Genomic DNA, 228,557 nt, shown 5'->3' on the forward strand with positions numbered 1-228,557 from the left:
GAAGCAGGAACCGGAGAGACGAGCGAGCATATCAGCTTGTCGTTTGTAGGGGATTTGATGCCAGGCGAATATATCAACCGGATTTTACTGGAGAAGGGTTATGATTTCCCTTATCAAAATGTACTGCTGTATTTGAGCGAACCGGACATAATGGCTGGTAATTTGGAGCTTCCCATTACGACGCGGGGAATTCCGATTGAAGGAACGCCTTATGTACACAAAGGATCTCCAGATGCGCTGCCTGCGATGAAAAACGCGGGATTTGACGTGTTGAGCCTTGCAAATAACCATGCCATGGATCAAGGCCTTGAGGGTATGCAGGATACGATGAAGTATCTGCAAGAAGCCGGCATAGGGTATATGGGTGTGGGCAATAACGATGCGGAAGCATTCGCTCCTTACATCGCAGAGTCGAAAGGGTTCAAGGTTGCGTATATTGGCGTTAGCGGAGTCATACCGTTCACGCATCTGAAGGCAGACCGCAACACGCCGGGCATCGCAGAGACTTACGAGACCACCCGAACGGTGGCGGCGATTGCAAGCGCGAAGGAAGAAGCGGACATTGTTGTCGTGATGGTGCATTGGGGCAAAGACGCGGCGGATAAACCTGAAGAACTCCATCGGAGATATGCCAGAGAATATATAGATGCAGGGGCTGACATTGTCGTAGGGAGCCATCCGCATGTCATGCAAGGCTTTGAAAACTATAAGGGCAAGTGGATTGCGTACAGCCTGGGCAACTTTGTGTATGCGACGAATCCAAAAAGCCCGCAGGGCGATACCGGCGTGCTGGATGCCGTCTGCAACAAAGCGGGCGATTGCTCGCTGAAATTCAATCCGATGAACGTTATCCAGTCGCAGCCAACGCCGCTTGAGGGCGAGGCCAAGCAGCAGCTGCTGCAGCGATTGTCTTCGATTTCATTCGGAGTTGCACTGGATTCCGAAGGCTCCGTCATCCAGCAAGAGACTGCGGGGAAGACACCATGAGATGGGATAGCGGAGAAGGGAAGGAACCTGCATGAATAACCCGTGCGTTGCGCATCGGGGTTGGTCCGGCCGCGCTCCGGAGAATACGATGGCGGCATTCCGAATGGCGCTGGAAGCTCCGGATGTGGAATGGATCGAGCTTGACGTGCAGCTCAGCAAAGACGCCGTGCCTGTCGTTATCCACGATTACAACTTGAGGCGAACGACCAACGGCAGAGGAGAGGTGCGCGATTGGACGGCAGCGGAGCTGGCTTCGCTTGATGCGGGCAGCTGGTATTCTCCGCAGTTCAAGGGCGAATCGATTCCGACGCTGGATGATGTTCTTCGCGAGTCGGCGGGCCGCGCCAAGCTGAATATAGAACTGAAGACGGATGGCATCCGTTATCCTCATATCGAGGAGAAGGTGCTGGAACGTATCTATGAATATGGCAGGATGGACGATGTCGTGCTTACCTCCTTTCACCTCGGAACGCTTGAAAGGGTCCGCAAGCTGTCTGAACAGGTTCGAATCGGTTTGATTCTTGACGGCTGGAGGAATACGCTGCTGCATGAGCTTCGCGAGTTGAAATCCGATTTTTTGTCTATCGGGTATTCCAAGCTTAATTCTGCCAGAATGGCGCTGCTGAACGAAGCGGGCATCCAGACGATGGCATGGACGGTCAACGACAAACGCAATATGCTCAAAGTGGCTTCGCTGGATCCCGAGCTTCTCATTTGCACGAATTATCCTGATCGCTGGCGAGAGCTGGTGACGGGCTCCGGTATCAAACTCTCGGGCAAACGAGTGCTGGAAGGAACAAAAAAATGGTTCAGATTCAGGCCTAATAAGTAGATTGAAGGGATGCTCATGGTCGGATATATCGATGAATTGTGGCTGAGGCTGCTTATCGGTCTTCTGGGAAGCGGTCTCGCTGCCGCAGCGGCTTATCGCGCCCGTGCGTTGTCCGGATCGGGAGCATGGTCGGCGCTGGCGATGGGGACAGGGTTTGTCTCCTTTGGCGAGCCGGTATGGTTCGGCGTGCTGATCGCTTTTTTCATTTCGTCTACGTTCTGGTCGAAGTGGAAGCGCCATGCGAGGTCCAAGCGTGATGCGGAAGCGAAATACGCCAAAGGCGGCCGCCGCGATGCAGGACAAGTCTGGGCCAATGGCGGCGCCGGTCTTGTGCTGTGCGCGCTTCATGCCATCTTCCCGCATGACGGCTGGCTGCTCGCCTATATCGGCGTGATGGCTTCGGTCAATGCCGACACTTGGGCGACCGAGATCGGCGCGCTCAGCCGCTCTGTGCCGCGATCGATCGTGAGCGGCAAGCGCGTAGTGACTGGCACGAGCGGCGGGATAACGCCGCTCGGCAGCGCAGCAGCGCTTGGGGGCGCCGCGTTCATCGGCGCCGTGGCAGCGCTGCTGCTGGCTATCCCGCAGCCAGGCGAAGCGGCTGCGGGCATGGGCGGCTACGCTGCGGCGGGATTGATCGCCGTAGCAGCCGCGGCCGGCCTGGCCGGCGCCTTCGCCGATTCGCTGCTCGGCGCCACGGGCCAGGCCATGTATCGCTGCCAGGTATGCGGCAGCGAGACGGAGCGGGTCAGCCATTGCGGCAGCCCGACCCGGCACATCCGCGGCTTCGCCGCGCTGGACAACGACAGGGTGAACCTCCTGTCGTCGCTAGTCGCCGGCCTGCTGGCTCTCGCCCTCGGCCAGCTTCTCTAACCCAAGCGGTTTCTCCCGCTGGCACATGCATCGTGTGCCAGCGCAGAGAAGCCGCTTTTTTGATTTGATTGGTAACGTAGAGGAGCACCGTTAGAACCACGATTCCTCCACATTTGCTCCTCTAACACCGCCACACACCGCCACACACAAGATTACTCCTCATTTGCCCCTCTAACACCGCCACACACCGCCACACACAAGATTACTCCTCATTTGCCCCTCTAACACCGCCACACACCGTTACACACTCGGTTACTCCTCAATTGCCCCTCTAACACCGCCACACACCGCTGCACCCTCGATTCCTCCACATTTGCCCCTCTAACGCCGCCACACACCGTTAGAACCACGATTCCTCCGCATTTTCCCCTCCAACGCCGCCACACACCGTTACAGCCTCGATTCCTCCATATTTGCTCCTCCAACGCCGCCACACACCGTTACACACTCGATTACTCCACTTTCGCTCCTCCAACGCCGCCACACACCGTTACAGCCTCGATTCCTCCATATTTGCTCCTCCAACGCCGCCACACACCGTTACACCTTCGATTACTCCACATTTGCTCCTCCAACACCGCCTCACACCGTTACAGCCTCTATTCCTCCACATTTGCTCCTCCAACGCCACCACAAACCGTTAGAACCACGATTCCTCCACATTTGCCCCTCCAACGCCACCACACACCGCTGCACCCTCGATTCCTCCACATTTGCCCCTCCAACGGCGCTACACACCGTTACACCCACGATTCCTCCACATTTGCCCCTCCAACGCCGCGTAGCACCGTTAAAACGTCAAATCAGCCGCCATGGATGAAATAACTTCGCTAAGCACGACGATTCTCTAGTTGCCGCCGTTCGATGTGAGCCAGCATTTTTATGTATCCCAACTTCTACCTTCACCAGCGCCCTTAACGCAATAGTCAACGATTAATGATATTACCGTCTCCAAACCTCTACATACAAAAAGACCCCCAATCCGCATAAGCGGATTATGAGGGTCTTTCCAACTGTGCAGCGCCAGCCGCATTTGATGAGTCACATCAACGAGCTGTGCAGCGCCAGCCGCATCTACTGAGTCACATCAACGAGCAGTATAAGTTTGCAGCTATACGATGAGCAAACTACTTACTTTTTAGCTCGGTCGCTCGTAAGCTGCTCCATTTGGGCAATCAGCTCTTCGAATACGCTCATCGCTTGCTCGATCGGTTCTGGCGTGGACATGTCGACGCCGGCTTTTTTCAGAATGTTGATCGAGAAGTCGCTGCCGCCGCTCTTCAGGAAGCCGAGGTAGCGCTCGACGGCAGGAGCGCCTTCGTCCAAAATCTGCTTGGAGAAGCTGGTAGCCGCGGAGAAGCCGGTCGCGTATTTGTATACATAGAAGCTGGTATAGAAGTGAGGGATACGCGCCCACTCCATCTCGATATCCTGGTCGACCACCATGCCAGGGCCGTAATACAGCTTGTTCAGATCATAATAAATTTTGCTCAATTCCTGAGGCGTCAGCGATTCGCCCGCTTCCGTGCGCTCATGGACGATTTTCTCGAACTCTGCGAACATCGTCTGGCGGAACACCGTCGTGCGGAACTGATCCGCATAATAGGTGAGCAGGTACATTTTTTCCTTCGGATCCGTCGACTTGCCGAGCAAATAATCCATCAGCAGCGCTTCATTCAGCGTAGAAGCAACCTCCGCCAGGAAGATCGTGTACTGCGCGTCCCGATAGTTTTGGGTCGTGTCGGAGTAATACGAGTGAAGGGCGTGGCCCATCTCATGCGTCAGCGTGAACATGCTGTTCAGATTGTCCTTATGGTTCAGAAGCACGTACGGATGCGTCCCGTATGCGCCCCAGCTGTATGCGCCGCTGCGCTTGCCTTCATTTTCGTATACGTCAATCCAGCCTTTGTCAAAACCCTCTTGCAGCACGTTCAAATAATCCTCGCCAAGCGGCTTCAAGCTTTCATGAATCGTTTTCTTCGCATCCTCAAAGCTGATTTCCATATCGAATTCCTCGACAAGCGGGGCGAACAAGTCGTACATATGCAGCTCATCCAGCCCAAGCAGACGCTTGCGCAGCTCCATATAACGGTGCATAAGCGGAAGATGCTTATGGATGGTATCAATCAAATTCGTATATACTTCCTTCGGAATATTGTCGCCGTAAAGGGACATACCGAGCACGGAATCGTATTTGCGCGCCTTGGCGTAAAAAACGTTTTTGTTGACGTTGGCATTCAGCGTAGAGGCCATCGTGTTTTTCAGCTTGCCGTATGTATCGTACATCGCTTTGAACGCTTCGCGGCGCACATCGCGGTTTTTGCTTTCCAGAAACTGAATATAGCGTCCATGCGACAGCTCGACTTCTTCGCCAGCTTCGTTTTTCACCTTAGGGAACTTCAAGTCCGCATTGTTCAGCATGCCGAAGATCGTGCCTGGAGCAGAGCTGATATTGCCGACTTGAGCCATAAGCGCTTCTTCGCTCTTGGACAAAATATGCGCCTTCTGCCGTCTCATCTCTTCGAGCGTATGACGGTACTTGGCAAGCGACTCATTGTTGATCATCGCATCCAGCTCGCTGTCGGAGAGACTCAGCACCTCAGGCGTTACGAACGACAACGCTTCGCCTGTCTCTACACTCAGCTTTTTCGATTTGTCGGACAGAGCTTGATTGCCAGGCTCAGCCGTATCTTCATGATGGCGCATGTTCGCATACACATAAAGCCGCTCGACATGGAGGGACAACTCGTCTTCCAGCTCGAAACATGCTTTAAGCTGAGCAGGATCGCTTAGCTTTCCTTGGAATTGGTCAGCTTTCTTGATCAACTCTTTCGCTTTGGCATATTCCTGATCCCAGGATGCTTGATTCGCGAACAAGTCTTCCAGCTTCCAGCGGTGTTCGGCCGCAGTCTCTGAACGTTTCGGTACGTTACTCATCGTATTCCTCCTTGAGATAGATGGGATGGATTGCTTGTGCCCGGCTTCCTGCGGAATTGCCGGTATTGCTGCTGCTCCTTGGGTCATAGATAAGGCAAGCAGCAGGGGCAGCCATTTCATGGGAAAGTTCACCTCGCAAGACACAGTTTGCCCATACTATGCCCTGACAAAATGAAAGTTATGCCAACTACGATAAAACTAGGTTGCGTCCGAGCCCATCGTGAACAGGCTGTACACGATGAGGAAAAAAGCGAACGCAATCATAGCGATCGAGACAAGCGCCAGTCCGCGGCGCATCTTAGGCGGCAAAGTATCCCGCTTCATGACGACGACGGCCCCTAGCGAAAATGCCGCGATAATAAAAACAATGGAAGATGTCATTGGATCCATTTAGTTTCCTGTTGCCTCCTAACGTTTGTATGCATACCGGTGTAACGTTATGTTCGCTGCCGCAGCGGGGAGTTCCTTTTATTTGCAGGATAGCGGGGGCAAGGCTTGCCCTAGCCCCGCTTTAGACCTCGCGAAAAGCTTCCATGATCGCTTTCAATTCATCTTCCCGTCCCACATAATCTTCCGTACGGAAGCGTCTTTCGGCCCAGTGCATCATTTCCGGGCGGCTGACGAAGGTATGGCATTCCTCGCCCCATTGGTCGGAGATCTCGCGAATAACCAGCGTTTTGCCTTGAACCTCGACAGTCAGCATATTGTAATTGTCTGTTTTGTAGATTTGATGTTTTTTAAACATAATATTTTCCACCTTCATGAGTTAAATATGGTATAGTTACCATCATAGCCATTATGAAGGCGCTAAGCAATACAAGGCGTCCCCGCTTGGCTGCAATCCGGCGCAGATTTGCTCGGGAAGCTGAGATTAGACGAGTCGAGATGAGATGAGACGAGGAGAGATGAACATGTCAAAAACGTTTTATGAGCAAGTTGGCGTCGCCATGACGTGCAGAGGATTTGCGGAATATCAGGCCATGTTTCAGTTGAAGGAAGAGGAGCTGGCGGCAGGACAGATATTGGATGTTGCAGGCGGCGGATCTTCGTTTACGGCCGAGGCGGTAAGAAAAGGATATGACGCAATGGCTGCCGATCCCCGTTATGCCGGGAATATTGGGGCATGGGTTGAAGAGGCGCGTGAGGAGATTGAGGTGTCCACAGAGAAGCTGGACGGACTCAAGGAGCGTTTTGACTGGAGCTATTACGGTTCGCTGGAGAATCATCACGGCGGCAGAGTGAAGTCGCTGGCATTGTTTGAGGAGCATGTGGCTTCTGCCGAAGGAGAACGCCGTTATATCGGCGGAGCGCTGCCGGAGCTGCCATTTGAGGATAACCGTTTTTCGCTGGTATTGTGTAGTCATTTTCTCTTTTTGTACGCAGAGCAATTCGGGTATGAGTTCCATGAGGCAGCGATTCGCGAGTTGATGCGGGTATGCAGGCCTGGAGGCACGATACGGGTATATCCTTTGCTGTCGCTCAAGTGGGAGCCGTATGCGAAGCTGAACGAGTTGATGGAGGCTGTGCGTAAAGCCGGGGGAACGCCGGACATTCGGGAATCAGGCTTGCCGTTTATCCCAGGCTCCGATCGAATGCTTAATATTGTGACGAACGTTTAAATACAACATTTTTTACTGAAATTGCATTTTGGATTTCGGCTCGGTATAATTATTTCACGCTGATGCAATCGGCGGAACATTTAGGAGGTCATGAACGTTGAAAGGTACAGTAAAATGGTTTAACGCAGAAAAAGGCTACGGCTTCATCCAAGCGGAAGACGGCGAAGACGTGTTTGTTCACTTCTCCGCGATTCAAGGCGAAGGCTTTAAATCTCTGGAGGAAGGCCAGGCGGTCGAATTCGATATTACTGAAGGAAATCGCGGCGCTCAAGCGGCCAACGTCCATAAACTATAGGTTTATTGGTCGACAGCTCAAACAAAGAAGAAGGCTCCCAATATAGGGAGCCTTTATTATGTTTTGGGGCTATAGTCCGCTTGAGGCGGCAGGGAGAAGTAAAAGCTCTTCCACGTTGGTTTGAAGCAATTTGGAATCGGTGAGGTAATGGTCATCGGTAGCAATGGTATCGAAAGTGAGCATTTGATCTCCTTTTTTCAATAGATAGACGAGGAACAGGTATCAGTTGGAATCCTCTATTTCGGATTATGCTGTGGTGAGGACTGTTGGTTTTTCCTATTATTTTCAGGGTTGTAGCTTGGCTCTATCTAGGGTACAATCGAAGCAAATATATATTCCCGCGTAAAGAATGCGCTGTTGGTCTCGTATGAGGCTGACAGCGCATTTTTGCGTTTGGGAACAAAATGAGGAGGCAATATGAAATGGATGTGTTATTCGAGAAGCAGTTCAACGTTTTTTTAGAAGATCAGAAAAGCAAGGCGAGTGCCAGGCGAATGGAGATGCTGGAGCGGGATTTGACGGGTACGGTCAAGCTGCTGAAGGAAGTCATTTGGCCGATTTTCCGCAGCTTCGATGGATTCGAGCTTGAGCATGAGATGAAGAGTTCGAGCGGTGTAAGTATGTTTATTGATGTGTTTTATAAGCCATATCGCATCGCGTTTGAGTGTGATGGTTTTGTTCCTCATGCTGAGACTATAACAAGAAAGAGATTTAATTTTGAAAAATACAGAGTGCGAACGATGAATCTTTATGGATATGTTTATATCCCGTTTACCGTTTAGCTGGGATGAACTTGATGAAAGGGGGCTGGATTGCCGTAACTATGTTGAACAATTGATTGGTAAATACGCAGTTGACGCGAAAACTAAAGTTAACATGTATGAAAAAGAAGTAATCCGGTTTGGAGCTGCATTATCGAGACCATTCAAAATGTATGAGGTATGCTCCTGTCTGGATAAAGAAGTAACCTTTTGCCGACTGGTTGTAAAATCATTGATTGAGAAGAAGCTGGTTGAGCCTGTCTATCCCGATCGAATAAGAAATCATGCGTTTAAAATTAGTTTGTCAGCTTTAGGATACTTGAGGTAGTGGTGTGTGGCGGCGTTGAAGGGTCGAAAGTGGAGAAATCGAGTGTGTAACGGTGTGAGATGGCGTTGGAGGGACGAAAGTGGTGAAATCGAGTGTGTAACGGTGTGTGGCGGCGTTGGAGGAGCAAAAGTGGAGGAATCGTGCTTCTAACGTTGTGTAGCGGCGTTGGAGGGGCGAAAGTGGAGTAATCGAGTGTGTAACGGTGTGAGGCGGCGTTGGAGGAGCAAAAGTGGAGGAATCGTGCTTCTAACGTTGTGTAGCGGCGTTGGAAGGGCGAAAGTGGAGTAATCGAGTGTGTAACGGTGTGAGGCGGCGTTGGAGTAGCAAATGTGCAGAAATCGAAGCTGTAACGGTGTGTGGCGGTGTTAGAGGAGCGAAAGTGGAGTAATCGAGTGTGTAACGGTGTGAGGCGGCGTTGGAGTAGCAAATGTGCAGAAATCGAAGCTGTAACGGTGTATGGCGGCGTTGGAGGAGCGAAAGTGGAGAAGTCGAATATATAGTGATGTGCGTCATAGCTACATATACGTTTGGAGCAGTAGAGTGAATATTAACGTCGTGCACCAACGCTAATAGAAAAGGGCAAGAGGAACTAGCCTCTTGCCCTTAGTACGCCCTTAACCCTTCCCATACTTGCTCAGGAAGTAGAGCAGAAAGCCGAGCGCGGCGGAGGTTGCGACGCCGGTGGCGATATGGTAGAACGCAACGCGGCCGAACTGCTCGTAAACCAGGCCGCCTAATACGCCGCTGATGAGGCCGGCGACGCCGGTCCAGATGACCGTGTAGACGGCTTGGCCGGAGGCGCGGAATTCGTCCGGGATCAGCTGTGAGATATAGCGCAGCGCGGTGGAGAAGTAGACGCCGAACGTTACGCTATGCATGGCTTGCGTGGCGACGATCCAGCGGGGATCCTCGATCTCGCTGAGGAACCACATGCGCAGCCCGTACATGACCGAGGCGAAGATCAGAAGCGGGAGCTCCTTGAACTTGTGGCCGTATTTGCCCAGCAAGAACAGGATCGGAATTTCGCTGCAGGCCGAGATAAGCAGCGCGAGCCCGATTAAAGAGTCGCTTGCGCCTAGTTGGCGCATCGTGACTGCGAGAAAGCTCTCGTACATGCGGTGGGCGGTCGATATGAGCAGGATGAGCATGAAGAACAGCATGACATTGCGCTGGCTCAGCAGCTTGAAGAAGCCGGAAAACTCGATTTTCCGCGAGCTGCCGCGGTAGTCTCTAATAAAGAGGCTGAGCACGATCGAGGTAGATATGGTGCAAAGCGCCACCAGCAGCGTCCATTCCGACCCGATGCCCTTGAGCAGCAGTCCGAAGCCATAAGCGCTAATGGCAAAGCCCAGCGAGCCGAAGATTCGCACCAACGCGTAAGGCGTTCCCGTATACTGGCTGGAGAGCAGAATGAGGCTGTCGCTCAGCGGGTTCATCGGCGTCTGGAAGAAGTAGAAGGCAGCCATGATGACGCAGACCATGACGAAGTTTTCGATAGGAAACAACAGCGAGATCATGGCGAGCTGTCCGAACAGCAGGACGATCAGAATCTTGCGGATGGTCTGGAACTTGTCGCTGGCCAGGCCGGTAATGATGTTGGCGAAGATGGATACGAACAGGCCAGATGAATAGATGATGCCGATCTGGCTTTCCGAGAAGCCTTGGGATAGAAAGTATAGCGGAATAAAGGACATGATAAGCGCTTGTGTCGAATAGGTAGAGAAGCTGAACGCACGCAGCGCAAGCGTTTCTTTTTTGGCAGTAGGGGAAATTCCGCCGGCAGCGGTGTCTGATGAATTCATGGCAGCACTTTCACTCCGTCTCTATTAATAAAACGTTTACCATTCAGTATAGCACGGTTACCCTTCCAATTGTGGCTGGATTATTACCCTGCAAAATGGTACATTTATGAGTGGAGGTTTACAATGGCGGAATACGATTTTGTATGGAATGACCGGCTTCGCATACATCTGCCTTCGCTTAAGAAGGACTGGGATCAGTACAGCGAAGAAGAGCAATCCCATTTGATTGAGAGATGGGAGTTGATCCGCGGGCGTATTCCGGACCTGATTATGGAACTGGAGCGTACGATCAACGGCAAGCAGTCGGAGCTTTACGAAGAAGAAGATTTCAAGCGTTCATGCGTGCTCAATTACGAGATTGCAGAACAAGCAAGCCGTATCAATGATTTGCAGATATGGTATCGGATGAATCAGGAATTGGAATCGCGCCGGCATTCATGACTGGACTTTCTCGCAAGGGGGTGCGAAGTGAGACTTACGACTTTATCGGGCGGCAGAGCGCCCAAAGGTCCCATTAAGCTGATGCATCGCGTGTATAAATATGTATTGCCCGGCGTAGAAGCCGAACTAGGCAAGCTGAGGAAGCTTGCCGAAGCTATCCCGAATGAAGAGCTGCGGACGCAGGCGCTAAGCAGCATGCACGACAAGAAGTTCCACTGCCAGGGCGGCGGCGTGTATGCGGCGGCCAATCTGGAATACCGCGATGTGCTCATTCCGTTAATTGTGGCGCTGCAGACGATCAGCGATTATTTGGACAACCTGTGTGATCGCAGCACGTCTCTGGATGCCGACGACTTCCGGCTATTGCATCAATCGATGCTCGATGCGGTCAATCCGGATGCGGAGCTTCAAGACTACTACGCGCTTCGCGAGGAGCGGGATGACGGAGGTTATCTTCATCATCTGGTCCGCACATGCCAGACCCAAGTAGCGAAGCTGCCATCCTATGGGAATGTTCGCGTTCACGTGGAGGAGCTGGTCGGCTTGTACGGCGACCTGCAGGTGTACAAGCATATCCGCAAGGATCTTCGCGAGCCGCAATTGCTGGCCTGGTGGGAGCTTCACCAGCATAAGTATCCTCACCTTCATTGGAATGAGTTTGCTGCCGCTACCGGTTCGACGCTCGGCATGTTCATGCTGTTCTTGGCCGCCAGCGAGGAGCGCTTGTCCGCGAAGGATGCCGAGAGTATTCGGCATATTTATTTCCCGCATGTATGCGGTCTACATATCATGCTTGATTATTTGATCGATCAAGAAGAAGACCACATCGGCGGCGATCTCAACTTTTGCAACTATTACGAGGATAAAAGCCTCATGGTCGAGCGAATCGGCCACATTGTAGGCAGGGCAAGGGAGGATGTCAAGTCACTTCCCGCGTCCCGCTTCCACCAATTGATTATTGAAGGGCTGCTGGCGCTGTATCTGTCCGATCCGAAGGTTCGGAACCAGACGGAAGTAAAGGATGTGTCCAAGCAGCTCATGAAGAACAGTCCGCTTACGAGGCTGTTTTTCCTCATCAATAGCATTTGGATTCGCAAGCAGCAAGCTTAATACTACGTAAATGTGGAGGAGTTAATCATGACTGCAGTTAAATCGATCGCAGTATTAACTAGCGGGGGAGACTCGCAAGGAATGAACGCAGCCGTACGCGCCGTCGTTCGCAGCGCATTGTTTCACGGACTGGAGGTTTACGGCGTACAGCGCGGCTATCAAGGCCTGCTGAACGATGATTTGCGTCCAATGGATCTTCGCAGCGTAGGCGATATCATTCAGCGCGGCGGCACCATTCTGCAGACAGCCCGCTGCAAGGAATTTATGACGCCTGAAGGCCAGCAGCGCGGTGCGGAAATTTTGCGCGCGCGCGGCATCGAAGGATTGGTCGTCATCGGCGGCGACGGTTCCTACCATGGCGCGAATAAGCTGAGCAAGCTGGGCATCAAGACAATGGCTCTGCCAGGCACCATCGATAACGACATTCCGTTCACGGACGTTACGATTGGGTTCGATACAGCTGTCAGCATCGTAGTGGATGCGATCAACAAAATCCGCGATACGATGTCTTCGCATGAGCGTTCATCGATCGTCGAGGTTATGGGACGCCATTGCGGCGACATTGCGCTTTATGCTGGACTTGCAAGCGGCGCGGAGACGATCCTTGTGCCTGAAGTGCCATTCGATCTGAATGAAGTGGCAGAGCGGATGAAAACGAACTTTGCGAACGGCAAGCGCCATAGCATTATCGTAGTAGCGGAAGGCGCAGCCAAAGGTGAGGACGTATCGCAGAAGATTACCGAGCTGAGCGGTATTGATGCTAGGGTTACGGTACTGGGCCACATCCAGCGCGGCGGCACGCCGACGGCAGCTGACCGCATCCTGGCGAGCAGACTGGGCGACTTTGCGGTAAGACAGCTTATGGAAGGCAATTCCGGCAAGTCTTGCGGCGTCGTGAAGGGCGAGCTTGTCACTACGGATATCGACACGGTAGTCAACACGAAGAAGCCTTTCGATATGGACATGTACGAGCTGGCGCTGCGCCTCTCGCAATAATAGAATCAGACGGCAGGGCAGTATCGTATACGGCCAGCCGCTATGACAAAAGGCGCTCCCGATTGAACGTTCAATCGGGAGCGCCTTTTTAGATTACTTGTATTCGACTCCTGGCGAATATTTGTTGCCTGCATTCCATAGCAGATATTCCGTCACCCCAGAGTCGTGCAGCGCCTTGATCTGGGCTTCGACTTCAGCTTTGCCGTATTTCATATAGTTGCCCTTGCCGAGCCAGCTTGCTGTGAAATCTTGAATCCATGGACGTATGATCGGCTTCAGCTCGCCCGTATCCTTCAGCTTCTCATGCGTATCGTCCATAGCGCCTTTGATAGTCTCGTAGGGACTAAGGTCAGGCGCCTTCTGCTTGAACCATCCCGTGCTGTAATGGCTCGGATAAATCATAGGGGATATGACATGGGCGTCATTCGAGATCTTCACAAAATCCTGGCCGATGCCTTCGGCTGAAGGCACGGATGCCGCATAGCCGAATATATCGATGGAGACGCGTACGCCAAGCGGCTCCAGCTGCTCCCGTGCGTATTTCACGAAGCCTGCCACAGTATCGACCCGGGATTGCTCTGTTCTGTTGAACGTAAGCGTATCGGCGCGATTCTCGAATCCTTCCGGGAACCGGACGTAGTCGAATTGAATTTCCTTAAAGCCAAGCTTGGCGGCTTCCTTCGCAAGCGCGATGTTATAATCCCATACTTCCTGGCGATAGGGGTTAACGAAGCTCTCGCCCCGCCCATTCTTCCAGATTGTTCCGTCAGGCTGCAGGAACGACAGATCAGGCCGTTTGACAGCCAGGACCGTATCCTTGAACACGACAATTCGGGCGATGGGATAGATGTCATGCATTTTCAAAGTAGTCATCAGCTCTTCGATATTGCCGATGAATTTTTTGGCTGTGCCCACTTCGAGAAGCTCTGGCGTTGTAGTAGGGTAAGTAATATAGCCGTTGTCGTCTTTAATATCAATGACCATGCTATTAAGATCGGTCTCGTCGACTAGCTTGAGAAGCGATGCCATGCGTGAGCCGCCTGCACTGTGCGAGGTGACGTAGATGCCTTTGATCGGCGGCGTATCCGGCTGCGGGTCTTTCTTGACGCTTGCGCTGCCTGGATCGCTTGGCTTGCCGCCCGGCAAGCCGGATGCGTCCGGTTGCACGATCGTCTCTCCAGCCGCGGCATTCAGATAGGCTACGGCAATCTTCTGTACATTCGCGCTGTCTTCACCTGACCCTGTCAGCAAACTATACAATAACATGAAGGCCGTAACGATTATGTCCATTGTGCTCTCTCCTTGCGGTCTGATCTGATGAAGCGGTACATACAAAAGTATAAGCCACAGAAGTTGTCCCGGTCATCCCCCTTTTTTACCACTTCCGGATGAATCGTAAACTTTTTTCTGAATGGAGGCGAACAAAAAGCCAGCCGAGAATTGGGTCGGCTGGCCTGCGGGTTTAATGCGTCATTCCCGAACGAACTGTCATTGTAATAAAGTTTGCTTCTGCCCGTTGCATATGCTGTGCTGCACGATCTCCATAGCGTCAGCGGGTTCCAGCACTTCCAGACCATCCCTAAGCACGATTGTGAGGTCGAGCTCGCGGGAAGTAAGAAAAGGACTGAGCTCTGGGGCAAGTCTTTCTACAATCTGTGACAATTTGACCGTTTCCATATCCATCTTAGCCTCACCCTTTCATCCTAATTGTGATGAACTAGAAAGCGACAGGGGGAAAACCTATGGCATGAAACTTGAGGGGCAAAACGAACAACGGCCTCCCGTTAATCGAATGCCCGCGTTAAGCTGCGGGATATAATCATTATAACAGGAAGATTTTCAAAAACATAGTTTTCACTTGGAAAATCCATACTTGCGTAGTTTAACTTGATTCATTCCGCCTGAAATCACCTACAACGCCGGCAGTCTCCACAATATTGATGAAGGCATGCGGATCAATTGTGGTAATTGTTTTACACAGCTCGGCAAGCTCGAACTTGGTTCGGACAGTCATTAGCATATCCCTCTCGCTGGACGAATAGGCACCTCGAGTCTTCAGGATCGTAATGCCGCGCGGATGCGGGAGCAGCTTGGCTAATATTTCATCTGCTCTCGTCGTGACGATGAAGGCGGTCACCTTCAGATGCTTCACATGAATCAAATCAATGATTTTGCCTGCGCTGAAGATGGCGAACAAGGAGTAGAGCGCAAGATCCCAGTCTCCGGTAAAAAGGATCAGAATAGCGATCACCATGCCATTGAGCAAAAAAATGATCATCCCGATCGGCAGGTCGCGCTTGCGGGTGACGATAGAGGCGACGATGTCGAAGCCGCCGGAGGAACCGCCGTAGCGGAGCGCCAAGCCGCTGCCGAAGCCGACGATTATGCCGCCGAATACGGCGCCAAGCAGAATGTCATCGGCAACCTGGGTGACAGGAACGAGCTGCAGGAACAGGGTGGCGAGTGCTACGGAGTAGATGCTCCATAGGACAAAGCGTTTGCCTAGCGCGAACCATCCCCAAATTAATACAGGCAAGTTCAGGATCAGATACAGCCAGGCTATATTGCCTCCTGTTATGTAACCGATCATCATGGAGATGCCGGATAAGCCGCCGCTTAACAACTGGTGGGGGATAAGAAATAAATTGAAGCCGGTTGCTACAAGCAGAGAGCCGAGGGTCATCATGGGCAGGGCCGTTAAATAGCGCCGTTTGTAATGATTCAATCCGATCGCTCCAAACTGTAATTGTAGTTGCTATAGTATGGCTTTTCAACGTTGGCTGGTATTCATATTCTAAGTTGTGCTATAATGGTTTGGATATTCTTAAGAAGGCTGTAGATAGAAGGAGTATGAGAAAAGTTTGAAAACATTTGCTGAATTTGGCTTGGAACCTAAAGTGTTGCAAGCAATTACGGAACTTGGATTCGAGGAATCGACACCGATTCAGTCCCAATCCATCCCAGTGGCTATGACAGGCCGAGACTTGATTGGCCAAGCCCAGACCGGTACGGGGAAGACAGCGGCATTCGGAATCCCGCTGATTAACAAAATTCCGACAAGCGAGGATCGCATTGTCGCATTGATTATGACGCCGACCCGTGAGCTCGCTATCCAGGTGGCGGAAGAGATCGGGAAGCTTACTCGATACAAAGGTTTGCGTTCGCTGCCAATTTACGGCGGCCAAGAGATCGGCCGTCAGATTCGTGCGCTGAAGAAACGCCCGCAAATCATTATCGGAACACCGGGACGTTTGCTTGACCACATCAACCGCAAGACGATCCGTCTGGAAGACGTTCAGACAGTCGTGCTGGATGAGGCGGATGAGATGCTGGATATGGGCTTCATGGAGGATATCCAATCCATCCTCAAGCTGGTACCGGAAGAGCGTCAAACTATGCTATTCTCGGCTACAATGCCAATCAACATCCAGAAGCTTGCCCAGCAATTCCTGAAGGATCCTGAGCATGTATCGGTTATTCCGAAGCAAGTAACGGCTCCGTCAATCGAGCAATCCTACATTGAAGTGCATGAGCGCCAGAAGTTCGAAGCGCTTAGCCGCTTGCTGGACATGGAGTCCCCAGAGTTGGCTATCATCTTCGGCCGCACCAAGCGCCGCGTAGATGAGCTGAGCGAAGCGCTGCAAAAGCGTGGCTACTCTGCTGACGGTCTTCACGGCGACCTGTCCCAGAACCAGCGCGACAACGTAATGCGCAAGTTCCGCGACGGCAGCATTGATGTGCTGGTTGCTACGGACGTTGCGGCTCGCGGCCTCGACGTATCGGGCGTAACGCATGTTATCAATTTTGACCTGCCGCAAGATCCGGAGAGCTATGTTCACCGTATCGGCCGTACAGGACGCGCAGGCAAGGAAGGTACAGCTTGGTCGTTCGTCACGCCTCGTGAGATTGATCATCTGCACTTCATCGAGCGCATTACGCGCCAACGCATGAACCGCAAGCCTCTGCCTAGCTTGGCGGAAGCGATCGAAGGCAAACAACGTGTGACTGCAGAACGCGTGCTTGAAGTCGTTCAGAACGAAGAGTTCAACGAGTACAAAGCAATTGCGATTCAATTGCTGGAACAATATGATTCCGTTCATCTTCTTGCAGCAACGATGAAGCTGCTTACAGGCGAGAAGAAAAACGTCGAGATCGAATTGACTCCGGAAGAGCCGCTTCGCGCTAAGAAACGCAGACCGGATATCCGTTCCAACGGCCGTCCGTTCAACCGCAGCGGCGGGGGCTCTTATGGCAGCAACCGCAGTAGCGGCGGCGGCGGATACCGCGGACGCGACGACAGACGCAGCAGCGGTGGCGGATACCGCGGCGGTGAGAACCGCAGCAGCGGCGGATATAATGGCGGAAGCAGCTACAGCAAGCGCAACAGCGAAGGCCGCAGCGACTATCGTCGTCCGAAGAGCTCGTCCGAGGACAATTAATACGCGACAAAAACGGGGAAAGTCCGTGATGCCTTGCGGGCATCGCGGACCTCTCCGTTCTTTTTATCTAGGCTTTAGAAGCAAAGGATTGTTCTGGAGATGATGACCAGAAGGATAAACAATACGAGAATGGCGCCTACGGAGTTAAAACCACCACAGCCGAAACCAGGACCAATGTTGCCCATTGTAGCAACCTCCTTTTAATCATCTGAATAGGTGAACACTAACATCCTATGCAAATCCGTCCACGTGGATTAGACGGAGGCCTAGAGTCTCTTAATTTGGGCGGTCCAATGACCCCTGTCAGCAACGGCAAGACACTCACTTATTGTGGAGGCAGATCTGATGGAACCAAGAGGACTTATGGGGGGATTCTACCGAATCTCCGAATGGATTATGAGGCTTGCGGTCATTAATCTTTTATGGATTATTACCGCGCTGCCATTTATGTTTCTAGTCTTTTTTCTGGTGTTTATTTATCCGCAGGGCATAACGGAAGAGGCGCTGGTTCAGCATGGGATATTAGCTTTTCTCATGTGGCCGATAATTACGATCTCTGTGCTTGCTCCGTTGACCCTATTCCCTTCAACGGCTGCCATGTTCACCGTAGCCCGCAAATGGGTGACGGGAGAGTCTGATGTCGCATTGTTTAAGACGTTCTTCCGCGGCTACAAGGAGAACTACAAGCAAAGCATGATTGGCGGATTCATCTACACCATCCTTATCGTCTTAATGGTCGTGAACTATTTCTTCTACAGAGACCAAATGGCAATTGCATCATACATCTTCTTGGCGTTCCTAGCTCTGTTATTTGCATCGTTGTTCAATTATTTCTCGATGCTCGTGCACTACCACATGAAAACGTTTCAATTGGTTAAAAATGCGATTTTGATTACGATTGGCAAGCCGATCCGCTCCTTGTCCACCGTCATGATGTGCGGCGTCATCATCTATATCAGCTTGTTCCAGCTGACGTTCCTGATTCCATTCTTTATGGGAAGCCTTGTCGCATTGGTCGCGTTCTGGAACTTTAATTTGATCTACATGAAGCTGCAGGAGCAGGCGGAGAAGCTGAAGCAATCCGAGGAAGAAGCGGCGGAGGAAGCGGCTGAGCTGAACCGCGAAGAGCTTCTTAAGGACAATCCTAACGATTCCAATAAATAATTGGGACGCCCGCGTTTACTTTTGCGGCAGAACGGTCTATAATAGCTATACATCCTGCGATGTTCGTAACGGCTCTTCGTTGTTTTGAACCAATGGCTGTTTCACGGGAGACCTACATCGCTTTGCAGCTGACACGCCCCCAAAAGGGGATCTCAAAAGCAGAGCTGCGGACACCCACCTGCGAGAGCGGGTTCAGAAACATGCGGGTCGGACGGCATAGGCGGGTTTTTTAAGTCAATGAAGAGCGATTAGTCGGTTAAATCCGATGAAAGCTCTTTTTTCGTGCATGAAAACATGGTATGATTAGAAGTAATGTATATAGACGCTAGAGGGGGAGATTCTTGTTGTTGAAGCGGACCTTAATCGGGCTGCTGCGCAGTCATGAACAGACAGGCGACAAGGCGAAGGATCCATTGCTGAAATCGCACTTCTACAAGCTGTCGAAGGACAAGGCGTGGGAAGAAGTGTTATCTACTCTGAAGAAGATGCAAGGCTACAAGGTATTACATGAAGTGCAATCCGTCGGAGAGATTGTGATGGAGAGACGTACAATGTTCGGTCGTACGATGGACATTACCGTTTCGGTCATCAGCGTGAATCCGCTAACATCTGCGGTTGATGTCTATTCCGCTTCCCGGGGCTCCTTGGGGGATCTCGGCTCCAACTATCGCGTTATATTGGAAATCTATCGTGTCTTGGATAAGAAGCTTGGAGCTTTTAAGGTAAATAGCTAATACATAAACAAAGCGAGGAAGGGGTGTCCTTCACTCGCTTTGTTTGCAGTCAGCCGCCGGAATGGATCGGCTGGATATACGATTATTAAACCAGGGCTTTGGCCGCTTCGATCGCTTGCTCGTAGTTCGGATGCTCGGTCATCTCAGGCAGGTATTCAACGTAACGGATCGTATTGTCTCCGTCGATGACGAAGATGGAGCGCATATCAAGGGCAAATTCTTTAATCAGGACGCCGTACGCTTCGCCGAAGTTATTGTTCTTATAGTCGGACAGCATGACGACTTTGTCAACGCCGGCTGCACCGCACCAGCGCGCTTGCGCGAACGGAAGGTCTGCGCTAACAGTCAGAACAACCACATTGTCGCCCAGAGAAGCTGCTGCTTCGTTGAAACGGCGGGTTTGCGCGTCGCAAACGCCTGTGTCGATGGATGGAACGACAGAAATCAGCTTGACCTTGCCAGCGTAGTCGCTCAGGCTAACGGATTCCACCAGGGATTTGTTAAGGGAGAAGTCCGGAGCTTGGTCTCCAGCTTTCAGTTCAGGTCCAATCAATGTAAGCGGGTTACCCTTGAATGTGGCAACGCCTGTGCGTTCTTGTAGTTGTGTCATGTTATACTTCCTCCTTGGAATGGATTGTACGATACGTGATCATTATAATCGCAATGAAATACGCTTGTCCAATAAATGGCGAATAATTAAGATCAACATAAAGGTTGATTACGGGAGAGAATCGAAAGCATATGGAACTTCGACAGCTTTATTATTTTGTGAAAGTCGCACGGAAAGAACATGTCACGCAAGCTGCGGAAGAGCTTCATGTGGCTCAGTCGGCCGTCAGCCGCCAGATCCACCAGCTGGAGGAGGAGCTTGGCGTCAAGCTGTTTGTTCAGAAGGGGAGAAATCTGCAATTGACGCCAGCTGGTGCGTTATTTCTAAAGCGGGCCGAAGTGATATTGTCCGATTTGGAGCGGGCCGTTATCGAGGTTCATGAATTTTTGGATCCGGAGAAAGGCGAGATCAGGCTGGGCTTCCCGCACAGTCTGGGCAATACGTTGATTCCGCAAGTCGTGGCGGCGTTCCGCAAGCTTCATCCGAATGTGAAATTCAGGTTCAAGCAAGGGATGTACCCTTCGCTTATTCGCGATCTCGTAAAAGGGGAGATCGATTTGGCCTTTATATCCCCTTACCCCAAGGAGAACGAACAAGTATGCGGAGAGGTGCTGCTGACGGAAGAACTGTATGCGATTCTCCCTCCCGGCCATCCGCTGTCGGACGAGGGAGAGATTGAACTGGCCCAGCTGAGGGACGAGACGTTCGTTATATTCAGCGAGGGCTATTCGCTAAGACCGATCGTATGGGAGGCTTGCATAGAGGCCGGATTCGAGCCCAAGATCGGATTCGAGGGTGAGGAGACGGATACGATTAGAGGGCTTGTTGCCGCGGGCATGGGCGTCAGCCTGCTGCCGGAGCTGGCGCTGCATCAATCCGGGCTGCTCCAGCCGGCGACGGTACGAATCTCGAAGCCTGCCGTTACAAGGACGATCGGATTGGTCCATCGAAGCAACGAGAAGCTGCCGCTTGTGGCTAAGCTGTTCCACGGATTTCTACTGCGGTATTTCAAGCGCGATTAACCATTGGCAGGGGGAAAGTTAAGGAGAACATAAGAAGAGCCCTCTGGCGGCATACAGGCCGTCAGAGGGCTCTTTCTGTTGCGGGCATTAATCGCGGTTCTGGGTGAAAATCAAAATGTAGCGAATAAGCTCCAGCAAGGAGAGCAGGGCAGCTGCTACATAAGTCAATGCGGCAGAGTTCAACACTTTGGCTACGCCGCGTTCTTCGTCGTTCGTTATGAAGCCTTCCGCAACCATCAGGTCGCGTGCTCTGCTGCTGGCGTTGAATTCAACCGGCAGTGTAATAAGCTGGAAGGCGACGGCTACGGAGAAGAAGATGATGCCGAGGCCAATTAAGTTAAACTGGTTGAACAGGAAACCGGCAATAAGCAAGAAAGGTGCGACGCCGGAAGCGAAGTTCACGACAGGGAAGATTCGGTGACGGGCAACCAGGAACGGATAAGACACGGAATGCTGAATGGCGTGTCCTACCTCATGGCAGGCGACCGATATAGCCGAGATGGAGTTCTCGTAGTATACGGGCTCCGACAAGCGCACTACGCGGTTAATGGGATCGTAATGGTCGGTCAATGCGCCTTGGACTGGCTCGATCGGCACGTCATGCAGACCGTTGTTGTCCAGCATCCTTCTGGCGGCTTGGTAGCCGGTAAGGCCGCTGTGCGCCGGCACTTGCGCCCACTTCTTGAAGGTTCCCTTGACGCGGAATTGGGCCCAGATCGTCAAAGCGAAGGCTGCAATTATCAGGATGATCATCAATACATTCCTCCAACTTATGGTGTAGGACACCGTTACATGAGAGAGCTCTTGTTCATGAGCAGCATCAGAGCTTCGATGCATGCGGCTGTCTGAGGCGTCAACGCTGAGTAGAAACGGTTCGCTTGGCGGGGCTTTAGCTGCTTAATAACAGGCTCAAGCTCCTTGACCTCGCGCTCCAGCTTTGTCAGGTGCTGCTGGATCTCGGTCAGCTTAAGAGAAATTTGCTCCTCTGGCGTCACTTTGCTCCAGCTATCCAGACTGGCTTTAATCTCATCTAACGTATATTTGTCCTTTTTCATATCCTCAATACGTTCGAGACGCTGCAAAGTTTCATGAGAATATAATCTGTAGTTTTTGTCGGATCGCTTCGCAGGCTCAATGAGCCCCATCGAGGTATAATAATCGATTGTCCTTGCGCTGACCTTGGCAAGCCTGGATAATTCTCCGATCCGGTACAAGTGGATAGCATCCATTCTATCACCGCCTTTGATCATTCTTCATTATAGTTAATGATAATCTTAAAGTAACCATACAGTCAAACGTCTGACATGTGAATTATAGAAGCAAGATGCAGCTTAGGCGGTTTGTCCCTATGTTTGCACGGAAGGGTGGAAATGAGATGTAAACGCGAAGAATGAGAGTGAGTTATATCTATTATATAGCTGTTTAACAAGAAAAGGCTAACGTTCGTGTCAGGTTTACTGCCGAACGTTAGATTTTTTTTGAAAAAAATGAAAATCCATATTGTCAAAATAAGCTGCTCTGACTATAATGACATTAAGTCTTTCGTAGTATGTGAGGAAAGATAACATTAAAGGAGTGGTCATATTGGTGAAGAAGACATTTCTCGCGTTAGGATTAATGACAATTGTTTTCCCGGTAGTCGCATTCGCAGCGGATCCTTCCGGCGCAATGCTTGACATGGGATTGAACTCCCTGTGGGTCATGCTCGCATTTATTCTTGTACTATTGATGCAAGGCGGTTTTATTCTTCTCGAAGCCGGCTCCACTCGGATGAAAAATGCAGGCCATGTGGCTGGCAAAACGATTTTTACAGTAGGTCTTGCGGCTCTTATCTATTGGGCTGTCGGTTATGGAGTAGCCTTCGGCGGGGCGAATGCGGAGAGCACGCTTAGCAAGTTTATCGGCTGGGGCGACTTCTTCGTCAATCCCGGCACTTCCGGCGACCCGGCATCTGAGGGCTTCCCGAGCGCAGTGTTCTTCCTGTTCCAATTGGCCTTTGCAGCGATCTCCTTATCCATTGCATGGGGGGGGTTCGCAGAGCGCGCCAAGCTGTCCTCTTATGTCGTATTTACCCTCTTCTATATCGCGGTTATTTATCCGGTGGTTGCTCACTGGATCTGGGGCGGCGGCTGGCTGGCCGACCATGGCGCGCAAGACTTCGCAGGCTCGACGGTCGTTCACTTGTCCGGAGCGGTTGCAGCGTTTGTCGCTACCGTTCTTCTGAAACCTCGTATCGGCAAATTCAACAAAGACGGCTCCGCTAATGAAATTTTGGGACATAACCAAGTATTTACGGCATTGTCCGTGCTTCTGCTGTGGGTGGGCTGGTTCGGCTTCAATGCAGGCTCCACCGTTGCGATCGGCGATGGATTCTTTACCTACGTAGCCTTCACGACGATGCTTGGCGCAGGCGCTGGCGGCGTCGCAGCGCTGATGATCTCTTGGGCGGTAACAGGCAAAGCTGACATAACAGCCATGCTCAACGGTACGCTTGGCGGTCTTGTTGCTATCACGGCTTCCTGTGCATTCGTTGATCCATGGGCGGCTGTCGTGATTGGTCTTGTCTCTGGCGTACTTGTATTCTACAGTGTGAAAATGTTCGAAAAGCTGAAAGTAGACGATCCGATCTATGCGCTGTCTGTTCATGGCATGGCAGGCATTTGGGGTACGCTTGCGAACGGCATCTTCGCAACGCAAGAGCTTGCAGATAAGGTAGGCGTCGGAACAGGCGGCTTGATCGACACGGGCAGCTGGAAGCAGCTGTGGGTACAGCTAGAGTCCGTTGTATTCGCCGGCGCATTCGTGCTCGTGTCGTCCTTCATCGTCCTGGGCATTATGAAGAAGGTTATGGGCTTCCGCGTAACGGAGGAGCAAGAAATTATCGGTCTTGACCTGAGCGAGCACGGAGTTTATGGTTATCCTGAGCAATTGAAAAAGCCAGGCCAAGGCATTCAAGGCTAACCGATAAGGCCTAACGGACTGACCGAAGGGGGGAAGGCGCATGAGTGATCCAGCGCGATCGCAATTCGCCAAGAAGATTGCTTCGGCCGATCATATTGACGGCATACGCTGCTTGCGCGACCAAATGCATGAGCAGATGGAAGCACTTCTCCCATCGCGGCCGGTAGAGCAATTGAATGAACAGTTGAACGAGATGCATGATGCCATCATCAGCAGGGCGATTGCCATCTCGGAAGCGGAAATGGCACGGATGGGGAAAGGGTCTCCCCCCGTGCCTTACGCATATCTGTTGTTCGGCAGCGGTGGACGGAAGGAACAGACGTTGTCCAGCGATCAGGACAGCGGTGTCGTGTATCAGGATTCCGATACGAATATTGAAGAGGTCAAGACATATTTCAAGGAGCTATGTACACTTATCGTCGAAAATTTAATTGCTGCCGGCTATCCACCTTGTGAAGGCAAAGTGCTGAGCGACAATCCGGAATGGTGCCATTCGCTCAGCGAATGGGGGGAGAAGCTGAACGGCTGGTTCAAGGAGCCGGAGTGGGAGGCAGTGCGTTATTTGCTCATTATTGCAGATGGCCGCTGCGTGTACGGAGATTCTGCTTTGGTCGATGCGCTGAAGGACATGTTCTATACCGATACGCTGGGTCATCCCGTCATTATACGCAGAATGACCGAAAATACGATGCGGCACAAGGTGCTGGTCGGCATTTTCGGCCAGTTGCTGAAGGAGCGTTATGGCGAGGATGCCGGCAGCCTGGATATCAAGTATGGGGCGTATATTCCCATGGTCAATTCCATTCGGCTGCTCGCCATACAAGCCAATCTGAGAGAGACCTCCACGCTGGAGCGCATTCGGAGGCTGGTGAAAGAAAGGCATATTTCTGCTGAGGACGGTCTCGGCTATGAGCAAGCCTTCCGTTTCATCATGAGGCTTCGGCTCATGACCACCGAGCAGATAGAGAACGGGGTATATGAGAATAATGGCAAGCTGCCCAGCAGCAAACTGTCCAAAGAAATGACGGATGAGCTCAAGAGCAGTCTTAGACTAGGCAAAAGATTGCAGAAAGCGGCATACAAGCAAGCAATGGGCAGGCTTACGTAAGAGTAAGGCGGTGCATAATCATGAAGGAGCAAAAAGGTGTAGGGCGGATGTGGAGCCTGTACAAGATGGGCGGCGTAACGCCTGCTATCGCGTCGATGCTCGGTTCTCCGAATGCACAGCAGATGGCCTTTATTCGCAATGCGAATCGGGAGCAGCGCAAGCAATCCATGCTTGACATTCCGCTCAGGGAGCTAGAGATTGTTGTATTTGATCTCGAGACGACCGGCTTTAATCCGAACAACGGCGACGAAATTATTTCTTTCGGCGCTGTTGTTGTACGTGGAGGGGAGATTGCGGAGGACGAGGCTTACTACAGCCTGGTGAATCCGAAGCGGCCGATTCCGAAAGCGATTGTGGAGCTGACAGGCATTACGAATGAAATGGTGCAGGATGCGCCGGATCTAATGAAGGTATTGCATGACTTTATGGCCTTTGTTGGCAGAAGGCTGTTAGTGGCTCATGCGTCGGGGCATGACAAGCAGTTCCTCAATGCGGCGTTGTGGCGGACCTCCAAGGTGAATCTGAATCATCGCGTTCTGGATACGATGATGATCGCCAAGTGGCTGGAGCCGGGCCTCGAAAGCTACAGCCTGGACGATCTGCTCTTGAAGCACGGCATTCCGGTTACGGAGAGGCATCATGCCCTGGAGGATTCACGGATGACCGCGCAGCTGCTGAACAAATATTTGAAGCGCATTATAGAGAGGAATATTGTTACGCTTGGCGATGTGTATGCTTACTTAAGCAAGCACTAGCGGGATAGGCTCGAACCTGCCGTCTTGCATGCGGTACGGCTCTATGACAGGCCGATCCCGCTCCTGCAAGGACACGATCCAGCAGCTCATTCCTTGTGCTGGGGGAAAGCCTGCGTAATCTCTTGCGGATGGCTGCGCATGCGAATGGGGATGGGAATGGAAGAAGCCGGCAAGCTGTTGTCGGTTTTTTTGCATGCCAAAAAATGTGTTGGTCCATTCCACTGGATGAAAGGCGAATGAATCCTCCGGATGTTCGTGCACATTCTGTATAGGCAATACGATATCGATTGTATCGCCTCCATCACTGCAGGCCAGCAAGCCGCAAGCCTCATATGGATATATTCGTTCGCATATCGCAAGCAGCTCTTGGTATGCGGCTGCAGTTATTGGGAGTTTCGTAATCATGTTCCCTGCCATAGCCATCACCTCGATGCAGCTTATTATACCGGAGGAGATGCTTAGCGAGAAGCCTTCTTCATTCCTTGCGATTGCTCGGGACGCACGAATAGCGCCACGCCTAACAGTACGACAGCGCTTAGTATCGTAAGGGAGATGAACAGCCAAGTTACAGAACGGTCGGCTGCCCAGCTCAATAGGGGCGGGCCTGCGGCAACGCCCAGAAAGCGCAAGCTATTGTACAAGGACGTGACCATGCCCCGATGGGATTGATCGACCGCGCCGGTTATAAGCGTGTTGAGGCAGGGAAGCAGCAAGCCCGTTCCGATACTGCTTAGCGTAATAAAGCTGATTAATGCAATGAACGCCGCATGCCAGATGGAAGCAGCCACTAGCGAAAGTGTGACCACAGACAGTCCGACCAGCATCAGCTTGCGCATTAGCGCTTTATTTTTTTTGATCACTCTTCCTGTTGTATAAGCGGTTATGACCAGGCCGAGCAGCGGAATGGCGAGGACGCCGCCTTTGGCGACGCCATCGATCGACAGCGGTGGCTTCTCCATCATATCGGACAGATAGAACAGCATGCCGAACAGAATGAAGAGCCCGAGCGCGCCTGCCAGATATGCAGGAAACAGCCACTTGCCGTTGCTTTTGAAGATTTTGCCCATCCCCTGCAAATATTGCCGAAGAGGCACCTTCTTGTTCGGCTTTCCGGGTTCCTCAATCAGCCATAAGACTGCCGCAAAGGCAGCCGCGCAAAAGATCGGAAACGCAAAGAAAGGGGCGTACCATGTCCAAAGGCCAAGCAGGGAGCCTAGGATAGGGCTGATCACCTTGCCGAAGCCGTTCGATGCTTCGATCAATCCTAGCGCTTCGCTTTCTTCACCGTCCTTGTACAAATCACCGACAAGCGCCATGGCGATCGGGGCAGTGCCCGCAGCAGCCATGCCCTGAATGATTCTGGCGATCATAAGCGTTGGATAAGAATGCCATACAGCGCCAAGCCCGGCAAGAATTCCGGCAGCGCCATAGACGGCTAGTGCGGGCAGAATGACGGCTTTGCGCTTCAAGCGGTCCGATAAATAACCGATGACAGGTATGAACAGTCCTGCAGATACCGAAAATAACGTAATAACGAGGCTGGATTGCAGCTCGCTGATATTCATGGCTTTGGCCATGTCAGGCAGAATAGGGACAAGCATGGAATTGCCTAGCACAAGCACGAGCGGCACGCTGGCGAATGCCGCGTACTGCAGCCATTTGGACGGATGGGAGCGGGCCATAGTTAACCTCCGGCGAATGTGGAATGGTGACGGTTTTATGGCTAATTTGCCCACTGTATTGAGCTTCCATACTACGCATGATACGATGGATGCAATTGTGTTCAAATGAATAGAAAAATGAAGGGGTGCCATATGAGAAGAGTTGCAGCGCTGGCGATAATCGCTATATTTTTCGCGGGGCTGGCCGTTTACCAATATAATCAGAACGATGCTTCCGATGCTTCGACATCCCCCGACTTCAAGCCCAAGGCGGGGTTCGCTGCAGAAGCGTTCGCGCTGCCGGATTTGGACGATAAGCAGATTGAGATTGGCGGCAAGAGCGACAAGCTGATTTTTGTCAACTTCTGGGCGTCTTGGTGCGGACCTTGCGAATTGGAAGCCCCCGACCTGCAGAAGCTTCATGAGAATTACGGGGACCGCATGGTTTTGTATGGCGTGAATGCCACGAAGTACGATAAGGAACGCGCGGCGCGAAAGTTTGTGGAAGATCATAAATTCACTTTCCCGATTCTGATGGACCGTCCAGGCGATGTGACGAAGCAATATAAAGTATCCACATTCCCGACTAGCTTCTTGATTGATTCAGATGGCGTTATCCGAGAACGGATCAATGGCGTCATCACATATGAGGAATGGGAACGGCTTATACAGAAATGGATTTAAAAAAGCTGTCTCGATTGAAGCCTTGCGGCAACCGTCGAGACAGCTTTTTTGTTGCGATTAATGGTTGATTAAGCCCAGACGCTCCGTAATGTCAGGCGAGCCGTTGTTCACCTTGTCCATGCTTAGCAGCGCGTAACGGATGCTTCCGAGCAGAGCCTCCCAGCTTGCTTCAATGACATTGCTTGATACGCCTACAGTGCTCCAAGTATTGTCCAATCCCGTTGATTCGACCAATACGCGGACCTTGGCTGCGGTCGCGTCCTTCTCGTCGATGACGCGAACCTTGTAGTCGGACAGATGAATTTGCTCGATCTTCGGGTAAAACTGCACCAGCGCCTTGCGAAGCGCATTGTCGAGCGCGTTGACCGGGCCGTTGCCCTCGGCAGCTGTGTATACTTGCTGGCCGTCGACATTGATCTTGACGATCGCCTCCGAGATCATAACCCCGTTCGACTTCTCCATGTGCATCTTGAATGATTCTACCGTAAAGATTTCCTTCATATCGGTGAAGGCTTCACGCAGCAGCAGCTCCAGCGACGCATCCGCGCCTTCGAATTGGTAGCCTTGATGCTCCAGCTCTTTGATCTGGTCGATGATCTGCTTCGTCTTCTCATTGTTGGAATTGACATCAAGACCAAGCTCATGTGCCTTGGAGATGATGTTGCTCTGGCCGGCAAGCTCCGATACGAGAATACGCTGCTTGTTGCCAACTAGCTCCGGCTGGATATGCTCGTACGTTTTGGAGTCCTTCATAATCGCCGAGACATGGATGCCGCCTTTATGGGCGAACGCCGCATTGCCAACATAAGCCTGGCCGACAGGCATGTGAACATTGGCGATTTCGCTCACATAACGCGCCGTGCTAGTCAGCGTGCGCAGCTTCTCATCAGGAAGACAGTTGTAGCCCATCTTGATCTGCAAGTTCGGAATGATGGAGCATAGGTTGGCGTTGCCGCAGCGTTCCCCGTAACCGTTGATCGTGCCCTGCACTTGCCGCGCTCCGGCTTGTACCGCAGAGAGCGTATTGGCAACCGCCAGCTCGCAGTCGTTATGCGTATGGATGCCAATTGATGCCGTAAGCTCCGATCTCACACGGGATACAATCTCATGAATCTCGCTTGGCAGCGTGCCGCCATTCGTATCGCACAGCACGAGCCAGTCTGCCCCGGCATCTTGCGCCTTGCGCAGAGCAGCCAGCGCGTATTCCGGATTGTGCTTGTAGCCGTCGAAGAAATGCTCCGCGTCATACATCGCTTCCATTCCGTTCCGCTTCAGGAACGCAAAGGAATCGAAGATCATGGCGAGATTCTCTTCCAGCGACGTCTGCAAAGCCGTATGCACATGAAAGTCCCACGCCTTGCCCACCAGCGTTGCTGCCGGAACGCCCGATTCCACGATGCGGAGAAGGCTGGCGTCCTGTTCGGCCAGAGAGTTTTTGCGGCGCGTGCTGCCGAATGCGGTAATGCGCGCATTCAAGCCCAGAGACTTGACGCGTTGGAAAAACTCGATATCCTTGCTGTTGCTTCCCGGATTCCCGCCTTCAATATAATGAACGCCCAAAGCGTCCAGCTTCAGGGCAATTTTCAATTTGTCGTCTGCGGACAGGCTGATGCCTTCTCCTTGCGTACCGTCACGCAGCGTCGTGTCAAAGATCGAGATGTTAGCGGACATTTCTGGATGACGCCTCCTTCACTGATAGCCAATACAAATCATAATTTATTATTATAACACTTTATCTATTTAAAGTAGAGGGGGAATGTTATATTTTTCACGGCCTTCTTCGGATTGACTTGGCTCTTCATCAATTATATGCTGGAAGAAAGGGGAACGGATATACGCATTTCTGTATTTTTAGGTGAGGTTGAGAGCCATGAGCGATGTGAAGGATCATTATCCCGCCAAGGGGCGGGTTATCATTCATCTGGATATGAACGCGTTTTATTGTTCTGTGCATGAAGCGGAAGAGCCAGAATATTATAAGGATAAGCCATCCGCCGTATCCGGCAGCGTGGAGCAGCGCAAGGGCATCATCGTGACATGCTCTTATGCCGCAAGGAAAAAGGGCATTAAGACGGGTATGGCCGTCAAGCAAGCTGTACGCCTGTGTCCGGAGCTGCTGTTGATCAAGCCGGATTTCAACCTGTACCGGAAATATTCCCGCGGGTTTATGAGCATTGCACGGCAGTTCACGCCGCTTGTAGAGCCGGTATCGATCGATGAATGCTATATGGATATTACGGGCTCCAAGCTGCTGGGAACGCCGCTTGAGATTGCGGATTCGCTGCAGAAGCGGATTAAGTCGGAGTGGCAATTGCCATGCTCTATCGGCCTGGCGCCTAACAAGCTTCTAGCCAAGATGGCTTCGGATATGAAGAAGCCTATGGGCCTGACTGTGCTGCGCCTGCGCGATGTGCCGAATCTGCTTTGGGATAAGCCGTGCGGCATGCTGTTCGGTATTGGCGGCAAGACGGCCGACAAGCTGGCGAAGATGAACATTCGAACAATCGGGCAGCTCGCGAGTACGGATGAGTCGCTGTTGATTAAGCAATTCGGCGTAATGGGCGCTTGGATGAAATCGGCTGCTCACGGCATCGACCATTCGGCGGTCAATCCGAACCGGGAGCAAAGCAAGTCGATCGGGCATACGACTACGCTGCCAAGCGATCTGACGGAGCAGAATGATATATTTCGCGTATTGCTTAATCTGTCGGATCAGACCGCTCGAAGGCTGAGACGCCAGAAGCTTGTTGCTTCTACCGTTCAGATTACGATTCGCCGGCCCGATATGTCCACCATCACAAGATCGCACACGTTAAATTCGCCTACCCAAACGACGGAGCAGATCAACCAGGAAGCGCGCAAGCTGTTCCTTCGCCACTGGAAGCTCGGCGATCCCATCCGGCTGCTTGGGGTTACGCTGCAAAACCTTTCACCGGCCGATGGGACGGCATTTCAGCTCGACTTGTTCAGCTATGAGGAGCAACCCCGGAAGGAGGCGCTTACGAAGGCGATGGATGCTCTTCGCGACAGATTCGGCGAGGATGCGGTGTTGACGGCCGGGATGCTTGGAGACGATCCGTCGACCCTGATCCGGAACAAGCGAATTCGGGGCACGTCCTTGCAAAAAGACGATGGTTTGTTATATATTGATGAGTGAGATACTACGCTTTAAGGCATCATACTAGCAGAAAAGCGAACGGAATTATTCCGTATATTATAAGGAGGGAATGTATACCATGGCTAAATATACATGGGTAGAGAAAGATACTTGCATCGCGTGCGGAGCATGCGGAGCGACTGCGCCAGACATTTACGACTACGATGACGAAGGAATTGCGGAAGTCATCTATGAGAACGACGGAAATACAGGCAACACCGAAATTCCTGAGGATATGTACGACGACCTGCAAGACGCTTGCGACGGTTGTCCGACCGACTCCATCAAGATCGCCGACGAGCCGTTCAACGCGCCGGGCTAACCGATCTCCAATACGATACAGCAAGCCCCCTCATGACCGCGCGGACGGATGGAGGGGGCTTTTTTGACGCCGCCGGCTGCCAAGTTGTGAAAATGGTATCGACGAATTCGCATCCTCTGCCGATATACTTGATAGAGATCAGCAGGCGGAGGGATTAGTGATGGAGAAGCCGGAGGATATTATTTATCTGAAGCAATTCGTAAAACAGCATCCCGACAACAAGATGGGATGGTACTTGCTCGGCAAGCATTACTTGCAAGCGGGCAAGGAGAGCAAAGCTAATTATTGCTTTATTCAAGCAGGCGATATATATGAAGCTTTCGAGCAGGAGACGCATCCGCTGGCCGAGCAGCAGCTGCAGGAGCTGAAGGATTGGAACCAGCAGCAGAAGAAAAAAAGACTGGTTTGGAAGATCGCGCTGGCAGCCATACCGCTGCTGCTCATCGCCTTGTTGCTTCCGTTCAACCCTTTGTGGCACAAAGAGCCCAAAGATGACGGTCCGGCATTGCCTGGCCCAAACGCGCCGGGACTTGGCGTTGTATTCGTGCCGCAGAAGGAAGGGGGGCCAGTCGGCTATGCCATGAACGCCATCGTAGCGGCGGGAGGAGCGGCTCCCAAGCAGTCGCTGGCGATTCGTCTGGAGGAGAAGGAGGGCTGGAGGCAATGGAACGGACATTCCCGTTTCCTGATGTCAGCCACGAAGGAAGGCGCTAGCAGCCGCTTGGCCTTATCGATGCTCGACCGCGATACATGCATATGCGAGCCTGGCGACACCAGCGGCATCAAAAAGCTGTTCGGCGAATGGCGGGAAGCGCAAGAGATGCACTGGACGCTGGCTAGCGCCATTCATCAGTACAACCGGCTGTATGGCAAGTGGCCGCAGAAGCTTGAAGACCTGATACGTCCTTACCCGCACAATGTGCTGTCTGGAGAAGGCGATGGGATGAAGGAATGGTTCCCTTATGTTCTGGCGAAACTGAAGGAGAAGCAAAGGGGAAATGGAAAGCAGGAGCAGGGCGGAGATGACGAGGGTTCCGGCTCGAAGGAAGCCCAGAGGGGCCGAGGCATCGGTACGAACGGCATATTCCAGCAAGACTGGAGCAAGCCTTTGGAGATTGTCATTGACGTGTCGAACTACCGGCTAGCCGTCATTCAGGACAAAATGGTGATTCGAAGCTACGAGGTGGGGCTTGGCGGCGAGCGAACGCCTGAGGGCAATTTCTATATTAGCGAGAAAGTAAGAGATCCTAACGGTACGGATGACGGCATGTTCGGCAGCAGAGGGATGACACTGTCGAATACGCTGTACGCGATTCATGGAACGGATGATCCGGACAGCATCGGCAAGGACAAGTCGCTTGGCTGCATAAGGATGAAGAAGGCCGATGTGGAGGAACTGTTCGATATGGTGCCGCTCGGAACGGCGGTGAAAATTAAAAACGGGACGCTCCCGTCAGACGCGAAGCCGTCAGCTGACCGATTCAAGCTGGAGCCGCGGCAGAACGAGACCAATCCCGCCAAAGTGTATCAATGGTTGACGTAAGCAAAGCTTACGAAGTGACGATAAGAAGTGCCGCGACGGCAATGAATACGACCCCTACAATGGAGGCGATCCAGATCAACGCCTTCTTGTTCACTTCTTCCTTCGGTTTTGCTTTTAATGTGGCTGGCTTTCTTTTGGCTGCGCCCATTTTCAATCAACCTTTCTATAGCGATTTTCGGATTAACATGATATGCCTATATTGTAATCGTTTTCGTCAAAAGCCGCAATACAGCTTGGCCAAATGAAGCTTGCGCAGCTTGCGCGAGCTCTTTTCTTTTTGCTCCAAAAGGGATAAACTGTTCGTTAGAGCATACATACTGGAACGGAGTGAAAGCTTTGCTTTATTCATCTATACTTAAACCTATTTTTTTTAAAATGGACCCTGAGAAGGCCCATCATTTGGTCATCGACGGCATGGCGACAGGGAGCAGAATTCCCGGCATGACTGGCATTATGAACGCCATGTACGGGGTACCGGAGTCTCCGGAGCTTAAGATGAAGCTGTTCGGACTGGATTTCCCGCATCCGGTCGGTCTTGCGGCCGGATTGGACAAGAACGGCAAAGCGCCTGACGGATTCTCCAGCATTGGCTTTGGCTTTGCCGAAGTCGGCACGGTAACGCCGAAGGGGCAAGCCGGCAACGAGCTGCCGCGGCTGTTCAGGCTGCCGCCGGACGAGGCGCTCATCAATCGGATGGGCTTTAATAACGAAGGCGCGGCGGCGATGGCGGCTTCGCTGGCGAAGCGCAAGATTCACCGCGTTCCGATCGCCGTGAATATCGGGAAGAACAAAGTGACGCCGAACGAGCTAGCTCATGAGGATTACGAGGCATGCATTCGCATGCTGTATGATTATGGCGATTTCTTTGTGGTGAATATCAGCTCGCCGAATACGCAAGGCTTGCGGGACTTGCAGCATGGGGACGAGCTGAAGAAGCTGCTCGCCGCCGTCATGGACGAGTTGGAGACGCAGGCTGGCGCGCGCAAGCAGAAGCCGAAGAGCGTACTGGTCAAGATCGCGCCGGATATGTCCGAGGACCAGCTGGAGCATACGGTAGCGACAATTATGGAAAGCCGCGTGTCAGGCATTATCGCTACGAATACGACGTTGTCCCGCGATGGACTGGCTCATGCCAATGCGAAAGAAACAGGCGGCCTAAGCGGCCTGCCGCTCAAGGAACGCTCGACGGAAGTCATTCGCTCCGTCTATCGCCAGACAGGCGGTAAGCTGCCGATCATTGGCTCGGGCGGCATTTTTACTGCGCAGGATGCATACGATAAAATTCGCGCAGGAGCTTCGCTGGTAGAGATTTATACAGCATTAATCTATAAAGGTCCGGGCGTGTTGCGCGAGCTGACAAGCGGACTGAAGGAATGTTTGCGCAAGGACGGCTACCGTCATATTGCCGAAGCAGTGGGCGCAGATCATCGTTAGAAACAGGAGGCGGCCGGATGGACGGACGAGACTGGAGTCTATTTTTACAGCCTTATGAACAAGCAGTAGAGGAACTGAAGGTAAAATTCAAGACGATGCGCATGGAGCTTAAGCTGCGGGAAGCCTACGCCCCGATTGAATTCGTAACGGGACGGGTGAAGCGGGTCTCCAGCATCCTGGAGAAGGCAAGGCGGCTTGGCGTCGCCTCGGATCAGCTTGATACAGGCATCGAGGATATAGCGGGCATCCGAATTATGTGCCAGTTCGTCGACGATATCCGGCGCGTGGCGGAATTGATCCGCAATCGCAAGGACCTGCAGCTTGTCTATGAGAAGGACTATATTACAAATTACAAGGAAAGCGGCTATCGAAGCTACCATATGATCGTGAAGTACCCGGTGCAGACTGCGCTTGGTTCAATGGACGTGCTGGCAGAAATCCAGATACGGACCCTCGCGATGAATTTCTGGGCGACGATTGAGCATTCCCTCCATTATAAATTCAAGGAAAGCTTGCCCGATGAGGTGCGCATCCGCCTTAAGAAAGCGGCAGAAGCCGCATTTCATCTGGATAACGAGATGACAAGCATCCGCAAGGAGATATTGGATGCGCAGACGGAATTCGAGGAAGAATCCAATGTCGTCTCGCGCGTGCTCAGCGGCATTCAGGATCTGTACTTCTATCATCGCATCCGCGAAGCGGCGCAATTCCAGATGAAGTTCAATGAGCTGTTCGAGCAAGAAGACTATGCGGGACTCTCTTCTCTCGCGGTGGATATCAGCCAATCGATTGCAAAGGCGAAGAAGACCAGCGCCAGCGATTAATCAAGGGTTGTAAAAACCTCCGGTACGGCCGCTTCAAGCGGCTGTGCCGGAGGTTTCTTGTTCACTTATGAGTCCTGATGGAAAAAGGATGGCTTAGGCAAAACTAGCTTGAGGATTTCTTCGGTTGATAGTTGTCGTTAATATACGTCAGGATTTCCTCAGCCGTCTTGCCTTGCTTGCTTAAGGCGATAACTTCCTCCATCTCTTTCTTGCAGATGCCGCAGCTCGTGCTGTGGTCTGTCCAGGTTACGCTGCCGTCATCCGCGGGGTGCTCTGCCCAATAACAGCGCAGCAGCGAGTCATGGGGCTCGTCGAATTCGGTGCCCTGCATGCAGCCGCAGTAGCAAGGAATGCCGCTAAGCATATGCATGTGGCTATGAACTTCAGAATAGAGATCCTTTGTCAGCTTCGTATGGTTTTTCAGAAAGCCGGGCAATGTTGTGACGGATGAAGTAGTCTCCCACATCTCCGAACCATGGAGATGCGCCTTGCCTTTGTCGTCGCTGGTGCCGCAGGCAGCCAGCAGCGTAATGAGGGCGAATCCTAACAATAAAGCATACATAATCGATCTTGCAGTGCTTCCTTGTTCTTGGCTGCCAGCTTCATTAGGTTCGGAAGACGGTGCTTCGCTCCTTCTCATCACTGCGCATCAGCTCCCGCATGTTTGGTGAAGAATGCTTTGAAGTCGTCAAGCGTATGCCCGACCGTTGTGCCCTCTTCGCGGAGGCCGCCTTCCAGCCGGTCAACTTCCACGCCGTCCTTGTAGTACAGCAGCGTAGGTGTCGATTCCACATTCAGCTTCATGCCGTATTCGCCAAATTCCAGCAAGTTGAACATCGGCATATCAACTCCCATATCGTTGACGATCGGCATAATTTGAGGCGTTGTGTTCAGACAGTATTTGCAAGTCGAGGAAAACGCATACAAAAAGAAGTCTTCTTTTGCGTCAATCTTATTATCCATTTCAGCAGGCAATATGATATTCTGATAGTTAGGATTGTCAAGCAGCGAGCGTGTGGCGGGGTTCAATTCGGAAGCGGGCATCCCGTAAAGCTTATTGTCTTTCTCCAGATTGCCAAGCACAAAGATAGAACCGAATAAAATAATGACTACACCGATGTACACGTAAATCATACTAAACTTCTTCTTTTTCTTTTTCATCTTTTAACCTCCGCTTCAATGTGATGGTCATGTCAATATGCAAGTCGTTCATGCCTCACTTACTTTTTATTATATACCAAAGCGGAGTAGGTTTGTACATGCAGGATGTCCTACGGGACACAGCGGGAGGAAAGGCGCAGAATGGGCAATATACCGGCAAAGTTTCTAGAAAAAATGCAAAAATTGCTTGAATCGGAATTTGACAATTTTATGTCATCCTACGATGCTCCGAGAGTATATGGCTTGCGGATCAATCCGCTTAAGCTCGACCGGGAACAATGGAGGCGGATATCGCCGTTAGGCGGTGAATCCGTCAGACCCGTACCTTGGGCAAAGGAAGGCTACTATTATAAAGAAGGCGACAGACCGGGCAAGCATCCGCATTATCATGCCGGCTTGTACTATATCCAGGAACCGAGCGCTATGCTGCCTGTAGAACTGTTGGATGTGCGCCCGGGCCATCGCGTGCTGGATCTGTGCGCAGCCCCTGGCGGCAAGTCGACACAGATTGCCGGCAAGCTAATGGGAGAAGGCGTTTTGATCAGCAATGACAATTCAGCAGAACGAACGAAAGCGCTGGCCAAAAATATCGCGCTGGCCGGAGTGCGCAACGCAGCGGTATTCAATGAGGAGCCAGCTGCGCTTGTGCCTGCATTCCGCGAGTGGTTCGACCGCATTCTCGTTGACGCGCCTTGCTCAGGCGAAGGCATGTTCCGCAAGGATGAGGGCATGGCGGCAAGCTGGGACAGCTACTCGGTTGAACGCTGCATGGAGATGCAGCATGACATATTGGAGCATGTGGCGGCCATGCTTGCACCAGGGGGACTGCTAGTCTATTCGACATGTACGTTTTCGCCGGAGGAGAACGAATCGCAAATTGCCAAGTTCCTGCTTCGCCATCCCGAATTCGCAGTAGAGAAGGTTCATCCCGCTGGCGGCATCTCGCAGGGAAGACCGGAGTGGATCGACGCAGCTGCGGCTGGCAAGCTTGGGGAAGAGCGTGCACACAGCCTTCTCGGCACGGTAAGGCTATGGCCTCATCTGCTGGAGGGCGAAGGACATTACGCAGCAGTGCTGCGCAAATCGGAGGAGCGCGAAGCTGCCGGCGGCATATTGGACATCCGTGAGAAAGCTCCGGAGGACGTGAGCGCCGGCCCTGTCAAGCGCAAGAAGGACAAGAAGCGGGCCGAGGATACGAGGCCTGTTCGTGGGGACAAGACTCCAGCCATAGAAGTAGTACCTGCCGACGCTTGGCGCAAGTTCGCGGCGGAGGAGCTTGGGCTGATTCATACTTTGGAGACGATGAACGTTGTGCATTACGGTTCGCTGGTCTATTTGGCCTCTGCTCAGCTGCCGTCACTGGACCGGCTTCGAGTCGTGCGTCCGGGCTGGTATCTCGGCGATTCGAAAAAGGGCAGATTCGTTCCTTCCCAGGCGCTTGCAATGGGATTGACGCGTGCGGAAGCCAAGCGCTCGATCAGCTGGAGGGCGGAGTCTGACGAGATTCAGCGGTATTTGAGAGGCGAGACGCTGTTTGTGGATAAAGGGGAACTGGACATTGCCGATGGAGCTTTAGCGAAAGGCTATGTGCTGGTCTGTGCTGACGGGTATCCGATCGGCTGGGGGAAATATGTGGACGGCATGCTGAAGAACGAGCTGCCGGCCGGATGGAGGCAGCAATAACGATGGCAGAAAAATTACGGATAGACAAGCTGCTTGCGCATATGGGCTTCGGGACGAGAAGCGAGATCAAGAGGGCAGTCAAGCTCGGGAAAGTAGCAGTGGACGGCAAGGTAGTGAAGGATAGCGGACTCATTGTCACGCCAGCCCAGCATAAGGTTACCTTCGACGGCGAGACGGTCGTTTACCGTGATGTAATCTATTTGATGATGAACAAGCCGCAGGGCGTCATCTCTGCAACGGAGGATGGCAGAGAGCGGACCGTTGTTGACCTGCTGGCGCCGGAGGACCGGCTGCTAAACCCGTTTCCAGTCGGACGGCTGGATAAGGATACGGTAGGGCTGCTTCTGCTGACCAACGACGGGGGACTGGCTCATGAACTGCTGTCTCCCCGCAAGCATGTAGACAAAATGTACGAGGCGCTAGTGCAAGGGAATGTGAACGAAGATGATGCGAGCGCATTCCAGGCCGGCGTGACGCTGGATGACGGATATGTGACATTGCCTGCAGAGCTGCAAGTGCTAAGCCGCTCGCTGCCCCGAGATTCGAACGGTGTCATAGACGATGACGGAGATCAGGCTGCGCCAGTCCATTCTCTTATCCGTCTGACGATCAGGGAAGGAAAGTTTCACCAGGTCAAAAGAATGTTCCAGGCTGTAGGCAAAAAAGTGCTGACTCTAAAGCGTGTGTCCATGGGGCCGCTAAAGCTGGACGAGTATTTGCCTGAAGGACATTACCGGGAACTGACGGAAGAGGAAGTGGAGCTGCTGAAGGCCCATCGAGGCACGGGCAAGCAGTGAGAACCAAGACATAGAAAATGGGATAGGAGCGTTGACAGAATGAAACTTGCTTACGATTTAATTGCTCTTGACGTAGATGGTACGCTGCTTACGGATGACCATAACTTGCTTGAAGAAGTGAAGGAAGCCGTCCACGAGGCGGTGCAGGGAGGCGCCGACATTGTGTTATGCACGGGTAGAGGACCGATGGGAACCTTCCCCGTTCTGTCGGAGCTTGAGCTTAGCGGCATTCTCATTACGCATAACGGCGCGGCAACTATTCGTTCCGAAGACCGCGAGGTTTTGTTCCAATATGATATCGACAGCGGTGATTTGTTGGGAGTGCTCGATTATTGCAGGGAGCACCAGATTCACTTTGACCTGAACACTGCTTTTGATATGTATGTAGAGACGGTGACGGAAGAAGTCTTGCGAATGTATGAGCATCATAAAGTTGAGCCTATTATGAGCAGCTTTGCCGGGCAGCTTCCTGAAGGCATGGTCAAAGTGACGCTATTCGGCTCCAAGGAACTGATGGACCGCACAGAGTCGCATTGGGCGCAAAGGAAGCACGGCCTGCAATTCATCCGCAGCGGAGATTTCTTCATAGACGTTCAAAGTCCCAGCTCCAGCAAAGGAGTAGCGCTGAAGCAGTTTGCCGAAGGGAAAGGAATTGACAGGGAGAAAATATTGGCGATCGGCAATTATTACAATGATATATCCATGCTTCAATATGCCGGACTTGGCATTGCGATGAGCAATTCACCGGAAGCCGTGAAGGAAGCGGCCGACCGGATTGCGGGTTCCAACAATGAAGGTGGAGTCGCGGCAGCAATCAGGCAATATGCCTGGCAGCAGGAATAATAGATTTGCACCTGGCAAAAAAGGACGGATCGGGCAGAGCCCGAGAACGTCCTTTTTCTCATGCTATGACATATGGAGAATGCGCTATGCAGCAAGCTCAGGTTACGGCACGATCCGCTTCTTTCTCGCAACAGATGTCAAGGTTTGTTTATTACAGGAATACTCTCGTAATGATGACGAGCAGAATAAACAGAACCAGGATTACACCTGTCGTCGTGTAGCCTCCATACACACCGGACATGTCAATTCCTCCTAGACTGTAGTTACCGATAGGCGGGGCCTGCAGGCTCTTGGTAGGGGAGCTCCCCTTTATCGGTATACGATATCCTATGCGCCGCGTACGAATTGGCTTGGACGGCTGTCCAGCCGAATTAGAAACCCGATTTGCGGTTGGGGAAAATAATGAAAAAAAGTTCATGAAGAAAAGCGCATGGATTCATTGACAACCATGAATCAAAATGAATAAGATTGAAAGGATACTATGGGACATTTGACCAGTCTGGCTTTTTTCAGGCCTGCTATTACTCAGCTCCATCCTAGTGGCAGGAGTACGGCTATGCTCCCATGCAGATCCGTCATCTGACAGACGGATCTATGGATTGAATAACTTAGGACATAACAGAGCGACGATTCAATATACATCAACTTATTGCACAGCCTACATCTACTTAATGCGGAGGTACAACTATTCATGAAAGTCTTACAAGTGGAACGCTCTCCCGGATTGCGCGGTTCGGTCAAGATCCCGGGCTCCAAGAACAGCTCGCTGGCACTGGTGGCTGCGGCATGCTTAACGGATGAAACCGTTATATTACACAACATTCCTGACATCGCCGACTATCGCGTCATTAGGGAAATCGCTCATGAAATCGGAATTTCCATGGAAGTGACGGGCTCAGGCACGGTAGCTATTCATCCGGCCGGCATTCGCCATGCCAAGATCGACCCTGTCAAATCGGCAACTTTCCGAACAGCTTACTATTTCATAGGCGCGTTGCTGAGCCGTTGCGGAACGGTATCTGTGGGCTATCCGGGCGGGGATGACTTCGGCGATCGTCCGATTGACCAGCATATCAAGGCTTTAAAGGCGCTAGGCGCCCAGTTGTCTTTCCATGAGAAGTATTACGAAGCAAGCGCGCGTCAATTGCAGGGCGCCGATATTTACTTCGACACCATTACATCGGGGGCTACGATTAATGCGATGCTGGCAGCGGTGCGGGCCAAGGGCTCAACCGTGCTGCGCAATGCGGCGAAGGACCCTGAAGTTGTCGATACCGCCCAATTGCTTATCGCCATGGGAGCGCGCATAACGGGAGCGGGAACGGACACGATCCGTATTGAAGGCGTTCGATATTTGCACGGTTGTACGTATACAGCAGTTCCCGACAGGCTTATTGCGGGATCTTTCTTGATCGCTGCCGGCGTTACCGGCGGAACCATAACGGTTGAGGATGTCATTCCGGAGCATCTGGGATCGACGATTGCCAAGCTGAGAGAAATCGGTCTTCAGATTGAGACAAACAGCGACTCTATTACCGCTTACGGCGAGGGTCCGCTGCGGGCGACCCGAGTGAGAACAGGCATGTACCCAGGTTTCCCTACCGATCTGCAGCAGCCGCTCACTGCGCTAATGCTGCAGGCTCCGGGCAAAAGCATCGTAACGGACAAAATTTATCCGAAGCGGTTCGCGCATGTGCAGCAGCTGAGAAGAATGGGAGCCGACATCGAACTCCGCACAGGCTCTGCTTTTATTAAGGGCGGCTTGCCTCTGCGCGGCAATTTGGTTCATGCCTCTGATATTCGCGCGGGCATTTGCTTGCTGCTTGCAGGGTTGGCGGCTGAAGGAACCACGCAAATTACAGGCGTCTATCATTTCGAACGCGGCTATGAGAATATCGTGGACTCATTCCGTTCGCTTGGCGCGAAGCTGGAAGTGCGTGAAACCCATGATGCGGATATAGAGCTGCCGCAAGTGAATTAAGGTCGATCTCAAGATTGGGGGAGCTGGTAATGAGGGCTGTTTCATGCATATTGTTTGATTTGGACGGTACATTGCAGGATAGCGAGAATCTTGCTACTGAAGCGAATCGGGCCGGGTTCCGTTCTGTGCTGGAGCGGGAAGCGACGGAGGAAGAGCTGAATCAACTCAAAGGCAAGCCCGTTGCCAAAGTCATCGGCATTCTCTACCCGGAACACGGCGCTCGAATATTCGAGCATGCCATTCGCTATTATGATGCGAACTGCACCGCCATCTCGCTTTACGCTGGCGTGCGGAATATGCTGGAGCGGCTGGCGGAGTCGGGATACCCCCTGGGAATCGTATCTTCCAAACGTAAGGCATATGTCCTGCGCGAGCTGGAGGCGAACGGCCTGCTATCTTTTTTTGATTGCATCGTAGGCCAAGAGGATACGGAGGAGCATAAGCCGAAGCCCGCTCCCTTGCTGCTGGCGGCAGAACAAATGGGTGTGCCCGCCGCCGAATGCATGTACATAGGCGACCAGCTTGGCGATATGCTGGCAGCATCCGCCGCCGGCATGGCAAGCGCCGCTGCGCTATGGGGGGAAGGAGAGCTGGAGCTGCTTGAGCAGGGGCAGCCCCAGCATGTATTTGCGACCCCCGAAGAGGTTGTCTCGCATCTTATTAGCGCGAACAGTCCCCACGAATCAGCCGGTTAACACCAATGCAAGAAACCCAGTCCGATATTCGGACTGGGTTTCTTTGCTTTATCGATTGCCGCGTCCGCCTGAGCGCCCGCCGCCGCTTGGTTTTCCTTGTCTTCCGCTGCTGCGCCCGCCGGATCGTCCGCCGGATTGCTGGCCTCTCTGGCTCTTGCCGCCAGCCGCTGGAGAACGCTTCGGCCCGCGGTCGGAGGAACGACCGCTATCCCGGCGGTTGCCGCCATCCCGCTGCTTGCCGCGCGGGCTGCCGGACTCGTCCGCAACCGCCCACGGATTGCTGCTGTCTGCCACTGCAGCAGTCGGTTTCTGACTGCGGGCAGTCGGCTTCGCGGAGCCGCGGCCTCCTTCGCGTAGTCCCTTGCGGTCGCTGCCGCGTCCGCCGCTTCGTCCTGCCGGCCTGCCGGAAGCCTGGCCCCGTCCTGCCGGTCTGCCGGAAGCCTGGCCCCGTCCTTCACGGCTGCGTTCATTGCCGTTAGGGCGTTGTGCCCCGCGAGCGGAAGACAGTTCGCCTTCGCGGTCAATGGAGCGATGCTCCAGACGGGCGCCGATGCTCTTCTCGATCGCCGCCAACTTGGAGGCATCGTACGGCGTCGCGAGTGTGACGGCCATGCCCTTCTGTCCGGCGCGGCCGGTTCTGCCGATACGGTGAATGTAGCTTTCGCCATCGAGCGGCATGTCGTAATTGTATACATGGGTGACGCCTTCTACGTCAAGGCCGCGGGCCGCTACGTCGGTTGCTACGAGCACCTGGAGACGGGCTTCGCGGAATCGCTTCATGACTTGCTCCCGCTTCGCCTGCGTCAAGTCGCCGTGCAGCTCGTCCGATTCGATGCCTTGATCCTGTAGCGCTTCATTAAGCTTCTTCGCCCGAACTTTTGTTCTGCAGAAGATAACGGCCAGGTAGGGCCGGTGCTGCTCGATCAGATGGACCAGCGCGCGCTGCTTTCCGCGGTCAGTCGTATCTACTACAAGCTGCTTGATGCTGTCCAGCGTAACATTGGCGCTGCGGATCTGCACATCCTCCGGCGCGTTCATATATTCCGAGGCAAGCCTGCGGATGGCATCCGGCATCGTAGCGGAGAACAGCATAGTCTGGCGCGCTCTTGGCGTCTGAGTGATGATGCTCTCGACCTCGGGCAGGAAGCCCATATGCAGCATTTGATCCGCTTCATCAAGCACGAGCATGGACAGCTTGCCGAGGCTTACTGTTCCGCGCGTCATATGGTCGATCAGCCGTCCAGGAGTCGCTACTACAATATGCGGCGCGCGCTGGAGCTTGCGGATCTGCGCCTCCACGTCCTGACCGCCGTAAGCCGCCAGCACATTGGCGCCGACCGCCGGCGCAAGCTTCTTCAGCTCGGCTGTAATCTGGATAGCCAATTCCCGTGTCGGAGTGAGAATAAGCGCTTGCACCTGTTCTTTATTTACATTAATCCGCTCCAGAATTGGCAAGGCGAAGGCCAATGTCTTGCCTGTGCCCGTCTGAGCTTGAGCGATGACATCTTTGCCGTTCATCAGCAGCGGAATCGTCTGCCGCTGTACAGGGGTCGGCTCGCTAATGCCAGCCTGTTTCAATAAGTCGTTCAGCCCCCCGGTTACCCCGAGCGCTTGGAATGCGTTAGCCATTCGATATGTTCCTCATTTCATGTCATATGTAGTTAAGTATAACAGTTGCAGAGAACATGTGCATCTTAGAAATGCATATGCTATGCTTATAGCCATCATCAAGAAGAGGAATGAGAGCATGCAGACATCAGGAACAATCCGGTCCATGATTAAGCCCGGACTGGAAGTGCATATCGTGCTGAAGCAGGATCAGCGGACCGGGAAGCTGACCAGGGGCGTCGTGAAGGATATTCTGACGAATTCTCCGCAGCACCCGCACGGCATTAAAGTAAGACTGCAGGATGGCGCAGTCGGCCGCGTCAAAGAAATTTTGTCGTAAGATCAGAACATGAACAGCGGCTCTGGAGCGAAGGGGCTTCGGCGGAAGGCAAGGAGGATCGGCAGCATGGCATTCGGCATTACCCGCAAGGAGATGAGGGAATGGAAGGAGCGCGTCCTGCGTGGGGAGATCGCCTTCCTGACGCACTATTGGCTGGACGAACGCTTTCCCGGCGTTCGGACCGTTACGAAGGCAGGGTGCTCGGATTTGGACAAGCTGGCTGCCTGGTGCAGGGAGAACGGCTTGAATCCGGCCTACATCCATAAGCGCGAAGAGTATCCTCACTTTGATCTGATAGGTTATAAGCAGGCTGAAATTTTACAGAAAGAAGGCCGGTACGACCACATGGAGCGGTTCGGCATCCGGACCTTTGGAGCGGGTACGAGGGGAGACGGGGATCTTGCAGGAGAGAAAGCTTGGCAACAGACGGATTGAAGAACTAAGCTTGAACGGCTGGCCGGCTCTGCAGACGATTCTGCAGGACGGTTGGCTGCTTCGATTTACCGAGGGCTATACGAAGCGATCCAATTCGGTTCAGCCGATCTATGGATTTAGCGGCGATCTGGATAGGCAGATTGGGCGTTGCGAGGAGCTATACCGTGCTCAAGGCCAGCCGGTTGTCTTTAAAATTACGCCATTTGCGGAACCTGGCACCCTGGATGCCAGGCTGGAGGAGCTGGGTTACGAGCGGATCGACCATACGCTGGTCAAGACTGCATCGATTGACGAGCTTCCGGAACCCCGATATGGGGAGGGCTTCCATTGGAGCGCGGAACTAACGGACGAATGGCTGGAGGCCATTGTCCGGTTACAGGGCCTTAGCGACCGGGCACGGGATACGACACGGCGGATGCTGGCGGGACAGCCTTTGCGCAGAGCGTTCGGCCTGTTCAAGCGCGGGGATGTTCCAGTTGCAGCAGGGATGGTCGTGCTGGAGGAGGGCTATGCCGGCTTGTATGATATTGTAACGGACGCAAGCGAGCGCGGCCGGGGGTACGGGGAGGCGCTTACCCTCGGGCTGCTGGGATGGGCTGGCGAGCATGGCGCCAGAATGGCTTATCTGCTTGTTGTGAAGAGCAATGCGGCAGCAAATCGGCTATATGACAAATTCGGGTTTATGACACAATACGAATATTGGTACCGGGTGAAGAAATAGTGGATCAAAATGATGACTCCCTTCGGGGAGCTTTTTTTGTTAGGAAGTGCAGCGACATCATCATAAAAAGAATCTGGTGCAACTTGCGGTGGAAAAGCAGCGTTAGTAAGAGTAGATGCGGATGGATGATCATGGAAAAGGGCAAGCTGATGGAGATTATTCGTCATTGTGGAAATTGCTTAGTCCTCGTTCACGGCGAACATACAGATACAAGGAGAGATAGGTATGACTAGAACCTTTATTGTATTGGCAGGCTTACTATCTGTCATCGCAGGTCTCGCTTATATCGGCACAACCTGGCTTGCAGCAGACTTCCTGGGACCGGAGGCCGGTTCTGAACGGGATACCGTCCGGTTTTGGGGGATATGTTCGATCATTGCCGGCGCGCTGCTGCTTGGATTGCTGTCTGCCCGCCCTTGGATGAAGGAAGGACTTAGCGACGGCTTGCTTATTGCTGCTCTCTCGGCGATATTCATCATTCAGATTCCCCCGTTCGGGTTATGGATGCTGGGGTTTATCATAAGCGGGTATACCGCGGTATTGGGAATATTGTTGCACGGTGCGCTGATGGTCTGCGTATGCGTGACGTTTGGATTTGCCAGAAGAGGCTTGGCCAGGGAAGCCGCTTGAGAAATTATGAGCTGCAAGGCCGCTGCCGGCTTGACATGAAAGAGCAAGGACTTATATAATCGGTAGTAATTGTTTGAATGATAGGAATTGGCGTTGAAGAGGAACAGTACAGGCGTTGCATCGGAATAGAGAGCCGGCGGTTGGTGAAAGCCGGACCATGCGCGCAGGGAAGCTCGCCTCGGAGCCGAACGGCCAACCTTTAGCAGCTAAGGCGAACCGTTCCGCATCGTCCGCGTTAAGGACGACAAGTGAGCAAGGGCAGGGCATGCCTGATGCTAACTAGGGTGGTACCACGGGAGAATATCCTCTCGTCCCTAGCGTTAATCCGCTGGGGGCGGGAGGTTTTTTTATGTTTTCTAGACGATTAGGAGGAAGCACGAATGACTCAGGAACACCAACGACACGGCTATAATCCGCTAGCGATTGAGCCGAAATGGCAGCAATATTGGGACGCGAACAAGACGTTCCAGACTAAGGAAGACGCAGGGAAGCCTAAATTTTACGCTCTGGATATGTTCCCGTATCCGTCTGGCGCGGGGCTTCATGTAGGCCATCCGGAAGGCTATACCGCTACCGATATCGTATCCCGCTACAAGCGGATGAAAGGCTTCAACGTACTCCATCCGATGGGCTGGGATGCATTCGGCCTGCCTGCGGAGCAGCATGCGCTCGACACAGGGCAGCATCCGCGTGATATTACGTTCAAGAATATCGACAACTTCCGCCGTCAGATCAAATCGCTGGGCTTCTCCTACGATTGGGATCGCGAATTCAGCACGACGGACCCCGATTATTATAAATGGACACAATGGATCTTCATTCAGCTGTATAAGCGCGGTCTGGCTTATGTAGCGGAAGTGCCGGTCAACTGGTGTCCGGCGCTTGGCACCGTTCTTGCGAACGAGGAAGTGATCGACGGCTTGAGCGAGCGCGGCGGCCACCCGGTTATCCGCAAGCCAATGCGCCAGTGGATCCTGAAAATTACGGAATATGCAGACCGTTTGCTGGATGATCTGGAAGAGCTGGACTGGTCGGAGAGCATCAAGGATATGCAGCGCAACTGGATCGGCAAGTCGACGGGCGCGGAAGTTACATTCGATATTGACGGGCATGAAGGTTCTTTGGATGTGTTTACGACTCGCCCGGATACATTGTTCGGCGCGACATATTGCGTTCTGGCTCCAGAGCATGAGCTGGTGGCCTCGATTACGACTGCCGAGCAGAAAGCAGCCGTAGAAGCCTATCAGGAAGCTGCTGCGCGCAAGAGCGATCTGGAGCGCACAGATCTCGCGAAGGACAAAACGGGCGTATTCACGGGCGCATATGCGGTCAATCCGGTGAATGGCGCAAAAACGCCGATCTGGATTGCCGATTACGTGCTTGCCGGATACGGCACAGGCGCGATTATGGCCGTTCCGGGCCATGATGCAAGAGACTGGGAGTTTGCGAAGCAATTCGATCTGCCGATTATTGAAGTAGTGGAAGGCGGGGACATCTCGAAGGAAGCTTTCGCGGGAGACGGCAAGCATGTCAACTCGGATTTCCTGAACGGACTGAACAACGCAGACGCGATCAAAGCGATGATCGCGCATCTGGAAGAGGCGGGCAAAGGCAAGGCGAAGGTTACTTACCGCCTGCGCGACTGGCTGTTCAGCCGCCAGCGCTACTGGGGCGAGCCGATTCCGATCCTGCATCTGGAGGACGGCACGATGAAGCCGGTGCCGGAAGACCAATTGCCGCTGCTGCTGCCTGATGTCGATGCAATCAAGCCATCCGGCACGGGCGAATCCCCGCTGGCGAACGTGACGGAGTGGGTCAACACGGTTGATCCGGAGACGGGCATGAAGGCTCGCCGCGAGACGAACACAATGCCGCAATGGGCGGGAAGCTGCTGGTATTACCTGCGCTTCATCGATCCGAAGAACGACAAGGAGATTTGCTCGCCTGAGAAGCAGAAGGAATGGCTGCCGGTAGACTTGTACATCGGCGGCGCGGAGCATGCGGTGCTTCACCTGTTGTACGCGCGCTTCTGGCACAAGGTGCTGTATGATTTGGGCATTGTGCATACGAAGGAGCCGTTCCACAAGCTGGTGAACCAAGGCATGATCCTCGGCACCAACAACGAGAAGATGTCCAAGTCGCGCGGCAACGTCATCAACCCGGACGATATCGTGAACGAATTCGGCGCGGATACGCTTCGTATGTACGAGATGTTCATGGGGCCGCTTGAGGCGACAAAACCTTGGAGCACGAATGGCGTAGAAGGCTCTTACCGCTTCCTGGCGCGCGTATGGCGTCTGTTTGTGAATGAGGACGGAACCATCAGCTCCAAAATTGGTGACGGCGAGACAACCGACGTATTCAAGCGCACGTGGCATCGCTCCATTAAGAAAATTACGGACGATTACGAGAATTTGCGCTTCAATACGGTTATCAGCCAGCTGATGATCTTCGTGAACGAAGCGTACAAGACCGATGTATTGCCGCGTGAAGCGATGGCGCAGTTCGTGCAGCTGCTCTCCCCGATCGCGCCGCACATTGCGGAAGAGCTGTGGGAGAAGCTTGGCTTTGAAGGCTCGATCACTTATGCCGCTTGGCCGACGTATGACGAAGCATGGACAGTCGATCAGGAAGTGGAGATCGTTGTACAGGTGAACGGCAAAATCGTCGAGCGCATCTCGATCGCTGCCGATACGAATGAAGCGGATATGGAGGCCTTGGCGAAAGGACGGGAGAAAGTGCAAGAGCTGATCGCTGGCAAGACCGTCCGCAAAGTTATCGCGGTCAAAGGAAAGCTTGTCAATATTGTAGCCAACTAATCGAATACGACTCGCAATCCGAAGAGGTGAGCGGGCTTTAGCTGAAGAACAGCTATTGTCCGTTCACCTCTTCGCCGTAGAAAGCGGTAGAAACCTTAACGAGATCCTCGTTGTACTTGGCATGTGTCGTTCTAATCAGACTGTTGAAGATGCCGTCGGTCTCCCTCCGCAGCAGATGCAGCGCCTTCGCTGTGATGCCACCCGGCACCGCGACGCGCTCCTGAATTTCTTCCGGAGTCATCCGTCCTTCAGTAAGCAGCAAGCCGGTGCCCAGCAGCATATTGGCCGCAACTTGCAGCGCTTCGCTGCGAGGAATGCCCGTCTCTTCTACCGCCGCATCTATGAACTGCTGCAGCAGAAAAGCCATGAACGCCGGGCCGCAGCTCGAAATGTCAGATACGATGCGCGTATAGTCCTCCTCAATGCGCAGCGGCTCGCTGATGTGGGAGAATAGCGACTCCAGCCGCTTCTTATCCTTCTCGATCATCGTCTCGCCGTAGATGCACAGAGAAGCCCCGCTCCATACCATATTGGTTATGCTGGGGATTATTTTGGCAACCTTGCAGTTCAGCTCTCCTTCCAGGTGAGAGACGAGAACGGGACTTGTGATCGACACGACAATCTGCTGGGGCAGGATGACGGATTTAATATCCTGAACAACATGAATAAACTCATGCGGCTTGACGCACAGGAAGAGGATGTCGCTGCCGCGGGCGGTCCCCGCGTTCGTATATTCGGCTCTCATGCCGGGATACCGGTCGGCTATCGCCTGCGCTTTGGCATACGTGCGATTGCTGATGGCGATTTCTGCAGGCGCAAGGGCGCCGGAAGCGACCAGCGCTTCTATCAGCAATGTTCCCATCGAGCCCGTTCCGATAAATCCTACATTCATGCTAAGCCCTCCTATACCGATTACGCGTAATGTATGTTCTTATATCCTATTCCGCAAGACTTGTTTCGTATGTCACGAATTACCAATTTAATTATAGGAAGGAGAAATGGATATGAGCTTGCTTATGTCAGACCGTAAAACTGGGAGGAGGAATAAGCTGCTGGCTGCCCTTTGCGGAGCCGGCGCAATGCTTCTTGTTGCAACGGGATTAATCAGCGGCGCGCCGGAGAAGAAGGAGGAATGGATACCGCTGAATGATGCCGTGCAGGCGTCGCTGGATGCCATGAATGGAAGCGCCGCTCCCGCGCCGTCAGCGGACCCGCAGATCCATATGGAAGCTCAGCATGAAGATCTGACTGGGAAAGCGGCGGTTTCAGCCGAGGCTGCTCCCGAGCCTCCTGCTTCTGGTTCTCAAGCCGGGGAGGCGTCTCCGCTGCCTGCTGCAACGCCTGTATTCACGAGCAGGGATGAGATGGGAAGACTGGATTTGAACCGCGCTACAGCGGACGAGCTCACGGAGCTGAAGGGAATCGGGCCATCCAAGGCGCAGGCCATAGCGGATGACCGTCAGCGCAACGGAAATTTCAGAAGCGTCGATGATTTGATTAGGGTGAAGGGGATTGGCGAGAAGCTTTTGGCCGGGATCAAAGAAAGCGTTGTCGCCCGCCCGTGAATGTGAGAGAATGGAAGCGATACAGTCATATTTTACTAGATTTCGAAAACAATCGAGGAGGATCACAAAAATGACAGAAGAAAGAAAATTGTCGCTAGAAACGCTATCCGTCCACGGAGGCCAGGCGATCGACCCTACGACGCTGTCGCGCGCCGTGCCGATCTACCAGACGACCTCGTACGGATTCAAAGATACGGATCATGCAGCTAACTTGTTCTCGCTGCAGGAATTCGGAAATATTTATACTCGCATTATGAACCCGACGACGGATGTGTTCGAGAAACGCGTAGCGGAGCTGGAGGGCGCTCCTGCAGCTCTGGCGGTAGCATCCGGCCAAGCGGCGATTACTTATGCGATCCTGAACATCGCAGGCTCCGGCGACGAGATCGTATCGGCGACAAGCTTGTACGGCGGTACATATAACCTGTTCTCGACAACGCTGCCGAAGCTGGGCATTCAAGTGAAGTTCGTGGATCCTTCAGATCCCGAGAACTTCCGTGCCGCAATTACGGACAAGACTAAAGCGGTATATGCAGAGACAATCGGCAATCCGAAGGGCGATGTCATCGATCTGGAGGCAGTAGCGGCTATTGCTCATGAGCATGGCGTGCCATTCATTGTCGACAATACATTCCCAAGCCCTTATCTGTGCCGCCCGATTGAGCATGGAGCAGATATTGTCGTTCATTCCGCCACCAAGTTTATTGGCGGCCACGGCACGTCGATCGGCGGCGTTATTGTGGACAGCGGCAAGTTCGATTGGAAAGCTAGCGGCAAATTCTCTGGACTGACAGAGCCGGATCCAAGCTATCACGGCGTTGTATATACCGATGCGGTAGGCCCGATCGCCTACATTATTAAGGCGCGCGTACAATTGCTGCGCGATATGGGCGCGGCTTTGTCGCCGTTCAACTCCTTCTTGCTGCTGCAAGGCCTGGAGACGCTGCATCTGCGCATGGAGCGCCACAGCTCGAACGCGCTTGCAGTTGCGGAGTATCTGGAAGGCCACGAGGCGGTAGAGTGGGTGAACTATCCTGGTCTGAAGAGCCATCCGTCGTATGAGCTGGCACAGAAGTATTTGCCGGACGGAAGCGGCGCGATATTGACGTTCAGCATCAAAGGCGGCGTGGAAGCGGGCAAGAAGTTGATCAACGGGGTTAAGCTGTTCTCGCATCTCGCGAACGTAGGCGATTCCAAGTCGCTTATCATTCATCCGGCAAGCACGACGCATCAGCAGCTGTCGGCCGATGAGCAAGACGCGGCAGGCGTAGCGCCAGGCATGGTTCGCCTGTCTGTCGGCACAGAAGGCATCCGCGATATTCTGGCGGATCTGGAGCAGGCGATTGCGGCAAGCCAGCAAGGCTAATGCTGTCAGTACTGGCGTCGGCGCCGGCTTAGGATTACAATAGAATCAATCATATGGATTAGAAGCGGGCACATCCGCATCATCTTAGAATACAGGTACAGCCAGAGACGGGGAGGAAACGATGACCTCAGCAACAAACGATGCCATCCGCAAGGATTGGGACACTTATTTCATGGATATCGCTTATATGGTATCGACACGCTCGCGTTGTCCGCGCAGACATGTCGGAGCGGTGCTTGTGCAGGGCAAGAAGCTGCTGGGAACCGCGTATAACGGCGCCCCTATGGGCGCGCATGACTGTCTGGAAGCCGGCTGCATGATTTCGGAAGAGGTCGAGGTGAAGCAGGTTGACGGCGTGGAGCAGGTGATCCGCAAGCAGCGCTGTATCCGCACCATTCATGCGGAGCAGAACCTGCTGCTGTTCACCGACAGGGCGGATCGTGAAGGCTCGGTCGTCTATGTCACGGACCAGCCATGCTGGACATGCGCCAACATGCTGGCGAACAGCGGCGTAGAAGAAATCGTCTATCATCGCGCGTATCCGAAGGACAGTGAAAAGGTGTATGCGTTAATGGCTCAGCAGGGCATCGCGTTCCGGCAGGTGGAGCATTATACGCCGCCAGCCCAAGCAGGGATGGAAGTTACGTCATAATAGAGTTGGCAGATGCGATCCTGGCATCGGTCCATTCATAGAGCAGGGAGGAACCCTCAGCCGCATGGCATTTGCGGCTGAGGGTTCTTTTTATTTGGGCGATCGGGGGTGCTTGATGTGATGACCATGAATAGAAGGCCGCTTGTATGGTTCGCCGTATGCTTCGTGCTGGGAAGCAGCGCTGCGGCGGGACTTGGCTGGCGCGGCACGCTATATACGGCTGGCGCAGCGCTGCTGCTGACAATAGCAGCCATCCTTAGCAGACACGGGAGCAGAGGGCTTGCAATCATTTGCCTGCTCGGATTTTGCGCGGCAGCCGGAGAGCGGCTGTGGGCGGATTCTCGTAATGTAACGGAGCTGCAGGAGCTGCTTGCGGTCGCAGAATCGGACGGCCCCAGAGCGGCCTATGCGGTCCGCATCAGCGGCACGATCATCTCAGCGGTCGAGGTGGATGGAGACCGCGCCCAGTTCCGCTTGGAGGCAAGCTCCGTCCAAGCGGCAGGAGACGAGCCGCTCGCGGTGCGCAGCGAGCGCTTGATGGTCCAGCTCCGGCTTGCAGCGCAGCCGGAGCAAGAGATCGCCGCGGCTTGGCAGCGCGGCGATCAAGTGCGTATCGACGGCGAGCTGTCGCTGCCGGCGATGGCAACCAATAGCGGCGGCTTCGACTACCGCCGCTATCTCCGCAGCCAGGGCATCCACTGGCTGCTGAAGAGCAAAGGCGCAGCCGCCCTCGCCGTAGAGGCTTCGGCGGCTGAAGCCTTCTCCGCGGCCGCTGTATACGGCCGCGTCGACGCCGCGCGCGCATGGCTGGGCGCGCGGCTCGACTACCTGTATCCGGCAGAGCAAGCCGGATACATGAAAGGGCTGGTTCTCGGCATCCGCGAGGATCTCGATCCCGAGCAATTCAACCAATTCGCGCGGCTGGGATTGACGCATATATTGGCGATATCGGGGCTGCATGTCGGCGTCTTCATGTACGCCTTGACCAGCCTGCTCAAGATGCTGCGACAGCCGCGGGAGCGGATTCTGCTTATCTTAATGGCAGCCGTCCCTTTCTATGTGCTGCTGACGGGCGCCTCGCCATCCGTGCTGCGTGCGGGCTTGATGGCCATGCTTGGCCTTGCCGCCGCCCGGATGGGCAAGCTGAAGGACGGCTTGCACTTGATTTCTGCCGCAGCGGTTGTTCTGCTATTGTTCAACCCGTATCTGCTTAACGATGTCAGCTTCCAGCTGTCCTTTATTGTTACGCTGGGACTCATTCTCGGTGTGCCGCCATTGCGGCGCGCTATGCCGAAGTGGAGGCGAGGAGGCTGGCTGCTGGATCTGGCTGCGGTCACCGTTGTCGCACAATTGGTCTCGTTCCCCGTCACGATCTACTATTTTAACCAATTCAATCTATTGTCGCTGCTTGCGAACTTTGTGCTTGTTCCTTTCATCAGCATGATCGTGATGCCAGCGGGCGCCGCTGCGCTTGTGCTGTCGGTTGTATGGCCGTGGGGGGCCAAACGGATTGCAGATCTGTCCGTCCTTGCCAATGACGGATCGTTCGCAATCATAAGGTGGCTGGCGGATCAATCTATGTTCAGGCAAGTATGGGGCACCCCTCCGCTGTGGTGGGTGGTTGTCTGGCTGCTGCTGACGGGTGCGGTTTTTCGGGTGCTGGAGGGATATCGCGCAGGCGCCATGGAGATTTCTGGTACACGGGAACAATCGGAGCAAGAGATTGAAACGGCTCCGATAGATGAGCATAAGCAATATGGAAACTGGAAGCAAAAAGAGGGGAAAGCGTTTCCCGTTTCTGAAAAAAGGCGCACTTACAGGCCTTTCTTCATCTATTTGGCAGTCTCTATATTGCTGCTGGTTTACGCTTATATGCCTGATGCTTTCGACCGTAGGGCTGCGGTAAGCTTTTTGGACGTCGGGCAAGGGGATGCTGCGCTGATTCGGACGGCAAGCGGCAAACATATTCTCGTTGATGGCGGCGGCGCAATATCGTTCCGCAAGCCGGGCGAGGAGTGGAGAGACCGCAGCGACCCGTTCGAGGTGGGGAGCAAGGTATTGGTCCCTTTGCTGAGGGATAGGGGCGTGCACCGAATTGATCTTATGATTCTGTCTCATATGGATACCGATCATATCAAAGGGCTAATTGCGGTTATAGAAGAAATGCCCGTCAGGCAAATATGGTGGAACGGCACGCTGAGGCCTTCGGAGGATTCAAGCAGGCTAATGAAAGCCGCGCTTCGTGCCGATATTCCAATGTACGCTCCGCTTGCGGGCGAGAGCAGGTCGCTGGATAAGGAGACGCATCTGGAAGTGCTGTGGCCGGTGGAACGAAAGCCGGGCATTCCCGTAATGAAAGATCAGAACGAGCATAGCCTTGTCGTCGCCATACAGCTGTACAATAGCCGATTCCTATTCACAGGAGATATTTCCGTCAAGACGGAGAGTGCGATCGTCCGGGCAACGAGAGAGCGGAATCTTGCTCCGCAACAGCCTGTCGACATGATGAAGATTGCCCATCATGGCAGCCGTCATTCTACCGGCAGCGAGTGGCTGGCCTATTGGCGGCCGGCTGGCGCGGTCGCTTCGGCAGGAGCTGCGAATACTTACGGCCACCCCCATCCCGACGTATTGGGGCGATTGAGGGAGGCAAGCGTTGCAGTATGGAGGACGGATACCGGCGGCGAGGCCAAATTCAGAGTTAACCGCTTGGGAATATGGACTCTCCAGAAATGAATAGCTATACGTATATCTATTAATTTGGTATTCTTTAATGTGGAGTTCTCTACTTGCTGCGAGATAGGGCTCTGTTTGCACAATTCCGCAAAAGAAGACAAAATGATATAAATCCATGTTTTTTATTAATAAAAATAAAAATTCGTTTTAACGACCTGCAACATTTAACGCAACCCGTCCGTCAGTAAGGTTGCAAGAGAGGAGGATCCTTCGTGGTTGAGCCCGGCCTTATTAAAGCCGCCCAATCGGGAGATCGAGACGCATTAATTACTCTGTTGCGTGAGATTGAAACCCATGTCTATCGGACAGCCTATTATATATTGAATAACGAGCAAGACGCGATGGATGCGTCGCAAGAGGCATTAATCCGCATCTATACGAAGATTGGCTCTTATGAGGAGAAGGCGCAGTTCAAGACATGGATACAGCGTATTGTAACCAACATATGCATTGACAAGTTTAGGAGAAGCAAGCCTACGGTATCAATCGATGAGCATGAGATGGTATTCAAGGAGAAGCAGAACGTGGAAGACGAGGTGCTCTCCGCGTACGCGCTCCAGGATATTCGAAGTGCCATCGACAAGCTCCCGGAGCATCACCGTACGGTTGTCGTGCTTCGCTACTTGCAGGATTTTTCGTATAACGAAATTGCGGATTCGCTTGACCTGCCGCTTAATACGGTAAAGTCTTACTTGTTCAGGGCTAGGCAACAGCTGCAATCTTTACTCCATGATTATCAGAAAGGTGGTGTCCGGGGATGAATTGTCAAGAGGTGATGGAACTCATGCAAAGACAGCTGGATGACGATCTCAGCGACGCCGAACTGGAGGTCTTGATGAACCATACAAGACAATGTCCGGACTGTGCAGCTATGTTCGAGCGGATGAAGCAGTTGTCCGCAGAGCTCACTGCCTTGCCCAAGGTAACGCCAAGCTACAGCCTCGTGGACGCGATTATGCCGGAGCTGGAGCGGCTGGACCGTCTTGCCGAGAGTACTGCGACAGCTGCGGAAGCGGCAATCGTGGCCTCGGGCAGCGCCGCCGCTCCGCCGCGCCGCATGCCGCGCAAGAGACGCTGGACGACTTGGAGCGCAATTGGGAGCGTCGTCGCGGCCGGTATAGTGGCCGGATTGTTTATCTTGAACGATCCCGGTGCGATTATCAACAATGATGCGGCCAAGCTTTCCTATTCCGTAGCGGATCTGCCGCAGGATTCAAATGGCCAAGCAGCTGAAATGCGGATGAATGCCGATACAGTGTCAGGTCAGTCCGAGATTGAACTGAAGGCCCATGAGAAGGAAGACAGTCAAGGATTTGCGGCAGGAGGCAACAATCCAGAAGCCGGCGGCGATGTGAGCGTCAGAAGCACCGGCAACAGCTCTACCGAAAAAGGCATCGCCACGAATCCCACTGGAGTTGTGGATCAATATGAATCTTTCGGGGGCGAATCCGATCTTCATAATGAAGGCCAGCCTGACATGGGGATCGCTGTCGCCAACGCATTCCCTTCGCCTGACGGGCAATATGTAGCGCTCTTGGACCAGCATGCGATTACGATCGTATCGGCCGAAGACAAGAAGACGGTTATGCAGACCTCGCGCAAGAACGGACAGCATACCGCGATTGCTTGGTCCGAGGACGGCAGCCAGCTTACCTACGAGGTGCAGCTGGATCGGGGAGCGGCTCAGAAGTACGTTATTGAGACGGCGAGCTGGAAGGAAAAAAAAGCAGCGCATTAATTAACGGATTTACGCACATCCGGCGGTGATTTTCCGTATGATGTAGCGAGAGTTCAGTCTGCGACGTTTTCGCAACGTCGTTAGACCATTCGTATCAGGCAGCGCCATGGAGCTGCCGGCGAGTGTTAATATAAAGACAGAGGGATGGCCAATCGTTGGCACATCCCTTTGTTGCCGTTCTTACATCAATGGAATGGGGGAGCAGTACATGGATGTAAAGGAAGTCGCCAAAGAAATCAAATCCGGCAAGCTGAGGCCGGTGTATGTCCTATATGGCAAGGATCGCTATCGGATGGAGCAATTTATCAGCTTGCTTGCCGATACGATGTTCAAGCAAGACGAGAAAGAAATGGGCATCATGAAGTACGATACTTCGGAGACGCCTCTGGAGGAAGCGGTCATTGAAGCGGAATCGCCTCCGTTCTTCCTGGAACGCAAGCTGGTGCTTGTGCGTGACGCTTCCGTTATGGCTGCGGGCGGCAAAGAGAACGCAAAGCTGGAGCACCGTCCTGATTCTTTGCTGCGCTATATTGAATTTCCTTTGGAGACGAGCGTTATCGTATTTGCCGTCTATGCGGACAAGCTTGATGAAAGACGCAAGCTGGTGAAGACGCTGAAGGACCGGAAAGCATTAATTGCTTTTCCCGAACTGGATACGCCGGAGCTGATGCGATGGATGATGCGAAGGGCATCGGAGCAGCGCCGTGAATTGAAGGAAGGGGCGGCAGAGCTGCTTCTGTCCCGCGTAGGCGTGAACATGGGGCAGCTGGCCCAGGAGGTGGACAAGCTTTGTCTGCACGCGGGTGAAGGCGGCGTCATCGAGCGGGAGACAGCCGCGATGCTTACTGCGGCCACGATGGAAGAGGATGTGTTCGCCCTGATTGATGCGATTGCCGAGCTGCGGATCGGCAGGGCGCTTGAGATGTACCGCCAGCTGCTGATACGCCGGGAGGAGCCGATCAAGATTGCAGCTTTGATCGCAAGGCAGCTGCGCATCATGCTGCAGATCAAGGAATTGGAGCAGCATCATTATTCGCCGCAGCAGATGGCTGGGCAGCTGGGGCTGCACCCTTATGCGGTCAAGCTTGCGGCAGAGAAGAGCCGCAAATTCAAGACCGCCGCGCTTGGCCGCCTGCTGGCGTCGCTTGCCGATCTGGATTATGGCATGAAGACAGGAGCTATCGATAAGACATTCGGTCTGGAGATGTATTTATTGTCCCTGAGCGTGGATAAAGGAGCTTAGGCCGTCAAGCCTAAGTTCCGTCTAATCAAAGTGCACGGCTCTAGTTATGCCAGGCATGCAAAAAGGCTTCGCCTTCTTGGAAGAGGGCGAAGCCTATTGTTGTCTTGTAAGCTTACGCTTGAGCAGTCAATGCGTTCAGGCGTTTTGCAAGACGGGATTTTTTGCGGGCAGCCGCATTTTTATGGATCAGGCCTTTCGTTACTGCTTTGTCCAATTTCTTCGAAGCTGTGATCAGAGCCGCTTTAGCAGCATCTACATCAGTGCCAGCGATCGCTTGGTCAGCAGTTTTAACGGCCGAACGAAGTGCGGATTTTTGGGATGCGTTCAAAGCGCGGCGTTTCTCGTTTGTCTTTACGCGTTTAATCGCGGATTTAATGTTTGGCATGAATTTCACCTCCTACATAGTTCTGTGCAGAACAACAACACAACTTAAAATATATTATCATGCGACTGCCCAAAAAGCAATAGTAACCAATTGGCCGAAGGTACATTTGCCAAGGGCGAAGCAGCAGTGGAATAGAAGTATGAAATTGGCACAGCTGCGAACAATAAGGGAAGATTGTACGCAAGGAAGGGAGAATTGTGGCTGTGGAGAAAGATCTTGATTTGCAAAAGTTCAATGTTAGAACCGATTTGGCGCTTGAAGCCAAGGAAATGGCGGAACGTCCCGGCGCAGGACCGATTCCCGGCATTCACTCCGACACGACGGAGGATGATGGCATAACCATTACAACGCTGCATGTGCAGAACGAGCAAGGCTCGCAAGCGATCGGCAAGATGGTCGGGCAATACATTACGATTGAAGTGCCGGGATTGCGGGATGGCGATACGAAGCTGCAGGACCGGGTCGCCACGCAATTCGCCAAGCATTTCGAGACTTTCCTGCAGCGGCTGAACATATCCAAAAATGCGCGCGTGCTCATCGTCGGCTTGGGCAACTGGAATGTAACACCCGATGCGCTGGGACCGCTCGTGGTCGAGAACGTGATGGTCACCCGCCACTTCTTCGAACTGATGCCGGATCAGGTGGCGCCGGGCTATCGTTCCGTCAGCGCGGTTGCGCCGGGCGTGCTCGGCATTACGGGCATTGAATCAAGCGAGATCGTGCAAGGCATTGTCGACCGCTCAAAGCCCGAGCTGATTATCGCAATAGATGCGCTCGCATCGAAGGCCGTTGAGCGTGTCAATACAACGATCCAAATCGCGGATACGGGCATCCATCCAGGCTCCGGCATCGGCAACAAACGCAAGGGTCTTACCCGCGAAATATTAGGCGTTCCCGTCATTGCGATTGGAGTGCCTACCGTCGTCTACGCCTCCACCATCGTGAGCAATACTTTTGAGATGATGAAGTCTCATTTGGAGCGCCAGAAAGGCGATACGAATCAAATTTTCGGCCTCATGAACCAGATGGACGAGCATGAGCGGCTCCAGCTGGTGCGCGAAGTGCTCAGCCCAATCGGTCACGACCTGCTGGTTACGCCTAAGGAAGTGGATCAATTCATCGAGGATATTGCCAATATTATCGCCAGCGGCCTTAATGCGTCGCTGCATGATGCGGTGGATTCCAATAATGTAGGGGCTTATACCCATTAAAGCCAGTCAGAATACAGCTTAGGCTCCAAGCGGAGCGGATGCGAATGCAGCATCCGTTCCGTTTTTTTTGTGCGAGTTCACTGGGATGTGCCTGCCTCTTCGATTCTATCAGCTAGCAGCATTAGAAAACTATTGGTTCTATGAATCCGGCTTGTCTCATAGATTGATAGTAGCTTAGAGCAGCATAACTATCGCGCCAGCGGATAACAGGAGGTACGTGGGGATGATGAATCGGAAGCCGGCATGGCTGACTCAATGGAATGACAGTACGAAGGTAAAGCATCTGCTCGTCACAGGAAGGGCGTTCTCCTTACTGTCGCTCAGCTCTATGATCTTTTTTATTGTGCTTGGAGCAGCGGGGATTCTGCACCAGCAATCGACCAGCTCGCCTATCCACTCAATGAAGGGATTTTCGGCCGCGGTTTCGAGCGGTTTTTTTGGAGATATGATGGAAATGGAGATGCCTTCTTTCAAAAGCGGCCTGGAATCGGATTCTTTTACCAATAAGGAAATCAGCGCCTTTCTCATGAGGACACTTACGAGCATTAATCCGAATGATCCGTCGGGACTGCTGTCGGCAGAGCTGCCCGGCATGCATAATGATTCCTTCCTGATACGGAAAGGGGTAGGAACCGATACGAATAACGGCCCGCAGGATCATCTCCCAATCACTGATCCTCCAGGCGGAGCCCATGAAGATGACGAAGCGCAGCCGCCGGCTGAGGAGCCGCATGAGGAAGAGCAGGTTCCATCGGCAGAGCCTACCCCGCCGCCGACGCACAAGCCGGATACGGGGGACAATAAAGTAGCTTTTATCTATCACACTCATAACCGGGAGTCTTGGGTGCCGGAGCTGGAGAAAGAGTCCAAAGACGTCAGCTCGAAGACGACCAACATTACGCTAGTCGGCAAGCGGCTGGCAGAGAAGCTGGAGGAAGCGGGCATTGGCTCGCTGCACTCCGATACGGATTACCCTTCTACGGTCAAAGATTTTAATTACGCATACAGCTACAAGTATTCCAAAAAGACGGTGAAAGAAGCGATGGCGAGCAGCGGCGATCTCAAAATGTTTTTTGACCTTCACCGCGACTCGCAAAAACGCAAATATACGACAACAGAGATAAACGGAACAAGCTATGCGCAGGTTTATTTTGTCATCGGTAACAAAAATCCGAATTGGAAAGAGAACGAAGCGTTCGCTACCAAGATTCATAACGCGCTGGAGAAGAAGTACCCTGGTATTTCAAGGGGAATATGGGGGAAAACTACCGGTAATGCGGAGTACAATCAATCGCTGGCTCCGGAAAGCGCGTTGATCGAGATTGGCGGTATAGAGAATACGCTTGAGGAATGTTATCGGACGGCGGATGCTTTGGCGGAAGTGATCTCCGCCATCTACTGGGATGCGGAGAAGGTATCGGGAAAGGAGTAGACGGCTATGAAAGGTAATGCATGGAAGTGGCTTACGATTGGGGGCGTCATCGCGCTGTTGGTCATGTTCGGGCTGGAGATGTCGACCACGGGAATTGAACGTATCTATGGACCGATGAATGGCGAGGAATATACGGCAGGCGCAGGAGAGTCCGATTACAAGTCGGAGACAGAGGAGCGGATCACGGAGCTGGAGCGCGAACTTGCGGAAATTCGGCGAATCGCGTACGGCAACGGGCACGAGGGCGAGGAGACGCGCCTGCAGGGAATTCCTTATGAGAATGACCAGCCGGCTGTCAACAAGCTTGCCGATTCTACATCCGGACTGCTCCAATCGGCTTCCAGCAAAGGCATCCGGTTCGTCGTGGGTTTGTTCGACGGCTGGATGAACTAAACCTTCATTGCTGACATTCCTTCTAACTGGTATAATAGGAGGAATGATTGGAATTATTGGATGTGTGGGGGCTCAAGAATGACTGACGTTCGTGACCGGCAGAAGAAAATAAGAAATTTTTCCATTATCGCTCATATTGACCATGGCAAGTCGACGCTTGCGGATCGGATATTGGAATATACCGGAGCGCTTAGCTCCAGAGAAATGCAAGCGCAGGTTCTTGATAAGATGGATCTGGAGCGCGAGCGCGGCATTACCATTAAGCTTCAGGCTGTTCGGCTCAGCTATCGTGCCGACGACGGCGAAGAATATTTGCTTAATCTGATTGATACGCCAGGGCATGTCGACTTTACATACGAAGTGTCCCGAAGCATGGCGGCGTGCGAAGGCGCGCTTCTCGTAGTAGACGCTGCGCAAGGGATAGAAGCTCAGACACTGGCTAACGTGTATCTGGCGCTCGACAATAATCTTGAAGTATTGCCTGTCATTAATAAGATCGACCTTCCGAGCGCAGAGCCGGATCGGGTCAAGCAAGAGATCGAAGATGTCATCGGACTGGATGCCAGCGAAGCCGTTCACGCTTCGGCGAAGGCGGGTATCGGCATCAAGGAGATTCTGGAGCAGGTTGTCACCAAGGTTCCCGCTCCGAACGGAGATCCCGACCAGCCGCTCAAGGCATTGATCTTCGACTCTCATTACGATGCCTATAAGGGTGTAATCGTATATGTACGCGTTGTAGACGGCAATATTCGCGCAGGCAAGAAGATCAGATTTATGGCGACTGGCGCGGAATTCGAAGTAATCGAAGTAGGCGCGTTCAAACCTAAAATGACGATCGTAGACGAGCTGTCCGTCGGGGATGTAGGTTTTGTTGTAGCGGGCATCAAGAACGTTAAGGATACACGCGTAGGCGATACCGTGACTGACGCGAAGCGCCCCGCGCCAGAGCCGCTTCCAGGCTACCGCCGGATCAATCCAATGGTTTATTGCGGACTGTATCCGATTGAGACGCAAGACTATAACGATCTGCGCGATGCGCTGGAGAAGCTGGAGCTTAACGATGCTTCGCTTCGTTACGAGCCGGAATCATCCACGGCGCTTGGCTTTGGCTTCCGCTGCGGCTTCCTGGGCTTGCTGCATATGGAAATTATCCAGGAGCGGATCGAGCGGGAATTCAACATTCCGCTTATTACGACCGCGCCAAGCGTTATCTACAAGGTTACGCTGACGAATGGTGAGACGATGGATATTGACAACCCGTCCAACTATCCGGAATCGGGCAAGCTTGATTTCGTCGAGGAGCCGTACGTGAAAGCTTCCATCATCGTCCCGAACGATTTTGTCGGCACCATTATGGAGCTTTGCCAAGGCAAGCGCGGCGAGTTTATTAACATGGAATACCTGGATGCGAATCGCGTCACGATTACGTATGATATGCCGCTGTCGGAGATCGTATATGACTTCTTCGACCAGTTGAAGTCCAGAACCAAAGGTTATGCTTCGTTCGACTATGAATTGTCGGGCTACCGCAAGTCTAGCCTCGTGAAGATGGACATCATGCTGAACAGCGAGCAGGTTGACGCCTTGTCCGTCATCGTTCACCGCGACAGAGCTTACCATCGCGGACGCTTGATTTGCGAGAAGATGAAGGAACTGATTCCTCGCCAGATGTTCGAGGTGCCGGTTCAGGCTTCTATCGGAACCAAGGTTATCGCGCGCGAAACGGTCAAAGCGATGCGCAAAAACGTTCTTGCCAAGTGTTACGGCGGCGATATCAGCCGGAAGCGCAAGCTGCTTGAGAAGCAGAAGGAAGGCAAGAAGCGGATGAAGCAGGTAGGCAGCGTCGAGGTTCCGCAGGAAGCGTTCATGGCGGTTCTGAAGATCGACGAAGATTAAACCATACATTGAATACGTTCACGGGGGAGAGCGAACGCTCTCCTTCGTTTTTTGTAGAAGAAAGGAGAGAGCGGGATGAACAGATTGCAAGCGGCTCCGAAGGCGCTTTATATACACATTCCTTTCTGTACGAACAAATGCCATTATTGCGATTTTACCTCTTATGTGCTGAGAGGACAGCCAGTCGATCAGTACCTGGATGCGCTGGAGGAAGAGATGAAGCGCACGGTTGCTTCCCTTCCGCCCGAGCGGATTGAGACGGTATTCGTAGGCGGCGGTACGCCGACGGTGCTGACTCCGCCACAGATGGAACGGTTTTTGGGTGCGGTGTTCAAGCATTTCCCGATTGCCTCTGATGCGGAAGTGACGATGGAGGCCAATCCGGGCACAACGGATTTGGAGAAGCTTAAGGCTATGCGCAGCGGCGGTGTCAACCGGATCAGCTTCGGGGTCCAATCCTTTGACAATGGACTGTTGGAGCGGATCGGCAGAATTCACAATGTAGACGATGTTTATGCAAGCTTGGACAATGCACGCAAAGCCGGATTTGATAATTTGTCTATTGATCTGATGTTCGGCCTGCCGGGCCAGACGGTGGAGCATCTGTCCGATAGCGTTGACCGCGCGATGGCGTTAGGTTTGCCCCATTACTCGCTGTACAGCTTGAAGGTGGAGGAAAATACGCTTTTCCATAAGCTGTACGAGCGCAACGAGCTTCCGCTTCCGCCGGAGGAAGAGGAGTTCAACATGTTTCTTCTATTAATGAAGAAGCTGAAGGAGAACGGCTACCGCCATTATGAGATCAGCAACTTTGCCAAGCCGGGCTATGAGAGCCGCCACAACTCGACGTATTGGCGCAATGAGCCCTATTACGGGCTTGGCGCAGGCGCCCATGGCTACGCACAGGGAATCCGCCATGTCAATTTGAAGGGCGTACAGCCTTATATTGACGCTAACCGCGAGCGGCTGCCGCGGCTTGATGTGTACGATATACCGGAAGCGGAAGCGATGGAAGACTTTATGATGGTTGGGCTGAGGCTGCTCGAAGGGGTTAGAACGTCCAAGTTTGCAGAGCAGTTTCCAGGCCATAGCCTTGAGGAGCAATTTGGACCGATCATAGAGAAATTGCTTGGCAACAAGCTGCTTGAGCGGCTGGAGACGGACGGCGATACGGTGTATAGGCTGACGGATCAAGGGGTTCTGCTGGGCAATGAAGTATTCGGCGCCTTTATTGCCGTATAGGGATAAATTCCGCTTGTGTATTAATTCGATTTGATGTATATTTATTCATATTCTAAATGACATTGAATCGGGAACATGCGGGGGTGGAGGCAGTTATGCAAGCAGTGGAAGTGTTGTGCAGGACAGCGACGACGGATGATGTGGATACGTTATACCAATTAATTCAGGGTTATGCCGAAAAAGGAGTCATGCTGCCCCGCTCGCGCGAAGTGCTGGCCCGTTTGGTGGATACATTCGTCGTAGCGGAGATCGGGAGCGAGGTAGTAGGCTGCGGCGCGCTAACCAAGCTGGGGGATAACCTGGTGGAGATCCGGTCGCTTGGCATTACGGACGGGTATAAGAGCCTGGGTATCGGCAGCAAGCTGGTCGACAAGCTGCTGGAGCAAGCCAAGGAGCAAGGCATTACGAAGGTTATGGCGCTTACGTATGCCGTACCGTTCTTCGAGCGCAACGGGTTCAAGATCGTGGAGAAAGAAATTTTTCCAGAGAAGGTGTGGACGGATTGCGTCAACTGCCCCAAGCAGCACGCTTGCGATGAGATTGCCGTACTTATAGAATTAGACTAAGGAAATCATTCCGTTATCCTTTGCCGTATCAAAAATAGCCGTATAACCAATTGAAAATGTTGGCTGAAAAATACCGAACCGACTTGACAATGACAAAGCTGGTTTGGTATTTTTGTATTAGTGATTAGCACTCATTGAAGTTGAGTGCTAACGATGGATAGAGAGAGGGACAAATGCGATTATTTTGGGAGGGATTGGAATGCTAACGGATCGACAACGTATGATATTGCATGCCATCGTAGATGACTATATTCGTTCGGCTGAACCGGTTGGTTCGCGAAGCATATCCAAGCGCGGCGATGTCGGGTTCAGTCCTGCCACCATCCGGAACGAGATGGCGGATCTGGAGGAACTGGGCTTTCTTGAGCAGCCTCATACGTCCGCAGGCCGAGTGCCGTCTACCAAAGGCTATCGCTATTATGTCGATCATTTGATCCAGCTGAAAGAAATGCAAGAAGAAGACCTTGGCTTCGTTCGGTCATTCGTCACCGAGAAGATGAGCCAAATGGAGCAGGTTATTCAGCAGGCGGCAACCGTGCTATCGAGTTTGACCAACTACACATCGATACTTCTCGGGCCGGAGCTGTTCAATACGTCGCTGAAGCACTTTGGGCTTGTTCCGCTTAATGCGACCTCTGCCGTTGCGATCATTGTGACGAATACGGGGCATGTCGAGAATCGCACCATTACGATTCCGCCTGACCTGAATATGGACGATATGCAGAAGATCGTCAACATTCTGAACACGAAGCTGGTCGGCGTTCCGCTTGTCCGCCTAAAGGCGAAGCTGTACAGCGAGGTGGGCCAGGAGCTGGAGCGCCATGTCGATCATTATGAAGGTTTGCTCAATGTGCTGGATAGCGCCCTTCAGAATGATGACGAGCAGCGCGTCTTTATGAGCGGCACAACAAACATGCTGACGCAGCCTGAATTCAAGGACGTCGACAAAGTGAAGACGATTCTTGATCTGCTGGAAGAGACGCCCACGATTATGAAAATGTTCTCGTCTCTCCCTTCCGGAATACAAGTGCGGATCGGAACAGAAAATGACCATAAGGCAATCAGTGATTGCAGCTTAATTACGGCAACCTATTCCATCGACGGAGAATCGATCGGCACGATCGGCATCTTGGGTCCGACACGAATGGAGTATGGCAAAGTCATCAGCATGCTCGACCTCATCTCTAAGGATATGGGCGTCCTGCTCAGCCGGTGGTATAGATAAGGTCCATGGAATTGCTAATGGATATGCATTCCCTGCAAGTCGGCAATTTTATGAGGAGGTGAAACCAATGAGTGCAAAAGAAACACATAATGAAACAATGGACGCAGTAAAAGACGAAGCTGTGGAAGAGCAGAATCAGGCTGAAGAGAGCGCTCAGACGGAAGAGGCGAACATAGAGGGGAATGATAACCCGCGCATTGCCGAACTGGAGAAGCAAGCCGAGGAAGCGCAACAGCGTTACTTACGCGCACAGGCGGACTTTGACAACTTCCGTCGCCGCACGATGAAGGAGAAGGAAGAGCTGGCCCAATACGCTTCCATGAAGCTGATTGAGCAGTTGCTTCCAGTAGTTGATAACTTCGAACGCGCGATCGCCGCATCCGGCGCCAATAATGATTATGAATCGCTGGCGAAAGGCGTGGATATGATATTCCGCCAGCTCTCTCAGACGCTTGACGCGGAAGGCTTGAAGCCGATTAATGCGGTGGGCGAGCCGTTTAATCCAGAGTTCCATCAAGCGATTATGCAAGTGGAAAGCGATGAGTATGAGGAAGGCGTCGTAGTGGAGGAAGTTCAAAAAGGCTACATGCTGAAAGAAAAAGTTCTTCGTCCTTCGATGGTTAAAGTCAGCGGCTAAGGCTGCTGCTATAGATGCTTGTTAAGCTTGTTTTGCTCCCAAGCCGCTATTAGCGGTTCCATACACTATATTTATTAGGAGGATAATCATGAGCAAAGTTATCGGTATTGACCTTGGTACAACGAACTCCTGCGTTGCCGTTATGGAAGGCGGCGAGGCAGTTGTAATTCCGAACCCGGAAGGCAACCGCACGACGCCATCCGTTGTCGGCTTTAAGAAAGACGGGGAGCGTATTGTCGGCGAGACGGCAAAACGCCAAGCGATCACAAATCCGGATCGCACGATCATGTCGATCAAACGCCATATGGGTACAAACCATAAAGAGAAAATCGACGATAAAGAATTTACAGCGCAAGAAATTTCGGCAATTATCCTGCAAAAGCTGAAAGCCGACGCAGAGGCTTATCTGGGACAGCCCGTGACGCAAGCTGTTATTACCGTTCCGGCTTACTTCAACGACAGCCAGCGCCAAGCGACGAAAGACGCGGGCAAAATCGCAGGCCTTGAAGTTCTCCGTATTGTCAACGAACCAACTGCGGCGGCGCTTGCATATGGTATGGAGAAATCCGAGGATCAAACCATTCTAGTATATGACCTTGGCGGCGGCACATTCGACGTATCCATTCTGGAGCTGGGCGACGGCTTCTTCGAAGTTAAAGCAACTAGCGGCGACAACAAGCTGGGCGGCGACGACTTCGACCAGGTGATCATCGACTATCTGGTATCCGAATTCAAGAAGGATCAAGGCATCGACCTGTCTAAGGACAAAGCGGCTGTACAACGTCTGAAGGATGCGGCTGAGAAAGCGAAAAAAGAGCTTTCCGGCGTCATGACGTCTACGATCTCCCTGCCGTTCATTACAATGGTTGACGGAGTGCCTCAGCACTTGGAGATGAACCTGACTCGCGCGAAATTCGAAGAGCTGTCCGCAGCGCTTGTTGAGCGTACGCTAGGTCCGACTCGCCAAGCTTTGAGCGATTCCGGCCTGACTGCGAACGATATTGACAAAATCGTGCTTGTCGGCGGCTCGACTCGTATTCCTGCCGTACAAGAAGCGGTGAAGAAGCTTACAGGCAAAGACCCTCACAAAGGCGTTAACCCGGATGAAGTGGTTGCCCTTGGCGCAGCGGTTCAAGCCGGCGTATTGACTGGCGACGTGAAGGACGTTGTACTTCTGGACGTAACTCCGTTGTCCCTTGGCATCGAGACTGCAGGCGGCGTCTTCACGAAGATGATCGACCGCAACACAACGATTCCGACAAGCAAATCCCAAGTGTTCTCCACTTATGCGGATAACCAGCCTGGCGTTGAAATCCACGTTCTGCAAGGCGAGCGCTCCATGGCTGCAGGCAACAAAACGCTTGGACGCTTCACACTCAGCGATATCCCGCCGGCACCGCGCGGCGTACCGCAAATCGAAGTTACTTTCGACATCGATGCGAACGGTATCGTTAACGTATCTGCACTAGATAAGGGCACAGGCAAGAGCCAAAAAATCACTATTACATCTTCGGGCGGCCTAAGCGAGGAAGAAATCGAGAAAATGATGAAGGACGCTGAGTTGAATGCGGAAGATGACCGCAAGCGCAAAGAGCTTGTTGAAGCGAAAAACGCAGCTGACCAACTTGTGTACTCCACAGATAAAACGCTGAAGGATCTGGGCGACAAAGTTGATGCTTCTGAGATCGAAAAAGCAAACGCGGCGAAGGAGAAAGTTACCGCTGCGCTGGCAACGGATGATCTGGAGCAAATCAACGCAGCGACTGCAGAGCTGACAGAGATTGTGCAGCAGCTGTCTGTGAAGCTGTATGAGCAAGCTTCCCAAGAAGCCGGTTCCGCTCCAGGCGCTGAAGAAGGCGAAGCGGCCGGCACTAGAGGCAAGGACAATGTAGTTGACGCCGACTACGAAGTTGTCGACGATAACAAGAAGTAAGGACAACTGGCGAGGGGTCAAAGTGGGGCTTGCCCTTTCTTTGACCTCCTTTCGTGCGTCAATACAACAAAAGGTAGCGGGGGTGAGATCGGATGGCTAACAAACGCGATTATTATGAAGTGCTGGGTGTCGGCAAGGATGCCTCCGCGGAAGATATTAAGAAATCGTACCGCAAGCTTGCCAGGCAGTATCATCCGGACGTGAACAAGGCGGATGATGCGGAGACGAAGTTCAAGGAAGTGAAGGAAGCGTACGACGTGCTGAGCGATGACGGCAAGCGTTCAACTTACGACCGTTATGGTCACGTCGATCCGAATCAAGGCATGGGCGGAGCAGGCGGAGCTGATTTTGGCGGCTTCGGCGATATTTTCGATATGTTCTTTGGCGGAGGCGGCGGACGGCGCGATCCGAATGCGCCGCAGCGCGGGAACGATCTTCAATATACGATGACGATCGACTTCAAGGAAGCGGTCTTCGGCAAGGAAGCGGAGATTACGATTCCGAGAACGGAATCTTGCGATACGTGTCACGGTTCGGGCGCGAAGCCCGGCACGAAGCCGGACACATGCTCCACCTGTCACGGTTCCGGACAGCAAGAAGTGGTTCAGAACACGCCATTCGGACGTATGGTCAACCGGCGCGCGTGTACGACTTGCTCCGGCACAGGACGCATTATCCGCGAGAAATGCGGAACATGCCACGGCGCAGGCAAGGTCAAGAAGCAGCGCCGCATCAAAGTCAACATTCCTGCCGGCGTGGATGACGGCGCGCAAATCCGGATGTCCGGGGAAGGCGAAGGCGGCTTAAGAGGCGGCCCTGCAGGCGATCTGTACATTGTGCTGCGCGTGAAATCTCATGAGTTTTTCGATCGTGAAGGCGATGACATTTATTGCGAAGTGCCGCTTACATTCGTCCAGGCAGCGCTTGGCGACGAGATAGAAATTCCTACTCTGACCGAAAAGGTGAAGCTGAAGATACCTGCGGGCACGCAGACAGGCACTTATTTCAGGCTGAAAGGCAAAGGTGTTCCGAAGCTTCGCGGCTACGGCACTGGCGATCAGCATGTCAAAGTGACAATTGTGACGCCAACCAGCTTATCTGATGAGCAAAAGGATTTGCTGCGTCAATTCGCCGGATTGTCCGGGGAAACAACGAACGAGCAAGGCGAGCATCATGAATCCATCTTCGAGAAAATGAAGAAAGCGTTCCGCGGCGAATAGCGCGGAACGTTTTTTTGTATAGATTTTGTCCCGTCCACGCATGCTATACCGGTGGAAATCAATGCCGTAAGGATATGCGAAGGAGGGAACCAGCATGGTGAATGAACACAACGAGCCCGAAAAAGTCAATTTCGGTCAGCTGCCAATCGGCAAAAACGAAGATGTTGAGTTTTCGGAGGAATTGGCTGACGAGGCCGACCGCAAAGCTCAGCAGCGCGCCAATGAAGCCGACCAGCGGGCGCAGGAGCAATAAATATGTCTACCGTAGAAATTCATGCGGCGTTCAAGGACGAGCAGTCTGCGATGGAGGCGCTCCATAAGCTGCAGGCGCTCCGGGCAGTCGACGTATGCGGCCTGTATGAGCATGGACGCCTTACCGCTACGATTGAAGATGCGGTAGCGGATCGAGCCATGCGGCTTATTGAACAGGTCGGGGGAAGTATTACGAGTGGACACTCTGAATAAGCCTGTTAACACAAATGACGCAAAAAGCAATCCGCTTTTTGCGTCATTTTTTTGTGCTTGGACCTGGGATTGGTGTACAATAGAGGATAGGCATTTTTGAACTTTGGGAGGCATTACATATGAAATGGCATGAGATTACGATAGGCACGACAGAGGAAGCGACGGAGATGATCTCCAACTTCTTGCATGAAATGGGAGCGGGAGGCGTATCGATCGAGGAATCCGGCACACTGAACAAGCCGCGCGACACATCCCTCGGGCAATGGTACGAGCTGCCGCTTAACGATATACCGGAAGGCCAGGCTGTCATTAAAGGATACTTCAACGAAGAGACCGATACGGATGAGCTGATTGCCGCGCTTAAGCCGAGAGTCGAGGAGCTGAAGGAATTCGGAATTGATATTGGTGAGGTTACTTATTCGGCGGTTGAAGTGGATGACGAAGACTGGGCTACGGCGTGGAAGCAATATTTCAAGCCGATCCGCGTCTCGGAGACGTTGACGATCAAGCCGACCTGGGAGGATTACAAGGCTGGGGAAGGGGAGCGGATTATCGAGCTTGACCCCGGCATGGCCTTCGGCACCGGCACGCATCCGACAACGGCGCTTTGCTTGCAGACGCTGGAGTCGGTCGTGAAGGGCGGCGAAGAGATGATCGATGTTGGCACGGGCTCCGGCATTCTCGCGATCGGTGCTTGCCGGCTGGGAGTGAAAGGCGTGCTTGCGCTTGATCTTGATCCTGTTGCGGTATCCAGCGCGACGGAGAATGTGCGGCTGAACGAGTTGTCCGATCAAGTAGAAGTGAAGCTTAGCGATCTGCTTGGCGTGTTGAAGGGCGGCGAGGCTGCATCTGTCGGCAGCCACGGATTGCGCGTTACCGTGCCGGTTGATCTGGTCGTTGCCAATATACTTGCCGAGATTATTCTGCTCTTCATCGATGATGTCTATCAATCGCTCAAGCCAGGCGGCACATACATTGCTTCCGGCGTCTATAAGAATAAAGAAACGGATGTGGAGCAAGGCCTCATTGCCTCTGGCTTCCATATCGTTGAAAAACGCCGCGACGAGGACTGGATCGCCTTCGTTGCGACCAAGCCGCAGGAGGGATAAATGGAACGTTTTCTATGGTACCCGCTTGAGGATTTGCCGTTTATCGTCATTGTGCTCATGATTGTGTTCACGGTGCATGAATTTGCTCATGCGTACGCGGCCTATAAGTTCGGAGACGATACGGCTTACAAGGAAGGCCGGGTTACGCTCAATCCGATGGTTCATCTGGACTTGTTCGGCTCGATCCTGCTTCTGATCGCCGGCTTTGGCTGGGCCAAGCCGGTTCCGGTCAATACAAGCCGATTCAAGAATCGACGTCTGATGAGCATTATTGTGTCGGCTGTAGGCCCCCTCAGCAATTTGCTGATGGCTTTTATCGGGATGCTGATTTTCTATATCCTGCATGAGACGGGAGTCATGTATTCCGTATCGCATGGCGTTTATATGGCGCTTGTCCATTTCTTTTATTATTTGATCATTATTAATATTCTTTTGTTCGTCTTTAACTTTATTCCGCTTCCTCCTTTGGACGGTTACCGGATTGTAGCCGAGCTATTGCCGCTGCGCATCCGCTACAAGATCGAGCAAAATATTCATTGGGCCATGATTATCTTTTTGCTGTTTGTCTTCATTCCGCCGCTGCGCGCGGTAACGCTCGATCCGATTTTGAGCCTGCAAGCACCTATTTTCTTGGGACTCATCGATCTGTTCGACGGCGTCTTTTCGCCGATTAATTGGAATGACATATTAATGGATTTCTTCAAGTAAAACATGCTAAGATGAAGGATGGAATGAACGTCTATGCAGCGATATTTTATAGCGCCTGAGCAATTCAGCGAAGGCGTCATTACGATAACGGGCGAGGATGCCCACCATGCGGCAAGGGTTATGCGCATGAAGGCCGATGATAAGCTGATCGCATGCGACGGATCAGGCCGTTCGGCGCTGGCGGTTGTCCGCGAAATCTCGCCTCAGGAAGTGAAGGCGGAAGTGCTGGAATTGCTGGCGGCGGATAGCGAGCCTGCTTGGTCGGTGACGATTGCCCAGAGCTTGCCGAAGGGCGACAAGATGGAGCTGGTTATCCAGAAAGGAACCGAGATCGGAGCGGCTGCGTTCCTGCCCTTCGAATCGGAGCGGATGATCGTGCAGTACGATGCCAAGAAGGAAGCGAAGCGCCTCGAGCGCTGGGGCAAGATTGCGAAGGAAGCTGCGGAACAGTCCCATCGCCATCGCGTCCCGTCCATCCTGCCGCTTGCAAGCTGGAAGGGGCTGCTTGCAGCCATTGCGGAATATGATCTGGCTCTGTTTTGCTATGAGCGAGAGGGCGACAGGGCGCATGGCCAAGGCATAGGCGACGTCGTGCGAGCTTGGAAGCAAGAACGAGAGGGAATGACAGGCACTGTTCAAGGCGCGTCACCTTCGATTCTGCTGATCGTCGGCTCCGAAGGAGGCTTTACCGAGCGCGAAGCGGAGGAAGCGCAAGCGGCCGGAGCCAGGCTGGCCGGTCTGGGCAAACGCATATTAAGAACGGAAACGGCAGGGCTGGTTGGCTTGACCTGCTTACTATATGAATCTGGAGAAATGGGAGGAGCGTGACCAGTATGCCAACAGTCGCGTTTTATACACTGGGCTGCAAAGTAAACTTCTACGATACAGAAGCGATTTGGCAGCTATTCAAAAATGAAGGCTACGAGCAGGTTGATTTCGAGACGACAACAGCTGACGTCTATTTGATCAATACATGCACCGTTACAAATACAGGAGATAAGAAGAGCCGTCAAATTATCCGCAGGGCGATCAGACGCAATCCGGATGCCATTATTGCGGTGACGGGCTGCTATGCGCAGACATCTCCGGCGGAGATTATGGCGATTGAGGGTGTCGACCTTGTGATCGGCACGCAGGACCGGGACAAAATCATGACCTTTGTGAAGCAAATTCAGGATGACCGCAAGCCTGTCAATGCTGTGCGCAACATTATGAAGACGCGCAGCTTTGAAGAGCTGGACGTGCCTGACTTTGCAGAGCGCACGCGCGCTTTCTTGAAGATTCAAGAAGGCTGCAACAACTTCTGCACGTTCTGCATTATTCCATGGTCGCGCGGTCTTTCGCGAAGCCGTGAGCCGCAGAGCGTACTTGAGCAAGCAAAAGCCCTGGTTGCTGCAGGCTACAAGGAAATCGTGCTGACGGGCATCCATACCGGCGGTTACGGCGACGATATGGAGAATTACAATTTGACAAGCCTGCTATGGGACCTCGACAAAATCGAAGGCCTCGAGCGGATCCGGATCAGCTCGATCGAGGCAAGTCAAATTGACGATGCGATGATTGAAGTGCTGAACCGTTCCAAGAAAATGTGCCGCCATCTGCATATTCCGCTGCAGGCCGGCGAGAATTCCGTGTTGAAGCGGATGCGCCGGAAATATACGACGGAGCAATTCGCTTCGAAGATCAAGCGTCTGCATGAAGCGATGCCTGGCGTAGCGATTACGACGGACGTTATTGTCGGATTCCCTGGCGAGACGGACGAAATGTTCGAAGAGGGCTATCGTTTTATGGAGGAGCTGAAGTTCGCGGAGATGCATGTCTTCCCTTATTCGAAGCGAACAGGCACACCGGCAGCGCGCATGGATGACCAGGTGGACGAGGAAGTGAAGAACGATCGCGTTCACAAGCTCATCGATCTGTCTGAGAAGATGCAGCTGGAGTATGCGCAGCAGTACGTGGGTACCGTGCTTGACGTCATTCCGGAGCGCGAATACAAAGGCGCGCCTGGCGAAGGTCTTGTTATGGGCTACACAGACAATTACCTCCAAGTCATTTTTGATGGCTCCGAGGATATGATCGGACAGCTTTGTCGCGTCAAGATTACGGAAGCGGGCGTTAACGAATGCCGCGGCCAGTTCTTGCGCGTATTGGATTCCAGGCTGCCTGCGGAGGAGCAGGAGTCGGATTCATTCGTCTACGAGCGTCCGGAGGCGCTGCGAGCTTAACGATGACCTTATAGCGGGATTCCCTATTCTTTTTGCGCTTGAGGGTGAAAAGATGAAGGAATCCTTTGCTGCATATACTATTGCGTAAATGTTGCTAGGGGGAATAGACATGGTGGAAATTTCAGCGGGTGGAGTCGTATACCGCCACAATGAGCAAGGACAGCTTCAAATTCAGCTCATTCAAGACCGGTACGGCAAAGTGTCGCTTCCGAAGGGCAAGATGGAGGCAGGCGAGACGGTGGAGCAGACCGCTCTGCGCGAGATAGCCGAAGAGACCGGGCTGGAAGGCAAAATCGTCGCCCCGATCGACCAAATCAAGTATCAATATGAGCATGCCGAATTCGGCACGGTCAATAAGGAAGTGCATTACTATCTTGTGGAGGCAGTTGGAGGCAAACATCAGGCGCAGGTGGAGGAAATCCGCGGCGTTGACTGGTTCGAGCCGATGGAAGCGTGGCGCCGCCAGAAGCAATCCGGCTATGACAACAACCACCGGATTGTGGCAGGCGCGCTTCAGCTCCTGGGACTGACGGTCGATTAACAGCAAGAAAGAGCCGCGCGGTCAGCGAAGCTCAATCTTGTCGAGGCGCCGCCAAGCGCCCAAATAGCATAATGGCAGCGCCAACAGGGAGCATGCGATGTTGAAGATCGTCTGAGCATGGGCGATAAGCGAGGCGGGTGAATGCGACAGCCAATCGGATACGGCGGTCAGCTCGCTGATCAGCGGCAGGAATAGAAGGGCTCCGCCGATGTTCAGTATCGTATGTGCGTAGGCTACATATTGTCCGGATCTGGAGCCGCCGATCGAGGCGATCAGCGCAGTGACGCATGTGCCGATATTCGCTCCAAGTACTAAGGCAACGCCAATCTCCGGCGGCATAGCGCCGATCGTGACGAAGCCCATAACGAGGCCGATGACAGCGGCGCTGCTATGGATAGCGGCGGTCAGTATAGCTCCTGCCGCAAGTCCCCACCAGACGCTGGTAGCGGCTTTATCGATAAACCAGTCGAACATGGCGCTGCTTTGTACGACCGGTCCGATGGACTGCATGATCGACAGGCCCGCCAGCAGCAGCCCGAATCCGCATACGGCGACTGAGGACGAGCGCACCGGCTCCAGCCAGCGCGGACTGCCGAGCCGCGGCCATATTCTTACTTCGCCCAGCAGCGCAGTGAGAAGCCATACCGCAATAGAAGCGGTGAGCAGCGGAGTAGACAGCGATTGAATATTGAGTCCGATCAATTCTGTTGTCAGGCAAGTGCCGATATTGGTGCCAAGAATAATGCCTAGCGTTCTCGGGAATGAGAGAAGCCCAGCATTAACGAGACCGATAGAGATGACGGTAACGGCGGTGCTGCTTTGCAAAAAAGCAGTCGTTACGGTTCCTACGGCAAGCCCGTGCAGCGGCGTTTTGGTCGAGCGCTGAAGCGCTTGAGAGAGATAGGGACCCGCAAGCCGGTGCAGGGCCAGCTCCATCAGCTTCATGCCGCACATAAATACGGCAAATCCGAGCAGCACAGGTACGACTATGGATTGTATCATGTCCAGGCTCTCCTTCTGCTTGCTGTTCATTCATATATTTATGGTTATGCCGCCAGAGGGACGGGCATGACAAGCCTTATACATAGAGAGGACGACGGAACGGTGAAAGAGCAAGCTAGAATCGTGCTGAACAAGGCGCGCAAAAAAAGAATCGAGCAGGGCCATCCATGGGTGTTCGCCAGTGAAATTGACCGGCTAGAGGGCGAGGCGGAGGCCGGCGGCCTGGTTGAGGTAGTCAATCATCAAGGACGGTACCTGGCCACAGGATATTGGAATCCCCGTTCTCAAATTACGGTCAGAATTGTTTCCTATGATCCCCTTCGAGCGATGGACAAGCCATTCTTCACAGAAAAGCTGCAGCGATGCAAGGAGCATCGCGAGCGCTTCGTGGCGGATACCGATTGCCGGCTCGTCTACGGCGAGGCCGATCAGCTTCCGGGTCTTATTGTAGACCGGTTCGGCGGCGTGCTGGTTGTGCAATTGTTGACGCTTGGGATGGATGCCGCCAAGGAAGATTTGGTTGCCGCTCTTGTAGAGGTGTTCAATCCGAAGGGAATCTATGAGCGGAGCGATGTGAGCGTTCGCGGACTGGAAGGGCTTGAGGAGCGCAAAGGCGTCTTATACGGCGAATGTCCGCCGATTATCGAGATTGAAGAAAATGGCTTGAAGATGGAAGTAGACATAGTCGAAGGCCAGAAGACAGGTTATTTCTTCGACCAGAGAGAGAATCGGGCCTCTATCGCCCCCCTTATGAAAGGCTGGGGAAGCAGAAGCGGGATCAGGCTGGCGGAAGACCCGGACGGGGGCGACGCTCTTGTGCCGGTGAATGCCAACGGCAAGGCGGTTACATTCCCTTATTGGGACGGAGCTACGGTGCTGGAGTGCTTCGCGCACACGGGCAGCTTTACGCTGCATGCATGTCAGTATGGAGCTAAGAAGGTTACGTGCCTGGACGTATCCCAGCATGCGATCGATACTGCGAAGCGCAATGTGGAGAGAAACGGCTTTACCGACCGGGTAGAGTTTGTGGTGGCGGATGCCTTTCAATATTTGAGAGAGCAGACGAAAGGGCTGGAGGAGCGTAAGCTGCGCGCTGCTGGAGCCGCTGACACGTCGAAGAAGCTGGAGCGGTCCGGCCGTACGTGGGATGTCGTCATCCTTGACCCGCCTGCCTTTGCCAAGACGCGCAATGCGGTAGCCGGCGCATGCAGAGGCTATAAAGATATCAATTTGCAGGGGCTTAAGCTTGTGAACGAAGGCGGTTATCTGGTGACAGCGAGCTGCTCGTATCATATGCGCCCAGATTTGTTCCTGGAGACGATTCACGAAGCGGCGATCGATGCAGGCAAAATATTGCGTCTGGTTGAATGGCGAGCAGCGGGCAAGGATCATCCGCAGCTGCTCGGAGTGGATGAAGGACATTATTTGAAATTTGCGATTTTTGAAGTAAGAAGCAGAACTGCTGCAAAGTAAGCGGCAGAATACGTTCGCTCGGGAAGGCAAGGGGGAGAGCATATGCCGTTAAGACTCATAATCGGACGCGCCGGCACCGGCAAGACTACCTACTGTCAGGATGAGATACGGGAGCAGCTGCGCAGAGAGCCGGACGGCCCTCCGCTCGTCATGCTAGTTCCCGAGCAAGCGACGTTCCAGAGCGAATATACGCTGCTTCGCAGCGGCGAATTGAGGGGCTCGCTAAGAGCCCAGGCGCTTAGCTTCCGCAGGCTTGCCTTCCGCGTTATGCAGGAGACAGGCGGAACGGCGCTTGTGCCGATTGGGGATACCGGGAAATCGATGCTGCTATATAAAATCGTCCACCGGCTGGCAGGCAAGCTGCAGCTCTTCCAGAACGGAGCGGAGCAAGCGGGCTTTATCGCGAGGCTGTCCGAGCTTCTGACAGAGTGGAAGCGCTACGGCGTGGATGCGGAAGGCTTGCACGCCGTCCTCGGCGGGGCAGAGCGTCAGGAAGGGCTCCTGGACCGCAAGCTGCATGACCTGTCGCTAATCTATGAGGAGATGGAAGCCAGTCTGGTCGGCCGTTACGTGGACGCTGAGGATTATTTGGCTTATTTGTCGCGCGGCTTTGCTGACGCCCCTTCGATGAAGGATGCCTGCTTCTGGGTAGACGGCTTCCACGGCTTTACGCCAACGGAATTCGAAGCGCTGGGCACCTTGATGAAGCATGGGCAGCAAGTGAATGTTGCGCTTACGCTGGACCGCCATTATAGAGCCGGCGAGAAGCCGCATGAGCTCGATCTGTTTCATCCGGCGGCGGTGACATGCATCAGGCTGATGGAGCTGGCAGAGGCTCTTGGCGTTGAAGTATTGCCGGTATTGGACTTGAATGCGGAAAGCGGCATGCCGCCCCGCTTCAGCAGCAGTCCCATGCTAGCCCATCTGGAGAAGCATTACGACAAGCGGGTGCCGCTGCTCGGCAAGGGAGAGCGGGGGCAATCTGCCGGAATCAAGCTTTTGTCCGCATCGGGCAGAAGGGCGGAGGTGGAGGCTGTAGCCCGGGATATCAGATCAAGGGCTAGAACAGAAGGCTTGCGCTGGAGAGAGATAGCCATTCTGACCCGGAATTCGGGTGATTACGCTGATTATTTGTCGCTTATTCTGGACGATTACGGCATCCCGCATTTTGTCGATCAGAAGGAGCAGGCCCACCATCATCCCCTTGTGGAGTTTATCCGCTCCGCGCTGGAGACGGTGCTAAGCGGCTGGCATTACGATGCCGTATTCCGCTGCGTCAAAACCGAGATGCTGTTCCCGATGGATGGAAGCTTGCCCCGGGATTGGTTCGACCGGCTGGAGAACTATGTTCTTGCGGCTGGCATAGACGGGTGGAAGTGGCTGGACCGGAGAAGCTGGAGGCCGATTGCGTCCGTATCGCTTGAGGAAGAGGACGAGATGGAGACCAAGGTATCGGCGAAAGCGCAGCAGGAGATCGATATTGCCCTGGCCGCAAGGGAAGCCATCGTCCCCTTGCTGAAGCGGTTCGAGGATTCGCTGCGCAAAGCCTCCAGCATCAAGGAAATGTGCGAATCGCTGTACAAGCTGCTGGATCATTGCGACGCGGCGGACAGGCTGGAGCGCTGGAGCCGTGATGATATGGACCGCGGCAACGCCCAGCGCGGACGGGCGCACAGGCAGCTTTGGGACAGCGTGATGAGCCTGCTTGACCAGCTTGTTGAGCTGGCGGGAGAAGAAGCGGTATCCCCCGAGCTGTTCGCCGGCATGGTGGAAGCGGGCCTCGACAGCCTTAAGCTTGCTGCTGTTCCGCCGGCGCTGGATCAGGTGCTGGTCGGTTCCATGGAACGGACACGCTCGGGCCGGATACGGGCTTGTTATGTGCTGGGAGCGAACGACGGCATTATGCCCATGCGGGTGAATGAAGACGGCATTCTGACGGAAGCCGAGCGCGATACGCTCGTGGCGGAAGGCATGGAGATGGCGCCAAGCGTACGCAGAAAGCTGCTCGATGAGAGGTTTATGATCTACAATGCGCTCACGACGCCAAGCGAGCTGCTGTGGATCAGCTGGGCGGAAGCCGACGAAGAAGGCAAAGGATTGCTTCCATCCGAAATTATCCGCAATATCCGCGGCTTATTCCCTGGCCTGCCGACGCTTGGCATCGGGACTGAACCGGCGGAGAGCATGGCCGAGGAGGAGCAGAAGGAATATATCCAGCATCCTGGACGTACGTTGACCCATCTGATTGCAGCGCTTAGAAGCTGGCAGCAGGGAGGACGGATTGCTCCGTTTTGGTGGGATATGTACAACTGGTATGTCGTCCGGCCGGAGTGGCAGCCGAAGCTGCAGCTCTTATCAGGCTCGCTGGCTTATCATAACCGCGAGAACAGCTTGCCGGTGACGCTTGCCAGGGAGCTGTACGGCGAACGGATGACCGTCAGCGTCTCCCGCATGGAGCGGTTTGTCTCCTGTCCGTTCCAGCATTTCGCTATTCATGGCTTGAAGCTTCGGGAACGGAAGCTTTACCGGCTTGAGGCGCCTGACGTCGGCCAGTTGTTCCACGCCGCGCTCAGCAAGCTGGCAGGCTCGCTTGGGGGCAGCTGGGGCAAGCTGACCCGTGAAGAGGTGAAGTCAGCGGCTGCGAAGACGGTGGATGAAATAGCTCCGAAGCTGCAATCCCAGATTCTGCTGAGCAGCGGCAGATTCCAGTTCATCGCCCGCAAGCTGAAGGAAATTGTAGCTCAGGCCGCCGTCATACTTGGCGAGCACGCGAAGCGCGCACGCTTCCAGCCGGTGGCGACGGAGCTGGACTTCGGTCCCGGCGGCACGCTGCCTTCCTTGGTGCTGCCATTGCCTGACGGCTCGGAGATGGAGGTGGTCGGCCGGATTGACCGCGTCGACGCTGCGGAGACGGAGGAGGGGCTTCTGCTTCGCGTGCTGGACTATAAGTCGAGCGCAACCTCGCTCAAGCTGGAGGAAGTGGTGCACGGCCTCTCCCTGCAAATGCTGACTTATCTGGACGTCTTGATTACGCATGCAGAAGGCTGGCTGGGACAGCCCGCCTCTCCTGCGGGCGTGCTGTACTTCCATGTGCACAATCCAATGCTCGCGATGTCTAATAGCGTGTCGGCCGAGGAGGTGCCAGGCAAGCTGCTCAAGCGCTTCAAAACAAAAGGGCTATTGACGGACGATGCCGAAGTGGCCCGGCTGATGGACGGGGAGCTGGATACCGGTTATTCGGATTTGCTTCCGGTCGCGCTCAAGCGGGACGGCAGCTTTTATACCAGTTCTTCTGTGGTATCGAACGACCAATGGACGACGCTTAGAAGGTCTGTGCGCGGCATGATCAGCCGTATCGGCGGCACGATTATGGAAGGTGACGTCTCGATTGAGCCGTACCGGCTGGGAGCGAAGTCGCCATGCCAATTCTGCGATTACAAGGCCGTCTGCCAGTTCGACCCGCTATTCCAAGGCAATGATTATAAAAAGCTGACGAAATCGTCCAAGGAGGATGCTTGGCGTCAGCTGGAAGGAGTGTAAGACGATGACTACGCAGCGTGCGCCGAAGCCGGCGGACAGCACTTGGACGGATGACCAGTGGGAAGCGATTGTGACAGGCGGCAGGAATGTGCTTGTCGCAGCAGCAGCTGGCTCCGGCAAAACAGCGGTGCTCGTGGAGCGCATCATTCGCAAAATATCGCTTAGCACAGATGTTGACCGTCTGCTGGTCGCAACCTTTACGAAAGCGGCTGCCGCAGAGATGAAGGACCGCATACGCCTGGCGCTGGAGAAGCGGCTGGCAGCGGACCCGGGCAACGAGCATCTGCGCCGGCAGCTTGCGCTAATGGGCCGCGCTTCCATCACGACGCTTCACTCCTTCTGTCTCGATGTAATCCGCCGGTACTACCCGCTGATCGGACTTGATCCCGGATTTCGGATTGCCAACGAAACCGAAAGCGAGCTGATGCGCCTCGATGTGCTGGATGAGCTGTTCGAGCACCGGTACAGCGGAGAAGCGGAGGGCAGCGGCGACTTTCTGACACTGGCCGACCGTTATGGCGGGGAGCGCGGAGACGAACCCCTGTACCAGCTTGTGCAGGGGCTGTACGATTTCGCGCAAAGCCATCCGTGGCCCGAGCTGTGGCTGACCGAGACCGCAGGCGCCTTTGAGATTGCTTCCATGGATGAACTGGAGGCAAGCGACTGGATTGCCAGCTTGAAGGAGGACGCCCTGCTAAGTCTGGACGGCGCGATTGCCCAGCTGCGGCAAGCGCTGGAGCTGGCGCACCGGCCCGCAGGACCCGCACCGTACGCCAGTACGCTGGAGGAAGATTTGCACATGGTCCGGGAGCTTCGGGACATGGTGCAATCGACGGCCTGGCGCCACTGGGCATCACCGTTCCGGGCGGCTGAGTTCGGGCGGCTGAAGGCGATGCGGGGCGACGATTATGACAAGTCGCTCCAAGAGGGGACGAAGGAGCTGCGGGAGAGCGCGAAGAAGCTGGTGGGCGGCCTGGCGAATGAGCTGTTCGGACGGGATGCCGAGCAATTCCTGGAAGAGCTCGCTTCGCTTGCGCCGCTCATGCGCACATTGTCGGAGCTGGTCATTGACTTCGGCAGAAGGTATGAAGCTGCCAAACGCGCCAAGGGCCTGCTTGACTTTGGAGATCTGGAGCATTATTGCCTGCGCATTCTGCGCGACGCGTCCTCCACGCCGGACCGAATCGTACCCTCTGTTGCAGCGCTCGACTACCAGGGGATGTTCGATGAAATTTTGCTTGATGAATATCAGGACACCAATATGGTGCAGGAGGCGATCGTCTCACTCATTGAGCGTCCCGGCAAAGGGAACCGCTTTATGGTTGGCGACGTCAAGCAGAGCATCTACCGCTTCCGTCTGGCAGAGCCGAATTTATTTTTGGCCAAATATAAAGCCTATCAAGCCCAATCCGGTCTGCTGGACTCTAGCCCAACGGGACAGCGGATAGATCTCGCCCGGAATTTCCGCAGCCGGCGCGAGGTGGTCGACGGTGTGAATGGAGTATTCCGCAGCATCATGAGAGAGAGCGTCGCCGAGATGGACTATGACGACAGGGCGGAGCTAGTCGCTGGAGCATCCTATCCCGCGCCGCTGCAGCCCGGGAGCTGCAATATCCGGTTCGCCGTGCTGGACCGCGGGACTGGCTCGGCTGAGGACGGAGATGCCGGGGATGACGATTCCTACGGCGATGAGCAGGAGGATGCGCTTCAGCGTGCGGAGGAATTGGCGGAGCTGAATGTCGCCCAGCTCGAAGCCAGATGGATTGCAAGGCAGCTTAGCGAGCTTGTAGAGAGCGGCTATCAAGTCTACGACGGCAAGAGAGGCGGTTATCGCCCGATGGAGTGGCGGGATGTCGTCATCCTGCTGCGGGCTACGAAGCAGTGGTCCCCGATCCTGATCGAGGAGCTGCAGGCCAAAGGCATTCCGGCATACGCTGAGCTGAGCAGCGGATATTTCGAAGCGACGGAAGTGGAGACGATGCTGTCGATCCTGCGCGTCATCGATAATCCGCATCAGGACATCCCGCTTGCAGCCACGCTTCGTTCCCCTGTATTCGCGATGACGGCCGAGGAACTGGCACGCATCCGCATTCATGCGGCGAGCGCAAGCTATTACGATGCGCTGCTGCAGGCGGCAGGAAGCGAGGCGATGCCGGAGAGCTCCAGATTGAAGCTTGCAAGATTCCTGGAGCAGTTGGAGGGATGGCGATCGGAGGCAAGGCAGGGATCGCTTGCGGACTTGCTATGGCGCATTTACCGGGATACCGGGTATTACGACTTTGTTGGAGGGCTGCCCGGCGGCACGCAAAGACAGGCGAATCTCAGGGCGCTGCACGATCGCGCCAGACAATATGAAGCGACGTCCTTCCGCGGCTTGTTCCGCTTCCTGCGGTTCATCGAGCGGATGAGGGAGAGCGGTGGCGATCTGGGAACGGCGCGCGCGGCCGGCGAAGGCGAGGACGTCGTCCGGATTATGTCCATACACAAGAGTAAAGGGTTGGAATTCCCCGTTGTGTTCGTGGCAGGCATGGGCAAGCTCTTCAACCAGCAGGACACGCGGACGTCTTTCCTGAAGCATAAGGAGCTTGGCATCGGTCCCCGCTTTGTCGATCCGGAGCTTCGGATCAGCTACCCTACGCTGCCGTTTCTGGCTATCCGCAAGAAGCTGAAGATGGAGCTGCTGGCAGAGGAGATGCGCATCCTGTATGTGGCGCTGACCAGACCGAAGGAGAAGATGTTTCTCGTCGGCACCGTTGCGGATTCCGTCAAAGCAATGAACCGATGGCTCGCCGCCTTGGATGAATCGGGAGGCGTGACGGATTACCATGTTGCCTCTGCCAGGACGTATCTGGACTGGGTAGGCCCGCTTGTCGCGAATAAGCTTGCGGCCCAGTCCGAAGAGCAATCCGCAGAGGGGACAGCCGAGCCGGCTTCAATCGGCATCCATGACTGGGAAAGCGGGATTGTGCCGTCATTGCTTCTTGGCGGCGAAGCTGCGGCTGCGCTGGAGACGGACTATGCAGAAGACGGGGTCAGACAGCTTCGTATGGAGGCCATCCAGTCCTTGGCGCTAATTGAGGACGTGCCTGCCGAAGACGAGCTGCGTACCCGCATGGAATGGTCTTATCCGCATCAGTCCGCGCAGGGCATTGCGGCGAAGACATCCGTGACGGAGATGAAGAGGCTGCACGCTGAGCCGCTAGAGGACGCCGAGCTGCTTCAAGCCGTACAGGAGGCCTCGATTATGCAAGAGGCGGAGCAAGCGGCTGCAGCCGCCCAGAGCGGCGGTTCCGGCAGCTATACGCTGCGGCTGCGCAGACCTGCCTTTATGGAGGAGAAGTCGCTGACTGCCGCCGAGAAAGGCTCCGTTCACCATCTGCTGATGCAGCATTTGCCGCTGTCGGGCGCAGTGGACAAGGGAGCGATCGAGGCTGCACTGGATTCAATGGTTGCAAAGCGGCTGCTTACGGCGAAGCAAGCGGAGGTTATTGATCCGGCTGCCATACTGGCTTTCTATGAAAGCGAGCTTGGCCGGCGTCTTGTAAAGGCTGATTGGGTGAGGCGGGAAGTGCCGTTCAGCTGCATGTTCCCCGCCAGCCGGGTGTACGGCCAGCGGGACAGCGGTCTCGATGACGAGCCGATCCTCATTCAAGGCGTCATTGACTGCCTGTTCGAGGACAGCAGCGGCATTACGCTGCTCGATTACAAGACGGATCGCATCTATATGAAGGATTGGGAGCGTGCGGCGGAGCGCCACCGGTTCCAATTGGAGCTGTACGGAGAGGCGATCGAGGCTGTGCTGAACCGGAAAGTGGACGAAAAGTATGTATATTTCTTTGACGGCTCGGCAGTGGTCAAGCTTTAGAGGACCGTGCTGTCAATGAGAATTCGGGAGGGAGAAGCTTGGAACAGCAACAGAACGGCAAGCGCAGCTGGGCGCTGCCTATCACGCTTGTTTTGCTCGTTTTTAGCCTGATGGGCAACATCTTGCTTTATACGAAACATATCGAGCACACGAGAAGCAATACCGAGCTTACCGGAGAGACGATCTTCCAAGGGTTTAAGGACGGGCAGGAGCAGGTTGCCCGCTGGAGCGCAAGCATGGGGGAAATCGGGCAGTATGCGAGCAGCGAGCCTGCTCTCGCGCGTCTGACGGCTGCGCATTTGGCTGACAGCATACAAGGGGATAGGGACGGCCTCACCGTGCTGATGGAGCAAGCGGCGGCCATTGACGCTTCCGTATACGGCGAAGCTTCCGAGGCGTACCGTGCTTATGAAGAGAAGCTTACGGGGGAACTGCGGGTCATCGGAGCGGGAAGCGGCCCCATAACAGAAGCGGAGCAGGGAGCGATCGTCGAAGTGCAGTCTTCCTTTGTGAACCTTGCAGAGATTCTGTCGGCATTCCATTATGCGATGGAGGGCGACCGCAATTCGATGTTCCGATTGTCGGGCGGACACGACTGGATCGAGATTGCCGCCGAGCTTCAGAAGGCAATCAAGAGTTATACGGGAGCTTAAAGAAAAAAGCACTCGGCCTTTAGTAGCCATTCGCCTATCTCTGCATAGGATGTGGAAACAGGAGGCTGATGACTATGAACAATGTCAATCAACATTTGGCACATAATAAAAGCGTGTGTGAAAAGCATCTGAATCGTTATGTTGTCATTCAAACCAGCGACGGACAGTACCATGACGGAATTGTGGAAAGCGTAGATGGCGAAAACGTATATCTGGCAATTCCATACTGCCCGGGGGACGAAAGAGCATTTTTCCCGTTTGGCGGCTTCGGCGGGTTCTTCCCGCGCAGGCGTTTTTTCCGCAGAGGATTCCCGCTTGGAGGCTTGGTTGCCCTTTCTTTATTGCCGTTTTTTATATAAGGAATATCCGTGCGGCAAGCGCCGGACATGGGGCGCCCCGTGTCCGGCTTTTGCGCATTGGACTAGCGCCGGTTTTTTTTGTATGATAGTAGGTAGGAAATGGTGAGGAGGTAGAGGAAATATGGACTGCATTTTCTGTAAAATCGTTGAAGGTTCCATCCCGTCGACAAAAGTGTTTGAAAACGACCGTGTGCTGGCGTTTCAGGATATTCAGCCGGCGGCTCCCGTACATATATTGATTATCCCGAAAAAACATATTCCGACCATGAACGATGTTGCTGATGAGGATAATGAATTGATCGGAGAGCTGTTTGCCGTTGCACGGCAAATTGCCAAGGAGCAAGGCATCGCGGAGGCGGGCTACCGCCTGGTGAACAACGTGAACAGCGATGGCGGGCAAGTCGTCTACCACCTGCATATCCACTTGCTGGGCGGCAAGAAGCTTGGCGCATTACTCGCAACCTAACGGAAGTTGACACTGGGTTTTAGTTTACTTTATAATGAAGTTTGATAAACCGTGTTATAGCTCTGGACGGTCTGTTTCGGAGGGAGGGAAAACTGGTGTCTGAAACTAAAGTTCGCAAAAACGAAACTATTGATGCTGCGCTTCGCCGCTTTAAACGTTCCATCGCTAAAGACGGTGTGCTCGCTGAGGTGAAAAAACGCAAGCATTATGAAAAGCCAAGTGTAAAGCGCAAGAAAAAGTCCGAGGCTGCGCGTAAGAGAAAGTTTTAGGAGGAGCCTTGCATAATGAACCTGAGCGAACGATTGACCGACGATATGAAGCAAGCCATGAAGAGTCAGGACAAGTTCAAGCTGACCACCATCCGCATGATGCGTGCGGCAGTGAAAAACTTGGAGATTGATTTAAAGCGACCCCTGGAAGATAATGAAGTGCTTGATATATTGAGTCGTGAAATCAAAATACGTAAAGATTCCCTCCAAGAATTTAAAAAAGCCGGCCGCGACGATCTGGTAACAGGTCTTGCAGCAGAAATTGAAATTATTAGTCAATACCTTCCCGAGCAGCTGACTGAAGAAGAGATTCAAGAGATAGTAAGGCAGACCATCCATGAACTCGGTGCTTCTTCCAAAGCCGATATGGGGAAAGTGATGGGCGCCCTTATGCCAAAAACTAAGGGACGCGCAGACGGTAAACTAGTAAATCAAGCAGTAATGCAATTTCTGCAATAGCATACGAAGCGGACACAAAACACCCCTTATTCGGGGTGTTTTTTTCTGTTTATTGAAACAAAACGAACATTGTTACGTATTACTGGGAATACTAGCTTGAAAAAAGGAGGGCGCCCATGGTAAAACATCGACGAATATGGCAGCATACAAAGGCTTTGCTGCTTCCTTTGATGCTGATAGCTGTGCTGACCATTTCATTAACGTCGGTTATGCTTCCCGCTGCGCTTGCTTCATCCGAAGGAACGGCTGCGCAAGGGGAAGCCGGAACGGCTGTCGTCGTCGTGCCTGTGAAGCAGACTGTGGAACGAGGGCTTGAGTCGTTCCTCGAGAGAGCGTTCAAGGAGGCGCAGGAAGCGAAGGCCGAGCATATCGTGCTTGTGGTGAATACGCTTGGCGGACGCGTAGACAGCGCTAGTGAGATCGGGGAGCTGATCCGCACCAGCCCGATTCCGACAACTGCATTCGTGGAAGGCAAGGCGGTATCCGCAGGAACTTATATCGCGCTGAATGCTAATCACATCGCCATGCAGCCAGGCAGTACAATCGGCGCTGCAGCCGTCGTGAACGGAAGCGGTACGCTCATCGAAGATCCGAAGACGATTTCGTTCTGGGTCGGACAAATGACGGAGGCTGCCAAGCTGAACGGAAGGGATCCCAATATTGCCGCGGCGATGGTGGACAAGTCTGTGGCCGTGGATATGACGGAGACGATCGGCAGAGAGAAGAAGGCCGGGGACATCTTGTCGCTGTCCGCCTCAGAAGCTGAGAAGGTCGGCTATTCCGAGCTTACGGCGAATAGCGTTGATGATGTGGTGAAGTGGCTCGGTCTGGACAATCGTACGGTGATTGAGATCAAGCCTTCGCTTGCGGAGGAAGCAGCCCGTTTCTTAATTAACCCTGTTGTTTCTACGATTCTGCTTATTCTCGGCATAGCGGGCGTTGCGATTGAGCTGTTAGTTCCAGGCTTCGGGGCTCCAGGAATAATCGGCATACTGTGCTTTGGCCTCTTCTTCTTCGGTTCTTATGTATCGGGACTGGCAGGTATGGAGTCTATGGCTCTGTTCATTATAGGCATCATCCTGATGATTATCGAGGTGTTTGTGCCAAGCTTTGGTATACTAGGTCTGTTAGGCAGCGCGTCGCTGATTGCCGCGGTAGTCATGTCCGCGCCTGATCCGAAGACCGGATTTATTTCCCTTGGCGTTGCGGTTGCAGCAGCTGCCGTCATTATCGCATTGTTCGCGAGAACGAATAAAGGACGGGGCATCTGGAACAAATTTATTCTCCGCGACAAATTGGGAACGGAAGAAGGCTTCTTGTCGGCAGACGTTCAGAACTCGCTGGTCGGGGAACATGGCATCGCGCTGACAACGCTGCGTCCTTCAGGTACTGCGCAAATCGGGGATAAACGGGTCGACGTCGTGACGACAGGCGAATTTATCGATTCCGGCAAGCCGGTTGTGGTCACGAAGGCGGAAGGAACATGGGTTGTTGTAAAAGAAGTCAAGCATGAAAATTAAACAATCCCTGCTGTTATAAGGGGAGATGGAGGTAATCGGTATGAATCTATTTGCTAATCTGAGTATATTTTCAGGTTTAGATCCAGTTGTATCGTTTTTGATCATTGCCGTATTGGTTATTATTTTGCTATCGGTATTCCTGAGCTTCTTTCCATTCATGCTCTGGATCTCCGCGCTTGCATCGGGCGTTCGGATCAGCATCATTACGCTGGTCGCGATGAGATTGCGCCGGGTCGTTCCAAGCCGGATTGTCAACCCGCTCATTAAAGCAACCAAAGCGGGCTTAGGGCTTAATATCAACCAGTTGGAAAGCCACTTTCTTGCAGGCGGCAACGTCGACCGTGTCGTTAACGCGCTGATCGCAGCGCAGCGCGCCAATATTCCGCTGCAGTTCGAACGCGCGGCGGCAATCGATCTTGCGGGCCGGGATGTTTTGCAAGCTGTTCAAATGAGCGTCAACCCTCGTGTTATTGAGACGCCTGTCGTTGCGGCGGTTGCCAAAGACGGCATTGAAGTTAAGGTTAAAGCGCGCGTTACAGTGCGCGCTAATATCGACCGTCTTGTCGGCGGCGCCGGTGAAGAGACGATTATTGCCCGTGTCGGCGAAGGTATCGTAACAACGGTAGGTTCATCCAATTCTCATAAAGACGTATTGGAGAATCCGGATCTGATCTCGCGTACTGTGCTTGGCAAGGGTCTTGACGCAGGTACGGCATTTGAAATTCTGTCCATCGATATCGCGGACGTGGATGTAGGCAAAAACATCGGCGCCCACCTGCAGACGGAACAAGCCGAAGCCGACAAAAAAATCGCTCAGGCGAAAGCCGAGGAGCGCAGAGCGATGGCGGTTGCTCAAGAGCAGGAGAACAAAGCCAAAGTTGTTGAGATGGAAGCAAGAGTTGTGGAATCCGAATCGCAGGTGCCGCTTGCGATGGCCGAAGCGCTTAAGAGCGGCAAGCTTGGCGTAATGGATTATATGAATCTGAAAAACATCGAAGCCGATACCAAAATGAGATCCTCCATTGGCGAGACAGATGGTCAGACCGACGGGAAAGACGGCCGTTAATCGGCATGCTGCAGCTCGGCTTGAGATGCGGGCGGGCTGCCCAATGGAGGTGAGCTAAGCATGGATATCCTTGAGTTTCTGGCTAAAAACTTTTATTTTATATTGATCGCTTTGTTTTTTGTAGCCAGACTGTTCAGCAATTCCGGCAAGAAAGGCCAGCCGCCGGGAAGAATGCCGGATTTCAGCGGCGAGATGACCCCTAACAGCGCTCCGGAACGTTCGCCGGAGCCGCGGCCTGTGCCGCAGCAAAGCCGCCCAGCGCCGCAGCAGGAGCGTCCTGAGACGGTCTACCGGTCGCAGATGAGAATGGAGCCGGAGGCCGATGAGTTCCCAGGAGCCCATCGGATAGAAGAATCCGCCGGCGATCGTTCCCGCCAAAGCTACGGTGCTGCACCGCATCAAGCGCGATCGCGTACAGCTGCAAGAGGCGCATCCGACCATGCCGCCAACGCACAGATAGCGGGTCCGGGCAAAGGGCTTGCCAAAGACGATCTGCGCAAGGCGTTTATCTGGTCGGAGGTGCTTGGTCCGCCAAAGGCCAAGCGGCCGTACCGCCGGTCATAAGCTTAGGGCAAGACCTTCAATTCCACGCTGTGGAATTGAAGGTCTTTTTTTGTGCCCTCGCATTCATGCAAGCTTTCTCCCGAATTTTAATGGAATCACATAATTAGCCGGCACGGAGCATATTTTGGTATAGCACATCTATAACGTCATAGCTATGCATTCGCGGCATGATCGGACACTGAAAAGTTCCAGGTTGGTCGCAGACTCCATTGCTTTTAGATACTGCTTACGATGCCAGGTTTGCTTCGCAAACCTAAGTTGACGCTTACGATGCCAGGTTTGCTTCGCAAACCTAAGTTGATGCTTACGATGCCAGGTTTGCTTCGCAAACCTAAGTTGATGCTTACGATGCCAGGTTTGCTTCGCAAACCTTTTAGGAGGGGGCCCATACAGTCCATGCGACATCTGAAACGGAAATTTCATAAGCTGACTGCCGAACTGCTCGATATGCCTCAAGATGTCGTATATGACCTTCCTCGGCTCACGATGATTGGCGACAGACAGCTCTATATCGAGAATCATCGCGGCGTCGTCCACTTCTCCAGCGACCGCTTAAGACTGGCTTTAAGCAAGGGCGAGCTGGAGGTTACCGGCAGCGCGCTTGTCATTCGCACCATATGGACGGAAGAAGTATTCATCGAAGGCGTGATTACCAATATACAGCTGCTTCCATAATGAATAGGGGGAGAACGTTGTGAGGGAAAAAGGGGTATTATGGTTAAAGGGTTCCGTTGTCGTCGTGACGAGGGGCGGCAAGCCTGAGGAGCTTGTGAACAAAGCGATGGCAGGCGGGCTGAGCTTGTCCGCCATTCGTTGGACAAGCAAAGGCAAAATGCAATTCGAAGTATCGGTTGGCGACTTTTTTCGTCTTCGTCCGTATTTAAAAGAGACAAGCTGCCGGGTGCATGTGACGGAGCGCCGGGGCCTGCCATTTTGGCTGGTGAAAGCGGAGAAGCGAATTTGGTTCTCCGGAGGCATCGTTTTGTTTTTTGCGATTATCTTTATGCTGTCTTCGCTTGTATGGAACGTCGAGGTAGAGGGTAATGTGAAGCTGACAGAGGAGCAGGTGCTGCAAGCGGCTAAGCAGGAAGGGCTTTATCCGATGCAATGGTCCTTCCGGCTGCAGAATGCGGATGTAATCTCCAAGAAGCTGGTTCATTCGCTGCCGGGCACCACTTGGGTTGGCGTAGAGAAAAAAGGGACAAAGGTTCGCATCCAAGTCGTCGAGATGACGCTGCCGGAGACGCCATCGCTGCAAAATCCCCGCCATCTTGTCGCTTCGGCGGACGGCGTCGTAACTCAGATCATTGCGGAGACGGGCAAAGCGGTCGTCAAGAAAAACACGCGGGTCAAAAAGGGACAAACCTTGATTTCCGGCTTGATCGGCTCGGATACGAACACCAAGGCGGTTGTCGCGAAAGGAACTGTGCGCGGGCTGGTTTGGTATGAGTTTAAGGTGGAAGCGCCCCTGGTGCAGCAAGTGAAGGTATACACCGGCGAGAAAAAGACGAAGTGGTATGCGGTGCTGGGCTCCAGAGCGCTTCAGGTGAGCGGATTCGGCAAAGAAGGATACGGACAATCGGAGACCATAACCCATGAAGAGCGCATCTCGTGGAGAAATTGGACGCTGCCGATCGGCCGGATGAAGGAAACGGTCATGGAGACGGAGCTGCAGGAGCGCACGCTTACCGAAGAGGAAGCGAAAAGCGTCGGATTGCTGCAGGCGAAAGCGGATGTGATCGAAAAAGCAGGCAGGGATGCCGTCATCGTCGAGGAAATTGTTTTGCATGAAGAGGCGGACAATGGTAAAGTTTATATGAAAGTTCTTTTTGAAGTGGATCAATCATTAGTGACAGAATTGCCATTAGTCCAGATGCAGGGAGACTGAGTATTGTTGCAAAATGAAACGACTACAGTAAAAATTCCGCTCGAGAATACTGCTGAAGGCTTAGCTGTTTTCGGGCCTCAGGATAAGTTTTTGCGATTGGTGCAAGAAAGTGTCGAATCGTCTATCGCTACACGGGAGGCCGAGATTGTCATTACCGGCCCTGCCAAGGAAACGGATTCACTGGAGCAATTGTACCGCGTGCTGCTGCAGCTCGTTCGCGGCGGCTACAACCCGACCGAGCGCGATATCGCTTACGCGTTGGAGCTGGCCCGCACGCTGCAGGCGGAGGAGCTGCTGGATCTGTTCAAGAAGGAGATCGCCTCGACCTTCCGCGGCAAGAAGATTATGGTCAAGACGATCGGCCAGCGTCATTATGTTAAGACGATTAAAAAGAAGGATATCGTATTCGGCATCGGACCGGCGGGTACCGGCAAAACCTATCTTGCCGTCGTGCTGGCCGTTGTCGCTTTGAAGGAAGGCTCCGTCAAGCGCATCGTATTGACGCGCCCAGCCGTGGAAGCGGGCGAGAATCTCGGATTTTTGCCAGGCGATTTGCAAGAGAAGGTAGATCCTTATTTAAGGCCGCTTTACGATGCTCTGCATGATGTGCTTGGTCCCGATCAGACGGTCAAGGCGATGGAGCGCGGGCTGATTGAGATTGCTCCGCTTGCGTATATGCGCGGACGGACGCTGGATGACTCCTTTATCATTCTCGACGAAGCGCAGAATACGACGCCGGAGCAGATGAAGATGTTCCTGACGCGTCTTGGCTTCGGTTCCAAGATGGTCATTACGGGAGACGTGACGCAGATCGACTTGCCCAGGGGCAAGACGTCGGGTCTTATTGAAGCGCAGCGCATTCTGAAAAATATTGAAGAGATTGGCCTGATTTTTTTCACCGAAGGCGATGTTGTGCGTCATTCCCTCGTTCAAAAAATTATTATGGCGTATGATGTGGATGCCGAGAATAAAGCTTAGAGAGGATGGATAGCCGCATGAACCAGAACGGGACAAGCAAGCAGGCAGCCGTAAAATCAGCCAAAACCCGAGGCTGGAGACAAAGTCCTGCCGTAAGATGGACGCTCATGGCCATGTTCGTGCTGCTATTCTATATCAGCCTTTCGCCGCATGTCATACCGGAAACCTATGATATAGCGGAGGGATCAGTAAGCGAGAAAGACATTAAAGCCCCTTTCCAGATCAAGGACGAGAAGGCAACCCGCCAGGCAGAGGAAGAGGCGGCCAACCGGATCGAGGACATTTACAATATTGTTCCGATGAAAAACGAATTGCTTGTAGAGCAGATCTTGTACCGGATCGAGCAGCTTAATATGGACGATCAGGTAACCAATCAGAACAAGATAGAGATTTATCGCGGAGATATTCCGGTTCTTTATAATGAGCACATCAATACGTTTGTGAAGCTGAATAAAGGCAAGGGTACATATTCTGACTCGCTGCTGGAGGAAATGGTCAAAGTCACGAAGGATCAGACGTATGTGATCCCGGCGGAGACGTACTACAAGATGCCGCAGCTGACTAGCGAGCAGTTGACCGAGATGCGCAAAGTAGCCGCTAATATTGTCAAGAAGCTGATGAATGAGCAGCTAAGAGAAGCGGAGACGGCACGGACGCAGGTAGCCGAGCTGGTCAATGCGAGCTCGCTGTCCAACCGGACGGCAAGGGAAATTGTGCAGGAGTTGGCGCGATTCGCTATCATGCCGAACAAATTCCTCGATAAGGAAGCGACCGAAGAAGCGCGTGTGCTGGCGAAGCAGAATACGTCGCCGGTCGTTATCAAGGAAGGCGACATCTTCGTAAAGCGGGGACAGACGATTACACCGGAGCTGTACAAGCTTCTGTCTGATTCCAATCTGCTGCAGGACAAGAAGCATTATTGGCCGCAGATGGGCCTGCTCATGCTGTCCTTGATGTTCATCATCGTCATTTATGTCTACCTCCATCAATCTGGAGGCATTAACGGTCTGAAGCCTCGCTACGGCAACGCACAGCTGCTTATGCTGTGGCTGATATTCCTGATTAATACCATTACAATCCAGATTATCGGCTTTACTCAGACGGACAATGCTGCCTACATCGGCTATTTGGCGCCGGCCGCGCTGGGAGCGATGCTGATTACACTGCTGCTGGACATGCATTTGGCAATTATTAGCTCCTTTATTTTTGCCATTATGGGGAGCATCATCCTTAATACGCACTCCAGCCAGCTGTTCGATTTCAGATTCGGATTTTTCATTATGGTGGTATCCTTGGCAGCCGTGTTCGCCATACACCGGGCAAGCCAGCGGTCAGCCATCCTGAAGGCCGGTATTATGGTCAGCTTGTTCGGATCGGCCGCTGTTGCTGCGATTCTGCTTATGTCTGAGCAGTTGGACCGGATGCCTTTCATCTACTCGCTGTCCTTTGCATTTGCGAGCGGCTTGCTGACGGCAGTTCTCGTAATCGGCCTTATGCCATTCTTCGAAGTGACGTTCGGCATTCTTTCCGCGCTGAAGCTGGTTGAGCTGTCGAATCCGAATCATCCGCTGCTGCGCAAGCTGCTGACGGAGACGCCGGGTACCTACCACCACAGCGTAATGGTCGGCAATCTGGCGGAAGCTGCGGCGGAATCGATCGGGGCGGACGGGCTGTTATGCCGGGTTGGATCGTATTATCATGATATAGGGAAAACGAAACGCCCGAATTATTTTATCGAGAATCAGACCAATATCGAAAACCCGCATGATACGATCGATCCCAAGCTTAGCAAGTCTATTATTGTGGCGCATGCCAAGGACGGTTCAGAGATGCTGAAGGCTCATAATATTCCGAAGCCGCTTCGGGATATAGCAGAGCAGCACCATGGCACAACTTCGTTGAAGTACTTCTACCATAAAGCGCTTAAGCAAGCGGAGGAGCAAGGCGCGGAGCCAAGCTTTACGGAGGATGACTTCCGGTATCCGGGCCCGAAGGCGCAATCCAAAGAAGCAGCTATTGTCGGCATTGCGGATTGCGTGGAGGCGGCTGTGCGCAGCCTGCGCAATCCGACTGTGGAGCATGTAGAAGCGATGATTAACAAAATTATAAAAAGCCGGCTGGATGACAATCAATATAACGAATGCGATCTAACGATGAAGGAATTGGACAAGGTGGCGCATTCCTTGAAGGAAAGCATTATCGGAATCTTCCATTCCCGGATTGAATATCCGGATGACGTGAAGGCGAAGGAGCGGACAAGTTAGCATGAGCTTGCAATTGGATTACAGCAACGAACAAGATAAAATCGACATCCCCGAACAATGGATCGGCAAGCTGACCGAGCTTCTGCAGTTGGCCGGCGAGGCGGAAGGAATGTCGGAAGGCGAAGTGACTTTAACCTTTATTGATGATGAGGGAATCCATGCCCTCAATCGCGATTATAGAGGCATCGACCGTCCAACGGACGTATTGTCTTTCGCGATGCAGGATGAAGGCACGGAAGAGCTGGACATTATTTTCGAAGTGGAAAGCGAAGATGAGCCGGACCCGATATCCGGCATGCTGGGCGATATTATTATTTCCGTGGAACGCGCGGTGGCCCAGAGCGAGGAATACGGCCATTCGCTGGAGCGGGAAATCGGATTTTTGTTCGTCCACGGGTTCTTGCATCTAATCGGTTATGACCATCAGGACGAGGAGTCAGAAGCCGTGATGACAGCCAAGCAAGAGGCCGTACTGCAGAAAGCGGGCTTGACCAGATAATGGGCAAGTTTCTAAAGAGCGTACGCGTCGCGATGTCGGGTATCGGCTTCGCTCTCCGTACGCAGCGCCATATGCAGATACATTGCGCAGCCGCAGCGCTGGTGATCGGGCTGGGATGGCTATTGTCGCTATCCGCTGTGGAATGGGCGCTTATCCTATTCGCCATAGCGCTTGTCGTCAGCCTGGAGCTGGTCAATACAGCGATTGAGCAAGCGGTTGACCTCGCCAGCCCTGAGCGCCATCCTATCGCCAAAGCGGCCAAGGATACGGCCGCGGGCGCGGTGCTTGCCGCTACATTCGCCGCTATTGCCATTGGCGTTATTATTCTTGGGCCGCCCTTGTGGCGGCTGTTATTCGCTTCATGAGGAAGGAGATTGACACGTATATGGAATATAAAGGGCTGTCTCAATCCTATACATCGCTAATGCGCGCCGCGGGTGAAGTTATGCGGCGCGCTTATGTGCCTTATTCGGGATTTCAGGTTGGCGCGGCATTGCTGGACAAGGACGGGCATGTCCATGAGGGCTGCAACGTTGAGAATGCCGCGTATGGCCCGACGAACTGCGCGGAGCGGACGGCGATGTTCAGAGCTATTGCTGACGGAAGGCAGGCAGGCGAGTTTCAGGCCATTGCGGTTATTGGAGATACAGAGGGACCGATCTCGCCTTGCGGCATATGCCGTCAAGTGCTGGTCGAGCTTTGTCCGCCTGACATGCCGGTTATTATGGGCAATCTGAAGGGTGATTGGACGATCGCAACGGTATCTGAGCTATTGCCAGGGGCGTTTACACCGTCGTCGCTACATAAGGAGGAATAGAATCATTTATGAATCAATCTACAACAAATAATTCAAGCGGGAGCAAGTTCCGCTCAGGCTTTGTAGCCATCATCGGCAGGCCGAATGTCGGCAAGTCTACGCTGATGAATCATTTGATTGGCCAGAAGATCGCCATTATGTCGGACAAGCCGCAAACTACGCGCAACAAAATCCATGGCGTTTATACGACGGAGGACACGCAGATCGTATTTTTGGATACGCCTGGCATCCATAAGCCGCAGTCCAAGCTGGGCAATTATATGATGCAGACAGCGGAGAGCGCCTTGAAGGAAGTGGAAGCGGCGCTGTTCCTTGTTGATGTATCCGAAGGAATCGGCGGCGGCGACCGCTTTATTATCGAGCAGTTGAAGAAAGTGAAAACGCCAGTATTCCTTGTGATGAACAAAATCGACAAAGTGGAGCCCGAGAAGCTGCTGCCTATGATTACACAATACAATGAGCTGTACGAATTTGCAGAAATTGTGCCGATTTCCGCCTTGAACGGCAACAATGTCAGCACGCTTCTGGAGCAGATCAGCCGTTACCTGCCTGAAGGTCCTCAATATTATCCGGCGGACCAAATTACGGACCATCCCGAGCAATTCGTCTGCGCAGAGCTCATTCGCGAAAAAATTCTTCATATGACCCGCGAGGAAGTGCCGCATTCCATTGCGGTTGCGATTGAGGATATGCGAGTGCAGGAGAATGGTGTAGTCTACATCGGCGCGGTGATTTTTGTCGAGCGCGATTCGCAGAAGGGTATCATTATCGGGAAACGCGGAGACTTCCTAAAGGAAGTAGGCAAGCAAGCGCGAAGAGATATCGAGGCCTTGCTCGGCTCCCGAACATACCTGGAGCTGTGGGTGAAAGTGAAGAAGGACTGGCGGAATCAGGATCGGGTGCTCAAGGATTTGGGCTTCCGCCACGATTGACGTTTTTTGCTAAGGATACAGGACCGATATCTGTCACATCCTATAACTGTCTGGAGCAGCATTTCCGAGGCGGAAAGGGATGAATACGTATGCGAGATTTTTCGTGGAAGTATTTTACGTTGACCGGGGATGTCGAGTCTTTCATGCTTTATAAGGAAATGGATCAGTACGGCATGTCGGCCCTTCCCAGCGATGCCGAAGGTTATGAGGAAGATCTGGCGGGAGAAGAATCGGAGTAAGAAGCAGGCGATGCCTGAAGTCGTGCTCGTTTCATGGGGGAGACGAACTGAATGCTTTATCGTGTAGAAGGAATAGTCCTTCGCAGCATGGATTACGGGGAGAGCAACAAAATTGTAACTTTGCTGACGAAGACGAACGGGAAAGCGGGCGTGCTTGTCCGCGGCGCCAAAAAAGTGAAGAGCCGGCATTCCTCGCTGGCACAGCCCTTCACTTATGGCGAATATCAATACTTCCGGACCAAGGGTCTCGGAACGCTTAATCATGGTGAGATCATTGAATCTCACCATGATTTGCGTATGCAGCTGGAACTGTCTGCATACGCCTCCTATGCGGCTGAGCTGACTGACCGCATCATACAGGAAGAGGAGCCGACAGGCTTTCATTTTGAGCAATTGAAGGCCTATCTTGCCGCCCTTGATGAAGGGAAGGATCCGCAGATTGTCACTCAGCTTTATGAGATGCGGATACTGGCGCTGGCCGGCTACGCTCCCGAGCTGGAGGAATGCGTGTCTTGCGGCAACAGGGTCGGACCTTTCCGGCTGTCCGCGCATAATGGCGGCATTCTATGCGGCAGATGCGTCAATCGGGATCCGTCAGCGCCCGTATTAAGCGAAGGCGCATACAAGCTGCTTCGGCTGTTCAAGGGGATGGATATGCGCAGGCTTGGATCAATCGCGGTAAAGCCGGAGACGAAGCTGGAGCTGAAGCATGCGATGCGCCTCTTGATGGACAGCCAGCTGGGCTTGCAGCTGAAGTCTCGAAATTTTCTGGATCAGCTTGATAAATTAGTTTGACTTTTGCAACCAAGTTGAATACAATAGTAAATTATGAATAACGGACAGGGATGGAGAAAGTAGTTTTGAACAGTCGACAAGCTCAGCGAGCCGGGGATAGTGGAAGCCTGGATGGACGTTCACGATGAAAGGCGCTCCGGAGTCCTATCGAACTAAGGCGGGTTGTCCTTGCGAACAGCAGGATAGCCAAGTAGGGTGGAACCGCGGGAAAACAACTCTCGTCCCTACGTCTGTGAGCAGACGTAGAGGCCGGGAGTTTTTTGCATGCCGCAGCCAATACATAGTTGCTCAGAGTCCTAAGAGGACAATCAACGAAAAGGAGTCGAGCGGAATGAATTTTCAAGGCATGATTTTGACGCTGCAGCAGTTCTGGGCTGAACAGAATTGCATATTGGTCCAGCCATACGACGTGGAGAAAGGCGCCGGCACAATGAACCCGATGACCTTCCTGCGTTCGATCGGCCCCGAGCCATGGAACGTGGCTTATGTGGAGCCTTCGCGCCGCCCTGCAGACGGCCGTTACGGAGAAAATCCGAACCGTCTGTATCAGCATCATCAATTCCAGGTTATTCTCAAGCCATCGCCTGACAACATTCAGGAGCTGTATCTGGAGAGCTTGAAGCGCCTGGGCATTGATGCCAAGGATCATGATATTCGATTTGTCGAGGACAACTGGGAATCTCCGACGCTTGGCGCATGGGGACTAGGCTGGGAAGTATGGCTGGATGGCATGGAGATTACGCAATTCACTTACTTCCAGCAAGTAGGCGGCATTGATGCGAATCCTGTTGCTGTAGAGATCACATACGGCATGGAGCGCCTCGCATCCTACATTCAAGAGAAAGAGAATGTATTCGATCTGGAGTGGGTGGACGGCGTAACATACGGCGACGTATTCCTGCAGCCGGAATACGAGCATTCCAAATATACGTTCGAGACGTCGGATACGGCTATGCTCTTCACTCTCTTCAATATGTATGAGGAAGAAGCGAGAAAAACGATGGAGCAGCATCTGGTGTTCCCTGCTTATGACTACGTGCTGAAATGCTCGCATACGTTCAACTTGCTGGATGCGCGCGGCGCAATCAGCGTAACGGAGAGAACGGGCTATATTACGAGAGTCCGCAACCTGGCTAGACAATGTGCGGCTACGTACCTGGAAGAGCGCGAGCGCCTGGGCTTCCCGTTGTTGAAGAAAGGAGCGGAATAGGATGGCTAAGGATCTATTGCTAGAGATCGGTTTGGAAGAGGTGCCGGCGCGTTTCGTGCGTGCGGCTATGAACCAGTTGAAGGATAAAGCGGAGAAATGGCTGGCGGAATCCCGCGTTCCTCATGGCGAGATTGAGGCTTATGCGACGCCTAGAAGACTTGCGGTGCTGGTGAAGGATGTTGCGGAGAAGCAAGCGGACAGCAACGAAGAAGCAAAAGGCCCTTCCCGCAAAATCGCCCAGGATGAAGCGGGCAATTGGAGCAAGGCGGCTCTTGGCTTTGCCAGAAGCCAAGGCGTAGAGCCGGAACAGCTCTACTTCCAGGAGCTTGCGGGAGTAGAATACGTGTATGCGAAGAAGAGCAGCATTGGCGCCGAGACGGCTGGTCTGCTGCCTGAGGGTCTGAGCCACTTGATTACCTCCATGTCCTTCCCAAAAAACATGCGGTGGGGCGGCTATGAGCTGCGTTTTGTACGTCCGATCCGCTGGATGGTGGCCCTGTTCGGACCGGATGTCATTCCGTTTGAAATTACCGGCGTACCGACCGGCAATATCTCCCGCGGCCATCGCTTCCTCGGCGAAGACGCTGTTGTGCAGGAGCCGGGGCAATACCGCGAAGCGCTGCGCCAGCAGCATGTCATCGTAGATGTGAAGGAGCGGGAGGCGCTTATTCTGAAGCAGCTGGAAGAGCTGAAGGCTGAAAAGGGCTGGACCATCGCTGTGAAAGAGGATTTGCTGGAGGAAGTATTGTTCCTCGTCGAATATCCGAACGCGCTGTATGGCACATTCGATCCGTCGTTCCTCAACATTCCGCAAGAGGTGCTGATCACTTCCATGCGGGAGCATCAGCGTTACTTCCCGGTGCTGGATGAGCAAGGCAAGCTTCTGCCTTACTTCGTAACGGTGCGCAATGGCGATCTTCGTTCCATCGACCTGGTTGCCAAGGGCAATGAGAAGGTGCTGCGAGCCAGATTGTCCGATGCGAAATTCTTCTATGAAGAGGATCATAAGCTGACAATTGAGCGAGCGAACAGCAAGCTGGAGTCGATTGTCTATCATGAGGAGCTGGGCACGGTAGCTGACAAAGTGCGCCGAATTACAGCAGTTGCGGAGACGATCGCAAGCAAGCTGGCGATCGGCAATGACGAGGCTGCGCAGGTGTCGCGCGCTGCGTCGGTGTGCAAGTTCGACCTGGTTTCGCAGATGGTGTACGAATTCCCTGAGCTGCAGGGCATCATGGGCGAGGATTATGCGCGCAAGCTTGGCGAAAGCGAGCAAGTGGCCAAAGCGATCAATGAGCATTATCAGCCGAGATTCTCCGGCGATGCGGCTCCGTCTGAAGCGACTGGCGCTATCGTCAGCCTGGCTGACAAAATCGACACGATCGTCGGCTGCTTCTCGATCGGCATTATTCCGACAGGCTCGCAAGATCCATATGCACTTCGCAGACAGGCAGCGGGCATCGTGAGCATATTGCTTGCTTTCGACTTCAAGCTTCAGCTTTCCGACCTGTATGACATTGCGCTGGCGGTTCATAAAGAAAGAGGACTGAAACGTTCCGAAGGCGATGTACGTAAAGAATTAAACGACTTCTTCGCGCTGCGGGTGAAAAACTGGTTGTCCGAGCAAGGCTACCGCTACGACGTAGTCGATGCCGTCATGGCACCGGGCTTTGACGATCTGGCCGGGACGGCAAGCCGCGCTTCGGCAGTAGCCGCTTGCACGACGGAAGAGTCGAAAGCGGAATTCAAGCTTGTTGTTGAACAGTTCAACCGTGTAGGCAATCTGGCTTCCAAAGCAACGGCAGAGGGCGTGGATCCATCCTTGTTCGCTGAGAGCGCGGAGGGCAGCCTGTATGAAGCATGGCTAAGCCAGCGCGAAGCATTCCAAAGCGCGGTGGCAGCACGGAATATGGATGCGGCACTGCAGTCGGCAGCATCTTTGAAGCCGGCGATTCAAGCTTACTTCGATAGTGTAATGGTTATGGCGCAGGACGAGAAGGTCCGCGACAACCGCCTCGCGACGCTGAAAGGCATTGCAGGCGACATTGCGCAAATCGCTGATTTCTCGAAGCTGGTGTGGTAATACGACCTCTTCTTAAAGCCAAAGGAAAGGATGTGTAGGCATGACGGAAGCAAGCCACAGGCCGGAGGTTATTGTCTATGTCGTATCCGATGCGGCTGGCGATACCGGCGAACTGGTCGTTCGCGCCGCAATCGCGCAATTCCATCCGATCCATGCGGAAATCCGAAGAACGCCTTTTATTACGGATGAAACCGCTCTGCAGCGGATTACAGAGCAAGCCAAGCTAGCGCAGGCGATTGTTCTGTATACGCTAGTCATGCCGCAGCTTCGCGAAGGCATGAAGCGGCTTGCGGAAGAAAGCGGCATCGCCGCGATCGATTTGCTCGGTCCTTTCATCGAGACGCTGGAGCATCGCACAGGAAGAAAATCAAGGCAAGAGCCGGGTCTGAACCATGTCCTGGACGCCGATTACTTCCGCAAAGTCGAAGCTGTGGAATTTGCGGTCAAATATGACGACGCGAGGGATACATCCGGCGTGCTGAAAGCCGATATTGTGCTTGTCGGCGTATCCCGGACTTCGAAGACGCCATTGTCCATGTATTTGGCCCATCAGAAGTACAAGGTGGCGAATGTTCCTCTTGTGCCGGAGATCAAGCCGCCAGACGAGCTGTTCAGTCTTCCGAAGGAGAAGATTATCGGCCTTACCATTAATACTTCTTATCTGAATATCATTCGGAAGGAACGGCTGAAGGCGCTTGGCTTACCGAATACGGCGGCTTACGCGACGACAGACCGGATTGAGAAGGAGCTGCGTTACGCGGAGGACATCATGAACAAGCTGGACTGCTTTGTGATTGATGTATCGCATCGGGCTGTTGAAGAGACAGCCAGTCTCATCATGGAGTATATACGAGGCCAATAAGGACTGTATGAGCAGGATTTTTTTCAACAGCCGCCGTATATAATAGTTATAGCGGCAGATGCACATGCGAAAACGAGCGGTGATGATCATAGCGAACGATAAAAGAGCAATTGTAGTGGACGCAGACGCATGCCCCGTCAAGGCGGAGATTATCGCTGCGGCAAGAGCATTCGGCAATCCCGTATGGATGGTCGCTTCGTATGACCATCGAATGGAGCCGGGCGAAGGCGTGAAGGTGGTGCAGGTCGATCGAAGCAGTCAATCGGTCGATCTGTATATCATGAACCACGTATCAGCGGGAGATATTGTTGTGACGCAGGACTTTGGACTTGCATGCATGGTACTGGGCAAAGGAGCCCTCGTACTGTCTAACCGCGGGGAGCAGTATACCGACGCCAACATCGACTACTTGATGGAGCGCAGGCATGAAAGCGCCAAGTGGAGGCGCGGCGGAGGGCGTACGAAGGGGCCTCGCGCCATGTCGCAAGACGATCGAAATGCGTTTCAACAAAAGTTGACAAAACTTTTGAAAATCGAGCAGGAGAAACATGACGTTTAGCGAATATTATTTAGGACCTACTAAAAGTCTATAGCGTTCTCTTGCTGGATGAAGGTGTGATGAACGATGACATACGGTAAAATACCGGAGGAGATCATTGACGAAGTACGCAAGCGTCATGACATCGTAGACACGGTCGGGAAATACGTTCATCTGACGAAGCAAGGAAAATACATGAAGGGGTTATGTCCGTTTCATTCGGAGAAAACCCCTTCATTCACCGTTACGCCGGAGTTGCAAATTTTCCATTGCTACGGCTGCGGCAAGAGCGGCAATGTCATACGGTTCGTCGAGGAGATCGAGGGCTACTCGTTCCCCGAGGCGGTCCGGATACTTGCGGAGGAAGCGGACATTCCCGTAACCTGGATCTCCGAAAGCGGCAAAGCGCAAGCCCAGGACCCGAGCCGCCAAAAAATCGTAGAAGCGCACGAGCTGGCCATCAAATTTTATCATTACCTGCTGAACAATACGAAGCAGGGAGACCGGGCTAAGCAATATTTGCGCGAGCGAGGCATGTCGGATCGGCTCATTGATCATTTTATGATCGGCTTTGCGCCTGACGAATGGGATGTGCTCACCCGGTTCTTGACGGGAAGAGGCTTCGATCCCGCCTTGATGGAGAAGGGCGGTTTGTTATCGGCGAAAAATGACGGCAGCGGTTACGTTGACCGATTCCGCGGACGAATTATGTTTCCGGTGTGGGATGGCAACGGCAAAGCAACGGCTTTTGCTGCGCGGATCATTAACGACGGTTCGCCAAAGTATCTTAATTCGCCCGAGACGATGCTGTTCACCAAGAGCAGGACGCTATACAACTTGCATCATGCGAAGCCTGCCATCAGGAAAAGCAAGCAGGTTGTGGTGTTCGAAGGCTATATGGACGTCATCAAGTCGTGGAATGCCGGCGTCAAGAACGGCGTCGCGACAATGGGTACGGCATTAACGGAAGAGCATTGCTCCATTTTGAGGCGACATGCCGAGGAGGTCTTGCTTTGCTACGACGGCGACGACGCTGGACAAGCGGCCGCATACAAGTCTATTCCGATGCTTGAGGCGGCTGGGCTGAAGGTAGAGATCGCAATATTGCCGAAAGGCAAGGATCCGGATGAGTATATAGGCGAATACGGACCGGAAGCGTATATGCGGGAAATCGTGAACGAGCCCGTCTCCGTTACAAAATTTAAGCTTATATATTCAAGGAAAAACCATATACTGCTAAAAGAAGAGGGTCGCAAAAACTATCTGATGGAAGCGGTAGAAATCGTGGCGGGACTTGACTCCTCTACGGAACGCGAAGTGTATTTGAAGGAATTGTCCCGAGAGTTCGATATTTCATTGGACGCGCTGAAGCAGGATAGCCACAGCATCCGGATGGAACTGCAAAAAAAGAAACCTGCCGGGGATAATAACGACAATTCGTGGAATAATGGTAGGAATGAAAAGCGCCGTACGTCTAGGGCGCCTAAGCTTCTGCCGGCATACACGTACGCGGAGCGGAGATTGCTGCATGTCATGATGCGCGATCGCGAAGTGGCTGGAGCCGTACATGATCGGATTGGCGATTCCTTTAATGTAGAGGATCACGCAGCGCTCGCTGCTTATTTATACGCTTATTATGCAGGCGGATACGAGCCGGATGCCGCACGGTTCATCGCAACCTTGCATGATGATCGTCTGGAGGAGACCGCATCCTCCATCTTAATGATGGATGGCGACTTTCCTTTCGACGACAATGTGATGGATGCTTATATCGACACGATGCTGAAGGTTCCGAAGCTTCGTGAGATTGAAGAGAAGAAGGAAGAAATGGTGCGCGCCGAGCGCGCTGGCGACGCCATGAGGGCAGCGCGATTAGGTCTTGAGATTATAACCCTAGAGAGACAGCTTAAAGGTTGACTTCATGATTGATTTCTAGGGAGGAGGGAGTCGGAAATGGCGAACGATCAACATACTGAATTAGATACCGAACAAAAGCTGGACCACGTCAAGGATCAGCTTATTGAGCTTGGCAAAAAGAGATCCTCCTTAACGTATAAAGAAATTATGGAGAAGTTGTCTCCCTTTGATCAAGACCCGGAACAAATTGATGAATTTTTTGAGCAGCTGGACGACTTGGGCATTGAAGTGCTGAATGAAAACGATGAGGACAACCCGCTTCGGCCTTCCAATGAAGAAGGGGAGCGCGAGAGCGACGACTTCAACTTCGACGATGATCTGGCTCTTCCGCCAGGCATCAAAATCAACGATCCCGTGCGGATGTACTTGAAGGAAATCGGCCGTGTGCCGCTTCTGTCCGCTGATGATGAGATTGAACTGGCGATCCGCATCGAGAACGGCGACGAGGAAGCGAAGCGCAGACTCGCGGAAGCGAACCTCCGTCTCGTGGTCAGCATTGCCAAGCGTTATGTCGGCAGAGGCATGCTGTTCCTTGACCTTATTCAGGAAGGGAACATGGGCCTGATCAAGGCCGTAGAGAAATTCGATCATCAAAAAGGCTTCAAATTCAGTACGTACGCAACATGGTGGATCAGACAGGCGATTACGCGCGCGATTGCAGACCAGGCTCGCACGATCCGTATTCCTGTTCATATGGTCGAAACCATCAACAAGCTTATTCGCGTGTCCCGACAGCTGCTTCAGGAGCTGGGGCGCGAACCGACGCCGGAAGAAATTGCGGTGGAGATGGAGCTTAGCACGGAAAAAGTAAGAGAGATTATGAAAATTGCGCAAGAACCGGTATCCCTTGAGACACCAATCGGCGAAGAAGATGATTCGCACTTGGGCGATTTTATCGAGGATCAGGAGGCGCTCGCTCCAGCTGACGCAGCGGCGTACGAGCTTCTGAAGGAGCAGCTTGAGGATGTGCTGGATACGCTGACGGAGCGTGAAGAGAATGTGCTTCGCCTTCGCTTCGGACTTGACGATGGACGTACCAGAACATTGGAGGAAGTCGGCAAGGTATTCGGCGTTACGCGCGAGCGGATCAGGCAGATTGAAGCCAAGGCGCTTCGCAAGCTTCGCCATCCTAGCCGCAGCAAACGCTTAAAAGATTTCCTTGAATAAAGTAATTCTTTATGACCTTTCTGCTTGATGCAGCGAGGTCTTTTTTCCAATGAGCGACGTATTCAGACGGAGAGGAAGCCGACGAAATGAATCAAGAGCGCAGGCAAATCATTGTAAGAGAAATTGATCATTGGCGAAGAAGCAAGCTTCTTCCTGATCAATACTGCGATTTTCTGCTTAACCTGTATGCGGATCCCGAAGAGGAACCGAAGGCCAAGCCTTCAACGCATGCGGTTGGCAAAGCAATCGCGGCTGTTCAGAAAGCGACCGGCAAGCAGTGGTTGCTTACATTTGGTGCTTTTACCTTAATTTCCTTCGTTGTGCTTTATTTTAGCCGTTTTCATCCCGCAATGCAAATTGGCGTTGTAATCGGCGCTGCAGCTGTATTTCTATGGATGGGAAGCCGCTTCCGGTCCCGTCATGAGGCGATTGGACTGACGCTGACGAGCATTGCTATGCTTACGCTGCTGGGAGGCGGCTTGCATATGCTTGAGCTGCATGGCTTGTCGCATTGGGGCTGGAAGATAGGCATTGTCTCTTTCAGCGCATTATTCTGGATCATATACGGGATTAAGGCGCGTATTCACGGCCTGCATCTATGCGGCTGGCTGGCGGCATTACTGATATATGGCTGGCTGCTCTCCAGATTTACTCAAGATCCGGTATGGTATGAGATCCAACTATATTGGCTCCCGCTGGCGATTCTGTTCGGATGGAGCAGCTGGTTTTTCCACCGCTGGACGAAGCCGGTCTCCGCTATTCTGTTCGTAACATGCGCGCTGGCCTGGTTCATGCCTGAGCTTTATACGCTCGTTGTTGTACATAATTCGGCGTGGCTGCAAGTGCAGCTGCTTATAAAAATCGCAATTGGCGGAGGGCTCCTCTTCGCCTTGCGCAAGCAATGGATGGTGTGGGTAGCATAATGATTAAATTATCAAATCGTCTGCAGCGAATTGCAGACTATATTACAACGGGCAATCGGGTTGCGGACATCGGCTCCGACCATGCTCTTCTTCCGATTTATTTGCTCCAGAGCGGAAGGTGCCCGTCCGCAATTGCCGGCGAGCTGAATGAAGGGCCATTTCAGGCAGCGCGCAAAGGCGCGGCGGATGCGGGCTTGCAGCAACGTTTGGAGGTTCGCAAGGGCGATGGGCTGTCCGTGCTTAGCGGGGGCGAAGCCGACAGCGTGACTATTGCAGGTATGGGCGGCAGCTTGATGAGCACGATATTGGAAGCAGGCGATCAGGCGGGCAAGCTTCAAGGCGTTACAGAGCTGGTGCTGCAGCCGAATGTAGGGGAAGACGAGGTAAGGCTGTGGCTGCTTGGGAAGGGCTGGCAGCTATGCGATGAGTCGATACTTGAGGAAGACGGAAAGATCTATGAAGTGCTGCATGCCAGACGCAGTCAGGATGCTGCAGCTTCCAACGAAGCTGTATACGACGGCTCATTCCTGCCGCTAAGCTGGAGCAGAAGCGAGCTGAAGGGGCTTTTGGTGAGGATGGGGCCTCATTTGCTTCGCAAGCCGACACCTGTCCTGATAGAGAAATGGAAACTTGAGATTGAGAAGCTGGAGCGGATCTGCAAGCAGTTAGGCGGTTCGGACCTGCCGGAATCCGCCGTTAAGAAATCGCAGTTCGAGCGTGATATTAAGCATATCGAGGAGGTGCTTCAGTGCTTGCCAACGGAGCAACGATAGTTCAGTACATGGAGCAGCTGGCTCCCAAGCATTACGCTGTTGAGAATGACAAAATCGGCTTGCAGCTAGGCACGCTTAATAAAACGGTTCATAAAGTCTTGGTTGCGCTCGATGTGACGGATGAGGTGGTTGATGAAGCGATTGCTGAAGGCGCCAATCTAATTATTGCGCATCATGCCATTATCTACCGTCCGCTGGCGAAGCTGGACACATCCACGCCTGCAGGCAAGCTCTATGAGAAACTTATTAAAAACGATATTGCCGTCTATATTTCACATACAAATTTGGATGTGGCGGACGGCGGTGTGAATGACTGGCTGGCGGATCAAATCGGCATTCAGCCTGATGGCCGCGTGTGCCTGGAAGAAATTCATACGGATAAGTTATACAAGCTGGTCGTATTTGTGCCAGAGAGCCACCATGAGGCGGTGCTGGAAGCGATATGGCGTTCAGGGGCGGGCGAAATCGGCAATTACGGCTGCTGCAGCTTCAACAGCAAAGGTACTGGAACATTCAAGCCAGGCGAAGGCACGCAGCCGTTTATCGGCAGCGAGGGCAAGCTGGAGCGGGTGGATGAGGTGAGAATCGAAGTGATTGTGCCTCATAGCATTCACCGCAAGACAGTCAGCGCCATGCTGAAGGCACATCCGTATGAGGAAGTGGCTTATGATCTGTATCCGGTTGATTTGAAGGGCAGATCGTTCGGGCTGGGCCGTGCCGGCAAGCTAGCGGAGCCTGCGACGCTTGGCGAGCTGGCGCAGCGGCTGAAGGCGTCATTCGACGTTCCGATGCTTCGCGTCGTCGGTCCGGCGGACCGGCTTATCCGCAAGGCAGCTGTGCTAGGCGGCTCGGGAGCGCGTTACGTGAGGCATGCCATATTCGCAGGCGCGGATGTGCTGGTGACGGGCGATATCGATTACCATACGGCGCATGACGCGCTGGCTGCCGGCATGACGATTATAGATGCCGGCCACAATATCGAGAAGGTCATGAAAGGGAAAGTTGCCGAATGGCTGAATGCCAAGCTGCAGGAGAATAAGTCGGATACCGTTGCCGTTGCTTCCAGGCTAGGCACTGAACCGTTCACTTTTGTGTAAGCTGGCAATAAATCAGGGTTGAGCTTTCGCTTCAAACCTTGTATACTAGATCGTGCATCGGAAAGTTTGACAGACAATCGCTGGCAGCTTGGCTGCGAGAGGAAAGTCCGGGCTCCACAGGGCAGGATGCTGGATAACGTCCAGTCAGCGCGAGCTGAAGGATAGTGCCACAGAAATGGACCGCCGATGGCTGCCGCAAGGCATGCACAGGCAAGGATGGAACCGTGGTGTAAGAGACCACGAGGAGTGCAGGTGACTGCATTCCTGGTAAACCCCATCTGGAGCAAGACCGAGAGGACGCGGCAGCTTTCGAGGCTGCAGCCTTAGCCCGAGGCGCGTCCGGGTTGGTTGCTGGAGCCATGCAGCAATGTATGGCCTAGATAGATGATTGTCGCTTCACAGTGGGAGGGTCGTTCCCGTTCTACCACCAGAAGTACAGAACCCGGCTTACGGCAAACTTTCCGCACGGAATTGTAATGATCATAACATGTGTAAGAGGCCGCCTGTCGCATGACAGGCGGCCTCTTTGCGTTCGTATTATCTTAGGATCGATTCGAGCCGCCGCTTTACTTGCTTGGGATACGTCTGAAGCGTGCCGCCATAGCTTGTTGCGGCTTCCAGCGCCTTCACGATGTCAATCTCGCCGTAACCGAAGTAAATGTCCTTGCCGCTTGTACCCAGATCGCGAGCCGAGCCGCGCATAATTTCCATGACCTCTTCATTGGAGAGAGAAGGATTGGCGGTGCGGATCAGGCCGGCCAGCGCTGCGACATGGGGACTGGCCATGGACGTGCCGGACAAGGCGGCATACTGGCTTCCAGGGTATGTGCTTGCGATGCTGTCGCCGGGCGCCGCAACATCGATGTAGTCGCCATAGTTGGAGAAGGAGGCCTTCTCCTTGTTGTTGTTGGTTGCGGCAACGGCGAATACTTCGGGATAAGCAGCCGGGTAACCGGGCCTTTCCGTATTGTCATTGCCGCTTGCGGCGATCAGCACAACGTCCCGCTCGTAGGCATATTTGATGGCGTCGTGCAGAAAGTCGGCTTGGGCATAGTTGCCAAGGCTCATATTAATGACCTTGGCGCCGTTGTCTACAGCCCAGATAATGCCTTGTGCAACCGAGTAGGTCGATCCGGCGCCGCTGCTGTCCAGCACCTTGACGGGCATAATCTTGTTGTACCAGGATATGCCGGCTACGCCTTCGCCATTATTGACGGTTGCCCCGATAATGCCTGCGACGTGGGTGCCGTGTCCAACGTCATCATCCGGCGCTTTGCTTTTATCCACGATGTTAGTGCCGCTTAGAAGCTTGCCCTGAAGATCGGGGTGATTGCTCTGAACCCCCGTATCGAGGACGGCGATGATGACATCTTCCCCCCCTTTGGAGACGTTCCAGCCTTTTTCCGTTTCGATTGACGGCAAATTCCATTGGTACTTGGAGTAAAGCGCGTCATTCGGAATGATCGGATCAGCCGCCGCTCCCGTGTTCTCATTGGTCAGATACAAATAGTGAGGCTCGGTATAGCGCGGATTCCACTTTTGCTTGAAATATTGCATTAGCGCTTTGGTTTCCATCGATTTGGAACGGAATACGAAGGTATCGCCGATCTGCTGCATCGATTCGAAGTTGATGTCTTTGCGAATGCGGTTCATATCCGCTTCGGACAAGTCGCGGTTGAAGTGGACAACGACATCGCGAATATGATAATGGCTTGCATTGCCATTATCCTCGCCTGTTCTCACCGTAGTATCGACCGTAGAATTAGGCTTAACGGATTCGATGCGGTAGTTGCCTTCCGCAGGATATGGGATGAGCCGCAAGTTCCGTTTTTGATGCATCTCCACTTGCTTGATGATATCCTGCTTGACGATGCCGACAACACCGTTGCCGTTCTTCCGCTCATCCGGCACTCCAAGCACAATGTACCGGCTGCCGTCTTTGCCTTCAAACGGCGGCGATTCATAATCTGTGCCCTTTGATACATGATCGGCCGCTTCGCGGGCATAAGACTCGGATTCATTCGTTTTTGTATCCGGCATTTTCCCTTTTTGATGCGATTTGCCGCCAGTAATCCAATTGACATAACCGATATGGGAATGCTCCTTCAGAAGGCCATCCATGGTCAGGAAGGCTTTCGCTTCGGATTCGCCGGCGGCGTTCATAATGTTGCGGAAGTCCTTTTTGCTCTCCGCCGCAATGAGCAAAGCTGTCGCGTTCATATCGTTCTGCAAAGCCGCCATCTTATGCTTCTGCTCATGATGAACAGATAGCGGAGCGGGCTGCGCCGGCTCCTCCTGCTGCTTCTCCGGCCCATAGAATGGGGCAGCGGGAATAAGCAGCGCCGCTAACGCGATTAGGGTAAAGGCGGCTATCCAAGATTTTCGCATGCTGCATCCTCCATTAATACAAGGTGTGGTTCACAGGCTCCGTCTTAGATTCCGAATGAAGGGAACAAATTATGCGGCTGATTCAAGAAACGCCAGTACCGTTTCGCTGGAATTTGTGGTACGATGAGTGTTGATATAGTTTTTTTGTTTGGAATTAGGAAAGGGGATCTACCACCATGCCATCGACTAATGTAAAAGCGCTAGCTGAATCCACACGTGAAAAATTAAAAGGAGCGGTTGCGCAGCTGGAACCGTTCCTCAATGACCATTCCTTATCCCAGCTGGCAGGCGAAGAGGGCGAAGATGCGGTTATCTTTTACAAAGGGCTGCTTGCAGACCTTCGTCATCTGCTTGTGTATTCGGAAGTTTCGGTAGAAAAACTGGGTGTTCTGCTCAGAAGACCTAATTTCGATATGGAATTTGGCGAGCGCGCGCTGTATGAAGCGTATCACCAATGCGTCAATGCATTCTTCTATCCGAAAAATGAATGTTACTCCGAAGACGGCCGCTACGCCTACACAGGCCAAGATGCCATCCGATTCAGATTCAAGCCTGTACGCGAAGCGCGCAATGTCGTTTTGGGCGTATCGAAGGTGTTCGAAGAGCTCCGCGACGATCTTGCCTATTATGAAAGCGACTATATGACACAGCGCCGCATGCAAGGCTCAAAATAAGGCAGAATGAATCACTTCCGCACGAGGAACAATGTGTAGCGGAGGTGATTTTTTATGCCGAAGGGCGTATCCTGCAGCGTTGCGAATTGCAGCTTCTGGGAAGAAGGCAATAATTGCGGCGCAAGAGAAATCATGATCGATATCGACCAGCATTCCAAGGGCTCGTTCGACGCCGAATTTGCCGGTGATGAGCTGGGACTGTTCCACCAAGACCAGGCAACGGACTCCGCTGCCACTTGCTGCCACACCTTTAAGCCAAAGGAGTGAATGGGATGGACCGGAACAGAGACAATGAAATCGAATACCGCAGGTCTTCTGAGAAGGAAACTGAACCGGGCTTCGCCCCGACGAACGCCGGACAACCCAATCAGATGGCGAATGTCAATGAAGAGATGGGCGCTGACTTTGCATACGGCATGCCGGCAACGCATGTCGAGCGGATCGCAAGCCGTTCAGAGCGTGACGGCGAGGACACGGTAACCGAAACAGGCGGTTATGCGCTTGGCTGGGTATCGCTAGTATTTGCCATTGCATCCTGGTTTATCTGGCCGGTATTGATGGGGATCACATCAGCCGTGCTTGGCTTTATCGCGTACCGGCAAGGCTCAAGGGCGCTGGGCATCTGGTCCATGACGCTAGGTCTTATTGCAGTTGTCCTTAATCTGGTCATCGTTCCATTTTATTATGCTCTAACCTGATCGGAATGAAAGTTGATGCGAGGCTCCTCCGGAATCGGAGGGGCCTATCTTTTACGCCAGCTGGAAAACGGTGTATGATAGAATAGATGTCCATTTGCTATAGAAAGAGAAGCGGAGGGGAAAACGATGATTATCGATATATCTCATGTGACTTGGGAGCGCGGCGATGATACGATCTTGAAGGATGTAAGCTGGCAGGTAGGCGAGCGCGAGCATTGCTGCTTGCTGGGACTGAACGGTTCGGGGAAAACGACATTATTAAATATGATCAACGGATACATATGGCCTACAAGCGGAAAAATTAGCGTCATGGGCCATACTTTTGGCGAATATGATTTGCGCGAGCTGCGCAAAAGCATAGGCTGGGTCAGCACATCTCTTCAACAGAAGCTGTACGGCAGCCAGACGGCGCTTGAAATTGTGCTAAGCGGCAAGTTCTCCACCATCGGCGTATACGATAAGCTGGAGGAGGAAGATATGGAACGCGCCCGCTCGCTCATGGAGTCACTGGGCTGCTTATCCTTTGCCGGACGAACGTATGATACGCTCTCACAAGGCGAGCGTCAGCGGATTCTCATAGCGAGAGCATTGATGAATTCGCCGAAGCTGCTTATTCTGGATGAGCCTTGTACAGGTCTTGATATATTTGCAAGAGAAAGCCTGCTGTCCATGATTGACGCTATAACCAAGCAAGAGGATGCGCCTACGCTCATCTATGTTACGCATCATGTGGAAGAGATTTTGCCGTGCTTTACCAAAACGCTGCTGCTGAAACAAGGCCGTGTGTACGCTTCGGATTCAACGGAAAACCTGATGACCTCCGATCGGATGGGGACGTTCTTCGACGTCCCGGTTCAAATCGAGAATCAATACGGACGATACTGGCTTTCGGTCAAGGGTGACGCATGGAACGTATAATCGAGCCGCGTTCGCGCGCTCGCAAAGCGGCGAATTGGTTCAAATCCCGCCATGCCCTTCGGCTGAAGCGGGAAGGTTTTGCCACTTGGTTTGCCGGCATGATCTTAATGCTGTTCAGCTCTGTATCCATATCTCTGGCAGTACTTGGCATGCCGACAGGACTTGGCGTATGGGTCGACATCATTCTATTTGTGGCGGCAAATGCGCTCCTCATGCTGCTGCTCGGGTTTATCGTATCGTCGCTGCTGGCTTATCTATATGTGCCGCTTCCCCGCAGGCTGGCGGCATACGTGCTTTATACAGCGGCACAGAGCGCGATTGTCCTTTATTTTACCGAGCTCGGCACAATTATTTCTATCTTGTTCGGAGCAGCTTATTCGCTGGCGGGACTGCTCGTCGGACTGCTGTTCGGCTTTGTGCTTGGCTTGAAGCTGCCGCCTGTTGCCAAAGCTGCTCTGGCCATTGCTTCCGCTGTTCTGATTGCGGCAGTGCCGGCATACTCGGATTGGCCTGCGCCGGCAAGGCAGCCCGAACGCGTCGATGCAGCCATGCAGGATCGCAATGAGCCTTCCCTTGAACCCGCTCATATCGACGCGGACAATCCGGGCGAGCATGGAGCTTACAGTATAAAGACGTTCAGCTACGGCAGCGGCAAGGATAAGCATCGCGACCTATTCGGCAAGGATGTCGATGTCGTGACGGATACGATTGACGCATCGGATTATATTATAAGCTGGTCTAAGCTGAAAACGATGTTTTGGGGCTTCGATCAACATGAGCTTCCGCTCAACGGCCGAGTATGGATGCCGGAGGGCGAGGGGCCGTTTCCGCTTGTCATGATTGTACATGGCAATCATTTAATGGAGTATTTTTCAGATGGCGGCTATGCCTATCTGGGCGAGCTGCTGGCGAGCCGCGGCATGATTGCCGTATCGGTGGACGCCAACTACATGAATTACTCGGTCTGGTCCAGTCTTCCCAACGACGACATGAAGATAAGGGGATGGCTGCTGCTGAAGCATCTGCAGCAGATCCAGATGATGTCGGACAGAGAGGATACTCCGTTTGCGAATAAGGTTGATTGGGAGAAGATCGCTCTAGTTGGCCATTCCCGCGGTGGGCAGGCAGTGGCGATCGCCGCAGATGCCGACCGTTGGTTTGCAGACGATACAACGCTGGACAGCATCCGCGATGTGGGGATTCAATCTGTCATCGCTATTGCGCCAACAGACAAAAAGGTAGATGATCAATCGGCTCAGCTCCGGGATATCAATTATTTCACGATTCAGGGAGCCAAAGACGCCGATGTGAATAATTTCTATGGCGAGCGCCAATACAGCCGTGTGACGTTCAGCGGGGAAGCGGACCGCTTCAAGGCCCAGCTGTACCTTGCTCATGCCAATCACAGCCAATTTAATACCGATTGGGGAACGATGGATGAGCGCCTGCCCGGCGGCTTGTTTCTGAACAGGGAAGACCTCATGAATCCGGAGGATCAGCGCCAGGTGGCAAAGGTGTTTGTTTCCGCGTTCCTCGAGGCGACCTTGCATGAGCGGGTTGAATACAAAGCGTTGTTTCAGGATTACCGCTCGGGCCTTCAGTGGCTGCCGCAAACGGAATATGTGAGCCGGTACGAGAGCGCTGATTTCGTAAGGATCGTCCATTTTGACGCCTACAACCGGCTGCTCAGCCAAACCGCATATGAAGGGATGGTTGCTGGAGAGAAGGAGAAGCCTAAGGACCGTGACGGCAATACAAAAGGCACGTCAGGCATGTCTCTTCAATGGGAAGAGCCGGGCGCCGTCTACGAGCTGGAGCTGTCCGCTGCCGCAGCGAGCGAGCTGGAGAAAGTGGAGGAAGGCAGCTTGGTGTTCTCCTTGCTGAATCTGGAATGGGATTTAGTAACAGAGGAATCCGAAAGCGATGAACAGCCCTCAGACGCGGGGGACGAGGCATCGAACCACAATGACGATCCCGCTAATTCAGCCGAGGGTGCTGAAGTGCCGCCGCTTCCGCCTCTGCCTAGCATTGAGATTGTACTGACGACCGATTCAGGCGAAGAGCTGTCGGTTGAGCTTGAACAATTCATGAGTGTGCCTGAGCCCGCATACACATCATTTTTGAAGATGGGCTTCCTGGAAGAGAGAATTAAAAACAACAAGTACCGAAATCCGGTCGAAGCCGTCTATCAAACGTTTATTATTCCGATCGAGCTATTTGGCCCGGCGGAAGGCGAGACGGATGAGGAGGCCGAGCCGCTAGCTCCGCAAGACATTAGCGGAATTCAGTTCCGCTTTCAAAGCGAACGGGGCAAAGTCATGCTCGACGATATCGGATTTTTGCCTAAAGGAGGTTCATATGTCGAATATCGATAATGAACGGATAGATGAACAAGCTCGCGTAGATCGCCTGACGGGATTGATTCGCGATCGAATAAATGGTTTAAGGGAACGCACTGGCGGGATACGGGGAGAGATCGTCAATATTCGGCGCGATTTCTGGGACGATGTAACGGTGAACTTCGAGGACTCCGCCGAAACAGCGGAAACCTATGCCAGCATGAAGCAGCAAGCCGAACTGCTGTCGGAGCGGGAGAGAAGCCACCGTCATATGACCGAGCAACTCTCCACACTGGAACGACTAAAAAACACGCCTTACTTTGGCCGCATTGATCTCATCGATGAGGCTGATTCTGGCGCGAAGCCAGACGTCATTTATTTGGGGGTCGGATCGCTGCTGGATGATTCCGGCGAGGAATACCTGATCTACGACTGGCGGGCGCCGGTATCCAGCGTATACTACGATTACGGTCCGGGACCGGTCTCGTATGAGACACCTGCGGGAACGGTACACGGCGAGATGACGCTGAAGCGGCAATATATCATTCGCGACGGAAAAATCCGGAGCATGTTCGATACAGGCGTGACGATTGGCGACGAGCTGTTGCAGGAAGTGCTGGGCAAAGGTTCCGATGCGGCGATGAAATCTATTGTCGCTACCATACAGCAGGAGCAAAATGCCATTATCCGCAACGAGCGAGCCAGACTGCTGATCGTGCAGGGCGCGGCGGGAAGCGGGAAGACTTCGGCGGCTCTGCAGCGCGTTGCTTACTTGCTCTATCGATATAGAGGCGTGCTGACAGCGGATCAAATTGTTCTGTTCTCCCCCAATCCCATGTTCAACAGCTATGTATCGACAGTATTGCCGGAGCTGGGCGAGCAGAACATGAATCAGACGACGTATCAGCAATATTTGGAGCATCGGATCGGCAAGGATTTTGCGGTTGAGGATCCATTCACCCAGATGGAATATTCGCTGACCGCAATGGATGATCCGGATTATGCCGCACGTCTGAACGGTATAGCGCTTAAGTCGAAAGCGGGCTATATGGAGCTTATGGACCGGTATGTCGAGCAACTGGGTGAATCCGGACTTCGCTTCAAGTCGATTGTGTTCCGGGGAGAGAAGCTCATAAGCGGCAAAACGATCGAAGAGAAATTTTATGGGCTGGACCGTTCCGTCTCGATTCCGAACCGTCTCCGTTCGCTGATCAGATGGCTGCTGAAGGAATTGACGGAGCTTGCGAAGCTGGAGCAAAAGAAAAAATGGGTAGATGAAGCCATTGAGCTGCTCGATAATGAAAGCTATGCGCAGGCTTATGAAGAACTGAGCAAAAAAAATAAATTCAGCGAGCATTCCTATAATGACTTCGATTCGGAACGGGGATATTTGGCAGCAAAGGTCGTGCAGGAGAAGTTCAAAAAGCTGCGCCGCCGTGTGAAGCAAGGGGCATTCCTCGATGTTCCGGCTATCTATAAGGCGTTATACCGCCCTAATGCGGCTGTTGTGAAGGGATATGAGAGTAACTCCAGTGAATGGAGGCGAATTAGCGAAATTACGCTCGATAAGCTTGAAGAGGGAGTTATGCCCTACGAGGATGCGACGCCTTATGCTTATTTGAAAGAAAAGCTGGAAGGCTTCCATACGCATACGACAGTCAGGCATCTGTTCATCGACGAAGCGCAGGACTATTCGGAGTTTCAATACCAGTACTTAAAACGATTGTTCCCGAACAGCAAATTTACGCTGCTGGGTGACTTCAATCAATCGATATTCGCCCATTCCGGCACTGGCGAGATATTCCATTCGCTTAGCTCCTTGTTCGAGGCGGGCGAGACAGAGCGTATCACGCTGTACCGCAGCTACCGGTCAACCAGGCAGATCGTGGAGTTTGCAAGCCGGATTATCGATGGCGGCGAGCGAATTGAGCCGTTCAACCGCAATGGGGCAGAACCGACGCTGACGCAAGCGGCTTCCCGTAAGGAACTGCCGGCTGCCATTGCCGAGCGGCTGCGCATGATGGAGAAGGCGGGATACGAATCGGTAGCCGTCATATGCAAGACTGCCGAGGAAGCCAAGGCAATCAGTGAGCAATTGGCGCCGATCTATCCGGGATTGAGGCTGATTGAGAAAGAAACGGTAACCTTCGAGAAGGGGAATGTCATCATTCCTTCCTATTTGGCGAAGGGCGTAGAATTCGACGGCGTTATTATCAGCGATGCGTCAGAGGGCGCTTATTCCCGCGAGGAAGAGAGAAAGCTGTTCTACACCGCGTGTACCCGCGCGATGCATGAGCTTCATCTGTGCTATTATGGGCAGCTGACTCCGTTCCTCCAGTAGCGGGGATGCTTATTTGCGGATTGAAGGCCATATATGATGAACCTCAACTCCAAGCTCCGAGGCGATCAGCTCTGCTGTAAGCCTCTGGGGCTTTTCGATTTTTCCGTTTCTAAGCTTCGATATGGTCTGCAGGGAGATGCCGGTCGCCGATGCGAGCTGCCCTGCCGACATGTCACGCTTGGCCATCCATATCTTAAGCTTTGTGGCGGAATCGACAATCTGCTCATCGGCAGGATGAAAATCCCATACGACAAAAGCGAGCTCGCGGCAATTGCCATAACCGTCCAGCACGGGACAATAAGTAAGCTCCAGCTCCAGCTCGACCCCGCCTAATTTGCTTGTATGGATCGTAACGTTCTGCTCCTTGTGCAAGCGGGAGGTTTCCTGAAGAAGCTCCAACATTCGCGGACGCTCATTTTCGGCAATGAATTGAAGGAGGGTCTCATCCTCCATCGTGGAGTCGGGCTCGAACATGTGCGGGCCTAAATTGTCGCGCAGAAAACGGATATGCAGATGCTTGTCGACGATGCCGCTTATGAGCACCTTGCCCCTCTCCGGCTGACGGTCTATCCACTTGTATGCCGTCAAATCCTCAAAGATGAGAAAAGCCCGAGTCCAAGCGTCATCCGGCTGTGCGGGAAGCGGAATTTGTTCAATTCTTACTGCCAGCTCGCTCCTGCGCTTGGTCCGCATCTTGATTTCGCGCTTTACGATTCGTTTGCTCAGGTCGATGCGGTATTGGCTTCTCAAGTATTGGCTCTTCGTCGCGAGAATATGGGCAAGTGAATATCCCGACAGATTCATGAATGCTTCATTGGCATCTTCTATTCGAACGATTCCGTCATATTCCTTCATGATGAGCATCGGCTGATTCAATAAATGAAACAGGTGTTGGTGAACGGACAAATATAACCCCCCTCTAATTACCAGATTCTCGTATATAATTGAACTAAAGTATAGGTTAACGCTTAATGGTTCACAAGAAGGGCGCAGGCAGCTCGAACGATAAGGTAAAAATAGGTTTAATTATTTAAACTTCAGCGACCAAATGGAGCCTACGAATAGCATGTGGGGTCTTGGATAGTCTTAATCCCTTATAACGGGACTACAGACAGCTTTATTCTGCTCACATTTCCAGCTAATATTAATTTCGAGCCGCTAAGCAGCGATGTCGCAATACCAGACAAGCATTGCATACAACAGGGAGGAACATCGGGTGAATAGCTGCAGCATTGAGGGATGCATAAAACCGGTGAAAGCGAAGGGGCTTTGCGCCATGCATCATCAACGGATGTTAAGACACGGGGATCCTAACATGGTTAGGCCTCGCCGTGTGAAGAAATCTATCGAATGTAAGTGGGTCAATTGCGATGAAGAAGCCGTTTCGAAAGGATACTGTTCGAAACACTACTACATCCAACGGGTAATGAATATGGTGTAAAGTAAAGATTTCATTAAAATTACGTCGAAAAGTGAGGTATTGTGACATATACCTTCTCTTTTTGGTTATATTTTATGAAAACAGACTATTCTCTTTTCACGGCAGCATGTATAATGAGCGTAAATCCTTTTTCCGGCGGAGGTGAAGCTGCGCATGGCAGAAGCGACACTTGCAGGCTTGTCCGAACAAGACGTTTATTTGTTCAACCAAGGCTCGTCTTATCACAGCTATCGGTTTATGGGAGCGCATCTGACCGAAAGGGAGGGCGTATCCGGCGTCAGGTTTGCGGTATGGGCTCCGAATGCCAGTGAGGTCCGCGTTATCGGCGGCTTTAACGGCTGGGAGGGCAGCGGTCACTGCATGGGCCAGATCGGTACGACAGGCGTGTATACACTGTTCATTCCTCATCTGAAGGAAGGAGAGCTGTACAAATACGAATTGGTGACGCAAGAGGGCGTGCCCCTCAGGAAAGCCGATCCGTACGCCTTTCTCACGGAGCTTCGTCCGGGAACGGCATCGATCGTGACTGATCTGCAAAGTTACAGATGGAACGACAGTGCTTGGCTGCAGGATAAGAAGCGCCATACGCCATATTCAAGGCCGCTTCTCATCTATGAAGCCCATGCGGGCTCGTGGAAGATTAAAGGGAAAGAACATTTTTATACATACGAGGAATTGGCTGCTGAGCTGGTTCCCTATGTCTCGGGGCTGGGCTATACGCATATTGAGCTGATGCCGCTCTCCGAGCATCCTCTCGACCAATCCTGGGGCTATCAGATTACGGGCTTCTACAGCGCAACAAGCCGCTATGGAAAGCCTAAGGGCTTGATGAGCTTTGTGGATGCCTGTCACCGGCACGGTCTTGGCGTTATTCTGGACTTTGTGCCCGGGCACTTCTGCAAGGATGATCACGGACTGCGGCTGTTCGACGGGACGCCTCTCTATGAAGGCTATGATGCGAATCGGGCAGAGCTCCCGTTATGGGGCACGCTTGCCTTCGACTTCTCGCGCTGTGAGGTCGTCAGCTTCATGATCTCAAGCGCTCTCTACTGGATGGACCTTTACCACATCGACGGCCTGCGCGTTGACGCAGTCGCCAATATGCTGAATTTGCATATGGATAAGCCGCCTCACATGCACACCTACAACGAACTTGGCGGAAGAGACAACTTAGATGCTCTTCGCTTCCTCAAACGATTGAATGAAGTTGTGTTTCACTACTACCCCGACGCACTGATGCTTGCGGAAGACTCCTCCGCATGGCCTGCTGTGACTTCCCCGACGTATAAAGGGGGACTCGGCTTCAATTTCAAATGGAATATGGGCTGGATGAATGACATGCTCCGCTATATGTCGCTCCATCCCGATGAACGGCCGCATCATCATCATCTGATTACATTCTCCTTATGTTACGCTTTTTCCGAAAATTATGTATTGCCGCTGTCGCATGATGAAGTAGTTCACGGCAAGCGCTCGCTTCTGAACAAGATGCCGGGGAGCTATGAAGAGAAATTCGCCCAACTTCGGCTTTTTTATGGCTATTGGATGACTCATCCCGGCAAAAAACTACTCTTTATGGGAGGTGAATGGGGACAATTCGACGAGTGGAAGGACGGCGATATGCTGGACTGGATGCTGCTCGGATATGAGAGCCATAGTTCTATGCTTGATTATGTACGGGCGCTTAATCACGAATACCGCTCCCTGCCTTCTCTATGGGAGAGAGATGCGGAGCCGGAAGGATTCCAGTGGATAGATGTTCATAATGCGCAGCAATCCGTCATATCCTTTATCCGTCGCGGACGATCAAGCTTCTCTGTCGTCATAGCCAATTTCTCGGGTCGCGATTATGGCGACTACCGGGTCGGCGTGCCCGAGCCGGGGGATTACGGGCTTCGCATTCATAGCGGGGGCTTTGGATTCGGCGCCGCTGCTTTGGGGCAGCCAGACCGCTATGTCGCGGAGAATACCAGCTGGCATGGCCAAGATCAGAGCATCTCGATTCATCTTCCCCCTTTTACGTTCATGCTGCTTGCACCTTGCAAGGGGGACACATTTTAACCAAAGGAGTTGGTGTCCATGGGCCGTAAGGAAATGATCGCTATGCTGCTTGCAGGAGGCGAAGGTAAGAGGTTGGGCGTGCTGACCAAAGATTTGGCCAAGCCTGCCGTCTATTTTGGCGGCAAATACCGTATTATCGATTTTACGCTCAGCAATTGCGCCCATTCAGGCATTGACACCGTCGGGGTGCTTACCCAATACCAGCCCCTGGAGCTGAACCGCTATCTCGGCATTGGCAGTCCGTGGGGGCTTGACCGCAGAGACGGCGGCATGACGATTCTGCCCCCTTACATGAAACAGAGGGGCGGGGTGTGGTATAAAGGCACAGCCAACGCCATCTACCAGAATATGTCCTTTATCGAGAGATACAACCCGGAGTATGTGCTTGTCATATCAGGCGATCACATCTACAAGATGGATTACGAGCTGATGCTTCAGCATCACAAGCGGTGCGAAGCGGATGTCACGATAGCGGGAATCGCGGTGGATTGGAAGGAAGCCAGCCGGTTCGGCGTGATGCATGTGGATGACGAAGACCGCATTACGGCTTTCGAAGAGAAGCCCAAGCATCCCACGAGCAATATCGCATCCATGGGCGTCTATATTTTCTCCTGGAAGGCGCTGCAAAAATATTTGATCTACGATGAAGCGAGCCGCAGCTCTAGCCACGACTTCGGCAAGGATGTCATTCCGGCGATGATGCGGGACGGGCTGCGACTGCATTGTTATTCCTTCAAGGGGTACTGGAAGGATGTCGGGACGATCGAATCGCTTTGGGAAGCCAATATGGACCTGATCGCCGACGAGCCTCAACTATGCCTTTATGATCCGAAGTGGCGAATCTACTCCGTCAGTCCGAACATGCCTGCCCAATTAACGACTAATACCGCGCAGGTGACGTCTTCATTCGTTACGGAGGGCTGCATCCTGGAGGGGACGGTCGATCGTTCGGTGCTGTTCTTCGGCGTGCATGCCGAGAGAGAGAGCTATATATCGGAGTCGGTCATCATGCCGAATGTCCGCATCGGGGAAGGGGCGCGGATTCACAGGGCCATCATCGGCGAAGGAGCCGTCATTCAAGCCGGCGTGACAATTGGCGATCCGGCTGACGATGCGATCACGGTCGTTGCGGTCGATCAGTATGTTGCGGTCGATCATGAATTGCTGGAGGTGGAGCCGACATGAAGCATAAAGTTCTGGGCGTCATTAATCTGATCCATGAGGCGGATGAGTTGGAGCGTCTGACGCAAAGCCGATGCCTGGCGACCGTGCCTTTCGGCGCAAGATACCGGCTCATCGACTTTGCCCTCTCAAGCATGGTCAATTCAGGCATTAGCCAAGTCGCGGTATTCGCGCATACCAAATACCGGTCGCTGATGGACCACCTTGGCTCCGGCAAGCATTGGGATCTCCAGCACCGGCAGAGCGGGCTGTTCATTCTCCCGCCGGCAACGGATGATATCCAGGAGATCAGCAGGGGAGACTTGTACCATTTCTACCAGCACAGGGATTACTTCGAGCGCTCCTCGCGGGAGTATGTCGTCATTGCCCGCAGCCATATGGTGTGCAATGTCGACTTTGAAGAGGTTATCAGCTCGCATCTGAAGCAGGACGCCGACATCACGATTGTGTGCAAGCGCGAGCTCCAGCCATCGCAGGGAAAGGCGCGCAAGGTAAAGATGGCGGAGGACGGACGGATTACCTCCATCCAGGATCATTACGGCCGCATGCTCAGCGATATCGTATCGATGGAGATGTACGTGATGCGGAAGGAGCTGCTGATGGAGCTGGTCGAGACGTCGCTTGCGGAGGGCCAGGACCATCTGGTGCGGCATGCGATCTTCTCGCGGCTGGGACAGCTTAAGGTGTACGGCTACATGTACGAAGGTTTTCTGGGGGTAGTCAATACGCTGTCCAGCTATTACGACCACAGCATGTCTCTGCTGCAGCCAAAGGTATGGAAGGAGCTGTTCAACCAGCCGGGACCGGTCTATACAAAGGTCAAGGATGAACCGCCAGCCCGCTATTCGTCAGGTTCCCATGTATCCAATTCACTTATTGCCAACGGCTGCCGCATCGAAGGGACTGTGCTGAACAGCATATTGTTCCGCGGCGTGCATGTGGAGAAGGGCGCGCTGGTCAAAGACAGTATTATTATGCAGAACGGGAAAATCGGGGAAAACAGCTTTGTGACAAGCTGTATCTTGGACAAAGATGTGCAGGTTGAAGAAAATCGCGATCTTCGCGGGACGGAAGCCATGCCCTTTCTTGCAGGAAAGAAGCGGGTCATATAGCGCGGCTGCGGGGTCCGGAGCGGACAGTTCGCTGTCCGGCCCCGCTGCACGGATAGGAGGCGTTCAATCGGATGAATGTGCTGTTCGCAACTTCGGAGGCAGTGCCGCTCGCCAAGACCGGCGGGCTGGCGGATGTAGCCGGCGCGCTGCCCAAAGCGCTTAACGATCGAGGGATGGATGTCAGAGTCATTATGCCGAAGTATGAGGAAATACCGGATACGTATGCGGCAGAGTTCACATTCCTTGCGGCGTTCCAGGTCAACTTCGGATGGCGCAATCAATATTGCGGCCTGCTGACTGCAGTCATTGACGGTGTGGTCTATTATCTGATTGACAATGAATATTATTTCAGGCGCAAAGGACTGTATGGATACGGAGACGATGCGGAAAGGTTTGTGTTTTTCTGCTATGCGGTCATGGAAGCCGCCCGCTACATGGATTTCAAGCCGGATATCGTGCATGGCCATGACTGGCAGACGGGCCTTATTCCGTTTCTGCTGCGGACGAGATATGCATTCGATCCCGCATGGGCTTATGTGAAATCGGTGTTTACCATCCATAATTTGAAGTATCAAGGCTTGTTCGGCATAGACCTGATCAAAGAGCTGACCGGAGCCGGCGATGACATGTTTGTGGCGGAAAAGCTGGAATTCCATGGCGCGGCAAGCTGCATGAAAGGCGGCCTCGTCTATAGCGATCGCTTGACGACCGTCAGCGAATCCTATGCTGCAGAAATACAGACCGCCTATTACGGCGAAGGACTGGATGAATTGCTGCGCTTCCGAAGCGGGGAGCTGTCGGGTATCGTCAATGGGATCGATGAAGAGCTGTTCGACCCGATGAACGATTCCGTCTTGCATACGCCTTACCGGAACTCCCTACCGCGCAAGCGCAAAAACAAAGTGGATCTTCAGAGTGAGCTGGGACTTCCGCAATCTGCGGACATTCCGTTGATCGGAATCGTGTCGAGACTGGTGGAGCAGAAGGGCTTCGATCTGATTGCGGCAACGCTGGACGAACTGCTTCAGGAGGATGTGCAGCTGGTTGTGCTGGGCTCCGGCGAATGGCGTTATGAAGAGCTGTTCCGCGATGCCGCCGGGAGATATCCGGACAAGGCTGTGTTCTGGCATGGCTACAGTGATCGGATGGCAAGGCGCATCTACGCAGCCTCAGACCTGTACGCAATGCCATCCAAGTTCGAGCCTTGCGGACTAAGCCAATTAATTGCGCTGAGATACCGCTCTGTTCCCATCGTACGGGAAACGGGCGGGCTAAAGGATACCGTCCAGGCTTACAACGAATATACTGGTGAAGGCAATGGCTTCAGCTTTGCCAATTATAATGCGCATGATTTCTTGTATACGGTGAAGAGAGCGCTGGCGCTATACCGGCAGGAGGAGGTCTGGAGGCGTATCGTGGACAACGGCGCGCGCTTGGACTACAGCTGGGCCAGCTCCGCCAAAGCCTATGCCAGCTTGTATGCGCAGCTGTTGACTGAGCGAAAGGAGAACGAACCATGGCCCGTCATCTTGTAATCGGCAACGGAAAGCTGCTTCTGAACTTAGATCAGCATTGTTTTATACGCGATATCTACTATCCCTATGTCGGACAGCTTAACCATGTTGGAGGACATTACTGCCGTCTGGGAATCTGGGTGGAAGGCGTATTCTCATGGCTGGATGAGCCGGAATGGAACTTCGATCTGGATTATATCGAGGATTCGCTTGTGACGAATATTACCGCCAGCAATGACAGGCTTGGGGTGGAGCTTCATATGAATGACGGCATCCACCAGCGGGAATGCATCTATATCAAGCGCGTTCTGGTGCGCAACAAACGGGATGAAGCGAGGGAAGTAAGGCTGTTTTTTCATCAGGATCTGATGATTGAAGGGTCCGAGGTGGGCGATACTGCGGTCTATTATCCTGACAACCATACGCTGTATCATTACAAGCGGTCCAATTATTTTATGTTTAACGGCTTCTCCGACGAAGGCGGCATGATGCAATATTCGACCGGCATCAAGAGGTTTCAGTCGGCGGAGGGCACATGGCGCGATGCGGAGGACGGCGTCCTGATGGGCAATACGATCGCGCAGGGCTCTGTGGACAGCACGATCAGCTTCCGCTCGCGCGTCGAAGGGCATTCGGAGAAGACATTCTATTACTGGATGTCGATCGGGCGGAACCTGGAGGAAGTGAAAGAGCTTAATCAATACGTGCACGAGAACCATCCCGAGAAGCTGCTGAGCCGGATGGTGGTGTATTGGAACCACTGGCTGCGCAGATCAGAGACGGAACTTGGCGACCTCCCAGCCAAGGTTGTCAAGATGTTCAAGCAGAGTTTGCTGCTTGTCCGTACGCAGGTAGATGAAAGAGGCGCTATTCTTGCAGCGAACGATACGGATATTCTTCAGTACAACCGGGACCATTACAGCTATATGTGGCCCAGAGACGGTGCTCTGATTGCGGACGCTATGTCTATGGCGGGCTATCAGAGCGTCATTGCGCCGTTCTTCCACTTCTGCGCAACAGCTCTCGCGCCGGGAGGCTACTTGTACCACAAGTACAATCCGGACGGAACAGTAGGCTCCAGCTGGCACCCGTATATCGTCCAGGGAAGCAAGCGGATTCCGATCCAGGAGGACGAGACGGCGCTTGTCCTGTTCGCGCTTTGGAAGGACTATTCGCGCAATGGCGTCATCGAGCTTCCTCAGTCGCTCTACAGCAGCCTGATCCGCAAATCGGCTTCCTTCCTGAGCGAATATATCGAGCATTCGCTGTCTTTGCCTAAGCCGAGCTACGATCTGTGGGAGGAGCGGTACGGCATCTGGACCTATACGGCGGCTTCCGTCTATGGCGGATTGATGGCGGCGGCATTCTTCACGGATCTGTTCGGAGACTATGAGCGAAGCGACCACTACAAGAGTACCGCGCAGACGATCAAGCACGGCATTCTGACCCATCTATGGGATGAGGAGACGGGCCGCTTCGCCCGCGGGCTGATTCAGAAGGATAACCGCTGGGTGAAGGATATGACGCTGGAGAGCAGCCTGTTCGGCGTGTTTGAATTCGGCGTATTGCCAGTGGACGATTACCGGGTAGCCCAGACGATGCAAGCGATCAAGCATGATCTGCGCGTCAAGACGGATGTGGGCGGCATCGCAAGGTATACAAACGATTATTACTTCCAGCAGTCAGGCGAAATAGATAAAGTGCCGGGCAACCCTTGGATCATCTGTACGCTATGGGTGGCAAACTATGAGATTGACGCCGCAAGCTCGCTGGAGGAGCTGGAAGAGCCGCGCAGGACGCTGGAATGGGTTGCAAGTCATGCTCTATCAAGCGGCATGCTGCCGGAGCAGCTGAATCCGTATGACGGCACGCCGCTGTCTGTCGCTCCGCTGACCTGGTCGCATGCCACGCTGGTGCAAAGCGTATGCAAATATGCGGAGAAGTACCAAAAGCTGTCCCGATAGCTACCTATTATCTCCATGTTCCAGTCCAAAAACGGCGCAAGTAATAGGGTTCAGCGTCTGTTGAATTCCGAGGTAAGGCGGGAAATCGGTAAACAACGGCGACCGCTGCCGCTTCCTCCGAACATTTCTTGCTTCGTTTGATTCGGCAAAGGCCGAAAGTACAGTTGGGACTGTACTATTAGGGAAGCAACGGGTAAGCCGGCCATGAATCAAGATTTCCTCGAATGTTGAATCAAGAAAGCCTTCAAATCCGCTGCAAGAGCGGACTTGAAGGCTTCTTCTTTTTTGAAGTCTTATCTAGAGTGGGGGCTGCAAAACGAACAAAAACTATTTTGACACAGATCTTGCTTAGGTGCTGAGGCGTGGTCCTAATTCGAGTTTCTCGGGTTGCAGTTGCTCGGGGAGCAACTCGGACAGTTGTAAGCCGAGTTTCTCGGGCTGCAGTTGCTCGGGGAGCAGCTCGAACTGTTGTAAGCCGAGTTTTTCGGGTTGCAGTTGCTCGGGGAGCGACTCGGACAGTTGTAAGCCGAGTTTCTCGGGTTGCAGTTGCTCGGGGAGCAACTCGGACAGTTGTAAGCCGAGTTTCTCGGGTTACAGTTGCTCAGGGAGCAACTCGGACAGTTGTAAGCCGAGTTTCTCGGGTTGCAGTTGCTCGGGGAGCAGCTCGAACTGTTGTAAGCCGAGTTTCTTGGGTTGCAGTCGCTCGGGGAGCAGCTCGGAAAGTTGTAAGCCGAGTTTCTCGGGTTGCAGATACTCGGGAATGCTCTAAATACAAGCACACGCTCTTAATTGTGTTTTATAAGCTTGCAGCATGGCGTTACACCCACCCACGCACTCTTAGCTGTGTATTACGGCTTGCAGCAAGACGTACAGCCCCGCGCAAATTCTCTAAGCTGTGTTTTTTATGCTTTGCGGTTCATACTTCCTTTGGGCACATAATGAGATTTTCCCAAATGGCATCGTAGATGACCGAGAGACGCTACTTCTTACAATTAGCGGCGGTGTGCGGCACGAACTAATCTCAATATTGGACGCTTTCAAATTGGGCGCTTTCAAGAAAATAACGTTGCTCTACAACGTTATTTTTTGTCATTCTGCTCCTTCGACGCGATCAACAGCGTGAGGCACAACTACTCGCTTTTAGGACGGTCGCAATGCATTTTTCTTCCCAATTTATGAATTAATATTTAGGTTTGCATCTTCATCTTTATGAAGCAGCTGTTGTTGTCCGCCTGGGGTTCCTGGTCTCGTGATGCTTTCTTTCGGATATTGCCGGATATGCTTGATGCGAGATTGTCCGGTAATGCAATGCCCGTTCCCGAAGTGAATGCTGGAAGAGTTGCCCGCGGCGATGACGCGGACAAATCCGACGCGTATGCATGGATCGCAATGCGTCTTGCTCGTCCTAATGACACGCCCCGCCTCGAATTCGGGATCGACTAGTACGGGATCCGGCCTTGAGAAGATGCGGTATGATTCGAAGTATACATCGCCGGACTTGGCGTGGTCTTCCTTGCGCTGAACAGCAAGGGCCTTAAGCCGCATGTCCGTTCTGCAGCGGTCGCCGAACTGGACGGCGGTGGCGGTAGCGGCACTGATGATGCAGACCGCTCCGATCTGGGAGGTGCGTGTCTTATGCTGCGTAGAACAGACTTCTTCTGTGCCTGCATCAGCATTATCGCGGATTGACATTGGCTTCACCGATCGCCTCTCTAGCGCCCTCCGGCTCCGGCAAAGGAGCGAGCGGGCCGACGATGACCGACTCCGGCGGCGTATCGAACATGGAATACAGCGCTACGCAATCGGTATCGCCAACCTGCAGCATCGAAGAGCTGGATATGCCGAGCACGTCGATCTGACCGACTGCAAGCGAATGGTTCGTGACATGAAAATGAAACATCGTCAGCTTCCTCCGTTCATGGGATTGCCGGCCTTCAGGCTGCGCATGTAGCTGTCGATCGCGCTTTCTGCATCGCGCTTCGTCTTATCATAGACGCGATCGGCAATGAGGTCGGGGTATAGTTCGACCGTATCCGTACTATCCTTTGCCTGCATCTGCCAATAAAATTGGATGCGCGTAGGCATCTGCTTCCGGACATCTTCCAATATAATGCGGCGGTGATAAGGGTCAAGAGGCAAATCGAGCTCCTTCTCGCACTTGAGCAGCGATTGATGGGCTTCGGTATCTAGAAATCGGGTGATGCGCCGATAGATATTGTTGTAAGATTCCGGCGGCGGCGTAATAGCGGGGCTCGCTGACGGAAAAACATTACCGCCGCCGCCCTGCCCGACCGAAAATTGGTCAATATTGCCGGAACCGCCATTGCCGCCGTTTCCGCCATTCCCTGCGTTGCCCCCTAGGCTTCCGTTGCCGGATTCGGCACCGAACGCCTCGCTGTCCGGTAGAGACATGCCGATGTTAAGCGTTCCTTCCAGCTTCTCGACCTTGAGCTGATCAAAATGATATTGAATATTTTCAACCGTGTAAGCCGGCTTGGTCTCGAGCTGCTTCAACTGCTTGCACAAATCGTCAACTGTACATTCCAGCCGCTCAATCCGCTCCTGCTGGGACTTCAGCCTCTTCATGACTTCGTATGACCAAGCCTGCCAAGGAGACAGCTGTTTTTCATCCTTCATCCTCTCCAACTCCTCTCTTCATGCGGCAGGCTTTTTGGCTGCTATGCCGGATTAGGCAGCGGAACGAATGAGAGCGGATTCTCCTCCAGCATTGGAGCGGGACCTGTGAACCCGCCTGTATTGTACAGCTGGGAGAGGGAGCGGATCGCTCCCGCGCTTCCAATCTGCAGAACAGAGCTGTTCGATACGCTGTCAACGCGTATCTGATGAATTGTAATGGTCTGATTGATCGTCCAGCTCATGCAATGTTTGCTCCGTTCGGCACGTTGGTGTTGTCCTGAATATCGGGATCAAGGGTGTTGGTGGAGCTGACGGCGTTGTTGGAATTCGTTAAGCTGCCTGTCAGGAAGGAACCGGAACCGGCATACGTTTTTGTATTGCTGGACGGCGTAACTTGCAATGCATCTCCGAACTGGACGATGGAAGAAGATCCGACGCTTACGATTTTGACAAATCCGACTACAGCTGGCATGACTTCACTCCCCGCAATCATCTGGTATACCGTATCTTATGACGGCATTCGCCCATAGGTGAATTCGGCCTTCAGTATCCTGCGGCTGGGCGCCGGCATATGGTATAAAGAACGGGGAAGGAGGGACGCTCTGTGGCTTCGAACTGGGACGATCTGGAGAAGTGGATGGAAGGACAGCAGCTGCCCCGCGGCTTCGAGGTGCTGCGCGAGCCTGATTGGGTCGAGAAATTCGTCAGAAGAATGATGACAAAAGCGCTGCCGGATGTCGCCGGACATATGACGGGCTCGAAGGCGGCGCAGACAACGGAGTCCAAACAGTATATCGGCGTAAAATATAAGCTGCCTCCCGGCTGCCGCAAGGAGTCGCTGCGGATCAAGGTGAAGGAGGATGCGCTGCGCATTGAGGGCTTGCCTGGCGATCAGCATGAAATCGTGAAGCTGCCGAAGCTGGTCAAGCCGCGAATATGCCAGGCTGTTGTAAGGGACGGGACGCTTCATGTGAAGCTGCGCAAGCGTCCGGTTAGCCGGATATATCACGATCACTCCATCTATTGGCCCTAGCGGCGCAGGTGAACCGGAGCGGACAACGGCTCTGATGGGAGCCTGTGCTATTATTTTGTCACGAAATAGATTCTTTTTGGCGAATATGGCTGCTGGATAATGGACGGGCTATCCCTTATAATGATTAATTGGAATATACATACTGTGGCGCAAAGGGAGTGTCGTCGTGTCGTTAGTTGATGTAAGCAACGTGTCTCCTTCGTTATTTATATTGGGAGTCGTCTTTATTCTTCTTATATTCGGTCTTCTTAGTTTGGGAATCCTGCGCATGTTTCAGCAGCGGTTCAAGTTTGGATGGTTTTGCTTTGCGGGCGCAATCGTCAGCTTCAGCGTATTCATGTATGTGCTGAACCGATGGTATGTCTAGAGCGGGAGAGCCATAAGACGAAGAACCGGGGGTATGAATTTGTTCTGGACTGCAGTTTGGTTTATCACAAATATGCTGTTTGTCGCATCGGTCATCACTTTTTTATTTATGCACAGATTTGTAACTCAAGGGCAATTGCAAGGAGCGGGAGCAGACCGAATCGGTGTGCTGAAGCGCCGGCGGACGGTCATGGGCATCATCAGCATCGTGACGTTTGCGGCAATGTGCGCCAGCTTTATAATCAATATGAAGGTGAACGGTTAACGGGGCTCTCATTGACGAGAGCTCTTTTTTTCGGCATTATGGTAGATAGAAACTTTCAAATTCGGAGGTTCAGCCATGCATACAATGGAAGAAATCGTCGGGCGAATGTCGGCCCGCGGACTGCGGGTTACGGATCAGCGCAAGACGCTGGCCAAGCTGTTCGCGGAGACGCCGGGTTACTTGTCGCCTAAGGATGTCTATGAATATATGGGGAAAACCTATTCCGGCCTCAGCTTTGATACGGTCTATCGGAACCTGCGCGTCATGGAAGAGCTGGGGGTGCTGGAGCAGGTTGTATTCGAGGAAGGCGTGAAGTTCAAGCTGCATTGCAGGGAAGAGCATCACCATCATCATATGATTTGCCTGCAGTGCGGGCATACGTATCCGATCACGTTCTGTCCGATGGAGCAGACCGCTGTCCCTTCGGACTTCCGCGTTGTGAAGCATAAATTCGAAGTATTCGGCTATTGCAAGTCCTGTGAGCAGGAAGAAGCGGCGGCTAGCGAGGCATGAAGCAGGAGAGGCGGATCATGCGGCGAGCGCTGCAAGCGCCGATCCATGTCTACCGCAAGTACATCTCGCCTCTGAAGCCGCCGTCTTGCCGGTTCTATCCTACCTGCTCGGCATATGCGCTGGAAGCGATAGAGGTGCACGGGGCGGCGAAGGGAGCGTGGCTTGCGGCCAAGCGGATAGGCAGATGCCATCCCTTTCATCCCGGGGGTTATGATCCTGTTCCGGAGAAGATTCCCGCTGCCGGCGGCCGGAAGGAGAAGTAAGCTTGCGGTCCGTTAGCCGCCGCCTTGACAGGCGGGGACTGGATTCGGTATATTTTATAAAATAGCTTTATGCCAATGAATGGATGAGTACAGCGGAGGAGTCCTATGCAGAGAGCCGGGCATTAAGGTGCAAGCCGGCAAGGAGCGAAGCTGGAAGATGGTCCGGGAGGCACTGCTTTCGAGCCGGAGAATCCGGTAAGGGAGCGGCGTAACGCCCGCGTTAAGGGTATTGCCGTCGGCAGACGGCCTACGAAGCGGCAGTGCGGCTTGTGCGCTAACCTTGATCAAGGTTGTGCGGCAGGCGGAAGGATGCGCAGCCGGAATTTGGGTGGTACCACGTGAGTATGAGCTCTCGTCCCATGTTGGACGGGAGTTTTTTGCGTTTTTTTTCAGAACAAACGCCAGAAGGCGGCAGGAGGAGTATGAAGATGTCTGACAACAAATCGTTTTACATTACGACACCGATTTATTATCCAAGCGACAAACTGCATATCGGCCATGCCTATACGACAGTTGCCGGCGACGCTATGGCCCGCTACAAGCGCCTTCGAGGCTACCATGTATGGTACTTGACCGGTACGGATGAGCATGGCCAGAAGATCGAGCGCAAGGCAAAGGAGAAGGACAAGACGCCGCAGCAATTCGTCGACGATATTGTAGTCGGAATCAAGGAATTGTGGTCGAAGCTGGAAATTTCGAATGATGATTTCATTCGCACGACGGAAGACCGCCACAAGGTTGTGGTGGAGCGCATCTTCAAGCAGCTGCTGGAGCAGGACGACATCTACAAGGGCGAGTATGAAGGCTGGTACTGTACCCCTTGCGAATCGTTTTTCCTGGAGCGCCAGCTAGTGAACGGCAACTGTCCGGATTGCGGCAGGCCGGTGGAGCTGGTGAAGGAAGAGAGCTATTTCTTCCGGATGAGCAAATACGCCGACCGCTTGCTGAAGCACTACGAGGACAATCCGGACTTCATTCAGCCGGAATCCCGCAAGAATGAGATGATCAACAACTTTATCAAGCCGGGTCTAGAGGATTTGGCGGTATCCCGCACAACATTCGATTGGGGCATCAAGGTGCCGGGCGATCCCAAGCATGTCATCTACGTATGGATCGATGCCTTGTCCAACTATATTACCGCGCTTGGCTACGGCGAGGAAGGAAAGGACGCAAAGTACAATCAATTCTGGCCTGCTGATGTTCATCTGGTCGGCAAGGAGATTGTCCGCTTCCATACGATCTACTGGCCGATCATGCTGATGGCGCTGGGCCTCCCGCTGCCGAAGAAGGTATTCGCTCACGGATGGCTACTGACGAAGGAAGGCAAGATGTCCAAATCCAAAGGCACAGTTGTCGACCCGGTCGTATTGATCGACCGCTACGGACTGGATGCGCTTCGCTACTACCTGCTGCGCGAGGTGCCGTTCGGCTCGGATGGCGCGTTCACGCCGGAGAACTTCGTCGAGCGCATCAACTTCGATCTTGCGAATGATCTCGGCAATCTGCTGAACCGTACCGTTGCGATGATCGGCAAATATTTCGACGGCAAGGTGCCTGCGTTCGCCGGTTCGGTTACGCCGTTCGATTCCAGCCTGCAGCAGCTTGCGGGCGAGACGATTGCGTCGGTTGAAAATGCGATGGAGCGCATGGAGTTCTCCGTAGCGCTGGCTTCGCTATGGCAATTCGTAAGCAGAACGAACAAATATATCGACGAGACGCAGCCGTGGGCACTGGCGAAGGATGAAGCCAAATCCTCGGAGCTGGCTTCCGTTATGCATCATCTGGCTGAATCGCTGCGCCTGATCTCCATTATGCTGCAGCCGTTCCTGACTCATGCGCCTCGCGAAATGTGGCGCCAGCTTGGCTTGACAGAGGGCGAGCTGACGTCTTGGGAGAGCATGCGCAATTTTGGAAGAATTCCGGGCGGCACAACGGTGAGCAAAGGCACGCCGATCTTCCCGCGCCTGGAGACGGAAGAAGAAGCGGCTTACATCGCCGCATCCATGAGCGGAGGAGCTGCAGCTTCCAGCGGGCCTGAGGCTGCGGCAGCGGCGCCTGCAAGCAGCGACGGACCTCAGCCGTCGGATAAAGAAGAGATCGGAATTGACGATTTCGCCAAGGTGGAGCTTCGCGTAGCGCAGGTGCTGGCTGCGGAGCCGGTGCCGAAGGCGGATAAGCTGCTGAAGCTGCAGCTGGATCTGGGTTATGAACAGCGGCAGGTCGTATCCGGCATTGCGAAGTATTATAAGCCGGAGGAGCTTGTCGGACGCAAAGTGATCTGTGTCACGAATCTGAAGCCGGTGAAGCTGCGCGGAGAGATGTCTCAGGGCATGATATTGGCCGCTTCCCATGGCGATCAGCTGACGCTGGCGACCGTGCCGGACGGCATGCCGAACGGCGCAGTAGTGAAATAATAAGCTTGACCGCATAAGAAAAAGTCGTTCCGTTTCCCTAAGGGAGGTATGGGACGGCTTTTTTTGGCGTATGGCTTGTAAGTATGGGGCTAGCAAACTAAATCTTAAAAGTTGGTTGACAGGGCGAACAACATGGGCTTATAATTTTAAACGTAATCATAACGATTACTATAAAGAGAATCGGAGAGTACACACATGCTGAAAAGAAAACGCGGTAAATGGTTGAATTTGTTCGTATTGTTGATGTCGGTCATTCTAGTTGCGAGTGCTTGCGGGAAGAGCGCTTCTAATAATCAAGAGGCCAGCCCCCAGCCAACGCAGTCCGCAGGCAATGGGGAAGAGACCGCGCAGCCTAAGCTGCAGGTGGTGACAAGCTTCTATCCGCTCTATTATTTGGCGAGTGAGATTGGCGGGGAGCATGTAGAGGTAGTGAATCTGATTGCGGCAGGCGTAGAGCCGCATGACTGGACCCCGAAGAGCAAGGATCTGAGCACGGCGTCGAGCGCTGGGCTGCTGCTGTATCATGGTGCGGGACTTGAGCTGTGGATCGATCAGTTTCTGAAAGGGCTGTCGAAGGACAGCAAAGTGGTTACGAAGGAAATGAGCGCGGGCATATCGTTAATTAGCGGTGAGCATAGCCACGATCATGACCACGGCCATGATAGCGATGAGCATGACCATGATGCGGAAGAAGGCCATTCTCATTCGCATGATACGGATCCCCATACATGGGTAAGTCCGAAATCGGCGATTATTTTGGCTGAGAACGTGAAATACAGCCTGATCGAGACGGATCCCGTGAATGAGGACTATTATAATGAACGCTTTGAGAAGGTGAAGAACGAGCTGGTTCAGCTGGACCAGAAGTATACGGACGTGCTTGAGAACGCGCCGCAGAAAAACCTCGTCGTATCCCATCAGGCCTTCGGCTACCTGGCGAGAGACTACGGCTTGACGCAAACGGCAATTATGGGACTTAGCCCGGATGCCGAGCCAAGAGCGCAGGACATTCTGAAAATCGCCAAGTATGTGAAGGAAAACGGCGTCAAATATATCTTCTTCGAAGAACTGGTGTCCGACCGTCTGGCGAAGACGCTGGCAGGCGAAGCCGGAGTGGACACGATGGTGCTTAATCCGCTGGAAGGCTTGACCAAAGAGCAGGAGAAGAACGGCGATACTTATTTGTCTTTAATGGAAAGCAACTTGCAAAACTTGACGAAGGCATTACAATAGAATAGATTCAGATTGGCGAAAGCGGAGCTGAGAGGCTCCCTTTTTGCGCTAAGGAGAGGTTGTATGCTTCTATCAAAAGGAAACAACGAGAGCGCGCAAAGCTGCCATCGCGAAGTGGTCGGCGTAGACGGGGTGTCGTTCTCTTATCAGCATAAGTCGGTCATGTCGGATGTATCGTTCTGCGTCAAGGAACGGGATTTCATCGGGCTTATCGGTACGAACGGAGCAGGCAAAACAACGCTGCTGCGGATGATTGTCGGCCTCTTAAAGCCGACTGAAGGACAAATCCGGCTATTTGGCGTTCCCGTAGAGAAATTCAAGGACTGGGACCGGATCGGCTATGTGCCGCAAAAAAACTCGCTTAACCCGCAGTTCCCCGCCACGGTGCGGGAAGTGGTCATGTCCGGCCTCTACGGGCGCAAGAGGCTGTTTCGGCCGATCACCAAGGGCGACCAGATGAAGGCCGCCGATGCGCTGGAGGCGATGGGTATTATCGACCTGGCTGAGAAGCGGATTGGGCAGCTGTCCGGCGGGCAGCAGCAGCGCGTCTTCCTGGCAAGGGCGCTAATCAACAACCCGTCTCTGCTTATACTGGATGAACCGACTGTAGGCATCGATGCCGAGACGCAGCAAAGCTTCTTTCATATGATCAAGCATATGCATCAGCATCATAATATGACGTTCCTGATGGTATCGCATGACATGGATATGATCCGGGCTTATCTGGGACAAGAGCCGGCGTCCAAATCGGGCAAACTGAATTTTTATATCCGCCATTCGCATGATACCCAGGATTGTGTAGAGCATAATCTGGCGCATAGCTTGCGGGGGCTTAGAGAGCAATTGGAAAGCGGGAGAGAGGTAGTTGGCATTGGAGATCGTAACTAGCGAGTTTTTTCAAAGAGCGCTTATCGGCGGCGTGCTAATCGGCATTACTGCGCCGCTCATGGGACTGTTCCTGGTCCTCAGGCGTCTCTCTATGATAGGGGATACGCTGTCTCACGTAGCCATAGCAGGGGTTGCGCTGGGTTATATCATCGGTGTCTATCCGATTGCGGCGGGACTCGTATTCGCGATTGCCGCTTCCTTCGCGATCGAGAAGCTCCGCAAGGCTTATAAGACTTATGCGGAACTGTCGCTTGCCATTATTATGTCCGGCGGCATTGCGCTGGCCTCGCTGCTGTTCACAATGGGACGCAGCTTCATGGACGTGAACAGTTATTTGTTCGGCAGCATCTATACGCTGGACAGTACGGATTTGTATACGATCGGCGGCGTTACGCTGGTCGTGCTGCTAGTCGTCGGCTTGCAGGCAAAGGAGCTGTTCCTGCTGTCATTCGACGAAGAAGCGGCTTCGGTGAGCGGCTTGCCCGTGCGAATCTATAATGTTATGATTAGCGTGCTTACCGCGCTAGTTATTAGTGTTGCGATCAAGATTGTCGGGGCGCTGCTTGTATCCGCATTGCTTACCATCCCTGCGGCATGCAGCCTGATTATCGCCCGCAGCTTCAAGCAAAGCATCATGGCAGTTGTGATTATCGGCGAGCTCGCTGTCATCGGGGGCCTGATGATCGCAGGCGTATGGAACCTGGCGCCTGGCGGTACGGTCGTGCTGCTGCTTATCGCAATCCTGCTTGTGCTGCTGTTGTTCCGGCGCAGCCTTAGACTTGGCGGCTAGCTACAGCCAATTGGTACTGCGAAAGAGGTGCATATCGTGTCAGACATTAATATTTGGCTGGCGTTCGGGGCGGGCTTCGCCTCGTTTATTTCGCCATGCTGCTTGCCGCTCTATCCGTCCTACCTGTCGTACATAACCGGCATCTCCGTATCCGAGCTGAAGGATGCCCAGCAGCTTACAAACAAAAAACGCATGCTCATGATGACGCATACGCTGTTTTTTGTGCTTGGCTTCTGCACAGTATATTATACGCTAGGCTACGGCACGAATGTATTCAGCGAGTTCTTCAGCGAATACAACAAACTGATTAGGCAATTATCGGCCATACTTATAATATTGATGGGTTTGTTCCTGATCGGCATCTTCCAGCCGAAGCTGCTGATGAAGGAACGCCGGATGAATCTGGTTCCGAAGAAGGTCAATTACCTCAGCTCATTCATCTTCGGCATCGGATTTTCGGCGGGCTGGTCGCCATGTATCGGCCCGGCGCTTACAGCTATTCTGGGGCTTGCTGCGGCTGAGCCCGGCACCTGGTTTAGCTTGACCTCGGCGTATGCGCTTGGTTTCGCCATTCCATTTTTCATCCTCGCCTTTTTCCTTGGCACGGCGCGCTGGATTCTGAAGTACTCCAGCGTTGTCATGAAGATTGGCGGCGGCGTGATGATTCTGATGGGCGTACTGCTGTTCACGGATCAAATGACCAAAATTACAATTTGGCTTAACCAAATTACTCCAGATTTCTTGAAGTTTTAAGTGAAATATTCGATTTTGGATTCCGGAAAATGTTCAAAGACGCGCTCCGATATGAATAAGCGGAGCGCGTCTGCTTGTTCATCGGGGTAGACGTATTTGCCTTGGCCCCACCGGCCCCATTTATATTTGCGCTTCTCGATATCCATCTCCAGCTTTGTTTTGGGATACCGCTTTTCGATTACGCCTTTGGCTGTCTTCGTGAATCGGTGCTGAATCAGCTCGAACGTCAGATCGCCTCTGACGTCTTGGGGCAATGCGGCATCCAGTGCCGCCAGCAGCTCTCCGTAGCCTTCCTCCCAGCCGTCATGCCAAATGATCGGGGCAATAATAAAGCCGATGGGGTAGCCCGCTTTGGCCACTTTGGCCGCAGCTTCTATCCGCTGCTCGAAGCGGGAAGTGGAGGGCTCGAAATGCTTGATGACATATTTGCTGTTCACGCTGAACCGGATTCTCGTATGGCCGTTATGGCTCGCGTCCAGCAAGGAGTCGACATGATGGAACTTGGTGACGAAGCGAAGCCTGCCGAGCGGCTGCTGGCCCATGAACTCGATCAGCTCGCGCAGGCTCCCGGTAATCGGCTCAAGGCCGACGGGATCGGAGGTGCAAGCCGCTTCAAAACGAGTGATTTCGGGCTCCCGCTCGTTGATATAACCTTGTGCAGCGTCCAGAATTTCGTCAATATTGACGTATACGCGAATATAAGGCTTGGCGCCAAGCGTTGTCTGCAGATAGCAATAATGGCAATGAGCCATGCAGCCTGTAGCAATCGGGATCGCGTATTCGGCAGAGGGCTTGGAGGTGTCGAATTTGAGCGTCTTGCGCAGACCGACAACCAGCGTGCGTTTGGCGATCTTGTATTGCTCCAGCTCGGAGTCGCCGGGCAGGTTGGTGATGCGGTTATGAGAAGTCGTCATGCGGTACGGAATGCCTTCTTTTTGCACCCATTCAAAGATCCGCTTGCCCTTGGGATAATCCAGCGCTGCCGGCTCAAAATAGACAAGCTCAGGCACGAAGGACAAGGTGGAGCGGTCGACTCTTGGAGGGCGCGGTAATGTCTTCTGATTCATGAAGCCGCCTCCTGAACAGAGAATGAACAACGGTATTGCAATAAGATTATCTTTATGAGCTAGCATTCCGTATCGGGGGGCAGGGTAAACAGGTAAGATCAGCATCCCCTGAGATTGCCGTCCAAATTTGTCGGACGGGTTGCAGACGATCTATCGGACAGTGTATGATACATAGAGTAAAGCCGAGCAATTGGGTAATGAAGCAAGGTAAGGAGGTTCTTGGGTGCCGACTCCGAGCATGGAAGACTACTTGGAACGAATCTATAAGCTCATCGATGAGAAGGGCTACGCGCGTGTATCGGATATAGCCGAAGGGCTGGAGGTCCATCCGTCTTCCGTCACGAAGATGATTCAGAAGCTGGATAAGGACAACTATCTGATCTATGAGAAATACCGCGGTCTGGTCCTCACCAACAAAGGGAAAAAGATGGGGAAACGGCTGGTTGACCGTCATCAGCTGCTGGAATCATTTTTGACGATTATCGGCGTGCAGGACGATAATATCTATAAAGATGTGGAAGGTATTGAACATCACCTGAGCTGGGATTCCATTACTTGTATCGAGACACTGGTGGAATACTTCCGGAGAGATGAATCCAGACTGGAAGCGCTGAGAGCGCTGCGTTCAGAACTGGAGACCGAATAAGATACATAACGCAAAGAAGGTCAGCGGATGTCAATCCGCTGACCTTCTGTCGTTGATGCAGGTATTAATGATATTTGGGCATGTCGTCATCATCCTTGCCGCCTTCAATGACCCGGAACGGGACCGTCTTGGAGCGCGGACGGTCGCGCTTGGGCTTAGCCGTCGTGCGGGTTTGCGTCACGTGGGTGCGCGAATGGCTTGCTCCGCGGCGGCCGCCCAGGAAGGAAGGCGGGTATTTGTAGAGCAGGAAGATGCCGCCGAGGATGACGATGGGCAATATCAGGTATATAGCGAATCTCATAAAGCCCACGACAATGCCGATTGCCATTAGAGCAAATAATATGATAGCAGCAGGGCTCCATCTTTTTCCTCGATTGTACATCTTCATCACGCCTTTATTAGGATTTGGACATTTGCTGGTCGAGCTCGCGCATCCGGTTGAAGGAAGCGATCGATACTGCAACCTGCTCGTCTTTCGGTTCTTTCGTGGTCAACAGCTGCAGCCACAGGCCCGGGTAACCAAGGAAGCGAAGGAAAGGCACCTCGCGCAGCGCATTCGTCAGCCGCAGCACTTCATAGGATACACCCAGTACGAGAGGTAGCAATGCGAGACGGATAATAATGCGGTCCCACAGGCCTTGCCATTCAAATATCGGCAGCGAGTAGATGACAACGCCGACGATAATCGTAAATACCATAAAGCTGGAGCCGCAGCGGTAATGCAGTCTGCTGTACTTCTGGACATTGCGGATGGTAAGCTCTTCGCCTGCCTCATACGCGCTGATAACCTTATGCTCTGCGCCATGATACTGGAACAAGCGCTTAATAAGCGGCGTCATCGAGATAAAGTAGAGATATGCGAGCAATAAAATGATTTTGATAAGTCCTTCTAATAAATTATGACCGACGGCGCTTTCGAATAACCCGCTGAACAACAATTCTTCCAGCGCGGCAGGAACGCCTGTGAAGAGAACCTTGCCTGCGATAAAGGACAGGACGCCAGCGACGGCTACACTAATGATCATGCCGGCGCTTAGGCCGCTTTTCTTCTCTTCTTTGGGAGGAGCCTTCTCTACGATCTTGCCGTTCTTCGCATCTTCCTCGGTTTCGTCCTCCGCATAAGCCTCCATGGAGAAGTTCAGATGCTGCGAGCCCTTGGCGCTGGATTCAACGATGCCGATGACCCCGCGAAGAAACGGAATTTTTTTGAAAGGAGTCAACCATCGCTGAGTCGTTCTTGGCACTTCGTAAAAAACAATTTCTTCATTCTTGCGTCTTACGGCTGTCACGTTCACGTGCTTGCCCTGGAACATGACGCCTTCAATGACGGCTTGTCCGCCATAAATATTACGTGGGTCCTGAGACAAAAGCGTGTCACCTTCCTCGAATTCTCTTCTATATAGTCTTGCTTCTATTGTACTTGATCTGGCGTCTAAATGCGAGCCGCCGAAGCTTGCAGGCGGGCAGGTCTTGCCGCATGCGATTACAGCCCCAATCTTTGCGCATACTAGGAGAAAGCGGCATACGGTTTGCCACGTACTAAGCGCAAAGGAGCGATGGCTATGGCTAACGCCCATGACCATTTTCGAAGAAACCGGGAGGAGCGGCACCGCACGAATCCTTGGCTCTATCCCGTTCAGATCGGTTTTTTCGCAGGTTTGTTTTTCGGGATCTTCCGGTGGATGTGCTACGAGATGAAATTTACGACGCTGCTTCCGGGCTATATGCTTGACAATTTCTTCCGCCATTCTTTTCTGGCGACCGCATGGGGTTTTGTTGTCGGGATTGCCGGATACATCGTATTTTCGATTGTGATGGCGCTGCTCTACAAGATTGTGCTGGGCAAGCTGAAGGGCCCATGGCCTGGCATCTTCTATGGCCTGGCTGTATGGGCAATCCTGTTCGCAGGCATCGGCCCCCTAATCGGAATTATGGGCTGGCTGAACCAGATCGGCTGGAATACGATCTATACGGAGCTGTGCATCTCGACACTGTGGGGCGTCTTTATCGGCTATTCCATCGCATTCGAATTTACGGATGAGGTATCGCGCGAACCGATGGGAGCGAAGAACTGACTTCTCAAGGGGCGGACATTTGTGGTAAAATGTCTTGTGATCTTTTGACAAGAGTGACCAATCGTTCGTCCAGGAGGTGCAAGCATGCTCAGAATCGCAGTGCTTAACGGTCCCAACCTGAATATGCTGGGCATACGCGAGCCTGGCGTATACGGCAATGAATCGCTGTCCGCGATTGAGACGCAGGTGAAGAGCAGAGGAGATGAGCTGGGTGTCCAGATCTCATTCTTCCAGACGAATCATGAAGGCGACATGATCGACCGCATACATAGCGCTTACTGCAACGAGGACGGCATTATCATTAATCCGGGTGCATGGACTCACTACAGCTACGCGATCCGGGATGCGCTGAGCGCCGTCTCGATACCGATCGTGGAAGTGCATCTATCCAACATTCATAAGAGAGAGGCGTTCCGGCATGTGTCCGTCGTCGCTCCGGTTGCCCTGGGGCAGATCGCGGGTTTCGGCGCATCGGGCTATCTGATGGCTCTGGACGGGCTGGTTCGCAAGCTTCAAAGCGAGAGCAGCAAGGAATGAGAGGGAGAGCGATATGACGACAAAAAGAGTAGAGCGGCTGCGCAAGCTGCTGGAAGAGAACGGCCTTCAGGCGCTGTTGATCGCGAGTTCCCATAACAGACGTTACATAAGCGGCTTTACAGGCTCTGCAGGCTTTGTGGTTATTACGTCCAGGGACAATTATTTCCTGACGGACTTCCGTTACCGCGAGCAGGCAGCGGAGCAAGTGAAAGGGTTCCAGATCATTGAGCATGGGACTAGCCCGATTGACGACATCAGGGACATACTGGAGAAAGAGGGCATCAGCTCGCTCGGCTTCGAGCAAGAGCATGTCAGCTTCGGCGAATACCTCCAGTGGGGCAACACACTGAAGGCGATCGAGCTGAAGCCGGCCGCAGGGCTGGTCGAGAAGCTGCGGATAATCAAGGATGAGGCTGAGCTGCAAGTGATGCAGGATGCGGCCGATTTGGCCGACCGCACCTTCAAGCATATTCTTGGCGTTCTGGCTCCGGGCATCCGCGAGACCGACATAGCGCTTGAGATGGAAGTCTATATGCGCAGCAATGGCGCAACCAGCTCTTCCTTCGATACGATCGTTGCCTCCGGCGAGCGCTCCGCATTGCCGCACGGCGTAGCAAGCGACCGCATCATCGGCACGAACGAGTTCGTGAAGCTCGACTTCGGCGCTTATTACAACGGTTATTGTTCCGACTTGACCCGCACAGTGGTCATTGGCCAGCCTAGCGACAAGCATAAGGAAATATACAATATTGTGCTGGAAGCTCAGCTGCATGCGCTCGCGAACATCCGTCCCGGCATGACCGGAATGGAAGCGGACGCGCTATGCCGCGACATCATCTCGAAGTACGGCTACGGCGACAACTTCGGGCATAGCACGGGACATGGCCTTGGCATGGAAGTTCACGAGGCGCCCCGGCTTTCGCGCCTAAGCGATACGATTTTAACCCCCGGCATGACCGTTACGGTAGAACCCGGCATCTACGTCCCAGGCTTTGGCGGCGTACGCATCGAGGATGATATCGTCATCACGGAATCCGGTATTAAAATATTAACCTCATCTCCGAAAGAGCTTATCTGTCTGGGATAGGGACTATTCATTCAGGAGGGAATCAGCAATGATTTCAGTAAACGATTTTAAGACAGGCTTGACTGTACAAGTAGACAACGACATCTTCACCGTCCTGGACTTCCAGCACGTAAAACCGGGCAAGGGCGCTGCATTCGTGCGCTCCAAGCTGAAAAACCTTCGCAACGGCAACGTTGTTGAAAAAACATTCCGTGCAGGCGAGACAATCGGCCGTGCGCAAATCGAGAACAGAGCGGTTCAATACCTGTACAACTCCGGTTCCGAATATACGTTCATGGATAATGAAACTTTCGACCAGTTCAACCTGGACAAGAAGCAGCTCGAGTGGGAGCTGAACTTCCTGAAAGAAAACATGACGGTTAACATCACAAGCTACCAGGGTGAAATCCTTGGTATCCAAATGCCAAACAGCGTTGACCTGAAAGTAACCGAGACTGAGCCGGGCGTTAAAGGCAATACGGCTCAAGGCGCTACGAAAAACGCAACTGTCGAGACTGGTCTGACTGTACAAGTTCCTTTGTTCATCAACGAAGGCGATGTGCTTCTGATCGATACTCGCGAAGGCAAATACATCTCCAGAGCTTAGTTCTGGGGTGTACCCTAATAACCAGCCGTCTCTTGGTTCACATTAGTGACCCGGGAGGCGGTTTTTTTATGGTTATGCATCAAGCGGTGATCTGCATACTATAATACGATAACGCGGCAGGGCGGAAATGTTTTTTGCATGGAGCTATACCCATGGACAGGGCTCCTGTGCTATAATATGAACTTGTATGTAGATGTCAAGGTTGGGAGTGAAACAGCTTTGTCTTTGATCGTGATGAAGTTTGGCGGCAGCTCCGTGGGTACGCCGGAGAGAATGCAGCGTGTAGCAAAACGTATATTGGAAAGGCAGCAAGAAGGCAATGATATCGTTGTCGTAGTGTCTGCCATGGGTGATACGACAGATGATTTGATCGATCAGTCGAAGGGGCTGAATCCGAATCCGCCTACTCGCGAGATGGATATGCTGATGACGGTTGGCGAACAGATTTCGATCGCTTTGCTGTCGATGACCATTCATCAGCTTGGCGGCAAAGCCATGTCCTTCACGGGCTGGCAAGCCGGCATGAAGACGGATGAGGTTCATGGGAAGGCGAAAATTACCGATATTGAGCCCAGCCGGATTTTCAAGGCGCTTGAAGCGGGGAATGTAGCAGTCGTAGCCGGCTTCCAGGGCATGAGCGAGGAAGGCGAGATTACGACACTTGGACGCGGCGGATCCGATACAACAGCTGTTGCGCTTGCGGCAGCAGTGAAAGCCGATGTATGCGAAATTTACACGGATGTGGACGGCGTCTATTCGACCGATCCTCGTGTCGTGAAGAATGCCCGCAAGCTGAATGAAATATCGTATGATGAAATGCTTGAACTGGCGAATTTGGGCGCGGCGGTCTTGCATCCACGCGCTGTTGAATATGCGAAGCACTACAATGTGAAGCTGGTCGTACGTTCCAGCTTTACGCAGAATGAAGGTACAAGTGTGAAGGAGGATGCGGTCATGGAACAAGGCGTGGTCGTGCGCGGTATCGCTTTTGACAAAAACGTGGCTAGAATCAGTATTATGGGCGTGGAGGATGTGCCGGGCGTACTGGCCAATGTATTCGGCGCGCTTGCGAAAAACGGCATTGATGTTGATATTATCGTTCAGAGCGGTGTGCAGGACGGCAAAGCCGACTTCTCGTTCACCGTATCTGGCGATGACAGAGAGAAAGCGATTGAAGTCATCGAAGGCGTCCGCTCCCTTGTGCCATACAGAGAGACAACTTCGGAGTCCAGCCTTGTAAAAGTGTCGATCGTGGGCGCAGGCATGGTCAGCAACCCTGGTGTGGCGGCTCAAATGTTCTCGGCGATTTCTTCGCTTGGCGTCAGCATCAAGATGGTCAGCACATCCGAGATCAAATGCTCTTGCGTAATTGCAGCTGATCAGTTGAATGAAGTGGTTCGCTCGCTTCATACGGCATACGGACTGGATACGACAGAGCAAGTATTCGTCGGCGGTCCATCCGAGCGCCGCTAATTGCAATTATATTGGTTATTGACAAGAGGGTGTCCCGAGCGGGGCACCCTCTTTTTATGTTATTGCACAGAATTGTTTGGCTGCCTAAGGAGATCCGCCGAACAACTTGAACAGTTTGTATAGTATCGCCGTAATGCCAGCTGCCATCAGCGGTCCGACAGGGATTCCCCTTAGGAGAATGATGCCGGCGATGGAGCCCAGCACGAGTCCCACGACAATCTGCGGATCCATCTTCAGAAGGTCGAGGCCTTTGCTGTTGATAAATGTCGCTATCGCGCCGCCGGCGAGGGCAAGAATGCCGGGCCAGGAGGTCAGCACAGCGGTGAAATCCTTGAATTGAATGCGCTCGGCTGCGAAAGGCACGAGCACGCTAAGCGTCAGGAACAGCAGGCCTAGCTCCAGCCCCCGCCGCTCGATTGTGGGCAGGTATCTCTCCAGATGCACAAGCTTGATTACTAGAAGCAGGCATGCTGCCGTAGCAATGATCGGCGACCGGCCGATAACACCTATAACGATAAGGATGACAAGAATCAGTTCTCCGACCATGGAATGAGCTCCTATTCTGTGCAGAACGGCGCTCCGGCGGAGCGGCCTACCTCATTATATGGACAGGCCTGCCCCGTTATGACAAGTTGCGGAGGATTAGAGAGTCTCCCGAGAGGCAAGGCACGGCGTCAAGAGTGTTGACGCATGAGCAAGACTCGATATCCTCCCGCAATCCGAGCTTGATCAGCCGCTTGCCGGATTGGCTCTGCAGCAGCGTGTCTCTGATTGCCGCCGCCCGGTCGCGGAACAAGGCGTGCATGGCGGTCCCGAAGTCATCCAGCTCGAATCTTCCTACTCTCAGCTTCAACAATTCCTCAATGAACAGTCCCGCGCACAGCCCATCCTCAATAGCGAAGTCGTCATGGCTTCCAGCGCAGAGCACGACCACATCCCTTTGCAGATGAAGCGCATATTTGGCCGCAGCTGCCGCGTTCAGCAAGGATGCGGCGATTACGCTGTCGGCCTTCGTCGACTTATGAATGGCTCTGGTGCCGTTAGTTGTCGTCAATATAATTCTGCGTCCTTTTACGGCATCCGCATGATAGTCCTTCGGTGAATTTCCGAGATCAAAGCCGGCGATTTTGCGGCAGAAGCGTTCTCCTGCCATTATGTCTTCCGGGCGCTGCAGCGAGCGGGCATCCATGACCGTCTCGGCAGGCACGATGCTGGCGGCGCCGGCTGATAATGCTGTGGCGATTGTGCTTGTCGCCCGGAGCACATCGATGACTACCGCAGTTTTGTGGTGGAAGTTGGCCGAGCAGGCTTCGTTCACACTGGAAATAACCTGGACATGCATAGCTGGGCTTTCACTCCTTAAATCATGTAATCGGGATCTGCCGGCCGATGGCCGAATTCGAACGTATCCGCACGCAAGCCGCGGCGCATCGCCTCAAGCGCCAGCGCATCCGAGGGCGCGACATTGCCCAGATGAACGCCAGCTCCGAATTGCAGCATCAGCTCCGCTTGCTGGCTCTTCTGGGGTGCTTCCCACATTAGGCGGCTTGCCTGATCAACCTTGCCCAGCACATCTTCGAGAACGCTTTCCTTGCAGCGTCCTTGCTCATCGAAGAGGCCGATGTTGACGCCGGACTCCCTGGCTTCCACTGCCACCAGCTCTGCACCTGCTTCCCAGTCGCAGTGAGCGGTGAAAGCAAGCTCCTCCGGATCAATCTCTGAGCCTGCCGCTTTCTTGCCGTACTCGGTGACGACGAACAGGCCGAGTCTGACGCATTCCTTGATCAGCGAGGTTCTGCGGATACGGCCAAGTTCAATGGTTCCGTCCGAAATTTCGACGCCGGTAAAGCCAAGCGAGCAGATCCTGTCGAGAAACGATTGGGCCGCCCCTTGCTGCAGAGCGACTTCCAGAAGCGTTCCGCCGGGCATCACGATCATATTGGCATCCGAGGCAAGCTTCAGCTTTTTGCGCAAGACTTCCTGATCATACAGAACCGCGGTGCCGAAGCCCAGCTTGACGATATCGGTGAATGGCCCTGCTGTCTGGACGAAATCGGTGAAGGCGCCCAGCCCCATTCCTTTGTCGATGACCATCGTTTTGCCAAGCCCCTTCCTCCGGTCCGCAAGCCTGCAGCCGCTAGGGTCTCTCAAGAGCTGATGCCAGTTGTCCAGTACAGCACTTTTCATGTTCTCAGTTCTCCTCGCTTGAATGATCTTCACACACTATATGCGGAAGATGCTGGGCAGGTGCCCGGCATGAAATGGAGACAAGCATGCATATACATACTAAAAGCGCATGGACGAAAGGAGGTTTCTCCCATTGCTGAATAAAATCGTACTGAGCATGGCAATGCTGCGTCTGTTGTCCGGCAGTATCGAGATATGCGCAGCGTTAATTATGCTCCGGCTGAACCAGATCGACAAGGCGCTAGTCGTCAATTCATCGCTCGCCTTAGTAGGACCGATCATTCTGATCGCCACAACGACCATAGGTCTAGTCGGGCTCTCCGACAAGCTGTCGGCATCCAAGTTCGTATGGGTTGCCGTCGGGGTGATCTGCCTGATGATCGGCATATTGAAAAAATAGTAGAGTGCGAATCTAGCAAATCGGTTCATAAATGCATCAGACAAGCATACACATGTAACGACATAAGACAAACAACGGGGAGTGAAGGAAGCATGCTGTCCCATGTATCCCATTTGTTGCCGCTTGACTTGAAGAAGCTGCTCGACGGCTTGCCGGCGGATGTCAAAGGATCGCTTGAGGAAATCCGCATACGGGAGAATCGTCCCCTTGAGATCTCCTATCGCGGAGGCTACAGATTTGTCGGCGAGGACGGAAGCCTGAAGCTTCATTCGGACGGATCTATCAAGCCCACAGCAGAACAATGTCGCAAGCTTCTGGAACGCATCACGAACTATTCGCTTTATGCTATGGAAGAAGAATTGAGAAGAGGCTACATTACCGTATCGGGCGGGCATCGGATCGGACTGGCCGGCCGCACGATTCTCGACGGCGGCAGTGTCCGCGGGATTCGGGATATCGGAGGATTCAACATTCGGATTGCGAGAGAAGTTATCGGCGCGGCTGCGCATCTGCTTCCTAAGCTGATCGACAAGACGCGCGGCACAGTCGGCTCTACGCTTATTCTGGCGCCGCCGCAGCAAGGCAAAACAACACTGATCCGGGATTTGGCCAGAACGCTAAGCTATGGCAGCCAAACGGGAATGGAGAGAGGCGCGACCCCGGGCAAAAAGGTCGGCATCGTGGACGAGCGATCCGAAATTGCCGCATGCGTCAGAGGCATCCCGACCTTCGATGTCGGTCCGCGAACGGATGTCATGGATGCTTGTCCCAAAGCGGAGGGCATGATGATGCTGCTGCGATCGATGTCGCCGGAGGTGCTGATCGTCGATGAGATCGGCCGGCCCGAGGATATTGAAGCGATTCGGGAAGCCAGCCATGCGGGGGTAAGCGTCATTGCCACCGCCCATGCCTTCGATGTGCAGGATGCCAAAGGCCGGCCGGAGTTGTACAGGCTTATTCAGGAAGGGACATTCGTTCATATCGTGGAGCTGAAGCGCTCGCTGGACGGAGTCATGCACCGCATCATCCAAGCAGGCGCATTGCAGCCCGCTGCCGGCGCGAAGAGCCGAGAGCAGCCAACCGCCATAAGTATGGCGGGATCCGGGACCTTCCGGAGGCAGGAATGATGAAGCTGATCGGCGCAGTCCTGATTCTGCTTGCCGGGACGCTGATCGGATTTCAGCAAGCTGCCAAATTTGCGGAGCGGCCCAGACAGCTTAGAGGGCTTGCCCATGCGCTGCAAAGGCTTGAAACGGAGATCGGTTACGGCCACACGCCGCTGCCCGAGGCCATGGAGCGCACGGCGGAGGCTTCTGCCGGACCGATAGCCGCATTGTTCCGAAGCGCGTCAGAGCATCTAAAGGGTGAGGAAGGTTTGTCCTTTCAGGAATGCTGGGAGCGGTCCGTACAGTCCAGCTGGATCGAAACCTCGATGAAAACCAGCGAAAAGGCGATCATGCTGCGGCTTGGCTCAACGCTTGGCATCAGTGACAAGGAAGATCAGATGAAGCACTTGCGGCTTGCGCTGCTGCAGCTGAAATCGGAAGAGGACGCGGCAAGAGAAGACCAGGGGCGATATGAAAAGATGTGGAAAAGCCTTGGAGCATTGCTCGCTGTGCTGATCATCATTTTGATGGTGTAAGAGGGTGCGCTACTTATGAACATGGATGTCAGCGCCATATTTCAAATCGCTGGAATCGGCATCATTATTGCAATGATTCATTCCGTATTGAAGCAGATGGGAAAGGAAGACATGGCGCATTGGGTAACTGTAATCGGATTCGTTGTCGTATTGTTTATGGTTGTACGGCTGCTGAATGACTTGTTCCAGGAAATCAAAACGATTTTTCTGTTCCAGTAGGTGAACGCGGTGGAAATGATACAAATCGTCGGCCTCGGTCTGATGGCGACCGTGCTGATCCTGGTCGTCAAAGAGCAGAAGCCGATGTTCGCTTTCCTGCTGGCGGCATTCACGGGATTGTTTATCTTCCTGTATGTAATCGGCAAGATTGAAGCGGTCATCAAGGTGCTTGAGGATTTGGCGAACCGCTCTGGCATTCCTTCTATTTACTTAAAAACGGTTCTGAAAATAATCGGCATCGCCTATATCGCCGAATTCGGAGCCCAGATTGTGAGGGACGCGGGACAGGAAAGCATCGCATCGAAGATCGAATTCGCCGGCAAAGTGTTTATTCTCGTCATGGCTATTCCGATTATCAGTGTCATTGTCGAGACCGTTATGGGGCTGCTGCCGGCGGGGAGCGGGACATGATGGCGCAAGGCCGCTCCGGCGGCGCCGCCAAGCTGCAGCTGCTCGTATGGCTGTTCGTGCTTGTTATGTCGTTTCTGCCCATTGGGGCGGAAGCGGGGGCTGAGCAGAGTTATGCAGCGGCACCGCAAGTTTCGGGTACGAATGTCAATGAAATGATGAAGGAGCAGGCTGAGCTTGTGGAGACGCAGCCTGTTGAGGATTACTGGAACAAGCTGCGGGAACAGTATGGCGGTTTTTTCCCGGATCAGAAGGTGCCGAGCTTCGGTGAGATGCTCCTTTCGGGCGGCGGGCTGAAGCTGACCGATGTATTGCAGGGGCTGCTCCGCTATCTATGGCATGAAGTGCTTTACAATGGCAAGCTGCTGGTCACTATTGTGCTACTGACGGTATTCAGCATGGTGCTGGAAACGCTGCAAAACGCTTTTGAGCGCAACTCGATCAGCAAAGTGGCCTATTCCGTAACCTACATGGTGCTGGTCATCATCGCCGTTAACAGCTTTCATGTTGCGATCGGATATGCCAGAGATGCGATTGAGAGCATGATTGCCTTCATGCTGGCGATGGTTCCGCTGCTGCTGACGCTGCTGGCTTCCATGGGAAGTGTCGTAACGGTCTCGGTGCTGCATCCGCTCATCATATTCATGATCCATATTGTAGGAACGGTAATTTACAGCTTTGTATTTCCGCTATTATTTTTCTCGGCGGTGCTGCATATCGTCAGCTCGCTCTCGGAGAAGTTCAAGGTCACGCAGCTGGCGAATCTGCTGCGCAACATCGCGGTCGGCTCGCTGGGCGTACTGGTTACGATTTTCCTCGGCGTCATATCGGTCCAAGGAGCGACCGGCGCCGTTACGGATGGCGTCACGCTCAGGGCGGCCAAGTTCGTAACCGGCAACTTCGTGCCCGTCGTCGGACGAATGTTCTCCGATGCGGCGGATACCGTCATCTCCGCTTCAATGCTGGCGAAAAACGCTATTGGTCTCGCGGGCGTTATCATCCTGCTGTTCCTGAGCGCGTTCCCGGCGCTGAAGATATTGACGCTGGCGCTCATCTACAATGTGTCCGCCGCCGTCATGCAGCCGCTTGGCGATTCGCCGATCGTCAATTGCCTGCAGACTATCGGGAAAACAATGATCTATGTATTCGCCGCGCTTGCGGCGGTCAGCCTGATGTTCTTCCTCGCGGTAACCATTATATTGACTGCGGGCAATGCCTCATTGATGGTGAGATAGGGCTAAGTTTTGCTTCGCAAAACTAGGCCTATGCTTACGAAGTAAGATTTGCTTCGCAAAACTAAGTTTATGCTTACGAAGTAAGTTTTGCTACGCAAAACTAAGCCTATGCTTACGAAGTAAGATTTGCTTCGCAAATCTAAGCTTATGCTTACGAAGTAAGTTTTGCTTCGCAAAACTTTTTAGGAGGTGAGCTAAATGTGATCGGTTGGTTGAGCGACTGGCTGAGGGATATTATAGCGGTCATTTTGCTAGCCGTTCTCGTGGAGCTGCTGCTTCCTAATAAAGCGATGCAACGGTATGCCAGACTGGTTGTGGGGTTGTTTATTCTGCTGACGATTCTGTCGCCGATCTTGCGGTTGTTTCAGACAGATATGACGAACAGGCTGGATGCCGGAATGGAGCTTTGGAATGAGAGGTCCATGAGCAAGCAGGTGCAGATGCCGAGCCTGGAGGAGATTCAGCGCCGGGCAGAAGATATACAAGCCATGCGCAATGAAGAAGCCGCCCGCCTGATGGCTGCGACTCTGGAGGAATCGATGGAGAAAGCCATCTCTAACGAAACGGGTGCTGCAGTGGAGAAAGTGGTCGTTACGCTTGCTTGGAAAAACCAGGCCAAGGAGAATGAAGCGCCGGAGATCGCAGCTGTGAAGGTAACGCTGAAAAGAAAAGCTGAGCAAGCAGGCGCAGAGCCTGATAAAGGTCATAAGCCGATCGAGATCGAAGCCGTCGCTCCTGTTGATATCTCCGTGGGTGCCGGAGAGAAGGGGACAAATGCCAACTCTCCCGAGCCTATCGGGTTTGCCCCGCCTAGCAAAAGGGAGATGAGCGCCGTACAGAGCGTGCTTGCCCGAGGCTGGGGCGTACAAGCTGAAAGAGTTGATGTGCGCATACGGGCAAGCGGCAACTCGGCTGGCAACGGAATGGATTAGCCAGAGAAAGGGGGAGCCGAAATGGCGAAATGGCTGGAAGGATTGGAATCGGCAGTCGGCGGCGGGCCTGGCGGCCCGAAGCGGGTGCGCACGCTTAGGATCTTGCTTATTATTGGCGGGATCGGGGCAGCGCTGATGCTGTTTAATTCTTTTCTGCCCTTCAAGGATATCGCGCCGTCCGCCCAGGATCCGAACCCTCCGCCCGAAGCCTCGGAAGCATGGAACCGAGGCGCCGCTCCGGGCTCTCCCTTTGAACTGATCGAAGGCACGCTGGAGACTCGGCTCAAAGAAATATTGGAGAAGATTGTAGGGGTCGGGTCCGTGGATGTGATGATTACAGTCGACTCTACAGAAGAGATTGTGGTCGAGAGGAACAGGACAGAGAGCCAGTCTATTACCGATGAGAATGATCGGAACGGGGGGGTGAGGCATATTACGTCGATCAGCAAGGATGGCCAGGTCGTCTTGTATGAAGTATCCGGTGAGCAAAAACCGATCATTACCAAAACGATCAATCCCCGCATACGAGGTGTACTCATTGTAGCTAAGGGAGCCGAAAACGCAACGGTCAGACGCCTCATAATGAGCGCGGTTGAGAAGGGGCTAAGCGTTCCGGTCAACCGCATCTCGGTCGTGCCGAGCAAGCAGTAAGGGCAATGGGACTTGTATTAAATCAATTCATTCATGCTTACGAAGCCAGTTTTGCTCCATTCAGCTAATCGCTGAATATAACCACAAAACTAAGCCTACGCTTACGAAGCAAGTTTTGCCCCATTCAGCTAATCGCTGAATATAACCACAAAACTTTTAGGAGGAATCATTAATGAATACCAAAAGACAAACGATTTGGCTTGTATCGATGCTCAGCCTGATGGTGGTGCTCTCTGCGTATTACCTGTTCACGCAAGATTTGAATGACGCCGACAAGCTCTCGTCGGAGAAGCCGGTTGATAATGTAACGGAAGTGGTCGGCAGCGACGGCCAGATCGTAGTAGATGAAGTGCAGCAAGGCGACTCTGATGCGATCAGCTTGGCTAACAAGAAGATTCTTGAGCAGCTGGAGCGCGAGGGATATGCGCAAGGAAGCTTCTTCAGCGAATTGCTGACGAAGCGGGAACAGAAATATTCTGAAGAAGAAAACCGTATTTGGACGGTATTGGCAGACGTCAGCGTCAAGCCGGAAGACTCCGCAGCAGCATCGGCCCAGCTTGATCAGCTGGAAGAGAAGAACTCGCGCATTACTGCGCTTGAATCTGAATTGATGAAGCAATATGATATTGCGGTCGTAGCTGAAGAGAATGACCGCTACAAAGTTGTCGTCACCAGCGAGAAGCTTGAGAAGAAGGAAGCGGCCGGCATTATCGATCAGGTTATGACCGTGATGGAAGTAAGTCCGAACCAAGTATCTGTGCAGTATGTGCCGGAGCCATAACTGCGGCGCGGCAGCCAGGCAGCAAGCTCCGTTCGCCTTCGGCTAATGCCGAAGGCGAACGGGGTTTTTTCGATCAGAAGAGGGCAAAATCAGCTTGTCCAAAAAATGATTCGTGTTCGCGCCTTTTTATGGTATAATACTTTACGTTATGTGAAGAAGAGGAGTGATTACGTTCATGTTCAAGTTGAGCGAGATTAAAGAATTGATCAAGCTGGTCGATCAAACATCCGTTCAGGAGCTGGAAATTGAAAACGAAGGCGCACGTCTGCACATCCGTAAACCAGGAAAAACTGAAGTGGTGAATGTGCAAGCGGCTCCAATTACGCATACATATTCACAGCCTATCGTAGCTGCAGCTCCGCCGCAGCATGCAGTTCAGGCTAGTGCACAGCCGGTCGCTGCGGAATCCGCACCAGCCAAAGCGCCTGCAGCGGATCTTCACCAAATCGTATCGCCGATGGTCGGCACATTCTACAGCGCGCCGTCTCCGGATGCTGATGCATTCGTGAAAGCAGGCGACCGCGTCAATGAGAAGTCGGTCGTATGTATTCTTGAAGCGATGAAGCTGATGAACGAACTGGAAGCCGAAGTGAATGGCGAGATCGTGGAGGTTTTGGTTTCCAACGGTCAGTTGGTGGAGTATGGCCAGCCGCTGTTCCTGGTGAAAGCGGACTAACGAATGCCCATGAAGGGTAACTGACGTCTGAAAGGGGTTCCTACGTGAAATTCCAAAAAATATTAATCGCGAACCGCGGAGAGATCGCGGTACGGATCATTCGCGCCTGCCGTGAGCTGGGCATCAGCACGGTAGCGGTATATTCGGAGGCTGACCGCGATTCGCTTCATGTCCGTCTTGCGGACGAGGCTTATTGCATCGGACCAACTCCATCGAAGGATAGCTATTTGAACTTGACGAACATTATGAGCGTCGCGACGATTACAGAATGCGATGCGATTCATCCCGGCTACGGTTTCCTGGCCGAGAATGCCGACTTCGCGGAGATCTGCGAATCGTGCAACATTACCTTTATCGGGCCTTCTCCTGAAGCGATCAGCAAGATGGGCGACAAGGCGGTGGCCAAGTCAACCATGAAGTCGGCCAACGTGCCGATTATCCCTGGTTCCGACGGCTTGATCGAAAGCATGGAGGAAGCAATCTTGGTTGCCCGCGAGATCGGCTATCCGGTCATCATCAAAGCGACTGCAGGCGGCGGCGGCAAAGGTATCCGCATTGCCGAAGACGAGGATTCGCTAATTAGCCAGATTACGACCGCGCAGCAGGAAGCCCAGAAGGCCTTCGGCAACGCTGGCGTTTATCTGGAGAAATATTTGACTGGCATGAAGCATGTCGAGATTCAGATTATGGCGGACAAGCATGGCAACGCCGTGCATCTGTTCGAGCGGGATTGCTCCGTTCAGCGCAGACGCCAGAAGCTGGTCGAAGAAGCGCCATGTCCGATTCTTTCGCCTGAGCTTCGCGATGCGATGGGACAAGCGGCTGTCCGCGCTGCCCTTGCGGTTCAATATTCGGGAGCCGGCACACTGGAGTTCCTGCTTGGTCCTGACGGCAACTTCTACTTTATGGAGATGAATACTCGTATTCAGGTTGAGCATCCGGTAACGGAGATGATCACAAATGTTGATTTGATTAAAGAGATGATCAGCGTGGCGGAAGGCAATCCGCTGTCGTTCAAGCAAGAGGACCTGAGCATCAATGGTTGGGCGATTGAATGCCGCATCAATGCAGAAGATTCCGAGCGCAACTTCATGCCATCGGCCGGGAACATTCCGTTCTACTTGCCGCCGGGCGGAGCAGGCGTACGGATCGATAGCGCCGTTTATCCGGGATATACCATTTCTCCTCACTATGATTCCATGATCGCGAAGCTGATTGTATGGGGCTCGACACGCGAAGAAGCGATTGCGCGCATGAAGAGGGCTCTATCCGAATTTGCGATTGAGGGTATCCGGACGACGATTCCGTTCCATCTGAAGCTGCTGAATCACCCGACATTTGTCAAAGGCGACTTCGATATCAAGTTCCTGGAGGAGCATGATATTAACGCTCCGGCAGCGGTTGCGGGCCAGAAGTAAAGGCGTCCAAATCGTTTGTCATAAATCAGGCTGAATGTTATAGTATAGAAATAAGATGCGGATCACAGCTTGGCCATGGGGCCTGGCTACGCGACATTAGGGAGGTGTACAACGAACATGAGTACGATAGCTGAATTTGAGAAAACAGAAATCGGTACGATTCAGATTGCACCTGAAGTCATTGAGGTTATTGCTGGTCTGGCGACGGTTGAAGTGGAAGGCGTGGCAGGAATGAGCGGCGGGTTCGCTGGCGGTATCGCAGAGCTGCTCGGTCGCAAGAACTTATCCAAAGGCGTCAAGGTCGAAGTCGGTCAGAGAGAAGCGGCTGTAGATGTGTCTATCATTATTCAATACGGCAACAAAATTCCGGAGATTGCATCCCGTATTCAACAAAACGTGAAGCGATCCATTGAAATGATGACTGGTCTTCATGTCGTAGAAGTGAACGTCCATATTCATGACGTTTATTTCAAGCCAGCAGAGAAGTTGGATGACGACGATTCCCAGCTGCGCGTTAAATAAAGAACATATCATGCTTTAATGTGTACAACCCCCTCGTGATTGGGCATGCCGCTCGGCGCAAGGGGGTTTTCATTCGGTTCCCCGGGAGGTATGGCTGACTTGATAAAAGTTGTGGACAAGCTACTATTGTTTTTGTACAGCATCGTTATCGGAGCCGTGTCCGTATTTCTGGCGAGCGTCGCCTTCGGCTGGATTTCTCGCGAGATGCTGTCGGATATATTGACTGATTTCTACCGGTACGACTCCGTTGCCATTACCGTTGGCGTAATCGGCGTAGTACTGTTTCTGCTTAGCCTGCGCTTTTTCTTTGTATCGCTGTCGAGAGGCTCCGCTTCCACGCAGTCCATTGATCAAAGAACGGAATTCGGCGATATTCGCATCTCGATCGAGACGATTGAGAATTTGTCTCTGAAGGCAGCTTCCAAGCAGCGCGGGGTCAAAGATTTGCGTGCGCGCGTACGCGCTTCGGATGCCGGGCTTGAAATTGTGCTCAGAGCAGTGGTCGACGGCGAGCATTCTATTCCGACATTGACGGAAGAGATTCAGCGCGCAGTTAAGACTCATATTGAAGACATTACGGGGATTCCAGTTATTAATGTCGCCGTGTTTGTCGCTAATGTAATACAAGCGAATACATTCAAGAGCCGCGTAGAATAGAGGTGACGTACCGATGTGGAGGGATTTTTGGGGAATCTACTGGAAACGTTTGATCGGCGCGGCAGTCGGTTTGTTTTTCGGTATTATTTATTTAGCATTCGGTTTTTGGGATATGCTTTTTGTAGCACTGCTTGTTGGCATCGGCTTTTGGTTTGGCAAGCAGAAAGAGCTTTCGGACGGTCCGGTTATTCCTTGGCAGCGAATATGGTACGCGCTGCTGGAGCGATTCCGCCCGTTTCGTTAATTCTGTGGTCTCCTCCGTATTCCGGATTTCGGACAGCCGCTAATTCGGGGCAGGGAGGAGATCATAGTTTTTTTCCACAATAGAATTTGGTATATGGGATCCGAGGTTAGCGGATTAATAAATTCTATTTGGCGAGAAAACCCGCCTTTATGCGCGGTCGCTCATCACGAAAGGCCTCGATAGAGGTTTTCTCAATGCACACTATATTTTGGCATGAACGGATGTGGAGGTCACATGAAACGTAGGTTAGCAAGGGAAATTGCGGTGTCGAGCTTATATCAAATGGAAATGAACGAAGTGACGGCGGCAGAAGCGGTCGATATGCTGATGGAAGAGCTCCGTCAGGACAATGAGCTGGGAGCGGATCCGAAGGAAGCAGGAAGCACGGACGATTTCGCCCGCGAGCTGGTATATGGCGTGCTGGAACGCAAGCAAGCGATTGACGGCATGCTGCAGCAATTTTTGACAGGCTGGCAGGTGGACAGGCTGTCCAGAGTAGACCGCCAAGTGCTGCGTTTGGCTTGTTATGAGATGGTATTCCGCGACGACGTTCCGCCGAAAGCGGCAATTAACGAAGCGATTGAGCTTGCGAAGCATTTTGGCACCGATGAATCGGGCAAGTTCGTCAACGGCGTATTAGGCAAGCTGCTGCAAGAGATCGACGAGTTGAAAGCATAGACGGCCAGAGAAGCTTAAGGCATGGGAGAGGCCTGCGGCATTTGCGCAATTCATTCTATCAGACACGATAAAGATGAAGGGGACGATTACAATCATGAGCGCTCAAATTATTGAAGGTAAAAAAGTTTCGGATCAGATGCGGGTAGAAATGATAGAAGAAGTGGCAGCTCTGAAGGACAAGAATGTCATCCCAGGGCTTGCGGTTGTTCTCGTAGGCGACGATCCGGCTTCCAAGGTATATGTCGGCTCCAAGGAAAAAGCTTGTCAGCAGCTCGGCATCTACTCCGAGGTGCATCGCCTGTCAACGGATACATCGGAGGAAGAGCTGCTCACCCTGATCGACCGTCTGAATGGACAAGCGTCGATTAACGGCATTCTGGTGCAATTGCCTCTTCCCAAACATATAAATGAAAAAGCGATTATCGACGCAATCAGCGTAGAGAAGGATGTAGACGGCTTCCATCCGGAGAGCGTGGGCAATCTGACGATTGGCGACGACAGCTTGCTGCCTTGCACGCCAGCAGGCGTAATTGAGCTGATCAAGCGCAGCGGAGTCGAAATTGCAGGCAAACATGCCGTGGTTATCGGCCGCAGCAATATCGTAGGCAAGCCGGTCGCGATGCTGTTGCTTCGCGAGAATGCTACCGTTACCATTTGCCACTCCAGAACGGCTAACATGGAGGAACTCGCGAAGCAAGCCGATATCCTGGTCGTCGCAATCGGCAAGGCAAAGGCGATCGGCAGTCGTTATGTAAAGCCCGGCGCGGTCGTTATTGATGTCGGAATCAACCGTCTTCCTGACGGCAAGCTGGCTGGAGACGTAGATTATGAAGACTGCCTTGACGCAGCTGGATACATCACGCCAGTTCCAGGCGGCGTAGGTCCAATGACGATAACGATGCTGATGAAAAATACGATTGCCGCTGCAAAAAAGGTTAACGGAATCGAGGTGTAGACGATGGGGAAGGAACCCAAAGTTTATTCCATAAAGGAAATTAACAAATATATCCGCATGAAGCTGGAGACGGATTTGGTGCTTGGCGATGTCTGGCTGCGAGGCGAGATTTCGAATTTCACCCACCACTCCAGCGGACATATGTATTTCACACTTAAAGATAGCGACAGCCGCCTGAAATGCGTCATGTTTGCCTCTCATAACGCGCGTCTTCCGTTCAGGCCGAAGGAAGGCGCGAAGGTAATGGCGCGCGGCAATATATCCGTCTATGAACGAGACGGCAACTATCAATTTTATGTAATGGCGATGCAGCCTGACGGGATTGGCAGCTTGTATCTGGCCTTTGAGCAATTGAAGGGCAAGCTGGATAGCGAAGGGCTGTTTTTGAGCGCCCGCAAGCGGGCACTCCCTCCCTATCCCAAGGCGATTGGTGTCATTACATCCCCGACAGGCGCTGCCGTCAGGGATATCATTACGACAATTCAGCGAAGATATCCGTTTATACCCGTCTATGTGTATCCCGTATTGGTGCAAGGCAAAGGCGCAGCCCCTTCAATTGTCGGCGCGATCGAAGCAATGAATCGTTTTGGCGATTGCGACGTATTAATTGTTGGCCGGGGCGGCGGCTCCTTGGAAGAACTGTGGGCGTTCAACGAAGAATCGGTCGCCCGGGCGATTGCGGGATCGGCTATTCCGGTCATTAGCGCAGTAGGCCATGAGACGGACTTTACGATTGCTGATTTTGTTGCAGATATTCGAGCGGCGACGCCAACGGCTGCAGCCGAGCTTGCTGTACCGCATATCGCGGAGCTTAAGCAGCAGCGCGAGCGGCTGAACCAGCGTCTCGTTGGCGCGATGAACAGAAGCGTAACAGCGGAGAAGGAACGGCTGGCCCGCATCAGGCGCTCGCCTTTCTTCCTGCATCCGCGCCGGTATATGCTGGATCAAGCGCAGCGGCTGGACCGTCTGAAGGAACAGCTGGAGCAGCGCATGCTTAAGCGTCTGTCCAAGGAGGACGCCAGATTGTCCCAGCTCCAAGCGAAGCTGGGGGCTCGTCATCCGGGATCCGCTCTTCAGCAATCCGCCAAGCGGTTGGCTTCCGTTACGAGAGGGCTGGAGATGTCGGTCGGCTCAATACTGAAGGAACACCGCTTGCGGCTGAATGGCGCGATCGGCCAGTTGGATGCCTTAAGTCCGCTTAAGGTAATGGCAAGGGGCTACAGCTTGGTTTACGACCACGATTCGGGAAGGCTGATCAAATCGGTGAGCGAGACCAAAAGCGGTGATGCCGTGCAGGTGAGATTAATGAACGGCCGACTTATGTGCCGGGTGGAAGCGGTTGAAGGAGGCGAAAGTAGTGAAAGCTGAGAAGCAGGAAGAGCTAACCTTTGAGGAAGCAATGGTGAAATTGGAAGGCATTGTGGCGAGGCTAGAGAGCGGCGACGTACCGCTAGAGACGGCTATTGATCTGTTTCAGGAAGGCATGAGGCTGTCGCAGCTGTGCGGCGGCAAGCTGGAGCAGATAGAAAGCAAGATCGAGCTTTTGGTAGAAACGGAGCAAGGCTTTCAGAAAAAAACGTTTGTAGCGGCAAACGAAGACAAAGGGGAATAAACTTGAACGTTAGCGTTGATATTCGAGAATATTTGAAGCAATGCGCATCTGAGGTGGAGACTGCTCTGCAAGCTTCTCTTCCCCGGGAGTGGGATATTCCCGCAACGCTTCGCGATGCCATGATGTATTCCCTGGAGGCAGGCGGCAAACGGATTCGTCCTGCACTTGTGATGACGGCTGCCGAAGCCATTCGAGGCTCCTCCGAGGCACGCGCCGCAGCGCGTCCGGTCGCCTGTGCAGTCGAATATGTACATACTTATTCGCTGATTCATGACGATCTGCCAGCTATGGACGATGACGATTACCGCCGGGGCAAGCTCACGAATCACAAGGTGTTCGGTGAAGCGATGGCCATTCTGGCCGGGGACGCTTTGCTCACTCATGCGTTCAGCCTAATCCCGCAGTCTGTCCGGCAAGGCGTTCCGCTTGAAGCGGCGCTTGCCATTGTGGAGGACCTCTCTTTGCTGGCAGGCGCATCCGGCATGGTCGGCGGCCAGGTCGCAGATATGCAGGGCGAGCAGGGAATGACCACGGTAAAGGAACTGGAATATATACATTTGCATAAAACAAGCGATTTGGTTATTTTCTCGGTCAAGTCTGGCGCTCGAATCGGGGGCGCAACACCGTTCCAGTTAGAACAGTTGACGCTCTATGCCCGCAATATCGGGCTGGCATTCCAAATTCAAGACGATATTTTGGATTTGATTGGCGATGAGAGCAAGCTGGGCAAAAAAACGAATAGCGATGTGAACCAGCAGAAGGTGACTTATCCTTATCTGATCGGCATGCAAGAGAGCAAGGCGCTTGTGGACCGATTGACCGAGGAAGCGAAATCTGCCGTATCGAATGCCGGTCTGTCCAATCCTTCCTTATTGCTCCAGATTGCCGATTATCTGGTGCAGCGGGACCACTAAATTGAGAATTAGTGTCTGATTGGGTTTCAAATCGTGTATTATGTTATAATTAAGTTAAAATGTTGACGTTCAATGAATGGCTTAACTGCTGTTTTCGAAAGCGAGGAAAACAACGTGCTGCTGGATCAAATTAACGGACCTCACGATTTGAAAGCTTTGACAGTTGCTCAATTGGAACAGCTTGCCGAGGAAATCAGGCAATTTCTAATCGAGAAGCTTTCCGTTACCGGAGGTCATCTGGCGCCGAATCTGGGTGTCGTAGAGCTGACTCTGGCTATGCATTACTTGTTCAATAGTCCAGAAGATAAATTTATATTCGACGTTGGGCACCAGTCTTACGTCCATAAGATTATTACCGGCCGCAAGGAGCAATTCGACTCGCTCCGCAAATATAGGGGGCTGTGCGGCTTTATCAAGCGCTCAGAGAGCGAGCATGACGTATGGGAAGCCGGCCATAGCAGCACTTCGCTGTCCGCAGCGATGGGCATGGCGCTTGGCCGCGATCTGAGAGGAGGCACCAATCGCGTTGTTGCTGTCATCGGAGACGGTGCGTTAACGGGCGGTATGGCGCTTGAGGCGCTTAACCATATTGGTCATGAGAAGCGCAACATGATGGTTATCTTGAACGACAATGAGATGTCGATCGCTCCCAATGTAGGGGCGCTCCATCACTATTTGGGCAAAATCCGTACAGACCGTCATTATCAGAAGGCCAAGGACGAGCTCCAAACGTTGTTGAACAAAATTCCGGCCATAGGCGGCAAGCTGGCGAAGACAGCCGAGCGGTTCAAAGACAGCTTGAAGTATTTGCTTGTCAGCGGTATTTTGTTCGAGCAATTCGGCTTGACTTATTTGGGGCCGGTAGACGGCCATGACATTCATGGATTGCTGGAAATTATGAAGCAGGCAGATTCTATGCCGGGTCCGGTGCTTGTCCATGTGCTCACCGTCAAAGGCAAAGGCTATAAGCCGGCTGAAGCGGATTCGCACAAATGGCACGGCGCTTCGCCGTATAAGATTGAATCCGGCCAGATGGTCAAGGCTGTTGGGCCGCCTATGTATACGAAGGTGTTCGGCGATATGCTGATCCAGCTTGCGGGCGAGGATGAGCGGATCGTCGCCATCACTCCGGCGATGCCTGGCGGGTCCGGACTGATGGAGTTTGCGGAGAAATTCCCGAACCGGATGATTGACGTAGGTATTGCGGAACAGCATGCGGCTACATTGTCAGCGGCGATGGCGCTGGAAGGGCTTAAGCCGGTGTATGCCGTCTACTCGACATTCCTGCAGCGTGCGTATGACCAAGTGGTTCATGATATATGCCGCCAAAATCTGAACGTGGTATTCGCTATCGACCGTGCGGGATTTGTTGGCGCTGACGGCGAGACGCATCAAGGCGTGTATGACATTGCATTCTTGCGCCATGTGCCTAATCTGGTCATCATGATGCCGAAGGATGAGAATGAGCTTAGACGCATGATGAAGACGGCATTTGTATACGACAAAGGTCCAATTGCGGTGCGTTACCCGCGTATTAACGGAATAGGCGTTCCTTTGGACGCCGATCCTGCTCCGATTCCAATCGGAACTTGGGAGTCGCTTCGCGAGGGCGACGCATTCGAGATATTGGCTCTAGGTCCGATGATCGAGGTTGCGGAGCAGGCTGCAGACTTGCTGAAGCGCGAAGGCATTAACGCAGGTGTCGTCAATGCCAGATTCATCAAGCCGCTGGATGAGGGCATGCTGCTGTCGTTCGCGGAATCCGGCAAGCGATTGCTTGTGCTGGAGGAAGGCTCGCAGCAAGGCGGATTCGGAAGCTCTGTTCTGGAATTTTATTCGCTGCGCGGCATCTATGATGTGCCGGTCAAAATCATCGGTGTGCCGGATGTATTTGTTGAGCACGGATCAATCCAGCAGCAACGCGAAGAAGTAGGACTCACTGCCGAGCATGTTGCGGCGGAGCTGCGTTCCATGCTTCCGCGCAGAATCAAACGTGTGACCGGTCAGACTTAAGAAGTCAGGGAGAGCTATGACGAACACAGGGAAAGAACGGATAGATGTCTTGCTCGTGGAGCGAGGCTATTATGACAGCAGGGAAAAAGCCAAAAAAGCGCTTATGGCGGGTTTGGTCCTTGTAGACAATGAACCCGTCGACAAGAGCGGCATGAAGGTGCCGCGAGCGGCTGACATAAAGGTAAAAGGCGCAATCCATCCTTATGTCAGCCGCGGCGGGCTGAAGCTGGAGAAAGCTATACGCAGCTTTGAGCTTGATATGAAGAATAGGGTCATGCTCGATATCGGAGCTTCCACCGGCGGGTTTACCGATTGCGCACTGCAGCATGGCGCTGCTTATGTTTATGCGATCGATGTCGGGACTAATCAGCTCGACTGGTCTCTGCGAAGCCATGAGCAGGTCAAAGTGATGGAGAAAACCAATTTCCGCTATTTGCAGCCAGAGCAGTTGGAAGGTCCTCCGCCTACTTTTGCGAGCATAGACGTTTCTTTCATATCGCTTAAGCTGATCCTGCCGACTCTGGCGACGCTGATTTCGGAAGGAGCGGAAATTGTCGCGCTAATTAAGCCGCAATTCGAGGCTGGACGGGAGAAGGTCGGCAAGTCGGGCGTAGTGCGGGATGCAGCGGTTCATCTGGAAGTGCTGGAGACCGTGCTTGGACAAGCTGCTTCTCTCGGCTACAAGCTGCAAGATTTGACGTTCTCCCCCATAACGGGCGGCGAAGGCAATATTGAGTTTCTGGCTTACTGGATCTGGGACGGCAAGCAGGAGCATGATATTCCTGATTCGTCGAGGCTTAGAGATTTGGTCAAGGAAGCGAACGATACATTCAAGATCAGCAAATAAATAACATGCAGCCAGGAAGGATGCCGATCAGTTGTTAACTGCTTGGGCATCTTTTTGCTTTACAGGGATGCCAGTTATTTGATACACTAATACCAAACAAACGTTCGCTAAATGGATACCGATGCAAAGAGGTGTATGGCGACGATGGACAAGTATGGCGATTGGCTGATTATGGCGGCAGCGGGAGTGCTGGCAGCCATCTGGTTATATGGGGCCTTTTACCGCTGGCTGCACGCCCCGGCTACCATGAACAAGGTTAAGCTAGGCAAGGGCGGAGCAATCAAGGACGATGACGAGCATGTGCAGCTGCTGGAGAGAAACGGCTACCGCGTCGTATCCGGCAAGCATGTCATCCCCGTTCCGGTCGAGCTGGACGATGTGCCGCTTGGTAAGGGAACGAGAATTTACATTGACTACGTTGCGGAACTGGATCATCTCACTTATATCGTGAAGACAGCCCGCGAACGCATGCCGATGGATTGGACGGCAAGCGGGCTAAGGGACAGGCTGCTGATGTATGCGCTGTTGCTGCCTGATTGCGCGGGAGTGCTGTATGTGGATCCTAAGGAAAATCTAATTCGAAAAATTACATTTGATATAGCCGACTAACATTGACGGAGGTTGCTGTTACTTATGAAGAGTATGAGGCAATTCAAAATCAGAGAAATCATTACCAATCAAGAAATTGAGACGCAGGAGGAGCTTGTAGAAGCGCTTCGCATAACCGGCATGCAGGTGACACAAGCAACTGTGTCCAGAGATATCAAGGAGCTTATGCTTGTTAAGGTGCCGCTGAACGAAGGCCGGTACAAGTATTCAATGCCGATGGAGCAGCAGCGCCAGAATCCGGTGCATAAGCTGAAACGGGCCATGCTGGACCATTTTACCCATATCGATTATACGGACAATTTGGTTGTCCTGAAGTGTCTGCCGGGTACGGCGAATGCCATCGGCGGTTTGATTGACAATATGGAATGGCCGGAAGTGATGGGCACGATCTGCGGGGATGATACGATACTTATTATTTGCCGCACGAAGGAACAAAGCGTGTATATAGTCGAACAGCTGCTTGCTGTTATGAACTAAGTTAGGAACAAACCATACAGGGAGGATATCGACCATGCTGCGTGAGTTATCGATTCGAAATTTGGCTGTTATTGAAGAGGTTCATGTTGCCTTTCATCATGGATTCCATGTGTTGACGGGCGAGACAGGCGCTGGCAAGTCTATACTGATTGACGCGCTGAGCTTGATTGTGGGCGGACGGGGCTCTGCGGACATGGTGCGGTACGGCTGCGACAAAGCCGAGATGGAAGCCATGTTCGATCTTTCTCCGCAGCATCCTGTATGGAAGCAGCTGGACCAGTTGGGCGTGCAATACGACCCGCAGGAGATGCTGGTCATTCGCAGAGAGCTGTCATCCCACGGGAAGAGCAGCAGCCGGGTCAACGGGCAATTGGTGACTATTACGATGCTCCGGGATATTGGCGAGCATTTGGTCAATATTCACGGGCAGCATGAGCATCAATCGCTCCTGCGCACAGAGAAGCATCTGGAATGGCTTGATCTGTTCGGAGGCGATCTGCTGCTTGACCGCAAGGAGCAATACAGCTCGGTATATCGCGAATTGGTCGGTGTGCGTCAGGCTTTGCGCGAAGTGGAGGACCACTCCAGACAGAATGTGCAGATGCTTGACTTGTACCGGTTCCAGATCGAGGAGATATCCAGCGCCAAGCTGAAGCCGAATGAGGATGAGGCATTAGAGGAGGAGCGCCGCAAGCTTCAATATGCAGGCAAACGGATGGATGCCGTTTCGGAGGCGTATTCGCTTATCTATGGCGGCAAAGGAATCGATATGCTTAGTCGTGCTATCTCCAAGCTAAGCGATATCCAGAGCTATGATCCGTCGGTGCTGAATCCGCTGCTTGAGCAGCTTCAATCTGCCTTTTACCAGGCAGAGGATGCGGCTTTCCAGCTTAGGGATTACCGTGACGGCATTGAATCCGATCCGGAAGCGCTGTCCATGGTGGAGGACCGGCTGGATATGATTAACGGATTAAAACGCAAATATGGTGAGACCATACCTGATATATTGGCTTATTTGGAACAAACCATTATCGAGCGCGATAAGATCGAAAACCGCGATGAACTGCTGGAAGAGCTGCGTAGTCAGGAGCAAGTTTATGTCACACAGGCCGTCAAGCTTGCGAAGGAATTGTCCAAGTTGCGCCAGCATGCGGCCGATCGATTGTCTTATGCGATTGAGGGCGAGCTGAAGCAGCTTCAAATGCCAGCGGCGAAGTTCCAGGTGCATCTGGAACGTTCCGCTGACGACGCGGAGGACAGCAAGGTGAAGCTTAACGCAACAGGCATGGATGAAGCTGCCTTTATGCTGACAACCAATCCCGGCGAGCCGCTGAAGCCGCTTAGCAAGATAGCTTCAGGCGGCGAGATGTCGCGTATTATGCTTGCGCTCAAGAGCATATTTGCGGAGATCGACCAGATCCCTACACTGATCTTCGACGAGGTGGATACGGGCGTAAGCGGCCGGGCGGCGCAAGCCATTGCGGAGAAGATGTCTGCGCTCGCGGCAAAATGCCAGGTATTCTCGATTACTCACTTGCCGCAGGTGGCCTGTATGTCGGATCATCATTATGAAATTCGGAAGCAGGTTAAGCATAACCGCACATCGACTTCGGTATCGGAACTGGTGCATCAAGAACGAATCGGCGAGTTGGCGCGGATGCTGGGCGGTGTGGAAGTAACGGAAAAAACCAGACATCACGCACAAGAAATGCTTGATTTGGCCCACACTTTGAAGGGGGCGTAAAGGAAGGGTTTCAGGGAATGTTTTTGCGGACATAAAAGCTGGGGTGCAGGGTAACTTAAAGGTACGCCAATGGCGACATAACCTTTATCGTCATGCGATGGAATGACAGGGAGCGTGAAATCATTGAACTCCAATCCTCGGAAACGATGGTTTGGGTTGATCCTCGTGTCCTTCGTCTGCATGATCGGTTTCTCCACCCCGTTTCAACAATTCGCCGCATTGCCGAATGAACTACGTTTATTCTCTGGCCAGATGAAACGACTGCAAGTTGGAGTACCCGTCCATGCGGAGGTCACGGTCGATCCCCAGATGCTGCAAGTTAACGGCATGTCGAAGCAATCCACATCCGTTAAATTGAGCGAACCGCTATCACTGCAACCTAGCCAAAGCGGTCAGACCGATATGAAAGTGAAATTATTTGGTAAAATTCCTTTCAAAACGATTAAAGTTCATGTAGTGCCTGATCTTCGCGTCATACCTGGCGGCCAGACGATCGGTGTGAAGGTCAAATCGGCTGGAATCCTGGTTGTCGGTCATCATCAAGTTGTAGACCGCAATGGAAGCAAGCAGTCTCCAGGTGAAGCAGCCGGACTTAAGCTTGGCGATTTGATCATGAGCATTAACGGAACTCCTGTGAACGAGGTTCACAAAGTGGGCGTGCTATGCGAGAGGTATGGCGTTGACAAGCAGCCGCTAGAGGTTACGTACAAGCGCGGAGGCCAGTTGAACCGAACGAAGCTTAGCCCCGTTTACGATGAGGATGACAAGGCTTGGCGCTTGGGGCTGTATATCCGCGATTCAGCAGCGGGCGTAGGCACCCTCACCTTTTATGCTCCTGATCAAGGCGTATACGGAGCGTTGGGACATGTGATTACGGATATGGACACCCAAACTCCAATTGAAGTTGGAGAAGGACAAATTCTGCAATCCAGCGTGACGTCTATTAACAAGAGCCAAACAGGCGAACCCGGCGAGAAACGGGCTCATTTTGTGAAGGAAAGCAAAGTGCTGGGCAATATTGAGCGGAACACGCCATTCGGCATATTCGGCAAGATGAATGAAGCGCCGACCCATAGTTATAGCGGCAAGGCATTGCCAGTTGCGTTCGCTGAGGATGTGAAGGAAGGTCCTGCCCAAATTCTAACCGTTGTTAACGGGCAGAAGGTGGAACGGTTCAACATCGAAATCATGCATGTATCCAAGCAGTCCGGCCCGGCAACCAAAGGAATGGTTATTAAAATTACGGACAAGCGGCTCCTAAGCAAGACTGGAGGTATCGTACAAGGCATGTCCGGCAGTCCAATCATTCAAGATGGCAAGCTGGTTGGCGCAGTTACCCATGTATTCGTTAATGATCCGTCATCTGGTTACGGATGTTTCATTGAATGGATGCTGCAAGACGCAGGCGTACTGATGAAATCATCAGGTAAGTCTGACAATAAAGCGGCTTAATGTAAATAAACGTCTTCTGCGAAGGAAATCGCGGAAGACGTTTATTCTTAATGGGATTCGACAAGGACGTGTCGAAGCTTCTCGAAATTGTTCGGTTCATGCAATAAATTATTAATTATATCGAACTCTAATAAAAAAATAAAGAAAAAAGATTTTCGACAGAAGGAATTCCATTATGAATGTCGAAAACTTAAACTCAGACAGCGAATGTACCAACACATAAATATCATTTAAGGGAGGATTAGACTTTGCATAAGATCGAAGTATTGTTGGCAGATGACAACAGAGAGTTCACCAATTTGTTATCGGAATACATATCCGAACAAAGTGATATGCATGTAAGTGGCGTCGCGTATAATGGAGAAGAGGTGATCCGTCACCTGGAGCAATCCAGAAATGTGCCGGATGTTCTTATTCTTGATATTATAATGCCGCACTTGGATGGACTAGGCGTTCTGGAACGTTTGAGAGAAATGAATTTGTCCCCTATGCCAAAAATCATTATGCTCACGGCGTTCGGCCAGGAGAACATTACGCAAAAGGCCGTACAACTGGGTGCTTCTTATTACATACTGAAGCCTTTTGACATGGATATTCTTGCGAATCGTATCCGTCAATTGGTTGGCAACACAACATTCCCGGCTTCTGCCAATTTCAGCGCTGGCACTTCGGCGATCAAGTCGAATGTGGTGCCGCTGGCCAAAGGCAAAAATCTGGATGCGAACATTACAAGCATCATTCATGAAATCGGCGTACCTGCGCACATAAAGGGGTATCAATATTTGCGTGAAGCCATTACGATGGTTTACAACAATATTGAAATTTTGGGCGCTATCACCAAGACGCTCTATCCGGCTATCGCCGAAAAGTTCAAGACAACGCCTTCACGCGTTGAACGCGCTATCCGCCACGCGATTGAAGTCGCCTGGACGCGCGGCAATATCGACTCCATAAGCCATCTTTTTGGATATACCATCAACATCAGCAAGTCGAAGCCAACCAACTCGGAGTTCATCGCTATGGTTGCCGATAAGCTGAGAATTGAACATAAAGTTTCGTGAAAGCAAGAGGATTAAGGAGTGATGATTGCCATCACTCAAAGTAGGATTTAGGAAAAAGAGTCACTTATGGATTGGTTGTCAAGCGCAACCAATGCAGAAGTGGCTTTTTTTGTGAACGGAATGCAATTCGGCGGATGTATGTATGGTGCTTATGCGCTGGAAATCCTGTCGCTTCAATGCCAGCAAACTATGCTATAATCGAACAGATATCTCACAGGCAGAAGGGTGAAGGAAGATTTGACATTTGTAGATACCATCGAAGACATCGTAGCAAACTTAGCCATTGTGACTGCGTATCTTTTTTTTACGAACCAGCTGATTCTGAAGAAAGTGGAACTGGGAGATAAGCTCTCATCCGCGATGATCTGGAAAGTAGGCGTTGCAGCGGGACTGCTAGGTATTCTGCTCATGAGCTTTACCGTACATTTGAACGGAACGCTGCTGGACTTCCGCCAGCTCGCCATCATTATTGCAGCCATGTATGGAGGCATCTATTCATCTATGATTGCGGCTGTCATGATTTTGGCCATGCGGCTGTTTGCCTTTGGCGAGGTGACCATATCTACAGTGATAGCGGCAAGCAACACGATTATTATTGCACTTGCGGTAGGAGCGGTATGCTACCAGTCATTTTCATATAGAAAAAAGTGGATCTATTCAATCGTGATTTGCAATGCGTGTACGGCACTTGTCTTTGTTATTAACGTTGGTGAGCAAGCGGTTATCCCAATTGTGTCTTATGTTGTCATGATGTTTATTGGCGGGCTGCTGACTGCTTACCTGGTCGATTTCCTGAATAAAGCCAATGTGCAGTTCAAACGGAACGAGAAAGAAGCAACTGTGGATTTTCTGACGGGACTAAGCAATAACAGAAGCTTTGACGCCAAATATCAGAGTTTGCTTCGGATGGCTGAGACCAAAGGGGAATGTCTTTCGCTTGCGCTGATTGATATTGATTTCTTCAAGAAGGTTAATGATACATATGGTCATGTGAATGGTGATGTCGTGTTGAAAGAGCTGGGTACTGTCCTGAGAGAAACGGCGAGGTCATTTGATACGGTATCCCGCAACGGCGGGGAGGAATTTTCGGTTCTGCTGTACGATACGCCGCATGAGCACGCACTTGGCATTGCGGAGAAGCTGCGCCTTGCTGTAGGCAAGCATCCGTTCAAGCTGACAGACGGGACAAGCTTGCAGGTGACGGTGTCTGTCGGAGTGGCAACCTACCCGCATACGAGCAAAGAGCGGTTGATGGAGCAAGCAGACGAGGCGTTGTATAAGGCAAAAGCAAGCGGCAGAAACCAGGTATGCTCCAATCAAAGAGTCCTCGTTCTCAGCCCATAAAAAATCGCAGATTGAATTAATATTCAAATCTGCGATTTAAGTAGACGTTGCGTCCATATTTGCGGATCAGGCTAGCGGCCTCAGCTTTGACAAAAGCACGGATGTCTTGCAACTTCTGTTTGCTCGGACGCAGCGTTTCTTGTTTCTTGCCGTCTACCAGGACGTCGAATACGATGTTCAATGGGGTTCACCTCGCTTTTTCGCTCGATGTACCCATTGTATGCTGTTATCGTTAGGAAGGAATCAATGGAATTCGCCAATCTTGTAAAGATTGGACGAGATCATCATCGCATTGTAAAATAAAGAAGCGCCATCGACGCTAAGCCTGTGGCTTGGGCGGACGAGGGCGCTTCTGTTTGAAGCGGGGCGCTACATAATTGCGCTTGCGGTCCCGGAAGAAAATCCAGCCGCCGATAAAACCTGCTCCGGCTGCGAACATAACGAGTCCAAGCAGGAACATAAGCCAGTCAAAGCTTGGCGTAACTGCGTCGTTGCCGAAATCGGAGAAGAACATAAACAGCGAGTCCTTCATCTTCAGAAAACCGAAACATGCGAGAATGCCGGGAATAACCAGCATAATGACGGCGATAAAGCGGGCAATCACTAATTTCATGGGATCAATATCTCCTTGCCTATGTACGGTCTGAACATATAGATACCTCTATCATACCTTTTTCTGCGTCAGGTGTCTATTTTACTGCAAGTCAGTGAAATGAATAGAAAAAAGGGGTACAATGATACTGCGGATCTATCAGACATCGCTTGCCGGAGATGAATACTAGAATCAGGCAGGCATATAATAGAACAACATTAATTGGAGGGACAGGAATGGCCATTACAGTAGACGTTGCCGTACTGGGAGGCGGTCCAGGCGGTTATACAGCGGCGATACGGGCCGCGCAAGCCGGCAAGAAAGTAGCAATCATCGAGATGGACAAGCTTGGCGGCACTTGCTTACATAAAGGATGCATTCCTAGCAAATCGCTGCTGCGGAGCGCAGAGGTATACCGGACGCTGCTGGCTTCTCAGCAATATGGCATCGACGTAGCCGAAGGAGCGGTATCGCTGGACTTCGGAAAGGTGCAGACCCGCAAATCCGCAACCGTGGATCAGTTGTTCCGCGGCTTGCAGGGCTTAATGAAAAAACACGGCATAGAGATCGTTCGCGGCAAAGGACGGGTCATCGGCCCTTCCATCTTCTCGCCTAAAAGCGGATCGCTTGCGGTAGAGCTTGCAGACGGGGAGATGGAGTCGGTCGTCTCGACTAACCTGATTATTGCGACGGGATCCCGTCCGCGTTCTCTTCCGGGTCTTGAGCCGGACGGAGAACGTATTCTGACAAGCGACGACGCCTTGCAGTTGGATGCGCTGCCGGAGTCCATTCTCATCGTGGGCGGAGGCGTCATTGGCGTCGAGTGGGCCTCGATGCTGCAGGACTTCGGCGTAAGCGTAACGTTAGTGGAGGCTGGCGCGAGACTGCTGCCGGGGGAAGATGCGGAAGTATCGGCTGAGCTGACTAGGGCGCTGCGACGCCGTGGCGTACGCATCCTGACGAGCGTTCAATTGGATACCTCCAGCTATGCTGTTGCAGGCGAAGGCATCTCCATCAAAGCATCTACGCAGGATGGCGACGTCGAGCTGACGGCGGACAAGCTGCTGCTGTCCGTAGGCCGGGTAGCGAATATTGAAGGCATTGGACTGGAGAACACAGATGTTCGGACGAAGGACGGCTTTATTGAAGTCAATCCATTCGGGCAAACGACCGAGCCGCATATCTACGCAATCGGCGACGTCATTGGCGGCGTCCAGCTGGCTCATGCCGCTTCTCATGAAGGGCTGAACGCAGTCGACCACATTTGCGGCAAGCAGATTCATCCGCTTCCGGATCACTTGATACCAAGATGCATCTACTCCAGTCCGGAGATTGCATCTTACGGGTTAACCGAAGACGGCGCACGAACTCGCGGGCATGATATCAAGATTGGCAAAGTTCCGTTCCAGGCGATAGGCAAGGCCATTGTGCTGGGTGAGGCGGAAGGCTTTGTGAAGGTTATCGCCGACCGCAAGACGAATGACATTCTTGGGGTGCATATGATCGGGCCGCATGCCACTGATCTGATCTCGGAAGCGTCGCTGGCAGGCTGGCTGAATGCTGCGCCGTGGGAAGCGGGCGCTATGGTGCATCCGCATCCGACGCTGGCTGAAGCTCTCGGCGAAGCCATGCTGGCTGTCGACGGCAAGTCCACAGTGTTTTGATGAAGACGGATTTCTTTTTGTCCGAAAAGCGGTTATAATAGGTATGACAAGGTCTTAGTACCAGGTTATAATAGCTGCCAACAAGGAGGAATGCCTAGATGGCCGGAATCTCTTCAGCAAGTAAAAATGCTCGCCATTTGGAATTGGGTTTAAGCGATGAGCAAGCTATTGATATGTATACGAATATGGTTAAGGCAAGAAGGTTTGATGAGCGGGTGCTGCTGCTGCAGCGCGCAGGCAAAATCAATTTCCATGTATCCGGTATCGGCCAGGAGGTCGCGCAAGTGGCGGCAGCCTTTGCGCTGAACCGCGAGGATGATTATTTCCTGCCGTATTACCGCGATTACGGGTTTGTGCTATCCGTCGGGATGACGCTGCGTGAGCTGCTGTTGTCTGTATTCGCGAAGGCGGAGGATCCCAACAGCGGCGGACGCCAAATGCCGGGTCACTTCGGTCATAAGAAGCTGCGGATCGTGACGGGTTCGAGCCCGGTCACGACTCAAGTGCCGCATGCCGTAGGCATCGCGCTTGCCGCGAAGATGAAGAAGAAGCCGCTCGTCAGCTTTGTGACGTTCGGCGAAGGCTCCAGCAATCAAGGCGACTTCCACGAAGGCTGTAATTTCGCGGGCGTGCATAAGCTGCCTGTAATCTTGATGTGCGAGAACAATCAATATGCCATCTCGGTGCCTGTGCACAAGCAGCTTGGCGGACGTGTGGCAGATCGTGCGATCGGTTACGGCTTCCCCGGTATACGGGTTGACGGCAATGACGCGCTTGAGGTGTACCGAGTAGTGAAGGAAGCACGAGATCGTGCGATTGCGGGTGAAGGCCCGACGTTGATTGAAGCGATGATGTATCGTCTGTCGCCTCATTCCACATCGGATAACGATTTGGCATATCGGACAAAGGAAGAAGTGGATGAGCACCGCGAGAAAGACGGCCTTCCGCACTTCAAGCAATATTTGATCGATTGCGGAATCTGGAATGATGAGCTGGATGCTGACCTTCAGACCCGCATACGCAAGGAGCTTGACGAAGCGACGGAGTATGCCGACAAGGCAGCATTCCCGACACCGGAGTCCACGCTTCACCATGTCTATGCGAATGATGACCAGCAAGGAGGGCTGCGCTAATGGCCGTCATGGATTATATCGATGCAATCAGGCTCGCCATGAAGGAAGAAATGGAGCGCGACGAGGATGTCTTCGTGCTTGGCGAGGATGTTGGCGTGAAGGGCGGCGTCTTTACGACGACCAAAGGCCTTCATGAGCAGTTCGGCGAGCTTCGCGCTATGGATACGCCGCTTGCGGAGTCTGCCATTGCAGGCGTTGCGATTGGTGCGGCGATGTACGGCATGAAGCCGATTGCCGAGATGCAGTATTCGGACTTTATGTTCCCGGCGACGAACCAGATCATCAGCGAAGCGGCGAAGATCCGTTACCGCTCCAACAACGACTGGACATGTCCAGTCGTTATCCGCGCGCCGATCGGCGGCGGCATCTTCGGCGGCTTGTATCATTCGCAATGCCCGGAGTCGGTCTTCTTCGGAACGCCTGGACTCAAGATCGTCGCACCGTACCGGCCGTATGACGCGAAAGGGCTGCTGAAAGCGGCTGTTCGCGATGAAGATCCGGTTCTTTACTTCGAGAACAAGAAGTGCTACAAGCTTGTGAATGGCGAAGTGCCGGAAGATGATTATATCGTGCCGATCGGCAAAGCGAACGTGCTTCGTGAAGGCGACGATATTACCGTAATCGGCTACAGCATGCCGCTGCGTTTTGTCGAGCAAGCTGCGGAGGAGCTTCAGCAGGAAGGCATCAGCGCGCATATCCTGGATCTGCGCACGCTGCAGCCGCTGGATAAGGAAGCGATTCTGGAAGCGGTCCGCAAGACGGGCAAGGTATTGATCGTGCATGAGGATAATAAAACAGGCGGCGTCGGAGCCGAAGTAGCGGCCATTATTGCGGAAGAGCTGCTTTATGAGCTGGATGCGCCGATCATGCGCCTCTGCGGTCCGGATGTGCCGGCAATGCCGATTAACCCGCCGGGCGAGAAGTTTTTCCTTCTGAACAAGGACAAAGTAAAAGAAGCCATGAAGCATTTGGCATTATACTAAGGATTGCGGGGCCTTATAGGCTTGGACAGTTAGGAGCTGGTTGAATGAAAACTTTGACGGAAATAATCGTGCCGCAGCTGGCGGAATCGCTTGTGAACGCTACGATTGACAAGTGGCTGAAGCAGCCGGGTGATTGGGTGGATGTATATGAGCCCATCTGCGAAATATTAACCGATAAAGTGAATGCGGAGCTTCCGTCCACAGTGTCTGGCAAGCTGGTAAAAATATTAGTCGGCAGCGGAGAGACGGTTCCCGTCGGCACACCGGTCTGCTTGATTGAGACAGAAGCGGCGGAAGGCTCCGCCCAGCCGGATGGACAGCCGGCGCCAAGCGAGCCGGCAGCAGCAGCTGTTGCCGCTATCGCAGTTGACGAGGATGCGCCGATGCGCAATCGGTTCTCGCCGGCTGTACAACAGCTGGCCGCCGAGCATGGCGTACGGCTGAGCGACGTTACCGGCACGGGACTGGGCGGACGTATCACGCGCAAAGACGTGCTTGCATATGTCGCTTCAGGCGCGAACAAAACATCGGCGTCGCAGGCGGCTCCTGCCGCGTCTGCATCCATCGATCCGAAAGCGCAGGTGCGCTCCTCCGGCATTCATTTGTCAGAGACGCCGCGCATTCCGAAGATCGAGATCGAAAGCAGCGCGCCGGGTCGCGGCGAGACGTTCATCGATGTAACGCCGATCCGCAATACGATCGCCCGCAACATGAGACAGAGCGTAAGCGAGATTCCACATGCGTGGACGATGATTGAGGTTGACGTGACGAATCTCGTTGTCCTGCGGAACAAGCTGAAGGATGAATTCATGAAGCGCGAAGGCATTAACCTGACTTACCTGGCGTTCCTGCTCAAGGCTGTCGTTAATGCGATCAAGGATTATCCGATTATGAACTCCACTTGGGCAGTGGACAAAATCATCGTGAAGCGCGATATCAACATCTCCCTTGCCGTCGGCACGGAAGATTCGGTATTGACGCCGGTCATCAAAAACGCAGATCATAAAAATGTCGCGGGTCTGGCGAAGGAAATCGATGAGCTCGCCCGCAAGACGCGCGAGGGCAAGCTTACGCTGTCGGATATGCAAGGCGGCACCTTTACGGTGAACAATACAGGTTCGTTCGGCTCCATCTTGTCTTATCCGATTATTAACTATCCGCAAGCCGCGATCCTAACGTTCGAATCCATCGTCAAGCGTCCGGTTGTCATCAATGATATGATTGCAGTGCGTTCCATGGCGAATCTGTGTTTGTCGCTCGACCACCGTATCTTGGACGGAGTCATCTGCGGCAGATTCCTGCAGCGGGTGAAGGACAATCTGGAAAGCTTCACGCTCGACAGCAAACTGTATTAAGAGAAGGGGAATCCATCATGAAGGAAACAGAACCAAATACTGATTCCAGAGCGGTGGCTGCCGGATACATCGGAACAGTCCCTTATGCGGAGGCATGGGAGCTGCAAAAGGCATATGTGAAGGAGATTGACCGGGAGGAGCGTCTGGAGACGCTGCTCCTTCTTCAGCATCCGCCTACTTATACGATGGGCTCCGACCGCCATCCCGAGCATTTGCTGCTGGATGAGGACGAGCTTAAGGAGAAGGGCATCTCGTTGTTCGAGATCGATCGCGGCGGAGATATTACATACCATGGCCCCGGCCAGCTGGTCGGCTATCCGCTGCTGTATCTGGATGCGGTCGGCTTGGATCTCCATGCGTATCTGAGAAGCCTGGAGCAGGTTATTATAGACTGGCTCGGGCAATATGGTATAGAAGCGGGGCGTAAGCCGGAATATACAGGAGTATGGGTCAAGGATGAGAAAATCGCGGCGATCGGCGTGAAATTTAATAAAGCCCGTCGTCGGAGGGGCTTTATTACGAGCCACGGCTTTGCGCTCAATATCAAGTCAGGCATCGCCTCGGAAGGATTCGCCGGCATTGTGCCATGCGGCATTCAGCAATACGGCGTCACTTCCTTTAACGACTTGACGGGATTGAATAAGACGGTGGAGGAGGCGGCTGCAGAATTGCTGCCATACTTCCTGAAGCAGTTCGGGCTTCACTTGTCCGAAAAAACGTTAACCCAGGAATAGCGAGCCGACTCCGGCGAAAAGCGTAGTTACAACTAGCGCGGCTACAACGACGATAGCCACGATGCGTATCATTTTTTGCTGGCGCATAGGGCAGTTCTCCTTTCTGAATAATATTACAACAAGTGAAACGATATCTTCTATTGTAAACGATAGAGACGGACGGAGGAAACAGGATGATTAAAAAAGATCGATTGGTTCAAGAATTTATGGAGCTTGTACAGGTGGACAGCGAGACGAAGCATGAAGCGGAAATCAGCAAGGTGCTGAAGGAGAAATTCGCGGCGCTTGGACTTGCCATTACGGAGGACGATGCCGCAGCCAAAACCGGACACGGAGCGAACAACTTGTTCGCCATGCTGGAGAGCGCAAACGGCGGGGACGCGAATGCGCCTACCATCTTCTTCACGAGTCATATGGATACTGTAACGCCGGGCAACGGCATTAAGCCGCAGCTGGATGCGGATGGCTATATCCGCAGCGACGGCACGACGATTCTGGGAGCAGACGACAAAGCGGGCCTTGCAGCCATGTTCGAAGCGATTCGCGTCCTGAAGGAAAACAATATTCCGCACGGCCGCATTCAATTCGTGATTACGGTGGGAGAAGAGTCGGGTCTGCTGGGCGCACGCGCGCTGGACGCTTCCAAGCTGGAAGCCAAGTTCGGCTATGCGCTTGACTCCAATGGAGCGATCGGCGATATTGCGGTTGCCGCGCCTACTCAAGCGAAAGTAACGATCAAGCTGTTTGGAAAATCCGCGCATGCTGGCGTTAATCCGGAAGATGGCATCAGCGCGATTCAAGTTGCGGCGAAAGCAATCGCCCGCATGCCGCTTGGCCGCATCGATTCCGAGACCACTGCCAACATCGGCAAGTTCGAAGGCGGCGGCGCAACCAACATCGTATGCGATTATGTGAAGCTTGATGCAGAAGCGAGAAGCCTTGTGCAGCCGAAGCTTGACGCTCAGCTGGCGGCGATGAAGAATGCGGTTGAGAGCGCGGCGCAGGAATTCGGAGCGCGTGCGGAGTTCGAGAGCGACATTATTTATCCGGCTTACCTTTACCAGGACGGGGATGATGTCGTAGAACTGGCCAAAAAAGCGATCGTAGCGATTGGCGCCACGCCAAAGACCTTCCATTCCGGAGGCGGAAGCGACGCCAACATCTTCAACGGCCTGGGCGTGCCGACCGTTAACTTGGCAGTAGGCTACGAATATATCCATACGACCAAGGAACAAATCAAAGCTGACGATCTGGCGAAGACAGCCGAACTGGTGGTAGAAATCATTAAGCAAGCTGCAGCTGGAGAATAATCCGCCGGGAGCCGCATGGCCGGGTTATGGCCTGCGGCTGCTCCCAAGAGATACCTTCATTGGAGGAAGCTCCTTCGTGAACCGGGACAGTATCATCCCGTCTTCCGCCGCAGCGAGCTTCCTCAAATGGTGGCGGATTTCCCATCCTTTGCCGACCAGCCTTAATTGATTCGATGCCATATATCGCTTCATCTTCGATCGCTCCTGTCCTTTGTTTTCATTACAGGATAGGTATGCGTATGAGGGACAAGTTATGCCTGCCGCTATTGGCGCGGCTACGGGAGGAATACGATGAGCACGGGAGATAAGAAGCCGATCTGGCGCGAGGAAACGATACATACTGAACCGGTCTTCCAGGGCAAGGTCATATCCTTGCAGGTGGACACGGTTGCTCTTCCTGACGGCAAGCAGGCCGCGCGGGAAATTGTCCGGCATCCTGGCGCTTCGGCGGTCATGGGGCTTGTGGACGGCAAGCTGCTGGTGGTCGATCAATACAGGAAGCCGATGGACAAATTCCAGATCGAGATTCCGGCTGGCAAGCTTGACGCCGGCGAGGACCCGATGGCAGCGGCCGCGCGCGAGCTTGAAGAGGAGACCGGCTACAGGGCCAAGGAGCTGAAGCTTGTCAGCGCCTTCTACACGTCGCCCGGCTTTGCGGATGAGAAGCTGTATCTTTATTTTGCGGATCAGCTGGAAGCGGGCGAGCAGCGGCTGGACGAAGATGAGGATCTGATCGTAGAAGCGATTACAATGGAACAAGCGGATGCTTATATCGCTGAAGGACGCATTAGCGACGCTAAGACGATATTGGCTGTTTATGCCTGGAAGCTTTATCTGAATACCGGCAAGATCTAGCATATCGGCGTCATACGAGCCCCTTTGCAGACATAGAATGAAAAGGACAACCTCTCCCGAAACGGAGAACTGTTCATACACATTCTGCGGAAAGCAAGGGGGCTTTGCGTCGTGAGGGCTCATTTTAATCTCTATTTGTTCGTTGCGGTATTGTTCGCTGTAGGAGGCATATTCGGGGCGCTGCTCGTCAACGCCCTGACGCTGGAACAGCAGCAGGAACTGGCATCCGAAGTCGGCCATTATGTGCAAAGCATGGGCATCGGATTCGGGGCAGCCCCTGAGGACATATTTTGGGAGCGGTTTTTCTTTCATCTGAAATGGCTGGTGCTCATCTGGCTGCTTGGCGTGACGGTAATCGGCATTCCGGGCATTTTGGTGCTTAATTTTTTGAAGGGCGCGCTGATTGGCTTCTCGATCGGCATCCTCATTCAGCAATATGAATGGAAAGGGATCTTTTTTTCGTTTGTTACACTAGCTCCCCAAAACGCGTTGGCCGTTCCTGCGTTAATGATTACTAGCGCAGCTTCTATTTCGTTCGGGGTCTACCTGGTGAAGAACAGGCTGCTGCAACAATCGGGGACGCTTCTGCCTGAGCTTGGCACGTTGACGTCGACGGCTATGCTCATGCTGCTTCTATTCGCAGGCGCGGCTTTGGTTGAAGCCTATATTTCTCCCTCTGTCATCGGTTGGGCAGCTCCCTATCTTTCGTCTCGTAACGGCATGATTTGACACCAATTTGTTTGACTTTCCCTGCAGTTAACCCCTATAATGAGAGGAACGTTTCCTATAAGTGCGTGTTCAAAAAGTCCGGTTTTGAACAATTCTATAAGAGGCGCGGACATGTGGCAGGGGGGAGATCATGGAAGCCCGGATTGAGAAGATCAAACAACAATTGCAGTCGCAGGGTTATAAGCTGACCCCGCAGCGTGAAGCTACGGTTCGCGTGTTGCTGGAGAATGAAGAAGACCATCTGAGCGCGGAAGACGTGTTCATGCTGGTGAAGGATAAAGCCCCCGAGATCGGCCTTGCGACCGTATACAGGACGCTCGAGCTGCTAAGCGAGATGCATGTCGTCGAGAAGATGAACTTTGGAGACGGCGTAGCAAGATACGATCTCCGTACGGATAGCAATAAGCATCACCATCATCACCTGATCTGCGTGCAGTGCGGGACGATGGAGGAGATAAAGGAAGACTGGCTGCTGCCGCTGGAAGAGAGGCTGGAGCAAGAATACGGTTTCTTCGTGGTTGACCACAGATTGGATTTCCAAGGCGTATGCGTACGCTGCAGAGAGAAAAACGATCATTCAAGCCCATCATAACGGCTTTGCGATCCATCCGTCGGATGGAAAGAGCAGGGCCGTTTTGCCGTTCAATAGGAGTCTTTTGGGTAGGCTCGTTCCGGCAAGGGGCGGCATACACATAATTTAAGCCAATGCTGGATAAGGTACGCTTAGCAACAATCCATTAGGAGGCGTGGCAGATGATTATTGGAGTGCCAAAGGAAATCAAGCAAAGCGAATATCGGGTTGCTTTGACGCCTGCTGGCGTTACGATGCTGACGGCAGCGGGACATACAGTCATCGTAGAATCCGGGGCGGGCGCCGGAAGCGGATTCGAGGATGAGGATTATGTCAGAGAAGGCGCAGCCATGCGCGCGGCAGCATCCGATGTATGGACAGAAGCCGATATGATCATGAAAGTGAAGGAGCCGCTTCCTGCGGAATACGGATACTTCCGCAAAGGGCTGCTCCTGTTCACCTATCTGCATCTGGCAGCCGCTCCGGAGCTGGTGAAGGCGCTGGTGGACAGCGGCGTGACGGGCATCGCCTACGAAACGATTCAGCTGGACAATGGCAGCTTGCCGCTGCTGACGCCGATGAGCGAGGTGGCCGGCCGGATGGCTGTTCAAGTCGGAGCGCAATTTCTGGAGGCCTTCAACGGCGGCAGAGGCGTGCTTCTAGGGGGAGTACCGGGCGTTCCGCCAGCAGAGGTTGTCGTTATTGGCGGCGGTATTGTCGGAACGAATGCCGCGAGAATGGCGCTCGGCTTGGGAGCCAATGTGGTGGTCATCGAGAGAAGCGCCGAGCGGATGCGGTACTTGGATGAAATATTCGAAGGCCGAATCCGCACATTGATGTCCAGCCCGTTCCATATAGCAGAAGCGGTCAGCCGTGCCGATCTGGTTATCGGCGCCGTGCTCATTCCGGGAGCGAAAGCGCCGCATCTGGTGACGGAGGCAATGGTCGAGCGAATGAAAAAAGGGGCGGTCATCGTGGACGTCGCTGTCGATCAAGGAGGCTCCATTGCAACAGTAGACCGTCCGACTACCCATAAGGATCCGGTCTATGTCAAGCATGGCGTCGTGCATTATGCGGTCGCGAACATACCGGGCGCGGTGCCGCGCACGTCGACCTTCGCGCTCACCAATGTGACAATGCCGTATGCGCTTGATCTTGCGACGAATGGACTCGCAGCGGTGCGGAAGAGCCTTCCGCTGCAGCGCGGCGTCAATACGTATGCCGGGATGGTGACGAATGAACCGGTTGCGACAGCTACGGGTTACGGGTATACTCCGATTATGAAGGCGCTGGAGAGCATCGCATACGATTCGCTGGAGCCCTAGCGCTCCGGCCAGGCGGGTAACATAATCCGGGCAGCGCGCTCATACTGTGATAGGGACAGACTATACACGGTTGTAAGAGCGAAGGGAGCTGCTTGGCATGGTTTTTTCATTCCGGGGATGGCTTAATCGGATCTGGTTTCTGCTTGTGTTTGCTTTTCTGCTGTTTTTCGCCGTTGGCGGGTACCGATGGCTGGTCGATATGGTCTCGCCCATCCATCCGTACGAGAAGCCGAAGGGCGCAGCGATGAAGGTATTTGTGACTGACCCGGAATCGCCGGAAGCGGGATATGGAGCTGACCGGCTAAGGTGGTTCTACTGGTACGGGGAGTAATAGCGCCAAGACGCATGATATTCGATGCAAAAGCAGGAATATTTATGTCGAATGTTGAATCATGATGGAGGTCCATCCTGAAGTATTGGCATTATCCCCGAAAGGAAGTTGCAATTGAAAGCTCAATTGAATCTTTATATGTCTCATCTGCAGCTTGAACGGAAGCTGTCACCCAATTCGCTCGCCTCGTATGAGCGGGATTTGAATCGTTTCATTCGATACGTTCAGGATGAAGGGATAGGGGAGTGGACGAATGTCCACCGCCATCATCTGTCCAAATATATGCTGCTGCTGAAGGAGCAGGGGCGGAAGGCGGCTACGATCTCGCGCCATATCGTATCGGTGCGCGCCTTTTTTCATTATTTGGCCTTAAGAGGCATTATCGCCTCGGATCCGTCGATTCATATGGAGTCTCCAAAGCAAGAGAAGAAGCCGCCGCATGTCTTGACTGTGGCTACCACCAGCGCCTTGCTGGAGACGCCGAATACCGCCACCGCAACAGGCAAGCGTGATAAAGCGATGCTGGAGCTGCTTTACGCGACCGGCATTCGGGTAACCGAGCTTGTATCGCTTAATGTGGAGCATGTCCATTTGAATTTGGGTTATATTCAATGCATAAGCTATGGCTTGAAAGAGAGAATTGTGCCATTCGGGAGCCATGCTAAGGATGCGATTGAGGATTATTTGGCGCTTGGCCGCGAATGCCTCTTGACCGGTAGAGAACCGGATTCGGCCCTGTTCTTGAACCATTTGGGCACCCGTATGACAAGGCAAGGCTTCTGGAAGATGCTCAAGAAATATTCGAAGGAAGCAGGCATTGATGCGGAGATAACGCCGCATACGCTGCGCCATTCCGTCGCCGCCCATCTGCTGGAGAACGGAGCGGATATTCGTTCGGTCCAAGAGCTGCTTGGCCATGCGGATATTGCGACGACACTGAAGTATACGCAGCTTTCCAAAACTCGGCTGAAGGACGCCTACGCCGGCGCCCACCCGAGAGCATGAGGCCGTTATCCTGCAGGGATGATGAGCCGTACATAAGTGATTACAGTCAGAAAGAGAGGCAAACAATATGAAATTTGAACGTATTGCAGTTATTGTATTGGACAGTGTAGGGATCGGCGAATTGCCTGATGCCGAGCAATTTGGTGATAAGGGATCGCATACGCTTGGACATATAGCAGAGCGTGTCAGCAGCCTGGAGCTGCCGCATCTGCGCCGCTGGGGGCTTGACCGCATTGCCTCTATAGGAGCTTGGAAGCCTGAAGGCGGGGAAGCGGACGCCTACTTCGGCAAAATGGCCGAGGTCTCTGTCGGCAAGGACACGATGACCGGCCATTGGGAGCTCATGGGGCTGAAGCTGACGGTTCCGTTCCAGACCTTCCCAGACGGCTTCCCGCCTGAGCTGATCGGACCGTTCGAGGAACGGACAGGACGCAAGGTGATCGGCAACAAATCCGCTAGCGGCACGGAGATTTTGGACGAGCTGGGCGAGGAACAGATGAAGACTGGAGCATGGATCGTATACACATCGGCGGACAGCGTCTTCCAGATTGCGGCCCATGAGGATATTATTCCCCTTGAGGAGCTCTATCGCGCCTGCGAAATCGCGCGCGAATTGACGATGGATGACCGGTTCACGGTCGGCCGTGTTATTGCAAGGCCGTATGTGGGCGAGCCGGGCAGCTTCAAGCGTACGCCGAACCGCCATGATTATGCGGTGAAGCCGCCGCAGCCGACTGTTCTGAACGCGCTTAAGGAGGGCAGCTTCGATACGATCGCCATCGGCAAGATCAACGATATTTTCGACGGCGAAGGCATCTCGGAAGCGACGCCTACCAAGAGCAATGCGGACGGCATTCAGCGCACGATCGACCGTCTGGAGCAGCCGTTCCGCGGATTGCTGTTCACAAATCTGGTTGATTTCGATTCCCTCTACGGCCATCGCAGAGATCCGGAGGGCTATGCCCGGGCGCTAGAGGAGTTCGACCGCGCGATCCCTGAGCTTGAGCGGGTCATCGGCGAGAAGGATCTGCTCGTTGTGACGGCAGACCATGGCAACGATCCGACTCATCCTGGCACGGATCATACGCGCGAATATGTGCCGGTGCTGCTCTACAGCCCTGCATTCAAGACAAAGGGCGGGCTGCCGGTTCGAGAGACGTTCTCCGATCTGGGAGCAACCATCGCCGATAATTTCGGTGTGCAGGCGCCGCCGAACGGTACAAGCTTCTTGCATTTGTTGGAGACGAAGTAGTTTTACTTCGTACTACTTAAGCCTATCCTTACGAAGCATTTGTACTTCGTAAAAATAAGCATATCCTTACGAAGTAGTTTTACTTCGTAAAACTTTCAGGAGGAAATAACCATGACTCAACTGACAGCTGCGCATATCAAGGAAGCTGCGAAATATATACAAAAACAAACGGCAGTACAGCCGGAAATCGGCCTTATTATGGGCTCGGGGCTTGGTGTGCTGGGCGATCATATCGAAAACGCGACGGTTATCGCTTACGAGGACATCCCGCATTTTCCGATCTCAACTGTGGAAGGCCATGCCGGCGAGCTGCTGATCGGATCTCTGTCCGGGCGTTCCGTTGTGCTGATGCGCGGCCGCTTCCATATGTATGAGGGCTACGGACCAGAGCTGACGGCTTTCCCGGTTCGCGTTATGAAGGCGCTTGGCGCTAAATCTCTGCTTGTCACGAATGCCGCTGGCGGCATCAACCTGGACTTCGCTTCGGGCAACCTGATGCTGATCTCGGATCATCTGAATCTGACGGGCAAAAACCCGCTGATCGGCCCGAACGACAATGAGCTTGGCGTTCGTTTCCCGGACATGTCGGAAGCGTACAGCAAGCGTCTGCGCGGCATTGCGAAGGAGATTGCAGCGAGCCAAGGCATTGAGGTTCAAGAAGGCGTGTACGCTGGACTGCTGGGTCCGACCTATGAGACCCCTGCGGAAATTCGCATGCTTCGCACGTTAGGCGCGGATGCTGTCGGAATGTCGACCGTTGCCGAGGTCATTGCGGCCCGCCATTCCGGCATTGAAGTAGTCGGAATTTCCTGCATCAGCAACATGGCGGCCGGAATCCTGGATCAGCCCTTGTCCCATGAGGAAGTTATGGAGACGACGGAGCGAGTCAAGTCCCAATTCCTGGGCCTTGTTACTGCATTAATTTCTAAAATGTAACAGTTTTTGTAACACAATTGTAACATTTGGCTCGACTCAATATGACAGTTTTCCAAATGGGAATCGTCGTATAATGTCCATGATCAAAGAAAGATGGAGTGGACGAGCATAATGGACAAGCAATTACTAATGCAGCTGGAGCAGCTGCGCAATGCAATGGTTGAGACGGCAATCACGGAGAAAAACTTGTTGCACCGCGATGTGCTGGTGCTCAGCCAGTCGCTGGACGAAATCATCGTTCGGGTTCAGTCCGAACGGCGGTTGCTCGCCCGTACGACGTAATTGCGCTTGCTCTTACTTGGAGGGAGCAGACATGCGGGTTGTTGATATCATCCACAAGAAGCGCGACGGCGGCGAGCTGTCGGCCGAGGAAATCGGATTTCTCGTGAGCGGCTACAGCCGCGGCGATATTCCCGATTATCAGATTTCGGCGTGGGCAATGGCGGTCCTGTTCCGCGGGATGACGTCTGCCGAGACAGCGGCATTGACGCTGGCTATGGCTTCTTCTGGGGATCAAGTAGATTTGTCGCCAATACATGGCGTTAAGGTTGATAAACACAGCACGGGCGGCGTTGGCGACAAGACCACGCTTATTATTGGGCCGCTTGTAGCGGCTGCAGGAGTGCCGGTAGCGAAGATGTCGGGGCGCGGCCTTGGACATACAGGCGGAACGATAGATAAGCTGGAGGCGATTGAAGGCTTCCATACGGAATTGACTCGCGAGGACTTTATCCGCCAGGTGAACGATATCGGCCTGTCCGTCATTGGACAGAGCGGCAATCTGGCGCCAGCCGACAAGAAGCTGTATGCGCTCAGAGACGTGACAGGCACGGTGGAATCGATTCCGCTTATCGCCAGCTCCGTTATGAGCAAAAAGATTGCGGCTGGTGCAGACGCGATCGTGCTGGATGTGAAGACAGGCAGCGGCGCTTTCATGAAGACGGTGGAGGATGCCGAGAAGCTGGCCAATGCAATGGTTGCCATCGGCTCGGAAGTGGGCAGGCAGACAGCCGCTGTCATTAGCGATATGGATCAGCCGCTTGGCTTCGCAATCGGCAATGCGCTTGAGGTAGAGGAAGCGCTCGCTACGCTTAAGGGCCAAGGCCCGGAGGATCTGACTGAGCTGTGTCTGGCGCTGGGAGCTCATATGGTGGTGCTTGGCGGCAATGCCGAGACCTTTGATGAAGCGAAGGAGCTGCTGAGGACGAAGCTGGCAAGCGGCGAAGCTTTGGCCAAGTTCCGGGCATTCATCGAAGCTCAAGGCGGCGACGGCCGTATCGCGGATCAGCCGGAGCTGCTTCCGAAGGCACCGTATACGATCGAGGTGCAGGCTGCGCAATCCGGCTACGTCAGTGCGATCGAGGCGGAGCAGCTTGGCCTTGCGGCGATGATGCTGGGCGCCGGACGCGAGACGAAGGACTCGGTGATCGATTACGCAGTAGGACTCACGCTTCGCAAGAAGGTTGGCGATCAAGTGGAGCAGGGCGATACGCTTGCCGTGCTTCATGTCAGGGAGAACAATGATGCGGCTCGCAAGGTGGGTGGCCGCGTGCTGGGCGCTTATACCATCGAGAAGGCCAAGCCGGAGCTGCGCCCGCTGCTGCTGTCGGTTGTAACTTCGGAGGGTATTACGCGGTATTAATTTTGTAAAACGCTCGTTGCCGAATAGCAGTCCACGTTGTGAAATAAGTATAGACAGCCGGTCCGTCTCGGCATATAATGGAAGTAATCATAGCTTAGCAGAGCGGTCGGAGAAAATGGAGAACCCTTTTGCAGAGTAAGCACCTATTTGGGTGTGTGCTCTTCGCAGAAGGGTTTTTTGCATTTCCGGCTGCACTTGCAATATGACTGGGAGCAACCAAGGAGGAATGCACGATGAAAACCCTATTCTCGGCGAGGGAACGCGAACGCTATCTGAATCAAATGGCCGGGGAGGAGCTGGACCTGCTTGTCATCGGGGGAGGCATTACCGGGGCGGGCATCGCTTGGGATGCAAGCGTCAGGGGGATGAAGACGGGATTGCTGGAGATGAATGACGTCGCATCAGGCACCAGCAGCCGTTCGACGAAGCTCATACATGGCGGCCTTCGCTACTTGAAGCAAGGCGAGGTCAATCTCGTTCGTGAGGTTGGCTCCGAGCGGGCGCTGCTGCATAAGAGCGCTCCGCATCTGGTCGATCCTATCCCGATGCTGCTGCCGATCTACAAAAAGGGGACATATGGCTATCTCGCCAGCGCTGTCGGGCTGTATATATACGACTGGCTTGCAGGGGTGAAGAGAAGCGAGCGGCGCAAGATGTACAGAAAAGAGCAGACGATGGCACTTGAGCCGCTGTTCAAGACGGAGGATCTGAAGGGCTCGGGCTATTACTACGAATACCGGACTGACGATGCGCGGTTGACAGTGGAAGTGATGAAAAGCGCCCGCTCAAGAGGCGCAATTATTGCCAATCATGCTAAGGTGGAGCAATTTATATACCGCAGAGGCAAGGTAGCCGGAGTGAAGGCATTCGATCTGGCAAGCGGCAATAGCTATGAGATTTATGCCAAAAAAATCGTCAACGCAGCAGGGCCATGGGTCGATGAGATTCGCAAGCGCGATAATTCACTTCACGGCAAAAAGCTGCTTCTGACAAAAGGAGTTCATCTGGTTGTCGACTACAACAAGCTGCCGATCCGGCAAGCGGCATACTTCGATGTCCCTGGAGGGCGAATGATCTTCGTTATTCCCCGCGGCAGCAAGACCTATATCGGCACGACCGATACCGTGTACAAAGGCGGGCTTGAGGAGCCGGGCATTACCGAAGATGACGTCGATTATTTGGTGGATGCGGTGAATGCGGCTTTTCCTGGCGTGCGCTTGAACAAGCGGGATGTGGAGACGGGCTGGTCCGGCCTTCGCCCGCTATTGTGGGAGGAGGGCAAAAGCCCGTCCGAGGTATCGCGCAAGGATGAGATCATCTTGTCGGATTCCGGCCTAATTACGATAGCGGGCGGCAAGCTGACCGGCTTCCGCAAGATGGCGGAGAAAGTCGTGGATTTGGCTGCAAAGCAATTGCAGGACGAGAACGGCAAGATTTATCCGCCTTGCACGACCGATAAGGAGCCGATCAGCGGCGGCGGAGGAGGTTCGGGAGCGGGCTATCAGCAATCCATCGATGCTGCAATGCAGCTTGGCGGGGACATGAAGCTTACAAGATCAGAGGTTGCCGACTTAGCTAGCCGCTATGGCGCCAATACGACAGATGTCTTGAAGGCTGTGCAGAGCGCAGAGCATTTCCCAACGAAGAAAGATCAGCTGCTTTACGGGGAAATTCTGTATTGCATCGACCACGAGCTGACGCTGAACGCTGTTGATTTTCTGCTGCGGCGCACAGGCTGGCTGCTCTTCGACCGGCAACGGGCGGAGCAGGAGCGGGATGCCGTCGTCGAGATGATGGCTTCTATCCTGGACTGGAGCGAGCTTGAAGTGCGCAGGCAGCAGCAGCTGATTGACGACCAGATCAAGGAAGTTTGGAGGAGCCGCGCATGAGAAGCCTTCATCAATATTCGGCCTATATATTTGATCTTGACGGAACGATCTATCTGGGGAGCGACCCGATCGACGGAGCGGTGGAGACGATACAGAAGCTTCAGGCGCTGGGCAAAAAACTGCTTTTTCTGACCAATAAAACGATCGACTCGCGGGAGGCGTATTTGAGTAAGCTGAATGGCTTTGGGCTCTCCGTCACACTGGAGGAGATATTGAATCCGGCGCTCGTTACAATTCATTACTTGAAGCGCAATCATCCTGACGCCAAAGTCTACGTGATTGGCGAGGAAATCTTGAAAGATGAACTGAGAGACAACGGCATCTCGTTTGCGGATACGCCTGAGGAGACAGGAGTGGTGGTGATTTCATGGGACCGGAACTTCCATTATGACCATTTGGACTTCGCGTATCAGGCGATCAAGCGCGGCGCGAGCGTCATTGCGACCCATCCTGACCGCACATGTCCGATGCCCGGCGGTGAAATCCCGGACTGCGGGGCGATGATAGGCGCGATTGAAGGCGCATCCGGTATCAAGGTCGATATCGTCATGGGCAAACCGTCGCCGCTTACGATCGAGACGGCGCTGCACCTGCTGGGCGTTGATGCCAAGGACTGCTTGATGACGGGCGACCGTCTGGAGACCGATATCCGAATGGGCCAGCAGGCAGGCATGGGCACAGCGCTTGTCCTGACAGGCGTGACAGGCGATGGCGACTGGACAGAGTCTGACATAAAGCCAACCTACGTGCTTCAGTCGGTATTGGAGATTGGGCGGGCTGGCTAATGGAGGACAGCTTAATGGTGATGTTATTACGAGGAGACGAGGGTTTACGATGTTCGAAATTTCCTTGAGTACGGACACGATGCTGCTCCGGCTGCTGCTGGCCGCCCTGCTCGGCGGCATGATCGGATGGGAGCGGGAGAGAAGGAGGAAGCAGGCGGGGCTGAAGACGCATTTGCTTGTTGCGGTTGGGGCTGCCCTTATTATGCTTACGTCCATCTATGGCTTCGACAGCGATCTGATCAATCATCCCAATGCCAGATTCGATCCGGCGAGGCTATCGGCACAGGTGGTCAGCGGCATCGGATTTCTAGGTGCTGGCGCTATCCTGCGGCGCTCCAACCATGTCATCTCCGGCTTAACGACGGCGGCTACGCTTTGGGTAGCGGCGGCGATTGGGCTAAGCGTGGGCTCGGGCTTCTATTGGCCCGCGGTTGTGACGACGGCGCTTGTTCTGCTGAGCACGCTGGTGCTCAACAAATTTGAATCAAAGTTTCTTTTTATCAAAAAATCAGGCAGTCTGAAAATTGTTATTGATACCGGAGAGAGTCCGGTTGAAATCCATCGGATTACATCCTTGCTGGAGAAGTCGAACATGTCGGTTGAGCAATTAAATGTCATGAACGCCGATGCGGACGATCAGGGCAGCACCTCCTGCATGATGGAATTTCGCGTCCATTCCTTTAACGCTAAGGGGATTAATGCGCTGTTCCAGCAGCTGTGGCAGGTGAAAGGCGTGAAGCAGGTACGAATGAATTGGAGAGAGCGAGAGTAAAGAAAATAATCATGAAAGCGCAACCAAAATGTAAAAATATTTCTTGTCAAATTCGTGAACCGATTGTAGAATGTACATGTATAATTGAAAATTGCCGGGCGGAGATGATGAGAAGCCCTTTGCATGACGAACTGCTTTCGTATGTTTGAAAGCGTTTTTATGCAGAGGACTTCTCTCTTGTTTTTATCCGGCAAAAACGACATAGGGGGATATCCGAATGAAGAAGCTGGCATTATTGATTCTTGTATTTGCATTTATCATCTCGGCATGCAGCAACGGTGATTCATCCGGCGGAAAAGGCGGCGAAGGGGGAGACGGACCGGTCAAGCTCCAGTTCTACTTCCCGGTAGCTGTCGGCGGGCCGATCACCAAGCTGATCGACCAGCTGGCGAAAGACTTCGAAAGAGAAAACGAAAATATTAGCGTCATGCCCATCTACGGCGGCAGCTACCAGGATACGATGACGAAGGTGGCAACGGCTGTGCAGGGCAACAACTCGCCGGATATGGCCGTGCTCCTCTCGACCGATTTGTACACGCTTCTCTCGATGAATGCAATCGAGGACTTGACGCCACGCTTCTCGCAATCCTATTTTGACGGATTCTATGACGCATTCCTCGGCAATACGAAGTCGGGCGATCAGGTATGGAGCGTTCCGTTCCAGCGGAGCACAATCGTTCTGTACTACAACAAAGACAAATTCCGCGAAGCGGGACTAGACCCGGAGAAAGCGCCGGCCACTTGGGAGGAGCTGCGGGAGTATGCCTCCAAGCTGACAAAGGCGGACGGCTCCCAATGGGGGATCGAAATTCCGAGCACGGGCTATCAATACTGGATGCTGCAGGCGTTATCCCTGCAATCGGGTGAAAACATCATGTCGAACGACGGCAAGGAAGTGTTCTTCGACAAGCCGCATGTAGAGGAATCGCTTCAATTCTATATGGATCTGGGCCAGAAGGATAAAGTGATGCCATCCGGCACGATCGAATGGGCCACCGTTCCATCTGACTTCATCAGCGGCAAGGCGGCGATGATGTTCCATACGACCGGCAATTTGACGAAAGTGAAAAACGAAGCGGCTTTTGACTTCGGCGTGGCGTTCCTGCCGGCCAACAAGCAGTACGGATCGCCGACAGGCGGCGGCAACCTGTACGTATTCAAGGATATTCCTGAGCGGAACAAGGAAGCGGCAATCAAATTCATCGAGTTCCTGACTCAGCCGGAGCGGGTTGCGCAGTGGTCGATTGATACAGGCTACGTCGGCACGACCAAGGCTTCCTACGAGACAGAAGCGCTCAAGCAATACGTAGCGGACTTCCCTGAGGCTGCCGTGGCGAGAGACCAGCTGGAGTATGCCGACAGCGAGCTGTCCACTTACCAGAATGGACAAGTGACGAAGATTTTCAACGATAACATCCAGGCTGCGCTGATCGGCACAATGACGGCCAAAGAAGCGCTTGCGAAATCACAGGAGCAAGCGACCGGAATTCTGAAGCAGTTCCAATCCAAATAAATAACGAACAGGCCAGAGACCATGGAGAGCCGCGAGCAGCATTCGAACCCTTTCCTTTGGTGAAAGCGCGTTCATGCTTCGCGGCTTTTGTGTTGTCATTAAACCTTCTTCAAGGTGGAAACGGGTGATGAACATGACACGAAGATTTTCGATCAACTGGAAAGAGAATGCATTTGCTTATGCCCTTCTGCTTCCATCGTTAGTGTTTTTGGTAATGTTTACGTTCTATCCGACATTCAAATCGATCTATCTCAGCTTCTTCAGCTCAACGTTCGGCGCGCAGAGCTTTGTCGGGTTCGAACAGTATGCCAGAGTGCTGTCGGATGATGTGTTTTTCAAGGTAATCAAAAACAATCTTATTCTCGTCATCGGCACGGTGCCAACCAGCCTGCTGCTAGCCATCTACATGGCGATCTGGGTGAACAACAAGATGAAGGGCAACGGCTTTCTCAGAGCTTCGTTCTTCTACCCGACGCTGATCCCGATGATCTGTATTGCTAACATTTGGCTGTTCATCTATACGCCGGATTACGGACTGCTGGACAAGTTCCTTTCCTTATTCGGCATTGACGGCGCGAACTGGCTCGGCGAGCCGGGCTGGGTCATGTATTCGATGATTGTGATGCTGATCTGGAAGGAAGCCGGATTTTTTATGATTTTCTATTTGGCGGGACTTCAGAATCTGCCGGGCGACGTCTATGAAGCGGCGAAGATCGAAGGGGCGAAGCCGTTCCATGTTTTTCGCAAAATTACGTTCCCGCTCATCATGCCGACGACGCTGTTCTGCATGATCGTTGCGACGACGAATGCTTTCAAGCTGGTCGACCATCTGTACATCATGACCAAAGGCGGGCCGGACAATGCAAGCAATCTGTTGCTCTTCTTCCTTTATGAGACGGCATTCAGCTTCTGGGATATGGGCGCAGCATCTGTACTGACTGTCGTGTTGCTCGTTATTTTGCTGGCGATATCCATTTTCAACTACGCTTATCTGGATAAGCGCATCCACTACTAGGAAAGGGAGTGCAGGTGTATGTACCGAGTCATTAATCGAACCCTCATTGTATTGCTGGGCATTCTCTTTATTATGCCGCTAGTGTGGACGGTGCTGACCTCGTTTACGCCGTCAATTGAGGTTATTACACGCATGAACCCGTTTTCGGTGAAAAATCCGACCTTCGGCAATTATTTGGCGGCATGGGAGACGATCCCCTTCCTGCAATATTACTTGAACACGATCATCATCGTGCTGGGCATTCTGGCGGTGCAGATGATTACCGTTACGCTGGCGGCTTACGCTTTTGCCAGATTGACATTCATCGGCTCCAGCTTTATCTTTATCGTCTTTCTGGTGCAGATCATGATTCCGCCGGACATTCTGATCTTCCCGAACTACGCCATTATGAAGGAGCTTAACCTGATCGACTCCAAGCTGGCCATTATGCTGCCGTATTGGGCGTCCTCCTTTGGCGTCTTCCTGCTCCGTCAGACGTTCAAGCAAATTCCGGTCGACCTGGATGATGCGACGAAAGTAGACGGCTGCAAATGGTGGCAGACGCTGTTCTACGTCTATCTGCCTTCGGCGAAGCCGACTTATGTCGCGTTCGGCCTGATCTCGGTCAGCACCCATTGGAGCAACTTCATGTGGCCGCTGATCGTTACCAACTCGGTGGAATCCAGACCGCTGACGGTCGGCATTGCGATCTTCGCGCAGTCCTTCGAGACCGGCGCCCAATGGGGAACGGTAACGGCTGCAACTGTCCTGGTTATCCTGCCGTTGCTGGCAGCGTTCTTCTTCTTCCAGAGACAGTTCGTTGACAGCTTCATGCATTCCGGATTGAAGTAGGAGGCTGTTATGGAAATTGTATTTATGGGTACGGCATGTGCAGCCTCAGGGCGGGACAGGGACAACACGTCGCTGCTTCTGCGCGGCGAAAGCGGCAGTACGATGATTGATATTAGCGGCAATCCCTTGGGCAAATTGAAGCAGCTGGGCATGGGCACGGACGAAGTGGCCAGACTGGTGCTGACGCATCGGCATATCGACCATATCTACGGGCTTCCTTCCTTGCTGTGGGGCATGTGGCTGGACGGCCGTCAGAAGCCTCTGGATATTTATTGCGACCAAGGAGACCGGGAGTGGCTGGAGGGCTGGATCGGCCAGCTCGGCATGTCTGAGTGGCCAGCCGAGTTCAAAGCTGTCATTCGAACCTATGCTTGGGAGCAGCCCGCTGTATTGATCAGTGAACCGGATATGGTGCTGTCAATCTTCCCCGGCAAGCACGCGGTGCCGACGGTTGGCATCAAGGTGGAGCATGAAGGGCGGATAGCGGTCTATTCTTCAGATACTGAGCTGAATCCCGCGATTAAAGCGATGAGCCGCATCGATCTGCTCATTCATGAAGCGACGACGGCAAGAGCGCCGCTGGCATCGCACAGCAGCCTGCATGCCATCATTCAATATTACGGCTGGACGGCTGTGCGCCGGCTTGTATTCGTGCATCTGACCGATGGCGAGCCTTATGACGAGGTATTCGCTGAAGCGCCAGCCTTTATCCGTTCCCGGATGAAGCTGGCGCAGGACATGGAGAGCGAGCTGCTATAGGAATTGGCGGCTAACGCTGTTGATTGAACCGGAGACTAGGGAGATAGCGTTGAATCAACGATGAGGTGATAGCGATGAGAAAAGAGCATGACGGCGCCAGACGAATGGCGTATTTCCTGAAGCGCAAGCCGATTATTACATCTCTGATGAACGAGGAAGAGCTGCAGTCCGTGCTGGCGACAAGCTCCAGTGTCGTCTTTATTCTGAAGACGGATATTTTCCGAATCGATGCCATAGTTGAAGGGATCAGAGACGCCGGCAAGCTGTCCTTTGTACATTTTGATCTCATAGACGGAATCGGCAAGGATAAGACCGGGGTAGCTTACCTCGCGGAGAAGGTAGGCATCGACGGCATTGTGACTACCAAAAATAACATTATTGCGGAAGCCAAAAAACTGGGTTTGCTAACGGTCCAGCGCCTGTTCGTCTTCGATTCCGTCTCGCTGGAGAACGGGATCAAGATGACGAAAGCCTCAGAGCCGGATGCAATCGAGGTGCTCCCCGGCATGGTGTGCCAGCGGATTATGGGGCGCATTCGCGCCGAGCTGGACATTCCGATTATTGCCGGCGGCTTGATGGTGGATATGCAGGATTACGAGCTTGCGCTGAAGAGCGGCGTTATCGGCATATCGACCTCCAGCAAGGAATTGTGGCGCTGGCAGGATCAGCATATGGGCTGAGCCAGTCAATAAGCGTGACTATTGTTCGGCAAGTGCAGGCAGCCAGAGAACTGACATGCCGATGCGGGAATAGATGAACGGTCCTGCCAGAAGGCAGGCATCAATATCATAATCTCAAACGTTTGGTTAGGGCGGGAAGCTGGCGCTTAGGCGCCGGCTTTTTGTCTTTGCTTAGGAAATTATGCATTTTAGAATGGATACATTCGTCGAAATGAGAGCTCAAAGCAGCAAAAAACCTTCTTAAAGTTGCTGAAGCAGGTCCTGAAGCGGGGGTAGCTATTTTTTTGAAATTTGTAAGGGAACTACGAGACGCTATTTGCCCGTTTTTCTACCATTTTTATACGTAAAAGAACTGAGAGTCCTTATACGCCCTTAATGAACCGTAATATGGGGCGGACGGTGCAAATAAGGCTTTCTCATTCCGTTAGACGTTAAAACATATCTAAAATCGAAGCATAGAGTCTCTCAGTTCCTTTAGGAGGCAGAATAGGATCGCACACTTGTGATCTTCAATCGCCCGCAGGGTGAGTTCGTTCTGGTATGTTCTGATTAGTGTGATTGTTTGTATGATCTATCGTATAAATTCAAAGAGTTGAATGGGTGAAAGAAGATATTTGTACGTAAATCGTACAAATCGTTTCGAATCAAATGGATGATACATAGTTTTTGTATGACGAATCGCACAAGGTAAATTTGTGGAAAAGCGCGCCCTGAGTATTTCTGCCTGAGCAGGAATGACCGGGGTGTGTTTTTTTATTATTGGAAACAATCCGTTAATCCTGCAGTGATTGCAGTTTCTGAAGCAGCAGATTTTTATGGTCCCCTGCAAGACAAAGAAGAGTGAAGCTTTTTTCTGTGATCAGTGAATGAAGCCTGGCCGCTTCCTGCCTTGCAAGGTTATAGAGAGAGCGGTCAATGCTGCCGTTTAGCATGGCATCTTCAATCCGCATATTTTCTTTTCATTTCATCTCCTCCCTTATGATAATCTTCGTACTTTATGGTTACAGAAGTGGCAGTCAGCACAATGATGCGACCACATCCTAACAGTAAATCCTCTGCTTTGGAATAATTTCCAGCGTTAGCGTCAACACTGGAAAGGAAAATAGTGCCGTATTGCACATCTATCTATCAGGAGGGACATTTCGTTGAAGAGATCAGTAGCTTCATTAATCGCAATAGTTATGACATGTACGCTCATGCTGCCGGCAGCGGCGCTCGCTGAGGAGAAGTTGCCGCAGCAGGGTGCAAGCACGATTGACCTGGCGCCGTCGGCAAGGTCTTCCATCTTAATGGATGCCGATACCGGTACGATAATCTACGAGAAGAACAGCCATGACAGGCTTCCGCCTGCCAGCATTACGAAGATTATGACGCTGCTGCTCGTCATGGAGGCTTTGGATGAAGGGAAAATCAAGCTGACCGACATGGTGCGCACAAGCGAATATGCAGCATCAATGGGCGGATCGCAAATCTTCCTGGAGCAAGGCGAAGAGATGTCCGTGGAGGATATGATCAAGGGCATCGCGCTGGCATCGGGCAACGACGCATCGGTTGCGATGGCGGAGAAGCTTGCGGGCACAGAGAGCCAATTCGTCGCCATGATGAATGAGAAGGCTAAGGAACTCGGCATGAATGATACGCAATTCGTCAATCCGAACGGACTCCCGGTGGAAGGACATTATTCCTCCGCCCATGATATTGCTGTCATGTCTAGAGAACTGTTGAAGCATTCTGAAGTAACAAAATATACAGGACTCTATCAGGATTACCTTCGGAAATCATCAGAGAAGCCGTTCTGGCTTGTCAATACGAACAAGCTTGTCCGCTTCTATAGCGGTGCGGACGGCCTGAAGACCGGCTTTACAAGCGAGGCCAAGTACTGCTTGTCCGCGACGGCGAAGCGGGATGGCCTGCGCGTGATCGCGGTTGTGATGGGCGAGCCGACGACCAAGCACCGGAACAACGAAGTATCTCAGATGTTCGACTTTGCGTTCGCCCAGTACATGAATTATCCGATTGTAGGCGAAGGCGATCCGATCGGTACGGCGCGCATTGAGAAGGGCATGGAGTCTGAGCTGCAGCTTGTTGCTGAGAAGCCATACAACCTGCTGCTGAAGAAGGGGACCTCGACAGGAGACATCCGCCATGAACTGAAGCTGAACGAGAAGCTGAAGGCGCCGATTAAGGAAGGCCAATCCATCGGCAAGCTGATCGTCTACCAGGGCGACCAGGTGCTTAAGGAGTATGATGTGGCCGCGCCGAAGAAGATCGACAAGGCAAGCTGGTGGAAGCTGCTCGGCCGGGCAGCGGGCGGATTATTCCATTAAGCTGTCATTTTGCAGCTTTTGTCAGCTCCTAGCGGTATGCTTCTAGTTTTGTCGGTGTGCAGGAATCGGAAGGTCATTTAGAGAATTGCTAGTTCTATCTCGGCAAGAGTATCCATTACCCTGAAGGAGATGAACAGCGCGAATGAGTCTGCAAATTGAATTGGAGCATTACCGCAAGGTGCTGATTGTGCGGTTGCATGGCGAGCTTGACCATCATACGGCGGATATCGTCCGCTACAAGATGGAGGAAGCCTTACTGCGCGAAAGCGTCTCCCATGTCATTCTGAGCCTGAAGGATCTCGGGTTCATGGACAGCTCGGGACTAGGCGTCATATTGGGCCGCTACAAGCAAGTGAAGGCCAAGGGCGGCAAGATGGTAGTCTGTGATGTCAATCCCGCCGTCCGCAGATTGTTCGAGTTGTCGGGATTGTTCAAAATCATTGCCATTCACGACAATGAGCGCAGCGCGATTACGAGTTTGGAGGTGGTGTCATGACAAGCCGCAACGAATTGAAGCTGTCGTTCAGCGCCCGTTCGGAGAATGAAGCCTTTGCTCGCATCGCAGTCGCGGCGTTCGTATCCCAGCTTGACCCGACGATGGAAGAGTTGAATGACCTGAAGACGGCTGTATCGGAAGCCGTCACGAACGCGATCATACACGGCTATGAAAGCGACGCGACGAAAATGGTGGATATTGAAGCCGTGATCGACCGCGACATGGTTTCCATCGTCATATCGGATCACGGACGCGGTATTGAGGACGTTGAGCTGGCACGCCAGCCGCTTTATACGTCGAAGCCGGAGCTGGAACGCTCCGGAATGGGATTTACGATCATGGAAAACTTTATGGACCGCTTCGAGGTTTCCAGCTCGGTAGGCGGCGGAACCCGGGTAGACATGCAGAAGAGAATCGAGTCAAAAAAAGCGCTCTATAACTAGAGCATAGGGGTTGAGCCTCATGGATGTCGATTTGAAGCAAACAGCCCAGCCTTATTTGGACGACGCGGAAGTAAAGCGTCTGATCGCTCTCAGCCAATCGGGGGACACCGTCGCGCGCGATACGCTTGTCAGCTGCAACATCAGACTGGTCTGGTCTGTCGTGCAGCGCTTCATCAACCGGGGCTATGAGCCCGAGGATCTGTTCCAGATCGGCTGTATCGGACTGCTGAAGTCGGTCGATAAGTTCGATCTGTCGTACGACGTGAAATTTTCGACGTATGCGGTTCCGATGATCATTGGAGAGATTCAGCGGTTTCTAAGAGACGACGGCACACTGAAGGTAAGCCGCTCGCTCAAGGAGACGGCGAACAAGGTGCGCAAGATGAAGGATGAGCTGTCGAAGACGCTGGGAAGGCTGCCGACGATCTCGGAGGTCGCGGAGCGTCTCGGCATTACGCCGGAGGATGTCGTATTCGCACAGGAAGCGAACAAGCCGCCTACCTCGATTCACGAGACGGTGTTCGAGAATGACGGCGACCCTATTACGCTGATGGATCAGATAGCCGACGACTCCCAGGAGCGTTGGTTCGATAAGCTGGCGCTTGTAGAAGCGATTGAAGGGCTGAGCGAGAGGGAGCGCCTTATTGTCTACTTGCGTTATTACAGGGACAAGACGCAATCCGAGGTCGCCAGCAGGCTAGGCATATCGCAGGTGCAGGTATCGCGCCTGGAGAAAAAAATATTGCAGTCAATCAGAGACCAAATCGCTCAATAGCGGTTTGGTCTTTTTATTGTGCCGCTTCATTTTTTTGGCTGAGTATCCTTATCCTCCTTGTCTCATACTAATCGGGAAACGAAAAGCCATGAAAGGGCAGAAGGGAAGATGACATATGGGCAATTCCGGCCATGGGGTCCTCTATCTGCGATTGAAGAAAAGAATCTATATCCGTCCCCTGCACATCATCACGCTAGGGCAAGTGGCGAGGCTGCTGACCGAGGATGACGGGATGGAGGAGCGGCTGAGGGAGCTTAAGCTCTATGAGCATCATAAGCAGGACGGGAATCGCGTCGTGATCGATATTCTCCAGATCGTGAAGACGATCCGTCTGCTGTATCCCGATCTCTCTATTGAGACATACGGCGATCCCCAGGTGCTGCTGATGGTCGCGGACAAGCCGGTGAAGCCGCGGTATGCGCTGCTTGTGCTGGCATGGCTGCTGCTCTTCTTCGGAGCGGGACTGGCCATTATGAACTTCCATACGGATGTCAGCATGAAGGAGGTTCATATTCGCATTGTCGAGCTGGTTACAGGTAAGAAGACGGAGCATCCGCTGTGGTTCCAGATCCCTTATTCGTTCGGCGTCGGACTGGGCATGGTGCTGTTCTTCAACCATATCTTCCGCAAGCGGTTCAATGAAGAGCCCAACCCGCTTGAAGTCGAGCTGTTCATGTATCAGGAAAATATCAATGATTACGTCATTGCGGATGAGATGAGGAAGAAGGCAGATTACGACCAGCTGCACGGCGGCGGTTCCCATGATTAGCGCGCTGCAGAATTTGTTCATTGCTGTGCTTGGCATAGGCGGGGGACTCGCGGTCGGAAGCGGGCTTGTGGCGCTGCTTATCGTATTCGACCTGATTCCGAGGCTTGCGCAGCTGACGAACGCCTTCCGGCTGTCGATCTGGTTCGAGACGGCAATTATTACAGGGGCGTTGTACTGGACGTTCGCCGACTTTATGGACTGGCGCTTGTCGCTGACCGCGCCGCTTGTGCTGAGCGGGGCGGGATTGTTCGACGGAATATTCGTCGGCATGCTCGCAGCGGCGCTGACGGAAGTGATGAATGTGCTGCCGATACTGGCGAAGCGGTTGCAGCTATCGCGCTATATCATAGGGCTATTGATGGCAATGGTGCTGGGCAAAACGCTCGGTTCCCTGTTCGATTGGCTAGTATTCCAGTGGTAAGGCGAGCAAACAGAAAACGAGGTGGACCGATCATGAGCGATATGCAAAGAGAGAACGAGGAAGTGAGCAAGGACGGAGGCATGAAGCCGCAATTTATGCCGGGTGACCAGATGCAGGAGGAGTCCCGCAGCGGTAGCGGCGAGGGAGAAGAGAACAGCTTCGACGACATTACACAAGTCAGCCGCGGAATCGAGCAGGGGGAGGAGAAGGACCGGAAGCATCAGAAAAAGCCGATTCCATCCGAACTGGACGATGTGCTGAAGAAGCTGGAGGAGATGGGCTACAAGACCAGCTTTGACGTTGTCGTGCGGGAGATGACGTTCGGCGAGACAAGGACGGCTCTGTTCTGTCTGAACGGCCTGGTGAAGGAAGAGGTGCTGACGGAAGTATTGATGAGGCTGACCTTCCTGGAGCCCAGCGATTTGAGCAGCGACGCCCTTCACTCCTTCCTGGACTTCTACGTGCCTGCAGCGCAAGTTGACAAGGAAGAAGATTGGGATATGCTTATTACCTTCGTGCTGGCCGGCGGCAGCGCCATGTTCATCGACGGGGAGCGGACGGCGCTGAAGATCGATGCCAAAAACTTTCCGGCGCGCGGCATGGAGGAGCCGTCTCTGGAGAAGGTTGTGCGCGGCGCGCGCGACGGCTTTAACGAGACGCTTATGGTTAATATCTCGCTTGTGCGCAGAAGGCTGCGCGATCCCAAGCTTCGGTATGAACTTGTCATGGTGGGCGAGCGCACCAAAACGGATGTATGTATTGCTTATATCGACGATATCGTCGATAAGGAGCTGTTGAAGTCGATCAAGGACAAAATATCGATGGTCAAGGTCGACGGCCTGCCGCTTGCGGACAAGCAGTTGGAGGAAGCGACAATCAAGCGCGGCTGGAGCCCGTTCCCGCTTGTGCGGTATTCGGAGCGGCCGGATACTGTTGCTGCGCATCTGCTGGAGGGAGCGGTCGCGATTTTCGTTGATACGTCCCCCAGCGTCATGACGCTGCCGACCACGTATACCGATCTGATACAGCATGCGGAGGAGAACAGGCAGACGCCGTTTATCGGCTCGTATTTGCGCTGGGTACGGTTTATCGGCATATTCGCGTCGCTCTTCATGCTGCCGCTTTGGCTGCTGTTCGTCATGCATCCGGAATACAAGCCTCCAGTGCTGGAGTTTATCGGTCCGAGCAAGTCAGGCAAAATTCCGATTTTTGTTCAGTTTCTGCTTGTCGAAATCGGCGTCGACCTGCTCAGGATGGCCTCCGTGCATACGCCGACCACATTGGCAACTGCAATGTCTCTCGTCGCTGCGATCCTGATCGGCGATATTGCGGTGAAGACAGGTCTATTCGTGAACGAAGTCATCCTGTATATGGCGATTGCCGCGATCGGAATGTTCGCCACTCCGAGCTATGAGCTCGGTCTTGCCAACCGGATTGTGCGGCTTGTGCTGCTCATGGCGGTGGCTGCCTTCAATGTGCCGGGGCTTGTGATTGCCACCACAGTGCTAATCATATTCCTGATCAACGAACGGTCCATGAACCGCCCGTACATGTGGCCGATCATTCCGTTCGACGCCAGAGCGCTGCTCAGCATCGTCATTCGCCAGCCGCTTCTCTATAACCGGACACGTCCTAATATTCTGAAGCCGCAGCAGCGGGACAAGATGCCGGAGACAAGCTGAAAAGAACCTAAAAATACAAATGAAATGCGAAATTATCCATTTCGGATGCGTTGCTCTTGCGTTATACTGATGCTATAGTTGCAAATAATTTCAGTAGCGCTTCAAGTTGTGGGCGTCAAAAAAAGCGAGGGGTAGCAATGTATCTGCACGGTACGAGTAAAATTAATGCTAACGGACATTTGGAAATAGGCGGAAAAGACGTCACGGATTTGGCGAAGGAATTCGGCACTCCGTTATATATTGTCGACGAGGCTCTTGTGCGCCAGCGCGCCAGTGAATATGTCGAGGCTTTCAAGGCATCCGGCTTGAAATTCCAGGTCGCTTATGCGAGCAAGGCATTCAGCGTTATGGCGATGTGCGCCATCGCCGAGCAAGAGGGCTTGTCGCTCGACGTCGTATCCGACGGCGAGCTGTTCACGGCGCTGCAAGCGGGATTCCCAGTAGAGCGGATCCACTTCCATGGCAACAACAAAACGCCGGACGAGATCAACATGGCGCTGGACGCAGGCATCGGCTGCTTCGTTGTGGACAACTTCGACGAGCTGGCATTGCTTAACGCGCTTGCCGGCGACAAAGGCAAAAAAGTCAACATTCTGCTGCGCATTACGCCGGGCGTAGAGGCGCATACGCATGATTATATTTCGACTGGACAACAGGATTCCAAGTTCGGCTTCGACCTGGGCAACGGCGCAGCGAAGCAAGCGATTGAAGAAGCGCTGAAGTTGGACAATCTGGTTATTCTGGGCGTCCATTCCCATATCGGCTCCCAAATCTTCGAGGTTGAAGGCTTCCGCATGGCGGTCGACAAAGTCGCTCAGTTTGCAGTATCCATTCGTGAAGAGCTGAACCTTACCTTCAAGGTTATCAACCTGGGCGGCGGCTTCGGCATCCGCTATGTAGAAGGCGACACGCCGCTGCCGGTGAGCGAATATGTAGGCGCGATTACTGATGCGATCAAAACAAACTTTGCGAATGCGGACTTCCCGCTTCCTGAGATTTGGGTAGAGCCGGGCCGCAGTATGGTCGGCGACGCCGGCACAACGCTGTACACCGTAGGGACAAGCAAAAACATTCCTGGCGTCCGCAAATATCTAGCAGTGGACGGCGGCATGACGGACAATCCGCGTCCGGCCTTGTATCAATCCCGCTATGAAGCGATTCTGGCCAACCGTGCTAACGAATCGGCGGAAGAGACAGTTTCCATCGCGGGCAAATGCTGCGAGAGCGGCGACATGCTGATCTGGGATCTGGAATTGCCTAAGGCGGAGAGCGGCGATCTGCTGGCTGTATTCTGCACAGGCGCATACAACTACGCGATGGCGAGCAACTACAACCGCATCCGCCGCCCGGCTGTCGTATTCGTCAAAGACGGCGAAGCAGACCTTGTTGTCAAGCGCGAATCGCTGGACAATATTGTATGCAACGACGTGATTCCGGCAAGACTGCAGAAATCCCCCCTTGCGAAATAAGGGCGGAATTGGTAACGTAGTCTTATTCGGATAAAGAAAGGTAGATGCAATATGGCAAAACAAGCAAAAATCAAATTGGCGAGCGGCGGAGAAGTTCACCTGGAGCTGTTCGATCAAGACGCGCCTAACACTGTCGCGAACTTCGAGAAGCTGGCGAACGACGGTTTCTATAACGGTCTTACATTCCACCGTGTAATTCCTGGCTTTGTAGCGCAAGGCGGCTGCCCGACCGGCAACGGCACAGGCGGTCCTGGCTACACAATCAACTGCGAGATCAACCCGAACAAGCACGAGCGCGGTACGCTTGCGATGGCCCATGCAGGCCGCAACACTGGCGGAAGCCAATTCTACATTTGCTACCAGCCGCAGCCGCATCTGGATGGCGGACATACGGTATTCGGGAAAGTGACCAAAGGCATGGAGTTTGTTGATGCGCTTAAAGGCGGAGACAAAATGGAGACGGTTGAAGTTTCCGAAAAGTAAGGTCGCACAATCTTCATAACCAACCGCCTAACTCTTGTCCATGACAAGGGTTAGGCGGTTTTTCTTTGCATTCTATGTGATGGTGACGAGAGCAATGATCTATAAAAATGACCTATACGCTAATTTTGAAAATGAGAATGAAAGTCCTTGCATTTTTAGTTTTTAAGTGATACCATTTCATCAACGTTCTAAAATAATGTAAGTGACTTTTTAGGACATGATGAACAACTATATAAGATTACAGCTTTCCTTCGGGGCAGGGTGAGATTCCCAACCGGCGGTGATCGAAAGCGCAGCGAGAGAGCGGGCAACCGCATATGCTGAGGCTTTCGTTAGTCCGTGACCCGGGCTGATGAGCTCATGCGTAGCTTGTGTGACATTGGCACGGTGGACCTGGTGTAAATCCGGGACCGACAGTATAGTCTGGATGGGAGAAGGAGAAGCTTCGGCATTGCGGTACAGCATAGTAGCCGCTCTTCCTTGTGCATCTTTTCACATGCATGGGGAGAGGTCTATTTGTTGACTTTGCAAGTAAGAGCTCCGGATGACTGCTTAGCGCGGTCGGTTTGGAGCATGCTATGTCATGAAGACGCAGATCTGTCAGTTTATTTGTGCTGGCTGCTCGCGGTCTCTCTTGTTTGCATATACGCATTTTCAGCTTTTAAGCTATTGGATGCCGTAGTTCTCGAAATCTCACCCCCTGTCGGCCAGCTTGCCGGTATGGGGGGTTTTTGCGTCTTGATTGATGTATTGAACGATGAGTATTATATGTCTCTTGCTATTCAGATGGCTGCGAAGGCATCCGGACAAACCGGAATTAATCCCGCAGTTGGCTGCGTTGTTGTGAAGGATGGACGAATTGTCGGCATCGGCACGCACCTGAAGAGAGGCGAGGGCCACGCGGAGGTGCACGCGCTGAAGATGGCAGGCAGCGAAGCGCAAGGCGCGACAGTCTATGTGACGCTGGAGCCATGCAGCCATCACGGCAAGACGCCGCCTTGCAGCGACTTGATCATCCATTCCGGAGCAGCGAGAGTCGTAGTCGCGGCTACCGATCCTAACCCTGTAGTCTCCGGTACTGGCGTCAATCGCTTGCGGGAGCATGGCATAGAGGTGAGCACCGGTTTGATGGAAGAGCAGTCGCATGCGCTCAATGAGAAGTTCAACAAGTATATTGCGACCCGCCTTCCATTCGTGACGCTGAAGACTGCCAGTACGCTCGACGGCAAGATCGCGACGGAGCAAGGGGACAGCAAGTGGGTGACCGGCTCCGTTGCGCGTGAGCAGACACACACGCTCCGTCATCAGCATGCCGCAATAATGGTCGGCATAGGCACAGCCTTAGCTGACGATCCGCAGCTGACGACGCGTGCCGCGGTGCCTGCCATTCATCCCGTTCGCATTATTGTCGACTCCAAGCTCCGGCTTCCGCTAGGCGCTCGTGTAGTTAGAGACAAGACGGCGCCGACAATCGTGCTGACGACGGAAGGTGCCGATTCTGAGAAGCGGCGGCTGCTCCAGGAAGCCGGAGTGGAAGTGATCGCTTGCGGAGACGGTCCGTCCGTGGACATGAGAGCTGCACTGCAAGAACTGGGACGCATGGAAATCGGTTCAATTCTGCTGGAAGGCGGGGGCAAGCTGAGCGGCGCCATGCTTGATCAGGGCTTGATTGACAAGGTTGTCCTTTACTACGCAACCAAGTTCATCGGCGGCGCGTCGGCTCCGCAAAATATCGCGCTTCCGGGCCGGGCTTATATGTCCGAGGCGATTCAGCTTGAACGGGTACAGGTGGAGATGGCTGGAGAGGATATATGCGTAACCGGCTATCCAGGGTACGGGAAAGGTTAATGGCTAGTTGCGGCTGACAGTCGCGAGGGGAGGAGGGCAAGACTAATGTTTACAGGGTTGGTTGAAGAGATTGGAACGATGAAAACTGTTCATAGACAGGGCGAAGCGATGATCTTGACGATCGGAGCGAAGGTTGTGACAGAGGGTGTCAAATCGGGCGACAGCATATCGGTTAATGGTGTATGTCTGACCGTTACATCGTTCGACCGGAAATCCTTTGCGGTGGACGTCATGCCGGAGACCTATCGGCGATCCGGCCTGCATCTGCTGCAGACGGGAGAACCTGTCAATCTGGAGCGGGCCATGCAAGCGGGCGCCAGATTCGGCGGGCATATCGTACAGGGCCATGTCGACGGCACCGGAAGAGTCGTCTCCCGCAAGGCGGATGCTAATGCAGTCGTCTTTCGGATTCGCCTGGATGATCCGGAGCAGCTGCGTCATATCATTCCGAAAGGCTCCGTTACGATTGACGGAATCAGCCTGACGGTGGTGGATACGACGGAAGACGGCTTTACCGTCTCCATCATTCCGCATACGCTTGCCGAGACTGCGCTGCAATTCCGGCAGCCGGGATCGATAGTCAATATCGAGACGGACATTATCGGGAAGTATGTGGATCATCTGCTGCATTTCAAGGGCCATGATGCGTCTAAGAAAAAAGAATCATCCAAGCTGTCCACCGCCTATCTGGCGGAGCACGGATTTCTATAAGAGAGAATTATGCCAGGGAGGGAACCATCATGAGTTATGAAGATCTGGATGTATTTGATACGATAGAAGCTGCGATCAGCGAGCTGAAGCAAGGCCGTCCCGTTATCGTCGTGGACGATGAGGACCGCGAGAATGAAGGAGATCTTATTGCTTTGGCAGACGGAGCGACGCCTGAAGTGATTAATTTTATGATTACCGAAGCGAGAGGGCTTGTCTGCGCACCTATCACGAAGGAACGCGCCGAGGCGCTGGACTTGCCGCCGATGGTGACGCGTAATACGGATTACCATGGCACGGCATTTACGGTCTCGATCGACCATGTGTCGACGACGACGGGCATTTCCGCTCATGAGCGGTCGCTTACGATCAAAGCGTTGATCGATCCCGAAGCGAAAGCAGGCGATTTTCGCCGGCCGGGCCATATCTTCCCGCTGATTGCGAAGGATGGCGGCGTGCTGAGACGCGCAGGCCATACGGAAGCGGCGATTGATCTGGCGAAGCTGAGCGGCTCCAAGCCGGCTGCTGTTATCTGCGAGATTATTAAGGAAGACGGATCTATGGCGAGACTGCCGGATCTGGTTGAATTCAAGGAGAAGCACGGCCTTAAGCTTATTACCATCCAAGAGCTGATTCGTTACCGCAATGCGAAGGAGAAGCTGGTAGAGCGCGCGGTCAGCGTGAAGATGCCGACAGACTTTGGCGAGTTCAGAGCGATTGCCTACACAAATCAGGTAGACCAGAAGGAGCATGTCGCGCTTGTAAAAGGCGAGATTGAGCCAGGCAAGCCGACGCTTGTACGCGTTCATTCGGAATGTCTGACAGGCGACGTCTTCCACTCGCACCGCTGCGATTGCGGACCTCAGCTTGCGGCGGCGCTTAAGCAGATCGACGAAGCCGGCAGCGGCGTGCTGCTCTATATGAGACAGGAAGGCCGAGGCATCGGATTGATTAACAAATTGAAAGCTTATGAGCTTCAAGAGCAGGGATTCGACACGGTTGAGGCGAATATTAAGCTAGGGTTTGCTCCGGATTTGCGGGAATATGGCATAGGAGCTCAGATTTTGAAGGATCTTGGCATTACTCAAATGAAACTGCTGACCAATAACCCCCGCAAAATCAGAGGGCTGGAAGGCTACGGACTTGAAGTGGTAGAACGCGTGCCGATTCAGATGGAAGCGAACGAGAGCAACCGCAATTACTTGCGCACGAAGCAAGCGAAGCTTGGACATATGCTGAAAATTGAACAGCTGGAGCCGGAAGCGGTGCCCCAGCAGGAACAATAAATCGAACCAAAAAATACAAATTTGAGAGGAAGTTTTGAACATGACGAAAATTTATGAGGGACATTTAGTATCAGAAGGGTTAAAATATGGCGTAGTGGTTGGAAGATTCAACGAGTTTATTAGCGGCAAGCTGCTTGGCGGCGCTTTGGACGCATTCAAGCGCCATGGCGCTTCTGAATCCGATGTAGAGGTAGCTTGGGTGCCGGGTGCCTTCGAAATTCCGCTCATTGCGCAAAAGATGGCAGAGAGCGGCAAATACGATGCAGTCATTACGCTGGGTGCAGTCATCCGCGGCGCTACGCCGCACTTCGACTATGTGTGCAACGAAGCGGCGAAAGGCGTATCTGCGGTAGCGCTGAAGACAGGCGTACCGACGATCTTCGGCGTATTGACGGTCGATTCCATCGAGCAAGCGATTGAGCGTGCTGGCACGAAAGCGGGCAACAAAGGCTATGAAGCGGCTGTTACCGCAATCGAGATGGCGAATTTGACGAAGCAGCTGCAAGGATAACCGTACAGCTGTAATGAACGCGGGAGGTTGCAAGAGTGTCTGTGCTTTATAAGCTGGAAGCATTCGAAGGTCCGCTGGACCTTCTGCTTCATTTGATCGACAAGGCTGAGATTGATATCCACGAGGTATCCATTAGCGAAATTACAGTTCAATATATGGAGTACCTGGATGCCATGAAGGAGCTGGAGCTGGAAGTGACCAGCGAATTTCTCGTCATGGCGGCGACTCTGCTGGCTATTAAGAGCAAGCAGCTCTTGCCGAAACCTCCCGTCTTTGAGGAACATTACGACGATTGGGAAGACGATGGACTTGATCCTCGGGATGAACTTATTCAGAAGTTGGTTGAATACCGCAAGTTCAAGCAGCTGGCGGAGGAGCTCCGGGAGAAGGAATTCGAGCGAAGCCTCGTATTCTCGAGAGAGCCGGAGGATATGACGCCGTTTCTGAAGGAAGTGAAAGTGAATCCTGTGGAAGGCTTGCATGTCTCCGATCTGGTGGCCGCCTTCCAGAAGGCGCTGCGCAGAGCGGCAAGACGGAACGTGATTGCCACCGTTCAGCGGGATGAAATTTCGGTCAAAGACCGGATTAGAGACATTGTGGACGTGCTGAGGCAATATGAGACTGTCAGATTCTCCAAACTGATCCGCGAGAACATGGAACGGCATGAGATCGTGGTGACGTTCCTTGCGATATTGGAGCTGATGAAGATGAAGCATATCCGCTGCTTCCAGCATTCGCTCTTTGAAGATATCGTTATTCATTGGAGAGGAGAAACGGAACAAAATGGATTATCAGAAATTGAAGTCGATTATTGAGGGACTTCTGTTCATGGCCGGGGATGAAGGTCTGACCAAGCGCCAGCTGGCCGATATACTGGAGATGGACGCCGATTTTGCCTCTGAGCTGGTCTATGATCTGCAAAGGGATTTGCAGCGGGAGGAGCGCGGCATTCAAATTACCGAGGTTGCGTCGGCCTATCGAATGACGACTCATCCGGATCATGCGCCGTACTTTGAACGCATGGCGTATACGCCTACACGGGCGCAGCTGTCGCAGGCGGCACTGGAGACTTTGTCGATTGTCGCTTATCGGCAGCCTATTACACGGATTGATATTGAAGAAATCCGCGGTGTGAAGAGTGATCGCGCCATCCAGTCGCTGGTATCCAAGGATCTGATCGAAGAGGTGGGACGCGCGGAAGCGATCGGCAGGCCAATATTATATGGAACAACGAAATCATTCCTTGATTATTTCGGACTCGCCTCCATCCGCGAATTGCCGGAGCCTAAGCATATCGATGTGGACGACGCGCTGGACGAGCAAACCCAGATGCTGTTCGAACGTCTTGATGGCAGACAAATGACAATTGACGAATTGAAAGAATGAGAATTAGCCGCCAGGCCATACTAATTTCAACCCATATTGGGAAACGGAGGAAGCATTGACATGCCCGGTTACCCTTACGGTTGGATGTGGGCCGGCGGCTTTTTTGCGCTTGCTGTCATCGTGGTGTTGTCTTCACCAGTCGTCGTGAGCGGATTCGCGAGACGGATTGGCAATAATGACGATGTGGAGTTAGACGTTAGAGCGCTGTTCGGCCTTATTCGCTACCGTTATAAATTGCCGTCCATGAGTCTGGACGGCATGGCTGTTAAAGTAGATGAACAAGTGAGCACGAGCAAAGCGGGAATGAATACGTGGAAGGAATTTAACGATGAGATTGATGCGGACAAGGTCGTCAGCTCCATTGAGAAGTACAAGCATATCCTCTATGTAACCAGAGACTTGAAGGGCTGGATCAAAAATACGCTTGCCCGAGTCAACCTGACGGAGTGGCGCTGGTCGACGACTCTCGGCACGGGAGATGCCATGTGGACGGCTATGGCTACAGGTGCAGTATGGTCGATAAAAACAGCTATCATCGGCTTGCTGTCCCAGATGGTCCAAGTGAAGAACGCTCCGTTCATGGAGGTGCATCCGAGCTTCAGCGGGACTGTGTTCAAGACGGAGTGGTCATGCACAGCGCAAATCCGCTTCGGTTATGCTGTCCTTGCCGGATTGCAACTTTTAGTTCGCATGAAGAAATGGAAGGGAGGCGTAAAAGCATGGCAGAACAACTTATTCAGGGCCTAAAGCGAATTGCTATGGAAACTATTCTAGAGATAGCAGATGTGAATCAATTCCATAAGAAAAGCTGATCAGACTTGGCAAGCGGGTGTTTTTGCTGAATGGTTTTGGTGGAAAATAATTATATGTTCTTGGATATAAAATTAATATCGTCCACCTTTAGGGGTGGGCGTTTTTTTGTTGCTAAAACAAAAGCTGCATGGACATCAGCTCCTAGTCGACGGATACGCCGCACTGAATAAGATCGAGCAATTACCGCTCGCTGTTATTGCGGAATGTCGGTCATTCGGACGCGAATCATCAGAAAATGAATAAGTATTTTGTTGTAAGCACTGGCTAATTATTGTGAAATTCATGAATTTATAGTTCGCATTTCATGGAATACATGGTAGAATGATGGGTATAATGGGCCTGGTTAAGTAGGGCAAAAGGTGTGTTTTAAGGAATTCATGGTTCAAAATAACCAAATTATATTGATTGGATTGTTTTTGAAAATAAAAGAATCGGGGTTCTCTATGCGGATTGGAAAAAGTCTTATCTTACTGTTAGCCACAGTGTTTTTATCTTGTTCATATATTTTACCGGCGAGTGCAGAAGCTGAAGAAAAGAAGGGGATCATACCTAATCCTTCGTTTTCGATAAAGGCGATTAATTCGGATAGCAGCTCCATATTTATTGTTAATTCAGAGTTAGGGGATAACTTGAAATTCACTGTGAGAATCAAGAATATAGGCATGAAGGAAGCTTCTTTCGTCCTTTATGGAACTGATGTTTACTCATCAATCAGAGGAGGGTGGACATACCCTGCAAGTTGGGCAGCTCCTAGCCTTGTTGGTACGTGGTTCAACACTCCGAAAGTAGAAGGAACTCTAAAGGTGAATGAGAGTAGAGATTATACATTTGATCTTATGGTACCAAAGAGCATATCTCCAGGACAATATATAGGAAACATTGTAATTGAAGAACGGATTCCTGACGTTGATGAAGAAATCAAACCTGAAGACATTAAGGATTTGACGGTCAATCTACCTAAGTACATGAGGTTGCACATACAGACAGTCATAAATATTAACAAGGAAAAAGCGATTCACAAGCTGAGAATTTCAGATATTTTTCACGAGTCAGATACCTCAGGCTACAGTGTTGTTTTTTTACCGCATATAAACGAAGGTACAATCCTAGAAAAACCCTCAGGAACGTTAGCGCTTAAAAACTCTTCCGGTGAGATCATTTTAAGTGAAAAGTATCAAATGGATTCTGTGTATGTAGCGACAACTGGGCTATATGATTTCAAATTAAATCAGATATTAGCGCCAGGGTCTTATACTTTAGCGTATACCACTAATTATGATAAACAAACGATAACGGGTGAGTATACCTTTAAAGTGTCTACAGAAGAAGTAGTTTCAGCCATAAATCATGCAGATAACATAGGCAACTTAGAAGAAGGCGGAATATGGGAACTGTTATATAAGTATGGGGTATGGGTCCTGGCAATTGTTATGGTGATAATCATATTATTGCTCATAATAATACTACTTCTATTAAAACGGCGAAGAAAGGAGAAGAAAGACCAACACAACAATAATACAAAGGGTGAATGCGTGCATGTTTAGGAAAGTGAAATATTTACTACTGGTTCTAATAGTTGTTATAGCTTCGATAGGTGTTAGCGCCGTTAGCGCTGCAGGAAATCTTGTTTCGAATGGAAGTTTTGAAAATAACATATCAGGCCATACAGGTGATGGTTGGAATTACGCTACAAGTGCTAGTCCAGGTGCATCCAGTGCTGAAGTGACGTCAGCGGAAGCATATGATGGGACATACTCTCAAGCGATAGCGCAAGAAGGATCCACAGAACCAGGAGAATATGCGCGTATTACTACTGATGTCGTTCATCCATTTGACTCTGCTAAAGCGGTTCAGCTTAACTTTAGAGCCAAAATTCCCTCTTTGGCTTTGGCTAGAATTACAGCGAAACTAGAGTTCTACGATGATCAAGGAATGTATATTAGCAACGCATACAAGGAAATTACCAATACGACAGTAAGCTTTACGGTTTTTGAATTATACACTTTAATTCCGGACAATACTCAGAAAGTAGCCATTATCTTGGGTGGGGAAGTCACGGATTATGGCGGCTATTACCGCGTTTACATTGATGATGTTAGCCTAACTGAGCAGGCTGCAAATATGAATCAGACTCAAGTAGGAATAGTATCAGGGGAACTCAGATTCAGCACTTTATCAGGATCTTTCCTTGATGTGAAGCTAACCAATTCAGGCATCATGGAAACAGTGGCTACTACAACGGCCGCTATTACAGACGATACTGGCCGTGCTGAAGGATGGAATCTAAAGATTTCCGCAACGAACTTCATTAGCGATGAACTGAATGATCCTTCTTCCGAAGGACAAGCTGCTTATGCGCTGATGATACCTATCTCGGCTATGAAGTTGGAGACTTCCTCCGTGAATCATGTTGCCGGCCAGCAGGTTCATCCTGTTCATGGCCCTGTGGCCCATAGTATAACGGTAAGCGGATCGAGCCAAACCATAGTTAAAGCTGATCCAGGCTTCGGCAGCGGATCATATCAAGTAGTAATTGGATACAGATTGGTTATTCCTAAGACGCTTCAGATTGTCAGCCAGTCGGGAACAGGCAGCAAATTTAAGGTAGGGGACTATGTAGGTGCCCGTTCTTCCATATATACAGCAACGTTAAATTTTAGTGCTGGTACTGGTTTATAATTTTACACACATTCGATGGGTGATCCGGATCATACGGATCGCCTTTTTTTTGAGGTGCAATGAATTGCTACATGTCTTTTGACAGTTAGACAGTTACATATTAATTTCGAAATTGAGCAAAGTATATAAAGTACGAAATGAACTAATCGATAAAGGAGAAATAAATATGACAGAGCATCCGATACAAGGTCTCATGCAGACTGCAATGGAAAATATTAAGGAAATGGTCGATGTCAACACCATTGTCGGCGATCCGGTACAGACTCCGGATGGCAGCGTCATTATGCCGATTTCAAAAGTTGGCTTCGGTTTTGTCGCCGGGGGCAGCGATATTCGCATGGACAGCGAGCATAAGCATACAAGCGGCACTGCGGATGCACACAATGCTTCCGTTTCGCTGCCATTTGGCGGCGGCAGCGGCGGCGGCGTGTCGATTACGCCAATCGCTTTTCTGGTCGTAGGCACTCATGGCGTCAAGATCGTGCCGCTTGACAATCAGACCCATCTCATGGAAAAAGTAATCGATTCCGCACCGAAAGTATTCGACAAGCTGCAAACGATGATACGCGGCAACAACGCCGATTATGTAGAAACGACTACAACCATCATTGATGGCCACGTTGCGGACGAAACCACCGAGCGCCACGTGTAAGTGCTAAAGCCCATAGCTCGCCACTGACTGCCCGAAAGGGCAGTTTTTCATTTTTTAGAATGAATCGCCTCGTCTACCCGGAGCAGTACAAGCATATACTATGGCAAGAGCAAGAAAACGCCAGCTTACCATTGCAACGAGAGGAGTAATTGCAGCATGAACAGCGGAAAGCGAAGGGGACTGACGCGGTTAATCGCACTGTGGGCCATTGCCTCGTTCATCAGCTGGACGATCATGTCGCCGGGCAGCGCTACAGCGGCTCCTTCGCCGCTTGGCACGAAGGCAAGGGCAGCGGCGCTAATCGACGTGCAGTCCGGAAGATTGCTTTACAGCCAGGATGGAGACACGCCGATGCGAATCGCCAGCTTGACGAAAATTATGACGGCTATCGTTGCGATTGAGCACGGCAATCTGAATGATATGGTGAAGACGTCCAAACGCGCATTCGGCAGGGAAGGCTCATCGATTTATCTTCGTCTGGGAGAAGAGATGAGTCTATCGAATTTGCTGTACGGGCTTATGCTTCGGTCAGGCAATGACGCGGCTACGGCGATTGCGGAGCATGTCGGAGGGTCGGAAGACGGCTTTGTTCATCTTATGAACAAGAAGGCGGAGGAGATCGGTTTAGCCAACTCGCAATTCCGGAATCCGCATGGCCTTGACGAGGATGGGCATTATTCTACCGCCAACGATCTCGCGAAGCTGACTGCTTATGCGCTAAGGAACGATGTGTTCGCCGAGATCGTCAAAACAAGGGATAAAAGCGCGCCTAACCCGATAGACAGCTGGGATTACCGCTGGCATAACAAAAACAAAATGCTTTCTATGTACGAGGGAGCGGATGGCGTCAAAACCGGCTACACCAAAAAAGCATTTCGCTGCCTTGTCAGCTCCGCAACCCGGGAAGGCCAGCAGCTCGCGGCTGTCACGATCAATGACGGAGATGATTGGGCGGATCATCGAGATATGCTGGACTGGGGGTTTAAGCATTACCCGCTAGTATCCATCGTGGAGAAGGGGATGGATATTGCAGGGTACCCTTATGTAACGAGTCAAAGATTCCACTATCCGTTAGAAGCGGACGAGCAGAATGCTGTTCATTCGAAGCTTCAGCTTATCGATGCAGCTACAACTGCTTATGCCCTTGGCGAAAGAGGCCGTCTGGAATTTTATTTGAATGGACAGCCTATCGGCGCAGTTCCGGTGTACGAGCCGGGCAATCCAAGGCTCGGAATTTCTGGCGATGCGGCGCAGAGTCAAAGCTCGTCCAAGCTAAATCATACTACCAATTCAACAATTGGCCAGCGGCTGAAATCTACATGGGAGTCGCTGATTCATCGTTGACGGTTGTCCTTGGGAGAGGCGCCGTTCAATATCGGTATGCAGGGGAGGAAGTCTGTCATGGTGAACTGGATATGGTTGTTTTTTATTGTCGTCAGCGTTGTGGTAGCCGCGGCAACCGGCAAGATGGATACGGTCACGCAGGCTGCCTTTGACGGTGCCAAATCGGGCGTTACGGTAAGTTTCGGCTTGATTAGCATCATGGTATTCTGGCTGGGAATGATGCGCATAGCCGAAGACGCCGGGCTGCTCGCCAAGCTGGCCCGGCTGCTTCGGCCGCTTGTGCGCTGGCTATTCCCCGACATACCTAAGGATCATCCCGCTATCGGTTATATTATGAGTAATCTTAGCGCCAATTTGTTCGGACTGGGCAATGCGGCGACGCCGATGGGGATTAAAGCGATGCAGGAGCTGCAGAAGCTGAATCCTGACAAAGATACCGCTACGCCTGCCATGTGTACGCTGCTGGCGCTGAATACATCCAGCATTACGATTGTACCGACAACGCTGATTGCCATTCGTATGAATTACGGTTCGGCAAACCCTGCAGAAATCATCGGAACCACGCTTGCTGCGACATTCGTTGCGACAGCGGCAGCTATTCTTGCAGATCGCTGGTATCGCAGAAAGGCACAGGCTCCGCCGGCGAAGCCGCGGCCGCCGATAGTCGGCAAAGGAAGCGCGCGGCAGACAGGAGGTGGCGAGGTTGTATGAGCTGTTCACCAAGCTGTCGTCTTGGATGATTCCCGCCATTATTGTTTTTATCCCTCTTTATGCTGCAATGCGTAGACGTATACCCGTCTATGAGACCTTTGTAGAAGGGGCGAAGGACGGATTTGGAACGGCGATCTCCATCATACCTCCGCTGGTGGGGATGATGGTTGCGATCAGCATGTTCAGGGCATCGGGGGCGATGGATTTGATGCTGTCGGCCGTCAAGCCCGCATTCGACTGGATGGGGATCCCGAGCGAGGTGCTTCCGTTAGGAATCCTCAGGCCGTTGACAGGTGCAGGCTCGCTCGCCTTTACTGCGGACCTGATTCAAACCTATGGCCCGGATTCCATGATCGGACGCATTGCTTCAACGATTCAAGGCAGCACGGACACGACGCTGTATGTGCTGACCGTCTACTTCGGGGCTATTGCGGTAAGACGTACGCGATATGCGCTCAAGGTCGGACTTTTCTCCGATATCGTTGGTTTTTTTGCGGCAATTGCCATTTGCTTATACATATTCCGGTAACTGAGCTTGTGCTTTACTCTCGATATCGTTATGATGTAGAGTGAGGTGAAAGAGCAGTGGAACGTTTACAGAAGATTTTGGCACAGGCAGGAATTGCATCAAGACGTAAGTGCGAGGAGCTTATCCTGTCCGGCGCAGTTGAGGTTAACGGGGAGAAAGTGACGACCCTCGGGGTAAAGGCCGACGTAGCGGTGGATACGATAACCGTGAATGGAAAGCCGATCAAGGGCGAGAAGAAGATTTATTTGATGATGAACAAGGTTAAGGGCGTCATTACTAGCGCCAAGGATCCGCAAGGGCGCAAGACTGTTACAGATTTCTTGCCCGGCATCAAAGAGAGGGTATATCCTGTCGGCCGGCTTGATTACGATACCGAAGGATTGCTGCTGCTGACCAATGACGGTGAATTTGCGAACAAGCTGACGCATCCAAGCCATCATGTGCCGAAGACGTATCATGCTACAGTGAAAGGCGTTCCGCACGGTTCGGCGCTGGAGCGGCTGCAGAAGGGCATTATGCTGGAAGACGGCATGACATCGCCAGCTGAGGTTGAGTATCATGACGTAGATACGGAGAAGAACGAAGCGACAATATCGATTACGATTTATGAAGGACGCAATCGTCAAGTGCGCCGCATGTTCGATGCCATCAATCATAAAGTGATTCGTCTGAAACGGATCAAATTCGGCGAGATTGGCCTTCAGCAATTGGGCCGAGGCAAGTTCCGCCATCTGACTCCGCAAGAGGTGCAGGAGCTTCTGGCTGCTGCAGGCAAGACACATAAAGTTCATAAAAAGTGATCGGCGGCGGCAGTTATTGCCGTCGACTTTTCGTTATAATGATACTAGGACAATTGTGTCAATAGAACGGGTGGTGAATACATAAATGGGTAAGTCGCGCAAGAAGATTCAGATCGTGATCTTGCTCGCAGTGCTTGTGCTTGGAGGCTACGCCATCGGCTCCACTTTCTTCGGGAAGGACAAGACAGGGCTTCTTAAAGTCGGCGCAGAGCCGCCGGAATTCAAGCTTGCGGATCTGGACGGAGGCGTTCGCAGCTTGTCCGAATTCAAAGGCAAGCCGGTTGTCGTCAATTTCTGGGGAACCTTCTGCGAGCCGTGCGTCAGAGAGATGCCGGAATTCGAGAGACAATATGAGAAGTGGAAGGATAAAGGCCTGGTTATTCTGGCAATCAATTTAAGCGAGGATACGCTTACCGTGAACAACTTCGTGAATCGCTTTGATCTGACCTATCCGATCCTGCGCGATGTGAACCGGCAGACGGAGCGGAGCTACGGGCTGCGGCAATATCCCACAACCTTCTTCATCAAGCCGGACGGGACGCTGATGGAAGTGAAGGTCGGGGGCATGCTGGAGAAGGATATTGATGAAAGAGTCGAAAGATTGTTGCAGTTGTAGGAGGTCATCACGTGTTAACGGTAGAAAATACAAAATGCGAGTGCGGCCATCAGAATGCGGTCGGCACGGTGCTCTGCGAGTCATGCGGCAAGCCATTGCTGAAGGACCTGCAACAATCCGATGCTCCGCTGGAGATGCGCTATGACGGCGTAGCCCGCAGATCGCAGAAGAGCAATCAGACAGCGATCGACAAGATTTGGAGCTTCTTCTCCTCGGTCAAGATTGCGATCTATCTGATCGTCATTACGTTCTTGACAGCGATGCTGGGCACGATCTACCCGCAGGAGAGCACGTTCATCAATAATTTCGATCCCTCTACTTATTATGAGAATACATACGGGCTGCCAGGCAAGATTTATTATATGCTGGGTTTGTCCCATACGTACGAGAGCTGGTGGTTCATCGGACTGCTGGTCATGATCGGAACCTCGCTCGTTATTTGCAGCTTGGACCGGGTGCTCCCTCTATACCGAGCCCTGAACAAACAGCAAATCCGCAAGCATCACCAATTTATATTGCGGCAGAAGACCGTTTATACCGCCGATATTGAAGGTGAACCGAAGGAATGGGTGGCGAATTTTGGCGCCCAGCTGAAGCGCAGAGGCTATAAGGTGCATCAAGAGGAAGGGCAAGGAACGGCGCTGCTGGCGGAGAAGAACAGATTCAGCCGATGGGGCCCGTATATCAACCATATCGGTCTAATTCTGTTCCTGCTTGCGATATTGGCGCGAAGTATTCCAGGCTGGCAAATGGACGCTTATGTAAGCGTACCCGACGGCGATACGGTCAGAATCGCCGGGACGAACTACTTTATCAAGAGCGAGAAGTTTGTTGTTGAATTCTACAACGACGATGAGCTGCCTGAGCAGCTTCAGGGCAAGATGCGGGCCAAGAACTACGAGACGCAAGCCGTCTTGTATGCTTGTGTGAGCGATTGCAGCGATCCGCTGAAAGAGCCTGTTCTGGAGGAAGTCAAGCGTCACAATATTATTGTGAACGACCCGCTTGTCTATGACGGCTTCAAGTTCTATCAGTTCGACTTCGACCTGACGCCAAGATTGAATGCGGTCAGCCCGATACTGGAGGACAAGGGGACAGGGGAGAAGTACGGTCCGTTCTATCTTCCAATGAAGGATTCGGCGCTGCAGCATAAGCTGGGGCCATATACGCTCGACCTGTTCGCCAACTATATGGAGTTTGCGCTTAATAGCGAAGGCAAGCCGACGACGCTCTCGCGTGAGCCGAACGCGCCGGCCTTTGTCTTCACAGTCAAGGGGCCAGGCCTTAAGCCGGAAGGGGAGCCTTATATCTACTTCCCGATGCAGAAGGATAAAGTGAAGTTCGCACAGGATACGATTAACCGCGAGATTGCGGGCAAGATCGAGATTCGGGTAGATGGCATGGAGAATGTAGACTTCTCGGAAGCGACCACCCATCTGAACGTACGCGTGGACAAGGCGCTGCCTTATCTGTGGGTAGGCGCGGTATTCAGCATGCTCGGCTTGATCATGGGATCGTATTGGCAGCATCGCCGGATCTGGCTCCGCATTGACGGCGGGAAGCTGGCTCTTGGCGCCCATACGAACAAAAACTGGTTTGGCATGCGATCGGACGTTGCCAACGCCTTGAAGAAGGTCGGCATTGAAGTGGATCCGAAGACGCTAGATAACGGAGGGAAAAACGCGTGAGTTTATTAGACTTTAGCAGTGATGCGTTTATGGTTGCCTTTTTTCTATATTGCTTTGCATTCCTATTCTATGTCATTGCAATAGCGGGCAAGAAGTGGAGCAACCGCGATCCCAAGGCGCATGAGAAGCGCTGGGGCCGAATCGCATTTATCGTGTCGACCGCAGGTCTGGTCGCACATTTGACCTTCTTCTTTACACGCTGGATCGGAAGCAAGCAAATCCCGACCAGCAATATGTATGAGTTCATGACGTTCCTTGGCATGGCGATAATGATTGCTTACACTATCGTTTATGCCATGTACCGCAAGCCGCTGCTCGGCATGTTTGCGATACCGCTTACCATTATCATTATCGCTTACGCTTCTGTATTCCCGCAGGAGGTTCAGCCGCTTATCCCGGCATTGAACTCTGTGTGGCTGAAAGTTCACGTTACGACGGCCGCTCTTGGCGAAGCCTTTTTCGCTGTCGGCTTTGCAGCCGGTCTTATGTATCTGCTTCGTGTCGTGAACTTCACGGACAAGACGAAGGAAGCAAGACGCGCGCAATTCTGGGTCGAATTCACACTCTATTCGATTGTCGTCATTATCGGCTTTATCGTTGCGGTCTTCGGATTCCGTTTTGCAGGCTATGAAGCATCGTTTACGGAAGAGAAAGTGCTGATTGACAATAAAGGCCAGGAATCTACGATTGTAGAGACCGTGAATTACTATTTGCCGCCGATTGTACAGCCTTACAATAGCCAGATCGTTGAGGTTCAGTCGTTCATCGGCATGGACAAGCCGTTATTCGAAGCGCCTCACTGGATGAACGGCGTTAATGCAGGCAGAAAGCTGAATACGGTTGTATGGTCGATTATTGCCGGTACGCTTCTGTACGGCGCATTGCGGTTGATCTTCCGCAAGCGTCTTGGCGCAGTCATCCATCCTGTGATGGAAGGCATTGATCCGGATGATTTGGATGAAATCAGCTATCGCGCCATTGCAATCGGCTTCCCGATCTTTACGCTTGGCGGGCTTATCTTTGCGATGATCTGGGCGGAGATCGCCTGGGGCAGATTCTGGGGCTGGGATCCGAAGGAAGTATGGGCGCTTATTACATGGCTGTTCTACAGCGCGTATCTCCATTTCCGCTTGTCCAGAGGCTGGCAAGGATTGCGTTCCTCGTGGCTTGCGGTTATCGGGTTCGTTATTGTTTTGTTCACGCTGATAGGGGTTAACCTCATTATTGCAGGCTTGCATTCCTATTCCGGTGTATAATAGAGCTAATGAAAGGAGTTGCTTGACATGTCCGACTACGGAAATCGCATATTGGTCGTAGACGACGAGGAACGTATCCGCCGTCTTCTGAAAATGTATTTGGAGAAAGAAGGCTATGTCATCGATGAAGCTGAGGACGGGGAGACTGCCTTAAGGCTGGCATCCAATACCGACTATGCGCTAATCTTGCTCGATGTCATGCTGCCGGGAATCGACGGAGTGGAAGTTTGCTCCCGTCTGCGTCAGGTGAAAGCGACGCCTGTCATTATGCTGACTGCCAAAGGCGAGGAGATGAACCGCGTTCAGGGCTTCGAGGTCGGCGCAGACGATTATGTCGTCAAGCCGTTCAGCCCGCGCGAGGTCATCTACCGCGTGAAGGCGATTCTAAGACGTTCGTCGGCAACCGCCTTCCTGACAAAAGAACTTAATACGAGCAACAATATTGTATTTCCTCATCTGGTCATTGAGCATGACGCGCACCGCGTCACTGCGGGCGGGCATGAGGTCAGCCTGACGCCGAAGGAATATGAGCTATTGCATTACCTGGCCGTATCGCCGGACAAGGTATTCTCGCGCGAAGAGCTGCTTAAGGATGTATGGAATTATGAATTTTTCGGAGATCTGCGTACCGTTGATACACATGTCAAGCGACTTCGCGAGAAGCTGAATAAAGTGTCCTCCGAGGCAGCGGCCATGATTACGACCGTATGGGGCGTAGGCTATAAGCTTGAGGTGCCGAAATAAATGAAGCTCTGGGATCGATTGGCGCGTTTGCTGTGGCATAGCGTCGTGGGCAAGCTGTGGGCGACCATCATGTTGTTGGTCGCCGTTGTGCTTCTTATCCTCGGCGTTTTTTTGCTGCAGTATATCGATATATGGTTCGACGAGAATTCGCATGATATTAAAGTGTTGTTTATTATCACGGCCATCATCGGATTTTTGTTGTCTACGTTTTTTGCTTTTTTCCTCTCGGCCAAAATCCAGCAGCCGCTCCTGCAGCTGAAGAATGCCGCGGATTCTGTATCGCAAGGCGATTACAGCACGCGCGTGCATATCAGCTCCTCCGATGAAATCGGCCAGCTTGCCAATACCTTCAACAATATGACCGGGCAGCTCGATAAGCTGATCCATGCGCTTAACCATGAGAAGAATCATCTGTCCAGCATTCTGCGAAGCATGGGCGACTCTGTCATTACTTTCGATTCCGAAGGACAGGTGATCTTGACGAACCCAAGCGGACAACTGCTCATTAACGGCTGGTCATCGCTGGAGTCGGCTTGGGAGCAGGAGCCGGTAGAGGATGTGCCGTCTTTTCCTGGCGTGCCGATGCCGCTGAGGCAGCTGTTCCAGCATGTAATGAAGGAAGGCAAGGACTTGACCGAGAAGGTGCATGTGCATAGCAGCGTATGGTCCGTCGTTATGGCTCCCCTGCAATCGGGGAACGTGATCCGCGGAGCGGTAGCCGTGATCCGGAACGTAACGGAGGAGCATAAGCTCGATAAGCTGAGACGCGATTTCGTAGCGAATATCTCACATGAGATTCGGACGCCGCTCTCTATGCTCCAAGGCTATAGCGAGGCGCTTCTGGATGATATTGTCGCTTCGCCGGAAGAGCGCAGGGAGCTTGTACAGGTTATCTACGACGAGTCGCTACGGATGGGCAGGCTGGTCAACGATTTTCTTGATATCGCGCGGATGGAAGCTGGCCATGTCGAGATGAATTTTCAAGAGATTGATTTGGGGCTGGTCATTCGCAGAGTGCATCGCAAGTTCCAGGTGTATGCGAAGGAAAGAGAAGTCACTCTTCATGTGAAGGCGATGGAGGATAAATGGCTCCAGATGAAGCAGGGTGATGAGGACAGGCTGGAGCAAGTTCTGACGAATCTGATGGATAATGCGCTGCGCCATACCCCAGCAGGCAAGTCGATCACAATTGGCGCAGAGCATCTTAACGTTAACGGTGTGCCGTATATACAGCTGAAAATTAGCGATGAAGGTGTAGGCATTCCTCCGGAGGATGTTCCGTACATTTTTGAAAGATTTTATAAGGCGGATAAGGCTAGGAAGCGTACAGGCGGTACCGGTCTTGGACTTGCCATCGTAAAAAATCTGATTGACCTGCACCACGGCAAAATTCATGTAGACAGCACAGCTGCAACAGGCACAACCTTCACGCTTTTGCTTCCTGTCGAAGGGAAAGAGTAATTGTCAAGGTTTCGTGAAGGCTGTCTCTATAAGCGGAAAATAAGAAAAAGCGTTCCATCGCTGGAACGCTTTTTTTGTTGAAGGATACCGATTAATCTTGTTGTTCGTGAAACAATTACGGTAAAATGATTTCTTTTGCTGTATTCAGCTCAGGCATGCTTGTCAGCTGCAGCAATACTTCTTTTGGCGTGCCTTTGTCGACGCGGAGCACCATAATGGCAGAACCGCCTTCAAGCTGGCGTCCAACCTGCATGGTCGCGATGTTCACGTCGTTGTTGCCAAGCAGCGTGCCGACGCGGCCGATAATGCCTGGTTTATCGTTATGCGAGATCAGTATCAGATTGCCTTCAGGTGTAACGTCAACCGGATACTTGTCGATTTGCACAATGCGCGGGCCATAACCTGTCAGCAATGTGCCGGCTACGATATGCTCTTCTTTCTTCGTGCGCAGAGCTACTGTCACCAGATTGGTGAAATCCTTCGATGCGTGCGATTTTTGAATGACGATATTCACATCACGCAGCTTCGCAAGGTGCATGGAGTTGACCACGTTGACTTGCTCTTGTCCAAGATGGTGGGACAGAACGCCACGAACGATATAGCGGGTAAGCGGCTGTGTATCGACTTCAGCCAGCTCGCCGGAGTAGCTGACGATAATTTCTTGTACAGCGCCTTCCGTCGATTGAGCGATGAAGCTGCCCAGCTTCTCGCCAAGCGTAAAGTAAGGCTGCAGCTTGCTTTGCAAATTAGCAGGGATCGGAGGCATGTTCACAGCGTTCATGAACGGCTCGTTGCGCAGAATATGCAGAACCTGCTCGGATACGTCAATCGCAACATTCTCTTGCGCTTCAATTGTAGACGCGCCCAGATGCGGAGTGACGATAATTTTTGGATGTTTCAGGAACGGATGATCCTCAGCAGGAGGCTCAACTTCGAATACGTCGAATGCCGCGCCTGCTACGATGCCTTGATCGATGGCTTCAACCAGGGCAATCTCGTCGATAATGCCTCCGCGTGCGCAGTTGACAATTCGCATGCCAGGCTTCATCACTTCAAATTGCGCTTTGCCGATCATATGGCGTGTTTCTGGAGTAAGCGGCGTATGCACCGTCATAAAGTCAGCAGCGCGGACGATATCGTCAACGCTGGCGAGCTTAATACCGATTTTCTCAGCGCGCTCTTCCGTCATGAACGGATCGTAGCCCATAATGTTCATGCCGAACGCTTTGGCGCGTTTGGCTACTTCGCTGCCGATGCGGCCCATGCCGAGTACGCCCAGCGTTTTGTTGCGAAGCTCTACGCCGACGAAGGACTTGCGGTCCCATGTGCCGCCGACTGTTTTCATGTATGCTTGCGGAATATGACGCGCAACAGCCATCATCATGGCGAATGTGTGCTCACAGGTTGTAATCGTGTTGCCGTCCGGCGCATTAATGACGATAATGCCGCGCTCTGTTGCAGCTCCCAAATCGATGTTGTCGACACCGACACCAGCTCGTCCTACCACTTTCAGCTTTTTGCCGGCTTCCATAATTTTAGCTGTTACCCGAGTCTGGCTTCTTACAAGCAACGCATCATAATCGCCAATGATTGCTACTAATTCGTCTTCTGTTAAACCAGGATTCTTGTCGACAATAATGTCATTCGCTTCGACAAGCTGTTGGATCCCAAGATCGCTGATAGGATCGGATACTAGCACTTTGTACATGTAAAACAGGCCTCCTAGAATTGGCGTCGCACGCGGCTCCGCTGTAATATGAACAGAAAAACCCTCGGCCCGCACCGCTCAGGAGCATCGGGTCGAGAGTTCAATCTACGAACGAGTTGGACTTTACTATTTTATAGCATTAGCGCGGTCAATTGCAATGCTGAAACTTGCTCATTTGTGAAATTTTCGTTATGATTCAAGCACAACCGCAGGGAATGCTGTCATTCCGCGTAGAAGAATGGCAGCTGCGGCAGCGTCTCGGATTGATAGAATCTGGCCTTATTCGCGTTAAAGTCGCCGGAATCGACAGCTCTTGTATTCAGCAGCAAGTCGACAATGCCGCCTACTGTTTTGAGCTTCATCTTCGAGGCTTGTCCCGACCGGATGAATTCATCCACCCGGCTCGTCAAATCTTGCGGCAGGAAGGCATACAGCTCGCTGCGTTCGCTCAGGTAGGAGACGATGACCTTGTTTTTGACAATTAGCGAAAGCTTGTCCCATTGCTCAACGCCAAGCGGCACTGCAATCTTGTAAGCAGCCGGGATGGCTGGGTCTACCGATGCCGCCCATTTCTGCATGGCATCATAGTAGGCGCTTTGAGCGGCCAGAGACTCGCTTACTGCGGATTTAAAGTTTTTATCGCTTTGGATATGCTCCAGAATTTTGGCAGGATCATCCGACTTGTCGGCTGCGGCTTTGGATGCTGCGTCCTTAAAATACTTCAGGCTGCGGATATAAGCGACCTGGGCTTCACCGAGCAGAGGGGACTTCTGCATATTGAACGAGCTTGCTTCTTCGGCTTTCGTATCGGCGAGCTTCGCCAATTTCTTGAATGCGGCAGCGGAATCGATATTGCCGCCGCGCAGCAGCTTGTCCGCAGCTGCCAGCCACTCGGACTGAAATTCACGGTAAGGCGAAAATACGGTAAGATAGAAGGATACCAGTTCCTGCTGCTGATAGGGAGTAGCGTCTTCGCCAGGTTGAACGGCTGCCGTTTTGGCAGCGTACTTGGCCTCTGCCTTCTCGGTGCCGAGCTGAATGCCGTAGAAGAATGCGCCAACGGCAAGGATCAGCATAAAAACAAATCCAAGGCTAAATAACATGGCTGTGGTCGTTAATCGTTTTTCCATAATAAATCTCCTTCTATGTATCAATTATGTAATCACTTATGTAAGCATAACTATTACCTGAGAGCGAGGCGCGCAGCTAAATGAAAAAATTCGATATCCGCAACATACGTGTGCGCAAGGTTAACATTGACGAGATTGATGACCGTATGCTACTTATAAACTTGTATGCTACTCAGGCGTTTACTCTTATTATCGGTATCATATGGATTTTATTTCAGCGTCAAAATTTATTGCAGGTTCTAGCCATTCCGAAGCAATGGGAATTTCTCGCATGGGGCGCAGGACTAGCCGCTGCCGTTATTGCGGTTGACCTGCTGATATCCCGCTGGGTGCCCGATGAAGCGACCGATGACGGCGGAGTGAATGATCGGATATTCCGCAGCCGGCCAGTCTGGCATATCGCGCTG

At 52.9% G+C, this 228,557-nt stretch carries 235 protein-coding genes, 2 other RNA genes, 1 riboswitch and 1 other annotated feature (2 of these 239 running past the window's edge); of the genes, 196 read left to right on the top strand and 41 right to left on the bottom strand.

Annotated features, from left to right (window positions below):
• The 3 genes in view from D3P09_RS19225 to D3P09_RS19235 are tightly spaced (at most 31 nt apart) and all read left to right on the top strand, a layout consistent with a single transcriptional unit that may run on beyond the window.
• Window positions 1-987: the 3' portion of a CapA family protein gene (locus tag D3P09_RS19225; RefSeq protein WP_120113017.1), read on the top strand. 315 nt of this gene lie to the left of the window's left edge; the window shows 987 of its 1,302 coding nt (coding positions 316-1,302); the start codon falls outside the window, past its left edge; the stop codon is at window positions 985-987.
• A gap of 31 nt (window positions 988-1,018) precedes the next feature.
• Window positions 1,019-1,819, top strand: a complete 801-nt coding sequence (locus D3P09_RS19230; protein WP_120113018.1) for a glycerophosphodiester phosphodiesterase — start codon at window positions 1,019-1,021, stop codon at window positions 1,817-1,819.
• Between the two features lie 15 nt (window positions 1,820-1,834).
• A complete protein-coding gene (locus D3P09_RS19235; RefSeq protein ID WP_120113019.1) occupies window positions 1,835-2,692 on the top strand; it encodes a DUF92 domain-containing protein in 858 nt (285 codons plus the stop codon).
• A gap of 1,131 nt (window positions 2,693-3,823) precedes the next feature.
• On the opposite strand, the gene pepF is transcribed toward D3P09_RS19235, so the two are convergent.
• The 3 genes from pepF to D3P09_RS19250 all read right to left on the bottom strand — a co-directional run bounded on the left by pepF (window position 3,824) and on the right by D3P09_RS19250 (window position 6,374).
• Complete coding sequence (gene pepF, locus D3P09_RS19240; protein ID WP_207892518.1) at window positions 3,824-5,629, bottom strand: oligoendopeptidase F; 1,806 nt, start codon at window positions 5,627-5,629, stop codon at window positions 3,824-3,826.
• A 198-nt stretch (window positions 5,630-5,827) separates the two neighbouring features.
• A complete protein-coding gene (locus tag D3P09_RS19245) occupies window positions 5,828-6,019 on the bottom strand; it encodes a hypothetical protein (protein ID WP_120113020.1) in 192 nt (63 codons plus the stop codon).
• Window positions 6,020-6,140: 121 nt separating this feature from the next.
• Window positions 6,141-6,374, bottom strand: a complete 234-nt coding sequence (locus D3P09_RS19250) for a hypothetical protein (RefSeq protein ID WP_120113021.1) — start codon at window positions 6,372-6,374, stop codon at window positions 6,141-6,143.
• Window positions 6,375-6,540: 166 nt separating this feature from the next.
• Here D3P09_RS19250 and D3P09_RS19255 point away from each other — a divergent pair, with 166 nt between their 5' ends.
• From D3P09_RS19255 to D3P09_RS27420, 4 genes are all read left to right on the top strand, one after another.
• The gene (locus D3P09_RS19255) at window positions 6,541-7,248 is read left to right on the top strand and encodes a class I SAM-dependent methyltransferase (RefSeq protein ID WP_120113022.1); all 708 of its coding nucleotides are present in this window, start codon (window positions 6,541-6,543) and stop codon (window positions 7,246-7,248) included.
• Window positions 7,249-7,345: 97 nt separating this feature from the next.
• The gene (locus D3P09_RS19260; protein WP_120113023.1) at window positions 7,346-7,543 is read left to right on the top strand and encodes a cold shock domain-containing protein; all 198 of its coding nucleotides are present in this window, start codon (window positions 7,346-7,348) and stop codon (window positions 7,541-7,543) included.
• Window positions 7,544-7,965: 422 nt separating this feature from the next.
• The gene (locus D3P09_RS19265; RefSeq protein WP_120113024.1) at window positions 7,966-8,325 is read left to right on the top strand and encodes a hypothetical protein; all 360 of its coding nucleotides are present in this window, start codon (window positions 7,966-7,968) and stop codon (window positions 8,323-8,325) included.
• Complete coding sequence (locus tag D3P09_RS27420) at window positions 8,294-8,632, top strand: hypothetical protein (protein WP_133305029.1); 339 nt, start codon at window positions 8,294-8,296, stop codon at window positions 8,630-8,632. The genes D3P09_RS19265 and D3P09_RS27420 overlap by 32 nt, the downstream gene beginning before the upstream one ends.
• 614 nt (window positions 8,633-9,246) lie before the next feature.
• Here the strand turns inward: D3P09_RS27420 and D3P09_RS19270 are convergent.
• The gene (locus D3P09_RS19270; protein WP_120113025.1) at window positions 9,247-10,434 is read right to left on the bottom strand and encodes an MFS transporter; all 1,188 of its coding nucleotides are present in this window, start codon (window positions 10,432-10,434) and stop codon (window positions 9,247-9,249) included.
• Between the two features lie 123 nt (window positions 10,435-10,557).
• On the opposite strand from D3P09_RS19270, the gene D3P09_RS19275 reads away from it, so the two are divergent.
• From D3P09_RS19275 to pfkA, 3 genes are all read left to right on the top strand, one after another.
• Entirely contained in the window at window positions 10,558-10,875 is a 318-nt protein-coding gene (locus D3P09_RS19275; protein ID WP_120113026.1) for a hypothetical protein, read from the top strand.
• Window positions 10,876-10,956: 81 nt separating this feature from the next.
• On the top strand, window positions 10,957-11,985 hold the full coding sequence (locus D3P09_RS19280; protein WP_120113350.1) for a tetraprenyl-beta-curcumene synthase family protein: 1,029 nt from the start codon (window positions 10,957-10,959) through the stop codon (window positions 11,983-11,985).
• 27 nt (window positions 11,986-12,012) lie between these two features.
• The gene (gene pfkA / locus D3P09_RS19285; RefSeq protein ID WP_120113027.1) at window positions 12,013-12,981 is read left to right on the top strand and encodes a 6-phosphofructokinase; all 969 of its coding nucleotides are present in this window, start codon (window positions 12,013-12,015) and stop codon (window positions 12,979-12,981) included.
• A 93-nt stretch (window positions 12,982-13,074) separates the two neighbouring features.
• On the opposite strand, the gene D3P09_RS19290 is transcribed toward pfkA, so the two are convergent.
• From D3P09_RS19290 to D3P09_RS19300, 3 genes are all read right to left on the bottom strand, one after another.
• Complete coding sequence (locus D3P09_RS19290; protein WP_120113028.1) at window positions 13,075-14,271, bottom strand: putative glycoside hydrolase; 1,197 nt, start codon at window positions 14,269-14,271, stop codon at window positions 13,075-13,077.
• Between the two features lie 198 nt (window positions 14,272-14,469).
• Complete coding sequence (locus D3P09_RS19295) at window positions 14,470-14,664, bottom strand: hypothetical protein (RefSeq protein ID WP_119799245.1); 195 nt, start codon at window positions 14,662-14,664, stop codon at window positions 14,470-14,472.
• 199 nt (window positions 14,665-14,863) lie between these two features.
• Complete coding sequence (locus D3P09_RS19300; protein WP_120113351.1) at window positions 14,864-15,667, bottom strand: YitT family protein; 804 nt, start codon at window positions 15,665-15,667, stop codon at window positions 14,864-14,866.
• A gap of 175 nt (window positions 15,668-15,842) precedes the next feature.
• On the opposite strand from D3P09_RS19300, the gene cshA reads away from it, so the two are divergent.
• Window positions 15,843-17,420, top strand: a complete 1,578-nt coding sequence (gene cshA, locus D3P09_RS19305) for a degradosome RNA helicase CshA (RefSeq protein ID WP_120113029.1) — start codon at window positions 15,843-15,845, stop codon at window positions 17,418-17,420.
• A gap of 74 nt (window positions 17,421-17,494) precedes the next feature.
• On the opposite strand, the gene D3P09_RS27925 is transcribed toward cshA, so the two are convergent.
• A complete protein-coding gene (locus tag D3P09_RS27925) occupies window positions 17,495-17,605 on the bottom strand; it encodes a YjcZ family sporulation protein (protein WP_207892519.1) in 111 nt (36 codons plus the stop codon).
• A 160-nt stretch (window positions 17,606-17,765) separates the two neighbouring features.
• Here D3P09_RS27925 and D3P09_RS19310 point away from each other — a divergent pair, with 160 nt between their 5' ends.
• The 3 genes from D3P09_RS19310 to D3P09_RS19320 all read left to right on the top strand — a co-directional run bounded on the left by D3P09_RS19310 (window position 17,766) and on the right by D3P09_RS19320 (window position 19,318).
• The gene (locus D3P09_RS19310; protein ID WP_120113030.1) at window positions 17,766-18,584 is read left to right on the top strand and encodes a YesL family protein; all 819 of its coding nucleotides are present in this window, start codon (window positions 17,766-17,768) and stop codon (window positions 18,582-18,584) included.
• A 48-nt stretch (window positions 18,585-18,632) separates the two neighbouring features.
• Window positions 18,633-18,815: non-coding RNA, 6S RNA (gene ssrS / locus D3P09_RS19315), on the top strand.
• A gap of 113 nt (window positions 18,816-18,928) precedes the next feature.
• Entirely contained in the window at window positions 18,929-19,318 is a 390-nt protein-coding gene (locus D3P09_RS19320) for a DUF1499 domain-containing protein (protein WP_120113031.1), read from the top strand.
• Window positions 19,319-19,403: 85 nt separating this feature from the next.
• Here the strand turns inward: D3P09_RS19320 and tpx are convergent, their stop codons facing one another.
• Window positions 19,404-19,928 (bottom strand): thiol peroxidase, encoded by a 525-nt coding sequence (gene tpx / locus D3P09_RS19325; RefSeq protein WP_120113032.1) that lies wholly within the window; start codon window positions 19,926-19,928, stop codon window positions 19,404-19,406.
• A 131-nt stretch (window positions 19,929-20,059) separates the two neighbouring features.
• Here tpx and gltC point away from each other — a divergent pair, with 131 nt between their 5' ends.
• Complete coding sequence (gene gltC, locus D3P09_RS19330) at window positions 20,060-20,950, top strand: glutamate biosynthesis transcriptional regulator GltC (protein WP_120113033.1); 891 nt, start codon at window positions 20,060-20,062, stop codon at window positions 20,948-20,950.
• Between the two features lie 87 nt (window positions 20,951-21,037).
• On the opposite strand, the gene D3P09_RS19335 is transcribed toward gltC, so the two are convergent.
• A complete protein-coding gene (locus tag D3P09_RS19335) occupies window positions 21,038-21,703 on the bottom strand; it encodes a zinc metallopeptidase (protein ID WP_120113034.1) in 666 nt (221 codons plus the stop codon).
• Window positions 21,704-21,738: 35 nt separating this feature from the next.
• Window positions 21,739-22,179: a MerR family transcriptional regulator gene (locus D3P09_RS19340; RefSeq protein ID WP_207892520.1), complete on the bottom strand. Its 441-nt coding sequence runs from the start codon at window positions 22,177-22,179 to the stop codon at window positions 21,739-21,741.
• A gap of 355 nt (window positions 22,180-22,534) precedes the next feature.
• Here D3P09_RS19340 and D3P09_RS19345 point away from each other — a divergent pair, with 355 nt between their 5' ends.
• The 3 genes from D3P09_RS19345 to D3P09_RS19355 are packed head-to-tail and all read left to right on the top strand — an operon-like array spanning window position 22,535 to window position 25,774.
• Window positions 22,535-23,911: an ammonium transporter gene (locus D3P09_RS19345; RefSeq protein ID WP_120113035.1), complete on the top strand. Its 1,377-nt coding sequence runs from the start codon at window positions 22,535-22,537 to the stop codon at window positions 23,909-23,911.
• Between the two features lie 40 nt (window positions 23,912-23,951).
• The gene (locus tag D3P09_RS19350; protein WP_120113036.1) at window positions 23,952-25,019 is read left to right on the top strand and encodes a DUF294 nucleotidyltransferase-like domain-containing protein; all 1,068 of its coding nucleotides are present in this window, start codon (window positions 23,952-23,954) and stop codon (window positions 25,017-25,019) included.
• Between the two features lie 20 nt (window positions 25,020-25,039).
• Window positions 25,040-25,774 (top strand): 3'-5' exonuclease, encoded by a 735-nt coding sequence (locus tag D3P09_RS19355; protein ID WP_120113037.1) that lies wholly within the window; start codon window positions 25,040-25,042, stop codon window positions 25,772-25,774.
• Here the strand turns inward: D3P09_RS19355 and D3P09_RS19360 are convergent.
• Together D3P09_RS19360 and D3P09_RS19365 are read right to left on the bottom strand one after the other, a co-directional pair.
• On the bottom strand, window positions 25,760-26,179 hold the full coding sequence (locus tag D3P09_RS19360; protein WP_165867507.1) for a M67 family metallopeptidase: 420 nt from the start codon (window positions 26,177-26,179) through the stop codon (window positions 25,760-25,762). The two genes, D3P09_RS19355 and D3P09_RS19360, sit on opposite strands and share 15 nt — an antisense overlap.
• Before the next feature lie 53 nt (window positions 26,180-26,232).
• Complete coding sequence (locus D3P09_RS19365; protein WP_120113039.1) at window positions 26,233-27,456, bottom strand: MFS transporter; 1,224 nt, start codon at window positions 27,454-27,456, stop codon at window positions 26,233-26,235.
• Window positions 27,457-27,588: 132 nt separating this feature from the next.
• Between D3P09_RS19365 and D3P09_RS19370 the strand changes: the two genes are divergently transcribed.
• On the top strand, window positions 27,589-28,119 hold the full coding sequence (locus D3P09_RS19370) for a TlpA family protein disulfide reductase (protein ID WP_120113040.1): 531 nt from the start codon (window positions 27,589-27,591) through the stop codon (window positions 28,117-28,119).
• A gap of 57 nt (window positions 28,120-28,176) precedes the next feature.
• Here D3P09_RS19370 and cimA read toward each other — a convergent pair whose 3' ends face one another.
• Complete coding sequence (gene cimA, locus D3P09_RS19375) at window positions 28,177-29,790, bottom strand: citramalate synthase (protein WP_120113041.1); 1,614 nt, start codon at window positions 29,788-29,790, stop codon at window positions 28,177-28,179.
• Window positions 29,791-29,989: 199 nt separating this feature from the next.
• Here cimA and D3P09_RS19380 point away from each other — a divergent pair, with 199 nt between their 5' ends.
• From D3P09_RS19380 to D3P09_RS19390, 3 genes are all read left to right on the top strand, one after another.
• On the top strand, window positions 29,990-31,276 hold the full coding sequence (locus D3P09_RS19380) for a DNA polymerase IV (RefSeq protein ID WP_120113042.1): 1,287 nt from the start codon (window positions 29,990-29,992) through the stop codon (window positions 31,274-31,276).
• A 79-nt stretch (window positions 31,277-31,355) separates the two neighbouring features.
• Window positions 31,356-31,598 carry a ferredoxin gene (locus D3P09_RS19385; RefSeq protein ID WP_120113043.1) on the top strand — a complete coding sequence of 81 codons (243 nt, stop codon included), beginning with the start codon at window positions 31,356-31,358 and terminating at the stop codon, window positions 31,596-31,598.
• 160 nt (window positions 31,599-31,758) lie between these two features.
• The gene (locus tag D3P09_RS19390; RefSeq protein ID WP_120113044.1) at window positions 31,759-33,141 is read left to right on the top strand and encodes a L,D-transpeptidase family protein; all 1,383 of its coding nucleotides are present in this window, start codon (window positions 31,759-31,761) and stop codon (window positions 33,139-33,141) included.
• Window positions 33,142-33,148: 7 nt separating this feature from the next.
• On the opposite strand, the gene D3P09_RS27770 is transcribed toward D3P09_RS19390, so the two are convergent.
• Window positions 33,149-33,289 (bottom strand): hypothetical protein, encoded by a 141-nt coding sequence (locus D3P09_RS27770; protein WP_165867508.1) that lies wholly within the window; start codon window positions 33,287-33,289, stop codon window positions 33,149-33,151.
• A 188-nt stretch (window positions 33,290-33,477) separates the two neighbouring features.
• Here D3P09_RS27770 and D3P09_RS19395 point away from each other — a divergent pair, with 188 nt between their 5' ends.
• Window positions 33,478-34,575 carry a quinone-dependent dihydroorotate dehydrogenase gene (locus tag D3P09_RS19395; RefSeq protein WP_120113045.1) on the top strand — a complete coding sequence of 366 codons (1,098 nt, stop codon included), beginning with the start codon at window positions 33,478-33,480 and terminating at the stop codon, window positions 34,573-34,575.
• A gap of 17 nt (window positions 34,576-34,592) precedes the next feature.
• Window positions 34,593-35,399: a GTP diphosphokinase gene (yjbM, locus tag D3P09_RS19400; protein ID WP_120113046.1), complete on the top strand. Its 807-nt coding sequence runs from the start codon at window positions 34,593-34,595 to the stop codon at window positions 35,397-35,399.
• Window positions 35,400-35,502: 103 nt separating this feature from the next.
• Here yjbM and D3P09_RS19405 read toward each other — a convergent pair whose 3' ends face one another.
• The gene (locus D3P09_RS19405) at window positions 35,503-36,039 is read right to left on the bottom strand and encodes a PCYCGC motif-containing (lipo)protein (RefSeq protein ID WP_120113047.1); all 537 of its coding nucleotides are present in this window, start codon (window positions 36,037-36,039) and stop codon (window positions 35,503-35,505) included.
• Entirely contained in the window at window positions 36,039-36,560 is a 522-nt protein-coding gene (locus D3P09_RS19410; protein ID WP_120113048.1) for a thioredoxin family protein, read from the bottom strand. Before D3P09_RS19410 ends, D3P09_RS19405 begins: the two co-directional genes overlap by 1 nt.
• A 141-nt stretch (window positions 36,561-36,701) precedes the next feature.
• Here D3P09_RS19410 and D3P09_RS19415 point away from each other — a divergent pair, with 141 nt between their 5' ends.
• Genes D3P09_RS19415 through D3P09_RS19425 form a run of 3 tightly spaced genes read left to right on the top strand, consistent with a single transcriptional unit; the run spans window position 36,702 to window position 39,883 of the window.
• A complete protein-coding gene (locus D3P09_RS19415) occupies window positions 36,702-38,243 on the top strand; it encodes an RsmB/NOP family class I SAM-dependent RNA methyltransferase (protein WP_120113049.1) in 1,542 nt (513 codons plus the stop codon).
• A 2-nt stretch (window positions 38,244-38,245) separates the two neighbouring features.
• Window positions 38,246-39,040: a pseudouridine synthase gene (locus D3P09_RS19420; protein ID WP_120113050.1), complete on the top strand. Its 795-nt coding sequence runs from the start codon at window positions 38,246-38,248 to the stop codon at window positions 39,038-39,040.
• Between the two features lie 39 nt (window positions 39,041-39,079).
• Window positions 39,080-39,883: a Cof-type HAD-IIB family hydrolase gene (locus tag D3P09_RS19425; RefSeq protein WP_120113051.1), complete on the top strand. Its 804-nt coding sequence runs from the start codon at window positions 39,080-39,082 to the stop codon at window positions 39,881-39,883.
• 151 nt (window positions 39,884-40,034) lie between these two features.
• On the opposite strand, the gene D3P09_RS19430 is transcribed toward D3P09_RS19425, so the two are convergent.
• Window positions 40,035-40,124, bottom strand: coding sequence for a sporulation protein YjcZ (locus D3P09_RS19430; protein ID WP_116045057.1), 90 nt, complete (start codon window positions 40,122-40,124; stop codon window positions 40,035-40,037).
• 450 nt (window positions 40,125-40,574) lie between these two features.
• On the opposite strand from D3P09_RS19430, the gene murA reads away from it, so the two are divergent.
• Window positions 40,575-41,864 (top strand): UDP-N-acetylglucosamine 1-carboxyvinyltransferase, encoded by a 1,290-nt coding sequence (gene murA / locus D3P09_RS19435; protein WP_120113052.1) that lies wholly within the window; start codon window positions 40,575-40,577, stop codon window positions 41,862-41,864.
• 29 nt (window positions 41,865-41,893) lie between these two features.
• Complete coding sequence (locus D3P09_RS19440) at window positions 41,894-42,559, top strand: HAD family hydrolase (protein WP_120113053.1); 666 nt, start codon at window positions 41,894-41,896, stop codon at window positions 42,557-42,559.
• A gap of 48 nt (window positions 42,560-42,607) precedes the next feature.
• Here D3P09_RS19440 and D3P09_RS19445 read toward each other — a convergent pair whose 3' ends face one another.
• Window positions 42,608-44,188: a DEAD/DEAH box helicase gene (locus D3P09_RS19445; protein ID WP_120113054.1), complete on the bottom strand. Its 1,581-nt coding sequence runs from the start codon at window positions 44,186-44,188 to the stop codon at window positions 42,608-42,610.
• Between the two features lie 118 nt (window positions 44,189-44,306).
• Here D3P09_RS19445 and D3P09_RS19450 point away from each other — a divergent pair, with 118 nt between their 5' ends.
• The 5 genes from D3P09_RS19450 (at window position 44,307) to leuS (ending at window position 49,112) form a co-directional block, all read left to right on the top strand.
• Window positions 44,307-44,507, top strand: coding sequence for a YwbE family protein (locus D3P09_RS19450; RefSeq protein ID WP_120113055.1), 201 nt, complete (start codon window positions 44,307-44,309; stop codon window positions 44,505-44,507).
• A 66-nt stretch (window positions 44,508-44,573) separates the two neighbouring features.
• Window positions 44,574-44,942, top strand: a complete 369-nt coding sequence (locus tag D3P09_RS19455; RefSeq protein ID WP_243644314.1) for a hypothetical protein — start codon at window positions 44,574-44,576, stop codon at window positions 44,940-44,942.
• A complete protein-coding gene (locus D3P09_RS19460) occupies window positions 44,908-45,663 on the top strand; it encodes a GNAT family N-acetyltransferase (protein WP_120113056.1) in 756 nt (251 codons plus the stop codon). Before D3P09_RS19455 ends, D3P09_RS19460 begins: the two co-directional genes overlap by 35 nt.
• A 225-nt stretch (window positions 45,664-45,888) precedes the next feature.
• Window positions 45,889-46,293, top strand: a complete 405-nt coding sequence (locus D3P09_RS19465) for a hypothetical protein (protein ID WP_120113057.1) — start codon at window positions 45,889-45,891, stop codon at window positions 46,291-46,293.
• 84 nt (window positions 46,294-46,377) lie between these two features.
• Window positions 46,378-46,612, top strand: a binding site (T-box leader).
• 61 nt (window positions 46,613-46,673) lie between these two features.
• Window positions 46,674-49,112 (top strand): leucine--tRNA ligase, encoded by a 2,439-nt coding sequence (gene leuS / locus D3P09_RS19470; protein WP_120113058.1) that lies wholly within the window; start codon window positions 46,674-46,676, stop codon window positions 49,110-49,112.
• Between the two features lie 52 nt (window positions 49,113-49,164).
• On the opposite strand, the gene comER is transcribed toward leuS, so the two are convergent.
• Window positions 49,165-50,004 (bottom strand): late competence protein ComER, encoded by an 840-nt coding sequence (gene comER, locus D3P09_RS19475; protein WP_120113059.1) that lies wholly within the window; start codon window positions 50,002-50,004, stop codon window positions 49,165-49,167.
• A 112-nt stretch (window positions 50,005-50,116) separates the two neighbouring features.
• Between comER and D3P09_RS19480 the strand changes: the two genes are divergently transcribed.
• From D3P09_RS19480 to holA, 7 genes are all read left to right on the top strand, one after another.
• The gene (locus D3P09_RS19480; protein ID WP_165867509.1) at window positions 50,117-50,677 is read left to right on the top strand and encodes a ComEA family DNA-binding protein; all 561 of its coding nucleotides are present in this window, start codon (window positions 50,117-50,119) and stop codon (window positions 50,675-50,677) included.
• A 70-nt stretch (window positions 50,678-50,747) separates the two neighbouring features.
• The gene (locus D3P09_RS19485; RefSeq protein WP_120113061.1) at window positions 50,748-52,043 is read left to right on the top strand and encodes a homocysteine synthase; all 1,296 of its coding nucleotides are present in this window, start codon (window positions 50,748-50,750) and stop codon (window positions 52,041-52,043) included.
• 121 nt (window positions 52,044-52,164) lie between these two features.
• Window positions 52,165-52,695 (top strand): deoxycytidylate deaminase, encoded by a 531-nt coding sequence (locus D3P09_RS19490; RefSeq protein ID WP_120113062.1) that lies wholly within the window; start codon window positions 52,165-52,167, stop codon window positions 52,693-52,695.
• Between the two features lie 120 nt (window positions 52,696-52,815).
• A complete protein-coding gene (locus D3P09_RS19495) occupies window positions 52,816-55,431 on the top strand; it encodes a DNA internalization-related competence protein ComEC/Rec2 (RefSeq protein WP_120113063.1) in 2,616 nt (871 codons plus the stop codon).
• 212 nt (window positions 55,432-55,643) lie between these two features.
• A complete protein-coding gene (locus D3P09_RS19500; protein ID WP_120113064.1) occupies window positions 55,644-56,192 on the top strand; it encodes an RNA polymerase sigma factor in 549 nt (182 codons plus the stop codon).
• Window positions 56,193-56,206: 14 nt separating this feature from the next.
• Window positions 56,207-57,169, top strand: a complete 963-nt coding sequence (locus D3P09_RS19505; RefSeq protein WP_279387140.1) for an anti-sigma factor family protein — start codon at window positions 56,207-56,209, stop codon at window positions 57,167-57,169.
• A gap of 208 nt (window positions 57,170-57,377) precedes the next feature.
• Window positions 57,378-58,412 (top strand): DNA polymerase III subunit delta, encoded by a 1,035-nt coding sequence (gene holA / locus D3P09_RS19510; RefSeq protein ID WP_120113066.1) that lies wholly within the window; start codon window positions 57,378-57,380, stop codon window positions 58,410-58,412.
• A gap of 112 nt (window positions 58,413-58,524) precedes the next feature.
• Here holA and rpsT read toward each other — a convergent pair whose 3' ends face one another.
• Window positions 58,525-58,797: a 30S ribosomal protein S20 gene (gene rpsT / locus D3P09_RS19515; RefSeq protein WP_120113067.1), complete on the bottom strand. Its 273-nt coding sequence runs from the start codon at window positions 58,795-58,797 to the stop codon at window positions 58,525-58,527.
• Between the two features lie 269 nt (window positions 58,798-59,066).
• On the opposite strand from rpsT, the gene gpr reads away from it, so the two are divergent.
• The 17 genes from gpr to D3P09_RS19600 all read left to right on the top strand — a co-directional run bounded on the left by gpr (window position 59,067) and on the right by D3P09_RS19600 (window position 75,600).
• Entirely contained in the window at window positions 59,067-60,008 is a 942-nt protein-coding gene (gene gpr, locus D3P09_RS19520; RefSeq protein ID WP_243644340.1) for a GPR endopeptidase, read from the top strand.
• A gap of 223 nt (window positions 60,009-60,231) precedes the next feature.
• Window positions 60,232-61,440 (top strand): stage II sporulation protein P, encoded by a 1,209-nt coding sequence (gene spoIIP / locus D3P09_RS19525; RefSeq protein ID WP_341538302.1) that lies wholly within the window; start codon window positions 60,232-60,234, stop codon window positions 61,438-61,440.
• A 6-nt stretch (window positions 61,441-61,446) separates the two neighbouring features.
• Entirely contained in the window at window positions 61,447-61,833 is a 387-nt protein-coding gene (locus tag D3P09_RS19530; RefSeq protein WP_120113068.1) for a hypothetical protein, read from the top strand.
• A 78-nt stretch (window positions 61,834-61,911) separates the two neighbouring features.
• Complete coding sequence (gene lepA, locus D3P09_RS19535; RefSeq protein ID WP_120113069.1) at window positions 61,912-63,729, top strand: translation elongation factor 4; 1,818 nt, start codon at window positions 61,912-61,914, stop codon at window positions 63,727-63,729.
• Window positions 63,730-63,804: 75 nt separating this feature from the next.
• A complete protein-coding gene (gene hemW / locus D3P09_RS19540; RefSeq protein WP_120113070.1) occupies window positions 63,805-64,971 on the top strand; it encodes a radical SAM family heme chaperone HemW in 1,167 nt (388 codons plus the stop codon).
• A 95-nt stretch (window positions 64,972-65,066) separates the two neighbouring features.
• Window positions 65,067-65,537, top strand: coding sequence for an N-acetyltransferase (locus D3P09_RS19545; protein ID WP_120113071.1), 471 nt, complete (start codon window positions 65,067-65,069; stop codon window positions 65,535-65,537).
• Window positions 65,538-65,736: 199 nt separating this feature from the next.
• Entirely contained in the window at window positions 65,737-66,762 is a 1,026-nt protein-coding gene (hrcA, locus tag D3P09_RS19550) for a heat-inducible transcriptional repressor HrcA (RefSeq protein ID WP_120113072.1), read from the top strand.
• A gap of 67 nt (window positions 66,763-66,829) precedes the next feature.
• The gene (grpE, locus tag D3P09_RS19555) at window positions 66,830-67,399 is read left to right on the top strand and encodes a nucleotide exchange factor GrpE (protein WP_120113073.1); all 570 of its coding nucleotides are present in this window, start codon (window positions 66,830-66,832) and stop codon (window positions 67,397-67,399) included.
• Window positions 67,400-67,487: 88 nt separating this feature from the next.
• Window positions 67,488-69,332 (top strand): molecular chaperone DnaK, encoded by a 1,845-nt coding sequence (gene dnaK / locus D3P09_RS19560; protein WP_120113074.1) that lies wholly within the window; start codon window positions 67,488-67,490, stop codon window positions 69,330-69,332.
• A gap of 92 nt (window positions 69,333-69,424) precedes the next feature.
• The gene (gene dnaJ / locus D3P09_RS19565; RefSeq protein ID WP_120113075.1) at window positions 69,425-70,552 is read left to right on the top strand and encodes a molecular chaperone DnaJ; all 1,128 of its coding nucleotides are present in this window, start codon (window positions 69,425-69,427) and stop codon (window positions 70,550-70,552) included.
• A gap of 94 nt (window positions 70,553-70,646) precedes the next feature.
• Entirely contained in the window at window positions 70,647-70,805 is a 159-nt protein-coding gene (locus D3P09_RS19570) for a YfhD family protein (RefSeq protein ID WP_120113076.1), read from the top strand.
• Between the two features lie 2 nt (window positions 70,806-70,807).
• On the top strand, window positions 70,808-71,017 hold the full coding sequence (locus tag D3P09_RS19575) for a hypothetical protein (protein ID WP_120113077.1): 210 nt from the start codon (window positions 70,808-70,810) through the stop codon (window positions 71,015-71,017).
• A 119-nt stretch (window positions 71,018-71,136) separates the two neighbouring features.
• Window positions 71,137-72,126 carry a 50S ribosomal protein L11 methyltransferase gene (gene prmA, locus D3P09_RS19580; RefSeq protein WP_120113078.1) on the top strand — a complete coding sequence of 330 codons (990 nt, stop codon included), beginning with the start codon at window positions 71,137-71,139 and terminating at the stop codon, window positions 72,124-72,126.
• Window positions 72,127-72,834, top strand: a complete 708-nt coding sequence (locus D3P09_RS19585) for a site-2 protease family protein (RefSeq protein WP_120113079.1) — start codon at window positions 72,127-72,129, stop codon at window positions 72,832-72,834.
• A gap of 33 nt (window positions 72,835-72,867) precedes the next feature.
• The gene (locus D3P09_RS19590; RefSeq protein WP_120113080.1) at window positions 72,868-73,662 is read left to right on the top strand and encodes an RsmE family RNA methyltransferase; all 795 of its coding nucleotides are present in this window, start codon (window positions 72,868-72,870) and stop codon (window positions 73,660-73,662) included.
• A 5-nt stretch (window positions 73,663-73,667) separates the two neighbouring features.
• Entirely contained in the window at window positions 73,668-75,059 is a 1,392-nt protein-coding gene (gene mtaB, locus D3P09_RS19595) for a tRNA (N(6)-L-threonylcarbamoyladenosine(37)-C(2))-methylthiotransferase MtaB (RefSeq protein WP_120113081.1), read from the top strand.
• 109 nt (window positions 75,060-75,168) lie between these two features.
• Complete coding sequence (locus D3P09_RS19600; RefSeq protein ID WP_120113082.1) at window positions 75,169-75,600, top strand: NUDIX hydrolase; 432 nt, start codon at window positions 75,169-75,171, stop codon at window positions 75,598-75,600.
• A gap of 21 nt (window positions 75,601-75,621) precedes the next feature.
• On the opposite strand, the gene D3P09_RS19605 is transcribed toward D3P09_RS19600, so the two are convergent.
• Window positions 75,622-76,602: a Na/Pi cotransporter family protein gene (locus D3P09_RS19605; protein WP_120113083.1), complete on the bottom strand. Its 981-nt coding sequence runs from the start codon at window positions 76,600-76,602 to the stop codon at window positions 75,622-75,624.
• A gap of 66 nt (window positions 76,603-76,668) precedes the next feature.
• Between D3P09_RS19605 and D3P09_RS19610 the strand changes: the two genes are divergently transcribed.
• The 31 genes from D3P09_RS19610 (at window position 76,669) to rnpB (ending at window position 110,283) form a co-directional block, all read left to right on the top strand.
• A complete protein-coding gene (locus tag D3P09_RS19610; RefSeq protein WP_120113084.1) occupies window positions 76,669-78,075 on the top strand; it encodes a class I SAM-dependent rRNA methyltransferase in 1,407 nt (468 codons plus the stop codon).
• Between the two features lie 42 nt (window positions 78,076-78,117).
• Window positions 78,118-81,615, top strand: a complete 3,498-nt coding sequence (gene addB / locus D3P09_RS19615; protein WP_120113085.1) for a helicase-exonuclease AddAB subunit AddB — start codon at window positions 78,118-78,120, stop codon at window positions 81,613-81,615.
• A gap of 4 nt (window positions 81,616-81,619) precedes the next feature.
• Window positions 81,620-85,480, top strand: coding sequence for a helicase-exonuclease AddAB subunit AddA (gene addA / locus D3P09_RS19620; protein ID WP_120113355.1), 3,861 nt, complete (start codon window positions 81,620-81,622; stop codon window positions 85,478-85,480).
• 38 nt (window positions 85,481-85,518) lie between these two features.
• Window positions 85,519-86,133: a hypothetical protein gene (locus D3P09_RS19625; RefSeq protein WP_120113086.1), complete on the top strand. Its 615-nt coding sequence runs from the start codon at window positions 85,519-85,521 to the stop codon at window positions 86,131-86,133.
• Window positions 86,134-86,207: 74 nt separating this feature from the next.
• Window positions 86,208-86,492, top strand: coding sequence for a phosphatidylinositol kinase (locus D3P09_RS19630; RefSeq protein ID WP_120113087.1), 285 nt, complete (start codon window positions 86,208-86,210; stop codon window positions 86,490-86,492).
• Between the two features lie 121 nt (window positions 86,493-86,613).
• Entirely contained in the window at window positions 86,614-86,958 is a 345-nt protein-coding gene (locus D3P09_RS19635) for a histidine triad nucleotide-binding protein (RefSeq protein ID WP_119799362.1), read from the top strand.
• Window positions 86,959-87,053: 95 nt separating this feature from the next.
• Window positions 87,054-87,227 (top strand): 30S ribosomal protein S21, encoded by a 174-nt coding sequence (gene rpsU, locus D3P09_RS19640; protein ID WP_005547957.1) that lies wholly within the window; start codon window positions 87,054-87,056, stop codon window positions 87,225-87,227.
• Between the two features lie 15 nt (window positions 87,228-87,242).
• Window positions 87,243-87,686: a GatB/YqeY domain-containing protein gene (locus tag D3P09_RS19645; protein WP_119799364.1), complete on the top strand. Its 444-nt coding sequence runs from the start codon at window positions 87,243-87,245 to the stop codon at window positions 87,684-87,686.
• Window positions 87,687-87,802: 116 nt separating this feature from the next.
• Window positions 87,803-89,206, top strand: a complete 1,404-nt coding sequence (locus D3P09_RS19650; RefSeq protein WP_207892521.1) for an NfeD family protein — start codon at window positions 87,803-87,805, stop codon at window positions 89,204-89,206.
• 40 nt (window positions 89,207-89,246) lie between these two features.
• Window positions 89,247-90,272, top strand: a complete 1,026-nt coding sequence (gene floA, locus D3P09_RS19655; protein ID WP_120113088.1) for a flotillin-like protein FloA — start codon at window positions 89,247-89,249, stop codon at window positions 90,270-90,272.
• Between the two features lie 60 nt (window positions 90,273-90,332).
• Window positions 90,333-90,836, top strand: coding sequence for a hypothetical protein (locus tag D3P09_RS19660; protein WP_120113089.1), 504 nt, complete (start codon window positions 90,333-90,335; stop codon window positions 90,834-90,836).
• Window positions 90,837-91,232: 396 nt separating this feature from the next.
• Window positions 91,233-91,511, top strand: coding sequence for a sporulation protein YqfC (yqfC, locus tag D3P09_RS19665; RefSeq protein ID WP_120113090.1), 279 nt, complete (start codon window positions 91,233-91,235; stop codon window positions 91,509-91,511).
• A 19-nt stretch (window positions 91,512-91,530) separates the two neighbouring features.
• Window positions 91,531-92,724: a sporulation protein YqfD gene (gene yqfD, locus D3P09_RS19670; protein WP_120113091.1), complete on the top strand. Its 1,194-nt coding sequence runs from the start codon at window positions 91,531-91,533 to the stop codon at window positions 92,722-92,724.
• 6 nt (window positions 92,725-92,730) lie between these two features.
• Window positions 92,731-93,702: a PhoH family protein gene (locus D3P09_RS19675; RefSeq protein WP_120113357.1), complete on the top strand. Its 972-nt coding sequence runs from the start codon at window positions 92,731-92,733 to the stop codon at window positions 93,700-93,702.
• Between the two features lie 17 nt (window positions 93,703-93,719).
• The gene (locus D3P09_RS19680; RefSeq protein WP_120113092.1) at window positions 93,720-95,966 is read left to right on the top strand and encodes an HD family phosphohydrolase; all 2,247 of its coding nucleotides are present in this window, start codon (window positions 93,720-93,722) and stop codon (window positions 95,964-95,966) included.
• 1 nt (window position 95,967) lies between these two features.
• Window positions 95,968-96,465, top strand: a complete 498-nt coding sequence (ybeY, locus tag D3P09_RS19685) for an rRNA maturation RNase YbeY (protein WP_120113093.1) — start codon at window positions 95,968-95,970, stop codon at window positions 96,463-96,465.
• Complete coding sequence (locus tag D3P09_RS19690) at window positions 96,465-96,830, top strand: diacylglycerol kinase family protein (protein ID WP_120113094.1); 366 nt, start codon at window positions 96,465-96,467, stop codon at window positions 96,828-96,830. The genes ybeY and D3P09_RS19690 overlap by 1 nt, the downstream gene beginning before the upstream one ends.
• A 20-nt stretch (window positions 96,831-96,850) precedes the next feature.
• Window positions 96,851-97,282, top strand: coding sequence for a cytidine deaminase (locus D3P09_RS19695; protein ID WP_120113095.1), 432 nt, complete (start codon window positions 96,851-96,853; stop codon window positions 97,280-97,282).
• 8 nt (window positions 97,283-97,290) lie between these two features.
• On the top strand, window positions 97,291-98,214 hold the full coding sequence (era, locus tag D3P09_RS19700; RefSeq protein ID WP_120113096.1) for a GTPase Era: 924 nt from the start codon (window positions 97,291-97,293) through the stop codon (window positions 98,212-98,214).
• 89 nt (window positions 98,215-98,303) lie between these two features.
• Window positions 98,304-98,453, top strand: coding sequence for a YqzL family protein (locus D3P09_RS19705; RefSeq protein ID WP_120113097.1), 150 nt, complete (start codon window positions 98,304-98,306; stop codon window positions 98,451-98,453).
• A gap of 51 nt (window positions 98,454-98,504) precedes the next feature.
• On the top strand, window positions 98,505-99,248 hold the full coding sequence (gene recO / locus D3P09_RS19710; protein ID WP_120113098.1) for a DNA repair protein RecO: 744 nt from the start codon (window positions 98,505-98,507) through the stop codon (window positions 99,246-99,248).
• Window positions 99,249-99,579: 331 nt separating this feature from the next.
• Window positions 99,580-100,458, top strand: a complete 879-nt coding sequence (gene glyQ / locus D3P09_RS19715) for a glycine--tRNA ligase subunit alpha (protein ID WP_120113099.1) — start codon at window positions 99,580-99,582, stop codon at window positions 100,456-100,458.
• A gap of 1 nt (window position 100,459) precedes the next feature.
• The gene (glyS, locus tag D3P09_RS19720; RefSeq protein WP_120113100.1) at window positions 100,460-102,541 is read left to right on the top strand and encodes a glycine--tRNA ligase subunit beta; all 2,082 of its coding nucleotides are present in this window, start codon (window positions 100,460-100,462) and stop codon (window positions 102,539-102,541) included.
• Between the two features lie 40 nt (window positions 102,542-102,581).
• Window positions 102,582-103,403: a pyruvate, water dikinase regulatory protein gene (locus tag D3P09_RS19725; RefSeq protein WP_120113101.1), complete on the top strand. Its 822-nt coding sequence runs from the start codon at window positions 102,582-102,584 to the stop codon at window positions 103,401-103,403.
• A 64-nt stretch (window positions 103,404-103,467) separates the two neighbouring features.
• Window positions 103,468-103,962: a YaiI/YqxD family protein gene (locus tag D3P09_RS19730; protein ID WP_243644317.1), complete on the top strand. Its 495-nt coding sequence runs from the start codon at window positions 103,468-103,470 to the stop codon at window positions 103,960-103,962.
• Window positions 103,963-104,028: 66 nt separating this feature from the next.
• Window positions 104,029-105,858, top strand: a complete 1,830-nt coding sequence (gene dnaG / locus D3P09_RS19735; RefSeq protein ID WP_120113102.1) for a DNA primase — start codon at window positions 104,029-104,031, stop codon at window positions 105,856-105,858.
• 36 nt (window positions 105,859-105,894) lie between these two features.
• On the top strand, window positions 105,895-107,025 hold the full coding sequence (gene rpoD, locus D3P09_RS19740) for an RNA polymerase sigma factor RpoD (protein WP_120113103.1): 1,131 nt from the start codon (window positions 105,895-105,897) through the stop codon (window positions 107,023-107,025).
• 86 nt (window positions 107,026-107,111) lie between these two features.
• Window positions 107,112-107,948 carry a hypothetical protein gene (locus tag D3P09_RS19745; protein WP_120113104.1) on the top strand — a complete coding sequence of 279 codons (837 nt, stop codon included), beginning with the start codon at window positions 107,112-107,114 and terminating at the stop codon, window positions 107,946-107,948.
• Window positions 107,948-108,721, top strand: a complete 774-nt coding sequence (locus D3P09_RS19750; RefSeq protein WP_120113105.1) for a tRNA (adenine(22)-N(1))-methyltransferase — start codon at window positions 107,948-107,950, stop codon at window positions 108,719-108,721. Before D3P09_RS19745 ends, D3P09_RS19750 begins: the two co-directional genes overlap by 1 nt.
• Window positions 108,697-109,818 (top strand): Nif3-like dinuclear metal center hexameric protein, encoded by a 1,122-nt coding sequence (locus D3P09_RS19755; protein ID WP_120113106.1) that lies wholly within the window; start codon window positions 108,697-108,699, stop codon window positions 109,816-109,818. Before D3P09_RS19750 ends, D3P09_RS19755 begins: the two co-directional genes overlap by 25 nt.
• Before the next feature lie 61 nt (window positions 109,819-109,879).
• An RNA gene (gene rnpB, locus D3P09_RS19760) (RNase P RNA component class A) lies at window positions 109,880-110,283 on the top strand.
• Between the two features lie 72 nt (window positions 110,284-110,355).
• Here the strand turns inward: rnpB and D3P09_RS19765 are convergent.
• Window positions 110,356-112,206 carry a S8 family peptidase gene (locus D3P09_RS19765; RefSeq protein WP_120113107.1) on the bottom strand — a complete coding sequence of 617 codons (1,851 nt, stop codon included), beginning with the start codon at window positions 112,204-112,206 and terminating at the stop codon, window positions 110,356-110,358.
• A gap of 176 nt (window positions 112,207-112,382) precedes the next feature.
• On the opposite strand from D3P09_RS19765, the gene D3P09_RS19770 reads away from it, so the two are divergent.
• The 6 genes from D3P09_RS19770 to helD all read left to right on the top strand — a co-directional run bounded on the left by D3P09_RS19770 (window position 112,383) and on the right by helD (window position 119,176).
• Entirely contained in the window at window positions 112,383-112,880 is a 498-nt protein-coding gene (locus tag D3P09_RS19770; protein WP_120113108.1) for a YpuI family protein, read from the top strand.
• 54 nt (window positions 112,881-112,934) lie between these two features.
• The gene (locus D3P09_RS19775) at window positions 112,935-113,147 is read left to right on the top strand and encodes a DUF1540 domain-containing protein (RefSeq protein WP_120113109.1); all 213 of its coding nucleotides are present in this window, start codon (window positions 112,935-112,937) and stop codon (window positions 113,145-113,147) included.
• 5 nt (window positions 113,148-113,152) lie between these two features.
• The gene (locus tag D3P09_RS19780; RefSeq protein WP_120113110.1) at window positions 113,153-113,578 is read left to right on the top strand and encodes a hypothetical protein; all 426 of its coding nucleotides are present in this window, start codon (window positions 113,153-113,155) and stop codon (window positions 113,576-113,578) included.
• A gap of 126 nt (window positions 113,579-113,704) precedes the next feature.
• Window positions 113,705-114,496: an ABC transporter ATP-binding protein gene (locus D3P09_RS19785; RefSeq protein WP_120113111.1), complete on the top strand. Its 792-nt coding sequence runs from the start codon at window positions 113,705-113,707 to the stop codon at window positions 114,494-114,496.
• Window positions 114,484-116,871 carry an alpha/beta hydrolase family protein gene (locus D3P09_RS19790; RefSeq protein WP_120113112.1) on the top strand — a complete coding sequence of 796 codons (2,388 nt, stop codon included), beginning with the start codon at window positions 114,484-114,486 and terminating at the stop codon, window positions 116,869-116,871. Before D3P09_RS19785 ends, D3P09_RS19790 begins: the two co-directional genes overlap by 13 nt.
• Window positions 116,855-119,176, top strand: a complete 2,322-nt coding sequence (gene helD / locus D3P09_RS19795) for an RNA polymerase recycling motor HelD (protein ID WP_120113113.1) — start codon at window positions 116,855-116,857, stop codon at window positions 119,174-119,176. Before D3P09_RS19790 ends, helD begins: the two co-directional genes overlap by 17 nt.
• 9 nt (window positions 119,177-119,185) lie before the next feature.
• Here helD and D3P09_RS19800 read toward each other — a convergent pair whose 3' ends face one another.
• On the bottom strand, window positions 119,186-120,082 hold the full coding sequence (locus D3P09_RS19800; RefSeq protein ID WP_120113114.1) for a helix-turn-helix domain-containing protein: 897 nt from the start codon (window positions 120,080-120,082) through the stop codon (window positions 119,186-119,188).
• A gap of 688 nt (window positions 120,083-120,770) precedes the next feature.
• Here D3P09_RS19800 and glgB point away from each other — a divergent pair.
• From glgB to D3P09_RS19830, 5 genes are all read left to right on the top strand, one after another.
• On the top strand, window positions 120,771-122,678 hold the full coding sequence (glgB, locus tag D3P09_RS19810) for a 1,4-alpha-glucan branching protein GlgB (protein ID WP_120113116.1): 1,908 nt from the start codon (window positions 120,771-120,773) through the stop codon (window positions 122,676-122,678).
• An 18-nt stretch (window positions 122,679-122,696) separates the two neighbouring features.
• Window positions 122,697-123,863, top strand: coding sequence for a glucose-1-phosphate adenylyltransferase (locus D3P09_RS19815; protein WP_120113117.1), 1,167 nt, complete (start codon window positions 122,697-122,699; stop codon window positions 123,861-123,863).
• Window positions 123,860-124,972, top strand: a complete 1,113-nt coding sequence (glgD, locus tag D3P09_RS19820) for a glucose-1-phosphate adenylyltransferase subunit GlgD (RefSeq protein WP_120113118.1) — start codon at window positions 123,860-123,862, stop codon at window positions 124,970-124,972. The genes D3P09_RS19815 and glgD overlap by 4 nt, the downstream gene beginning before the upstream one ends.
• 71 nt (window positions 124,973-125,043) lie before the next feature.
• On the top strand, window positions 125,044-126,507 hold the full coding sequence (glgA, locus tag D3P09_RS19825) for a glycogen synthase GlgA (protein WP_120113119.1): 1,464 nt from the start codon (window positions 125,044-125,046) through the stop codon (window positions 126,505-126,507).
• Window positions 126,489-128,450: a glycoside hydrolase family 15 protein gene (locus tag D3P09_RS19830; RefSeq protein WP_120113120.1), complete on the top strand. Its 1,962-nt coding sequence runs from the start codon at window positions 126,489-126,491 to the stop codon at window positions 128,448-128,450. The genes glgA and D3P09_RS19830 overlap by 19 nt, the downstream gene beginning before the upstream one ends.
• A gap of 1,173 nt (window positions 128,451-129,623) precedes the next feature.
• Here the strand turns inward: D3P09_RS19830 and D3P09_RS19840 are convergent.
• The 5 genes from D3P09_RS19840 to D3P09_RS19860 are packed head-to-tail and all read right to left on the bottom strand — an operon-like array spanning window position 129,624 to window position 131,559.
• Entirely contained in the window at window positions 129,624-130,142 is a 519-nt protein-coding gene (locus D3P09_RS19840) for a spore germination protein GerPE (protein WP_120113122.1), read from the bottom strand.
• Window positions 130,126-130,350, bottom strand: a complete 225-nt coding sequence (locus tag D3P09_RS19845) for a hypothetical protein (protein ID WP_120113123.1) — start codon at window positions 130,348-130,350, stop codon at window positions 130,126-130,128. Before D3P09_RS19845 ends, D3P09_RS19840 begins: the two co-directional genes overlap by 17 nt.
• A 2-nt stretch (window positions 130,351-130,352) precedes the next feature.
• The gene (gene gerPC, locus D3P09_RS19850; protein ID WP_120113124.1) at window positions 130,353-131,087 is read right to left on the bottom strand and encodes a spore germination protein GerPC; all 735 of its coding nucleotides are present in this window, start codon (window positions 131,085-131,087) and stop codon (window positions 130,353-130,355) included.
• Window positions 131,088-131,128: 41 nt separating this feature from the next.
• Window positions 131,129-131,329, bottom strand: a complete 201-nt coding sequence (locus tag D3P09_RS19855) for a spore germination protein GerPB (protein ID WP_116044940.1) — start codon at window positions 131,327-131,329, stop codon at window positions 131,129-131,131.
• Window positions 131,326-131,559 carry a spore germination protein gene (locus D3P09_RS19860; protein ID WP_120113125.1) on the bottom strand — a complete coding sequence of 78 codons (234 nt, stop codon included), beginning with the start codon at window positions 131,557-131,559 and terminating at the stop codon, window positions 131,326-131,328. Before D3P09_RS19860 ends, D3P09_RS19855 begins: the two co-directional genes overlap by 4 nt.
• Window positions 131,560-131,691: 132 nt before the next feature.
• Here D3P09_RS19860 and D3P09_RS19865 point away from each other — a divergent pair, with 132 nt between their 5' ends.
• The 10 genes from D3P09_RS19865 to D3P09_RS19910 all read left to right on the top strand — a co-directional run bounded on the left by D3P09_RS19865 (window position 131,692) and on the right by D3P09_RS19910 (window position 139,605).
• Window positions 131,692-132,120, top strand: a complete 429-nt coding sequence (locus D3P09_RS19865) for an Hsp20/alpha crystallin family protein (RefSeq protein WP_120113126.1) — start codon at window positions 131,692-131,694, stop codon at window positions 132,118-132,120.
• A gap of 166 nt (window positions 132,121-132,286) precedes the next feature.
• Window positions 132,287-132,487 carry a hypothetical protein gene (locus D3P09_RS19870; RefSeq protein WP_120113127.1) on the top strand — a complete coding sequence of 67 codons (201 nt, stop codon included), beginning with the start codon at window positions 132,287-132,289 and terminating at the stop codon, window positions 132,485-132,487.
• A gap of 39 nt (window positions 132,488-132,526) precedes the next feature.
• Window positions 132,527-132,751, top strand: a complete 225-nt coding sequence (locus tag D3P09_RS19875; protein ID WP_133305033.1) for a hypothetical protein — start codon at window positions 132,527-132,529, stop codon at window positions 132,749-132,751.
• 75 nt (window positions 132,752-132,826) lie between these two features.
• Complete coding sequence (locus tag D3P09_RS19880; protein ID WP_120113129.1) at window positions 132,827-133,264, top strand: Fur family transcriptional regulator; 438 nt, start codon at window positions 132,827-132,829, stop codon at window positions 133,262-133,264.
• 17 nt (window positions 133,265-133,281) lie between these two features.
• Window positions 133,282-133,527, top strand: coding sequence for a membrane protein insertion efficiency factor YidD (gene yidD, locus D3P09_RS19885; RefSeq protein ID WP_207892522.1), 246 nt, complete (start codon window positions 133,282-133,284; stop codon window positions 133,525-133,527).
• 428 nt (window positions 133,528-133,955) lie between these two features.
• Window positions 133,956-135,941: a methionine--tRNA ligase gene (metG, locus tag D3P09_RS19890; protein ID WP_120113131.1), complete on the top strand. Its 1,986-nt coding sequence runs from the start codon at window positions 133,956-133,958 to the stop codon at window positions 135,939-135,941.
• Between the two features lie 195 nt (window positions 135,942-136,136).
• The gene (locus D3P09_RS19895) at window positions 136,137-137,174 is read left to right on the top strand and encodes a metal ABC transporter solute-binding protein, Zn/Mn family (protein ID WP_120113132.1); all 1,038 of its coding nucleotides are present in this window, start codon (window positions 136,137-136,139) and stop codon (window positions 137,172-137,174) included.
• Between the two features lie 63 nt (window positions 137,175-137,237).
• Window positions 137,238-138,062 (top strand): metal ABC transporter ATP-binding protein, encoded by an 825-nt coding sequence (locus D3P09_RS19900; protein ID WP_120113133.1) that lies wholly within the window; start codon window positions 137,238-137,240, stop codon window positions 138,060-138,062.
• On the top strand, window positions 138,046-138,852 hold the full coding sequence (locus D3P09_RS19905) for a metal ABC transporter permease (protein ID WP_120113359.1): 807 nt from the start codon (window positions 138,046-138,048) through the stop codon (window positions 138,850-138,852). Before D3P09_RS19900 ends, D3P09_RS19905 begins: the two co-directional genes overlap by 17 nt.
• Window positions 138,853-138,888: 36 nt before the next feature.
• Window positions 138,889-139,605 (top strand): cytochrome c biogenesis CcdA family protein, encoded by a 717-nt coding sequence (locus D3P09_RS19910; protein WP_120113134.1) that lies wholly within the window; start codon window positions 138,889-138,891, stop codon window positions 139,603-139,605.
• On the opposite strand, the gene splB is transcribed toward D3P09_RS19910, so the two are convergent.
• The gene (gene splB, locus D3P09_RS19915) at window positions 139,602-140,672 is read right to left on the bottom strand and encodes a spore photoproduct lyase (RefSeq protein ID WP_120113135.1); all 1,071 of its coding nucleotides are present in this window, start codon (window positions 140,670-140,672) and stop codon (window positions 139,602-139,604) included. The genes D3P09_RS19910 and splB overlap by 4 nt on opposite strands.
• A gap of 223 nt (window positions 140,673-140,895) precedes the next feature.
• Between splB and mntR the strand changes: the two genes are divergently transcribed.
• Complete coding sequence (gene mntR, locus D3P09_RS19920) at window positions 140,896-141,318, top strand: transcriptional regulator MntR (protein WP_120113136.1); 423 nt, start codon at window positions 140,896-140,898, stop codon at window positions 141,316-141,318.
• A gap of 64 nt (window positions 141,319-141,382) precedes the next feature.
• Here the strand turns inward: mntR and D3P09_RS19925 are convergent, their stop codons facing one another.
• On the bottom strand, window positions 141,383-141,700 hold the full coding sequence (locus D3P09_RS19925) for a hypothetical protein (RefSeq protein WP_133305034.1): 318 nt from the start codon (window positions 141,698-141,700) through the stop codon (window positions 141,383-141,385).
• A gap of 16 nt (window positions 141,701-141,716) precedes the next feature.
• Window positions 141,717-142,631 carry a DUF1385 domain-containing protein gene (locus D3P09_RS19930; RefSeq protein ID WP_120113360.1) on the bottom strand — a complete coding sequence of 305 codons (915 nt, stop codon included), beginning with the start codon at window positions 142,629-142,631 and terminating at the stop codon, window positions 141,717-141,719.
• Between the two features lie 249 nt (window positions 142,632-142,880).
• On the opposite strand from D3P09_RS19930, the gene D3P09_RS19935 reads away from it, so the two are divergent.
• The 5 genes from D3P09_RS19935 (at window position 142,881) to D3P09_RS19955 (ending at window position 147,076) form a co-directional block, all read left to right on the top strand.
• Entirely contained in the window at window positions 142,881-143,393 is a 513-nt protein-coding gene (locus D3P09_RS19935; protein ID WP_243644319.1) for a YqhR family membrane protein, read from the top strand.
• An 84-nt stretch (window positions 143,394-143,477) separates the two neighbouring features.
• A complete protein-coding gene (aroQ, locus tag D3P09_RS19940) occupies window positions 143,478-143,930 on the top strand; it encodes a type II 3-dehydroquinate dehydratase (RefSeq protein ID WP_120113139.1) in 453 nt (150 codons plus the stop codon).
• A 13-nt stretch (window positions 143,931-143,943) separates the two neighbouring features.
• Window positions 143,944-145,017 carry a M24 family metallopeptidase gene (locus tag D3P09_RS19945; protein WP_120113140.1) on the top strand — a complete coding sequence of 358 codons (1,074 nt, stop codon included), beginning with the start codon at window positions 143,944-143,946 and terminating at the stop codon, window positions 145,015-145,017.
• A 28-nt stretch (window positions 145,018-145,045) separates the two neighbouring features.
• Window positions 145,046-145,603 carry an elongation factor P gene (gene efp / locus D3P09_RS19950; protein WP_119799444.1) on the top strand — a complete coding sequence of 186 codons (558 nt, stop codon included), beginning with the start codon at window positions 145,046-145,048 and terminating at the stop codon, window positions 145,601-145,603.
• A gap of 219 nt (window positions 145,604-145,822) precedes the next feature.
• Window positions 145,823-147,076 (top strand): aspartate kinase, encoded by a 1,254-nt coding sequence (locus tag D3P09_RS19955; protein ID WP_120113141.1) that lies wholly within the window; start codon window positions 145,823-145,825, stop codon window positions 147,074-147,076.
• 84 nt (window positions 147,077-147,160) lie between these two features.
• On the opposite strand, the gene D3P09_RS19960 is transcribed toward D3P09_RS19955, so the two are convergent.
• The 3 genes from D3P09_RS19960 to comA all read right to left on the bottom strand — a co-directional run bounded on the left by D3P09_RS19960 (window position 147,161) and on the right by comA (window position 149,263).
• The gene (locus D3P09_RS19960; protein ID WP_120113142.1) at window positions 147,161-147,622 is read right to left on the bottom strand and encodes a DUF441 domain-containing protein; all 462 of its coding nucleotides are present in this window, start codon (window positions 147,620-147,622) and stop codon (window positions 147,161-147,163) included.
• Window positions 147,623-147,698: 76 nt separating this feature from the next.
• A complete protein-coding gene (locus D3P09_RS19965) occupies window positions 147,699-148,418 on the bottom strand; it encodes a 2-phosphosulfolactate phosphatase (protein WP_120113143.1) in 720 nt (239 codons plus the stop codon).
• Window positions 148,419-148,435: 17 nt separating this feature from the next.
• A complete protein-coding gene (comA, locus tag D3P09_RS19970; RefSeq protein WP_120113144.1) occupies window positions 148,436-149,263 on the bottom strand; it encodes a phosphosulfolactate synthase in 828 nt (275 codons plus the stop codon).
• A 133-nt stretch (window positions 149,264-149,396) separates the two neighbouring features.
• Here comA and D3P09_RS19975 point away from each other — a divergent pair, with 133 nt between their 5' ends.
• The 27 genes from D3P09_RS19975 to D3P09_RS20105 all read left to right on the top strand — a co-directional run bounded on the left by D3P09_RS19975 (window position 149,397) and on the right by D3P09_RS20105 (window position 172,754).
• A complete protein-coding gene (locus D3P09_RS19975) occupies window positions 149,397-149,663 on the top strand; it encodes a YqhV family protein (protein ID WP_207892523.1) in 267 nt (88 codons plus the stop codon).
• Between the two features lie 92 nt (window positions 149,664-149,755).
• Window positions 149,756-150,790 carry a stage III sporulation protein AA gene (gene spoIIIAA, locus D3P09_RS19980; RefSeq protein ID WP_120113146.1) on the top strand — a complete coding sequence of 345 codons (1,035 nt, stop codon included), beginning with the start codon at window positions 149,756-149,758 and terminating at the stop codon, window positions 150,788-150,790.
• Window positions 150,787-151,305, top strand: a complete 519-nt coding sequence (gene spoIIIAB, locus D3P09_RS19985) for a stage III sporulation protein SpoIIIAB (protein WP_120113147.1) — start codon at window positions 150,787-150,789, stop codon at window positions 151,303-151,305. The genes spoIIIAA and spoIIIAB overlap by 4 nt, the downstream gene beginning before the upstream one ends.
• Before the next feature lie 15 nt (window positions 151,306-151,320).
• Window positions 151,321-151,524, top strand: coding sequence for a stage III sporulation protein AC (spoIIIAC, locus tag D3P09_RS19990; protein WP_119799452.1), 204 nt, complete (start codon window positions 151,321-151,323; stop codon window positions 151,522-151,524).
• A gap of 9 nt (window positions 151,525-151,533) precedes the next feature.
• Window positions 151,534-151,935, top strand: a complete 402-nt coding sequence (gene spoIIIAD / locus D3P09_RS19995) for a stage III sporulation protein AD (protein WP_120113148.1) — start codon at window positions 151,534-151,536, stop codon at window positions 151,933-151,935.
• Entirely contained in the window at window positions 151,932-153,167 is a 1,236-nt protein-coding gene (gene spoIIIAE / locus D3P09_RS20000) for a stage III sporulation protein AE (RefSeq protein WP_243644322.1), read from the top strand. The genes spoIIIAD and spoIIIAE overlap by 4 nt, the downstream gene beginning before the upstream one ends.
• Window positions 153,168-153,367: 200 nt before the next feature.
• The gene (gene spoIIIAF / locus D3P09_RS20005) at window positions 153,368-154,099 is read left to right on the top strand and encodes a stage III sporulation protein AF (RefSeq protein WP_120113150.1); all 732 of its coding nucleotides are present in this window, start codon (window positions 153,368-153,370) and stop codon (window positions 154,097-154,099) included.
• 21 nt (window positions 154,100-154,120) lie between these two features.
• A complete protein-coding gene (spoIIIAG, locus tag D3P09_RS20010; RefSeq protein WP_120113151.1) occupies window positions 154,121-154,750 on the top strand; it encodes a stage III sporulation protein AG in 630 nt (209 codons plus the stop codon).
• A gap of 172 nt (window positions 154,751-154,922) precedes the next feature.
• Window positions 154,923-155,531 carry a SpoIIIAH-like family protein gene (locus D3P09_RS27930; protein ID WP_207892524.1) on the top strand — a complete coding sequence of 203 codons (609 nt, stop codon included), beginning with the start codon at window positions 154,923-154,925 and terminating at the stop codon, window positions 155,529-155,531.
• Between the two features lie 175 nt (window positions 155,532-155,706).
• Window positions 155,707-156,207, top strand: a complete 501-nt coding sequence (gene accB, locus D3P09_RS20020) for an acetyl-CoA carboxylase biotin carboxyl carrier protein (protein WP_120113152.1) — start codon at window positions 155,707-155,709, stop codon at window positions 156,205-156,207.
• Between the two features lie 44 nt (window positions 156,208-156,251).
• The gene (accC, locus tag D3P09_RS20025) at window positions 156,252-157,625 is read left to right on the top strand and encodes an acetyl-CoA carboxylase biotin carboxylase subunit (protein WP_120113153.1); all 1,374 of its coding nucleotides are present in this window, start codon (window positions 156,252-156,254) and stop codon (window positions 157,623-157,625) included.
• Window positions 157,626-157,742: 117 nt separating this feature from the next.
• On the top strand, window positions 157,743-158,147 hold the full coding sequence (locus D3P09_RS20030; RefSeq protein ID WP_120113154.1) for an Asp23/Gls24 family envelope stress response protein: 405 nt from the start codon (window positions 157,743-157,745) through the stop codon (window positions 158,145-158,147).
• Between the two features lie 99 nt (window positions 158,148-158,246).
• The gene (gene amaP, locus D3P09_RS20035; protein ID WP_120113361.1) at window positions 158,247-158,804 is read left to right on the top strand and encodes an alkaline shock response membrane anchor protein AmaP; all 558 of its coding nucleotides are present in this window, start codon (window positions 158,247-158,249) and stop codon (window positions 158,802-158,804) included.
• A 13-nt stretch (window positions 158,805-158,817) separates the two neighbouring features.
• Window positions 158,818-159,048 (top strand): DUF2273 domain-containing protein, encoded by a 231-nt coding sequence (locus D3P09_RS20040; RefSeq protein WP_120113155.1) that lies wholly within the window; start codon window positions 158,818-158,820, stop codon window positions 159,046-159,048.
• A gap of 234 nt (window positions 159,049-159,282) precedes the next feature.
• Window positions 159,283-159,726, top strand: a complete 444-nt coding sequence (gene nusB, locus D3P09_RS20045; protein ID WP_120113156.1) for a transcription antitermination factor NusB — start codon at window positions 159,283-159,285, stop codon at window positions 159,724-159,726.
• Window positions 159,727-159,820: 94 nt separating this feature from the next.
• Complete coding sequence (gene folD, locus D3P09_RS20050; protein ID WP_120113157.1) at window positions 159,821-160,681, top strand: bifunctional methylenetetrahydrofolate dehydrogenase/methenyltetrahydrofolate cyclohydrolase FolD; 861 nt, start codon at window positions 159,821-159,823, stop codon at window positions 160,679-160,681.
• Between the two features lie 3 nt (window positions 160,682-160,684).
• On the top strand, window positions 160,685-162,049 hold the full coding sequence (gene xseA / locus D3P09_RS20055) for an exodeoxyribonuclease VII large subunit (RefSeq protein ID WP_120113158.1): 1,365 nt from the start codon (window positions 160,685-160,687) through the stop codon (window positions 162,047-162,049).
• Window positions 162,039-162,293, top strand: coding sequence for an exodeoxyribonuclease VII small subunit (gene xseB, locus D3P09_RS20060; protein ID WP_279387135.1), 255 nt, complete (start codon window positions 162,039-162,041; stop codon window positions 162,291-162,293). Before xseA ends, xseB begins: the two co-directional genes overlap by 11 nt.
• Window positions 162,294-162,295: 2 nt before the next feature.
• On the top strand, window positions 162,296-163,207 hold the full coding sequence (locus D3P09_RS20065) for a polyprenyl synthetase family protein (RefSeq protein ID WP_424452457.1): 912 nt from the start codon (window positions 162,296-162,298) through the stop codon (window positions 163,205-163,207).
• Window positions 163,208-163,321: 114 nt separating this feature from the next.
• Window positions 163,322-165,220, top strand: a complete 1,899-nt coding sequence (gene dxs, locus D3P09_RS20070) for a 1-deoxy-D-xylulose-5-phosphate synthase (RefSeq protein WP_120113364.1) — start codon at window positions 163,322-163,324, stop codon at window positions 165,218-165,220.
• 16 nt (window positions 165,221-165,236) lie between these two features.
• The gene (locus D3P09_RS20075) at window positions 165,237-166,067 is read left to right on the top strand and encodes a TlyA family RNA methyltransferase (RefSeq protein WP_120113159.1); all 831 of its coding nucleotides are present in this window, start codon (window positions 165,237-165,239) and stop codon (window positions 166,065-166,067) included.
• Between the two features lie 144 nt (window positions 166,068-166,211).
• On the top strand, window positions 166,212-166,676 hold the full coding sequence (locus D3P09_RS20080; protein ID WP_120113365.1) for a hypothetical protein: 465 nt from the start codon (window positions 166,212-166,214) through the stop codon (window positions 166,674-166,676).
• 24 nt (window positions 166,677-166,700) lie between these two features.
• Window positions 166,701-167,153 carry a transcriptional regulator AhrC/ArgR gene (ahrC, locus tag D3P09_RS20085; RefSeq protein ID WP_120113160.1) on the top strand — a complete coding sequence of 151 codons (453 nt, stop codon included), beginning with the start codon at window positions 166,701-166,703 and terminating at the stop codon, window positions 167,151-167,153.
• A gap of 34 nt (window positions 167,154-167,187) precedes the next feature.
• Window positions 167,188-168,897: a DNA repair protein RecN gene (recN, locus tag D3P09_RS20090; RefSeq protein WP_120113161.1), complete on the top strand. Its 1,710-nt coding sequence runs from the start codon at window positions 167,188-167,190 to the stop codon at window positions 168,895-168,897.
• Window positions 168,898-169,020: 123 nt separating this feature from the next.
• A complete protein-coding gene (gene spoIVB, locus D3P09_RS20095; protein WP_120113162.1) occupies window positions 169,021-170,349 on the top strand; it encodes a SpoIVB peptidase in 1,329 nt (442 codons plus the stop codon).
• A gap of 248 nt (window positions 170,350-170,597) precedes the next feature.
• Window positions 170,598-171,410, top strand: a complete 813-nt coding sequence (gene spo0A / locus D3P09_RS20100; protein ID WP_120113163.1) for a sporulation transcription factor Spo0A — start codon at window positions 170,598-170,600, stop codon at window positions 171,408-171,410.
• Window positions 171,411-171,647: 237 nt separating this feature from the next.
• Entirely contained in the window at window positions 171,648-172,754 is a 1,107-nt protein-coding gene (locus tag D3P09_RS20105) for a GGDEF domain-containing protein (RefSeq protein ID WP_133305035.1), read from the top strand.
• A 16-nt stretch (window positions 172,755-172,770) separates the two neighbouring features.
• Here the strand turns inward: D3P09_RS20105 and D3P09_RS27775 are convergent, their stop codons facing one another.
• Together D3P09_RS27775 and D3P09_RS20110 are read right to left on the bottom strand one after the other, a co-directional pair.
• Window positions 172,771-172,935, bottom strand: coding sequence for a hypothetical protein (locus tag D3P09_RS27775; protein WP_165867511.1), 165 nt, complete (start codon window positions 172,933-172,935; stop codon window positions 172,771-172,773).
• Window positions 172,936-173,073: 138 nt separating this feature from the next.
• Window positions 173,074-173,367 (bottom strand): DUF2627 domain-containing protein, encoded by a 294-nt coding sequence (locus D3P09_RS20110; RefSeq protein ID WP_120113165.1) that lies wholly within the window; start codon window positions 173,365-173,367, stop codon window positions 173,074-173,076.
• Between the two features lie 215 nt (window positions 173,368-173,582).
• On the opposite strand from D3P09_RS20110, the gene lpdA reads away from it, so the two are divergent.
• From lpdA to lipB, 5 genes are all read left to right on the top strand, one after another.
• Window positions 173,583-175,010, top strand: coding sequence for a dihydrolipoyl dehydrogenase (gene lpdA / locus D3P09_RS20115; protein ID WP_120113166.1), 1,428 nt, complete (start codon window positions 173,583-173,585; stop codon window positions 175,008-175,010).
• A gap of 98 nt (window positions 175,011-175,108) precedes the next feature.
• Window positions 175,109-176,143, top strand: coding sequence for a thiamine pyrophosphate-dependent dehydrogenase E1 component subunit alpha (locus tag D3P09_RS20120; protein WP_120113167.1), 1,035 nt, complete (start codon window positions 175,109-175,111; stop codon window positions 176,141-176,143).
• Window positions 176,143-177,126 (top strand): alpha-ketoacid dehydrogenase subunit beta, encoded by a 984-nt coding sequence (locus D3P09_RS20125; RefSeq protein ID WP_120113168.1) that lies wholly within the window; start codon window positions 176,143-176,145, stop codon window positions 177,124-177,126. The genes D3P09_RS20120 and D3P09_RS20125 overlap by 1 nt, the downstream gene beginning before the upstream one ends.
• A 44-nt stretch (window positions 177,127-177,170) precedes the next feature.
• Window positions 177,171-178,481, top strand: a complete 1,311-nt coding sequence (locus tag D3P09_RS20130) for a dihydrolipoamide acetyltransferase family protein (RefSeq protein ID WP_120113169.1) — start codon at window positions 177,171-177,173, stop codon at window positions 178,479-178,481.
• Between the two features lie 17 nt (window positions 178,482-178,498).
• Entirely contained in the window at window positions 178,499-179,215 is a 717-nt protein-coding gene (lipB, locus tag D3P09_RS20135; protein ID WP_120113170.1) for a lipoyl(octanoyl) transferase LipB, read from the top strand.
• On the opposite strand, the gene prli42 is transcribed toward lipB, so the two are convergent.
• Window positions 179,201-179,302, bottom strand: coding sequence for a stressosome-associated protein Prli42 (prli42, locus tag D3P09_RS27780; protein ID WP_165867512.1), 102 nt, complete (start codon window positions 179,300-179,302; stop codon window positions 179,201-179,203). The two genes, lipB and prli42, sit on opposite strands and share 15 nt — an antisense overlap.
• Before the next feature lie 86 nt (window positions 179,303-179,388).
• On the opposite strand from prli42, the gene D3P09_RS20140 reads away from it, so the two are divergent.
• The gene (locus D3P09_RS20140; protein ID WP_120113171.1) at window positions 179,389-180,525 is read left to right on the top strand and encodes a M20/M25/M40 family metallo-hydrolase; all 1,137 of its coding nucleotides are present in this window, start codon (window positions 179,389-179,391) and stop codon (window positions 180,523-180,525) included.
• Window positions 180,526-180,549: 24 nt separating this feature from the next.
• Here the strand turns inward: D3P09_RS20140 and mciZ are convergent, their stop codons facing one another.
• Window positions 180,550-180,717, bottom strand: coding sequence for a Z-ring formation inhibitor MciZ (gene mciZ, locus D3P09_RS27785; protein ID WP_165867513.1), 168 nt, complete (start codon window positions 180,715-180,717; stop codon window positions 180,550-180,552).
• 99 nt (window positions 180,718-180,816) lie between these two features.
• Here mciZ and D3P09_RS20150 point away from each other — a divergent pair, with 99 nt between their 5' ends.
• The 46 genes from D3P09_RS20150 to D3P09_RS20375 all read left to right on the top strand — a co-directional run bounded on the left by D3P09_RS20150 (window position 180,817) and on the right by D3P09_RS20375 (window position 225,312).
• Window positions 180,817-181,380 (top strand): NUDIX domain-containing protein, encoded by a 564-nt coding sequence (locus D3P09_RS20150; protein WP_120113172.1) that lies wholly within the window; start codon window positions 180,817-180,819, stop codon window positions 181,378-181,380.
• A 111-nt stretch (window positions 181,381-181,491) separates the two neighbouring features.
• Complete coding sequence (gene spoIIM, locus D3P09_RS20155; RefSeq protein ID WP_243644323.1) at window positions 181,492-182,109, top strand: stage II sporulation protein M; 618 nt, start codon at window positions 181,492-181,494, stop codon at window positions 182,107-182,109.
• 130 nt (window positions 182,110-182,239) lie between these two features.
• Complete coding sequence (gene fur / locus D3P09_RS20160) at window positions 182,240-182,701, top strand: ferric iron uptake transcriptional regulator (RefSeq protein WP_120113174.1); 462 nt, start codon at window positions 182,240-182,242, stop codon at window positions 182,699-182,701.
• Between the two features lie 161 nt (window positions 182,702-182,862).
• A complete protein-coding gene (gene ald / locus D3P09_RS20165; RefSeq protein WP_120113175.1) occupies window positions 182,863-184,005 on the top strand; it encodes an alanine dehydrogenase in 1,143 nt (380 codons plus the stop codon).
• A gap of 97 nt (window positions 184,006-184,102) precedes the next feature.
• Window positions 184,103-184,336, top strand: coding sequence for a DUF4227 family protein (locus tag D3P09_RS20170; protein ID WP_120113176.1), 234 nt, complete (start codon window positions 184,103-184,105; stop codon window positions 184,334-184,336).
• A gap of 114 nt (window positions 184,337-184,450) precedes the next feature.
• Window positions 184,451-185,341: a site-specific tyrosine recombinase XerD gene (gene xerD, locus D3P09_RS20175; protein ID WP_120113177.1), complete on the top strand. Its 891-nt coding sequence runs from the start codon at window positions 184,451-184,453 to the stop codon at window positions 185,339-185,341.
• A gap of 67 nt (window positions 185,342-185,408) precedes the next feature.
• Window positions 185,409-186,593 carry a phosphopentomutase gene (gene deoB / locus D3P09_RS20180; protein ID WP_120113178.1) on the top strand — a complete coding sequence of 395 codons (1,185 nt, stop codon included), beginning with the start codon at window positions 185,409-185,411 and terminating at the stop codon, window positions 186,591-186,593.
• A 111-nt stretch (window positions 186,594-186,704) separates the two neighbouring features.
• Complete coding sequence (locus D3P09_RS20185) at window positions 186,705-187,529, top strand: purine-nucleoside phosphorylase (RefSeq protein ID WP_120113179.1); 825 nt, start codon at window positions 186,705-186,707, stop codon at window positions 187,527-187,529.
• A gap of 111 nt (window positions 187,530-187,640) precedes the next feature.
• A complete protein-coding gene (locus D3P09_RS20190) occupies window positions 187,641-187,811 on the top strand; it encodes an aspartyl-phosphate phosphatase Spo0E family protein (protein WP_120113180.1) in 171 nt (56 codons plus the stop codon).
• A 31-nt stretch (window positions 187,812-187,842) separates the two neighbouring features.
• A complete protein-coding gene (locus D3P09_RS20195) occupies window positions 187,843-189,171 on the top strand; it encodes a pyrimidine-nucleoside phosphorylase (RefSeq protein ID WP_120113181.1) in 1,329 nt (442 codons plus the stop codon).
• 233 nt (window positions 189,172-189,404) lie between these two features.
• Window positions 189,405-191,060, top strand: coding sequence for a glycerol-3-phosphate dehydrogenase/oxidase (locus tag D3P09_RS20200; protein WP_120113182.1), 1,656 nt, complete (start codon window positions 189,405-189,407; stop codon window positions 191,058-191,060).
• Window positions 191,057-191,845, top strand: coding sequence for an HAD-IIA family hydrolase (locus D3P09_RS20205; protein ID WP_120113183.1), 789 nt, complete (start codon window positions 191,057-191,059; stop codon window positions 191,843-191,845). The genes D3P09_RS20200 and D3P09_RS20205 overlap by 4 nt, the downstream gene beginning before the upstream one ends.
• Window positions 191,846-191,894: 49 nt before the next feature.
• Entirely contained in the window at window positions 191,895-192,617 is a 723-nt protein-coding gene (locus tag D3P09_RS20210) for an MgtC/SapB family protein (RefSeq protein ID WP_120113184.1), read from the top strand.
• Between the two features lie 217 nt (window positions 192,618-192,834).
• Window positions 192,835-194,130: an ABC transporter substrate-binding protein gene (locus D3P09_RS20215; protein WP_120113185.1), complete on the top strand. Its 1,296-nt coding sequence runs from the start codon at window positions 192,835-192,837 to the stop codon at window positions 194,128-194,130.
• 133 nt (window positions 194,131-194,263) lie between these two features.
• A complete protein-coding gene (locus D3P09_RS20220; protein WP_120113367.1) occupies window positions 194,264-195,145 on the top strand; it encodes a carbohydrate ABC transporter permease in 882 nt (293 codons plus the stop codon).
• A gap of 18 nt (window positions 195,146-195,163) precedes the next feature.
• Window positions 195,164-195,976 (top strand): carbohydrate ABC transporter permease, encoded by an 813-nt coding sequence (locus D3P09_RS20225; RefSeq protein WP_120113186.1) that lies wholly within the window; start codon window positions 195,164-195,166, stop codon window positions 195,974-195,976.
• Between the two features lie 9 nt (window positions 195,977-195,985).
• A complete protein-coding gene (locus D3P09_RS20230) occupies window positions 195,986-196,735 on the top strand; it encodes an MBL fold metallo-hydrolase (protein WP_120113187.1) in 750 nt (249 codons plus the stop codon).
• Window positions 196,736-196,809: 74 nt separating this feature from the next.
• Window positions 196,810-197,415, top strand: coding sequence for a glycerol-3-phosphate responsive antiterminator (locus D3P09_RS20235; protein ID WP_120113188.1), 606 nt, complete (start codon window positions 196,810-196,812; stop codon window positions 197,413-197,415).
• 1,145 nt (window positions 197,416-198,560) lie between these two features.
• Window positions 198,561-199,742, top strand: coding sequence for a D-alanyl-D-alanine carboxypeptidase family protein (locus tag D3P09_RS20240; protein WP_424452458.1), 1,182 nt, complete (start codon window positions 198,561-198,563; stop codon window positions 199,740-199,742).
• Between the two features lie 142 nt (window positions 199,743-199,884).
• Entirely contained in the window at window positions 199,885-200,238 is a 354-nt protein-coding gene (gene spoIIAA / locus D3P09_RS20245; RefSeq protein ID WP_120113189.1) for an anti-sigma F factor antagonist, read from the top strand.
• Window positions 200,235-200,681, top strand: coding sequence for an anti-sigma F factor (spoIIAB, locus tag D3P09_RS20250; RefSeq protein WP_120113190.1), 447 nt, complete (start codon window positions 200,235-200,237; stop codon window positions 200,679-200,681). The genes spoIIAA and spoIIAB overlap by 4 nt, the downstream gene beginning before the upstream one ends.
• Window positions 200,682-200,700: 19 nt before the next feature.
• Window positions 200,701-201,456 (top strand): RNA polymerase sporulation sigma factor SigF, encoded by a 756-nt coding sequence (sigF, locus tag D3P09_RS20255; RefSeq protein WP_119799497.1) that lies wholly within the window; start codon window positions 200,701-200,703, stop codon window positions 201,454-201,456.
• Between the two features lie 115 nt (window positions 201,457-201,571).
• Window positions 201,572-202,225, top strand: a complete 654-nt coding sequence (locus D3P09_RS20260; RefSeq protein ID WP_120113191.1) for a stage V sporulation protein AA — start codon at window positions 201,572-201,574, stop codon at window positions 202,223-202,225.
• Window positions 202,218-202,646 (top strand): stage V sporulation protein AB, encoded by a 429-nt coding sequence (locus D3P09_RS20265; RefSeq protein ID WP_120113192.1) that lies wholly within the window; start codon window positions 202,218-202,220, stop codon window positions 202,644-202,646. The genes D3P09_RS20260 and D3P09_RS20265 overlap by 8 nt, the downstream gene beginning before the upstream one ends.
• 95 nt (window positions 202,647-202,741) lie before the next feature.
• The gene (locus D3P09_RS20270) at window positions 202,742-204,328 is read left to right on the top strand and encodes a spore germination protein (RefSeq protein WP_424452461.1); all 1,587 of its coding nucleotides are present in this window, start codon (window positions 202,742-202,744) and stop codon (window positions 204,326-204,328) included.
• 137 nt (window positions 204,329-204,465) lie between these two features.
• Complete coding sequence (lysA, locus tag D3P09_RS20275; protein ID WP_120113194.1) at window positions 204,466-205,797, top strand: diaminopimelate decarboxylase; 1,332 nt, start codon at window positions 204,466-204,468, stop codon at window positions 205,795-205,797.
• A gap of 51 nt (window positions 205,798-205,848) precedes the next feature.
• Window positions 205,849-206,280 (top strand): peptidylprolyl isomerase, encoded by a 432-nt coding sequence (locus D3P09_RS20280; RefSeq protein ID WP_120113195.1) that lies wholly within the window; start codon window positions 205,849-205,851, stop codon window positions 206,278-206,280.
• A 243-nt stretch (window positions 206,281-206,523) separates the two neighbouring features.
• Window positions 206,524-206,723: riboswitch (FMN riboswitch) on the top strand.
• A 295-nt stretch (window positions 206,724-207,018) separates the two neighbouring features.
• Window positions 207,019-208,128: a bifunctional diaminohydroxyphosphoribosylaminopyrimidine deaminase/5-amino-6-(5-phosphoribosylamino)uracil reductase RibD gene (gene ribD / locus D3P09_RS20285; RefSeq protein ID WP_120113196.1), complete on the top strand. Its 1,110-nt coding sequence runs from the start codon at window positions 207,019-207,021 to the stop codon at window positions 208,126-208,128.
• A 45-nt stretch (window positions 208,129-208,173) separates the two neighbouring features.
• On the top strand, window positions 208,174-208,839 hold the full coding sequence (ribE, locus tag D3P09_RS20290) for a riboflavin synthase (RefSeq protein ID WP_120113197.1): 666 nt from the start codon (window positions 208,174-208,176) through the stop codon (window positions 208,837-208,839).
• Between the two features lie 29 nt (window positions 208,840-208,868).
• Window positions 208,869-210,122, top strand: coding sequence for a bifunctional 3,4-dihydroxy-2-butanone-4-phosphate synthase/GTP cyclohydrolase II (locus D3P09_RS20295; protein WP_120113198.1), 1,254 nt, complete (start codon window positions 208,869-208,871; stop codon window positions 210,120-210,122).
• A 40-nt stretch (window positions 210,123-210,162) separates the two neighbouring features.
• Complete coding sequence (gene ribH, locus D3P09_RS20300) at window positions 210,163-210,633, top strand: 6,7-dimethyl-8-ribityllumazine synthase (RefSeq protein ID WP_120113199.1); 471 nt, start codon at window positions 210,163-210,165, stop codon at window positions 210,631-210,633.
• A 35-nt stretch (window positions 210,634-210,668) separates the two neighbouring features.
• Entirely contained in the window at window positions 210,669-211,448 is a 780-nt protein-coding gene (locus tag D3P09_RS20305) for a segregation and condensation protein A (RefSeq protein WP_120113200.1), read from the top strand.
• Window positions 211,417-212,019, top strand: coding sequence for an SMC-Scp complex subunit ScpB (scpB, locus tag D3P09_RS20310; protein WP_120113201.1), 603 nt, complete (start codon window positions 211,417-211,419; stop codon window positions 212,017-212,019). The genes D3P09_RS20305 and scpB overlap by 32 nt, the downstream gene beginning before the upstream one ends.
• A gap of 60 nt (window positions 212,020-212,079) precedes the next feature.
• Window positions 212,080-212,766: a DUF2953 domain-containing protein gene (locus tag D3P09_RS20315; protein WP_120113202.1), complete on the top strand. Its 687-nt coding sequence runs from the start codon at window positions 212,080-212,082 to the stop codon at window positions 212,764-212,766.
• Between the two features lie 443 nt (window positions 212,767-213,209).
• Entirely contained in the window at window positions 213,210-214,376 is a 1,167-nt protein-coding gene (locus D3P09_RS20320) for a COG1361 family protein (protein WP_120113203.1), read from the top strand.
• The gene (locus D3P09_RS20325; RefSeq protein WP_133305036.1) at window positions 214,369-215,511 is read left to right on the top strand and encodes a carbohydrate binding domain-containing protein; all 1,143 of its coding nucleotides are present in this window, start codon (window positions 214,369-214,371) and stop codon (window positions 215,509-215,511) included. Before D3P09_RS20320 ends, D3P09_RS20325 begins: the two co-directional genes overlap by 8 nt.
• Window positions 215,512-215,677: 166 nt before the next feature.
• Complete coding sequence (gene ytfJ / locus D3P09_RS20330; protein ID WP_120113205.1) at window positions 215,678-216,163, top strand: GerW family sporulation protein; 486 nt, start codon at window positions 215,678-215,680, stop codon at window positions 216,161-216,163.
• 156 nt (window positions 216,164-216,319) lie between these two features.
• Window positions 216,320-217,507: a D-alanyl-D-alanine carboxypeptidase family protein gene (locus D3P09_RS20335; RefSeq protein WP_120113206.1), complete on the top strand. Its 1,188-nt coding sequence runs from the start codon at window positions 216,320-216,322 to the stop codon at window positions 217,505-217,507.
• Between the two features lie 57 nt (window positions 217,508-217,564).
• Entirely contained in the window at window positions 217,565-218,218 is a 654-nt protein-coding gene (locus D3P09_RS20340; protein WP_120113207.1) for a nucleoside recognition domain-containing protein, read from the top strand.
• Window positions 218,211-218,747: a spore maturation protein gene (locus D3P09_RS20345; protein WP_120113208.1), complete on the top strand. Its 537-nt coding sequence runs from the start codon at window positions 218,211-218,213 to the stop codon at window positions 218,745-218,747. Before D3P09_RS20340 ends, D3P09_RS20345 begins: the two co-directional genes overlap by 8 nt.
• A gap of 56 nt (window positions 218,748-218,803) precedes the next feature.
• Window positions 218,804-219,547: a pseudouridine synthase gene (locus tag D3P09_RS20350; protein ID WP_120113209.1), complete on the top strand. Its 744-nt coding sequence runs from the start codon at window positions 218,804-218,806 to the stop codon at window positions 219,545-219,547.
• Between the two features lie 85 nt (window positions 219,548-219,632).
• On the top strand, window positions 219,633-220,163 hold the full coding sequence (locus tag D3P09_RS20355; protein WP_120113210.1) for a redoxin domain-containing protein: 531 nt from the start codon (window positions 219,633-219,635) through the stop codon (window positions 220,161-220,163).
• A gap of 11 nt (window positions 220,164-220,174) precedes the next feature.
• Entirely contained in the window at window positions 220,175-221,851 is a 1,677-nt protein-coding gene (gene resB, locus D3P09_RS20360; protein ID WP_120113211.1) for a cytochrome c biogenesis protein ResB, read from the top strand.
• The gene (gene ccsA, locus D3P09_RS20365; protein ID WP_120113212.1) at window positions 221,848-223,107 is read left to right on the top strand and encodes a cytochrome c biogenesis protein CcsA; all 1,260 of its coding nucleotides are present in this window, start codon (window positions 221,848-221,850) and stop codon (window positions 223,105-223,107) included. Before resB ends, ccsA begins: the two co-directional genes overlap by 4 nt.
• Before the next feature lie 27 nt (window positions 223,108-223,134).
• On the top strand, window positions 223,135-223,851 hold the full coding sequence (locus tag D3P09_RS20370; RefSeq protein ID WP_116044806.1) for a response regulator transcription factor: 717 nt from the start codon (window positions 223,135-223,137) through the stop codon (window positions 223,849-223,851).
• Window positions 223,852-225,312, top strand: a complete 1,461-nt coding sequence (locus D3P09_RS20375) for a HAMP domain-containing sensor histidine kinase (protein WP_120113213.1) — start codon at window positions 223,852-223,854, stop codon at window positions 225,310-225,312.
• A gap of 115 nt (window positions 225,313-225,427) precedes the next feature.
• Here D3P09_RS20375 and serA read toward each other — a convergent pair whose 3' ends face one another.
• Complete coding sequence (gene serA / locus D3P09_RS20380; protein WP_120113214.1) at window positions 225,428-227,020, bottom strand: phosphoglycerate dehydrogenase; 1,593 nt, start codon at window positions 227,018-227,020, stop codon at window positions 225,428-225,430.
• Window positions 227,021-227,241: 221 nt separating this feature from the next.
• Window positions 227,242-228,150, bottom strand: a complete 909-nt coding sequence (locus D3P09_RS20385) for a hypothetical protein (protein WP_120113215.1) — start codon at window positions 228,148-228,150, stop codon at window positions 227,242-227,244.
• Between the two features lie 80 nt (window positions 228,151-228,230).
• Here D3P09_RS20385 and D3P09_RS20390 point away from each other — a divergent pair, with 80 nt between their 5' ends.
• Window positions 228,231-228,557 carry the 5' portion of a CPBP family intramembrane glutamic endopeptidase gene (locus tag D3P09_RS20390; RefSeq protein ID WP_120113216.1) on the top strand. 267 nt of this gene lie beyond the right edge of the window, so the window shows 327 of its 594 coding nt (coding positions 1-327); its start codon is at window positions 228,231-228,233; the stop codon falls past the right edge of the window.

Origin of the sequence: Paenibacillus pinisoli, assembly GCF_003605435.1 — a bacterium.
In the GTDB taxonomy this organism is placed as follows: Bacteria; Bacillota; Bacilli; order Paenibacillales; family Paenibacillaceae; genus Pristimantibacillus; species Pristimantibacillus pinisoli.

What these genes read in the sequence shown, in the direction of transcription:
- D3P09_RS19230 (WP_120113018.1), top strand. Translation starts at nt 1,019, where the DNA reads ATGAATAACCCGTGCGTTGCGCATCGGGGTTGGTCCGGCCGCGCTCCG.
- D3P09_RS19235 (WP_120113019.1), top strand. Translation starts at nt 1,835, where the DNA reads ATGGTCGGATATATCGATGAATTGTGGCTGAGGCTGCTTATCGGTCTT.
- pepF (WP_207892518.1), bottom strand. Translation starts at nt 5,629, where the DNA reads ATGAGTAACGTACCGAAACGTTCAGAGACTGCGGCCGAACACCGCTGG.
- D3P09_RS19245 (WP_120113020.1), bottom strand. Translation starts at nt 6,019, where the DNA reads ATGGATCCAATGACATCTTCCATTGTTTTTATTATCGCGGCATTTTCG.
- D3P09_RS19250 (WP_120113021.1), bottom strand. Translation starts at nt 6,374, where the DNA reads ATGTTTAAAAAACATCAAATCTACAAAACAGACAATTACAATATGCTG.
- D3P09_RS19255 (WP_120113022.1), top strand. Translation starts at nt 6,541, where the DNA reads ATGTCAAAAACGTTTTATGAGCAAGTTGGCGTCGCCATGACGTGCAGA.
- D3P09_RS19265 (WP_120113024.1), top strand. Translation starts at nt 7,966, where the DNA reads ATGGATGTGTTATTCGAGAAGCAGTTCAACGTTTTTTTAGAAGATCAG.
- D3P09_RS27420 (WP_133305029.1), top strand. Translation starts at nt 8,294, where the DNA reads ATGGATATGTTTATATCCCGTTTACCGTTTAGCTGGGATGAACTTGAT.
- D3P09_RS19270 (WP_120113025.1), bottom strand. Translation starts at nt 10,434, where the DNA reads ATGAATTCATCAGACACCGCTGCCGGCGGAATTTCCCCTACTGCCAAA.
- D3P09_RS19275 (WP_120113026.1), top strand. Translation starts at nt 10,558, where the DNA reads ATGGCGGAATACGATTTTGTATGGAATGACCGGCTTCGCATACATCTG.
- D3P09_RS19280 (WP_120113350.1), top strand. Translation starts at nt 10,957, where the DNA reads ATGCATCGCGTGTATAAATATGTATTGCCCGGCGTAGAAGCCGAACTA.
- pfkA (WP_120113027.1), top strand. Translation starts at nt 12,013, where the DNA reads ATGACTGCAGTTAAATCGATCGCAGTATTAACTAGCGGGGGAGACTCG.
- D3P09_RS19290 (WP_120113028.1), bottom strand. Translation starts at nt 14,271, where the DNA reads ATGGACATAATCGTTACGGCCTTCATGTTATTGTATAGTTTGCTGACA.
- D3P09_RS19295 (WP_119799245.1), bottom strand. Translation starts at nt 14,664, where the DNA reads ATGGATATGGAAACGGTCAAATTGTCACAGATTGTAGAAAGACTTGCC.
- D3P09_RS19300 (WP_120113351.1), bottom strand. Translation starts at nt 15,667, where the DNA reads ATGATGACCCTCGGCTCTCTGCTTGTAGCAACCGGCTTCAATTTATTT.
- D3P09_RS27925 (WP_207892519.1), bottom strand. Translation starts at nt 17,605, where the DNA reads ATGGGCAACATTGGTCCTGGTTTCGGCTGTGGTGGTTTTAACTCCGTA.
- D3P09_RS19310 (WP_120113030.1), top strand. Translation starts at nt 17,766, where the DNA reads ATGGAACCAAGAGGACTTATGGGGGGATTCTACCGAATCTCCGAATGG.
- tpx (WP_120113032.1), bottom strand. Translation starts at nt 19,928, where the DNA reads ATGACACAACTACAAGAACGCACAGGCGTTGCCACATTCAAGGGTAAC.
- gltC (WP_120113033.1), top strand. Translation starts at nt 20,060, where the DNA reads ATGGAACTTCGACAGCTTTATTATTTTGTGAAAGTCGCACGGAAAGAA.
- D3P09_RS19335 (WP_120113034.1), bottom strand. Translation starts at nt 21,703, where the DNA reads ATGATCATCCTGATAATTGCAGCCTTCGCTTTGACGATCTGGGCCCAA.
- D3P09_RS19340 (WP_207892520.1), bottom strand. Translation starts at nt 22,179, where the DNA reads ATGGATGCTATCCACTTGTACCGGATCGGAGAATTATCCAGGCTTGCC.
- D3P09_RS19350 (WP_120113036.1), top strand. Translation starts at nt 23,952, where the DNA reads ATGAGTGATCCAGCGCGATCGCAATTCGCCAAGAAGATTGCTTCGGCC.
- D3P09_RS19355 (WP_120113037.1), top strand. Translation starts at nt 25,040, where the DNA reads ATGAAGGAGCAAAAAGGTGTAGGGCGGATGTGGAGCCTGTACAAGATG.
- D3P09_RS19360 (WP_165867507.1), bottom strand. Translation starts at nt 26,179, where the DNA reads ATGATTACGAAACTCCCAATAACTGCAGCCGCATACCAAGAGCTGCTT.
- D3P09_RS19365 (WP_120113039.1), bottom strand. Translation starts at nt 27,456, where the DNA reads ATGGCCCGCTCCCATCCGTCCAAATGGCTGCAGTACGCGGCATTCGCC.
- D3P09_RS19370 (WP_120113040.1), top strand. Translation starts at nt 27,589, where the DNA reads ATGAGAAGAGTTGCAGCGCTGGCGATAATCGCTATATTTTTCGCGGGG.
- cimA (WP_120113041.1), bottom strand. Translation starts at nt 29,790, where the DNA reads ATGTCCGCTAACATCTCGATCTTTGACACGACGCTGCGTGACGGTACG.
- D3P09_RS19380 (WP_120113042.1), top strand. Translation starts at nt 29,990, where the DNA reads ATGAGCGATGTGAAGGATCATTATCCCGCCAAGGGGCGGGTTATCATT.
- D3P09_RS19385 (WP_120113043.1), top strand. Translation starts at nt 31,356, where the DNA reads ATGGCTAAATATACATGGGTAGAGAAAGATACTTGCATCGCGTGCGGA.
- D3P09_RS19390 (WP_120113044.1), top strand. Translation starts at nt 31,759, where the DNA reads ATGGAGAAGCCGGAGGATATTATTTATCTGAAGCAATTCGTAAAACAG.
- D3P09_RS27770 (WP_165867508.1), bottom strand. Translation starts at nt 33,289, where the DNA reads ATGGGCGCAGCCAAAAGAAAGCCAGCCACATTAAAAGCAAAACCGAAG.
- yjbM (WP_120113046.1), top strand. Translation starts at nt 34,593, where the DNA reads ATGGACGGACGAGACTGGAGTCTATTTTTACAGCCTTATGAACAAGCA.
- D3P09_RS19405 (WP_120113047.1), bottom strand. Translation starts at nt 36,039, where the DNA reads ATGAGAAGGAGCGAAGCACCGTCTTCCGAACCTAATGAAGCTGGCAGC.
- D3P09_RS19410 (WP_120113048.1), bottom strand. Translation starts at nt 36,560, where the DNA reads ATGAAAAAGAAAAAGAAGAAGTTTAGTATGATTTACGTGTACATCGGT.
- D3P09_RS19415 (WP_120113049.1), top strand. Translation starts at nt 36,702, where the DNA reads ATGGGCAATATACCGGCAAAGTTTCTAGAAAAAATGCAAAAATTGCTT.
- D3P09_RS19420 (WP_120113050.1), top strand. Translation starts at nt 38,246, where the DNA reads ATGGCAGAAAAATTACGGATAGACAAGCTGCTTGCGCATATGGGCTTC.
- D3P09_RS19425 (WP_120113051.1), top strand. Translation starts at nt 39,080, where the DNA reads ATGAAACTTGCTTACGATTTAATTGCTCTTGACGTAGATGGTACGCTG.
- D3P09_RS19430 (WP_116045057.1), bottom strand. Translation starts at nt 40,124, where the DNA reads ATGTCCGGTGTGTATGGAGGCTACACGACGACAGGTGTAATCCTGGTT.
- murA (WP_120113052.1), top strand. Translation starts at nt 40,575, where the DNA reads ATGAAAGTCTTACAAGTGGAACGCTCTCCCGGATTGCGCGGTTCGGTC.
- D3P09_RS19440 (WP_120113053.1), top strand. Translation starts at nt 41,894, where the DNA reads ATGAGGGCTGTTTCATGCATATTGTTTGATTTGGACGGTACATTGCAG.
- D3P09_RS19445 (WP_120113054.1), bottom strand. Translation starts at nt 44,188, where the DNA reads ATGGCTAACGCATTCCAAGCGCTCGGGGTAACCGGGGGGCTGAACGAC.
- D3P09_RS19450 (WP_120113055.1), top strand. Translation starts at nt 44,307, where the DNA reads ATGCAGACATCAGGAACAATCCGGTCCATGATTAAGCCCGGACTGGAA.
- D3P09_RS19455 (WP_243644314.1), top strand. Translation starts at nt 44,574, where the DNA reads ATGGCATTCGGCATTACCCGCAAGGAGATGAGGGAATGGAAGGAGCGC.
- D3P09_RS19465 (WP_120113057.1), top strand. Translation starts at nt 45,889, where the DNA reads ATGACTAGAACCTTTATTGTATTGGCAGGCTTACTATCTGTCATCGCA.
- leuS (WP_120113058.1), top strand. Translation starts at nt 46,674, where the DNA reads ATGACTCAGGAACACCAACGACACGGCTATAATCCGCTAGCGATTGAG.
- comER (WP_120113059.1), bottom strand. Translation starts at nt 50,004, where the DNA reads ATGAATGTAGGATTTATCGGAACGGGCTCGATGGGAACATTGCTGATA.
- D3P09_RS19480 (WP_165867509.1), top strand. Translation starts at nt 50,117, where the DNA reads ATGAGCTTGCTTATGTCAGACCGTAAAACTGGGAGGAGGAATAAGCTG.
- D3P09_RS19485 (WP_120113061.1), top strand. Translation starts at nt 50,748, where the DNA reads ATGACAGAAGAAAGAAAATTGTCGCTAGAAACGCTATCCGTCCACGGA.
- D3P09_RS19490 (WP_120113062.1), top strand. Translation starts at nt 52,165, where the DNA reads ATGACCTCAGCAACAAACGATGCCATCCGCAAGGATTGGGACACTTAT.
- D3P09_RS19495 (WP_120113063.1), top strand. Translation starts at nt 52,816, where the DNA reads ATGACCATGAATAGAAGGCCGCTTGTATGGTTCGCCGTATGCTTCGTG.
- D3P09_RS19505 (WP_279387140.1), top strand. Translation starts at nt 56,207, where the DNA reads ATGGAACTCATGCAAAGACAGCTGGATGACGATCTCAGCGACGCCGAA.
- holA (WP_120113066.1), top strand. Translation starts at nt 57,378, where the DNA reads ATGGATGTAAAGGAAGTCGCCAAAGAAATCAAATCCGGCAAGCTGAGG.
- rpsT (WP_120113067.1), bottom strand. Translation starts at nt 58,797, where the DNA reads ATGCCAAACATTAAATCCGCGATTAAACGCGTAAAGACAAACGAGAAA.
- gpr (WP_243644340.1), top strand. Translation starts at nt 59,067, where the DNA reads ATGGCGGAACGTCCCGGCGCAGGACCGATTCCCGGCATTCACTCCGAC.
- spoIIP (WP_341538302.1), top strand. Translation starts at nt 60,232, where the DNA reads ATGATGAATCGGAAGCCGGCATGGCTGACTCAATGGAATGACAGTACG.
- D3P09_RS19530 (WP_120113068.1), top strand. Translation starts at nt 61,447, where the DNA reads ATGAAAGGTAATGCATGGAAGTGGCTTACGATTGGGGGCGTCATCGCG.
- lepA (WP_120113069.1), top strand. Translation starts at nt 61,912, where the DNA reads ATGACTGACGTTCGTGACCGGCAGAAGAAAATAAGAAATTTTTCCATT.
- hemW (WP_120113070.1), top strand. Translation starts at nt 63,805, where the DNA reads ATGAACAGATTGCAAGCGGCTCCGAAGGCGCTTTATATACACATTCCT.
- D3P09_RS19545 (WP_120113071.1), top strand. Translation starts at nt 65,067, where the DNA reads ATGCAAGCAGTGGAAGTGTTGTGCAGGACAGCGACGACGGATGATGTG.
- hrcA (WP_120113072.1), top strand. Translation starts at nt 65,737, where the DNA reads ATGCTAACGGATCGACAACGTATGATATTGCATGCCATCGTAGATGAC.
- grpE (WP_120113073.1), top strand. Translation starts at nt 66,830, where the DNA reads ATGAGTGCAAAAGAAACACATAATGAAACAATGGACGCAGTAAAAGAC.
- dnaK (WP_120113074.1), top strand. Translation starts at nt 67,488, where the DNA reads ATGAGCAAAGTTATCGGTATTGACCTTGGTACAACGAACTCCTGCGTT.
- dnaJ (WP_120113075.1), top strand. Translation starts at nt 69,425, where the DNA reads ATGGCTAACAAACGCGATTATTATGAAGTGCTGGGTGTCGGCAAGGAT.
- D3P09_RS19570 (WP_120113076.1), top strand. Translation starts at nt 70,647, where the DNA reads ATGGTGAATGAACACAACGAGCCCGAAAAAGTCAATTTCGGTCAGCTG.
- D3P09_RS19575 (WP_120113077.1), top strand. Translation starts at nt 70,808, where the DNA reads ATGTCTACCGTAGAAATTCATGCGGCGTTCAAGGACGAGCAGTCTGCG.
- prmA (WP_120113078.1), top strand. Translation starts at nt 71,137, where the DNA reads ATGAAATGGCATGAGATTACGATAGGCACGACAGAGGAAGCGACGGAG.
- D3P09_RS19585 (WP_120113079.1), top strand. Translation starts at nt 72,127, where the DNA reads ATGGAACGTTTTCTATGGTACCCGCTTGAGGATTTGCCGTTTATCGTC.
- D3P09_RS19590 (WP_120113080.1), top strand. Translation starts at nt 72,868, where the DNA reads ATGCAGCGATATTTTATAGCGCCTGAGCAATTCAGCGAAGGCGTCATT.
- mtaB (WP_120113081.1), top strand. Translation starts at nt 73,668, where the DNA reads ATGCCAACAGTCGCGTTTTATACACTGGGCTGCAAAGTAAACTTCTAC.
- D3P09_RS19600 (WP_120113082.1), top strand. Translation starts at nt 75,169, where the DNA reads ATGGTGGAAATTTCAGCGGGTGGAGTCGTATACCGCCACAATGAGCAA.
- D3P09_RS19605 (WP_120113083.1), bottom strand. Translation starts at nt 76,602, where the DNA reads ATGATACAATCCATAGTCGTACCTGTGCTGCTCGGATTTGCCGTATTT.
- D3P09_RS19610 (WP_120113084.1), top strand. Translation starts at nt 76,669, where the DNA reads ATGACAAGCCTTATACATAGAGAGGACGACGGAACGGTGAAAGAGCAA.
- addB (WP_120113085.1), top strand. Translation starts at nt 78,118, where the DNA reads ATGCCGTTAAGACTCATAATCGGACGCGCCGGCACCGGCAAGACTACC.
- addA (WP_120113355.1), top strand. Translation starts at nt 81,620, where the DNA reads ATGACTACGCAGCGTGCGCCGAAGCCGGCGGACAGCACTTGGACGGAT.
- D3P09_RS19630 (WP_120113087.1), top strand. Translation starts at nt 86,208, where the DNA reads ATGAACAATGTCAATCAACATTTGGCACATAATAAAAGCGTGTGTGAA.
- D3P09_RS19635 (WP_119799362.1), top strand. Translation starts at nt 86,614, where the DNA reads ATGGACTGCATTTTCTGTAAAATCGTTGAAGGTTCCATCCCGTCGACA.
- D3P09_RS19645 (WP_119799364.1), top strand. Translation starts at nt 87,243, where the DNA reads ATGAACCTGAGCGAACGATTGACCGACGATATGAAGCAAGCCATGAAG.
- D3P09_RS19650 (WP_207892521.1), top strand. Translation starts at nt 87,803, where the DNA reads ATGGTAAAACATCGACGAATATGGCAGCATACAAAGGCTTTGCTGCTT.
- floA (WP_120113088.1), top strand. Translation starts at nt 89,247, where the DNA reads ATGAATCTATTTGCTAATCTGAGTATATTTTCAGGTTTAGATCCAGTT.
- D3P09_RS19660 (WP_120113089.1), top strand. Translation starts at nt 90,333, where the DNA reads ATGGATATCCTTGAGTTTCTGGCTAAAAACTTTTATTTTATATTGATC.
- yqfC (WP_120113090.1), top strand. Translation starts at nt 91,233, where the DNA reads ATGCGACATCTGAAACGGAAATTTCATAAGCTGACTGCCGAACTGCTC.
- D3P09_RS19680 (WP_120113092.1), top strand. Translation starts at nt 93,720, where the DNA reads ATGAACCAGAACGGGACAAGCAAGCAGGCAGCCGTAAAATCAGCCAAA.
- ybeY (WP_120113093.1), top strand. Translation starts at nt 95,968, where the DNA reads ATGAGCTTGCAATTGGATTACAGCAACGAACAAGATAAAATCGACATC.
- D3P09_RS19690 (WP_120113094.1), top strand. Translation starts at nt 96,465, where the DNA reads ATGGGCAAGTTTCTAAAGAGCGTACGCGTCGCGATGTCGGGTATCGGC.
- D3P09_RS19695 (WP_120113095.1), top strand. Translation starts at nt 96,851, where the DNA reads ATGGAATATAAAGGGCTGTCTCAATCCTATACATCGCTAATGCGCGCC.
- era (WP_120113096.1), top strand. Translation starts at nt 97,291, where the DNA reads ATGAATCAATCTACAACAAATAATTCAAGCGGGAGCAAGTTCCGCTCA.
- D3P09_RS19705 (WP_120113097.1), top strand. Translation starts at nt 98,304, where the DNA reads ATGCGAGATTTTTCGTGGAAGTATTTTACGTTGACCGGGGATGTCGAG.
- recO (WP_120113098.1), top strand. Translation starts at nt 98,505, where the DNA reads ATGCTTTATCGTGTAGAAGGAATAGTCCTTCGCAGCATGGATTACGGG.
- glyQ (WP_120113099.1), top strand. Translation starts at nt 99,580, where the DNA reads ATGAATTTTCAAGGCATGATTTTGACGCTGCAGCAGTTCTGGGCTGAA.
- glyS (WP_120113100.1), top strand. Translation starts at nt 100,460, where the DNA reads ATGGCTAAGGATCTATTGCTAGAGATCGGTTTGGAAGAGGTGCCGGCG.
- D3P09_RS19725 (WP_120113101.1), top strand. Translation starts at nt 102,582, where the DNA reads ATGACGGAAGCAAGCCACAGGCCGGAGGTTATTGTCTATGTCGTATCC.
- D3P09_RS19730 (WP_243644317.1), top strand. Translation starts at nt 103,468, where the DNA reads ATGCGAAAACGAGCGGTGATGATCATAGCGAACGATAAAAGAGCAATT.
- dnaG (WP_120113102.1), top strand. Translation starts at nt 104,029, where the DNA reads ATGACATACGGTAAAATACCGGAGGAGATCATTGACGAAGTACGCAAG.
- rpoD (WP_120113103.1), top strand. Translation starts at nt 105,895, where the DNA reads ATGGCGAACGATCAACATACTGAATTAGATACCGAACAAAAGCTGGAC.
- D3P09_RS19745 (WP_120113104.1), top strand. Translation starts at nt 107,112, where the DNA reads ATGAATCAAGAGCGCAGGCAAATCATTGTAAGAGAAATTGATCATTGG.
- D3P09_RS19750 (WP_120113105.1), top strand. Translation starts at nt 107,948, where the DNA reads ATGATTAAATTATCAAATCGTCTGCAGCGAATTGCAGACTATATTACA.
- D3P09_RS19765 (WP_120113107.1), bottom strand. Translation starts at nt 112,206, where the DNA reads ATGCGAAAATCTTGGATAGCCGCCTTTACCCTAATCGCGTTAGCGGCG.
- D3P09_RS19770 (WP_120113108.1), top strand. Translation starts at nt 112,383, where the DNA reads ATGCCATCGACTAATGTAAAAGCGCTAGCTGAATCCACACGTGAAAAA.
- D3P09_RS19775 (WP_120113109.1), top strand. Translation starts at nt 112,935, where the DNA reads ATGCCGAAGGGCGTATCCTGCAGCGTTGCGAATTGCAGCTTCTGGGAA.
- D3P09_RS19780 (WP_120113110.1), top strand. Translation starts at nt 113,153, where the DNA reads ATGGACCGGAACAGAGACAATGAAATCGAATACCGCAGGTCTTCTGAG.
- D3P09_RS19785 (WP_120113111.1), top strand. Translation starts at nt 113,705, where the DNA reads ATGATTATCGATATATCTCATGTGACTTGGGAGCGCGGCGATGATACG.
- D3P09_RS19790 (WP_120113112.1), top strand. Translation starts at nt 114,484, where the DNA reads ATGGAACGTATAATCGAGCCGCGTTCGCGCGCTCGCAAAGCGGCGAAT.
- helD (WP_120113113.1), top strand. Translation starts at nt 116,855, where the DNA reads ATGTCGAATATCGATAATGAACGGATAGATGAACAAGCTCGCGTAGAT.
- glgB (WP_120113116.1), top strand. Translation starts at nt 120,771, where the DNA reads ATGGCAGAAGCGACACTTGCAGGCTTGTCCGAACAAGACGTTTATTTG.
- D3P09_RS19815 (WP_120113117.1), top strand. Translation starts at nt 122,697, where the DNA reads ATGGGCCGTAAGGAAATGATCGCTATGCTGCTTGCAGGAGGCGAAGGT.
- glgD (WP_120113118.1), top strand. Translation starts at nt 123,860, where the DNA reads ATGAAGCATAAAGTTCTGGGCGTCATTAATCTGATCCATGAGGCGGAT.
- glgA (WP_120113119.1), top strand. Translation starts at nt 125,044, where the DNA reads ATGAATGTGCTGTTCGCAACTTCGGAGGCAGTGCCGCTCGCCAAGACC.
- D3P09_RS19830 (WP_120113120.1), top strand. Translation starts at nt 126,489, where the DNA reads ATGGCCCGTCATCTTGTAATCGGCAACGGAAAGCTGCTTCTGAACTTA.
- D3P09_RS19840 (WP_120113122.1), bottom strand. Translation starts at nt 130,142, where the DNA reads ATGTCAATCCGCGATAATGCTGATGCAGGCACAGAAGAAGTCTGTTCT.
- D3P09_RS19845 (WP_120113123.1), bottom strand. Translation starts at nt 130,350, where the DNA reads ATGTTTCATTTTCATGTCACGAACCATTCGCTTGCAGTCGGTCAGATC.
- gerPC (WP_120113124.1), bottom strand. Translation starts at nt 131,087, where the DNA reads ATGAAGGATGAAAAACAGCTGTCTCCTTGGCAGGCTTGGTCATACGAA.
- D3P09_RS19855 (WP_116044940.1), bottom strand. Translation starts at nt 131,329, where the DNA reads ATGAGCTGGACGATCAATCAGACCATTACAATTCATCAGATACGCGTT.
- D3P09_RS19860 (WP_120113125.1), bottom strand. Translation starts at nt 131,559, where the DNA reads ATGCCAGCTGTAGTCGGATTTGTCAAAATCGTAAGCGTCGGATCTTCT.
- D3P09_RS19880 (WP_120113129.1), top strand. Translation starts at nt 132,827, where the DNA reads ATGCATACAATGGAAGAAATCGTCGGGCGAATGTCGGCCCGCGGACTG.
- yidD (WP_207892522.1), top strand. Translation starts at nt 133,282, where the DNA reads ATGCGGCGAGCGCTGCAAGCGCCGATCCATGTCTACCGCAAGTACATC.
- metG (WP_120113131.1), top strand. Translation starts at nt 133,956, where the DNA reads ATGTCTGACAACAAATCGTTTTACATTACGACACCGATTTATTATCCA.
- D3P09_RS19895 (WP_120113132.1), top strand. Translation starts at nt 136,137, where the DNA reads ATGCTGAAAAGAAAACGCGGTAAATGGTTGAATTTGTTCGTATTGTTG.
- D3P09_RS19900 (WP_120113133.1), top strand. Translation starts at nt 137,238, where the DNA reads ATGCTTCTATCAAAAGGAAACAACGAGAGCGCGCAAAGCTGCCATCGC.
- splB (WP_120113135.1), bottom strand. Translation starts at nt 140,672, where the DNA reads ATGAATCAGAAGACATTACCGCGCCCTCCAAGAGTCGACCGCTCCACC.
- D3P09_RS19925 (WP_133305034.1), bottom strand. Translation starts at nt 141,700, where the DNA reads ATGTACAATCGAGGAAAAAGATGGAGCCCTGCTGCTATCATATTATTT.
- D3P09_RS19930 (WP_120113360.1), bottom strand. Translation starts at nt 142,631, where the DNA reads ATGTTCCAGGGCAAGCACGTGAACGTGACAGCCGTAAGACGCAAGAAT.
- D3P09_RS19935 (WP_243644319.1), top strand. Translation starts at nt 142,881, where the DNA reads ATGGCTAACGCCCATGACCATTTTCGAAGAAACCGGGAGGAGCGGCAC.
- aroQ (WP_120113139.1), top strand. Translation starts at nt 143,478, where the DNA reads ATGCTCAGAATCGCAGTGCTTAACGGTCCCAACCTGAATATGCTGGGC.
- D3P09_RS19945 (WP_120113140.1), top strand. Translation starts at nt 143,944, where the DNA reads ATGACGACAAAAAGAGTAGAGCGGCTGCGCAAGCTGCTGGAAGAGAAC.
- efp (WP_119799444.1), top strand. Translation starts at nt 145,046, where the DNA reads ATGATTTCAGTAAACGATTTTAAGACAGGCTTGACTGTACAAGTAGAC.
- D3P09_RS19960 (WP_120113142.1), bottom strand. Translation starts at nt 147,622, where the DNA reads ATGGTCGGAGAACTGATTCTTGTCATCCTTATCGTTATAGGTGTTATC.
- D3P09_RS19965 (WP_120113143.1), bottom strand. Translation starts at nt 148,418, where the DNA reads ATGCATGTCCAGGTTATTTCCAGTGTGAACGAAGCCTGCTCGGCCAAC.
- comA (WP_120113144.1), bottom strand. Translation starts at nt 149,263, where the DNA reads ATGAAAAGTGCTGTACTGGACAACTGGCATCAGCTCTTGAGAGACCCT.
- spoIIIAA (WP_120113146.1), top strand. Translation starts at nt 149,756, where the DNA reads ATGCTGTCCCATGTATCCCATTTGTTGCCGCTTGACTTGAAGAAGCTG.
- spoIIIAB (WP_120113147.1), top strand. Translation starts at nt 150,787, where the DNA reads ATGATGAAGCTGATCGGCGCAGTCCTGATTCTGCTTGCCGGGACGCTG.
- spoIIIAC (WP_119799452.1), top strand. Translation starts at nt 151,321, where the DNA reads ATGAACATGGATGTCAGCGCCATATTTCAAATCGCTGGAATCGGCATC.
- spoIIIAE (WP_243644322.1), top strand. Translation starts at nt 151,932, where the DNA reads ATGATGGCGCAAGGCCGCTCCGGCGGCGCCGCCAAGCTGCAGCTGCTC.
- spoIIIAG (WP_120113151.1), top strand. Translation starts at nt 154,121, where the DNA reads ATGGCGAAATGGCTGGAAGGATTGGAATCGGCAGTCGGCGGCGGGCCT.
- D3P09_RS27930 (WP_207892524.1), top strand. Translation starts at nt 154,923, where the DNA reads ATGAATACCAAAAGACAAACGATTTGGCTTGTATCGATGCTCAGCCTG.
- accB (WP_120113152.1), top strand. Translation starts at nt 155,707, where the DNA reads ATGTTCAAGTTGAGCGAGATTAAAGAATTGATCAAGCTGGTCGATCAA.
- D3P09_RS20030 (WP_120113154.1), top strand. Translation starts at nt 157,743, where the DNA reads ATGAGTACGATAGCTGAATTTGAGAAAACAGAAATCGGTACGATTCAG.
- D3P09_RS20040 (WP_120113155.1), top strand. Translation starts at nt 158,818, where the DNA reads ATGTGGAGGGATTTTTGGGGAATCTACTGGAAACGTTTGATCGGCGCG.
- nusB (WP_120113156.1), top strand. Translation starts at nt 159,283, where the DNA reads ATGAAACGTAGGTTAGCAAGGGAAATTGCGGTGTCGAGCTTATATCAA.
- folD (WP_120113157.1), top strand. Translation starts at nt 159,821, where the DNA reads ATGAGCGCTCAAATTATTGAAGGTAAAAAAGTTTCGGATCAGATGCGG.
- xseA (WP_120113158.1), top strand. Translation starts at nt 160,685, where the DNA reads ATGGGGAAGGAACCCAAAGTTTATTCCATAAAGGAAATTAACAAATAT.
- D3P09_RS20075 (WP_120113159.1), top strand. Translation starts at nt 165,237, where the DNA reads ATGACGAACACAGGGAAAGAACGGATAGATGTCTTGCTCGTGGAGCGA.
- D3P09_RS20080 (WP_120113365.1), top strand. Translation starts at nt 166,212, where the DNA reads ATGGACAAGTATGGCGATTGGCTGATTATGGCGGCAGCGGGAGTGCTG.
- ahrC (WP_120113160.1), top strand. Translation starts at nt 166,701, where the DNA reads ATGAAGAGTATGAGGCAATTCAAAATCAGAGAAATCATTACCAATCAA.
- recN (WP_120113161.1), top strand. Translation starts at nt 167,188, where the DNA reads ATGCTGCGTGAGTTATCGATTCGAAATTTGGCTGTTATTGAAGAGGTT.
- D3P09_RS20110 (WP_120113165.1), bottom strand. Translation starts at nt 173,367, where the DNA reads ATGAAATTAGTGATTGCCCGCTTTATCGCCGTCATTATGCTGGTTATT.
- lpdA (WP_120113166.1), top strand. Translation starts at nt 173,583, where the DNA reads ATGGCCATTACAGTAGACGTTGCCGTACTGGGAGGCGGTCCAGGCGGT.
- D3P09_RS20120 (WP_120113167.1), top strand. Translation starts at nt 175,109, where the DNA reads ATGGCCGGAATCTCTTCAGCAAGTAAAAATGCTCGCCATTTGGAATTG.
- D3P09_RS20125 (WP_120113168.1), top strand. Translation starts at nt 176,143, where the DNA reads ATGGCCGTCATGGATTATATCGATGCAATCAGGCTCGCCATGAAGGAA.
- D3P09_RS20130 (WP_120113169.1), top strand. Translation starts at nt 177,171, where the DNA reads ATGAAAACTTTGACGGAAATAATCGTGCCGCAGCTGGCGGAATCGCTT.
- lipB (WP_120113170.1), top strand. Translation starts at nt 178,499, where the DNA reads ATGAAGGAAACAGAACCAAATACTGATTCCAGAGCGGTGGCTGCCGGA.
- prli42 (WP_165867512.1), bottom strand. Translation starts at nt 179,302, where the DNA reads ATGCGCCAGCAAAAAATGATACGCATCGTGGCTATCGTCGTTGTAGCC.
- D3P09_RS20140 (WP_120113171.1), top strand. Translation starts at nt 179,389, where the DNA reads ATGATTAAAAAAGATCGATTGGTTCAAGAATTTATGGAGCTTGTACAG.
- mciZ (WP_165867513.1), bottom strand. Translation starts at nt 180,717, where the DNA reads ATGAAGCGATATATGGCATCGAATCAATTAAGGCTGGTCGGCAAAGGA.
- D3P09_RS20150 (WP_120113172.1), top strand. Translation starts at nt 180,817, where the DNA reads ATGAGCACGGGAGATAAGAAGCCGATCTGGCGCGAGGAAACGATACAT.
- fur (WP_120113174.1), top strand. Translation starts at nt 182,240, where the DNA reads ATGGAAGCCCGGATTGAGAAGATCAAACAACAATTGCAGTCGCAGGGT.
- ald (WP_120113175.1), top strand. Translation starts at nt 182,863, where the DNA reads ATGATTATTGGAGTGCCAAAGGAAATCAAGCAAAGCGAATATCGGGTT.
- D3P09_RS20170 (WP_120113176.1), top strand. Translation starts at nt 184,103, where the DNA reads ATGGTTTTTTCATTCCGGGGATGGCTTAATCGGATCTGGTTTCTGCTT.
- deoB (WP_120113178.1), top strand. Translation starts at nt 185,409, where the DNA reads ATGAAATTTGAACGTATTGCAGTTATTGTATTGGACAGTGTAGGGATC.
- D3P09_RS20185 (WP_120113179.1), top strand. Translation starts at nt 186,705, where the DNA reads ATGACTCAACTGACAGCTGCGCATATCAAGGAAGCTGCGAAATATATA.
- D3P09_RS20190 (WP_120113180.1), top strand. Translation starts at nt 187,641, where the DNA reads ATGGACAAGCAATTACTAATGCAGCTGGAGCAGCTGCGCAATGCAATG.
- D3P09_RS20195 (WP_120113181.1), top strand. Translation starts at nt 187,843, where the DNA reads ATGCGGGTTGTTGATATCATCCACAAGAAGCGCGACGGCGGCGAGCTG.
- D3P09_RS20200 (WP_120113182.1), top strand. Translation starts at nt 189,405, where the DNA reads ATGAAAACCCTATTCTCGGCGAGGGAACGCGAACGCTATCTGAATCAA.
- D3P09_RS20205 (WP_120113183.1), top strand. Translation starts at nt 191,057, where the DNA reads ATGAGAAGCCTTCATCAATATTCGGCCTATATATTTGATCTTGACGGA.
- D3P09_RS20210 (WP_120113184.1), top strand. Translation starts at nt 191,895, where the DNA reads ATGTTCGAAATTTCCTTGAGTACGGACACGATGCTGCTCCGGCTGCTG.
- D3P09_RS20215 (WP_120113185.1), top strand. Translation starts at nt 192,835, where the DNA reads ATGAAGAAGCTGGCATTATTGATTCTTGTATTTGCATTTATCATCTCG.
- D3P09_RS20220 (WP_120113367.1), top strand. Translation starts at nt 194,264, where the DNA reads ATGACACGAAGATTTTCGATCAACTGGAAAGAGAATGCATTTGCTTAT.
- D3P09_RS20225 (WP_120113186.1), top strand. Translation starts at nt 195,164, where the DNA reads ATGTACCGAGTCATTAATCGAACCCTCATTGTATTGCTGGGCATTCTC.
- D3P09_RS20230 (WP_120113187.1), top strand. Translation starts at nt 195,986, where the DNA reads ATGGAAATTGTATTTATGGGTACGGCATGTGCAGCCTCAGGGCGGGAC.
- D3P09_RS20235 (WP_120113188.1), top strand. Translation starts at nt 196,810, where the DNA reads ATGAGAAAAGAGCATGACGGCGCCAGACGAATGGCGTATTTCCTGAAG.
- spoIIAA (WP_120113189.1), top strand. Translation starts at nt 199,885, where the DNA reads ATGAGTCTGCAAATTGAATTGGAGCATTACCGCAAGGTGCTGATTGTG.
- spoIIAB (WP_120113190.1), top strand. Translation starts at nt 200,235, where the DNA reads ATGACAAGCCGCAACGAATTGAAGCTGTCGTTCAGCGCCCGTTCGGAG.
- sigF (WP_119799497.1), top strand. Translation starts at nt 200,701, where the DNA reads ATGGATGTCGATTTGAAGCAAACAGCCCAGCCTTATTTGGACGACGCG.
- D3P09_RS20260 (WP_120113191.1), top strand. Translation starts at nt 201,572, where the DNA reads ATGGGCAATTCCGGCCATGGGGTCCTCTATCTGCGATTGAAGAAAAGA.
- D3P09_RS20265 (WP_120113192.1), top strand. Translation starts at nt 202,218, where the DNA reads ATGATTAGCGCGCTGCAGAATTTGTTCATTGCTGTGCTTGGCATAGGC.
- D3P09_RS20270 (WP_424452461.1), top strand. Translation starts at nt 202,742, where the DNA reads ATGCCGGGTGACCAGATGCAGGAGGAGTCCCGCAGCGGTAGCGGCGAG.
- lysA (WP_120113194.1), top strand. Translation starts at nt 204,466, where the DNA reads ATGTATCTGCACGGTACGAGTAAAATTAATGCTAACGGACATTTGGAA.
- D3P09_RS20280 (WP_120113195.1), top strand. Translation starts at nt 205,849, where the DNA reads ATGGCAAAACAAGCAAAAATCAAATTGGCGAGCGGCGGAGAAGTTCAC.
- ribE (WP_120113197.1), top strand. Translation starts at nt 208,174, where the DNA reads ATGTTTACAGGGTTGGTTGAAGAGATTGGAACGATGAAAACTGTTCAT.
- D3P09_RS20295 (WP_120113198.1), top strand. Translation starts at nt 208,869, where the DNA reads ATGAGTTATGAAGATCTGGATGTATTTGATACGATAGAAGCTGCGATC.
- ribH (WP_120113199.1), top strand. Translation starts at nt 210,163, where the DNA reads ATGACGAAAATTTATGAGGGACATTTAGTATCAGAAGGGTTAAAATAT.
- scpB (WP_120113201.1), top strand. Translation starts at nt 211,417, where the DNA reads ATGGATTATCAGAAATTGAAGTCGATTATTGAGGGACTTCTGTTCATG.
- D3P09_RS20315 (WP_120113202.1), top strand. Translation starts at nt 212,080, where the DNA reads ATGCCCGGTTACCCTTACGGTTGGATGTGGGCCGGCGGCTTTTTTGCG.
- D3P09_RS20320 (WP_120113203.1), top strand. Translation starts at nt 213,210, where the DNA reads ATGGTTCAAAATAACCAAATTATATTGATTGGATTGTTTTTGAAAATA.
- D3P09_RS20325 (WP_133305036.1), top strand. Translation starts at nt 214,369, where the DNA reads ATGTTTAGGAAAGTGAAATATTTACTACTGGTTCTAATAGTTGTTATA.
- ytfJ (WP_120113205.1), top strand. Translation starts at nt 215,678, where the DNA reads ATGACAGAGCATCCGATACAAGGTCTCATGCAGACTGCAATGGAAAAT.
- D3P09_RS20335 (WP_120113206.1), top strand. Translation starts at nt 216,320, where the DNA reads ATGAACAGCGGAAAGCGAAGGGGACTGACGCGGTTAATCGCACTGTGG.
- D3P09_RS20340 (WP_120113207.1), top strand. Translation starts at nt 217,565, where the DNA reads ATGGTGAACTGGATATGGTTGTTTTTTATTGTCGTCAGCGTTGTGGTA.
- D3P09_RS20355 (WP_120113210.1), top strand. Translation starts at nt 219,633, where the DNA reads ATGGGTAAGTCGCGCAAGAAGATTCAGATCGTGATCTTGCTCGCAGTG.
- D3P09_RS20370 (WP_116044806.1), top strand. Translation starts at nt 223,135, where the DNA reads ATGTCCGACTACGGAAATCGCATATTGGTCGTAGACGACGAGGAACGT.
- D3P09_RS20375 (WP_120113213.1), top strand. Translation starts at nt 223,852, where the DNA reads ATGAAGCTCTGGGATCGATTGGCGCGTTTGCTGTGGCATAGCGTCGTG.
- serA (WP_120113214.1), bottom strand. Translation starts at nt 227,020, where the DNA reads ATGTACAAAGTGCTAGTATCCGATCCTATCAGCGATCTTGGGATCCAA.
- D3P09_RS20385 (WP_120113215.1), bottom strand. Translation starts at nt 228,150, where the DNA reads ATGGAAAAACGATTAACGACCACAGCCATGTTATTTAGCCTTGGATTT.